Here is a 223086-nt window from a genome sequence, read left to right on the forward strand (position 1 = left end):
AACACGAACATCACTTCGCCCGGCAGGTCGTCCTTCGCCGCGACCAGCGCCTGCGCCACGCCCATCAGAATGGCGACGTGCGCATCATGGCCGCAGGCGTGCATCACGCCGACTGGCTGGCCGCGGTATTCGGCTTTGACCTTGGATGCGAACGGCAGGTTCGTCTGCTCGGTGACCGGCAGTGCATCCATGTCGGCACGCAGTGCGATGCGCGGGCCGGGCTTCGCGCCCTTCAGCACCGCGACCACGCCGGTCTTGCCGACGCCGGTGCGCACGCTCAGGCCGAGCGAACGCAGGTGGTCGGCGACCAGTTTCGCGGTGCGCGTTTCCTGCTCGCCCAGTTCGGGATGCTGGTGGAGGTCGCGGCGCCACTGCACGAGCGTCGGCTGCGCCTGCTCCAGTGCAGTGAAGGCGGTGTCCTGCGCCCGCGCGTCCGTGCCGGCCAGCGAGGCGGTGGCGACGAGCAGGGCGGCGAACAGGCGGTGGGCGCAAAGCATGGCGGCATCCGGAACGGGTGGGGAACACGATGCTAGCCCGTGCGGTGCGCGCGTCCAATGGCGAATCACCATGAGGGCACGCGTGCACGCGGCTCGCATTCGATACGCGTGCGTGTCAGGCTCGCAGGCCACGAAAAGGCCTGCACGCCCATGACCCGCGACGCCGATCCCGCTTCCTCCCGCCCGTTGCAGGGCGATGCCGCGTTGCTGCGCGCGGTCGGCAGCCTGGCGCTGGCGGCGGCGGTCATCAACATCATTGTCGGCGGCGGCATCTTCAAGATGCCGGCGGCGCTGTCGTCGCAGGTCGGTGCCGCAGCGCCACTGGCGCTGCTGGCCGGTGCGCTGGTGATGGTACCCGTGGCGCTGTGCTTCGCCGCGATCGGCAGCCGTGCCTCTGCGACCGGCGGCCCTTACACCTACGTCAGTGCGGTGTTCGGCACGCTCCCGGGCTTCCTCGCGGGCGCGCTGATGTGGATCTGCAATGTCGCCTCCAGTGCCGGCGTCGCAGCCGCGCTGTCATTGCAGGCCGCCAGCCTGTGGCCGGTCTTCGATGCGCCACTGCCGCGCGCGCTGTTGCTGCTGGGCGTGTATGCCGCCATCTACGCGCTCAACGCGTTCGGCGTGAAGCTTGGCGCGCGGGCGGTGATGGCGCTGGCCACGCTGAAGCTGGTGCCGCTGTTCCTGCTGGTGGTCGTGGGCCTCGCCTTTGTCGACACCACGCAGGTCAGCTTCGCCTTCGCCGATGTGCCGTCATGGAGTGCGCTGGGCGCGGCGATGGTGATGGTGGTGTTCGCCTACTCCGGCGTCGAGACGGCGCTGATTCCGGGTGGCGAAGTGCGCGACCCCTCGCGCAGCGTGCCGCGCGCGGCGCTCAGTGCGATCCTGCTGGTGGTGCTGCTGTACCTCGGCCTGCAGATCGTCTGCCAGGGTGTGCTGGGTCCGGCATTGGCCAGCAGCAGCGTGCCGATCGCCGAAACCGCAGGCCGGCTGTGGGATCCGGCGCGGATCGCATTGCTGGTGACGGCCTGCATTTCTATGGCGGGCTTCCTGCTCGGCAACCTGCTGGGCTCGTCGCGGCTGCTGTTTGCGCTGGGGCGCGACGGCTACCTGCCGCAGGCCTTTGGTCGCGTCAGCGCGACGCATCGCGTGCCGCTGCTGGCGCTGGCCGCGCATGCGGGCATCGCCTGCGTGCTGGCGGTGCTGGGCAACTTCGAAGCGCTGGTGCTGATCTCCGGCGGCGCGGTCTGCCTGGTCTACGTGATGGTCTGCGTCGCCGCCTGGCGCGCGCAGCGGAGCGACCTGCGCGAGCGCGGCACGCCGTTCGTGCTGCGCGGCGGTCCGCTGGTGCCGGGGCTGGCGGTGGTGGGCATGCTCGCCATCCTCACCACGCTCAGCGTGCGCGAGTGGACGGCGATGGGGGTGGCCGTGGTGGTGCTGGCGGTGGTGTATGCGGTGCTGGTCGGGCTGCGGCGACGAGTGGCTAGCTGAGTTCCACACGAGGTGGGACGGCTGGTTGTGGGAGCGACGTAAGTCGCGAGCTCCTCCTCTGGCGACACAAAAAGCTCGCGACTTACGTCGCTCCCACACCTGACATCCCCACACCTGTTTCCCCCATTCCTGCAAGGATCAACGGAACACCACCGTCCGGTGCCCGTTCAACAGGATGCGGTGCTCGACATGCCGGCGCACGGCGCGTGCCAGCACCAGCGATTCGATGTCGCTGCCCATGCGGACCAGTTCCTTCGGCGTCATCGCGTGGTCCACGCGGGCGACGTCCTGTTCGATGATCGGGCCTTCGTCGAGGTCGCGGGTCACGTAGTGCGCGGTGGCGCCGATGATCTTGACCCCGCGCTGGTGCGCCTGGTGGTACGGCTTGGCGCCCTTGAAGCTGGGCAGGAAACTGTGGTGGATGTTTATGGCGCGGCCGGCCAGTGCATCGCACAGTTCGGGCGAGAGGATCTGCATGTAGCGCGCCAGCACGACGAGATCGATCTGCTCGCGCTCGACCAGGTCGACGATATGCCGCTCCTGCTCGACCCGGTTGCCCGCCGACACCGGCAGGTGGTGGAAGGCCACGCCGTAGGACTGCGCCAGCGGTGCGAAGTCGGCGTGGTTGGACGCGATGCAGGCGATCTCCACCGGCAGCTGGCGGCTGTGCACACGGAACAGCAGGTCGTTGAGGCAGTGGCCCTGCTTGCTGACCAGCACCATCAGGCGTGCCTTGCGGCTGGCATCGTGGATCTGCCAGTCCATGCCGAACATCTCCGCCAGCGAGGCGAAGCCTTCCTGCAGCACATCGATCTCGGCCGCGCCGGGCACGTCGAAGTGCACGCGCAGGAAGAACCGGCCCGATTCGTCGTCGCCGAACTGCTGGGCGTCGAGGATGTTGCAGCCGGATTCGTACAGCAGGCCGGTGACGCGGTAGACGATGCCGGTGGTGTCGGGGCAGGAGAGGGTGAGGATGTGGTCGCGGCGCATTCGGATGTCGGAGGGGTTATTCGCAACGGGCGGCGGTGATCTGGTTCTGCGCGTCGATGTAGACGCGCAGGCGGTCGTTGCGCGTGTCGTGCTTCACGGCGGTGGTGGGACCGATGGGATTGACCAGCCCCGCGCCGCTCTCGCTCGACAGGCGCTTGAGCGTGGCTTCGTCCGCCGGCTGACCTACCGCCCAGCCCAGTGCCGCATCGCTGCAGCGACCGCTGCCCGCGACCTGTGGCCCGGGGGTACTGACGCAACCGGATGCCACGAGCGCGGCCATCACGACGAGGCAGCGGAAAGACGAACGGCAGAACGGATGCGGGAAGGCCATGGCAGTATCTCCGTGCAGATGCAGCGTTGTTTAGCACACTCGCCGGCGGAACGCGCGCCGGCACCTCTTCCTGCCGTCGGAGATCGCCATGGATCGTCGCTTCGTCCTGCCGCTCGCGCTTGCCGCCACCCTGTTGTCCTCGCTGATCGCGCCTCCCGCCGATGCCTGCACCCGCCTGATCTACCTGGGCGCCAACGACGACGTCATCACCGCCCGCTCGATGGACTGGAAGAACGACGTGGCGACCAACCTGTGGATCTTCCCGCGCGGGATGGCCCGCAGCGGGCAGGCCGGGCCGAACTCGGTGAGCTGGACGTCGAAGTACGGCAGCGTCATCGCGACCGGCTACGACATCTCCACCACCGACGGCATGAACGAGGCCGGGCTGGTCGCCAACGTGCTGTGGCTGGTCGAATCCGAATACCCGGCCTACGACGGCCGCGGTCCCGGTCTGAGTATCGCCGCGTGGGCGCAGTACGCGCTGGACAACTACGGCAGCGTGAAGGAGGCCGTCGACGCGCTGCGCAAGCAGCCCTTCACCGTGGTCACCGACAAAGTGCCCGGCGAGGACCGGTTGACCACGCTGCACCTGTCGCTGTCCGACGCCAGCGGCGACAGTGCGATCATCGAGTACATCGGCGGCAAGCAGGTGATCCACCACGACCGCGCGTACCAGGTGATGACCAACTCGCCGGTGTTCGACCAGCAGCTCGCGCTCAATGCGTACTGGAAGCAGATCGGCGGCACGGTGATGCTGCCCGGGACCAATCGCGCCTCGGACCGCTTCGCGCGGGCCTCGTTCTACGTCAACGCGATCCCGAAGGCCGAAGATCCGGTGAAGGCGCTGGCCAGCGTCTTCAGCGTGATCCGCAATGCGTCGGTGCCGTTCGGCATCAACACGCCGGAAGAGCCGAACATCTCCTCCACGCGCTGGCGCACCGTCGCCGACCACAAGCGCAAGCTGTACTTCTTCGAGTCCGCGCTGACGCCCAACACCTTCTGGGTCGATCTGAAGGACATCGACTTCTCGAAGGAGACCGGCAAGGTGATGAAGCTGGATCTCGGCGCGGACCAGCGCAACGTGTTCGCCGGCAACGCAGTGAAGGACTTCAAGCCCGCACAGCCGTTCGTGTTCCAGGGCCTGTAGTCAGAGGTCGAACGCCAGCAGGTCGTGCCCGGTGGCGGCGCGCACGACACGCCGGTACAGCACGTTGCCACTGCCGGCGTTGGTCAGCGCCACCAGCGCACGCTGGCCGCGCAGGTCGCCCAGCGCGAAGTTCTTGAAGATGTTGCCGTTGCTGCCCGAGTGGTAGAACACCGGGCCGCGCGGCGTGGCTTCCAGGTTCCAGCCCAGGCCCTTGTCGGTCCAGCGGCCGGGCACGTCGATCTGCGTCGTCAGCATCGCGTCGCGCGTCGCGTTGGTGATCTGCCAGGGCGCGCGCTCGCTCCGCACCATCACCGCCATGAAGCGCGCGTAGTCGGTCGGCGTGGTGCGCAGGCTGGCGGCGGCGTTGGCGAGGATGTCGCCCGGCCAGTTCACCAGTCCCTTCGGCGTGATCGCCTGCACCTCGGGCAGCACCCGCGCGGCGTCTTCGTAGCGCCATGCCGACAGCGGTTTTCCCCAGCGGTCGGCGACGGTCTGCGCGGCGTTCCACGTGTCGCGCAGCATCTGCGGCGGCATGCCCGTTTCCTCGTCGTCGACCGCGCGATGGCCGTAGACGGAACGGGCAGCGAGATCCTTGCTCCACGTATAGCTGCTGTCGCGCATGCCGGCCGGACCGAACAGCAGGCGCTGCATCGATGCGTCCAGGCTCTCGCCGGTCAGCGTCTCCACCACCAGCTGCAGCCAGAAGATCGCTTCGCCGGAGTAGTCGATGCGCGTGCCCGGCTTCACCGCGGGCACGAGCTTCTCGTTCGCCGGATCCTTGCGCCAGTTCGGCATGCCGGTGGAGTGGCGCAGGACATCGCGCGCGGTGACCAGGTTCACCCAAGGGTGGTCGGCGAGATAGTCCATGCGCCGGTAGTGCACCAGCGGCGCATCGAGATCGAGCACACCCCGGTCGGCGAGCTGCAACACGAGATACGCGAACACCGGTTTGCTCAGCGAGGCGTCCTCGAACAGCGTGTCGTCCGCCACGGGTGTCCGCGTCTCCGCGTTCAGCACGCCAAGGTTGCGCGCCCACACCACCTCACCGCGCTCGATCACCGCCATGCCGATGGCCGGCACGCGCAGTGCCTGCATCAGCCGCGGCAGGTCGGCGAGGAAGTCGTCGGGCGGGATCCAGTTCGCGGCGTCGTCGCAGGCCGCGGCGCGTGCGGCCTGCGGCCAGGCGGTCATCGCGAGGGTCGACAGCGTGGCGGCTTTCAGCCAATGGCGGCGTGGGAGCGAGGAGGGCAGCGAAGGGCTCATGCGGGACGGGTCCGGAAGTCGGCTGTATGGAGTTTGACGAACGAGAGCGCCGAACCCCCTCCATGCGGTCCGGATCTGCGGCCACTGCGCTGGTCCAACCCGCGTACTCGGAATGTCTCGCCTGCCTCGGTCGCTGCGCCGGGCGCCTGTGGCCTTCGGCTTGCGGCACTGACCTGCACGTTCGGCCCGTCATTCCGGACGGGATATGTCACATATGTGAAGGCTGCACGCACGACGGTGCATTCGGCGCAATGACGCCACCGGTGCAAACGCTCCGTGTGCTTTTCGGAGGTCGCAGGTGCATGCATCGCCACGAGTGTGGCGTGCGTCGCGCTTTCGATATCGCGCCTCGCGTGGCCCTGCCGTGGGCGTCCTCTGCATTACCAACCCAACGACATGTCCTGACGTAGCGATGCCGGAAGGCGAGGCTTTAGCCGCCCGCTGTGGTGGTACGTGGAAGGTGCGACGTTCTGGCGGGAACGCGCGTGGCCAGCAGTGGGAGAGGGGAAATGTGCCGCAGGATCATCATTGCCATCGCGCTTGCAGGTTGCGGGCTGCTTGCGAGCCTGGTTGCGGGCGCAGTGCAACTGCCGCAAGGCTCCACGTGGACGGGCTCTTCCGGTTCAACCGAGTCATACAAAGTCACGGCATCGGGACTGCGCATGACGGTGAGATTGTCGTCCGGTACGTATGGATCGCCCATCGTCTCCGATGGCAGCGATACCACCTATATGAATGCGAGCACCGGCATCACCACAAGCCCGGTGCTGCCCAATGGCACCAATGCCCTGACACTGGTCACTTACGTCGACGAATGCCAGGACAATTTCTCGACATCACTGACCTGCAGCGGCCTGGGCAGGATCATCATCGATTTCACCGATACCGCTGGCAATGCGGTACCGGTGCGCAATCCCCGACTCCACATATCGCGCCTCGGCGGCAATACGCTGCACGGGGACGCCGACGATGACGATCCCATCTTCCATTTTGGTGCGACCCTGACCCTGGTCACGCCCGGCGTCTCGCTCGGTACGCCCAGTTCGTCTTCGCTGGTTATCGGTGGAACCACCATCCGGCACGCGGGATTCAGTGCAAACAACACCAGCGTCGCCTGCTCGAGCACCACTTCCGCCAGCGCCGGATGCGGCACGGTGCCGCTGACCGGTACCACCTCGCAACTCGCCTTCGACGTGGGCGCACGGCGCCAGACGACCGCAACGCGTTGGGATTTCTCGACTGAAACGACAAGCGGAGATGGCTATCTCATCACCGTGACTTTCGATGAAGACTTTGGCGATGCACCCGCGACTTACGAACCGACCGGTACAGCGGCCGCCAGTCACCTTGTCGGCGGCCTGATGCTGGGCGCGGGCGTGACCGCCGACAACACCACGGCCTTCAACACCGGCAGCGTGCGTCCCAGTCCCATCGGCAATGCCACGGCGACCGGCGACAGCAATGACGACGGCACCACGTTGACCACCGTGGTCAGTACGCCGGGCATGATCCATAGCCAGTCGGTGGCATTGGCCGGGACGTCGCGTGCGGGACGCGTGTGCGGATGGATCGACTTCAATCGCAGTGGCACGTTCACCAACACCAGCCCCGTCGAGCGCGCCTGCGCGGACTTTGCAGCGGGTGCGACAAGCGTCGACCTGCGTTGGACAGTACCGACCGGCAGCACGGGCGGTGCCAGCTTTGCGCGCCTGCGCACCAGCTTCGATACTGCGGGTGTGCAGAATCCCAATGGTGTGCTGCACAGCGGCGAGGTAGAGGATTACGCCATCACCTTGCAGGCTGCGAACCCATTGACCTGCGATGACACCCTCTATCTCACGCAGACGGGTGGGGTGCTGTACACGATCAATCGCTCAGCCAATCCGTTTACCTATCCCACATTGGGATCGGGCGGGCTGGGCATCAATGCGTTGGGCTACAACCCGGCAGACAACTATCTGTACGCACTCAGAAGCCAGTCCACTGACGACGGGAGGCGGCTGTATCGCATCGATGCGTCCGGTGCACGGATCGACCTGGGCCTGGTGAGCGGTCTCCCTGTACCGGGAGGCAGCAGCAACGCGTACTTTGCGGGTGCGTTCACCACGGCAGGCGACAACGCGTTGTATGTCACCGATGGCGTGAACGACAACCGGATGTACCGGATCGACGTGACGACGATGCAGGCGACGGTGATCACGCTGAGCCGCAACCTGTACGTGGCGGACTTCGACTACGCCAATGGTTTGTTCTACGGTGTCGAAACGAATACCGGGCAACTGGTTTCGATCCATCCCGTCAATGGCACCGTGACCAACATCGGCAGTCCGGGGCCGACCGGCGTCATCGCAGGCATGTGGGCTGACAGTCTTGGCCTGTACGGCTTGGCGACTGCGGGCGGCTTCTACCGTTTCGATACGGTGACCGGCGCACGCACACTGATCTCCGAGTCTCCTATTGCAACGGCCAGTGACGGCGCCCGATGCCCTGGTGGCCCGGCGCTCACGTTCAATGCCGATCTGGCGATCACCAAGACAGATGGCGCCACCACGTACACGCCGGGTACCAACGTGGTGTACACGATCGTAGCCAGCAACAATGGCCCCTTCGGCGCGCAGAACGCGCGCGTGCAGGATGCGCTGCCGAGCGGCATCACCACGGCCAGCTGGACGTGTACTGCAGCCAATGGCGCAGCATGCCGCACGGCGAGCGGCACGGGCGCCATCGATACCCGCGTCGACCTGCCGGTCGGCGGCACCGCGACATTCGCGCTGACGATGGCCGTGCCCACGAATTTCACGGGAAGTCTGGTCAACACGGCCACCGTGACGCCGGACGTGGGCAACTCGGATCCCGTGCCAGGCAACAACTCGGCCACGGATACCAATGGAGTCCGCACGGCGCTGACGCTGATCAAGACCGTGACTAACGACGATGGCGGCACGCAGTCGCCGGCCGCGTGGACGCTCTCGGCGGCAGGGCCGACGCCCATCAGTGGCACGACCGGGTCGGTAGCGGTGACCAATGCCGCGGTGAATCCGGGCACGTATACGCTGTCGGAAAGTGCGTTTCCATCCGGCTATTCCGCAACGCCTTACAGTTGCGCCATCAATGGTGGCGTGCCCGTCAGCGGCAACAGCATCACCTTGGCGGCGGGTGACAATGCTGTCTGCCGGATTCACAACGACGACACTGGCGTTGCTGGGCAGCCTGCTGCTTGCGGCATTACCAGCCACTCGGGTGCGAGCGGCGCTTCGTTCTCATTCGGACCCGGCGGCGTCAACGCCAGCGCGACGCTCACCAACATCACGTTTGATGCGGGTTCGACCGCGGGCGGTTCTATCAACCGCTTTGTCGACAGCACGGGGCGCGCCTACACGACACCGGCAGGTCCGGGCCGCTGGCTGCTGACGAACAGCAACACCACGACCCGCCTGACCGTAACGTTCTCGCCGGCGATTCCCGCACATCGGATCGGGCTGGCGATCTACGACATCGGCACGTGGGACGCGACCATGCCCAACGACAGTGAGGATCCGGCCTACAACCCTTCGTTGACGCTTTTACTGTCGGGCGGCGCCACGTCGGGTCAGTTTGTGGCACACCAGACAGGCGCATTGGCGACGCTCGCAAGGTACACGCCGGCGAGCGGCGTGGTCACGATGGACAGCACGGCCTACCAGTCGGGCGTCGAGCGGACCTGGCGGCAGTCGGTGTTCCTGCGCGGCAATGCCAATGCGCTGGTGAGCACGCTCACGTTGACGGCCACCAACATAAAGCCCGGCGACAACATCGGCTTCGGTCTGGTGGCGATTCCTTCGTGCGTCACGGTGAGCAAGGTCACCGAAGGCGGCGTGGGCAGCTTCAACTTCACCACCACCAACGTCAACAACTGGGACAACACCGCCGCCGCGTCTCCGATCGCGCTGACCACGACCGCAACCGGCACGCCTGTCAGCTCCGCGCGGCACTACTACGCGCATCCGGTCGCCAGCACCGGCCAAGGCACGCAATCGGTCATCCTCAGCGAGGCCATCCCTGCCAGCTGGATCCTCTCGCCGGCCCAGTGCACGGACGCCAACAGCAGCCGCAACGGCAACACCGGCAGCTTTGGCAGCCTCGCGGGCGGCACATTGACGATTCCCGCGGATCGCATGCGATTCGAATCCAACATCACCTGCACCTTCACCAATACGCGCGCGGCGATCCTGCGCCTGCAGAAGGCATTGCCCGACGGGCGCGCGGTGGCGGCGGACCAGTTCACGCTGTCGATGACCGGCGCCGGCGCACCGGCACCGCTGACCACGACAGGCACCGGCAGTACGGCAGCCGGCACGGTTTCGCATGCCACGGCGACGCCGGGTTCGGCTTATGTCCTGTCAGAAGCGGCGGCAGGTGGCGCGGATCTCACCCACTACGTGTCCAGCTACAGCTGCAGCAATGCGCGGTCCGGCGGCCAGGCGCCAAGCGGGAGTGGCGCGTCGTTCGGCGTGACGCCGGCGGCGGGCGACGACCTGACGTGCACGTTCTCCAACCTGCGCCGGAGCACCGACATCTCGATCCTGAAGACGGTGGCGGCGGATCCGGTGGTCAGCGGCGGGCAAGCGCAGTTCACCCTGGTGGTGACCAACCATGGTCCGATGGCGGCCGATGGCGCGACGGTGCGGGATCCTGCCATGGCCGGACTCGACTGCACCACCGCCGGCTTGCCGGCCCCGACCTGTTCGGCGACCCCCGGCACCACGTGTCCCAGCCCGCTGACTGCCGCCGGCCTGCAGGCCGGCTTGCCGGTCCCGACCTTCCCGAGCGGGGGGGTCGTCACGCTCGGCCTGACCTGCAGCGTCACCGCCAGCGGAACGCCTTGAGGCCGAGGTTGGAGGCGCGCGTCGCGGCAGACGTGCGCCTGCCCGCTGCTTGACGCGTCGCCCGTCGCGGGCGTAACGTTCGCACCGCCAAGGTTTCCATCTCTTTATCCGAATAAAGAGATGAAATTAAAAGGGAAGCCGGTGCGGCCTGTTCCACAGGTCAATTCCGGCGCTGCCCCGCAGCGGTATTTGGAAACGAACCTCGCCAACAGCACTGGTCCCCACGGACCGGGAAGCGGCGGGAAGTAGGCCAGCGCACCCGCGCCCGTCCATGAGCCCGAAGACCTGCCCTGGCCGGAGGACACGACCGTCCTCCGACTGACCTGGAGCTTCCGAGGGGAGGTGGCCGGAGCCCGTGTCCGTGCGCGCCTGCCCGGATGCGTCCTCCTGCGCCCGACCTCGGCACTCCGGCTCGCCCGCGGGGGCGAAGGTCGCTGGCGTGGCGGGCTCCGGTCCGGCGCGCGGTTCCTTCGTTCCTCATCCGCCACGCATGAGGACACGCACCATGACCACCGTTACCACCCTCGGCTTCCCGCGCATCGGCGCGAAGCGCGAACTGAAGACCGCCCTGGAAAGCTACTGGCGCGGCGACAGCACCGCCGACGATCTGCAGCACACTGCGCGCGATCTGCGCCACCGTCATTGGCAACTGCAACGCGACGCCGGCGCCGACGTCGTGCCGTGCAACGACTTCGCGCTGTACGACCACGTACTCGACACCGCCTTCCTGTTCGATGCCATTCCCGATGCCTACCGCGCACTGGCCGATGCCGATCCGCTGGCCGGCTACTTCGCGCTCGCACGCGGCGTGCAACGTGACGGCACCGACCTGCGCGCGCTGGAAATGACCAAGTGGTTCGACACCAACTACCACTACCTGGTGCCGGAACTGCACGCCGGCCAGGCCTTCCGCCTGCGCGGCGACAAGCCGGTGGCGGAGTTCCTGGAAGCGCGCGCCGCCGGCCACGCCGCGCGTCCGGTGCTGCTGGGCCCGGTGAGCTTCCTGCTGCTGGCGAAGACGGTGGACGGCAGCGACCGTCTTGCGCTGCTCGATGCGCTGTTGCCGGTTTACGCGGACCTGCTGGCGAAGCTGCACGCCGCCGGCGCCGACTGGGTACAGATCGACGAACCCTGCCTGGTGCTGGATCTCGATGACACGGCACGCGACGCCTACCTGCGCACGTACAGCATGCTGGCGAAGGGCGCACGGCCGTCGCTGCTGCTGGCGACCTACTTCGGCCGCCTCGGCGACAACCTGCCGCTGGCCTGCGCGCTGCCGGTGGATGGCCTGCACGTCGACCTCGTCCGCGGCAAGGAACAACTGGACGAAGTGCTGAAGCAGCTGCCGAAAGGACGCGTGCTGTCCGCCGGCCTGGTGGACGGCCGCAACATCTGGCGGACCAACCTCGACAACGCGCTGATCCTGGCGAAGTACGCGCAGGGGCATGTCGGCGATAACGCCCTGTGGCTGTCGCCGTCATGCTCGCTGCTGCATGTGCCGGTCGACGTGTCCGGCGAGAAGGCGCTGCCGTCCGACCTGAAGTCATGGCTGGCCTTCGCGCGGCAGAAGATCGAGGAACTGCGCTTGCTCGGTGATGCCCTGCGCGATCCGCGCGCGGCGGACGCCGGCCTGGCCATCGCGCGCGACCGGATCGAGTCGCGTCGCCAGTCGCCACGCGTGCATCGTCCCGAGGTCGCCGCGCGGCTCGCCTCGCCGGATGCGGCCGACATCGATCGCGATTCGCCGTATCCGCAACGTCGCATCGCACAGGCGACGCTGCTCGGTCTTCCCGACTTCCCCACCACCACCATCGGCTCGTTCCCGCAGACCCACGAAGTGCGCGAAGCGCGCGCCCGCAACAAGAGCGGCAAACTCTCCGACGCCGACTACGACGCCTTCCTGCGCGAAGAGACCGAACGCTGCGTGCGCTTCCAGGAGGCGATCGGCATCGACGTGCTGGTGCACGGCGAATTCGAACGCAACGACATGGTGGAATACTTCGGCGAGCAGCTCGACGGTTTCGCTTTCACGAAGAACGGCTGGGTACAGAGCTACGGCTCGCGCTGCGTGAAGCCGCCGGTGATCTACGGCGACGTATCGCGCCCCGCACCGATGACGGTGCGCTGGTCGCAGTACGCGCAGTCGCTGACCGACCGGCCGATGAAGGGCATGCTGACCGGCCCGGTGACCGTGCTGCAGTGGTCGTTCGTGCGCGACGACCAGGCCCGTGCTCAGACCTGCCGGCAGATCGCGCTCGCGCTGCGCGACGAAGTGCTGGACCTGGAGGCCGCCGGCATCCGCGTCATCCAGATCGACGAACCGGCGCTTCGTGAAGGCCTGCCGCTCCGGCGCGCCGATTGGCAGGCGTACCTGGACTGGGCGGTCGAATGCTTCCGCATCACCGCCGCGGGCGTTGCCGACGACACCCAGGTGCACACCCACATGTGCTATTCCGAATTCAACGACATCATCGATGCGGTGGCGGCGATGGATGCCGACGTCATCTCCATCGAGACCTCGCGCTCGCGCATGGAACTGCTGGATGCGTTCGTGAAGTTCCGCTACCCCAACGAGATCGGCCCGGGCGTGTACGACATCCATTCGCCGCGCATCCCCACCGGGGGCGAGATGATCGACCTGCTGGAGAAGGCGCGCGCGGTGCTGGCACCGGAACAGATCTGGGTGAATCCGGATTGCGGGCTGAAGACGCGAGGCTGGCCGGAAGTGCGCGAGGCCCTGACGCGGATGGTCGCTGCCGCACAGGCGATGCGCACCGGCCTCGTGCGCGCCGCGTAGGTCCGGCCCGACGTGCACGCGTGCGTGGTTCTCACGCACGCGTGCCATCCGTGAACATCCGCCTGCCCACAACGTGGCGTGCACGTCTGCTTCACCCGGTGCCAACGCATCGCGCATGAGGGTGGAATCACCCTCATCACCGGAGCGATCGCCATGACCGGTACCGTGTTCTTCACCGAGGAACTGTCGAACAGCAAGGTGGCTGCCATCTGTCCCAGCGCGGCGGTCGCTCGCCTGCAGGCAACGCGCGTGCGTGACGCCCTGCATCTGTCGGAGCGGCAGGTGCAGGTGATCACCCCGGGCGAGGCACGGCCGGGCCGCAAGCTGGAACCCGAAAGCCACGGCATCTTCCGCACGATGCTGTGGTCGCACGCCAAGCTGGGCGTGCTCGGTGTGCTCGCCGGCGGCCTGCTGTTCGTCCTGCTGTGGTCTCAGGAGGTGGCGATGATCGTGCAGTCGCCGTGGCTGGCGCTGATTGCGCTCGCCTTCTTCGGCGGCATGGCAGGACTGATGGCGGGTGGACTGGTCACCCTGCGTCCCGATCATGATCCCTACGTGCTGAAGGTCCTGGGCGCGTTGCACGAAGGCGATTCCGCCGTGGTCGTGCACGCGCTGTCCGCCGAGCAGAAGCGACGCGCGCAGGCCATCCTCGAGCAGGCCGGAAGCGAGACCACGGCCACGTTGTAGACCGTCGTCGAAGACGCTGTCGTTGCGCTGGCGCAAGGTGTCGACGCGGACCGGCTGCTAGGCTGCGTGTCATCGCCCCCTGGATCGAGCCGATGCCGTCGCCGCTTCCCGCTTCCATCGCCCTGCTGGTCATCGACCTGCAGCCCGATTTCATGCCCGGCGGTGCGCTCGCCTGCCACGATGGCGATGCCATCGTGCCGGGCATCGCCGCGCTGCTCGCGTCGCGTCGTTACAGCACTGTCGTGGCCACGCAGGACTGGCATCCACCGGGGCATGCGTCGTTCGCTTCGAGCCATCCCGGCCGTGCGCCGTTCGACACGATCCCGCTGCATGGCCAGCCGCAGGTGCTGTGGCCGGACCACTGCGTGCAGGGCACGCCCGGTGCCGCGCTGGCGGCCGGCGTGGACTGGACGCCGGTCGATCTGATCCTGCGCAAGGGCACGCGACCGCAGGTGGATTCGTACAGTGCCTTCCGGGAGAACCATGGGCCGGATGGCACGCGTCCGACCACCGGCCTCGCCGGCTGGCTGCGTGAACGCGGCATCGAGGAGGTGCATGTGTGCGGCCTGGCGCGCGACTACTGCGTGCTGTGGTCGGCGCAGGATGCGGTGGCAGCGGGCTTCCGCGTGCGCTTCCTGTGGGACCTCACGCGGCCGGTCACCCCGTCGGGCGACGCCCCGACCAGAACCGCCCTCGAAGCCGCAGGCATCGCGATAGACCCGTAGGGCGGGCTCAAGCCCGCCATTGCCATCCCGACGCTCGCGACGGCAACCATCGAAAGGCGCGCGTCCCCGATCGGGTTTCCACGTGGCTTGATTCGTGCGACGGCGGGCTTGAGCCCGCCCTACGCCGTCGTGGGCAGCGGCGGCGCCTGCGTCGGCCGGCCCAGCGGATCCAGCGCGATCATCACGAAATGCCCGCGCGTGCAGATCTTGCGGTCGCCGGTCAGCAGGTTTTCGGTAATCACTTCCACATCGACATTCATCGAGCTGCGTCCGACCTTGACCACGCGCGCCACCACTTCCACCAGGTCGCCCTTGTGGATCGGCTGGTTGAAGTCGACCTGCTCCGAGCGCGCGGTGACCACGGTGGTGCGCGCGTAGCGGGAGGCGGCGATGAACGCCGACATGTCCATCCACGCCAACGCCTGCCCGCCGAACAGCGTGCCCAGATGGTTGGTGTGGTCGGGGAAGACCATGTGCAGCAGGCGTGCCTCGGTGGGACGCGGCTCGGCGTTGGGCAGGTCGGTCATGGGGGTGCTCCGGTGTGCGTGTTCCTGGCGGAAGAGCATAGCGGAGGCCGTTGTGGGAGCGACGTGAGTCGCGAACGCCTCAACCGCGGACCTTCACCCCTTAGGAGATCAGGATCCTCCTCTACATTCGTTCGCGACTCACGTCGCTCCCACAGGAGGCGTTGCGTTGCGCGGTTTGCTTGCCCACGGTTAGTCTTCAGCCATGAAGCCCTACGCCCTTGCCGCGCTCGTCGCGACCTTCGCCGTGTCCTCCATGTCCGTCTCCGCCAAGGAGCCTGTCAAGGCGGAAGATATCTACGCCCTCTCGATGGTGACCAATCCCGTGGTCGCACCGGACGGCAAGCGCGTGCTGTTCACGCGTGCCGCGTTCGACCGCGCGCAGGACCGTCGCACCGGCGAGCTGTGGCTTGCCCATCTGGATGACCAGGGCGCGATCGTCGACCAGCGCCTGCTGGTGGCGCGCGACATGGGTCCGCGCGATGCCGTGTTCTCGCCCGACGGCCGTCGCATCGCCTACGTTGCGACGTTCATCGACAAGCCGCAGGTCTTCGTGATGACGCTGGCCGACGGCGTGGGCCAGCCGGTGACGAAAGGCGAGCTGGCGGCCGGCACGCTGCGCTGGTCGCCCGATGGTTCGCGCATTGCTTTCACTGGCAGGGAAGAAGCCAAGCCCGCGTCGATCCCCGGCATGCCGGAGAAGCCGAAGGGCGCCGAAGCGGCGGCCGACGCCAAGATCATCACCGACCTGTTCTGGCGCTTCGACGGCGCCGGCGAGAGCAAGCCCGGCGCGAACCATCTGTATGCGGTGGACGTGACGACCGCCGCGGTCACCCGCATGACCCAGGGCGACACCCACCAGATCGACAGAACGGGCATCGCCTGGATGGCGGACGGTAGGCATGTGGTCGGCAGCTACACCGCCGATCCGATCAACGGCCCGCTCGAAAGCGACCTGTATCTCTACGACGTCGCCGGCAAGGCAGCGAAGCAGCGGCTGACCTCGCGCGCCGGCAGCGAGTACGCGCCGGAAGTCTCGCCCGATGGCCTCCGCATCGCCTTCGTGGGCAGCGAGGCGTCCACCACGTTCTACGACATGCCGCGGTTGTGGACGACCACACCCACGCCCGGTGCGCGCGTCGCCGCGCTGGCGGCCGACCTGGATCGTCCGGTGGCCGGCATCGCATGGCGTGAAGACAGTGCGGCCCTCCACACGCTGTACTACGACCGCGGCGTGCAGCGCATCGCCACCATCGATGCCACGACCGGCGCGCGCACCGAGGCCGTGCACCTCGTCGGCGGTACGCGCCTCTACCTGCCGTCGTCGGGCGGCCAGTTCTCGGCCGCGCAGGGCACGTTCGCCTATACGACCAGCTTCACCGACCGCCCCGCGGGTCTGGGCGTGAGTCGCGGCCACGGCGAAAGCGGCGCGATCGACTTCAACCGTGCGTGGGCCGATGGCAAGGCGTCCGCGCGGATCGAGGAAGTCACTGTGGCCAGCCGGGCCGGTGGGTTGCCGGTGCAGGGCTGGATCGCGTTCCCGCCCGATTTCAGTGCGGGCAAACGCTATCCGCTGATCCTGGACATCCACGGCGGACCGAACACCGACTACGGCCCGTTCTTCTCGATCACCCACAGCCTGTACGCGGCGGCAGGCTACATCGTGGTGTTCGCGAACCCGCGCGGCTCGATCGGCTACGGCGACGCGTTCGCGAATGCGATCACCAACGCCTACCCGGGCCAGGACCACGACGACCTGATGTCGATCGTCGACGAGGTGGCGAAGCGTCCCTATGTCGACCGCAGGAATCTCTTCATCGGCGGCGGTTCCGGTGGTGGCGTGCTGACCCTGTGGGGCATCGGCAAGGAGCCGGACAAGTTCCGCGCCGCCGTCGCATTGCGTCCGGTCGTCGACTGGACCGACCAGGTCACCACCGCCGACCTGCCGTCGTTCTTCATGAAGCACTGGATGGGCGCCGCGCCGTGGGACAAGCCCGATCTGTACTTCCAGCGCTCGCCCTACAGCCTGGCCGGCCAGGTGAAGACGCCCACGATGCTGATCACCGGCGAGCAGGATTACCGCACACCGATGAGCCAGACCGAGCAGATGTTCGGCGCGCTGAAGCTGCGCGGCGTGGAGACCGAGATGGTCCGCCTGCCCGGCGCCGGCCACGGCATGGGCCGGCCCAGCCAGTGGCTGCAGTCGGTGCTGGCGCCGGTCGATTTCTTCAACCGGCATAAAGCGAAGTAAGACCCGGTCCGACGGCCGCGGCATGCGGGATGTCGGCGGTGGTATGCCAGATGTGGGATGTGGGTGTGGGAGCGACGTAAGTCGCGACGCATGAACGAAGGGCCCGCTTGTCTGGCGGGCCCTTCATGTTGAAACGCCTATGACTGATGCAGCCCGTGACGATGCAGCGTCATGACGGCTTCATCGCCACGATCGCGACTTACGTCGCTCCCACACCCACATCTACATTCCACACCTGCATTCCCGGTCGTGGCCGCCACTCAGAACGCGTGGTCGAAGCCGACTTCGCCCTGCACGCCCAGCTGGTAGGCGGAGACGCGGCGCTCGAAGAAGTTGGTCAGTTCCTGCACGTCCTGCAGCTCCATGAAGGGCAGCGGGTTGCGCACGTCGTAGCGCTTGGGCATGCCGAGCTTGGCGAAGTGCTGGTCGGCGCAGTGCTGCAGGTACTGGCGCATGTCGCGGGTCGAGATGCCGGCCACGCCGCCGGACAGCACGTCCTCGGCGAACTGCACCTCGCACTCGATGGCTTCTTCCAGCATGTCGTAGACCTGCTGCTGCATGCGGTCGTCGAACAGGTCCGGTTCTTCCTCGCGCACGGTGCGCACGCACTCGAACGCGAACTCCATGTGGCAGCTCTCGTCGCGGAACACCCAGTTGGTTCCCGACGCCAAGCCGGGGAGCAGGCCGCGCGAGCGGAAGAAGTACACGTAGGCGAACGCGGCGAAGAAGAACAGGCCCTCGATGCACGCTGCGAAGCAGATCTGGTTGAGCAGGAACTGGCGGCGCTGCTCGCGCGTCTCGATGCGGCGGAGGTCCTGGATGCTGTCGATCCACTTGAAGCAGAAGTCGGCCTTCTTCTTGATCGCCGGGATGTTCTCGACCGCGGCGAACGCCTTGAAGCGCTCCGACGGGTCGGGCAGGTAGTTGTCCAGCAGGGTCAGGTAGAACTGCACGTGCAGCGCTTCCTCGTACAGCTGCCGCGACAGGTACATGCGCGCTTCCGGCGCGTTGAGGTGCTGGTACAGGTTCAGCACCAGGTTGTTCGACACGATCGAATCGCCGGTGGCGAAGAAGGCGACCAGCCGGTGGATCAGGTGGCGGTCGGCCGGCGTCATCTTCGAATGCAGGTCGGTGATGTCGATCTGGAAGTTGATCTCTTCCACCGTCCACGTGTTCTTGATGGCGTCGCGATACATGTCGTAGAACTGCGGATAGCGCATCGGGCGCAGCGTCAGTTCAAAGCCGGGATCGAGCAGCATTTGTTTTGGTTGTGCAGACATGTATTGGATCTTCTTCTGTTTTCTTCCAAGCACTGGAAGGCTGGCTGATGTATGACTTGGCGAGGTCGGCACGTCCTTGTGCCAAATCGCTTCCCTATTACTAGTGTTCTCGGTCTCGCGGTGGAATGGGGTCGTTACCCGGAGAAATGGTGTCCTTGCTCCGGATCCTTCCGTCCACTCCTTTGGTGGTCAGCTCGCCGCCGCCCTGATTTCCGAGCATCTGGCGGGCTGATTGTTCCGCCGCCTTCTGCGTGGAATGAACGCTCGAAGCTCTGTCCGAATCATTCCTCTTGTTGGCCCAATTCCCATCATCGCGACGGAACACTGTCCGATCTCTACCCTTACTCATGGCTACCTCTATTGATGAAGTGAGCGCTTGAGCTAAAACTTTGACCGGCTAGCAGCAATTTCACCTATAGAAGGTTATAGTTGCCGAACTTCCTAGCCGAAGTGCCGATCAGAGACATCCCGCTCAAGCTATTTGGATGTTTTGGTGAAGCAACCAAGGGGCCGACCTGCAAGTCGGCCCCTTTTCTTTTTTACTGACAGGCCTCGCAGGCTTCCGGATTCTCCAGCGAGCAGGCGATGGCTTCGGTCGGGGTGTACTCGCGCTTCGGCTCGGTCGCGGCGACCGTGCTGACCGTGGTCTTGGCGATCTTGGTGGCCGGGCGCGAACGCAGGTAGTAGGTGGTCTTGATGCCCTGCTTCCACGCGTACATGTACATGGACGACATCGCGCCGATGTTCGGGCTTTCCATGAACAGGTTGAGCGATGCCGACTGGTCGATGAAGGCGCCACGGCCGGCGGCCATGTCGATCAGCGAACGCATCGGCAGTTCCCATGCGGTGCGGTAGATCTGCTGCAACGTGGCCGGCACCTGCGCCAAGCCCTGCACTGAGCCTTCGGACAGCTTGATGGCATCGCGCGTTTCCGGCGTCCACAGGCCGAGCTTCTTCAGCTCGTCGACCAGGTAGCGGTTGACCTGCAGGAAGTCGCCCGACAGCGTCTCGCGCTTGAACAGGTTGGACACCTGCGGTTCCACGCACTCATAGCAGCCGGCGATCGAGGCGATGGTCGCGGTCGGCGCGATCGCGATCAGCAGCGAGTTGCGCAGGCCGTGCTCCTTGATGCGCTCACGCAGCGCATCCCAGCGCTCGGCGTTCTCCGGGGTGATGTTCCAGGCGTCGAACTGCAGCTCGCCGTTGGCCGCACGGGTATCGGCGAACGACGGATGGCGGCCGCGTTCCTGCGCCAGCTCCACCGACGTTTCCAGCGCGTGGAAGTAGATGGTCTCGGCGATCTTCGCCGACAGCGCACGCGCCTCGGCACTGTCGAACGGCAGGCGCAGCTTGAAGAACACGTCCTGCAGGCCCATGCAGCCCAGGCCCACCGGGCGCCAGCGCAGGTTGCCACGGCGCGCGGTCTCGATCGGATAGAAGTTCAGGTCGATCACGCGGTCCAGCTGGCGCACGGCCAGGCGGACGGTTTCGGCCAGCTTGTCGAAATCGAACCAGCCATCGTCATCGAAGTGGCGGCCGAGGTTGATCGAGCCGAGGTTGCACACCGCGGTCTCTTCAGCCGAGGTGACCTCGAGGATCTCGGTGCACAGGTTGGACAGGTGGATGACGTTGCCGGCGCGCAGGGTCTGGTTGCTGGCGGCGTTGCACTTGTCCTTGAACGTCATCCAGCCGTTGCCGGTCTCGGCCAGCGTGCGCATCATCCGGCCGTACAGCTTGCGGGCGGAGATGGTCTTCATCGCCTTGCCCTGCGTCTCGGCCTGCGTGTAGGCCAGCTCGAACGCGGCGCCGTACAGGTCGGTCAGCTCCGGCGTCACGCGCGGATCGAACAGCGACCATTCCTGGTCGGCTTCGACGCGCTTCATGAACAGGTCCGGCACCCAGTTGGCCAGGTTGAGGTTGTGCGTGCGGCGCGCTTCGTCGCCGGTGTTGTCGCGCAGCTCCAGGAAGTCCTCGATGTCGGCGTGCCAGGTTTCCAGGTACACGCAGGCCGCGCCCTTGCGCTTGCCGCCCTGGTTGACCGCGGCGACCGAGGAATCCAGCGTCTTCAGCCACGGCACGATGCCGTTGCTGTGGCCGTTGGTGGACTTGATCAGCGAGCCGCGCGAACGCACGCGCGTGTAGCTCACGCCGATGCCGCCGCTGAACTTGCTCAGCTGGGCGATGTCGCCGTACTTGGCGTAGATCGATTCCAGCGTGTCCTGCGGCGAGTCCAGCAGGAAGCACGACGACAGCTGCTCGTGCGTAGTGCCGCTGTTGAACAGCGTCGGCGAGCTCGGCAGGTAGTCCAGGTTGCCCATGCGGCGGTACAGCGCCAGCGCTTCGGGCACGTCCTCGCTCAGCGCGCAGGCGATGCGCAGGAAGAACTGCTGCGGCGTCTCGATGACCTTGCGGGTGTGCGGGTGGCGCAGCAGGTAGCGGTCGTACAGTGTGCGCAGGCCGAAGTAGTCGAAGTGCAGGTCGAGCGAGGCGTCCAGCGCATCGTTGAGCTTGCGCGCGTTGGTCTGCACGAAGTTCAGCAGGCGGTCGTTGATCAGGCCGACCTCGTGGCCGCGGGTGACCGACTGCGAGAACGCGTGGATCTCCTGGCCGGTGACTTCCTTGGTGATGTAGCCGGCCAGCAGGCGCGCGGCCAGGCGGCTGTATTCGGGCTCTTCGCCGGTCAGCAACGCGGCGGTGCGGATCGACAGTTCGTCCAGCTCGCGCGTGGTGGCGCCGTCGTACAGGCCGGAGATGGTGCGGGTGGCCACGCGCATCGGGTCGATGGCGTGCAGGCCTTCGCAGTTGCGCTGCACGGCGCGCACGATCTTGTTGAGGTCCACCGGCTCGCGGCCGCCATTGCGCTTGGTCACGCTCATCGCGGTGGCGGTGGGCGGCGGGGTCAGGGCGAACGCGTCCTTCTGGGACGGGGTGGTGCCGGCGTCGGCGACGGCGGTGTCGATCTGGGTCACGAGAATCCTCCATGCGTGGTGCACGCGGCGGCCCGTCCCTCGCGGGGCTGCGCAAGGCCGGATGGAGGATCACAGTGGGGAAGCGGCGTCGCAGGGAGCGAGATCGTACGGACCGAAGGCCGGCGTCCCCTGCGTCACCAGCCCTCTCCCCCCGGAGATTCCGCGGCCGGCACCGCGCGGTGTGCTACGCGCGGCTGTCGGCAGGTCTTCGGACTCATGGGCGCGAAGGGCGAAGCCTTCTTCCTACGTCCGCCGCTTCCCGAGGCGTGGGGCCTCAGTGCTGTGTGGCGGGTTCGTTCCCAATTACCGCTGCGGGGCAGTGCCGGAGTGGCGCGAGCGCGTCACCGGCTTCCCGTTTTAATCCCGTGGCTTGCGGCCACCGGAACCGACGGCCACAAGATAGTGGGGGGTATCGGAAGCGTCAACACCAAATGTTGTGTGGAACAGCGGGTGTCGGCGCGGCGCGGGTTTCACGGATTGGGCCCGCCTCGCGAACCTTCGTAGGGCGGGCCTTGGCCCACCATCGCACGCGTCGGGGGCCATGGAGGCGTGACGACACCGCCGCTCTCCAGGCCGCGTCGCGAGGTCCAGCAGGGCGACGGCGGGCCAAGGCCCGCCCTATGTCAGCGTTGCAGCGCCGCGATCGAGGCGTCCTGCGCCTGCGCGTACAGCGCGAACGGGTCGTGGATCGTCTTGCCCAGCGCCGCTTCGAAGGCCTCCTGGTTGGCGTGCGCGTCGTAGGCGCGCTGTTCGCCGCCGCCCAGGTTGGACTGGAAGATGCCGGCGGCGCTGACCGGCAGGAAGTCCTCGTAGACGATCGGGTCGACGACGGCGTGGCCGGCATCGACCAGGGCGTCCGGCGTCATCGCTGCGCGCTCGGAAGCCGGCAAGGCCGCACCGCTCTCCGTCAGGCGGTAGCGGAAGTAGCCCAGCCCGTCGCGACGCAGCGTCGCTTCGTCATCCGGGAAGGCCGCGAACGCCGCCGCCAGCCGCTGCGGGTAATCCGCCGACGTGTTGCCGGCACCGCCCGCCTGGCGCACCTCCGCCAGCAGGCGGTCGTAGAGGTCGCGGCCGGCCGGCGTCAGCGCCAGGCCGCGCTGCTCGATCTCGCCGAAGCGTGCGCTGTGGCTGCCGGGCACCAGCGTGCCGGTGGCATCGGGAAAGGCGACTTCCTCTTCCAGCGCCTTGAAGCTGGTCTGCCGCAGCAGGATCGGCACCGCGCGGCGCGGCGGGCCCTCGATCTGCGCCTTGGCCTGGATGCCACGTTCCAGCATGGCCGCCTGCGCGGCGTCGATGTCCAGCGTGCGCGGGGTCAGGTGGTTGATGTGCGGACCGCGGAAGCTGACCACGTCGGCGACCAGCCGGTGCAGGCCGAGCAGCGCGCGGTAGGTCTCCAGCGCGACCGTGGCATCGCCGTGCCAGCGGAAGGTTTCCAGCACCTCGGCGACGAAGCGCTGCGCATCGGCTTCATTCAATCCGCCGTCGTGTTCGGCCTGCGCCACCAGCGCACGCGCGCCGGCGGTGAAGATGTCGCGCCTGGCCAGGATCGTCTCGGCTTCGCCGCGCAGCGCGGCGTCGGCGATCAGTTCCAGCCGCAGCAGCGAGGTGAAGATACGGAACGGGTTGGCGGCGAGCGCCGCTTCGGTCAGGGGGCGGAAGGCGGTCGCGTGCACCGGCACGCCGGCCATGGTCAGGTCGTAGTAGCCCACCGGGTGCATGCCCATCAGCGCGAACACGCGGCCCAGCATCGCCAGTTCGGCCGGCGTGCCGACGCGGATGGCGCCGTGGCGTTCCAGGTCCAGCCGTTCCGTCTCCGCGTTGCGCGCCAGCCGTGCGGCCAGTGCGGGATCCTGCTGCAGCGTCGCGTCGTTGATCTCCCCGACCAACTCGATCAGGTCGCCGTACAGCGGCACCTCGGTGCGGTACATGTCGGACATGGCCTGGGCGAACAGGCTGCGGATGCGGTCGGGCGTAACGAAGGCGGTCATGGGACTCGGCAGGCGGGCGGCGTGGGGCCGCCGGGGGTGCGTATTGTCGCCGCCTGCGCAGACGCGGGCCAGCAGGCGGGCCGGGCGTCGTCAACCTGGCCGGGGATGGCGCGTTGTCCCGTCCGAGGTGACCCCATGACGCCGACCCCGCTGTTCCGCACCGGCCTGCTGGCCTGCGTGCTGCTCGCCACGCTGCCGCCGCTGGCCGCACAGACTTTCCGCGAACGCCTGCACGACATGCGCGAGGCTTCGCGCGAGCCGCCCACGCTGCCCGCCGGTGCACGCGCGATACGCGATGTCGCCTATGGCGACGATCCGCGCCAGCGCTTCGACGTGTACCTGCCGGCACAGCCGAAGAACGCGCCGATCCTGCTGTTCGTCCACGGCGGCGGCTGGGCCAACGGCAACAAGGACAACCCGGGCGTGGTCGAGAACAAGGCCGCGTACTGGCTGCCGAAGGGTTACATCCTGGTCTCCACCAACTACCGCATGCGGCCGGACACGGCGCCACTGGACCAGGCGCGCGATATCGCCCGCGCGCTGGCGGCCGTGCAGAAGCGCGCACCCGAGTGGAACGGCGATGCCTCGCGCGTGCTCTTGATGGGCCATTCCGCCGGTGCACACCTGATCGCGCTGGTCGGTGCGTCGTCGACGCTGTGGCGCGAGGCCGGCGCTACCCGGCCGCGTGGCGTGGTCTCGCTGGACAGCGGTGCGCTGGACGTGCCGCTGACGATGCGGAATCCGCCGCTGCGGCGGATCTACGACGTCGCCTTCGGTCGCAATCCCGAGGACTGGGTCGCCGCTTCGCCTTACCACCAGCTCACCCGCGACGCGGTGCCGATGCTGTTCGTCTGCTCCTCGCGCCGCAAGGACGCCTGCCCGCAGGGACGGGCGATGGCCGAGAAGGCGAAGACGCTGGGCGTGGCGATGGACGTGCTGCCGGAGGATCTCTCGCATGGGGAGGTGAACCGCGCACTCGGAGTGCCGTCGACCTACACCGCCGCCGTCGACCGCTTCATCGCGTCCCGCATGAGCTAGGCCTGGACAGCGTGCCTTCGATCAGCGGGGGCGGAAGGTGTTGCGTACCCGCTTCGAGGTCAGCATGTACGGCACCCAGATGGCGGCACCGACGAGGCCGCGCGTCATGTCGCTGACTGCCTGCGCGTCATGCGCTTCCATGAGCGCCGGGATCTTCGCGCCGAAGAAGAAGAGCACCAGCATCAGCACGGCGTTGGTGAGCATGAAGGTGATGTGCAGCCGCGGAAACCAGCGCGAACGCATGAAGTACAGGCAGATCGCCACCAGCGCCATCACCAGCAGCACGCCATTGCCGCCACCCTCGAGCAACAGCAGGGGCCACCACAGCGGGTGATAGTGCTCGCTGCCCGGGGTCGTGAGCAGGGCGTAGGTGCCGTCGGCGACCATGGGTGCGACCTGGTTGCCGAAGTACCCGAGGATCTTGAGGACGGTGAGGGCCAGTCCGATCATCGGCAGGATCAGCCAGCCACCCAGGCCTTCGGGGCCACGGTTTCGCTCTTCCTTCGTGCTGCGGAAGACGAGCGGTTCACCGGCATACTGGTTCGCGGGCAGCGGCGGCGGCACCGGTGCCTGGTACGGATTCTCGGACATGCGTTCCCCCTGCTGCCGCCAGCCTAGCGGGTCCGTCGCACGCGCCGCAATGGTCCGCACGGACATTGTCGGGGCAGCCGACGCCTGCGGGCGATACAGGTGCGAAGCAGCGAGACTTGCCCTCTCAGCGGGTGATCCGCACGGCCCCCAGCGCTTCCTGCAACCGTGCACGTGCCGTCGCCTCATCGAACGGCGGCGTGGCCGGCGGGTCGTAGACCTCCGGGCGGGTGCCGGCGACCAGCAGGTCGATGGCGATGCAGCGCTCGTTGCGCACGTGGCGGTACGCGTCGACTGACTGGTAGTGGCTCATCGCAGCGTCGCCGGCGCGGAAGTGCATGAAAGGCTGGCCATCGATGCGCACCTCGTCGGGGTCTTCCGTCGTCGCGCCTTCCGGCGGATCCAGGCAGGTCACCACCGCATGGCTGTCGGTGCTGGTGCCGATGCGCAGCTCGGCGGCGGTGATCTTGTCCGAGCCGTCCAGCACCAGTGCGACCAGTGGTTCGCCGCGCATGTCGGGTTCGGCAAACGTCTTCCATGCGCCGGCGGACAGGTAGTCGCGGGTGAAGTCGCGCTTCAGCGTGAAGCCTGTCGTCGGCGCGAGCGCGAGGCCGATCTCGTCATCCGAGAACTGGAACTGCGGCGCTTCGCGTCCGGTGACGGGTGGCGCGGGATCGGCGATCTCCGCTGCGTTCCGCGTGGCGGCCTCGACGTCTTCCTGCTCTGGTGCGCGTTCGCAGCCGGCGAACAGGGCGGCTGCGAGAATGGCGAACAGCGGAATCCGGACGATGGGTTTCATGGCGGGCTCCTCCGCGACGGTTGTCTGGAGTCTGGCAAACCGCACGTGAAGCGGTTGCGTGAACGCCCTATGCCGTCAGCGACCGGCTGCACCCGCCTGGTTGCCGGGCGGCGGAGGCGGCGGAGGCGGCGGAGGAGGCGTCCCGTCGGTACGTCCGGCAATCCACGCCGGGGGATAGCTGTCCGGAAGCGGCTTTACGCCGTAGATGGCCTGGATGACCGGAAGGATCTCCGGACGGCGCAAGTTCTCCTTCAGGTCGCGAGGGTCGTAGAAACCGTCGAGGTCCAGCAGGGAAGCATCCGCCGGCGCCAGTGCGATCGTGTCGCCCTTCGCATCGGTGGCGATCAGGTAATGGCGTCCAACCACGAGGCTGAGTCCGCCACACCAGGTGCTGTGGAACGTCAGGTGTCTGTAACGCGATGCGTCGCGGAAGAGGTGCTGCACGGGCGTGATCTTTCCTTCCGCCCATACCCTGCGGGCCGTCGAGCCCTCCTCGCGATAGCGGGTTTCGTCGAGGCGGAAGACGAACACCGCCGTGGCGCGCTTGAGCGCGGACCGGAACGTCGGTGGCTCGGGATAAGAGCAGGCATGCACCGCCCTCGGGGCGCAGGCAAGCGAGATTCCCAACAGGATGCCCGCGGTCCACCGGATCATGGCGTCGCCCTCCGTATCGCGGTCGACTATCGTCGCTGCGATGAGGTGGCGTCAATCGAGGGGAGCCGCGCTGCGAGACGGGGGAGCGCTTCGGCCGCCGTCGCACGCCAGACATGGTCGGCCTCTGCCGACAACGCGGTCGGTTCCGGATTTATCTCCACCACGGTTGCGCCATGACGACGCGCCAGCGCGGGCAGGCCGTCCGCGGGATAGACCAGTCCCGACGTGCCTACCACCAGCATCAGCGTGCACTGCGTCGCGGCCCCGGTGGCCGCATCCCAGGCGTCGTCCGGAAGCGCTTCGCCGAACCACACCACGCCGGGACGGATGCGATCACCGCACGCATCGCAACGCATCGGTTCGACCCGCTGCAGACCGTCCACGTAATCGTCGAGCGGACCCTCGTGCGCGCGGCTGCAGGCGAAGCAGCGCAGTGCGAACAGGCTGCCGTGCACGTGCGCATCGACCGTGCTGCCCGCGCGTTCGTGCAGGTCGTCGACGTTCTGGGTGACCAGCGACAGCGATACGCGCTGCGCAAGGTCGGCCACGGCGCGATGACCGGCGTTCGGCTGTGCGTCGCGGACAAGCTGCATGCGCCAGCGGTACCAGCCCCAGACGAGCGCGGGATCCTCGCGCCACGCTTCAGCCGTCGCCAGCCGCATCGGATCGAAGCGCGACCACAGGCTGTCGTGGGTGCCGCGGAAGGTGGGGATGCCGCTTTCGGCCGACATGCCGGCACCGGTCAACACGCAGATACGGCCGCCGCCGGGGATCGTCCGGTGCAGCGCGTCGGTGATCGCGGCAGGCACCGTGTCCATGCGCTCAGGCCTTGTGCGGTGTCGCCAGGTACTCGGCGCTCTGCATCTCGATCAGGCGCGAGGCGGTGCGTTCGAACGCGCCCTGCAACCGCGTGCCGGTGTACAGCGCGGTCGGTGCGGCGGCCGAGGTGCAGACCAGGTTGACGTGGCGGTCGTAGAGTTCGTCGATCAGGTTGACGAAGCGCCGCGCCGCATCCTCGTTCATGCGGTCGAAGGTCGGGATGCCGCCCAGCAGCACGGTGTTGAACTCGTGCGCGACCTCGATGTAATCCGTCGTGCCACGCGGGCCTTCGCACAACGCGGCGAAATCGAACCAGGCGATGCTCTTGCCACGGCCGCGTACGGGAATCTTGCGGCTGTCGATCTCGATGTTGCCGGCGTGCGCCGCTTCGCCGCCGGTCAGTTCGCACCAGCGCGTCGCCAGCCAGGCATCGGACTCGCCATCCAGCGGAGAGCGGTACACCGGCGAACGCGTCAGTGCACGCAGGCGATAGTCTTCCTGCCCGTCCGAGCGAAGCACCACGCAATGCTGCAGCAGCAGGTCGATGGCCGGCAGGAAGCCCGCGCGCTGCAGGCCGTCCTTGTACAGGTTCTCCGGCGCCGTATTCGACGTCGTCACCAGGCTGATGCCCTCGGCGAACATGCGGTCCAGCAGGCGCGCCAAGAGCATCGCATCGCCGATGTCGGTGACGAAGAACTCGTCCAGCACCAGCACGCGCAGCTTGCCGCGCACCTCGCGCACGATCTTCGCCAGCGGATCGCTCTCGCCGGCATGTTCGCGCAGCCGTTCGTGCACGCCACGCATGAAGCGGTGGAAGTGCGTGCGGTACTTGCCGCCGCCTTCGCCGTGCGCCTTGTTCTGCGAGACCGAATACGTCGGCAGCGGCAGGGTGTCGTAGAACAGGTCGACCAGGAAGGTCTTGCCGCGCCCGACCTCGCCCCAGTAGTACAGGCCCTTCACCGTTTCGGGTGGTTTGGCGAACAGGCGGCCGAACAGGCCTGACGAGGCCGGCTCCGCCAGCAGTGCGGCGTGGATACGGTCCAGCTCCGCCAGCGCGGGATGCTGCGCCGGATCGTCCTGCCATTGCCCTTGCGCCGCGCCGCGCGCGTAGACCTGCGACGGCGTAGGCGCCGTGATGCGTGCGTCGCCCGCCATCACGCCGGCACGTAGCCTTTCATCGCATGCTTGATGGCGCCGCGCAGGTCCATCAGCTTGCGGTGGAAGAAGTGGCTGGTCTCCGGCATGCGGATCAGTTCCGGCGGCTGCTTCAGCGTATCGATCCAGTCGTACACGGCCTGGGGCTCGACGATCTCGTCCTGCTCGCCCTGGATCACCAGCCACGGGCACGTGGGTGGCGTGATCGCGGCGAAGTCCCAGCGACCGGCCGGCGGCGCGATCGAGACCAGCGCGTCCGGCTGCAGGTCGGCGCTGGCGCGCAGCGACACGTACGCACCGAAGCTGAAGCCGGCCAGCCACAGCTGCGTGCCGGGACGATGTTCGCGTACCCACTGCACCACCGCGCGCAGGTCGTCGGCCTCGCCGTCGCCGTGGTCGAACAGGCCATCGGACGCACCGGTGCCGCGGAAGTTGAAGCGCACCGTCACCGCGCCCAGTTCGCGCAGGCTGCGCGCGGCCATCACCACGACCTTGTTGTGCATCGTGCCGCCCTCGGTGGGCAGCGGGTGGCAGACCACCGCGGTGACCGGTGCCACCGGTTCGCCGTCTTCCGGCCAGTCGATGTGGGCCTCGAGTGCGCCGTCGGGGCCCTCGAGGGTGATCGGGCCGGAGGCCGTCGGGAAAGCGGGGTTCGTCATGCGGCCATGATAAGCCCTGCGCCACGACGTGTTCCCCACCGCCGTGGAACGCACTACCGACGAAAGCCCAAGCGCATCGCGCGGCCGGGTATGCGATCCTGCGGGCCCCACGTCGTATCCCGCTGCACCATGGCATTCGATGCCTTCGCCCTGATCCTGGCCATGCTGGCGCTCGGCATGGCGTTCGCCCGCCTGCGCGCCTTCCCCGACAACGCGGGCGACGTCATCAACCGCGTCGTGCTGTACGTCTGCCTGCCGGCGGCGATGCTGACCTACGTGCCGCGCCTGCGCCTGGACACCTCGTTGATGGGCGTGGTCGTCACGCCGTGGCTGATGACCGTGGCCACCGTCGCGCTGGTCGCGCTGGCGTCGCGCATGTTCAAGTTCCGTCGCGACGAGCATGCCGTGCTGCTGCTGTGCGTGGCGCTGTGCAACAGCAGTTTCATCGGCTACCCGATGGTGCGCGCACTGCTCGGCGAGCACGCGTTGCCCTACGCCGTGGTCTACGACCAGTTCGGCACCTTCATCCTGCTGTCGACATTCGGGCTGTACGTGCTGGCGCGCTACGGCGGCGATGCACCGCCAACGGCGCGCGAGATCGTCCTGCGCATCCTGAAGTTCCCGCCGGTGTGGGCGCTGCTGTTCGGCCTGACGCTGATGCCGGAGCAGCCGCCGGCGTGGATCGCCTCCGCCCTGCAGAAACTGGCCGACGCCATGCTGCCGCTGGTGATGCTGGCGGTTGGCCTGACCCTGCAGCTGAAGTTGCCGCGCGATGAGCTGAAACCGCTCGCCGTCGGACTGCTGCTGCGCCTGCTGGTGATGCCGGCGCTCGCGGTGCCGCTGTCGCTCGCGTTCGGCATGCGCGGGGAGATGCTGCAGGCGAACGTGCTGGAGTCCGCCATGCCTACGATGATCACGGCCGCCGCGCTGGCGATCTCGCATCAGCTCGCGCCGCGCCTGGCTGCCGCGCTGGTCGGCTACGGCATCCTGCTGTCGCTGGTCACGCTGCCGATGTGGGCGTGGGTGGTGCAGCGGCTGGGGTGATACACGCCGAAGTTGGCGCGCGAGACGGCTTCATGCGAACGTGCGACCTCGTTTCCCGACAGGAGTGGGCAATGCGCAAGGCGGGCAGGGTAGGTCTGTGGCTGGTGTTGCTGGCATCCGTGTCCGCGTCATTGCCGGCACTCGCGCAGGAGGGTCCGCCACCGGAGGTGCCGGGCCGGGTCGAATCCGATCCGCAGCTCGCGGCGGCCAGCAAGGCCTGGCATGACGCGTGGCGCGCGAATGTCGAGACGCATCTGCGGTCCTTGCGGCGCGCGGCACGCCGCGCGACCTGCTCGTCGCGGGCTGGTTGTGGCCGATGCAGTACGACGAAGCGGGCCGGCCGGCAGCGGCCTCCTGGCGATTGGCGCGCGGATGGATCCAGGCTGCGTACTCGGGCAGTCGCGGCGACGATCCGCTGGTGGACTGGGCGCTGCTCAACGCCTGCGCGAAGACGGACGCAAGGTGCGACCGCGAGGTGCTGCTGGAGCGCGTGATCGCGGCCGACCCCGGCAATGCCGAACCGTTGCTCACCCGTTACGCCGATGCCGTCCAGCGCAACGACACCGTGTCGGCCGAGCGGTACTGGCAGGCCGCGACCCGCGCGACGCGATACCGTTCCCGTGCCAACGAGACGGGCCTGCTGATGGCCGAGACGCTGCGACAGATCCCGATGCCCCCGCTCGATCCTGCCCTGGCAGCGGCGATCGGCGAGGACTTCATGCTGGGGCGCGCGGCCACGCCGCACGACATGCCCGATGCCGTGGTGATGGCGATGAATGCCGCCATCGCCATTCCGGCCTTGCATCCCATCACGCAGCGATGCCGTGCGGAGGTCGGTCGATTGCCGGCCGACACCCTGTCCGCCTGCAAGCGGCTCTACACGCTGCTGGCGGATGACACGTCGACGCTGTTGTTCCCCGCCATCTCGCTGCCACGCCTGGTGGAATGGGCCGACACCGCTGCCGAGCGCCACATCGCTCGCGAACGCCTGCGCCGTTTCGCCTGGGTCCACGAAAGCATCATGCAGCTGTACCAGCGTCCGGCGGATGCGCGGCGGATGCCGGAGGACTACATCGACGTGTTCCTGCGCGATGGCGAACTGGCTGCCATGCAGCGCCAGTTGGAAGCCAACGGCATCGCTATCCTGCCGCCCGCGGGTTGGCAACCGGACGATCCGCAGTACCGCGCGGCGCTCACCGGAAGCCCAGCCGCGACGCGCTGACGGGTCACCGTCAGGCGATCAGCCGCTTCGAGCGTCGCTGCTGCATGCCCCCGTCCTGCGGGCGTTCAGCCCACGTCGCCGCCATCGCCCGCACCGCCTGCACCAGCTGTTCTTCCGGCTTGGCGTAGGGAATCCGCAGCCAGCTGTCGGCGCCGCCTTCCACGCTGAAGACCGGGCCGGGCGCCAGGTAGATGCCCTGCCGCTCCATGTCGGCGGCCAGTTGCGTGGCGCTGCCGTGCGGCATCCGCACCCACAGCGTCAGGCCGCCATCGGGCAGGCGGAAGCGCCAGTCCGGGAGGTGTTCGTGCAGCGCCTGTGCCAGCGCGTCGCGTCGCTGCCGCAGCTGTTCGCGACGCACGGCGAGGAAGCTGTCGGTGCCGAGCATTTCCGCGACCACCAGCTGGTCGAACAGCGAGCTGCCCAGGTCCATCTGCACGCGCGCCGCGACGATGCGGTCGACGGCGTCGCGCGGTGCGCGGATCCAGCCCACGCGCAGGCCGCCCCAGCACAGCTTCGATGCGCCGCCGACGGTATAGGCGCCGGGCGAATGCACCGCGAACGGCGCGGGCATCGGCGCGTCCGTCAGGCAGGTCGACTGCAGCGTCTCGTCGATGATCGCGGTGGTGCGCGTCGCGTGCAGGGCCGCGGCATAGCGGGCGCGCTGCGCGTCACGCATCAGGAACCCGGTGGGGTTCTGGAAATCGGGAATCAGGTAAGCCAGGCGAGGCGCCGTCTGCCGCAGCGTCGCCTCGATCGCGGCCACGTCCCAGCCCTCGTCGCCGAGCGGATCGGCCATCGGCGCGCTGACCAGTCGTGCGCCGCCGAGGCGCAGCGCTTCGATCGCGTTGGAGTACACCGGCGATTCGATCATCACGCGGTCGCCCGGACGCGACAGCGCACGCGCGACGATGGCGATGGCCGACAGCGCGCCCGACGTGATCACGATCTGTTCCGGCGCGGTGGGCAGGCCACGGCGCGCGTAGTCGGCCGCGACCAGTCCGCGCAGCGCCGGCAGGCCCGACGGCAGGTAGCCGTCGCTGGCCAGATAGGCGGGCAGGGCGGTCATTGCGCGCGCATAGGCGGCGGCAACCCCCGGCGTGGCGCCGCCGGCGGCGCAGTTGAGGTCGATCACGCCCTCCATCGCATGCGCCTTGCCGACCGCATGCAGGGCATGGTCATGCGCGCGCCGCCGGTCGACCGGTACGGCCGCATACGTGCCCGCGCCCTGGCGGGCGGTGGCGAAGCCGGCCGCGACCAGGTCCGCGTACGCGCGCGTGACGGTGTTGCGCGACACGCCCAGCGCCTGGGTGACGGCGCGCTCGCTGGGCAGGCGGATGCCCAACGGAATCCGGCCGTCGCCGATGAGTTCCTGCAGGGCCTCGCGCAGGCCACGGTAGGCGGGTGTGCGGGGGAAGTCGCCGACCAGCGTGGCGAGACGGTCAGGGGCCAATGCGCGTTCCATGGGGCCACTATGTCACGATTGGCTCTAGTGGAAAGGGCCAATCCGGAGGATGGTGGCCCCATGAAACCGCCCACCACTCCCACCGGACTCGCCAACCTCGGCCCCCTCGCGCAATTGAAGGCCGGCCGCCTGCCGGAACGCCTGCTGCGCCTCCTCGTCGGACTCTGGCTGTACGGCCTGGCCATTGCGCTGATGATCGAAGGCGCCGTCGGCGCGTCGCCGTGGGATGTCTTCCACCTGGGCGTCTCGCACCACGTGCCGCTGTCATTCGGCATGGTGATGGTGCTCACCGCGGTGGCCGTACTGCTGGCATGGATTCCGCTGCGGCAGATGCCGGGCCTGGGCACCGTCGCCAATACGCTGCTGCTGGGTCCGTTCGCCGATCTCAATCTGGCCCTGCTCGATACGCCGGAAGGTCTGCCGTTGCGTTGTGCCTACCTGGTGGCCGGCGTGGTGCTCTGCGCGGTCGCCACCGCCATGTACATCGGCGCGCAGCTGGGACCCGGCCCGCGCGATGGCTTGATGACCGGCCTGGCCCGCCGCACCGGCTGGTCGATCCGCCGCATCCGCACGCTGATCGAAGTCACCGTGCTGGTGATCGGCGTGCTGCTCGGTGGCGTGGCGGGCGTGGGCACGCTGGTGTTCGCCTTCGGCGTGGGGCCACTGACGCAGTTGTTCCTGCGCTATCTGGTGGTGCGTCTGGATCCGCCCACCGCGGTCGTCGGAGAAACACCATGACCCCCACGATCCTGCGCTACAGCGCGTTCACCCCCGATCCCGAAGGGGGCAATCCCGCCGGCGTGGTGCTGGATGCGCGTGGGCTCGACGCCGCCGCCATGCAGCGCATCGCCGCCGATCTGGGTTACTCGGAAACCGCCTTCCTGCTGCCGCGCGCCGATGGCGAACTCGACGTGCGCTACTTCAGTCCGCTGGCGGAAGTGAGCTTCTGCGGGCACGCGACGATCGCGGCGATGGTGGCGCAGGCACGCGACCAGGGTCCGGGCACTTTCGTGCTGCATACGCAGGCCGGACGCGTGCCGGTGACGGTCGATGCCGGCTTCACCGCCACGCTGACCAGCGTGCCGCCACGCACCGCACCGATCGATGCGGCGGATCTCGGCGCATTGCTGGCAACGCTCGGCTGGCGTCACGACGAACTCGATCCCCACCTGCCGCCGGGGCTCGCGTATGCGGGTGCCTGGCATCCGGTCATCGCGGCCGCCACGCGCGCACGCCTTGCCGACCTGCACTACGACTTCGATGCGCTCGCTGCACTGATGAAGGCGCGCGGCTGGACCACGGTCAACCTGGTCTGGCGCGAGGACGCGCAGACCCTGCACGCACGCAATCCGTTCCCGCCGGGCGGTGTGGTGGAGGATCCCGCGACCGGCGCCGCGGCGGCCGCACTCGGTGCCTACCTGGCATCGCAAGACCTGCTCCCCGCGAGCCGCGTCTTCGTTGTCCACCAGGGCCACGACATCGGTCGCCCGAGCCTGCTGGACGTGGAGGTTCCCGCCGACGTGCGCGACGGCGTGCGGGTGAGCGGAGCGGCGGTGGAGATCGTCGCGGGCTGACCGCCTTCGCACCGCCTTGACTGCCCCGATGGAAGCATCGATGCAGGAGGTCGTGCCATGTTCGATGGTTGGGAAGCGCAGGTGTCGGTAGTCGCGCGCATCGGGTTCGCGATGCTGCTGGGCGGCGTTATCGGTCTGGAGCGCGAAATCAAGGACCGGCCCGCCGGGTTCCGTACCCATACGCTCGTCGCGGCGGCAGCCGCCATGCTCACCGGCATGGGTGAAATGATGCTGGCGCAGGCGCAGCACAACGAAGAGCGCGTGCAGATCGATCCCTTCCGCCTGGTGGAAGCGGTGATCGCCGGCGTGGCCTTCATCGGCGCCGGCACGATGATCGCCCAGCGCGGCCGCGGCGTCGCCGGTATCACCACCGCCGCTTCGCTGCTGATGGTCGCGGTGATCGGCGTGGCGGTCGGTTTCGGTCACGGCTGGTTGGCCCTGCTTGCGACGCTGCTGACGCTGGCCGTGCTGTCCGTGCTGGCGTGGATGGAGCGGCGCGTGTCGCGGGGTGGGTCCGGGAACGAAGACGCCGCAGGTTGACGTTGGGGCAGTGGAATCACGCCGCGGAAGCGGCCACCCGCATGTTTTTGTGTCTTGACGCGCTATTGGGCGGCGATGAACATCCACGTTGTCGCCCTGTATCGGGGTCCACCAAGGGTCAGGCGCACCCATGAACCTTCTCGTGAGACGCAGGAAGATCACTGTCCCGGCGGGATATTCCGAGCGAGAGTGCTTCCTCGTTTCCTATGCAATGCCGTTGTGCAAGCACTGCTTTGTGCTCTGCCACGAGCCGTCCGATCCGGATCATCCCAGCATCGATCATTCGGTCATGGGCTTCTTCATGGCCCAGGCGCACGAGTTGTCGGACAGCGTCACGGGTAATGCCCACTCATTCGTGATCATCCACAGCGGTGGATTTGTCCGCAAGCGCCACAACCTGCACATGCATGTCTTCGTGATCCGTCGGCGTGGACAGAAGGCGCTGTTGTACGCACTTCTGGCGATGGTCCACACCACGTCGGCCGTGAGGCGAGTGGCGCTCAGGCTCATCGGCCGCGAGCCGAGCAATTCATTCAAGCCGACGCCGCTTCGCGGCGCGGCTTGAACCGTCGTCAGGGGAGTGACGCGTCGTGTGCCGTTTCATCAACGCAGAAACACCAACGGAAAGGGGATTCCACCATGCTCGTAAAAACGATGATCGGCGTCGCGCTCGTCTGCGCCTCGCAACTTTGCAACGCCCAGACCGCCGATCCTGCGCCTGAGCCGCAAAGCCAGGGCGGCGGTATCTGTCTGTTCACCGGTACGCCGCCCGCTGACCACACCTACACCACGCTCAGGAAGCTGAAGTACGGGAAGGGCAGCTACGGCAGCGTCAACGACATCCTTCCCATGGTCATCGCCGATGCCAAGGCAGCGGGTGCCGATGCCGTCATCCACTACAACGGCTCCCAACGCTTCGGCTTCTGGCCCTGGCGGTTCGTGAGGCCGGTCGTGACCGGTACCGCGATCAAGTGGGAGCCCGCGCGCGACATCGACTGCGCAGCCGCAGGCGGCCACTACAGCACGGGAACGCTGGCAGAAGCACCGCCACCGCCTGCCAAGTGACCCGCGTCCTCGCACCGCCCGGAGACACGAACCAGGACGCCGGCCATGAGCCACGAATCTCCAGCCCCCTCGCTTGAAGGCACCTGCCATTGCGGTGCCGTCCGCCTCACGCTCCCCGCCGTGCCGGTAGAGGTACTGACGTGCAACTGCTCGCTGTGCCGTCGCACGGGGGGGATCTGGGCGTTCTACGACTTCGGCACCGTCACGATTCAAGGCCATCCCGGGAACACCGAGGACTACGTCTGGGGGGATCGCACCCTGCGCAACGTCCGCTGCAGGACCTGCGGGATCGTCACCCACTGGGAGCCGCTGGATCCGACGCCCGGCGCCCGGCACGGCGTGAACCTGCGCAACTTCGATCCGGGCCTCGTGGACGCCCTGGTCGTCAGGCGCTTCGATGGTGCGGATACGTGGACGTTCATCGATTGAAGGTGCGTCGCTCATCTTTCATCCGAGCCAGATCCGCTTCTCACTCTGGCCAATTGGACGGTGGAGTTCCATGAAACGGCTTCTCATCCTCTGCTGTTCGATCCTCTGCCAGCCGGCGCTGGCGATCACCTGTATTGATCCTCCGCTGGCCGAGCAGGTCAGCAACGCGCGAATTGTCTTTGTCGCCACGGTCGTAAGCGCGAGGTCGCGCGCGTCGTTCGGCACGCTCCAAAGCGGAGACGAGTATCGTGTCGAGTACTCCTATGAAGTCCGGAGAACGTTGAAAGGCGATCCTGCACTCGTGACGTCTCTGTTCACCAACAATCTCTATCGGGCCCATGACACCGACGTAGAGGTTAACTTCCGTGACGAGACGCGTCTTCTGCCAGGCGACAGTGTCCTGGTAGTCGCAAATGGTGCAGGCCCGGCCCATATCGCTGTTTGCGCACCATCGAGACGGTGGGAGCCGTCGATGCTTGAGCTGTTGGGTGCTGGCTTGTCATCCATCGTCCGCCCAGAGCGAAGTAGTCTTGCGGGTCGGCCTATCCACGCATTCATTGCGAATCCAGGATCAAGGAGCTTCAGGAATGATTGATGGACTGGGGTTCTGCGTGATCTACCGCGCGAAGGTGCATCCCGACAAGGAAGCGAAGTACATCGCGGCCTGGTCCACGCTGACATCGCTCATCCGCTCGCAGCGTGGCGGCCTGGGATCGCGCTTGCACAAGGGCGCCGACGGCATCTGGTATGCGTATGCGCAATGGGAAAGCGCGCAGCCGCGGTCGGACGCCTTCGCGCTGCCCTCCGTACATCCTTCGGCGCATGCGGACATGATGGAATGCATCATCGAGTTCCTCCCCGAGATACCGCTCGATCCCATCGAGGACCAGCTGGTGCCGGTGTCCGCGTTGCGGGCCAACGCATCATCGAGGTGATCCCGGCGTCGTGCCGCATCGCGTAACCACGAGCCTCCGGAACGAAGCACGCCATGGGCATCCTGACCTTCAGTCTCAACCTCACTCTCGATGGCTGCGTCGACCACGAAGCAGGCATCGCGGACGACGAGACGCATGCGTTCTTCACCCGGCTGATGGACGAGCACGGCGCGATGCTGTGGGGCCGCGTCACCTACGAGATGATGGAAAGCTACTGGCCGGCGGTCGCCCGTGGCGAGGTGGATGCGCCGCCGGCCCTGCGCGAATGGGCGGACAAGCTGCAGGACAAGCCGAAGTACGTGGTGTCTTCGACGCGCGCGGATTTCCCCTGGTCGAACAGCCACCGCATCGCCGGCGATCTGCGCAGCGGCGTGCAGGCGCTCAAGGACGCGACACCGGACGGCGTACTGCTCGGCAGCGGCCTGCTGGCCAACGCACTGGACCGGCTCGACCTGATCGACGAGTACCGCTTCCTCGTCCACCCCAGGATCGCCGGCCATGGCCCGACGCTGTACCCGGAAGGATTGCCGGGCGCGCGACGGCTCGAACGCGTCTCTGCGACGCCGCTGCATTGCGGCGCGGTGGCGATGCACTATCGACGTGCGTTGACGTAGCCACAACGCATCGGAGCCTGTTCACGGGTAGCAGCCGAGCGCGGTCAATCCGTGACCGGCACCTCTGATAGGCGCGGCAATGAAATCCCTCGCCCGCAGGCTGCTACGCTTGCGAGGCCCACGAGGGGCACTCAAGGAGGAACAGGATGAAACACCGTTTTGGATGGGCCGTGCTTGCCGGCCTGCTCGCCATCCCGTCGGTGGGCGCGAAGGAGCCGCTACGGCTCGATGCCTCCACGGACGCCACCGCCGAGGCGAGCTGGAAGGCCATGCACGAGGAGGCCTCGCCCGAGCAGAAGCAGAAGCTCGCGTTGGCCATGCTCAAGATCAACCTGGCCGGCACGCACTCGGCCCACGATGCGGCGCGCGATCCGGCGTTGCAGACCCTCGGCATCACCGGGATCAAGGACAAGGTGTCGGGCATGACCGCCGAGGAGATCATCGCCCTGGCCGACCGCGTGTCCACCATCACCGCCGAGCCCGCGCGCGATTGATGCTGCGGACGAGGCTCGAGTAGCCGCCTTCGGCTCCATTCATCCTATGCATGCATCGATATTGGCCTGAGGCTCAGTCGTGCCGCAGCGCCGCGATCGGATCCAGCTGCGCCGCCTGACGGGCGGGATACACGCCGAAGCCCAGGCCGACCACGGCGCAGAAACCGGCCGATAGCAGGATAGGCAGTGGGGCCCACGCGACCTGCCAGCCGGCGAACGTGGCGATGAGGTAGGCCAGCACGCCGCCGAACACCAGGCCCAGCACCGCACCGGCGATGCAGATGACCGTGGCCTCGCGCAGGAACTGTGCGATCACGTCGCGGCGGCGCGCGCCGAGGGCGCGCAGCAGGCCGATCTCGCGACGCCGCTCCAGCACGTTGGCCAGCATGATGTTCATGATGCCGATGCCGCCGACCAGCAGGCTGACCCCGGCGATCGCGCCCATCACCACCTGGAAGATGCGCTGCGTCTGCTGGTGCTGCTGGAACAACTGCTGCGGCACGATCAGCTGGTAGTCCGCCATGCCGGCGTGGCGCTGGTCCAGCACCGCCGACAGCACGCCGGCGCCGGCGGCGAGCCGCTGCGGATCGTCGAGGCGCAGCAGGAAACGGTCCACCTCGTCCTCCTGCGGCTGGAAGCGGAAGCGCGCGCGCACGCTCGCCAGCGGCGCGTAGATGCGGTTGCTCTCCGAGCCCAGCTGCACGCCTTCGAAATCGTCCTGGCCCAGATCGCGGTCGGTCAGCACGCCGACCACTTCCAGCCAAACATGGTTGACCTTGATCAGCCCGCCGATGGCATCGCCCTTCGGGAACAGGTCCGCCGCGGCCTGGTGGCCGAGCACCGCGACCGCCGCCAGCGCGGCTTCGTCCTCCGCGGTGAACGCACGGCCCTGGGCGATCTTCAGCGACGACAGGTCGAACCAGCTGGCGCTCACGCCACTGGCCTGTGCGTCGCTGCGGCCGCTGTCGCTGAAGACGGTGTGCGTGCGCACCTGCTTCTCGGCGGCATGGCGCTCGGCGCCGGGCACCACGCTGAGCGCGGCGTCCGCGTCGGCGACGGTCAGGCCCAGGCTGCGCTCGCGCGTCTCCTTCATGGTGTCCTCGTCCTGCGGCTTGGCCTCGGCGATCAGGTTGTGCAGGCCGAGGCCTTCGACCAGCCGCAGCGCTTCGCGCCGGCTGCCTTCACCGACCGCCTGCATCGCCACGATCGCGCCCACCCCGAAGATCATGCCGAGCAGCGTCAGCAGCGTGCGCAGGCGACGGCGCCAGAGTTCCTCCACCGCTTCGCGCCAGACGGTGGGCAGGCGGTTGAACAGGCCGGTCATGCGGTCTTTCCTTCAGCGGCGGCGTCGGCTTCGTGGCCTTCGGCGTCGGTCTTGTCCTTGTCGTCGGCGTCGTCACCGGGTGCGGGTACTTCGACTTGCGACAGCCGTACCTGGTCGCCGGGTTTCAGGCCCTTCACCACCTGCGAGCGTGCCGTGCCACGCACGCCCAGTGTCACCTCGCGTGCGACATAGTCGCCGCCCTGCTTCACCTGCACCCAATGGCGGTCGTCGCGCTGTTCGATCGCCACGTTCGGCACCGCCATCGCCTCCTTCGCATCGAGCAGCACCACCGACGCGGCGAACCGCTGGCCGGGGATCAGCCGGTAGCGTTCGATCGCGGCGGCCGGCACCGGCGCGCGCATCGACAGGAACTTCACCGGGCTCTCGCGGTTGCGTACCTTCGCCGCGCTGGCCACCCACGAGAGCTTGCTGTCGATGCGCTGGTCCGGGCGGCCGAGCGGATGCAGCACCACCGCATCGCCCGCCTGCACGCCCTGCGCCTCGATCTGCGGCAGGTCGATCTCGACCTCCATCGCCGACGTATCGGGCAGGCTGCCGAACTCGAAACCGGCGCGCAGGTTGGCGCCGACCATCGGCTTGTCGCCCGACCAGTTGGCCGCCAGCAGCAGCACGCCGTCGTTCGGTGCGCGCAGTTCCAGCGCGTCCATGTCGTCCCGCCGCGTCTTCGCCGTCATGTCGAAGGTGGCGCGCTGCGCGTCCAGCACCGCCAGTTCGGCGCCACCGCGCACGCCGGACTGGTCGCGCTGCCACTGCAGCACGCCCTGCCGCACCTGCAGGTACTCCTTGTCCTCGACCGCATCCAGCACCTGGTTGCGCGCGACGGTGCTGAGGTCGGCGTCGGCATAGCGTTGCGCGATGCCAAGCTGCACGGCCACCCGCGACAGGTCGACCTCCACGCGGCCCTGGGTGGATTCCAGCCCGCTTTCCTTCGCGGCGCGCGCAAGCGCGTTGCGCTGCAGATCGATCATCGCCTGCGCCAACTGCTGTTCGCCCTCGGGCGAGACGAAGCGCGCCAGCACGTCGCCCTTCTTCACCAGGCTGCCTTCCGGCACCATCTCCACCACCTGTCGCTGCGCCCAGTTCTTGCCCGGTACGGTCAACGGCGTGGGCTTGGCCGAACGCAGCTCGCCCTCGCCGCGCACGCTGATCGTCAGCGGACCCTGCGCTACGGTCTCGCTGGCGACCGGCATCTCGTCGCTGCCGCAGGCGGCCAGCGCCATGGCCAGCGCCAGCACGACGGCGCGTCGTGTCATGCGGTTCATTTCGCACCTCCGGCGATATCGGGCACGGTCAGCTCCACGCGCACGGCCTGGCCGGGACGAAGCTTCGCCTTCGCGTCGTCCAGGCGGATCTCCAGGTCGAGCACCGGCACCGGCTGCACCTGCGACTTGCTGCGCACGGCGCGGCCCACCCCGGCCACCCTGCCGTGGTACGCGCTGCCACCGCCGCCTTCCACCACGATGCGCGCGCGCACGCCTTGCTTCACCCGCTGCAGGTCGCGCTCGGGCAATTGCGCACGCACCGCCAGCGTGGCGGGGTCGGGGATCTCGGCCACGGTCTGGCCGCGCCACACCTGCGAACCGACATCGAACTTCTCGCCGTTCCAGTTGCTCTTGTGCATGATCACGCCGTCGCGCGGCGCCGCCAGGCTGAGGGCGGCGATCGATGCCTGCAGGCGGGTGACATCGGCCTGCGCCTGCTGCAGCTCCGCGTTGACCAGCTGCAGCTCCGCGCGGCGCTGTTCGGTGGCGGCGCGTTCGGCCTGCTGCGCGAGCAGGGCGCGGCGCTCGGTGCGGCGGCGGTCCTCCACCAGCTTGTCGTACTCCAGCGCGGCGATCAGCTCGCGTGGCTGCTGCGTCTTGCGGCCGGCCTTGTCGCGTTCGGCCTCGGCCTCGGCGGTCGCCAGCCGCTGACTGCGCTCGCGTTCGGCCACGTCCAGGGTCAGGTTCTCCAGTTCGCGCTTCTTCTCCTGAAGCAGGCTCTGGTTCTCCGCCAGCTGGCGCACCAGGTCGCTGGTGTCGAAGGCGACCACGATGTCGCCCTTCTTCACCGTGCTGCCGTCGGGTGCGAGCTGGGTCAGGTTGAACTGCCACATGCGGTCCACCGCCGGCGGCACGAGCTGTGCGCTGCGCTGGGCATACACCTCGCCGTCGACGCGCAGGGTGGCGGCATGCGCCAGTGGCATGGCGGCGACCAGCGCGAGCGAAAGAATGGATACGCGCAAGGTCATGGTGCCTTCCCCTGCGCCGGCGCGGCCGCCGGCTTCGCGATCACGCGCACGCTCATGCCCGGCATCAGGGCCAGCGCGTGGTCGTCCGGCGTGATGTCGACGGTGAAGTAGCGGCCTTCGCCCCACTCGGGACGGCGGTCGGGTGCGCCGGAAATGAAGGCGATGCGCCCGCCGATCTTCTTCCCCGGCACCGCATCGAACGCCAGCTCCACCGGCTGCCCGACGCCCAGGCCGCGGCGGTCGGACTCCAGCGCCCACGCACGCACGTTCATGCGTCCGCTGCTGACCACCTCGCCGGCCTTGCTGCCCGGCATGGTGGATGAGCCCTCGTCGATGCGTCCGCCGATCCAGTTGTTGTTGAAGCCATGCACCACCACCCCGTCGCGGTCGGCGACCACTTCCGACGTGCGCACCAGCGCAGCGTGGTAATCACGCTGCAGCACCAGCTTGTCGATCTGCAGGCGGCCGTCGTGGATGCGCCGCTGCACGGCGGTGCGCGCGGCGTCCAGGTCCTTGCGCTTCAGTGCGACCTCCCGCGTCGTGCGGTCCAGTTCGCCCTGGTAGCGGTCGTAGTCCAGGGCGGAAATCAGGTCCGGCGGAATGGTGGCATCGAGCTTCGCCGTGGCCAGTTCGGCCTCGGCATCGACCAGCGCCATCTCGGCGGTGACCGCCTTGACCTGCAGTTCGGCGACTTCCTTGGCGTCCTTGGCGCGGCCCTGCTCGATCTGCGCTTCCAGGTCGGGGATGCGGCTGGCGGACTGGCCGGGGTCGATGCGCAGCACCACCTCGCCCTTCTTCACCCGTTCGCCCTCGGGCACGTAATAGCGGATGACCACCGGTGCGCTGTTCGATTGCGGAGTGAGGATCTGCTGCGCATCGATAGCGCGCACTTCGCCGGTCAGCACCACGGCATGCGCGGGCGCAATGGCTGCCAGCGCCAGCGCGATCACGTACGTCTTACTGGAGGGCATCGAATTCCACCTTGCCGTCGCGCAGCTTCACCTGGCGCGGGGCGCGCGCGGCGATGTCGTTGTCGTGGGTCACCAGCACCACGGTCTGGCCGCCGGCATGCACTTCGTCGATCAGCGCCAGCACGTCGGCGGCGCTCTTGGAATCGAGGTTGCCGGTCGGTTCGTCGGCCAGCAGCAGCGCCGGCTGCAGCAGCAGGGCGCGGGCGATCGCGGCGCGCTGCATCTGGCCGCCGGACAGTTCGCTGGGTCGGTGGTCGCGGCGCTCGCCCAGGCCGACGCGGTCGAGCAGGGCCACCGCGCGGTCGTGCGTGCCCGGCGGCGGCTGGCGGTGGAAGCGCAGCGGCAGCATGACGTTCTCCAGCACGGTCAGCCGCGGCAGCAGGTGGAAGCTCTGGAACACGAAGCCGATGCGCCGGTTGCGCAGGTCGCTGCTGGCTTCGTCGTCGAAGGTGGCCACGTCGCGGCCTTCGAACAGGTAGGTGCCGGTGCTGGGACGGTCCAGGCAGCCGAGGATGTTCAGCAGGCTGGACTTGCCCGAGCCCGACGCGCCGGTGATGGCGACGAACTCGCCCTGGCCGATGTGCAGGTCCACCCCCGCCAGTGCGCGCACCGTCTGCCCGCTCATGGCGTAGTGGCGCTGCACGCCCTGCAACTCGATCATCGTGTCCCCTTCGTTCCTTCGTACCTGTCGACCACCGCAATCCGCCAAGGTTCCCCCATGGAAGGCGATGCGGGTGCGGGTCGACCGTCCTGATGGCCGGACGGCGAGCATCCCAGATGCACGCGCGAGGTTGCAACCGCGCCACGTCATGCCGATGACGCGGCACGCCGAGCCGCGAACGGGACGCGCCACGTGGGCGACGCGGCAGGTGGTGTTCGGTGGGCCGCACCTCGCGTGCCGGACGCGGCGTGCGGGGTCCGGAACGCGGTACACGGCGTCGGAAACGCGACGCTCCGTGTACCGGCACCCGGGATACCGCGCCGACGACGCGGGCTGTCGCGTTCGCCGCATGGAGGACCGGGTTGGCATCGCGGTGCTCGGCGTCGCGAACGCGGGGGCTGACATGCGGTAACCCGGCACGCCGCGTTCCCGACGCGAGGCATGGCGTTCCGAACGTCGTGTATCGCGTGGCCGACGCGGTGCGCCGCGTCCGGAACGTGACACATCGCGTCGCACGCGAGGCCGGTGTGCTTCCAGACGTCACGTTCTCACATTGTTGCGTCGCATGCGCTGGACCACGCGCGACGCGCTAGGCTGCGCAGGCCGCAGGAACGCGGCGGATCCTGACCGACGAACAAGGAGAGACGATGCGTCAGAACCTGGTGGACATCGCATTCGCGGCCGACGCCGTGGCCGACATCGAACACGCGCTCGACACGCTCGACCAGCGCTTCGCCGGGCTGGTAGGACTCACGCCCCGGCAGCGCCGGCACCTGACCAAGATGGGCGGCAACTCCGAAGCCTTCTGCCGACGGGCGCTGCAGACGGCGCACCAGCATCCCGAGCTGATGCCGCGCGGCTTCGACGACGAGGCCTGCCAGCGCGACCTGCTCGCGCTGGAACAGCTGCGCTCATGGCGGGCGCAACTGACCCGGCTGTACGAACGCATGGCCGACACCGAAACCGCCCTCGGCAGCGACCTGATGATCGCCGCCCTGGAGGCCTACGCTTTCCTCAAGGTCGCCGGCCAGCGCGAAGGCCTGGATACGACGAAGCGCGAACTCGCCGCCCGCTTCGCCCGATCACCGCGCCGCGGACCCGCCGTGAAGGGAGCGGAGCCGCCAGCCGGGGAAGGGTGACGTTGATACGCACAAACGCGTTATCACCGTGTCCTGCGGTGATAACGCGCATGACGAGAATGCACATGACGCTTTCCCGCCTTCAGCCCGGCGACCACCGCAAGACCCTTGCCCCGCAACGCCTGAGCTGACTTGACGGGTATGGGGCGGAAAGTGAACATCCGCGTTATTACCCCTGTTTGGGGTCTATTAGGCGTTAGGCCGCAGGAGAAAGTGTGCGGGACATTGACGCGATCATTGCTCATCTGCATCTGGCACACCCTGACATTTCAGCAACGCAGCTGACTGTCTTACATCCCGGCGCTGACGACGACGGCTTGTGGTTATTCCGCCATCCAGCTACTGACGTTGAGGTGCAACTTGAGTCTTGTTCCGGCACTTGTCCCTTCTTGTTTGAAAGCTCAGGGTCGGCTGATCGACTCACAGCGGGCAGTGTTGAGCAAGCCGTCGCATTCGTGGTCGCAGGACTTGGCATATCAGGGCCAGCGGCCTAACAATTCATTCAAGCCGACGCCGCTTCGCGGCGCGGCTTAATTCAGGCGTTAGAAGACATGGATACGACCCAAAGGTCTTCACGGAAGATCCATTTCAGCGTCAGGGTAGGCTGCGGATTCGGTGCCGCTCTATGCATCTATCTGGCCGTGTCAGTGAACCTTACTCATCCAGTCCAAGTCGTGATGGATGTCCTAGCACCAACCAGCTTCTTGCTCCTGATGTTTACAAAGTCCTATGACAGTGAGCTTGCAAAGTGGGCGGTGATTGCATCTCTTTTCCTCGGGGCAACCATGATTGCAGCGCCCCATGTCTTTCCGTCGCCGCTGCGGTGGTAGGCATGCCTTCTAACAATTCATTCAAGCCGACACCGCTTCGCGGCGCGGCTTAATTCAGGCGTTAGGCCCGCTGAGATCGTATGACGCACAGTGACTGGCTAAAGCTTATGCAGTTCCCGCCCGAATGGACAGCATGGAACCTCATCCCATCAGAGCTGGCGGCTGTGCAGCTTTCCGGCTACGAGCCGGGACATGAGGATGCGTCTGAGCACGACCGTCATGGTGCCTTCCAGTGGTGGCTCAAACAACATCCCGACTCGGGGGTGCTGGTGCAGTTGGCTCGACTGTCTTGGCTCGACCCAGATCAGCCCATGGCTCAGTACGTGAGAGACTGCATTGCCAAGCAGTCTGACAACAGCGCAGAGGTAGGACATGCCCTTGCTACTCCATACCAGCGGGCCTAACAATTCATTCAAGCCGACGCCGCTTCGCGGCGCGGCTTAACTCAGGCGTTATACGTGGGCGGCGGTTCATTGCGGTTGCATCGCCAGTCACTGGCAATATTCCGCTCATTGGTCTCGCGCTTCAGCACAGCTCGCTTCTTCCAGCATCGTGTGCGCGCCGCTTGCGGCTTCGTGGTCATCGCTTCGTTGTTGCGCTCACGCAGTGCTGCGTCGGATCGTTCTTTGCCTCGCGCATAGGCAAGCGGGTGTTATGCCTTCGGATTGCATCGCCCTGGCTTCGGTTCCACCGGGCCTCTCCGTGGCTTTGGCTTGCATTGGGTGACAATCGGTTCCCCGGCCTTGCGTGCGTCGTTGCAGCCGCCGGGCTTCGGGCGTACCGTGGCGTATAACAATTCATTCAAGCCGATGCCGCTTCGCGGCACGGCTTAATTCAGGCGTTAGGCTGCTGAGGCGGGCATCATGGCTTACATGACAATCGAACTTGCCAGTGGCGTAGTCGGGGACATTGAGGGCGCCCTTATCAGGTCTGGGTTTGGGCGCGAGGATAGCGCTGAGTTGTCACATGCAATCCTCAATTCGCCTGGAGGCATCAGCTTCAGGACAAACAAACTTGGCAAGATCGGCATTGATCCTGCTGCCTTGGTTCAAGAGCTTCGGGCTACTGGACTCATCGTGCGTTGGACAGGTGGGGCAGCAGCCTAACAATTCATTCAAGCCGAGCCCGCATCGTTACGGCATTGATCGGACAGTTGGCCTGGGCGGGCCGGCTTAATTCAGGCGTTAGACCGCAGGAGACATCGATGCGCTGTTGGTTTGCGATCTTGCTTTCTCTGTTTATCTCTGGCTGCGCTAAAGCAGACGACAGCGTTCGATCCATGCCATTTGCCTTTGACGCGAATGCTGATGTTGTTCGCCTTTCTGGTAGATGGGTTACGGATCAAACATTGGACGCGCCATTACTTGCCAGGGTAAACACGGCTGAGATCATCTGCACTAAGCGCAGGATGTCTTGCGTGGAAGCGGTCGCAGTGCTGTTGACGCCTGATGACAATCCGCGCGCACCTGGCGAGCTTCTATTCTCAGTGCTTGGCGAGTACAGAATTGAGTCTTGGTCTGATGCTTCAGTGGTTGCAATCTCGGAAAAAAAGGTCGCGGACGTAACATTGCGGATTGATCTCGCAAACAGGCGGGTGAGCCGGCGACATCAAGAGACTAAGGCTAGGGGCGCAGAGTCTGCGGACCCAACATTCATCGTCGACTGGCGCTTGGAGTGATTGGGCATGCGGCCTAACAATTCATTCAAGCCGAACCCGCTTCGCGGGTCGGCTTAATTCAGGCGTTAGGCACCGGAATGAGCAGCTTTGCGTTCGAAGCAAAATGCATGGTGACGGAGCAGCCTGACGGCGAGTTTCATCTCGTTGGCTTCGCCGATCAAAAGTTCGACACTCGCTTCTACCTAATGCTCCAGCGAGCCCTCGATCATGATGAGCAGGACCGCGCCCTAGGCATGGACACCTATCACGTCGAGTGGTGTGACCAGGGCATGTCCGGTTACGGTGGTATCTCGCGCTTCTTGCTTAGCCCAACCGGGGTTGAGGTCTCATTCGAGCCACAGGCAGCTGTGGATCTGGATGGCATGGAGCACCTATCCATTTCCTTTCAGTTAAGTCACAGCGAGTTCCTGGTGCTGCGAGAGGCTCTCGGCAACATATTCGTCGGCAGCGGCTGCCTGATTGTGGCCGGTGCCTAACAGTTCATTCAAGCCGAACCCGCTTCGCGGGTCGGCTTAATTCAGGCGTTAGCCCTCAATGGAAGATTCGCGTGGACATTGATTTTCTTGGAGTTGCAGGGCTTGTAGTTGGTTTGGCAGGGCTAGGCTTCGCGCTATACCAAGGCTCTGAGAAGAGAAAGCTGGAAAAGTACTTGCGCTCCCAAAACTGGCACCTCTACTCGAAGGCCAACAATTCCAATGGCTCACTGCAACGAGCCATCGATTTGTACAAGGCGAGCCACTCCGGACATGTAGCGCCCGAAGTGATCGAGTGGCTGTCCAAAGCCGATGCCTTCGGCCAGGATGTATTCAAGGATATTGTGCGCCAGATACAACTTGCAGAGCCAACCTTCGATGAGAAGAGAATTGAATCTTGGGTCAAAGCAGGGAAGGTCTCTGATGTGCACGCGAAAGAGCTGTTTCGCAAAATCTTGGTTGAGGGCTAACAATTCATTCAAGCCGACGCCGCTTCGCGGCGCGGCTTAATTCAGGCGTTAGCCCTCAATGGAGAGTCTCTTGCTTGACTCCGTCATGAAGTCTTTGCAATCGCCCGGAGCGCTCTACGCGAGCGGACACTATGAGCAGGCCTTTGCTGAGGTAAAAGAAATCTGGGACGGCCTACCGCGCACCAAGCTTGAAGAGCCCAATGCGTACATGGTGATTGAATACGCCGTAGCCATCTTGCTACGACTAGGTCGCTTGGACGAGGCGCATACTTGGGCAGAGCGCAGCCTCGACTTTCGCGAGAAGCGCCACGACCTTGGTGAAGCGGAGTTTCTTATTGCCAAGGTCGCATATGAACAAGGCAATCTAGAAGAGGCCCGTCAACTAATTTCCATAGCCTCCAGGAAATCCGACGGCCGCATTCTCCAAGGTGAAGATCCAAAGTACCGGGCTCTCGTACGTAATCCAGCAGAGGGCTAACAATTCATTCAAGCCGATGCCGCTTCGCGGCACGGCTTAATTCAGGCGTTAGGTGCCACAAGATGGTTCGCGCAGTTGGGGACAGTGAAAGCGAGCAGAAGGTCATCGACGACATTGCCAACTTCGGATGGCACTGCGTCAATATTCACCCTGAGGGGGAGCATGTTGGCTATGCGTTTACCGTTGGCCTCTTTCAAACCTACGGACACCCTGAGCTCATCATCTTTGGGCTATCCGCCAAGGTCGCCCACCAAATTCTTGCTATCGCAGCTGACGCGGCCAGGTCCGGCGCACCCGTCGATCTCACACAGCCGACAGACGCACTCATCAATGACTATCTGTGCTGTTTCGTCGAGGTACCACCTTCTCAGTACTATGAGCATGTTGGCTATTGCACGTGGTACTACCAAGGAAACGGCTTTCCGCTCTACCAAGTTGTTTGGCCATCACGAGACGGCATGTATCCGTGGGACCAGCATGCCACCCCAGGCTTCCGGGCTGCGCAGCCAGTTATTGCAGCCGTTCCGGGCGGCACCTAACAATTCATTCAAGCCGAACCCGCTTCGCGGGTCGGCTTAACTCAGGCGTTAGGCCTCACAAGATGACATTCAGCTTCCGATGCAATTCCTGCGGTGAAACCCACGAGGGCATCCCTACCTTCGGGGCAGATATGCCCTCAATTGCGCAATGGATCTCCGCCGCGGATCGTCCAAGCCGAGTGGACCTAGGCACTGATGATTGTGTCGTGGATGGAGAGCGGTTCCTTGTCCGAGGCTGCCTAGAGATCCCAGTCCAAGGCGAGTCTGATCCACTTGTTTGGGGCGTATGGGTTGATATTAGTCAGGCCAACTTTGACCAGTGGGCCGGAGCCTTCAAGCTAAAAGAGCGGTCCCACATCGGCCCGTTTCCCGGTTATCTTGGTACAGCTCTTCCATGCTACCCAGATACGTTCAACCACCACGTTGTCATGCACCTCCGCGACGATGGAATTCGGCCATACATTGAAGTTTCACAATCCAACCACCCGCTGCACATCGAGCAATGCAATGGCATCACGCACGAGCGCCTGGCAGAGATATATCGGGAGGTCATGCATGGCGCTCCCGGGCGTGAGGCCTAACAATTCATTCAAGCCGACGCCGCTTCGCGGCGCGGCTTAATTCAGGCGTTAGCTTTCAAGGGGAGGATTGCCGTGGCATCGAAGATATGGGTTCTTCTCGGCTTCTTGGGCTTATCGTTCATCGCTGGAGTGGTGGGTCAGTACTACTACCCTGGCGTGGAGTTCTCGCCTGTCGACATATGGCTTCTGCCGGTCTTCGCCTTCTTGCTCTTCCTTTGGTACAGGATTGACTCTGAGCAACGCTCATATAGGCGCTCACCGTGGCTCAATGCTTCCATTATTGCTGTCGCAATTATTGCGTTGCCCTACTATTTCTTCCGTTCTCGCGGGCTCAAGGGTGGTGCATTTGCTACTACTGCAATGCTGCTGGTATTTGTCCTTAGTGGCGTTCTTACGGTGGCAGGACAGTACAGCGCGTACTATGGCCTGCAAAGCTAACAAGTCATTCAAGCCGACGCCGCTTCGCGGCACGGCTTAACTCAGGCGTTAGGCGGCAATGAAGGTTAGTGGGAACGTCCACAAGACATGGATTCGAGGTCAAGCCGTGGCAGCCGCTTGGATCGGCGCCGTGATCTTCCCCTTCGCTTTTCTTATGCCCGTCGACTCGACGATGTTCTGGATATGCTTGCTATTTGGCGTGTTTGTTACCTGGAGCATCATTGAGGGAGTTCGATTTGCAAAGCATCGACCTCTGTCGGATTTCTTGGCAAAGACCGTTACTCCGACTTCTCTACTGTTGGTATCCACGGGCTGGGTGGTATGGGGCTTTGTTGCCGCCTAACAATTCATTCAAGCCGAACCCGCTTCGCGAGTCGGCTTAATTCAGGCGTTAGGTGGTGAGATGAGGCTTCTTCATTTTCTGGCAATAGCGCTATTCATTTTTGCGTTTGTCTTGTACATATCTTCCTCTGCAACAGGAGCCTGGATGCTTGGCGGATTTGCTGTTGGACTGGAGATTGCGGCATGGATCATTGCACTGACATTCAAGACAGCAGCACCAAGCACCAATAAGACTCCTTAGGCATGTTGTACCCATCACTGGTGGTCTTTCATCGCGACGGTTCACCACCTAACAATTCATTCAAGCCGAACCCGCTTCGCGGGTCGGCTTAACTCAGGCGTTAGGCGCCTTAGCAGGTAGATCGCATGCCAAGTCCCAAGTACTTGATTGCCCAGCCTGCTTTGACTGCCGCAAGAGCTTCAAGGTAGCGCCGCGCCAAGACTTGTCGGCTGTCTGCCCGAGTTGCGGAGGGACAATCCACGAGATGGGCCGCTCGTTCAAAGCGCCGCCTGCTAAAGACCTGGCGCAATGGACAAAGGTGCAAGCATTGTTCGCTGCTGGCTTCCGCTTCTTCAGCTACCGCAGCACTTCCGGGCCACCGCTTCCGGACAGGCTGGCTGACGTTGAGGCTTTCATCCGGGACAATCCTGCGCATCCACTCCGGGTGGCGGCGCCTAACAATTCATTCAAGCCGACGCCGCTTCGCGGCGCGGCTTAATTCAGGCGTTAGGTGCGCATATGCTGTATCGCACAAGGCCCAGAAAAAACCTCAGCAATCTCGTATGGCGAGCAGCTGATGCCCTCATTGCCATTGGTGGGCTTTACTGCCTCTACTTGGCCGGCTCCGGCATCTGGAACGGCGAGGTGGAGATCTTCAGTAAGCGCATCTCGGGGACTATTAGCTGGGAAAACGATCCGCTTTGGTTCAGTGGCATGGTTGTGGCGTGGGCAGGCGGCGGCATCTTCCTCCTGCGCCTAGCTGCAAGTGACAAGTGACTGGCGTGCCGGATAGCGCGCCTAACAATTCATTCAAGCCGAACCCGCTTCGCGGGTCGGCTTAATTCAGGCGTTAGCGGGCATGACCAAGCATACCTTCTGCTCCTTACTCATCGTCGTCTTTCTGGTCGGCTGCACTAACGACACATTGGATGCGTCGTACGACTCAATGTCAGATGCTGCAGCCGCTCAGGCAGTCGCGAAAGGCTGGATACCCCGATGGCTGCCATCGGAAGCGTCGGACCTTATGGAGGTTCATAACTTGGACTCAAGTTCGAGCGCACTGTCGTTCAATATCCCGGATGGACAAGCATGGGAGCTTCCGCCTCATTGCCGCCCCGTTGGCTTTAGTGACACAAGCCCCTCCAAGTTCTCTCGGTCATGGTGGCCATCGACAGAAGAGCTAGGATCTTCCTTTGACTTCTTTCAATGTCAAGCGGATGCCTCACCAGATTTCACTTTTGTAGCAATCCATAAAATGAGCGGCCGCGGCTTGCACTGGCGCACGTATGCCCGCTAACAACTCATTCAAGCCGACGCCGCTTCGCGGCGCGGCTTAATTCAGGCGTTAGGCCTTGCACCGATGACTATCGCAAAGCTCGTATCCATATTTCTCCTCACCCTCACAACTGTAAGCTGCCAAGCTGAATCGCCCCCTGTGAAACTCGATTACGAAAAGTTGATCTTGTTAGACGCCGAGAATCTGGCGGAGACTGGTATCGGCGCTGCTTACGATGAACTGCTCCCAGAGCTCAAGCATTACATTTCAAATCCTGAGCAAATCGAGCAATTCATAGATAATGACCTTCCTCGTTACGCCATACGCTCCAACGGCGCGGAGTACGTAATTTACGCACCTGATATGCCAGAGAATGAAAGCTGGGGCGCGGCCACTTACGTATTCTTCAAGATCGTCAATGATCAACTTGCTGACACGCAAGTTCGGCTATACGCGATCAACGGTGGTAATGACCTAGGCGGCCTGTTTCTCACGCATGAACAAGCAAGGGCCGCTCAGGTGTCGCTGCCAAATCCATCAGATTGGCCGTATCTTCCGGAAGCAAATGGTCCTTGGTATGGACAGCATCACTAGCATAGGGTCAAGGCCTAACAATTCATTCAAGCCGAACCCGCTTCGCGGGTCGGCATAATTCAGGCATTAGGGGGCTATGGACGTGTCCAAAGGTCGTGTAGCGCTACTTCGAGAGATCTTCTCGCAAGGTTTTCGAACGCCGGACTGGCGGCACGAAGAACCACCACCCGTTGTGCCGGCGGAGATGTTCTTTGCCGACAACGACGACAATGAGTGCATTGCCGTCAATCTCGACGATCACCCGGGCGTGGACTTCTTTAGGAGCAAGCTGGCTGATATCGCAGCCCAGCCTGACGTGGCAGCGGTGCTGGTCAATATCTATGATCTAGACCCGACCATCTATGGAGGCTGGCCGTATGCGGAGAACGTCCACATACTTACATCAGCTTCTGAGGATACGGTTCAGTCTTGGGCCACCGAGCTGCGCTCCGATGGGGCTGGGGAGGGTTGGCCATACGGTGAACCACGACAGCATGCTCAGGCGACTGACGGCCAACGTTGGTGGTGGCTATCGTGGGACTAGCCCCTAACAGTTCATTCAAGCCGAACCCGCTTCGTGGGTCGGTTTCATTCAGGCGTTCGGCGGCAGAGCAGACATGATCGCAACTCTACTCATCACGATTCTTGCTGCTGGCATGTCGACTGAGCCTGCTACTGAGCAACCGGCTCTCCGGTGCGACATTGGACCTGCTCTGAAGCAGTTCGGAGGCAATGACTGGCTCGTCTACGGCTGCGCCGACGGCCATTCTGTAGTGGTCACTGCTGGCGCTCCCAATCCCGCTACTCCGTTTGTCTTCATCCTCACGCCGGATGGTAGCGGCGGCATTGAGCTGCATGGCGAAGGGGCCGGGGCCGAGTCCGCTACCAAGCCTGCGTATGAAAGTCTCAGCAAGATGTCCAGCTCGGACCTGGCCGCGCTTTTTCAGGAGGCTAGTCGGAGTAATGAGCGGTAAGCTGCCGCCGAACAATTCATTCAAGCCGAACCTGCTTCGCGGGTCGGCTTAATTCAGGCGTTAGGCACCTATGCAAGTGACACGGAGTTTCCTGTGATCAAGGCTGCACGCACCGCACTGGTCCTCATGTTCTGCCTTCTCACCGGCGGCATGATGCTTGCATCCGGCGAGTCAGTGCTCACCACCGCACTAGTGCTGGCGGGGTTCACTATGATTGTGGTCGGTGGCTACAGAGTTCGGACTCGCGTGCGGACCAGGCTGGGTAAGGCTGATGACTTCAGTTTCAGCCTTACTGACCTATCCGCCTGGGACCGCCGAGACTTGACCCTGCTGCTTTTTCATCTTGCCGTAGGCATCGCTCTGTTGGGCGCAGGCTTTTCCGGTCTGCGGGCCGGTGCCTAACAATTAATTCAAGCCGAAGCTACTTCGTGGCGCGGCTTAATTCAGGCGTTAGGCCTCATCCGAATGCAGCGACTACTTCAACTAGCGGCACTGGTTCTGATCGCTGGATGCACTCGCAGTCCAAGCATAACTGTATGCGAAGCTATCGATAAAGCTGAGAAGTACAACGGGAGCCACGTCACTATTACCGGGACTTTTCACGAAGGCCATCACCCGACATTTCTGAGCGATTCAAAATGTTTTTCCGAGGTGGTAGTGCTCGGTTCAGAGGTCACTCCAAATCCTGCATTTCGGGATGCGGTGTCGGATAAATACTTCTCAGGCGGAAGCTCAGTCACTGCATCGGTTGAGGGAAAGTTGATCTACAGTCCATCTCCTAGTAAGGATTTCAATTACCTACTTGATGGCTACAACGTCATAGAGTTCGAAGTCGACCGCGAACGCTCACCGCACTGAGGCCTAACAATTCATTCAAGCCGAACCCGTTTCGTGGGTCGGTCCAGCAAGGGCGTTAAGGCTCATGAGAAGCATCTTCCTGGCTTCGCTTCTGGCAACCGGCCCCGCTGTAGGTGACGGGTACGAGCCTGCGGTATGGCTGTCCAACTCAAACGTGCTGGCATGCTCCCCAAACACGCTTCGAGCGCCTCATCCGCTGATCCTTACCTTGGGTCCTGGGCATGGCAGTGAGTTGGCTATCCGCCGTGTATCCGACAACACCTGGTACTTCCTCGTAGGCCACATGCCTCCGGATGGTGAGCCACAGTTGACGACGCCGGAAAAGCTCGCTTTAGCTAACAGCATCGAGGTGCCGACGTCATTCAGAGGCCGCGCTTCAGAGGCCGACGCGCTTGCGCCCATCTTCAATCGCTCCGGAGCGTATGAAGCTTATCTATCTGACAATCTTGAGTCTGAGGAGGGCGGCTACGTGTGCAGCTTCAACTACATCGGCATGAGCCCTAACAACTCATTCAAGCCCAACCCGCTCCGCTGCGCGGCTTAACCCGGGCGCTAGGCAGCATGTCGCGGATCTCCAACATCATCGATGCGATTCGTCGCATTGGGTCCCGGTCGCAGAAGGCAGCCCTGCTTCGACAGGACCGGCAACTGGAAGGTAAGGAAGTACTCGAACGAGGACGAGTCGTTGTACACCATGAGGGCGAGGCGATCACTGGCTTTCACGCAAAAGTTGAGCCTTACCCCGAAGAGGTTTCAAGCTTGAGCCTGACCGCCCGCCAAGAGTTGATGATCTATTCATCAAGGGCGTCCGACCTCTTCTCGGACTTTGACATCGATTCGTCAGCGGGTCTTCTCGAGCGGTTCGATCAAGCGTTTTCGTCTTGGCTGCATGCTTCCAACAGGCTCGGCTACTCAGAGAACGACGTCGTCGGGATTCTCGGCGCGGCCTTCGGGGACTACTGCAATGAGTCCCTGGAGATGGACTGGGTCACCGTGTCGGATCAATACGGCACAAGCACTGCGATAGATGGCCGTGAGTTCGAGTTCAGGGCCTTTCCCTTCGACTCCATATGGAAGCGGATAGACGACGCTGAATCAGGCTTCTTCGCAAGCATCTATGTGGTTCTCGCCCACCAGAAGCAGCACTCACGGAGAAGAGGGAATGCTCCCTGACGCTTCAGTGATCCAGGCCTTGGGTGTCGCATGAAAGTGTCAAGGCATCTGACGAAGGCATGCATGCTGGCGTGGATCCTGTCCGCCTGTGCCCACAATACGCTGGGCCCGAAGATCGACACGTCCTCCAGGATCAACAAGCAGGAATTCGTATCGCGCTTCGGCTTCCCTGGGTGCACGATTTCTGTTCCGCTTACGCTACACGAGGCAGTGAAGAGCGCTGAATCGGTCGGAGCTCCACAGATCGATCAGCGCACAGACTGGATCGAGATGATAGACGTCATGAATCCCGGCGATGAGCTGCGCAATGTCCGATGCATCCCGCGACGAGGGCCAGGAGGCGTCGATCTCATCGGGCTGTTTCGTAACAGCAAGTTGATCGCCGAGGTGCACACGGTTTTCATGGACTAGTGATGCCTTACACTTCATCCAAGCCGTCGTCGCTTCGAGGGTCGGCCCAACTCAGACGCCAGGGGGCCGTTTGAATCGTACCGAATGGTTTGAGTCCAAGTGGCGCTGGTTGAAGCGTTTCGCGCTTCTGGCGCTGGCAGGCACCGCTGCCGTGGTAATCGGCGTGGCAACCGAACTGGTGGCGCTTGCTGCCCTGGGCGGGTTGTCGTTGATCCCCTTGGCGTTCTGGGTAGCCTTCATTCCGATTCTTCACTGGAAGGAGCGCTACGCGGGGGACAACAGCACCATGTGGGGCGCGTTCCTGGTTTTTGAAGCATCCAGCTGGTCGAAGGTCTTCTACTGGTTTTTTTACGTGCTTCCGGACTGGAGGCGGTCCGGGCGGTACGCGGACGTCCCCTGACAATCGATTCGAGCCGACGCCGTTTGGCGGCGAGGCTCGGTGCAGGCGTGGCTTGACTCCGGCGCTACCAGGCATCCGAATCAGCTTCGTGCCGCGCCTCCGGTCGCACCGGACAACCCGGGAAGGCCGGGCTATCATCCGGCGGCGGCAGGCCTCTGCACCGGTCTCGCTGCGGCATCTTGGCATCGGATCAGGGAGGGATCATGCAGGCGAGTTCTGATTTTTTCGTCGGTTGGGGAACGCTGTCGCTCATCAACGCCGGTCTTGCGCAGTCGAAGGGGCGCAGCGGCCTCGGCTGGTGGCTTGGCTCCGTGTTCATCGGGCCGCTGGCGACGCTGCTCATCGTCGTGCTTCCGCCGGTTGCCGGCGTGGCGGGCGATGCCGGGCCATCCACCTGACGCGCGCGCCGATTCGATTCCGCCCGCCAGCATCATGCAAGGCATCAGCCATCTGACCTTCATCGTCAGCGACCTCGAGCGCATGGCGATGTTCTTGTGCGAGGGTCTCGGCGCGCGCGAGATCTACGACAGCGCCGGGAGGAACCATTCCCTCTCGCGGGAAAAGTTCTTCCTGCTCGGTGGCGTCTGGATCGCGGCCATGGAAGGCGAGCCGCCGGACCGGCGCTCCTACCAGCACGTGGCCTTCCAGGTCGGTGAGGCCGATCTCCCCGGCTACCATGCCCGCCTCACCGCGATCGGCGCGGACATCCGGCCTCCTCGCGACCGCATCGAGGGCGAGGGCCGGTCGCTGTACGTCTACGACTTCGACAACCATCTGTTCGAGCTGCACACCGGTACCCTCGAGCAGCGTCTGGCGCAGTACCGGGCATCGGCCGGACCCTGACCTCCACGGTGCGTGACCCCGCAAGGAGCGCAGTCCATGTCCCAGGCGTTGCGTGGTCCGCTACCGATGGCGGTGCAGTACGCTTCTGTCCGTGGCGCGCGCGGGTGGACGGGACGGGACGGACCGCGCCGGGGAAGACAACGGGGAGGTGGACGATGGCGAAAGTGACGGGAATCGGCGGCGTGTTCTTCAAGAGCCGGCACGACAGTGCGGCGCTGGCGGCGTGGTATCGCGAGCACCTGGGCATGCCGTTCGAAGACTGGGGCGGCGCGGTGCTGCGCTGGCCGGACGACACGGCCGAGGACAAGGGCCTGACCGTGTGGACCATCGCCGAGAAGGACAGCCAGTGGTTCAGTCCCAGCGACGCGGCTTTCATGATCAATTACCGCGTCGACGACCTCGATGGCCTGCTGGCGAACCTGCGCGCCGCCGAGGTGCCGGTCGTCAAGGGTCCCGAATCGCACGAGAACGGCAAGTTCGCCTGGGTCATGGACCCGGAAGGCAACAAGGTGGAGCTGTGGGAGCCGATGGCGTGGGATGAGAAGAACAAGGGCGCGTGAAGCGTTCCGAGTGACGAGCGCCCCTGTTCGGTCACGAGATTATGGATGGGAGCTATCGGGATGAGGTCGGGATGATCGACGTGTTCGGATGGAACCTCACGGTCGCGCTCGTGACGATGGCGATCGCGTACTTCGTGGTCTCACTGGTCCCGGTATGGTGGCCGGCGTGGCGTGCATTCGGGCGCAGGCCGCGCTTGCCGCGGCCATTCCTGTTCGTGGCGGTGGTCGCTGCGCTGGTCTACGGCGTGTTCTTCCTGCTGGGATGTGTCTTCCTCCTGCCGCTCGAGATGTACAGCACCTTCATCACGCCCGAGATGGCCGCGGCAAGCAAATCATCTGGCAGCGGATGGTCTCCTGCGCTGCGTGCCATTCGGGACTATGGATGGCTTGTGGTCGTCATCGCGCAGTTCGTACTGACCGGCTACGTCACGCGAACGCTGGCACGGCGTTGGGCGCATATCTGTTCGCCACCGTCACCGGCAGGCTGACCTTGGGCTCCCGATAGCTAGACGATAGGCGGTCGCGACTGACGTCGCTCCTACAGGGGAACAGCGATGTCAGTCCGCAGGCACCGTCCGTTCCCGTGCCCACTCGCGCAGTGCCTGCACCTGTTCGGCCATCAGCACGGACAGCGGGCGGGTGCTGCGGATCTCGTGCATGACGAGGTCGGTGTCGAGCGGCTTATGTTCGGCATGCGCGGCGTACATCGCCGAGACGATGGCCTGTTCCAGCTCAGCGCCGGAGAAGCCGTTCGCCGCCGCGGCCAGTGCCGGCAGGTTGAAGCCTTCCGGATCCAGTTCGCGCCGCGCCAGGTGCACGCGCAGTACCTCGACGCGGGCGTCGGGCGAGGGCAGGTCGACGAAGAAGATCTCGTCGAAGCGGCCCTTGCGCAGCAGTTCCGGCGGCAGGTCCTGCACCTGGTTGGCGGTCGCGACCAGGAACACTTGGCCACTTCCCGCACCGGCCTTGCGCTCGGCCATCCAGGTGAGCAGGTAGCCGAGGACGCGACGGGAAACACCGCCGTCCTCGTCGCCGCCGCTGGCCAGGCCCTTCTCGATTTCGTCGATCCACAGCACGCACGGCGCCAGCTGTTCGGCCGAGGCCAGCGCGGCGCGCAGGTTCTTCTCGGTCTCGCCGTGGTACTTGTCGTACAGCGTGCCGAAATCCAGCCGCAGCAGTGGCACGCCGAAACCGGCGGCGGTGGCCTTGGCCAGCATCGACTTGCCGCAGCCCTGCACGCCGAGCAGCAGCACGCCCTTGGGCAGGTCCAGGCCGGGGGGAGGATTGCCGGAGACGAACACCGCGCGGCGCTGTTCGATCCAGCGCTTGAGCCGCGAGGCGCCGGCGACGTCGGCGAACTTCGCCGTGTCGTACTCGTAATGCAGGTGCCCGCTGCGGTTGAGCAGCTCGAACTTCAGCTTGTTCAATGCCGGCAGATCGCTGGCGGTCAGTGCGCCGTCGGCGAAGATCAGCTGCCGCGCGATGCGGCGCGCGTCGACCAGGCTCAGGCCCTGCAGGTTGCGCACGATCTGCTTGACCGCCTCGCCGTCGGCTTCGACGCGACGGCCGCCGTGTTCGCGCGCGTAGTGCTCGGCTTCCTCGCGCACCATCTTCAGCAGCGCGGGGCCGTTGGGCAGGCGCGGGTTGAAGCGCACGGCGAGGGCTTCGAGTTCGGCCGGCAGTTCGATCTTCGCGCCGACCAGCACCACCACGTGGGGCAGGCTGTGGCGGCGCTGCATGATGTCGCGCAGCTGGCGCTGGCTGCTGGCGTAGCCCAGGTAGGGGTGGAAATCGAGCAGCAGGTAGATACCGCGCTGTTCGGCCTGCTTGATGGCCTGCAGAGCGGCGCTGGCGTCGGGCGGGCCGACGGCGTCATCCTCGCGGTCCATGTCCAGCCGGCGCAGGCCCTCGGTGATGCTCCAGCGGAACAGCGCCCGCCACACCTGACCCAACGCCTGCCGGAACAGCTCCACCACGCGGGCCTCGTCCTGGGTCTCGACGACGATCAGCGGGGTGTTGGCGCGGATCAGCGCGGTCAGGTCCTGCAGCTCGTTCATGGGGTGTCCGGTCCGTGGGGACCGGCACGATAGCAAGCGCCGTACGGAACGGGGAGCGGGACGGCCCGCGACGGCGGGTCGCAGGGGCCGGCACGCCGGTTCCCGCTTCACTTGTCGCGGTGTACCCTCCGGGTTCTCCAGCAACGAGGTGCGCGCATGAAGACGATTCTGGTCGCCAGCTCCAAGGGCGGCGCGGGCAAGACGACCCTGGCGACCAATCTGGCAGCGTACTTCGCACTGGATGGCAAACGTACCGTGCTGGTGGACGTGGACCCCCAGCATTCCTCCACCCGCTGGGCCGAACGGCGGGCGGAACTGGAAACCGCCGTGCTGCCGATCGACGCCAGCGGCAAGCGCGCCTGGAAGGCCTGGCTGCCGGAAGACGCCGAGCGCGTGGTGATCGATGCCCCGGCCGGCGCGATGGCCGACGACCTGGAAAGTTTCCTGGAACAGGCCGACGCCGTGGTGGTGCCGGTGCTGCCGTCGGCGCTGGACATCGAGGCGACGGTCGGCTTCCTGAACACCATGGCCAAGGTGCCGCGCGTGCACAAGCGCAAGCTGCCGGTGGGCCTGGTGGTCAACCGCAGCAAGCCGTGGACCAACGCCTCGCAGCAGGCGGTGGAGATGCTGAAGACCTGGCCTTACCCGGTCATCACCCAGTTGCGCGATACCCAGGCCTATGTGGTGATGGCGGGCCTGGGCCGCAGCCTGTTCGATTACCGCTCGGCCCAGGTGCGCGAGCACCAGGCCGACTGGGAACCGTTGTTGAAATGGATCAAGAAGGCCTGAGGCCGAAGGAGTCGTTGTCCCATGCGTGAACTGATCCTGCTGCGCCATGCGCATGCCGAACCTGCCACCGCCGGCCAGTCCGACCTGGACCGCCCTTTGTCGCCGCAGGGCCTGGCCGAGGCCGAGGCCGCCGCGCGCTGGCTGAAGGAGCAGGGCCTGGTGCCGGACCGCGTGCTGTGTTCGCCGGCGCGACGTACGCGCGAGACGCTGGAAGCGGTGCTGGGTGCGATCGGCTACGTGGAACAGCGGCTGGAAGAGCGCATCTATGAAGCCACGCCCGGTACGCTCGCCGACCTGGTCGACCAGCACCGCGAGGCCGAGCGCCTGCTGATGGTGGGGCACAACCCGGGCTTCGAGCAGCTCGCGGCACTGATGTATTCCGGCGTGACCAGCGAGTACCGCGGCATGCCGCCGGGCGGCGTGGTGGTGCTGACGCTGCCGGTGAATGCGGCGATCGAACCGGGCGTGGCGCAGCTCTCCGCCTTCTGGTGGCCATGAAGTCCGATCTGCCGCTGGCCGTCTGGCTGGTCGTGCTGTGCCTGGCCCTGCTGTGCGCCGTGCCCGCGTGGGCGCAGCAGGGGCGGAACGATTTCGACCCGGCGCATACGCGGCTGGGTTTCGAACTGCGCACGCGCTGGGGTCAGGTGCTGGACGGCGTGTTCCGGCGTTACGAAGGCTCCGTGGAGCACCTGCCGGACGGGCGCCAGCAGGTGCGCCTGCGCATGTACACGCGCGACGTGGAGATCATCGACCACCCGCGCTACGGCGAGTGGGCCCGCAGCGAGAAGTTCTTCGACGCCGACCGCTATCCGGTGGTCACCTTCACCTCGAAACCGTACGACCCGATGCTACTGTACGACGGCGGCACCCTGGAGGGCGACCTGAGCATCAAGGGCATCAGCCGGCCGCGCAGCCTGGAGGTGGCACCGGCCGACTGTTCGCACCCCGCGGTGGGCTGCGACGTGGTGGCCACCGGCGCGGTGCGCCGCAGCGACTACGACATGGACGACTGGATGCTGGCGGTCAGCGACCGCGTGGTGTTCGTGCTGCGGGCGCGGACCAGGAGCGCGAAGACACCGTGAACCGATGCGTCGTGGCTTTCACCGTGCGCTGCGCGGTGCTGTGCGTCGCGCTGCTGGCCAGCGGCTGCGCCAGCCTGTCCGACCGCCAGCGCGACCGTGCGGCCGGCATCGCCGCCGGCGCCCGTTCGACGGTGGTCGAGTGCACGCAGGCCGATGCCTGCGCCGTGGCATCGCCGCTGTACGACCTGGCGGCGCAGGCGCGCGCGGAATCCACCGCCGACGCGCCCCGCCATTACGCGGTGATGCTGGACAAGGGCTCGGATGCGCTGCTGGCGCGGCTTAACCTGATCCGCAGTGCGCGCGAACGCATCGACCTGCAGACCTACATCTTCGACAAGGACGACAGCGCGCGGCTGGTGCTGGACGAGCTGCTGGCCGCGTCGCGGCGCGGGGTGAAGGTGCGCGTGCTGATCGACCAGCTGTCGGCGATCGCCGACCTCGAGATCCTGGCCGCGCTGTCCGGCTCGCACCAGAACTTCGCCATCCGCATCTACAACCCGAGCTTCGGCAAGGCCAAGCTGAACTACCTGGACTACGCGGGCAGCGTGCTGTGCTGCTTCCGCCGCTTCAACCAGCGCATGCACACCAAGCTGCTGCTGGTGGACGACCGCATCGGCATCAGCGGCGGCCGCAACTACCAGGACGACTATTTCGACTGGGATGCCGAATACAACTTCCGCGACCGCGACGTGCTGGTGGCCGGGCCGGAAGCGGCGGCGATGGCGGCCAACTTCCAGGCGTTCTGGGACGCGCGCCGCAGCGTGCCGGCCGAACGGTTGAACGATGTTGGACGGACGCTGCTGGAGGGCGGCGTGCCGGCGATGCCGGTGCCGCGCTACCTGCGGCCGGAGCGCGTGCAGTCCGCGAGCGCGCAGGCCAGCGATCCGCAGGTGATGGAGAAGCTGTTTGTCGAACCGGCTTTCAGGGTAGGGGCGGTGCGCTACATCGCCGACCTGCCGCAGAAGCACCGGCGCGAGCGACGCCACGACGATGCGCCGGCGGCGCCGGAACTGGAGGCGCTGATCCGCGGCGCACGGAACGAAGTCCTGCTGCAGACGCCGTATCTGGTGATGTCGAAGCAGGCGCAGTCCATGTTCCGCGACATGCGCAAACGCCAGCCGCCGCCGCAGGTGACCGTGTCGACCAACAGCCTGGCCGCGACCGACAACCCGATCGTCTATTCGATGTCGTTCAAGTACAAGCGCCGCTACCTGCGCGAGTTCGGCTTCCAGATCCACGAGTACAAGCCGTTTCCGGAAGATGCCCCGGTGGACTACGCCGCGCTGATGCCGGAAGGGCCGCCGGTGGCATCGCCGGTGGGCGGCAGCGACCGCGGCATCCGCGGTCCCTCCGGTTCGATCGGACCGTCCGGCGGATCGGCGTCCGACGCCGGCGAAACCACGCGCCGCCTGCAGCGTACCGAGTCGCGGCCGTCGTTCTTCAGCAGCGGTGCGGCGGCCGAGCCGCTGCCGCTGAAGCGCGCGGGCGTGCGCATGGGCCTGCACGCGAAGTCGATGGTGATCGACGGCGAGATCGCGGTGATCGGCACGCACAACTTCGACCCGCGTTCGGAGAACTACAACACCGAGGCGGCGGTGGTGATCAACGACGCCGCGTTCGCGCAGGCGCTGGCCGGCAGCATCCGTCGCGACATGTCGCCGGAGAACGCCTGGCTGATCGCGCCGCGCGCCAAGCCGCCGGTGTTCTCCGGCCTGGACTACAGCCTGGGCAAGGTGTCCGAGGCGCTGCCGATCTTCGACATCTGGCCCTGGCGCTATGCGACCAGCTACGAGTTCCAGCCGGGCCCGGACTGCCCGTTGCCGGTCGGCCCGAAAGACCCGGCCTTCCAGCGCTGCTACGTGGCGGTGGGCGACTTCCCCGAAGTCGATGTCGGTGCGAAGTGGCTCTACACGCGCGTGCTGACCGCGTTCGGCGCGGGACTGGTGCCGATCCTCTAGCGCCCGCGCGGCGCATGGTCCGCTGCGATCTGCGCCGGCGTCAGGCGGAGAAAGCGGGCGGCGTTGCCGTAGAGGATGTCGCGCTCCCGTAGTGCACCACGTAGACGCGCAGCCGCGGGTGCCTGCGCAGCAGCTCCTCCAGCAGGAACGGCGAGCCGAGGAGCGCCGCGACATCCAAGGCGTCGCGCGGATCGAGGGTCGGTGCAAGCGTCTGTTGGTCGCCCGGGCAGGCGGGTATTCCCGCGGGCACTTCGTCCATCGCAAAGGCGTGCAGATGCATGTCGATCACCGGTGCGCCATGCACGGGTGCGCCCATGGCCGGAAGGCTGGCGGCCAGCAGCAGGAGGAGGGCATGGCGCATGGCCGGATCCCCGTCGTCGATGCCGGGTAGAACGCGGCCGATCGCAGGCGCAGGCCAGTAAGATGGATCTCCCGCGCACCGAGTCCCGCCATGAGCTTCCTGAAACCCGTCGATCTCGCCGCCGTCAACGCGCATGCCGCCAACACGCTGGTGTCGAACCTTGGCATCGTCATGACCGAGGCGGGGGATGACTGGTTGCGCGGCACCATGCCGGTCGACACGCGCACGGTGCAGCCGTACGGCATCCTGCATGGCGGCGCATCGGTGGCGCTGGCCGAGACGTTGGGCAGCGTGGCCGGCAACCTGTGCGTGGACACGACCCGGGAGATGGTCGTGGGCCTGGAGATCAACGCCAACCACGTGCGCGCGATGCGCAGCGGGGTGGTCACCGGCACCGCGCGCGCGCTGCACGTCGGCCGCAGCACGCAGCTGTGGGAGATCCGTATCGAGAACGACGAAGGCAAGCTCGTCTGCGTGTCGCGGCTGACCCTGGCGGTGGTGCCGCTGCCCAAGGGCTGAGGCCGGCGAGTCGCGGCCGCCGTCCACGTGTCCGGCCGGTATGTCCCTCCCTGCTGCCGCCTGACTCCTGCTATCGTGACAGCATGACGCCGCCCCCTGTTCATGTTGCTGGCGGCAGCGGTGTCGCGCGGGCTTTCCGCTACGCGTACCGCGTGCCGTTGCTACTCATCCACCTGCTGGTCTTCCTGCCGATCGTCCTGCTCTGCCTCTCGCCGCTGCTGGTCTGGGTGCGCGTGGGCGACGAAAGCGTGGGCGACGTGGCGGTGCGCTGGTGGTCGGGCGGGCTGATGCGCATTTTCGGGTTCCGCCTGCGCCGCGTCGGTACGCCGTTGCCGGGCCCGACGATGTTCGTGGCCAACCATGTCAGCTGGATCGATATCGAGGCGCTGCACAGCCAGCGCATGATGGGCTTCGTGGCCAAGCAGGAGATCCGCGGCTGGCCGGTGGTGGGCTGGCTGGCAGCGCAGGGACACACCATCTTCCACCAGCGCGGCAGCCAGGAATCGCTGGGCGGCGTGCTGCAGGCGATGATGCAGCGCCTGCGCGAGGGCCGGCCGGTCGGCGTGTTCCCCGAAGGCCGTACCCGCGATGGACACTCGGTAGGGCCGTTCCACGCACGCATCTTCCTGGCCGCGGTCGAGGCCGGGGTGCCGGTGCAGCCGGTGGCGCTGCGCTACGGCGCCCGCGGCAGTGCGCAGCCGGTGGTGGCGTTCGGACCGAAGGAGAGCTTCTTCGCCAACTTCCTGCGCCTGCTGGGCGAACCGGCGCGCACGGCCGACATCTGCTTCCTGGAGCCGATCCGCGTCGCCGATGTCGAGGGCCGCCGGCGCATCGCGGACCTGTCGCGCGAGCGCATCGTCCAGGCGATGGCCGAGGCCTGAGCGGCCGCCGTGACGGCATTGCGACCTATTCGAGGGAATACTCGGTCCACCGGTGCCACCCTCGTGCCGATGCCGCCGCGATGACGCCATGATCACTGCCGCCGACTTCCGCCCCCCGCGCTGGTTGCGCAACCCGCACCTGCAGTCGGTCCTGGGCTCCAGCGGGCTGCGCCGCCGGCTGGCGCTGCGCGCGCTGGCGGGCAGCGGGGCAGTGACGCTGGAGCACATCGTGGACGGTGGCGACGGCGTGCGCCTGCAGGGTTTCCACAGCGAGATTCCTGGCCGCGCGCCGCGTGGCCTGGTGCTGCTGCTGCACGGCTGGGAAGGCAGCGCCGATTCCAGCTACATGCGGCTGACCGCCGCGCAGCTGCTGGCGCGCGGCTTCGACGTCTTCCGGCTGAACTTCCGCGACCACGGCGACACCCATCACCTCAACGAGGACCTGTTCCACTCCAACCGGCTCGACGAGGTGGTGCATGCGGCCATCGACGTGTCGCGGCGGTTCGCCGGCGACGTGCCGATGCGGGTGGCGGGGTACTCGCTGGGCGGCAACTTCGCGCTGCGGCTGGCGCTGCGCGCGCCGCAGGCCGGACTGGCGCTGGCGCACGTGGCGGCGGTCTGCCCGCTGCTGGACCCGGCCACGACGATGGACAGCATCGAGAACGGACTGCCGCTGTACGACTGGTACTTCGCGCGCAAGTGGCGCCGCTCGCTGGAACGCAAGCGCAGCCTGTTCCCGCAGCGGCACGATTTCGACGACACCGTGCTTGCGCTCGACATCCGTGCACTGACCGACTGGCTGGTGCAGCGGCATACCGCCTTCGGCACGCTGGACGCCTACTTCGACGGGTACGCGATCTCCGGCGAACGCCTGGCCGGCCTGAGCGTTCCGGCGCATATCCTGATGGCCGAGGACGACCCGGTGATCCCCTTCGACACGTTCCGCGACTGGGCGCTGCCGTCGCAGGCGACGCTGGAGATCGCGCCATGGGGCGGCCACTGCGCCTTCATCGAGAATGCCGCCGGCAACGGCTATGCCGAGCGCTGGGTCGCCGAGCGCCTGGCCGGCAGCGCCGCCTGAGCGGGGAACGCCCGTTACAATCGGCGTTTGACCGAACGCTGGTAGCCCCATGTACGACCCCATCCTCGATGCCCTGCGCCGCGGCGCCGTGGCCGACGCCCTGACCGCCGCCGAGGCCCTGGTGGCCGAACGCCCCGACGACCCGCAGGCATTGCGCTGGCTGTCCACCGCGCAGATGCAGGGCGGGCAGTCCGACGCTGCGCTGGCCACCATCGATCGCGCGATCGCGCTGGCGCCGGACAATGCCGAGCTGCACCTGGCGCGCGCGGGCGTGCTGGTCGGCAGCCGCCGCAACGAAGATGCCCAGGCGGCGCTGAGCCAGGCGACGGTGCTGGATCCCAACCAGTTCACCGCCTATCTGATCCAGGGCCAGCTGGCCCTGGGCCGCGGCGACCTGGACGAGGCCGAGCGCCTCAGCCGGCTGGCCGCACGCGCGGCACCGGACCATCCGCAGACGGCGGCGATCGACGGCATGGTCACCCTGCGCCGCGGCAAGCCGGACGACGCGCTGAAGATCGTGTCGGCCGCCCTGCAGCAGGCCCCCGACGATGTGCAGCTTCGCTATGCGCTGGGCTTCATCCATATGGCGCTGGGCCACTGGGCCTTCGCCGAACAGGCCTTCCGCGGCGTGGTGGAGAAGGTGCCCGGCTCCGACAGCCTGCGCAGCCTGATCGCCGACCTCATGCGCCGGCAGGGCCGACCCGCCGACGCCGCCGACGAGCTGGCACCGCTGGTTGCGATCAACAACGCCCCGGCCCTGCACCGCTACATCGGGCACCTGCGCCTGTCCGCGGGCCAGAACGAGGAAGCGCTGGCGGCATTGCGCATCGCCCTCGCCGGCCAGCCGCGCGACCGCGATACCGTGCTGGCCATCATCGAGGCGTGGCGTCGCCTGGGCGCGCAGGACGATGCGCGCAACACGCTGGATGCCGCGCTGGCCACGACGGCCGATGCGCACGACCTGTGGCTGGCGCGCCTGCTGTTCGAGGCCGTCGGCAGTGCGGAAGCGCGCGCGGTGGTGGAACGCTGGGTGGCTGCCATGCCGGAGCACGTGCCCGCGCTTGAAGCGCAGATGTCGGTGTTCGATGCGGCCGGCGATGACGATGCCGCGGAAGCGGTAGCGCGTCGTATCGTCGAGCTCGATCCGGGCCGTGCCAGTGGGGAGCAGCGCATCGTCGAAGGCCTCATCCGCCGCGATCCGATGGCGGCGATCGCGCGGGTCGGCGAGCTCGCCAGCAAGGCCCAGAACCCCGACCAGCAGCGCAGCTTGCGCGGCTGGCAGGCCTTCGTGCGCGATCGCGCCGGTCGTTACGCCGAGGCGGTCGGCAGCTGGGGCGCCCTCGCGCACGAGCTCGCGCCCTCGCGCCTGCCGCTGTGGACGCAGACCGGCGCGGCCGGTCCGTGGCCCGAACTGGGCGAGGTGGTCGCCTCGTCCGAGCCGCGCCCGATCCTGCTGTGGGGCCCGCCGGGCACCGTGGTCGAATCGCTCGCCGGCGTGCTGGGGTATGTCAGCGACCGCCTGCGCGGCGACCGCTTCCTGCCGGAGCCCCCGAAGGACGGCTTCCAGAGCTACTTCACCCCCGCGCGCCTGCTGTCGGGCGAACTGACGGGCGAAGCGCTGATCGCCGACTGGCGCACCACGCTGAAAAACCGCTCGGTCGATACCGGCGTGGTCGACTGGCTGATCTCGTGGGACAACGCGCTGCTGCACGCGCTGCGCCCGCACCTGCCGGAAGCCCTGCTGATCGTGGCCGTGCGCGATCCGCGCGATGCGCTGATCGATTGGCTGGCCTTCGGCTCGCCCGCGCCGCTGGCGCTGGATGACCTGGAGGCCGGCGCGACGTGGCTGGCGGGCCTGTTCACGCAGATCGCCGATCTGCACGAGCAGGACCTGTACCCGAGCCGCCTGATCCGCATGGACGCGATCAAGGACGACGCGGGCGCCGTGGCGCAGGCGCTGGGCCAGGCGCTGGGTGCGCAACTGCCGTTGCCGCCGTCGTCCGGTGCGCGCCGCTTCCCGGAAGGCCACTGGCGGCACTATGCGCAGGCGCTGGCCGGCCCGTTCGCCACGCTGACGCCGGTCGCGGTGCGCCTGGGCTATCCGGACGCCTGATTTTCCTTTCTTCCTGCAGGAGCGACGCATGCGTCTGTGGAGCGACAGTTTCAAGCACATGGAACCCATCCCGGCCGAGTTCGCGATGGGCCAGCCCGACGGCTTCGCCGTCAACCGCAATCCTCACCTCGCGTGGGATGGCGTGCCGGAAGGCACGAAGTCCTTCGCGCTGCTGTGCATCGACCCGGATGCGCCGACGGTGCCCGAGACCGTCGGCCGCGATGACGTGCAGATCCCGGTCGAACAGCCGCGCGCGCACTTCATCCACTGGGCGGTGGCCGACATCGCGGCGGACGTGCGCGAGATCGCGGCCGGCAGCTGCAGCGACGGCGTCACTGCGAAAGGCAAGCAACAGCCAGCGGGACCGGTCGGTGCGCGCCAGGGCCTGAACGATTACACGGGCTGGTTCGCGGGCGATGCGCAGATGGGCGGCGACTACTACGGTTACGACGGCCCGTATCCGCCGTTCAACGATCTGCGCGTGCACCGCTACTTCTTCCGCCTGTTCGCGCTGGACCTCGCCACGCTGGACCTGCCGGCGCGCTTCACCGCCGGTGACGTGGAGCGGGCGATGCAGGGGCACGTGCTGGGCGAGGCGCTGGTGTACGGCACGTACTCGTTGAATGCGCCGGTGCAGGGATGACACCGTCGGACGGGGACAATCCTTACGAGAGTCCCCGCAGCGCCATCGCCGAAGCCGCCGACACTGCCGTGGCGCTGGTGCCGGCCACTAAACTCCGGCGCTTCGTGCACTGGCTGGTCGACCGGATCGTCGTGGTCGGCATCATTCTCTTGGCGATGGTCGCGGCGGGCGTCGTCGGGGGCGAAGAGGTGCTGGACTGGGCGGAACGGCTGACCTGGTGGCAGGACCAGCTGATCGGCTTCGCGGTGACCATCGTGTATTACACCCTGATGGAAGGCACCACCGGCACCACCATCGGCAAGCTGCTGACGGGCACGCGCGTGGTGGATGAGGCGGGACGCAGGATCAGCTTTCTGCAGGCATCGTTGCGTAGCCTGAGTCGCGTGGTGCCGTTCGAAGCCTTCTCGGTCCTGTTCGCGGACGACGAAGACCCGCGCGGGTGGCACGACCGCTGGCCGAAGACGCGCGTCGTGCGCAGTCGTCGTCCGGTGGCACTCCCGGCGTGATCCGCGTCGTGCGGCTTAGTCGACGGACGGCCGCCACCGCCAGCGTCCATCCTGTTCGATGACCAGGCAGGTGCCCGTGGCGGGACACTCCCGCGCCACGTGGATATGTTCCGGCGGCACGCCCAGCCGCCATGCCAGGCCCATCTGGCCGATCGCGTAGAAGCGCTGGTCGTCCGCCACGCTGACATGCAGCGGGGCGGCAACCGGTTGCCGTTCCAGCGCATGCAGGGTCGCTTCGGCCCAGTGCGCACGGCCGATGAGGCCTGGATGGTCGAGCCGGCGCGTGCCTTCCACGGCGATCCACGATGACACCGCGATCAGCGCTGCGACCGCGAGCGCGATGCCGTCGGCGGCCACGCAGCGCGCCAGCACGACGACCGGCAGGATCACGGCGATGGCGGCGTAGTACTCGTAGCTGTTCCAGGCGAACAGGAAGTACGGGGCGTACGCGAGCCCGGCGAAGGCTGCGACGCACCACCACTGCATCGGTGCCAGCAAGGTGCGGCCGCGCCAGCCGGCGATCGCCCACGCAGCCAGCATCGGCAACGCGGTGGCGGCGATCCAGGCCAGGCCCTGCACCCGCTCGCCCGCGACCGCCATGCGCATCGCTTCGCGCGGGACATTCAGCAGCCACGCCACGAACGAGGCCGCGTTGCGCAGCACGTTGCTGCCCAGGCTGAGGTCGTAGGACGCGTCGGTGTTGGCGGTGAAGCGCGAGCGCAACGACAGCCAGATCGCGACGACGGCCACGCAGGCCAGCCAGGCGACGAGTTCGCCGCGATCGAGCCGGCGCACGACGACGAACGCGGCCACCACCAGCATCAGCGCGGGCGTCAGCGCGGCGGATTCCTTGCTCAGCAGCGCCAGCGCCAGCAAGACGGGCAACAGCGCCAACAGCGCGTTGCGCGGCACGCCAGTAACGTCGTCGCGCGCGCTGACCCAGGCCGCAAGCAGCAGCGTGGTGAACAGCGTCAGCATCGCGTTGTTCGCCGCTGCAGCCCAATGGACCGGCAGCAGGTGCAGGGTCAGCGCGCCGTACACGGCACCGGCGAAGGCGGCGATGCGACCGGCATGTGGCCAGCGGCAGGCGCGCGCCAGACGGAAGGCGAACAGCGCGACACCGAGCGTGGCCAACACATGCAGGACCAGGCTGACGATGTGCGCGGCATGCGCGCTGCCGCCAAGCACCGCGTCGATCCAGCGCCAGTAGCCTTCCTGTGAAAGGGGCCGCCAGAAACGGGGCGGCGACGATGGCCAGAAATCCGACCACCAGGGTGCGCCGGCGGCGTTGGTCGCGTGCGCGGCGTGCAGGAAGACGTAGTCGTCGCCCCAGAACGGCGTCTGCAGCGCCGGCAGCCACATCAGCAGTGCGGAGGCCGCGAGCAGGGCGGCGGCGATCCAGGGAAGCGGGGAAGCGGTCCTTGCAGCGTGGCTCATCAGTCGCGTGTCGGAACGGGTGACGCGCCACTATAGCGGCTGGTCCGCGAGACCGATGCGCGCCATGACGGCATGACGCGCATCGCGCGGTAGTGCGCTACTCCTTCTCGTTGGCCGACTCGACCACCATGTCCAGCACGTACGCCTTCGACGACGCGTCGGCGGGCGGGTTCTTCACCGTGTAGCGGTCCACCCGCAGCACGTTGCGGATGCCGGGCTCGTGCGTGTAGCCCTCGATGCTGTCGTAGAAATGCTGGAACCCGCCCGGCGTTCCGGTCTTCAGGCCTTTGTCGTCGTACTGGATCTCGCGCACCTGCAGGCACTGCTTGTCGGGGATCAGCGGGTGGCTGCAGGGCTTGGTCTCGGACGCGACCTCCAGGAACACGCGCTCGCCGGTGCCGCCGTAGCGGGTTTCCGCGGTGGGTTCGCCGGTGAAGGCGAGCACGTCGCCGGTGGCGGTGGTCAGCGTCAGCGTGGGCGGCTCGCCGGCGGCGGTCGCCATCTTCAGCGTGCCTTCCAGGCGCTTGCCGACTTCCTGGTCCAGTGCCATGACGGCGCTGTCGCCGCAGGCCATCTGGGTGGCGGCCAGGCGCCCGGCCGTCAGTGAGCCGTCGGCGACGGTATACGTGCCGCCCATGCGGTTGCAGGTGTTGGACACGCCCACGCGACCGTCGCGGAAATCGAGTTGCACCGGCTGGTCCGCGCGGGCGAACAGTGCCGCGATGCGCTGGCCCTGCCCATCGGTGGCCTCGCTCAATCGCCAGTGGTACTTCGGCAGCAGCGAGGCGTCTGCAGCGCCGGATGACGGTGCCGGCGTCGTTGCAGCAGGCGCCGCGTCGGTGGGCGGCGGAGTGGGTTCGGCGGGTTTGGCGCAGGCGGCAAGCGCCAGCGGCAGGGCGAGCAAGAGCAGTCGTTTCATGGCGGCGTCCTCGAAGGGTGGCCTATGCAAACGCGCCAGGGGTTGGAACGGGGTGAAGGCGGCCGGAGTAACTCCGCTACTCCGTGCCGCGAGGGTCCGTCCAGAGGACGATGGCAGCGCCCGCGTCCTCTCTTGGCAGTAGACGGATACGCCGCGATTCGCTTCCGTCCATTCCGGTCGCGACCAGCATGATCTTGTCATCGACGCAGCCAGACAGGTAAATGCGAGCGGAGCGGCCGTCGACAAGCAGTTCGCGCGGATGCAGATCGGAGAACTCGACAGGAATGTCCTTTACCGCATGCCATTGCCCCGGAGGAAGGTCGGCCGGTGTCTCCAGGCGTGCCAGGTCTGCATGCAGCTTGGTGAGACGCGCCTGTGTCAGCGCACGCGCACTGGCAACCGCCTTTTCATTGTCGCCACATCCGCAGGCGACCAACAGCATGGCAAGTGTCGCGACAAGGACTGTCCTGACTCCCCGCATGCTTCACCTTCTTAGCTGCCCACCGGCATCAGCAACAGCAGCAGCGCGCCCAGCACGATGCGGTAGATGGCGAAGCCGGTGAAGCGGTGCGCCTTGATGAAGCCCAGCAGCCACTTCACCACGACGAAGCCGGTGGCGGTGGCCGCAGCGAACGCCAGCGCCACTTCGCCCCAGTTCTCGCTGCCCAGCGCGTCGTCCTTCACCATCTCGAGGAAGGCATAGCCGCTGGCCGCGAACATGGTGGGAATGCCGACCAGGAACACGAACTCCGCCGCCGACGAGCGTCGGCTGGTGCCCGCCAGCATCGCCATGAAGATCGCCGCGGCCGAGCGAGACGTGCCGGGGAACACGCCGGCCACCACCTGCGCCAGCCCGACCAGGATCGCCACTTTCCAGGTGATCGTGGCGATATCGCCGCGCTTCTCGGCGAAATGCTCGGCCACCAGCATCCACACGCCGCCGATGATCAGCGCCCAGGCGATCGGAGTGACGGTTTCGGGCAGTTCCCAGCCGGCGAGGCGGACCGGGAGGCCGACGGCCGCGGTGACCAGGAAGGCGGTGGCCAGCTTGAAGGCGTAGTCGCGGGTCTCGGCATCGCCCCAGCCGGTGGCCAGTTCCCAGATGCGCTTCCGGAACACCAGGGTGGTCGCGAGGATCGCGCCGGCCTGGATGATGATGTTGAAGAAGTCCGAGCGCTCGCCCAGCCAGTGCTGGGCAATCAGCAGGTGGCCGGTGCTGGAGACGGGCAGGAATTCGGTCAGGCCTTCGAGGATGCCGAGCAGCAGCGCGGCGAACAGGTCGGTCATCGGGCTCAGGGGTGGAAGACGGCGGCCAAGAATAGAGGAAACGCCAGCGCACCGTTTCGGGGAATGGCGTCAGCATGACGCACCATTACGGGGATCTCGCGTGAACTTCATGTCGACGTCCCCCTGTTGAATCAATGGCTTGGGCGACTTTTGGGGTTGGCACGGCGATTGCTTTATACCGGCATCCTTATCCAACCCGAGGTTCCAAGATGTCGCTGGAGAACGTTGAAAAGCTGATCAAGGACAACAAGGTCGAGTTCGTCGACCTGCGCTTCGTCGACATGCGCGGTGTCGAACAGCACGTCACGTTCCCGGTCAGCATCGTGGACGCGTCGCTGTTCGAGGACGGCAAGATGTTCGACGGCTCGTCGATCTCGGGCTGGAAGGGCATCAACGAGTCCGACATGGTGCTGCTGCCCGACCCGAGCACCGCCTACCTGGATCCGTTCTACGCCGACCCGACCCTGGTCCTGGTCTGCGACATCCTCGACCCGGCCACCATGCAGGGCTACACGCGCGATCCGCGCGGCATCGCCAAGCGCGCCGAGGCCCACCTGAAGGCCAGCGGCGTCGCCGACGTGGCGTTCTTCGGTCCGGAGCCCGAGTTCTTCATCTTCGACTCGGTGCAGTTCGCCAACGAGATGGGCAACACCTTCTTCAAGATCAATTCCGAAGAAGGCGCCTGGAACAGCGGCAAGAGCTACGACGGCGCCAACAGCGGCTACCGTCCGGGCATCAAGGGCGGCTACTTCCCGGTCCCGCCGACCGACTCGCTGCACGACCTGCGCGCCGAGATGTGCAAGACGCTGGAACAGGTCGGCATCGAAGTCGAAGTGCACCACCACGAAGTCGCCACCGCCGGCCAGTGCGAGATCGGCGCCAAGTTCAACACGCTGGTGCAGAAGGCCGACGAACTGCAGCGCATGAAGTACGTGGTGCGCAACGTCGCCCACCGCAACGGCAAGACCGTGACCTTCATGCCGAAGCCGATCGTCGGCGACAACGGCAGCGGCATGCACGTGCACCAGTCGCTGGCCAAGGGCGGCCAGAACCTGTTCTCCGGCGACGGTTACGGCGGCCTGTCGCAGCTGGCGCTCTGGTACATCGGTGGCATCTTCAAGCACGCCAAGGCGATCAACGCGTTCGCCAACTCGGGCACCAACAGCTACAAGCGCCTGGTGCCGGGCTTCGAGGCGCCGGTGATGCTGGCCTACTCGGCGCGCAACCGTTCCGCTTCGTGCCGCATTCCGTGGGTCGCCAATCCGAAGGCGCGCCGCATCGAGATCCGCTTCCCTGATCCGCTGCAGTCCGGCTACCTGACCTTCACCGCGCTGATGATGGCCGGCCTGGACGGCATCAAGAACCAGATCGACCCGGGTGCGCCGAGCGACAAGGACCTGTACGACCTGCCGCCGGAAGAAGAGAAGAACATCCCGCAGGTCTGCTCCAGCCTCGACCAGGCGCTGGACGCGCTGGACAAGGACCGCGACTTCCTCAAGGCCGGCGGCGTGATGTCGGACGACTTCATCGATGCGTACATCGCGCTGAAGATGCAGGAAGTGACCAAGTTCCGCGCGGCCACGCACCCGCTGGAATACCAGCTGTACTACGCCAGCTGATGCCGGCGCACGCGCACATCGCGATGCACGCGGAGGGCCATGCACCGGCCCTCCGCACCGCAGCGGTCGCGCACTGAGTTCTCGCGGCGATGGCGACGGATCTCCCCTCCCACCCGTCGCCATCGCCGCACCTTATTGAGTGCATCGCCCTGCGATGCGTTCGACCGGTTGGGGAACCGGGGCACCACCCGTCTTCGATTCACGGAGATCGCACCAACGCTGTAACTGGGGAAACACAGGAGAGGTCCATGAACCGCAGCTCCCTCCCACGTCATCCGCGCCTGCCGCAGCTCATCGCGGCAGGCACGGAGGCGGTTCATGCATCGCTCCGCACCGAACACGTGCACGCGGCCAGGGGGTTGCGCGCACCGGTGACCTGAAACCGCCGGCCGGCTCCGGTCGGCCGGTTCCATCCACCATCGGGGTATGCGCATGAAACTGATCACCGCCATCATCCGGCCGTTCAAGCTCGACGAGGTCCGAGAGTCCTTGTCGCAGGCGGGCGTGTCCGGCATCACCGTGACCGAAGTGAAAGGCTTCGGCCGGCAGAAGGGCCACACCGAGCTGTACCGCGGCGCCGAGTACGTCGTCGATTTCCTGCCCAAGATCAAGATCGAAACCGTCGTGACCGACGAGCGACTGGAAGCCGTCATCGAGGCCATCCAGCAGGCGGCCGGTACCGGCAAGATCGGCGACGGCAAGATCTTCGTCACCACCATCGACCAGGTCATCCGCATCCGCACCGGCGAAGTCGGCGCGGACGCGCTCTAACACTCGGAGCCCCACATGAAGACTCGACTGTTGTCCGGGTGGAAGACCCGTGCGCAAGTGCTTTGCCTGGCCGCGCTGTGCGGCCTGATGACCGTGGGCGTGGCGGCGACCGCCTTCGCGCAGGACACCGCGCCGCCAGCGACCGAAACGACCGCCGAGGCCGCGCCTGCAGCGGAAGTGGTCACCGAGACCGTCACCGAGACGGTGGCCGAAGCGCCTGCACCGGAAGCGGCGCCGGCTGAAGAAGCCGCCGCTGAGCCGGTGGTGGAAAAGGGCGACGTGGCGTGGATGCTGACCTCCACGCTGCTGGTGCTGCTCATGGTGGTGCCGGGTCTGGCGCTGTTCTACGGTGGCATGGTGCGTTCGAAGAACGTGCTGTCCGTGCTGGTCCAGGTCATCACCGTGTTCTCGCTGCTGGTGGTGCTGTGGATCGTCTACGGCTACAGCCTGGCGTTCTCGGGTGAAGGCCAGTGGATCGGCAACCTCGACAAGCTGTTCCTGAAGGGCGTGACGCCGGAAACGCTGGCGGCCACGTTCAGCGATGGCGTCAGCCTGCCGGAATACGTGTTCGTCGCGTTCCAGTCGACGTTCGCGGGCATTACCGGTGCGCTGATCGTCGGTGCGTTCGCCGAGCGCATGAAGTTCGCCGCGGTCATCCTGTTCTCGGTGATCTGGTTCACCTTCGGCTACCTGCCGATCGCGCACATCGTGTGGGCCACGGGCGGCTACCTGTTCGAACTGGGCGCGCTGGATTTCGCTGGCGGCACCGTGGTGCACATCAACGCGGGCGTGGCCGGTCTGATCGGCGCGTACTTCGTCGGCAAGCGCCTGGGCTACGGCCAGACCGCGCTGAAGCCGCACAACGTCACCCTGACCTACGTCGGCGCCTCGCTGCTGTGGGTGGGCTGGTTCGGCTTCAACGCCGGCTCCAACCTGGAAGCCAATGCAGGCGCCGCGCTGGCCTTCATCAACACGCTGGTCGCCACCGCCGCCGCCGTCCTCGCCTGGGCATTGACCGAGAAGATCTTCAAGGGCAAGTCGTCCGCGCTGGGCGTGGCCTCGGGTGCGGTCGCCGGTCTGGTCGGCATCACCCCGGCCGCCGGCCTGGTGGGTCCGTTCGGCGCCGTGGCCATCGGCTTCATCGCCGGCGTGGTCTGCGTGTGGGGCGTCACCGGCCTGAAGCGCCTGCTGAAGGTCGATGACACCGCGGACGTGTTCGGCGTGCACGCGGTCGGCGGCATCATCGGCGCGATCCTGACCGGCGTGTTCCATGCGCCGAGCCTGGGTGGCCCGGGTGCCGAGGACTTCGACATGGTCGCGCAGGTCATCAAGCAGGCGACCGGCGTGGGCCTGACCATCGTCTGGATCGGCGTGGTCTCGGTGGTCGCCTTCCTGATCGCCAAGGTCGTGTTCGGTCTGCGCGTGACGGAAGACGCCGAGCGTGAAGGCCTGGACATCGTCTCCCACGGCGAATCGGCCTACGAGGCCTGATGGATTGCCGGGGACGGCTTTGCACTAAACTGGTGCAATGTCGTCCCCGGACCCGTCCCCTATGCGTTTCGAGCCCACCACCGACGCGCTGAGCACGCCGGTGGCCTGGGCGGATGCCGCCGGTCTGATTCGCGGCGTGAACCCTGCCTTCGCCCGCTGGCTGGGCGTCAGTACCCGCCGCCTGCTGGCCCAGCCGCTGGCAGCCCTGGAGATCGAAGGCGACGCCATGGCGCGCTTCCTGGAAAACACCGACCGCGACGTCCTGCGCCTGCACCGCATGGCGCTGGGCATGCCCGGCGAGTCGCCCTGCTTCGCCGAAGGCTGGCTGTCGCGGCTGGAGGGCGGCGGCTGGCTGCTGGAAGCGCATCCGGTCGACGAGTTCCCCGCACTCGATCCCACCCAGGTGTTGCCCAACGCCTTGAGCGCGGCCCTGAAAGGCCTGGCGCACGAGCTGCGCAACCCGCTGGCCGGCCTGAAAGGCGCCGCCCAGCTACTGGCGCGACGGGCCGCGCACCGCAGCGACAACGACGACGAGCGCGAACTGATCGAGCTGATCGAGTCCGAGATCAACCGCCTCAACACCCTGCTGGAGCAGCTGCTGTCGCCGTCGCCGCAACGGCCGCACGCGCCGCTCAACATCCACACCGTGCTGGAGCGCGTGCTGCGCCTGGCCGAGAACGAGGGCGGCTGGTCGGTACGCCTGCAGCGCGACTACGACCCCAGCCTGCCGGAACTGTCCGGCGACGCCGACCGCCTGACCCAGGCGGTCTGGAACCTGGTGCGCAACGCCCTGCAGGCGGGTGCGGCCAACATCATCCTGCGCACCCGGGTCGAACACGGGTCGCGCATCCACGACCACCTGCACGCGATGGCGCTGCGGGTGGAGATCGTCGACGACGGCCGCGGCGTGCCCGAAGCGCTCGCCGAACACCTGTTCCTGCCGCTGGTCAGCGGCCGCGCCGAAGGCAGCGGCCTGGGCCTGGCGCTGTCGCAGCAGGTGGCGCGCGAACACCGGGGGTCGCTGACCTACCGCTCGCGCCCCGGCCATACGGTCTTCACCCTGCTGTTGCCGCAATCGCTGCACGACACCGACGAGGAACGTCATGTCCATTGATCGCCTGGCCGCATCCACCGGCGGCGCCGACGCGCGTCGCATCTGGGTGGTCGATGACGACCGCTCCGTCCGCTTCGTGCTCGCCACCGCGCTGCGCGATGCCGGCTATGCGGTGGACGGCTTCGACAGCGCCGCCGCCGCGCTGAGCGCCCTGGGTGCGCGCGGCGCGCCGGACCTGCTGTTCACCGATGTGCGCATGCCCGGCGACGACGGGCTGGTGCTGCTCGACAAGCTGAAGGCCACGCATCCGCAGCTGCCGGTCATCGTGATGTCGGCCTACACCGATGTCGCCAGCACCGCCGGCGCGTTCCGCGGCGGTGCGCATGAATTCCTGTCGAAACCGTTCGATCTCGACGACGCGGTAGCGCTGGCCGCGCGCACGCTGCCCGACGCGGAAGAGACGGCCGACGCCGCGCAGGACAGCGACGCGGCGCCCACCCCGCAACTGATCGGCGACACGCCGGCGATGCGCGCGCTGTTCCGCGCGATCGGCCGGCTGGCGCAGGCGCCGCTGTCAGTCTTGATCACCGGCGAAACCGGCACCGGCAAGGAGCTGGTCGCGCATGCGCTGCATCACGAATCGCCGCGTTCGCGAAAACCGTTCGTCGCGCTGAACACGGCCGCGATCCCCTCGGAGCTGCTGGAAAGCGAGCTGTTCGGCCACGAGGCCGGTGCCTTCACCGGCGCGCAGAAGCGCCACACCGGCCGGTTCGAGCAGGCCGATGGCGGCACGCTGTTCCTCGACGAGATCGGCGACATGCCGTTGCCGCTGCAGACCCGCCTGCTGCGCGTGCTGGCCGAGGGCGAGTTCTTCCGTGTCGGTGGACGCGAGCTGATCCGCGTGGACGTGCGCGTGATCGCGGCGACCCATCAGGACCTCGATGGCCTGGTCGGCGAGGGGCGCTTCCGTGCCGACCTGCTGCACCGCCTCAATGTCGTGCGCCTGCAGCTGCCGCCGCTGCGCGAACGACGCGCGGACGTACCGCAGCTGGCGGAGAACTTCCTGGCCATGGCCACGCGCAAGCTGGACATCGCACCGAAACGTTTCAGCAATCCCGCCCTGGACTTGCTGCAGGCCCACGATTGGCCCGGCAACGTGCGCGAACTGGAAAACGTCTGCTGGCGGCTGGCCGCGCTGGCGCCGGCCGACGTCATCAACACCACCGACCTGCAGGGCGCGCTATCGCATGCGCCGATCGCCGGCGGTCGAGGCGAGTGGGATCACGCCCTTGGCGAATGGGCGCGCCGGCGCCTGCTGGAGGGCGCGGAGTCGCTGCATGCCGAGGCACGCGAGCGGCTCGATCGCACGCTGCTCGAAGTGGCGCTGGAACTGACCCACGGCCGCCGTGCCGAAGCCGCCGCCAAGCTCGGCGTGGGACGCAACACTGTGACACGCAAGCTGGGGCCGGGTCGCAAGCGCGGCTGAGGCGTCGTCGCTTTCATTGCACGTGAAGGTATCGGTGGTTACGTTATCGGGCCACATCCTGCTCCCGGAGCTTTCCATGCGCATCGCCTTGCTGGCCGCCGCATCCGCCCTCGCGCTCGCCGCTTGCGGCACCACGCCGTCGTCGTCTTCGTCGGCGTCGACCGCGACGACCGTCGTCCCCACCACCAGCACCGCCAGGCAGGCGGTCGCCGTGCTGGCCTCGGCATCCGGCAGCCTCGTCAGCGGCAGCGTCACCCTCACGCCGATGGGCAAGGGCCTGCACCTGACCGGTGAGATCGGGGGCCTGCCGGCCAACGGCACGCACGCCTTCCACATCCACGAGAAGGGCGATTGCAGTGCCGCCGACGCGAGCAGCGCGGGCCCGCACTTCAATCCGTTCAATGCCGCGCACGGCAAGGCGGGCAGTGGCGCGCACCATGCCGGCGACATGAACAACCTCACCGCCAACGCCGATGGCGTGGCCAAGGTCGATGCGCATCTCGAAGGCGTGACGCTGGGCGGCGGTGCCGTCAACGACGTGTCCGGCCGGGCGCTGATCGTGCACGCCGCGCCGGACGACTACGCCAGCCAGCCGGCCGGCAACGCCGGTGCACGCGTGGCGTGCGGCATCATCAAGGTCACGCAGTAACGCAGCGACGGGCGTCGGGCCGCCGGCCCGATGCCTCAGGCGTTCAGTGAGGCCCGTGCGTCCGTATTGCCGGGACAGTGCGCGAACGTCACCGGGATGCCGTGCGCTTCCAGCACGGCAGCGATCTGCTGCTGGCGCGCCTGGAAATGCAGGTAGGCGCGCTCCAGGCGCTCGTCGGTGGCCTCCTGCGACGCGTAGCGCGCACGCCAGGCGGGCGGTTCGAACAGCGCGATATGCACTTCGCCGCCTGCATAGCGCAGCAACGGTTCCGGCACCGCGTCCAGCCAGCATTCGTCCGCTGGCGCCATCAGCGCCGTCTCGATCACCGGCCACAGCGGCCCCAGGCCGCCGTGCTCGTACTGCATCGCCGTCATCGCCGCGAGGTCGTGCAGCGTCATGTAGCGTGCGTGTTCGATCTGCGCGCCGAACGCAGTCTGCGCCAGCAGCGCGGTATCGGCCTGGGCCATGCCGGTTTCGAGCAGCACGCTCTCAAGCCGTTCGCCCACGGCCTCGACCGTATGGTCATCGCCGCTGAGCAGGAAGGGCACCACACGCAGCAGGCCGCCGCGCAGGCCATCGTCCGCCTGCAAGGGCATCGGGATGTCACCGGTGTCGTCGGCGCCGAAGGCGATCAGCCGTGCGCCTTCGCCGCGTCCCGGCGCGCGCTGGTGCAATTCGCGCAGGCGCTGGTGCAGCGACCAGCCGGGCCGAAGCGCTTCGGCAGGATCGAAATGCGCCGCGGCGAGGACGAGATCCAGATCACGGACCTGCGGCGCATGCGTGGCGAGGTCGCGCCCCAGCTTTTCCGCCAACCCGCTCGCCTCCGCGGCGTGCAGCGCGGCGCGCTGCGGTGTGCTGCCGGCCGCCAGCTCGAGGGCGATCACGCCCATGACGACGGGGCTGGTTGTGGATCGAGTCATGTCAGCGGTTGGAGGCGGTGGAGGGGCGGATTACACTCCCCCATTATGCCTGCCGTACGCAGGCGCATCTTCACCCTCCCATCGTCGCCATCCGCACAGAGGTCCCCATGCCCGCTCCCCGTCCCGTCGCCATCCTCGGCGGCGTCCGCATTCCGTTCTGCCGCCAGAACACGGCCTACGCGGATGTGGGGAACCTGGGCATGTCGGTGCGTACGCTGGGCGCGCTGGTCGAGCGCTTCGGCCTGCACGGCCAGCAGCTGGGCGAAGTGGCGATGGGCGCAGTGATCAAGCATTCGTCCGACTGGAACCTGGGCCGCGAAGCCGCCTTGTCGTCCGGTTTGTCGCCGCTGACGCCGGGCATCACCCTGCAGCGTGCGTGCGGCACCAGCCTCGATACCATCATCCACATCGGCAACAAGATCGCGCTGGGCCAGATCGAGTCCGGCATCGGCGGCGGTTCCGATACCACCTCCGAAGTACCGATCGTCTACGGCAAGAAGCTGCGCGCGCGCCTGCTTGCGGCCAACCGTGCCAAGACCACGCAGGACAAGCTCAAGGCACTGGTCAGCGGCTTCAGGTTCGGCGAACTGAAGCCCGAGTTTCCCGGCGTGGCCGAGCCGCGCACCGGCAAGAGCATGGGCGACCACTGCGAGGACATGGCGAAGGAGTGGAGCATCTCGCGCGATTCGCAGGACGAACTCGCCGTCGCCTCGCACAAGAAGCTGGCCGCGGCCTACGAGCGCGGCTTCTTCGACGACCTGATCGCGCCGTTCCGCGGCCTGGAGCGCGACAACATCCTGCGTCCCGATACCTCGCTGGAAAAACTGGCGACGCTGAAGCCGGCGTTCGACAAGGTGTCCGGCCGCGGCACGCTGACCGCCGCCAACTCCACGCCGCTGACCGATGGTGCGGCCGCCGTGCTGCTCGCCAGCGACGAGTGGGCGAGGGCGCACGGCCACGAGCCGCTCGCCTATCTGAAGGATGCGCAGGTCTCCGCGGTCGACTTCGTGCATGGCGAAGGCCTGCTGATGGCGCCGACGGTCGCCGTGCCGGAAATGCTCAAGCGCCACGGGCTGACGCTGCAGGACTTCGACATCTACGAGATCCACGAAGCCTTCGCCGCGCAGGTGCTGTGCACGCTGCGCGCGTGGGAGAGCGAAGACTACTGCCGCAACCGCCTGGGCCTGGACGCGCCGCTGGGCAGGATCGATCCGGCCAAGATGAACCCCAACGGTTCCTCGCTGGCGACGGGCCATCCCTTCGCGGCCACCGGTGCGCGCATCGTCGCCACCGTCGCGAAGGAACTGAAGCAGCGCGGCGGCGGCCGTGCGCTGGTCTCCATCTGCACCGCCGGCGGCATGGGTGTGGTGGCGATCATCGAGCGGTAACGGGCAGCATCACTGTCCAGCATGGAGGCTGTATGGGGGTTCCAACATATGATCAGTTGATGCTCCCTCTGCTGAGACTAGCGGGAGCGCGTGCCGCAAGTGACCTTCCTACGGCAGAGAGGCTCTTGGCCGACGAGTTCGGACTGACGCCGGAAGAGCGTGCGACGATGCTGCCGAGCGGTCAACAGACTGCGCTCAGAAATCGAACCGGCTGGGCCAGCTTCTATCTGATGAAAGCCGGATTGTTGATCAAGCCGAAGCGCGGGTATTTCGAGATTACCGAGCGCGGAGGGAGCGTACTCGAGTCGCCACCGCCAAGTATCGACAAGGCATTTCTTGCAAGCTTCCCGGAATTCAGGGAATTCATAACGGGTGCCGCGACAGAACCGACGGGGCATGTTGAGAGCGCGCTTGGCTCCTCGGCCCAAGACCACGCTACACCCGATGAAGCGCTGCAGGGGGCTTATCAGCAGCTGCGCGGCGAGCTTGCCTCTCAAGTGCTTGAGCGCCTACTGCAGGTAAGTCCCGAGTTCTTCGAGCAGCTTGTTGTAGAGCTCCTCGTGGTCATGGGGTACGGTGGCTCCAGAAGGGACGCAGGGGAGCGCATCGGGAAATCCGGCGATGGCGGGATAGACGGAATAATCAAGGAAGATCGTCTTGGCTTGGACGTCATCTATATCCAAGCAAAGCGCTGGCAAGGAACAGTGGGGCGCCCCGAGATCCAGAAGTTTGTGGGGGCGTTACACGGTCAGCGTGCAAGAAAGGGTGTATTTATGACTACCAGTGCATTCTCGTCAGAAGCGAGAGACTACGTCTCGCATATCGACGTTAAGGTCGTTCTACTGGATGGCATCCAGATCGCCAATCTTATGATTGACCACGGTGTCGGCGTGACACCTGTGGCGACTTACGTGGTGAAACGGCTGGACTCAGACTACTTCGACGAAGCCTGATATCTCACGCTGCGAGAGCGATGCCCCGAGTGAGAAGGGATCCTGCCGTACCACAGTAAGTACACCTAGCGCGACGGCGTCTGCACCAGCGCACTGCCCACACCATGCCGATGGCCTTCGCTCACCGCGGTCACCGTGCCGTCCGCATTGAACACCAGCGCGTTCGCCGCGCCGATCTCCGCCGCCTGATCCGACCAGCGCTGTCCCATGCCGGCTAATGCCTTGGCCTGCGCACTTCCGACGAAGCCGGGCTCGACATCGGTGGCCGCACCGTTACGTTGCGATAGCCGCGGCGCGTCGATGGCCTGGTCCATCGGCAGGCCCAGGTCGACGTAGTTGACGATGGTCTGCAGCACCGTGGTGATGATGGTCGAGCCGCCGGGGCTGCCGATCGAGAACGCAGGCTTGCCGTCCTTCAGTGCGATCGTCGGGGTCATGCTGCTGCGCGGGCGTTTGCCGGCCTCGGGAATGTTCGGATGCGGCGCGGTGAAATCGAAGTCGGTCAGTTCGTTGTTGAGCAGGAAGCCGTAACCCGGCACCACCATGCCGCTGCCACCCCAGTCCTCGATGGTGAAAGTGTAGGCGACGACATTGCCGTCGCGGTCCGACACGGTGAGGTGCGTCGTATGCGCGCGCTCTGGCTGCAACGCACGCGACGCGGGACGCAGCGGACGACTGGGATCCTGCTGGAACGGATAGGGATCGCCGGCAGCGACAGAACCGGGAGTCGCTTGATCCACGTTGATCGATGCACGGCGCCGTGCCGCATAGTCCTTGCTGAGCAGACCCGCCACTGGCGCATCGACGTACTCGGGATCCGCAAGATAGGCATCGCGGTCCGCGAAGGCCAGGCGGCTGGCTTCGAGATACAGGTGCTCGACCTGTTCGCGCGGCAGCGTCTTCAGGTCGTAGCCTTCGAGGATGTTCAGTGCCTCGAACACGGTCACGCCGCCACTGCTCGGCAACGCCATCCCGTAGAGGTCGTAGCCGCGGTAGGTGGAATGCACCGGCAGGCGCAGGCGGGCTTCGTAGTTGGCCAGGTCGGCGAGCGTCATGCGGCTGCCGCGCACCGATATACCCGGAGCGCTCGGCGGTCGGTTGACCGTATCGACGATCGCGCGCGCCAACGGTCCTGCGTAGAACGCGTCCACGCCACCGTCCGCCAGCAGGCGATACGTGCGGGCGAGATCGGGATTGCGCAGCAGCGTGCCCGGCGCGATCGCCCTGCCGTCACGCAGATAAAGTGCCGCGGTCGCAGGGAAGCGGTTGAACTTGCGTTCGTTCTGGCTTACCAGAGACGAGAAGTTGGCATCGACGGTGAAGCCGTCTTCCGCCACGGTGATCGCCGGCGCCAGCACCTGTGCGAGCGACATCGTGCCGTAGCGCTGCAATGCCTCGTGCCAGCCGCGCACGGTGCCGGGCACGCCGACGGACAGACCACTGGCGACGGCGGTGTCGAAATCCATCTCTTTGCCGTCTTCGATGAAGAGCGTCGGCAGTGTGGCGGCCGGGGCCGTCTCGCGATGGTCGATCGTGATCACGCGACGATCCTTCGCGAGGTAGACCACCATGAAGCCGCCGCCGCCGATGCCGCAGCTGAAGGGGTCGGTCACGCCAAGCGTGGCGGCTGCGGCAACGGCGGCGTCGACCGCATTGCCGCCCTGGTCGAGGATCGCGATGGCGGACCTGGTCGCCTGTTCGCTGACCGTTGCGGCGGCGCCGCCTGTTCCCCTCGCCACGGGTGTCTTTGCCTGCGCGGCGGTGGTCATCAGGGCGAAGAGGAGCAACGAAACGCGCAGGAGTCGATTCATCGAACGTCACCACCGGGAGGCCCCCGGATTGTCACACGCGCCCCGGCTTGCGGTGAGCCAGTTGCGGGCGGTGGGATCATGGAATGGGTGCCGTCCAACCCCGCGGGGCCGTGCGGCCCGTTGGAGGTGTGACCGGCCCGATGGCCTTGCCCTTCCGCCTGGAGCTTTCATGCGCACCTACAGGACGTATCGAGTCGTTTCCTCCCTGGCTTTGTTGGCCTTGCTCACCTCATGCAGCAGGCATGAGATGGCGCCCGCCGAAGCGGATACCGCGGTGGCGTCCGCGCCGATGATGGCCGAAGCCGCCGATGCAGCGGCGGCCGCGGTGCCCCAGAAGAGTCTCGAACCGCCGGTACTGCGGGACCCCGGTGTCGATGCCTCGCAACTCGCTTCCGACGTGCTGGCGCAGACCGACCCGCAACGCCGCTTCATCCGCACCGCGATGGCGGACTTCCAGGTCAAGGACGTCTACCGCACCGCGCTGGCGATCGAGGACGAGGTGGCGAAGCAAGGCGGCTTCGTCGTCGACAACGACATCCAGGCGCAGGTGCAGCGCGTGCAGAGCCGGTCGATCGGCAACGGCAAGCGGCTGGAACTTTCCGAGTATCGCCTGCAGGGTGCGTTGACCGTGCGCGTACCCAGTGAGCGCACGCAGGCGTTCCTGCGTGCCATCGCGTCGCAGATGGAGTTCCTGGACCGGCGCAACTTCACCGCGCGTGACGCGCAGTTCGACCTGCTGCGTCAGCAGCTCGCGCGGCAACGTGCGCAGGACGAGCAGCGGGAACTCGGTGACGCAGTGCAGGCAGGCGACAAGCTCGGTGACAAGGCCGATGCCATCCAGGCGCGTGGCGCCGCGCGCACCAGCCGCGACGAAGCGCTGATCGCGCAGAAGGAATTCGAAGACCGCGTGGCGTTCAGTACCATCACGCTGTCGCTGCGGCAGGACGTGCAGGTACGCAAGGCCGAACGCGTGGACGTGGATGCGGTGTTCCGCGACAACGGCCCCGGCTTTTTCAGCCAGTTGGGGGACGCCCTGGCCGTTGGTTGGCGCGGCAGCCTGCAGGTTGCGGTGGCGCTGGCCGCGGTGTGGCCCCTGTGGCTGGTCGTGCTGGCTGTGGTGATCGGCTGGCGCCGTTGGCGCAGCAGGAAGCCGGCGGTCGGCTGACGTCAGCCCTTCAGGCGCGGCAGTCCATGCGCATCACGCTCCTCGACGACGGCCTCGTCGTGGATCGCCTGCTTGATGTCGCGGCCAGGGAGTCGCGCGGGCACCTCGCCGCGCGCGGCCTTCAGGGCGTTAGCGCGACACTGCTGGGCCGAGGCGGTATCGCCGGCTTCGTCGAAACCCACGGCCAGTTCTTCCCACGCCTCGGCACCTGCACCCTGGGCGACGGCGCGATGCAGGAAGTCCTGTGCCGCCGTCCACTGCCCCTGAAGGCGCGCGAGCCGTCCCAACGTCACCAGCAGGGCGGGACTGGCCGGGTGCGCCTGCAGCCAATGTTGCGCGCTGGCGCGGCGCGAATCGAGTTTGCCGACCGGCAGGCGGCCGTACAGCGCCACCAGGCCTTCGTCCCAGCGTGACTCCAGCGCCTGCTCGATGCTGCGCGTCGCCGCGTCTTCCCAATGCAATGCCGCGGCGCGCTCGGCGTAGGCGGCGACCACGGAAGGCTGGACGCGCAGGGGTTTGGTCAGGATCTCCCAGCGTTCGGCCAGCACGTTGGGATCGGACGCCTCATGCAGTGACTGCGTCGCCAGTCGGATCTCCAGTGCCTCGAATGCGGTCGGCGCCAAGGCCTGCTGTTGCTTCAGTGCGCCAAGCAGGCCGTACGCTTCGCCGGCCCGCGCGGTGCCGGCCAGCGCGTCGGCGCGCAGGACGAGGCCACGAGGCGGCAACGGCTGCACTTCGGCGGTATCCAGCACGATCAGCGCATCCTGCGGACGGCCGGCGTCAAGTGCGATCTGCGCCGCGGTGATCGCATGCGCATGCGGTGACCGCTCGCGCAACGCGGTCAGATGGCGCTGCACCGACGCTTCGTCACCTCGCTCCTGCGCCGCGCGCACCGCCGCGGCGCGTGCGATGCCGCCGACTTCATCATCGCTCGCGGCACGCTCCAGCAGTTTCTCGGCCTTCTGCCAGTGTCCTGCGTGCAGTGCTTCCAGGCCCTCGATGAGGCGCGCTCGCGCCTGCTTGCGGCGATGCCGGCCCCATGCGCGGAACGGCAGCGTCAGCAGGTTCCAGGCCAGCCATGCCAAACCACCGACGAGCAGCAGGGCCAGCGCCGCGCGCGGCACGTTCGTATGCACGTCGTACCCCGCGAAGCGGACGAAGACCTCGCCCAGGTCGCGGTCGGTGCCCGCCATCCACTGCGAGGCCAGCACACCGGCGAGCAGCAGCAACAACAGCACCACCACGGTACGGAACGGCTTCATGGCGAGACCTCCGGTGTTTCCACGGGTGCCGTCGGCTGCAGGCGCAGGCCCGCGTTCCGCAGCATGCGCAGTTGCTGGAGCGTGCTGCCCAGTTCGGTTGGCCGCGGCGGCGGCGACGTCGTCTGCAATGTGCGCAATTGCGCGTGAACCCCGCGTCGCTCCGGTGAATCGGGCCATAACCTGGGCAGCCATGCATCGATGCGCTGCAAGGCGGCGCGCCAGGCGGCATCGTCGCCGCGTTCCAGTGCGGCGCGTGCCAGGCTGATCTCGATCTGGAGCGCGGCATCGGCGGCGTTGCGGGCATCCGGCGCCACCAGCGTGGTGTCGCGCGTGGGACGGACATCGACCAGCGGTGCGAGCCAACGCTGCCACGCGGGACGCGACGGCAGGTCCGCCACCGCGGCGGGATCGCGCGGCAACCCCTGCAGCACCACGGCAAGGGCGTCCAGGCGCGCCATCGCATCCGCCTGAGGGCCAGCCCCCAACGCATCCACGGCGCCGCGCTCTTGGGCCAACGCCTGCTTCAGGTTGAGCAGGCGATGGTCGTCGATGCCGTCGAGCGCGCCCGCCGCCAGCGCATAGGCGCGGCGCGCGCCGGTGACGTCGTTGGCGATGTCCAGGCGTTGCGCCGCCTGCGAAAGCAGCAGTTCCACTTCATCCAGGCGCAGCGCCTGTGCGCCGTGGCGGGTGGGATCGGTGAGTTTGGCGACGCTTTCCTCGAGCAGCGCGCCGCGCTGGCCGAGGCCGAGCACTTCGTCGCGCAGTACGCGGTTGGTGGCCGCGGCATCGAGGAGCCGTTGCGCCTGCGCACGCTGGTCGCGGCGCAGCGCATCGGTACGCGATTCCAGTGCATCGAGACGCTGTTCCGCCGCCGACTGCGCCGTCTGCCGGTCCGCGTTGCGCGCCTGCCACCACGTCCAGCCGCGCCAGGCGCCGAGGCCAAGGGCGAGCAGCACCAGCACCGTCACCACGACGCGTGCGCGGTTGCCGGAGCGGGGTGGCGGGGAGGACAGGTCGTCGTTCACAGGTGTCCTTGGCGGCAGGGAAAAGCGTGATGTGCGCCGCAGATGCTACCGGATGCCGTTGAGGCGGGCGGTGCACGCCGCCTTCACCAGCTGCGCGGGGCGTGGCCCATCGGCGAGGACGACGCGGGCGAAACCGGCCTCGCGTGCGGCCTCCGCCAGGCGTTCGCTGGCGGCCACCACCGGCAACGCCCGGAAGCGGCCTGAGAGGCCATCGGGGAGTTGCGCCAGCACCTGGTGCAGCGCGCCGCCGCTGCTGAGCAACAGGCAGGCGGGCTTCTCCAGCCCGGCGAGCGCCTCGAGCGCACGGGCGCCCAGCGGGATGGAGGCGCGCCGGTACACCTCGGCGCGGAGCACGTGGGCGCCGCGCGCTTCCAGCGTGGGTACCAGCAGGTTGCGCCCGTCCGGCGCGGTGACGAAGCCGAGCGTGGTGCCGCGGAGATCCGCCAGCCCGGCCAGCGCCAAGAGGCCCTCGCTGTCCATTCGGGCCGGGAATGCGACGTCGTCGATGCCGGCGCGGCGCAGCGCGGCTGCGGTGCCGCTGCCCACCGCCAGCCATGACTGTCCAGGGCTGGACCGGAGCGGTTGAAGTGCGTGTGCAGCAGCGACGGCGGCGGGACTGGTGAACACCACGACAGGGCAGTCGAGCGCGGCGCGCAGGGCTTCGCGCGTGGCGTCGTCGTCGCATCGGGCGATGCGCCACGGCGACAGCGCCAGCAGTCCTGCGCCCTGGCGGCGGGCGGCACGTCGCAGCGCATCGTGGCCACCCTGGGGCCGCAGCGAGATGACGTACCATGCCGGCGGCGTTGGATGTCCCATGCGCGGATTATGAGTGATGAGCCCGGAAGAAGCCCTGCAGGAACTGCGTGACTACTGCCGCGGCATGCCGCCGGTGGCAGCGATGCACGTGGAGGTTGAGGGTCTCCATGGCGACGCCCTGCGGCTGACCGCACCGCTGTCGGCCAACGTCAACGACAAGGGCAATGCCTTCGGTGGCAGCCTGACTTCGCTGATGACCGTGGCCGGCTGGGGCCTGGTGACATTGAAGCTGCGGTTGGCGGGCCTCAAGGCGGAGGTCTACGTCGCCGACAGCCAGATCCGCTATCTCGCGCCGTTGTATGGCGACCTGGTCGCCGACGCGACCTTCGCCGACGGCCAGTCGCCGGACACCTTCATTGACACGCTGGTGCAGCGGGGCCGGGCGCGGATCCAGGTGGATGCCTGCGTGCGACTGCCTGAAGGTGGCATGGCCACCACGCTGAGCGGGCGCTTCGTCGCCATCGCGAAGCGGTAGCATGCGGGCCACGACCGGGGGAATGCCATGCGGATGATCGGGAAATTGCTGTTGGCGACGGGCCTGCTGCTCATGCTCGCCCCGGCGGTTGCGCAGAGCCGCATGCAACGCGGCAAGCTGCAGCCCATGCAGGATGCGTACGCTGCGGCGATCCGCTGGGGTGATTTCGAGACGGCTTGGCAGCTCGTCGATCCCGCCTACAAGGCCGCGCACCCGATGACCGAGCTGGAGTTCGAGCGCTATCAGCAGGTGCAGATCTCCGGCTACCGCGACATGACCACCAGCAGCGGCCCGGACGGCACCATCGAGCGGGCCATCGAACTTCGCGTCATCAACAAGCACACCATGGCCGAGCGCACGCTGCGCTACCGCGAGCGGTGGCGCTGGGACCCCGACGCCAAGCGCTGGTGGCTGGTGGTGGGGCTGCCGGACCTGTGGAACGGGGAATAGGCCGCCGACGCCGCGGCGGCGTCCTGTGCGACAATCGCCGCCCGCTCGAAGATCGCCAACCCCGTGAATTTCGAAGAAATCCTGGCTTTCGCCACCCGTTCTCCGTTCAACCAGATGCTGTCGCTGGCCCTCGTCGGCCTGACGGTGGCCATCATCTATACCGAAGTCGCACGCCTGTTCCGCGGCTACAAGACGTTGCGTCCGGCCGAGCTGACCCAACTGGTCAACAGTGAGAACGCCCTGGTCGTGGACCTGTCGGCGAGCAACGACTTCGAGAAGGGCCACATCGCCGGCAGCCGCAACGTGCTGCCAAGCAACTTCGACCCCGAGAACAAGCTGCTGGCCGGCGCCAAGTCCCAGCCCGTAGTGCTGGTCTGCCGCACCGGGCAGGCGTCCGGCGGCGCCGCCAAGCGGCTGAAGAAGGCCGGTTTCGAGAAGGTCTACTCGCTCGAGGGTGGCATCGCTGCCTGGCAGCAGGCGGACCTGCCGCTGGTCAAGGGCCGCTGATTCCCCGCTGGCCGCGGACCCGCCCTTGAACCGGGCCCCGCGTGCCGCCATGAGATAGTTTCCATTCACCTGCAATCCAGATTCCGGAGTCAAAGAAATGTCCGACGAGACCACCAACGGCGCGGTCGCGCCCGCCGCCGAAGCCGCTGGCCCCGCTTTCACTGTCGAGAAGATCTACGTCAAGGACGTTTCCTTCGAAGCCCCCGGCGCACCGGCCGTGTTCGCCGAGAACGTGCAGCCGGAGCTGCAGCTCAACCTGAACCAGCGCGTCCAGCGCTTGGGCGAGAACGCCTTCGAGGTCGTGCTCGGCGTGACCCTGACCTGCAAGGCCGGCGACAAGACCGCCTATGTGGCGGAAGTGCAGCAGGCCGGCATCTTCGGTCTGATCGGCCTCGAGCCGCAGGCCGTCGACGTGCTGCTCGGCACGCAGTGCCCGAACATCCTGTTCCCGTACGTGCGCCAGCTTGTCAGCGACCTGGTGCAGGCCGGCGGCTTCCCGCCGTTCTTCCTGCAGCCGATCAATTTCGAGGCGCTGTATGCCGAATCGCTGCGCCAGCGCGCCGCGCAGGGCGGCGATGCCGGCCTGGCCAACTCGGAACCGGTCGGCAACGCCTGATCGCCGATGCACGGTCCCGTCAGCGCGGCAACGCCGCACACAGGGGTGACGGATGTCTGACCCGAATCCCGTCGACGTGCTGAAGATCGCGGTGCTGGGCGCCGGGTCATGGGGTACTGCCCTGGCCGCGCTGATGGCGCGGCATGGGCACCAGGTGACGTTGTGGGGTCGCGACCCGGTGGTCGCGGCCGCCATCGACGGCCAGCACGAGAACACCCGCTACCTGCCCGGCATCCCGTTGCCGGACAGCCTGCGTGCCACCACCGATCTGGCCACGTCGCTTGCCGATGCGGACCAGGTGCTGGTGGTTGTACCGTCGCATGCCTTCACCGAGACGCTGAAAAAGCTGGCTCCCCTGCGTCCCGCCAAGGCTGGCGTGGCGTGGGCGACCAAAGGCTTCGAAACCGGCTCGGGTCGCTTCCTGCATGAGGTTGCCGAGGAGGTTCTTGGTCCTGACGTGCCGATTGCGGTGGTCACCGGCCCCTCGTTCGCCAAGGAAGTCGCATTGGGCCTGCCCACCGCTGTCACCGTGCACGGCGCCGATGCGAACTTCGCGCAAGCGGTGGCCGACGTGATGCATGGCCCGGCATTCCGCGCCTATACCGGCGACGACATGGTCGGTGCAGAACTCGGTGGCGCGATGAAGAACGTACTCGCCGTGGCGACCGGCGTGTCCGACGGCATGCAGCTCGGCCTCAACGCCCGCGCCGGCCTGATCACCCGTGGCCTCAACGAGATGCTGCGCCTGTCGGCCGCCATCGGCGCAAAACCGGAAACCCTGATGGGATTGGCCGGGCTCGGCGATCTGGTGCTGACCTGTACCGGTGACCTGTCGCGCAACCGGCGGTTGGGCCTGGCGCTCGGCCGTGGCCAGTCGCTGCAGGATGCCGTGCGCGAGATCGGCCAGGTGGTCGAGTCGGTGCAGACCGCCGACGAAGTCATGCGCCAGGCGGAACGCCACGGCATCGACCTGCCGATCTCCAGCGCGGTGCGTGCTGTTTTGCACGGTGATCTGACGCCCCGCGATGGCCTGCAACAGCTGCTCGCGCGCGAACAGAAACCGGAGTATCCGGAAACGCTGTTCAAGTAAGGCGTCCAGCAGGCAACAGGAAAAGCCCGGCCACGCCGGGTTTTTCTTTAGTCGTGCAAAGAAAAGCCCGGCCGTGGAGGCCGGGCTTTGGGGTGCGACGCGGGGAGAGAGGGGGACGCGTCGCGGGGAACGCTGTTGCGGATTACCAGCTGAAGCGCGGACCGACGAACCACTGGGTGTCACCGTCAGCGAACTTCACGTCTGCCGAGGCGCTCCAGTTCGGGGTGAACTTCACCTGCGCGCCAAGGCGGCCGTAGAAATCGCCGTCGTAGTCGCTGCCGCCGTCTTCGTAGCCGGCCAGCGCATAGCCATTCAAACGGTTGGTGATGAGCGCGCTGTTCACGCCCACTTCGACGCTGTAGCCGTCGGCGCTGAAGCTCGGCACGCGTACGCTGCCGGCGTTGAAGCTGTCGGTCTTCGCCTTTTCATACGCGACGCGGGTCAGCAGATCGACGCGCTGCGACAGCTCGTGGTTATAGCCGAGGCCGACGCGCCACTGGTCGAAATCGACGTTGATGTTTTCGATTTCCTGCGTGTTGTAGTCGGCGAAGACATGGAAGTTCGGATGCAGCGCAACGGAACCCTTCAGTGCCCAGCCATCGGCATCGGGGCCATCGATGTTCGTCGCGGTGTAGCCGCCTTCGACATAGTTGTAGGAAACGCCTTCCGCAGCGGACGCGGCGAAGGGAGCGGCAGCCAGCAGGGTGAGGGCAAGCAAGGACTTCTTCATGGGGCGTGTTTCTCTCTTTTTGTTGTGTGTCCGTCGCTTCGGAAGTGACGGTGGACGCAGTATCCGCTTCACCTCACAACACCTCCTGAATATAAAACTGACCGGTACATAAATTGAGTGCCGGCATCGGGAACTTCGTGACTTGTGCGACATGGCGCATCGCGGATCGGCGCTGCATGTCCGCTTCGAATGACCTCGTACGAAGAGGAGGAACAAGCGGAAGGATTTCGCAGCGCAGTGGTACGCGCAGGTTTTTTCGGAGCGCCAGGAGGCACGCGATGATGGAAGAACGGGGTGGTGAGCAGGGGCAGGTGTCGGGCGATACAGGGATGATCGATTCGGCGGACGCACTGCAACTGGATGAAGCGCGCTGGGACGCTGTTGTGGCGACGTTGCCACCGCTCGTTCGCGCACGCGCGCGGAACGGCGTACGCACACGCGCGTTCCTTGAGGCTGTACTGTGGATCGCCGTGACGCGGCAACCCTGGGGCCGCCTCCCGACAGCGTGGGGTCCGTGGCATAGCGTCTACGTCAGATTCACGCGCTGGGCCCAAAGCGGCCTGTGGGACGAGGTGATCGCGTCACTGCAAGCGCATGCCGATGTCGCCGACCCCTTGCGACGGCTTGTCAGCGACTACCTTCTCTCACGACATCCCGCATCCATTGCGCGTCGTGCCGGACCACGATTTACGCCCTTCTGAAGGCCCGTTGCTTCCAGGCGGTACAGCCGACGCGACGCTGGCTATCCATGGCAACGATGGGGAGCAGCGTCCTTGCCACTGGACCCGCCGCGGGCCGGGCGATGCGCCCAACGTCGTGAAGCGCACGGAGTGCGCGCTCTGAGTGCACGCGACCCAGCCACCACTATCTGCTGGTGGCTGTGTTCGCGTGTCGACTACTCATTCAGCCGTCGTCGCCGTCACGGGCGTCGGGCGACTGGCGCGCGACGATGCTGGTTGCGGTCAGGTCGCCGGTGACATTGCCGGTGGTAGCGAACACGTCGGGGATGGTATCCACCGCAAGCAAAAGGCCGAGTGGTTCGATCGGCAGTCCCATGGACTGGGTCACCGGCATGACCGTCGCCATGAAGCTCACCTGGCCTGGCAGGCCGATCGAGCCAAGGCTGATCACCACGGCCAGCGCAGCTCCGGCAGCCAACGTCACCGCGTTGACTTCGATTCCGTAGGCCCAGGCGACGAAACATGCCGCGACGATGTACTGGATTGGGCTGGTGATGCGGAACAACGTCACCGCCATCGGCAGCACCAGCGCGGCGACTGCTCGCGGATGTCCGAGGCGGAAGCGGGCGCTCTCCACCATCGCAGGCAACGAGGCCAGCGAAGACTGCGTGCTGGCGGCCACGATCTGCGCAGGCAGGATCGCCTTGGCGAAAGCGAGCGGGGATTGGCGCGCGAACACCGCTACCAGCACATAACAGATGAGGGTCGCGCCGAGGTACATCCCGCACTGCAGCGCGATGTATCCCGCCAGCGCGCCGATCACGCCGATGCCCGCCTGCGCACAGACGGCGAGCACCAGTGCAAACACGCCGATTGGTGCGGCCAGCAGCATCCAGCGCACGATCACAATCATGGTGTCCGCAATGCCGTGGCAGAAGCCGATGATCTGCGTGCGACGGTCTTCCTGCACGCGTGTAAGGGCGAATCCGAAGAACAAGGCGAACACGACTACCGGCAACATCGCTCCCTGCGCGGCCGCCATGATGGCGTTGCTCGGCACGATCGAGCCGATCCAGTCGGCAAGTCCGGGCGTGACGACCTCACCGGACGTCGGCAGCGTGCCGTGCAGCGTGGCCGTCAGTGCTTCGCTGGGCGGCACCATCGCCAACACCAGCGGTGCGACGATGGCTGCATAGGCGGCGAACAGCGACAGCAGAGAGATGAATACCACCATCGCCCGACGCGCGACGCGGCCGGACGCGGCGGCATCGCTGGCGGTCGCGACGCCGAGGATCACCAGCGACAACACCAGCGGCACGACCGTCATCTGCAGGCCGCTGAGCCAGAGTTTGCCGATGGGCTGGGCGATGGCGACTGCGGTGGCCGCACTCGTCGGCGACCAGTGGGCCAGCGCCAGGCCGACGATTGCGCCGGCAGCGAGACCGAGGAGAACGCGCGCGGTGGCGCCCGGCCACCTCATGGCGCCGTCTCCGGCAACTGCCATTCGCGGGTAAGGCGGGCGTACTCGGCACGGGGCAGCAGCACGAAGACCGGGCGCGCGTCGGGACGCAGCCAGGCCAGTACGTCGTCCATCGTCCCCGCCGCCATCGCGGTGCAACCCGCCGTCGGCTCGCCCGGGGTGCGCCACAGGTGCGCGAAGATGCAACTGCCGGCCCGCGGTGTTGCATTCGGGTTGTGGCCGATCACCAGGCCTTCGCGATAACGGACATCGCCATTGTTATGCAGGTCCAGTCGCATGGGTTCTGTCGATCCCTTTGCGGCGTCCTTGCCTTCGTCGCGCGTATCGATGATGCGGTTGTACAGCGGCGAATCCGGAACATCGATGCAGTAGCTGGTCGCCTGCATCGCGCGGTAGGGCATGGCGGTGTCGGCCTTGGCCGCATAGCCGAAGGCTTCACCCAGGGCGAACACGCCTGCCGGGGCGCGTCCATCGCCTTCCTGCTTCTGCGGTCCTTGCGACTGTTCGGGATGCAGGCCCAGTCCCCATGCCGCGCCATTCCGTCCGACCGAGATCGCTGCTGCTGTCGCTACTGCCTGCCAGCGTCCGTCGCGGATCTCGTAGCGCTGCAGCGTGCCCGTCGTGGCATCCCACCCATCGGTCACCACCAGTACGAGTTGGCGCGCATCGCGCCATGAGTGGGAGGCGGGTGCCGGCTGCTCGGCTGCGATCGCATGGATGCTGCCGGTGAGCAGGACGGCGGCCAGGGCGAGTGAACGGGAGAGGTGCGGCAACGACGGTATGGGCATCACGACTCCAGCAGATGATGGATGCGTTCGAGATTGATGGCGAGCTGGCGGTTGCGGTCCGGATTGGTCTGGCATAGCAGTACGAAGACGAAATCCAGCAACGATTGCAGCGATGAGCGGTACAGCAGCTGTTCCACGTGCGGCGCGGGGTCGTGTGCCGAGATGACCAGCGCCGCATCCGCGTGCGCACGCAACGGATTGGCGGTATGGCGGGTGATGGAAATGACCTTGCCTTCGCAAGCCTGGAACTGGCGGCTGACCTGCGACAGCTCGGGGAGCTTGCCGAACTCGGAGAACATCAGCAGCACATCGCCGGGGCGCGCTGCCGACAGGTTGGCCATCATCAGGATGGGATCGGCGTGGTGCACCGTCAGCAGGCCCAGCAGCGACAGCCGCATGGCGAACTCGCGCGCGAACAGGCCGTCGTCGCCCAGCCCGCAGACGAACACCTTGTCCGCCTTGTCGATCATCTGGACGATGGGCTCGATGTGCGTGCGCGGATTGAGGCTGCGGGTTTCTTCCTCGGCGGCCATCTTGCTGCGGCGCAGGCTGTCCTGCAGTTGCCCATAGGCATCCGCGGCATCGTCCTTAGTCGCGTCCGGCGGCAACACTTGGCCGTTGCCGTTGCGGGCGACGGCTTCGCCGATGGTGTACTTGAGGTCCGGGTACCCCTTGAAGCCGAACTTCTGCGCGAACTTGACCACGCTCGACTGGCTGATGCCCAGCGCGCTGGCGAGCTGCTGCGAGGAGTAGTCGCGCAGCAGGTGCGCGTTGTCGAGGATGAAGTCGGCGATGCGGCGTTCGATGGCCGACATCTGATCGCGTTCGGAGCGGATCTTCACCAGGGGCGTTGTCATGGCATGAGTGTGATGGCGGTGGACGGTGCTGACAACGGGCCATCGCCACCGGGCTCAGCCCGGCAGCAGTTCCAGGCCACGGATCTCGCGGATACCCAGGCCGGGCGCCTCGGTAATCGTGATTTCCGACTCGTTGAAGATCACGCCGCCTTCGACCGGGTTGAACTGCCCCAGCGACGGGCCGTCCAGGTCCACCTTGGTGATGACGTTGGCCTTCGCCGCAGCCACGTGCACGGCAGCCGCCACGCTGATGCTGGTCTCGATCATGCAGCCGATCATGCATTCCACGCCGTACAGCGAGGCGATGTCGGCGATGCGGATGGCGTTGGAGATGCCGCCGGTCTTCATCAGCTTGATGTTGATGATGTCCGCGGCGCGCATCTTGATCAGGTCGATCACCTCGGTCGGGCCGAACACGCTTTCGTCCGCCATGACCGGCGTGTGCACGCGGTCAGTGACGTACTTCAGGCCGTCCAGGTCGCGCGCCTTGACCGGTTGCTCCAGCAATTCCAGTACGACGCCCGCGTCTTCCAGATGCTGCATGGCGAACACCGCCTGCTTTGCGGTCCAGCCCTGGTTGGCGTCCAGGCGCAGCAGCGCACGGCCCTCGACGGCGGAATAGATGGCCTTCACTCGTTCGATGTCCAGGCCGATGTCCTTGCCGACCTTGATCTTCAATGACTCGAAGCCGCGCTCTACCGCGCTGATCGAGTCGGCCACCATCTTGTCGATGTAGTCCACGCTGATGGTGATGTCGGTGGTGATGACGGGGTCGCCGCCGCCGAGCATCTTGTACAGCGGCGCGTCGTAGAGCTGCGCCCACAGGTCGTAGACCGCGATCTCGACCGCCGCCTTGGCGCTGGTATTGCGCTCGAGCGCCGTCTGGATGAGGTCGGTGATGCGGTTGAGGTTGGCGACGTCCTGGCCGATCAGCCGGGGCCGGATGAACTTGCCGATGGCCTCGACGATCGAGCCGTGCGTGTCGCCGGTGATGACGGCCGTGGCCGGCGCCTCGCCGTAGCCGACGTGGCCAGTGTCGGTCTTCACGATCACCACGATGTCTTCCACCGTGTCGACGGTGCGCAGCGCGGTCTTGAACGGTGTCTTCAGCGGCACGCGCAGCATGCCGAAGGTGATGTCGGTGATCTTCATGGAGCCCCTTGGGGACGGATGCGCTGGATGGCGGTGATGCGGTCAACGGTGGACTGCTCGCTGTTGAACAGCAAGGGTTCCAGCGGCGTGACGGCCACTGAATTGAGGGTGGTGCGGACGACCTTGCCGTCGGCGCCGCGGTAGGTGATGCCGGTGGTGTCGTGGATGGTGTAGGTGGTGCCGTTGTCGTGGCCGATCACCATCATCACGTGGCCCGGGATGTAGACCAGATCGCCGACCTGCAACGTGCGCAGCACGGCCAGGCGCTTCTCGTGGCTGTCGCCGGCGTCGAAGCCGATGCGCTCCAGTGCCGGGCTGACGGCCTGCGCGCTGGTGTTGCGCGGCAGGACGATGCCCATGCTCTGGTAGACCTCCGACACGAAACCGCTGCAATCGCGGCTGTCGTAGCCGTGGCCCCAGCCGTAGCGCTCGCCGAGGAACTTGAAGCTCTGGCGGAGCAGGTTGGCTGCGGTATACGGCAGGTAATCCGATGCGACGTCGGCGGTGCGCGGCAGCAAGGCCGGCAGCAGGGCGAGCGCGCCGTCGGCACGGCGCGCCGGCAGTTGGATGACGTGCGAGGTGTAGGGGTGTTGCCCGTTCACCACTTTGTCGGCCGGCCAGTCGGCCAGCACCGGGACCCGGACACCCATGTCCAGCTGCAGCGCCGAGATGCCGGCCTCCTCCGGGTTGTAAACGGTACGCACGGTGGCGCCGGTCACCACCAGGGCGGACGTGCCCGCGCCGTAGCCGAGCACCGTGTCGCGGGCACCTTCGCCGACGAACCGCTTTTCTATCCACGCGGCGTACCGCGGGCTCACCACGAAGTACCAGTCGCCGTCGGCGCTGGTGTGCGCGATGACCACCGGCGAACCCGGGAACAGCGCGCTTTCCTGGAAGCGGTCGATGTCCGTATCGCCCTGGCTGCTGAAGACGCGCTGGCGGGTCGGAAAGGTACGGAGGTCGGCGCGGTGCACCACCAGCCCGTAGCGTGCGGGGGCGGTGGCGGCGACCGCGTCCACAGCGGCATTGGCGATGATGGCAGCCAGCTGCGGCTTCGTGATCTCAACGCCCCGCTCGTCGTACAGCGTACGGGTCGGAGGAGCGGACAGCGGGTCCAGCCAGCCGCGAACCTGCGCGCGCGTGAGATCCGGGGGCAGGTTCTGCAGCACATGGAGATGCCGGTCGCTCTGCCACATGCGGTCGTTCTGCGCCGCCACGCCGGCGCCGTTGAGCAGCGGCCGGTCCGGCTCGGCGAGACGCCGGACCCAGTCGTCGGCCTGGAGGTGCCGGTCTTGCACGCCGATGACGGCATGGGCGGGAACAGGCAGCGGGTCGCGCGCCAGAGCGGGCATGCCGGTGGCAAGCAGGCTCAGCAGGGCGAGGGCTTTCAGGCGCCCCCCCGGCCCGGTGCGTCCGCCCGTGAGTCGCCGGGCCAAAGGCCGATACGGCATCGATGCGTTCATCCACTCCCCTCTATCAGACCCATCCACCCGGCAACCATGACGCCATGCCGGGGACGGTTTCCACAAGAATATTTATTTCTTCCGATATAAAAATCAAGAATAAATTATTGACCCTTGTGTTCATGCCGTGTTACACAGCCGTGACCAGTCGGCGTGGGGATGTACGACGTGGATGCCAGCAGGAGCCAGCACGTGGTGACAGAACGCGGCAGGCGCACCCGGCGCCGGCTGGCCGCGTGGCTGTCGCTGTGCGGGTGGCCGATGGTACTCCCGGTGACGGGCCTGGCAGAGGCCGGTGACCCGCTCTCCGCCATCGTCGCCGACATCGACCGTGGACGCTTCCAGAGCGCGGAAGCCGCCATCGCCCGTGCGCTGGCCGCGTCCGATGCGGCGGCCGCAGACCGAGAAGCCTTGTTGTTCCAGCGCGAACGCATGCGCCGCATCCGCCTCGATTTCACCCTCGACGCCGACGCCGTGCGCGAACGGCTCCGCACGCACGTGCCGGATCTTGGCGAGGACGAGTTCCAGCGCTGGGACAGCGCCGGGCTGATCGAGCGGCTGGATATCGACGGTGAGCCGCGCTACTTCAGCCGGTCGGTGTCGAACCTGTTCCGCCTGAGTCCGGAGGCCGCCGCTCGCCGTGCGCCGCCGGTGCGGGCCTTCGTGCAAGGCCCTTACGAGGCGCTGCACCGCCATCATCGCGACGTGGTGCAGGTCGCCAAAGCCACCGGCGCGACCAGCGTGCTGCCGCGTCGCGTGCGCATCACCCACACCCTTAGCGTGAAACCCGACGCCGTGCCGGCGGGGGAGACCGTGCGCGCCTGGCTGCCGTATCCGCGTGCCATCGCGGGCCAGCAGGAAGCCATCGCACTGGTGGCCAGCCAGCCGGGCCGTCCGCAGGTGGCGCCGGAACGCGCGCTGCAGCGCACGGCCTATTTCGAGCAGGCGGCGGTCGCCGGCGTACCGACGACCTTCTCGGTGACGTACGAGGTGACGATGCACGCGCGCCGCGTGGCGATGGATCCCGACCGTGTAGTGCCCGCGACGGCCACGCCGGAACTCGCTGCCTTCCTCGCCGAGCGCGCCCCGCATGTCGTCTTCAGCGACGACCTGCGCCGCTTCAGCGAGCAGATCGTGGGCGACGAGAAGAACCCGTACCGCATCGCCCAGAAACTGTTTGCCGCCGTGGACCGCATTCCGTGGGCCGGCGCGCGCGAGTACTCCACGATCAGCAACATCAGCGACTACGCCTTCCGCGCCGGCCATGCCGACTGCGGACAGCAGACGCTGCTGCTGATCACGCTGCTGCGCATGAACGGCATTCCCGCGCGCTGGCAGTCGGGCTGGGCCTACTCGGAAGACGTGGAAGGCCACGACACCATGCACGACTGGGGTGCGCTGTACCTCGCACCTTACGGCTGGGTGCCGATGGACGTGACCACCGGCCAGTTGGCATCGGACGACCCGGCGCTGCGCTGGTTCTACCTCGGTGGGCTGGATGCGTATCGCGTGGCGTTCAACGACGACTACTCGCGCGAGTTCATCCCCGCCAAGCAGCACGTGCGCTCCGAAACCGTGGACCTGCAGCGCGGCGAAGTCGAATGGAAGGGCGGCAACCTCTACTTCGACCAATGGGACTACACGTTCGAATGGACCATGCTGCCGCGGGATGGGCGCGGCTGACACCACCACACGTTTCTACCAACATCTTTAGCAGGAGAGAGCGGGGATGAAAGGCAAGGTTCTGAAGAAGGCGGCACTGGGCATCGCCCTGGGCGCATGCATGGCCACGATGGCGCCGCTGGCGATGGCGCAGAGCGCGACCGGCGCGGTCGCGGGTCGCGCCAGCGCGGGCGATCAGATCACGATCACTAATACCGCGACGGGCGCCACCCGCACCGTCACGGTGGAAGGCAACGGCAGCTACCGCCTGACCCAGCTGCCTATCGGCGAGTACCGCCTGCAGGTGAAGCGCGACGGCGCCGATGTAGGCGATGCCGTCGGCGTCAACGTGTCGCTGGGCGGTACGACCACGGTCAACCTCGGTGCCGACGGTGGCGTGGTGAACCTAAACGCCGTGCAGGTGGTGGGGTCGCGGGTGATCAACCGGGTGGACGTACGCTCGACGGAGTCGGCCACCAACATCAACCGCGAGGAACTCGCGCGAATTCCGGTCGACCAGAGCCTGACATCGGTGGCGCTGCTCGCACCCGGCGTGATCTCCGGCAACTCGTCGCTGGGTGGCATCTCGTTCGGCGGCTCTTCGATCGCCGAGAACTCGGTGTTCATCAATGGCCTCAACGTCACCGACTTCTACCGGAGGCAGAGCTTCTCGAGTGCGCCGTTTGGCTTCTTCCAGGAGTTCCAGGTCAAGACCGGCGGCTACTCGGTGGAATTCGGCCGCAGCACGGGCGGTGTGATCAACGCAGTCACGCGCCGCGGCACCAACGAGTTCCAGGGCGGCATCCAGTCGACCTTAGAGCCCGCCGCGTGGCGTTCCACGGCGGACGACCACTACTACGCCGATGGCAGCACCAATGTGCTGTCCAGTCATGACCGCCAGTCCTGGATGAAGAACAATGTCTGGGCATCAGGGCCGGTGGTGAAGGACAAGTTGTTCCTGTTCGCGATGTTCGAGCAGCGCGACAACGACGCGAGCTATACGAATGCGCTGGGCAGCAGCTGGAGCAAGAACGAATCCGGCAACGGGTTCTGGGGCGTCAAGATGGACTGGCAGATCAATGACGACCATCTGCTGGAGCTGCTGGCCTTCTCGGACGAGGGCGAGGCCGAAGTCGACACCTATGGCTACACCTTCGCCACCGCCACCAAGGGCGCGTACGTCGGCAAGAGCACGGCCGAGAGCGGCGGCAAGAATGGATCGGTCACCTACACCGGCCACTTCGGCGACAACTTCACCGCCAAGGCGATGTACGGGATCAACCGTACCCAGGCGCTGGTCTACTCGTCCGCCGACGAACTGTGCTCACAGGTGATCATCGGCACGACCTACAACGCGGCCTACACCGCCATGGGTCGCCCGCCGGTTTCATGCCACCCGAGCACCAGCACGTCGGTCGTCGACCATCACGACGAGCGCAAGGTGGGTCGATTGGACTTCGAATGGACGCTGGGCGATCACCTGCTCCGTTTCGGCATCGATCGCGAGGAGATGAATACCGAACGCTTCACGTCCTACCCGGGTCCGACCGGCATGCGCTACACCGTGACCGCGCAGAACCCCGGCGACACGCTGTCCAACGGCGGCATCGTGCCGGCGGGCGTCAGCGCCGTCATCACCGGGCGCGAACGGTCCGACGGTGGCGCGTTCGATACCAAGGCGAGCGCGTTCTATGTGGAAGACATCTGGAGCGTGACGCCGAACCTGCTGCTGAACCTCGGCCTGCGCCTGGATACGTTCGAGAACATGGATGCGGTCGGCAACACCTTCATCGAGCAGGACAACCTGTTCTCGCCTCGTCTGGGCTTCTCCTGGGACATGAAGGGCGACGGCAGCACCAAGCTGTTCGGCAATCTGGGGCGCTACTACCTGCCTATCCCCAGCATCATCAACTACAACTTCGCAGGCGGCCTCACCGACGAGTACACCTACTACGCACTGGATGGCTGGCGTGCCGAAACCAACCCGATCACCGGCGCGTCGTACATGGCGCCCGTGATCGGGGCGCAGATCGGCCCGGTGGACCAGTCGATGAACGTCGTCGTGAACGACACGCGACAAAGCGTCGATCGCGACCTGGATGCGGTGTACCAGGACGAGGCGATCGTCGGCTTCCAGACCATGATCAACCAGGCGTGGTCGTGGGGCATCAATGCCACCTATCGACGCATGACAAACGACCTGGGCGATGCGCGCATCAACGCACTGTGCGGCGTGAGGCACGGCACGATCTGGCCGATCATCAATCCTGGCGAATCGCTGACGCTGTGGGGCACCACCGACATGGGGTGCGCCCAGGATGGCTGGGTCACCATCGATACCTCGAAAGAAGGCTACATCACGGTCGGCAGCAACCGCATCGTGGGCTACTCCAAACCCAAGCGCACCTACAAGGCGGTCGAGTTCCAGATCGACCGCGCGTGGGACGACAAGTGGGCGTTCAACGCGTCGTACCTGTGGTCGAAGTCCGAAGGCAACCACGAGGGACCGGTCAACTCGGATACCAACTACGGCGACACCGGCATGACCCAGCACTGGGATCACCCGGCCAACAACGATCGCTATGGCGTGCTGTTCAACGATCACGAGCACCAGATCAAACTGCGTGCCAGTTACAAGTTCAACGAGATGTGGTCGGTCGGCGGCACGTTCACCGCGCTGTCCGGCGGTCCGATCACCGCCTTCGGCGTCACCTGGCCGGGCGAGAACCTGGCCGTGGCCAGCTACACCAGCACGGGTAGCGGTGGCGGCACGGGCTGGCTGTGCGTCCAGAACTGCTCCGGAAACTGGGCCGATCGCGTCTATCAGCGGACCGAGCGCGGTGCATTCGGTCGCATGCCATGGACCTACAACCTCGGTGCCAACGTCACGTGGACCTTGCCGGTGGAAGGCATCGACCTGAAGGCGCGCTTCTCGGTCTACAACCTGCTCAACGATCAGGAGGTCGTCAACGTGAGTGCGCGCTACGAAGGTCAGCCCGGCCAGATGCGCTCCACCTTCGGCACCGGCACCCGCTGGCAGTCCCCGCGTTACGCCCAACTGGTGGTGACCTGGAATTTCTGATCACGGCCGCAGGTTCGGGCTTTTGATTTCTCCGGTGGCCTGCCGTTCGCGGCAGGCCTTTCTTTGTCCATGTGGCGCGCCTTCCCGAGGCGCTCCGTGCTATTCCTGTCTCCAGCTCCATCGCGAGGTCCTGTCATGACGATGCTTTTCCGCCCGCTGCGTCGCTCCGCCATCCTGCTGACGCTGGTCATGTTGCTGGGCGCCTGCGCCCACTCCGCACCACGCAATCCGCTCGCCACCTGGGTGCCGTCGAAGAACTTCGATGAGCGTCGGCCGGTGGTCATCGTGCTGCACTACACCGAACAGGATTCGGTGGAGCAGTCGCTGGATACCCTTCGCAGCCGCAATAGCGGCGGACGCGTCAGTTCGCATTACCTGCTCGGCAAGGACGGCAAGATCTACCAGCTGGTCAGCGACACGCAGCGCGCCTGGCACGCGGGCGCCGGAAGCTGGGGCGCGATCACCGATGTCAACAACGCGTCCATCGGCATCGAGATCGACAACGACGGCAAGAGCGCGTTTCCTGATGCGCAGATCGACAGCCTGATCGTGCTGCTGCGCGACCTGACGCAGCGTCTGCGTATTCCGCCGACTCAGGTCATCGGCCATTCGGATCTGGCGCCGACGCGCAAGATCGATCCGGGCCCGCTGTTCCCCTGGAAGCGTCTGGCGGACGCCGGCTTCGGCGTGTGGCCGACCGAGGGTGCCGGCGATCCGCCGCCCGGCTTCGATCCGTGGCTGGCGCTGCGGGCGATCGGTTACTCCACCGACAATCGCCCCGATACGGTGCGTGCTTTCCATCATCGCTTTCGCGGCATGGAAGGGTCGGAACTGGACGCCGAAGACCTGCGCATCCTGCATGCGTTGACCGCTCTACCTGCCACGTCACCGTGACGGGCAGGAATATTCAAGTCAGTTTTTTTGCATCACAAGAATAATTTATTGACTGCGGTCAAGCTGCATGCTAAACCGCCATCACAGGGGTTTTACCGGCAGGGGTGCCGGTGCAGTCCGTTTCACCAGGCAATCTGTGGTGCGCATCCGGGATGGATGCGCGGGAAGGCGCGAATGGGGAGCCATGCGGGCCGGGGATCGATCAGTCGCTGCGCCGCATGCATCGCATGGGCGAGGCGTTGGCCCCGGAACGACGCGTCGAGCGCATCGCAGTCCATCACACCGGTCGCGCGCACCGCGCGTTCCAGACATTCAGAGGAGAGATCTGCATGCCCGCTCGACGCCTTTCGCTTAGGCCCACCCACCTCGCTTCCGCCATCCTGCTGGGCTTGGCCGTTCCGGGCGTCGTGCTCGCACAGGATGCGGCACCTGCCAGTGGTGCCCGCACGCTCGATACGGTGACCGTCACCGGTTCGCGCATCAAGCGCACCGATGTGGAAGCCGCATTGCCCGTCACCATCATCCAGAAAGCGGAGATCGAGGCACAGGGCATCACGTCCGCGGAACAGCTGCTGCAGTTCCTCAACGTCGCCAGCAACGCCTCCGACAGCCTGGCGTCCAATGCCGGCATCGCACCGGCCGACCTGCGCGGCAACAACGGCGTGTCCGGCGCCAACCTGCGTGGCCAGGGTGCCGACGCCACGCTGGTCCTTTTGAACGGCCGCCGCGTCGCCACCCATGGCCTGCGTGGACAGGCTGTGGACCTCAATTCGATTCCCTTCGCCGCCATCGATCGCGTCGAAGTGCTGCGCGACGGCGCCTCGGCGGTCTACGGTACCGACGCCATCGGCGGCGTGATCAACTTCATCACCCGCAGCGACTACCAGGGCATCACGGTCAACGCGGGTTTCGACGTTACCCAGGATGGCGGCGGCAACATCTACACCTACAGTGTGCTCGGTGGCATGGGCGACATCGACTCGGACGGCTGGAACGTCTGGGGCACGATGAACTATCGCGAGAACGAGATCCTTCTGGGCAGCGACCGTGATTACGCGAACACCTTCCAGCTCGACCGGGGCCTGTCGCCCGATACCCGCGGCACGCCGTTCGCCACGGTGTCCAACATCGCCGGCGGCATCATCACCGGCACGCTGACCGATCCCGCCGGTGGCGGCGGCCAGGCGCTGATCAACATCCTCAACCTGCCGGGTGCGGCGGGCTGCGAGGCGGGCGGCGACATGATGGGTCCGTACGCGTACCGCCTGTGGGGCGTCGCCAACTCGAAGTACGCCTGTGCGTGGGACTATCCGGCGGCGCAGGTGATGCAGCAGCCGCAGGAAAGCTTGCAGGCGCTGGGTCGTGCCACGTTCAAGCTCGGCGAGAACCATCGTTTCTACGCCGAAGCCATGGCCTCGCGTTCCGAGTCCAACCGTCAGTTTGAAGCACAGCAGATCACCTCGAGTGCCTCGACGGCCGCTTCGGCGCTTGGGCCTAGCACCTGGTACCCGTATCTGCCCGGTAACGCGCAGTCGTTGGCGACCTACAACATGGTCTTCAATGCACTGTCGTCGTACTTCGGCAGTGGCAACCTGGTGTACGGCAATCCGATTCCCTATCGCTGGCGCTGCGAAGTCTGCGGCCCGCGCCAGATCGAGACGACCACCAAGGCGTATCGCTTCCTGGTCGGCGTCGACGGCACGATCGGCAGCTGGGACTACGACGTAGGCCTGTCGCGCGCATCCAGCGAAGCCGAATCCGTGCTGGGCAGCGGCTACTACTTCACGCCGGGCTTCAAGGCGGCGCTGGGCAGCGGGCTGCTGAATCCGTTCCTGATGCCGGGCCAGCAGCATGATCCCGCGGGGGTCGCGATGCTGCAGGCGGCCTCGGCGGCGGGCGTGCGCTTGTATGGCGGCGAGTCGACCGTCACCACGCTGGATGCCGCGTTCTCCGGCGGTCTCGGCTTCAACCTGTGGGGCGGCGAAGTGATGGCGGCGGTCGGCGTGGACCTGCGTCGCGAAGAGTTCGAGTTCGGCTCGACAAAGGACGGCATCGTCCTGGACAACAGCTACATCTTCGGTGCGCCATTCGACGCCACCAATAATCTGCCCAAGGTGTCGCGCGATGTGAAGGCGGTCTACGCCGAGGCCTTCCTGCCGATCGTGGACAGCCTGGAAGTGAGCCTGGCGGTACGCCGCGACGACTACGACGGCTTCGGCAGCACGATCAACCCGAAGTTCTCGTTCAAGTGGCAGCCGATCGAATCGCTGGCCTTCCGCGGTGCGATCAGTGACGGCTTCAAGGTGCCGGAATTCACCAAGCTGTTCAGTGGCGTGACGTCCAGCCCGTACACCGGTTTCGATCTGGTCGATCCGGCCAGCTGCCCCGGCGGTGTCGCCAATCCGGCGATCCCGGGCTGCACGGCGATCCAGCCGGACATCCTGACCGGCGGCAAGGCCGACCTGAAGCCCGAAACGTCCGACCAGAAGAGCTTCGGCGTGGTGTTCGCGCCGAACGAACACTTCAACGTCAGCCTGGACTGGTGGGAGATCGAGCGTACCAACACCATCCGCGTGCCCAACCAGGCCACCCTGGTCGCCAACTACGACCTGTTCGCCGCCAACTGGATCCGGGACAGCAGCGGCCAGGTGGTCGGCATCGATCGTCGCTTCATCAACTCCGGCGGCACCCTGATCAGTGGCATCGAGCTGGATGCCAACGTGATCGGCGACCTTGCCGGCGGCACTTTCCGCGTCAACCTCAATGGCAGCTACATCGACAGCTTCCAGGAAAAGGCGCTGGAGAGCACGCCGTACGGTCCGAACCAGGTCGGCAAGTACATCCGCTACTACAACCTGCCGCTGAAATGGAAGCACACGCTGAGTTTCGCGTGGGCCAAGGGCGACTGGTCGCACACGCTCACGCAGATCTACCGCGATGGTTACAAGGACGAAGTCCCGGTCAGCGTGGTCAACAACAGCTACATTCCGGAAAACTGGAATCCGGACGTCGACGACTACATCACCTACAACTACAGCCTGGGCTGGACGGGGCTGGAGAACGCCAAGTTCACCTTCATCGTGCGTAACCTGCTCAATGAGGATCCGCCGTTCACCGCCCACTACAACGACTTCGCTTCAGGTGCCGCATGGGAACCGCGTGTCGCCGATCCGCGTGGCCGTTCGTTCGCGCTGATGGTCGAGTACAAGTTCGACTGACCTGATCCGTCGTCGACCTGCAGCAAGCCTCGGGCCGTCGCCGGCAATGTCGGCGACGGCTCGTCCGCGTGCAGGGCAGCGCGCTCGGAATCTCCGGAAACGTGAGCCACGCCATGAAGCATTTCCTTGCCTGCCTGGCGCTGTTGGCGCCCATCGCGCACGCCGAGCCCGGCAATGCCGCCATCGACGCCGCCGTGGAACAGACATTCGAGCGCTACGGCCTGCCTGGCCTGGCGGTCGGCGTCATCCGCGATGGCGAGGTCGCGTACACGCGCACGCTGGGTGAGCTGCGGGCCGGCAGCGATGAGAGGATCGACAACGACACGCTGTTCAAGATCGCCTCCAACAGCAAGGCGATGACGGCCGGTGTGCTGGCACGACTGGTCGACGCTGGCAAGCTCAAGTGGGACGATCCGGTCACCAAGTACCTGCCGCAGTTCCGCATGCATGATCCGTGGGTCACGCAGCAGATGCAGGTACGCGATCTGCTGATCCACAACAGTGGCCTGGGGCTGGGCGCGGGCGATCTGATGCTGTGGCCGGAACCGAACCGGTTCACCCGGGGCGACATCATCGCCGGTCTCCAGCACCTCAAGCCGACCCACAGCTTCCGTGCTGCGTACGCCTACGACAACCTGCTGTATGTCGTGGCGGGCGAAGTCGCGGCCGCGGCAGGGGGAGCGTCCTACGAAGAGCTGGTGAAGCGCGAACTGTTCGCGCCGCTCGGGCTGTCGCGCTGCCAGGTCGGCGAATGGAACCGCGCGGCCGTGGGCAACGTGGCGCAGCCGCACATGCGCACGTCGCAAGGCAATCGTGTCATCCGCGAAGATGATGATGTGGTTCCCAACGTCACGTCCATGGCGGCCGGCGGCATCCGCTGCAGCCTCGACGACATGCTGACGTGGATGCGCATGTGGCTGTCGCCCGACGCGACGCCCGCGTGGCTGTCGCCGGCGCAGCGCAAGGCGGTGTGGACCGCGCACATGCCGATGCCGGTCAGCGCGCGGATGCGTGCCTGGGACAACAGCCACTTCTCCGCGTATGGGTATGGCTGGCGGTTGTCGGATGTCGATGGCGTGTGGAAGGTCGCGCATACCGGCACGCTGGCGGGCATGTACTCGTCGGTGATCCTGTTGCCGGACCAGCGCACCGGCATCGTCATCCTGATCAATGGCGAAGGCGAAGCCGCCCGCACGGTGCTGGGGCAGGTGTTGACCAAACAGTTCACTGCACCTTCGACTTCGCCGACCGTCGCGCTTTACGCAGGACTGCTGGAGCAGGAGCGTGCCGGCGAGCGGGCTGCCAAGCCGAAGACGGATACGCGCCATCGCGCGATCGCCAGCGCGCGGTCGCTGGCGGCATGGACCGGACACTACCGCGACCCCTGGTTTGGCGACGTCGCGCTGTGTCCCGATGGCGATCGCGTGCGCTTCGTGGCCGCACGCTCGCCGATGCTGTCTGGCACCGTGATGCGCGTGGATGAACGCTGGCTGGTGGACTGGGACGACGACAGCGTGGATGCCGAGCCGTGGCTGCACTTCGCCACGCTGCCTGCAGGTGGCGATGCCCGACTTACACTGTCGCATGTCGACCCGGACGCGGACTTCAGCTACGACTATGCCGATCTCGATTTCCACCGCACGCAGGTGTGCCGCTGACATGCGCGGTGCCTGGCTGCTGCTGGTCTGCGCCTTGCCGTGGCTGGGCGCCTGTGCGTCCTCGCCGGGCGTGCAGGTCTCGCCTGCACAGGAAGCAGCCGACGTGGATCTGGTCGATGCCGCCACGGTCGTTGCCGGCCTGCGGCAGGACATCCGCTACGCGGGCGGCAACAACTTCGTCGGCACGCCTGTCACCGGCTATGAAGCGCCCAAGTGCCTGCTGCTGGCGCCGGTCGCGCAAGCGCTGGCGCACGTGCAGCGGGACGTCGAGCGGGAAGGCCTGTCGCTGAAGGTGTTCGACTGCTATCGCCCCGTGCGCGCGGTCCAGCACTTCGTCCGCTGGGCGCGCGATCCGGGCGACCAGCGCACGAAGGCCGCGTACTACCCGAACCTGGAGAAGGCGAGCCTGCTGGACGGCTACATCGCCGAGACTTCCGGACACAGTCGCGGCGCCACGCTCGACCTGACCCTGGTCCGTTGCGAACGCGATGCCTGCGTCGAACTCGACATGGGCACGCCGTTCGACTTCTTCGATCCGCGCGCCAACACCGCCGACCCGTCCATCACCGACGAACAACGCCGCAACCGCGAGCGGCTGGTGCAGGCGATGGCGCGGCACGGCTTCCAGAACTACGCGATGGAGTGGTGGCACTTCACCTTCCGTCCCGAACCCACCCCACGCACGGCCTACGACGTCCCGATCCAATGAGTCCTTCTCCTTCTTCTTCCTCGCCGCAGACCGCCGATGTCGCGGTGATCGGCAGCGGTATCGTCGGCTTGTCGACGGCCCATCACCTGATGGATCGCGGGCTGTCCTGCCTGCTGATCGACGCCAAGGGGCCGGCGGGCGAGACCTCGTTCGGCAATGCCGGCTCCATCTCTGTCGGCAACGTGATGCCGCAATCCACGCCGGGCATCGTCACCAAGGCGCTGCGCATGCTGGCCAACCCGCTGGCGCCGCTGAAGCTGGACTGGGCCGTCAGCCCGTCCTATGCGCGCTGGCTACTGCAGTTCCTCAACCGGGGCCGGCTGCAGCATGTGGTGCCGATCATCGATGCCCTCAGTGCGATCAACACCGCCTCGCGCGCTGCCTGGCTGGATCTGGGCGAGCGGATCGGAGCGGGCGAACTGATCGGTCACACGGGCTACCTGCACGTCTACAGCGAGGACGCCACGTTCGAGAAGGGAGAGTGGGAACGTGGACTGATGCGCGAGCGTCGGGTCGCGTTCGACGTGCTCGATGCCGCCCAGCTGCGTGACCTCGAACCCAACATCGGCGCGGGCTTCCAGCGCGCGGTGTTCCAGCGTGACTCCCTGGCGATGCGCGATCCGGGCGAGTTCTGCCGGCGCCTGTTCGATGACCTGCGCGCGCGCGGGGCGGCATCGCTGACCGCCAGTGCGTCGGCGATCGCCAGGCACGGCGACGGCTACCGCGTCGATACCGATCACGGTCCCGTGCATGCCGGCCGCGTGGTCGTGGCCGCGGGTGCGTGGAGCAACGCGCTGCTGCGTCCGTTCGGCTTGAAGATCCCGGTGATTCCCGCGCGCGGCTACCACCTGATGTACCCGCAGGCGTCAGCGGTGGTGCAGCGTCCCACGCTGTGGGCCGAGCGCTACATGGTGGTGTCGCCGATGCAGGCCGGCATCCGCATGACCAGCATCAAGGAACTGACCGCGCTCGGCCGCGACCCACATTACGCGCTGATCCATCGCCTCGATCCGGAAGCGCGCAAGCTATTCCCGGGCATTACCGGCGAACCGGTGTCGGAATGGGCAGGCAACCGCCCGTGCACGCCGGATTCGCTGCCGATCATCGACCGCGTGCCGGGCGAAGGAATTTTCGTCGCCACCGGTCACGGCCATCTTGGCCTGACACAGGGCCCGGTCACCGGCAGGCTGGTCGACCAGATGATGGCGGGCGACCGGCCGGAGATTCCCCTGGCGCCCTACGGGCTGGCGCGATTCGGGTAAATCCCGTTTGCTGTCGTGGGAGCGACGTGAGTCGCGATCGCGGCCCGATGGAGATACCGGTCTCGGATGGGGCGGATGAAGGCTGCAAAGGCGTTTTTGCCGATGAGTCCTGCCTTGATGTGGGGCGTATCGGCCGTCAGCGCGTGCGGTCGCGACTCACGTCGCTCCTACAAAAACGCCGGTCACCCACCGCCGACGAATCCCGCCTGTCGCCACGCCTCGAACACCACCACGGCCACCGTGTTGGACAGGTTGAGGCTGCGGTTGTGCGGGCGCATCGGCAGGCGGATGCGCTGGCCTTCGGGCACACCGTCCAGTACGTCCTGCGGCAGGCCGCGTGTTTCAGGACCGAAGAGGAAGGCATCACCCGGACCGTAGGCGGGCTGGTCGTGGCGGACACTGCCCCGCGTGCTGAGCGCGAACAGGCGCGCAGGGCGGATGTGCTGCAGGGCCGCATCGAGCGAGGCGTGGACCTGCAGCGTGGCGTATTCGTGGTAGTCCAGGCCGGCGCGCTTGAGCTGCTTGTCTTCCAATGCGAACCCGAGCGGTTCGATCAGGTGCAGCCGCGCGCCGGTGTTCGCGCAGAGGCGGATGGCATTGCCGGTATTCGGGGGAATTTCCGGCTGGTACAGCAGGACGTCGATGTCCAGGGTGTCGGTCATGGCGCGCATTCTACGCGGCGCTGCACGACCTCACGGGCGGGGTGTTGCGGTGGAACTCCGGCCGCAGCCGGCTTGCGCGATGACGCAGGTGAAGCGTGTGTTGCCTGCGTATCAGCGCGAAGCCAGCTGGCCGGCCAGCACGCCCGCCTGCACCGCGATCTGCTGCATGTCCTCGGCCGACGGGCGCACGGTGACCACCGGCATGTCGATCACGCGAACCGCCTGCTGGGCGACGAACTGGGCCAGGTCTTCGGCGGTCGGCGTCACGGTGACCGTGGCCAGGTCGACGATCTTGGTGTCCTTGTAGGTGTTGTAGTGCGCCAGGTCTTCGGCGTTCGGCGTGACCGTCACGGTCGGCAGGTCGACGATGCGGGTGGCCTGGCTGGCGACGTTGTGGTTGTTGTCGGCGTGGGTGGCCGAGACGACCATGGCGCCGGCACACAGGGCGAACACGGCGGCGGCGGTCAGGGGGAGGAGGTTCTTGGCGTTCATTGTCATGCCTCTGTAGTGATGTTGTTGGGTGGTGTGGTAGTAAGGTAGTACACCTAGACAGAGCGATCAAGCAAAACTTTTCGTTCTGGTGATTTGATTCAGGCTTCAGTCAGGTTTGCCGGATGCTGCGCTTTCTTGTTCTTGGGAACGCAGAAACCATGCCAAACACAAGTTATTGATATTTCTGTATTTCTTTCGCTTCCTGCGTGTCCGCTGTCCGGAACGTCTGTCCGTCCGGTGTCCGTCCTGCCTGAATCAAGACGGGCGGTGATGTTCGTTGTGACTGCGAACACGCCGCTTCGCCCCGCGCCCGGTCATTCCGGTGCGCAAGTGTTTGGATGCCGTTCAACTCGGAAACGTTGCGCTGTGTGCGGATCGGCGCAGCCAACGTTCAGTTTCACCAGGGCAGCGGTCCGCCCTGCCAGTCGAGGAAGCGCCCGCTGTCTTCGGGCGTGAGGTGATCGATCACCTGCAGCAGGCCTGCCGCGGATTCCGCTACAGATAGCGCGGCGTTGTCGCCGCCCATGTCGGTACGCACCCAGCCCGGGTGCAGGGCGACGACGTTGATGCCGCGCGGCGCCAAGGCTTGCGAGAGCAGCGACGTGACCATGTTCTGCGCGGCCTTACCGATGGCGTAGCTGGGTGTGCGGAATTCCTGCCGCAGCGCGATCGAGCCGATCTCGGACGAGATGTTCGCCACCACCGCGCCGTCCGCGAGGTGCGGCGCGAGTGCCTGCGTCAGCAGGAAGGGGCCGACGGCATGGGTGTGGAAGCTCGCCTCCAGGTCGGCGGCAGCAACCTGGCCGAAGCGTTCGCCGCCGCGGAGCACGCCGGCGTTGTTGATGAGCAGGTGCAGTGGCTGCTCATCGGTGACCAGGGGCAGGTCGCGCAGCAGCGCATCGCGGCTGCGGGCATCGGCCACGTCCAGCGGCAGCACGTGCAGGCGCCCCGGATGCTCGCCGGCCAAACGGTTCAACGCCGTCGCCTTGCCGGGGTGGCGGCAGGTCGCGACCACATGCCGCTGGCGGGCCAGCAACTGGGTGGCCAGTTCCAGTCCCAGGCCGCGGTTGGCCCCGGTCACCAGGCAGTGCTTGCGGTCCATGTCGCCTCCACGCGGGTCGATGGCCATGCGCCAGCGGTTCCCATGCCGTTGGTCATGGCTTGTGGCCTAGTGTAATGACCGCGGGCGGCGGCTAGCATCGACGGTTCTGCAGGCCCATTCAGTAGTCAAAGGAGTGTCCATGTCCCTTTCCCGCCGGCCCCGTGCCGCCCTGCTCGCCGTTGCCCTGTCCGCCGCCCTCGGAGGCCTGGCGTACGCACCGGCCCCGACGTATGCGAAGCCGGCCGCCGGCGCGGACATCGTGATCCCCTACGAGGAATTCACCCTGCCGAACGGGCTGCGGGTGATCGTGCATACCGATCGCAAGGCGCCGATCGTGGCGGTCAACATCTGGTACCACGTGGGCAGCAAGAACGAGACCCCGGGCCGTACCGGCTTCGCGCACCTGTTCGAACACCTGATGTTCCAGGGCAGCGAGAACCACGACGGCGAGTTCTTCACTCCGTTCGAGCTGGTCGGCGCCACCGACCAGAACGGCACCACCAACCAGGACCGCACCAACTATTTCCAGAACGTGCCGACCACCGCGCTCGACATGGCGCTGTGGATGGAGTCCGACCGCATGGGCCACCTGCTCGGCGCGATCGACCAGAAGGCGCTCGACGAGCAGCGCGGCGTGGTGCAGAACGAAAAACGCCAGGGCGAGAACCAGCCCTACGGCCGCCGCATCAGCGCGCGCATGTTCGAGGCGCTGTATCCCGCCGGCCATCCCTACAGCTGGCAGACCATCGGCTCGATGGCCGATCTCGACGCCGCCACGCTGGACGACGTGAAGACCTGGTTCCGCAGCTGGTATGGCCCGAACAACGCGGTGCTGGTGCTGGCCGGCGACATCGACGTCGCCACCGCCAAGGAAAAGGTCACCCGCTATTTCGGCGACATCCCGGCCAGCGCCACGCTGGCGGACATGAAGACCAACATCCCCACGCACGCCAAGGACACCCGCGAGACCATCCCGGACCGCGTGCCGCAGGTGCGTGTCTACCGCGCCTGGCCCGTCGCCGAGATGGGCACGAAGGACGCCACGCTGCTCGACCTGTTCGCGCAGGTGCTCGGCGGCAGCGCGGCCTCGCGCTTCGACACGCGGCTGGTGCACGGCGAGAAGATCGCCGACCAGGCGTCCGCCTACCAGTGGAGCAGCGAGATCAGCGGCACCTTCTTCCTGATGTCCACGGTCAAGGAAGGCGTCGATCCTGCCAAGGTCGAGGCGGCGCTGGACGAGGAACTCAAGCGCCTGATCACCCAGGGCCCGACGGCCGAGGAACTGGAACGCGCGCGCGTCTCCGGCGTGGCCGGCTTCGTGCGCGGCATCGAGCGCATCGGCGGCTTCGGCGGCAAGTCCGACGTGCTGGCCTCGTGCGCCGTCTACCAGAGCAAGCCGGACTGCTACAAGGACGACCTGGCCATCTACGCCAGCGCGACCCCGGCCGAGGTCCAGGCCGCGGCCAGGAAGTGGCTGAGCGGCGGCTCGCACACCATCCTCGTGCAGCCGAGCGAGACCCCGGCCTCGGCCCTGCCGGAAACCGTATTCGCCGCACCGGCCACCACGGCGGCCACGCCGAAGGTCGATCCGAAGTTCAAGACCACGCCCAGCACGGTCGACCGGAAGGCCGGCGTGCCGAAGACCACCACGTTCCCCGACCTGAAGTTCCCGGCCGTGCAGCGCGCCACGCTGTCCAACGGCATGCAGGTCACGCTGGCCGAGCGCCATGAAACGCCCGTGGTGCAGTTCAACGTCGAGTTCCCCGGCGGTTACGCCGCCGACGTCGGCAAGAAGCTCGGCACCGCCAGCTTCGCGCTGCAGATGATGGACGAAGGTGCCGGCGAGTACGGCGCGCTTGATTTCGCCGCCCGCAAGGAAGCGCTGGGAGCGGAACTGACGACCGGTGCCGGGCTGGATTCGGCCTCGGTCGGCCTGTCGGCATTGACCGACAAGCTGGCGCCATCGCTGGACCTGCTGGCCGACGTGCTGCGTCGTCCGACCTTCGCCCCGGGCGAAGTGGAGCGTGTGCGCGCCACCTGGATCGCCGGCATCAAGCAGGAGAAGGCACGCCCGCAGACCGCTGCGCTGCGCACGCTGCCGCCGCTGCTGTACGGCGCGGGCCATCCGTATGCCATCCCGTTCACCGGCTCGGGCACGGAAGCATCGATCGCCTCGCTGACCCGCGACGATCTGGTCGCCTTCCATCGCGACTGGCTGCAGCCGTCGCAGGCGCGCATCACCATCGTCGGCGACACCACGCTGGCCGAGATCGTGCCGCTGCTGGAAGCCCGCCTGGGCGACTGGAAGGCGGCGCCGAATGCGCCGAAGCTGGCCGCCGTGCCGAAGGTCGCCAACGCGGCCAAGGCGCGCGTGTTCCTGATCGACCAGCCGGGCGCCATCCAGTCGAACGTCTACGCCGCACAGCTGGTGCCGCCGACCGGTGACGCCGGCACCATCGATTTCGACTTCGCCAACGGCGTGCTGGGGGGACAGTTCAGCTCGCGCCTCAACATGAACCTGCGCGAGGACAAGCACTGGGCGTACGGCTCCTACAGCGGTGCGCGCAACTCGCTCGGCCAGCGCCCCTGGTGGGCCAGCGCCGCCGTGCAGAGCGACCGCACGGCCGACTCGATGAAGGAACTGCAGAAGGAAATCAGCGAGTTCGCCACCGGCCAGGCCCCGGCCAAGCCCGACGAGATCACCAAGATCCGCGCGGCGAACACGCTGGAACTGCCGGGTGCCTACGAGACCGCGTCCGCCGTGCTGGGCCAGATCGCCTCCAACCAGCGCTATGGCCGGCCGGACGACTACATCGTGCAGTACAAGGCGCGCAACGAGGCGATCGGTGCGGCCGACGTCGCCAAGGCCGCCGGCACGTTGTCGCCGTCCTCGTTGACCTGGGTCGTGGTCGGTGACCTGTCCAAGGTCGGCGAGTCGGTCCGCGCGCTGCAACTGGGCGACGCCGTCGAGCTGGACGCCGACGGCAACATCAAGAAGTAAGCCGCGCCTGCGACGTCGCCGGTCGACGTCTTCCGTTCCCGTTCCCCGGCCTGATGCCGGGGAACGGGGCGGCGCATGGCCCGGATCGATTCATCCGGCATCGGCCAGAATGGCCACGACTCACACTCCAAGGTGACCCCGATGCGTCTCGTCCTGATTGCTGCCGCGTCCACGCTGCTGTTGTCCGCCTGCACCTGGGTGCACCTTGCCCCCGAAGCCAAGACGGTGCGCGTGGTGCCGGCCGGCGCCGCGCCCTCCGGCTGCGAAAAGCGCAGCGAAGTGACGGTGAAGGTGCCCGGCAGCCTGGCGTTCTACGAGCGCAACACCCTGCGCGTGCGGGATGAGCTGGAAACCATGGCCCGCAACGAAGCGCCCGGCGTGCAGGCCGACACCCTCCAGCCGATGGGCGACCCGGTGGACGGCGAGCAGAAGTTCGCGGCCTACCGTTGCGGCCGATAAAATGTGAACTGAGTCACATTTGAGGCGGGGCCTCGCGGGTCCAGCGTCCTCGTAAAGATGCGGTGAAGGCGGGAAGCCGTTACCCTTGTCGGCCCCTTCGCCTGAGCCTTGGCGCTAACCTCGATGCTCTTCAAGAATGTCTCCATCGCGGGACTGGCGCATATCGATGCGCCGCACACGCTGACGTCCGCTGAAATCAACGCCCGTCTGCAGCCCACGCTCGACCGCCTGGGCATCAAGACCGACGTGTTGAACGACGTGGCCGGCGTGCATGCCCGCCGTCTGTGGGACGCCGACGTGCAGGCCTCCGACGCCGCCACGCTCGCCGCCCGGAAGGCGCTGGAAGACGCCGGCATCGGTGCCGACAAGGTCGGCCTGGTGGTCAACACCTCGGTCAGCCGCGACTACCTGGAGCCGTCCACGGCCAGCATCGTCTGCGGCAACCTGGGCGTGGGCGACCACTGCCAGACCTTCGACGTCGCCAACGCCTGCCTGGCCTTCATCAACGGCATGGACATCGCCGCCCGCATGCTGGAGCGCGACGAGATCGACTACGCGCTGGTCGTCGACGGCGAGACCGCCAACCTGGTCTACGAAAAGACCATCGAGCGCCTCAACGCCCCCGACGTCACCGAACAGCAGTTCCGCGACGAACTGGCCGCCCTGACCCTGGGCTGCGGCGCCGTGGCGATGGTGCTGACGCGTCGCGCGCTGGCGCCTGAAGCGCCGCGCTACAAGGGCGGTGTGACCCGCTCGGCGACCGAGTGGAACAAGCTCTGCCGCGGCAACCTGGATCGCATGGTTACCGACACGCGCATGCTGCTGATCGAGGGCATGAAGCTGGCCAACAAGACCTTCGCCGCCGCCAAGGTCGCGCTGGGCTGGGCGGTGGACGAACTGGACCAGTTCGTCATCCACCAGGTCAGCCGCCCGCACACGCAGGCGTTCGTGAAGTCCTTCGGCATCGACCCGCAGAAGGTCATGACCATCTTCACCGAACACGGCAACATCGGCCCGGCCAGCGTGCCGATCGTGCTGAGCAAGCTGAAGGAACTGGGCAAGCTGAAGAAGGGCGACCGCATCGCGCTGCTCGGCATCGGCTCGGGCCTGAACTGCACGATGGCCGAGGTGGAGTGGTAATCCCACCCCGCATGAGCCTTCCAGGGGCCGGTTCGCCGGCCCTTTTCTTTGACGGCGGCGACGCACGATGAACCTTCCCGGCTATCCCTCCCATCCGAAGCGCTTCGAGGTCCGCCCTGGCCTGTCGATGAACTATCTCGACGAAGGCCCGCGCGAGGGCGAGGTGGTGGTGATGCTGCACGGCAATCCGTCGTGGAGCTATTACTGGCGCACGCTGGTGGCGGGGCTGTCCGACAAGTACCGCTGCATCGTGCCCGACCACATCGGCATGGGCCTGTCCGACAAGCCGGATGACAGTCGCTACGAATACACCCTGCAGTCGCGCGTCGACGACGTGGCCGCGCTGCTGGAACACCTGGGCATCACCGGCCCGGTCACGCTGGCCGTGCACGACTGGGGCGGCATGATCGGCTTCGGCTGGGCGCTGTCGCACGCCGTGCAGGTGAAGCGACTGGTGGTCACCAACACCGCCGCGTTCCCGATGCCCGCCGCTAAGAAGATGCCGTGGCAGATCGGGCTGGGTCGCGACTGGACGATCGGCGAGTGGATCATCCGCGGCTTCAATGCCTTCTCCGCAGGCGCGTCGTGGATCGGCGTCGAGCGGCGCATGCCGGCCGACGTGCGCCGCGCCTACGTGTCGCCGTACAACACGTGGGCGAACCGCATCTCCACCATCCGCTTCATGCAGGACATCCCGCTGGGCCCGCGGGACAAGGCGTGGCCGCTGCTCGACGCTGCCGGCAAGGCACTGCCGTCGTTCGCCGACCGCCCCGTGTTCCTAGGCTGGGGACTGAAGGACTTCGTGTTCGATCGTCACTTCCTCGACGGCTTCCGCGCCGCGCTGCCGAACGCCGAAGTGCACGCGTACGAAGATGCCGGCCACTACGTGCTGGAAGACAAACACGAGATCCTGGTGCCGCTGATCCGCGATTTCCTGGATCGCCATCCGTTGGCTTGAGCTTTCGTCCCGAGGGTTGATCGTTCTTGCCGTAGAGCGGAGCTTGCTCCGCTGATCTCCAGTGGTCTGCCACCCCGCAGGAAGCAGTCGAGCAAGCTCGGCTCTACGCCAGGCGGTCAAATCTCCGGTAGCGGATTCTTGTCCGCCTCCACCACGCCCACCCAGTCGGCTTCCTCCAGCAGCGGCAGCCCGTGCGCCAGCCGTGCCTTGTCGCACTGCGCGCTGCGTTCGCCGAACTCCAGCGACGCCGGTACCAGCGCGCAGACCGACGGACGCCGGTCGTGGATCGTGCAGCGGCTGTAGCGGCCGATGTCGGCATCCAGCGCCACGCACCACGGACTCTTCTGCGATGTGCCGCGCATCACGCGCTCGTGCACGCGCAACGGCTCGGTCAGTTCGATCGGCACCACGCCGCCCTGGTCGGGATCCGCTTCGCTCCAGTGGAAGCTGACGCGGAAGTGGGCGCAGCAGGCGCCGCAGGTCAGGCAGGGATGCATCGGAGGTCGGCTGGCGGCGGTGCGCGGGCGGGACGCGCATTCTGCCAACGCCGCGGGCTGACGCAAGTACCGTCCAGCGGCGACAATGGCCGCATGACCGAACCGTGCAACATCGCCGCCAGCCTGCCCCGGCTGGCCCGCGAGCGGCCCGACCAGGTGGCGATGCGCTGCCCCGACGGCGCAGGCCGCTACACCCGCGACCTCACCTACGCGCAGCTGGACGCGCGCAGCGACGCCATCGCCGCCGGGCTCGGTGCCTACGGCATCGGCCGCGGCACGCGCGCGGTGGTGATGGTGCGGCCGTCGCCGGAGTTCTTCCTGCTGATGTTCGCGCTGTTCAAGGCCGGCGCCGTGCCGGTGCTGGTCGACCCGGGCATCGACCGCCGCGCGCTGAAGCAGTGCCTGGACGAAGCCGAGCCCGACGCCTTCATCGGCATCCCGCTGGCGCAGGTCGCGCGCTGCGTATTGGGCTGGGCGAAGTCGGCGAAGAAGATCGTCACCGTCGGCACGCGCTGGGCCTGGGGTGGCACCACACTGGCGAAGATCGAGGCGCGCGGCGCCGGGGCCGGCCCGCAGCTCGCGGCCACCGCGCCCGACGACGTCGCCGGCATCCTGTTCACCAGCGGCTCCACCGGCGTGCCGAAGGGCGTGGTGTATCGCCACCGCCATTTCGTCGCGCAGATCGAGTTGCTGCGCAGCGCGTTCGGCATGCAGCCCGGTGGCGTCGACCTGCCGACGTTCCCGCCGTTCGCGCTGTTCGATCCCGCGCTCGGCCTGACCTCGGTGATTCCCGACATGGATCCCACGCGTCCGGCCAGCGCCGATCCCCACAAGCTGCACGACGCCATCGCACGCTTCGGCGTCACCCAGCTGTTCGGTTCGCCGGCGCTGATGAAGGTGCTCGCCGATCACGGCCAACCATTGCCGACGGTGCAGCGCGTGACCTCCGCCGGCGCGCCGGTGCCGCCGGACGTGGTGGCGAAGATCCGCACGCTGCTGCCCGAGACCGGCCAGTTCTGGACACCGTACGGCGCCACCGAATGCCTGCCGGTCGCCGTCATCGAAGGATGCGAGCTGGAGTCGACACGCGCGGCGACCGAAGCCGGCGCCGGCACCTGCGTCGGCCGTGCCGTGCCGCCGAACGAGGTCCGCATCATCCGCATCACCGATGACGCCATCGCCGACTGGGCCGAGGTCGAGCTACTGAAGGATGGCGAGGTCGGCGAGATCACCGTCGCCGGACCCACCGCCACCGACACCTACTTCCGCCGCGACGCCGCCACCCGCATCGCCAAGATCCGCGAGACGCAAGCCGACGGCAGCGAGCGCGTCGTGCACCGCATGGGCGACGTCGGCTGGTTCGACGAAGAGGGCCGGCTGTGGTTCTGCGGCCGCAAGACGCAGCGCGTCGAAACCGCCGACGGTCCGCTCTATACCGAACAGGTCGAACCCGTCTTCAACACGCATCCGCAGGTGCGGCGCACCGCACTGGTCGGCGTCGGCGAGCCCGGTCAGCAGCGTCCCGTGCTCTGCTACGAACTGCAGCCCGGCGTCACCGCCGAGCCTGCGCGCATCGAGGTGGAGCTGCGTGCGATCGCCGCACGCCATCCGCACACCGCGCGCATCACCGCCTACCTGCCGCACCCGGGCTTCCCGGTCGATATCCGCCACAACGCCAAGATCGGCCGCGAAAAGCTGGCTGTGTGGGCGGCCTCGGAGCTCGCCGACGGGTCGCGCCGATGACGGACACGGTCAGCCTTTTCCTGTCGCGCACCGGGGGGCCGCCGTTCCTGGGATCGGTGGGCTACGTCAACGACGCCATCCGGCCGCTGCTGGAAGCGCGCGGGATGCAGGTGGACGGCTTCCAGCCGCCGCTGGCCGGGGGCGGCACCGAAGAAGCCATGCTGCCGTTCGCCCTCGCAGCGGAATACGCACGCCACGCCGGGCGACCGCGCGCCGACATCGCGTTGTACGACGGCGCCGGCACGCTGGTGCTGCCGCCGGACCGGACGCACGCCGCGCGCAACGTGGTGCTGTACCACGGCCTGGTGTACGGCACCGGCAACTGGCTGACCAACGCCGCCGTCGACCTGCACCTGGGCAATTCGCCCTATCAGGCGGACGTGCTGCGCGCCCTGTTCGCCACGCCCGACTGGACGCGACGCCGCCTGCTGAATCCCGTCGGTGTCGCCGCTACGCGCGATGTGCGCCTGCCGGTGCCCTGCGTGGAGGCGCCCGACGGCCATCCGGGTTTCGCGCAGGGGAACGACCTGCCCGCCGGCGTGCTGGCGTTGGCGGACAAGGCGGTGCTGGGCCATGCCCTGCAGCACGACAAGCAGGACCTGGTCGCCACTGTCGCCATCCTCTACTGGCTGAACGTCCGCGCACGCGAGACCGGCACCGCGCGCGTGATGCTGCTGATCTCCGACGCATCGCTCAGCCAGGAGCGCTGCGCTGCCCTCGACGAGATGCTCGCCGGCACCGGTTTCCGTTGCGCGGATTTCTTCGTGCCGCTGCCGCATCTGACACAGCGCGCGGTCGTGCAGGTCATGCGCGCCTGCCGCTTCGCGCTGGCCTACAACCGCTTCCCCGAGCCGTTCGGCTTCTACCCGCTGGAATCGGTGTACCAGGGTTGTCCGGTCTATACGAATGGTGTCGGCAACAACCGTCACCTGCTGCCGCCGGAGCAGGGGATCCAGGTGCTGGAAACCGCCGGCATGGCGCCGGTGCCCGGACAGGGGCCGGACCTGCGCGCGTACCGCGCGGTGGCCGAGCGGATCGCACAGGATCTGGCCGCGCCCGACGAAACACGACGCGCCTGCGCACGTGGTCGCGACAGGATCGCGGCCACCTGGTCGATGGCGAACTTCGGTACCGATCTCGCGCAGGCGCTGGCGTCGCTGGATGAGGCGGCCCCGCCGGTGCCCGCCTTCGACGAGCTCGAGGTGGCGACCAGTCCGCTGGTGCGCAGCCTCGACCTCGGCACCGGCGTGTGCTTCAACGATTACGCCACCACGGTGCTGGAGGCTGCCGAATGCGCGCTGCTCCGCGACCTGCTCGGCCGTGCCGCGCACGCCCTGCCGGGCGAGGAGATGGCGCGGATCGAGCGCCAGCATCGCTTCTTTGCGCGCGGCCTGCTCACGCTGCGCATGCCCCCTTCGTCATCGCTTTCCTGAGGAACCCGCAACATGAAGATTCTCGTCACCGGTGGCGGTGGTTTTCTGGGGCAGGCACTGTGCCGTGGCCTGGTCGAGCGCGGGCATGAGGTCATCAGCTTCAACCGCGGGAACTACCCGGTGCTGCGCGAACTCGGCGTTGGCCAGGTGCAGGGCGATCTGGCGGACGGCCATGCGGTGACGCATGCCGCGCAAGGCGTCGACGCGATCTTCCACAACGCCGCCAAGGCGGGTGCCTGGGGCAGCTACAAGAGCTACCACGACGCCAACGTCGTCGGTACCCAGAACGTGCTGGACGCGTGCCGCGCGCATGGCATCGGTCGTCTGGTCTACACCTCCACGCCCAGCGTGACGCACCGCGCGACGCATCCGGTCGAAGGGGGCAGCGCGGCCGACGTACCGTACGGCGAGGGGTTCAAGGCGCCCTACGCCACCACCAAGATGATCGCGGAGAAGGCGGTGCTGGCCGCCAACGACGCCACGCTGGCGACGGTGGCGCTGCGACCGCGCCTCATCTGGGGACCGGGCGACCACCAGATCCTGCCGCGCCTGGTGTCGCGCGCGCGCGCCGGTCGCCTGCGCATCGTCGGCAGCGGCGAGAACCACGTCGACACCACCTACATCGACAACGCCGCGCAGGCGCATTTCGATGCGTTCGACCACCTTGCACCAGGCGCCGCCTGCGCCGGCAAAGCCTACTTCATCTCCAACGGCGAGCCGTGGCCGATGCGCAAGCTGCTCAATGCGCTGCTGGAAACGGCGGGCGCGCCGCGCGCCGACAAGCAGCTGTCGTTCACCGCCGCCTACCGCATCGGTGCGGTTTGCGAGACGCTGTGGACGGTCCTGCCGCTGAAGGGCGAACCGCCGATGACGCGCTTCCTCGCCGAACAGCTGAGCACCGCGCACTGGTACGACATGGCGCCGGCGCGCCGCGACTTCGGTTATGTGCCGCGCGTGTCGATGGAGGAAGGCTTCGAGCGGCTGCGCGCCTGGCTGCGCGACCACCCGGTCTGAGCCGATGGGTGCTTCACGCGCCCCTCACCACGCTTAAGCGAATCCGTCTGCGCACGGCGCACGCTCACGCGACGATGACTCCCGGCATTCCAGCATGGCCCACGCCACTTCCGGCTGTACCACTGGCCAGATGCCAAAAGGAGTTTCCATGCTGCGCTACGCCGTCATTTTCTTCGTCATCGCGCTCATCGCCGCCGTGCTGGGTTTCAGCGGCATCGCCGGCGCCGCCACCAACATCGCGTGGGTGCTGTTCGTCGTCTTCGTGATCCTGGCGATCATCTCGCTGCTGCGCGGCAAGCGCGTCTGACGCATCACCGTCTCTCCCCGCCGGGACGGCAGGATGCCGTCGAGCCCGCCCCGAGCCTGCACGATGCTGGCGGAAGGGCGGGCGGGGCAAACAAGGCTTTGCCGCTAGAATGGCCGCATGGACCTGTCTCCGTTCGATGCCCTCAAACCGCTCGCCGGCCGCGCGCTGGAAATCGCGCTCAATCAGGCGCTCGCGCTTGATCCCGACACCTCCGCGGCCTTGCTGCCGCTCGAAGGGCGTCGCATCCAGTTGAAGGTCGATGTACCGCCCTTGGCGATGGACATCATGGTCGGTGGTGGCCGGCTGCAGGTGGGCCCTGCCAGTGAAGTGCTGGAAGCCGACCTTGCCGTGCGCAGCACGCTCGGCGGCCTGCTCGGACAACTGCCGTTCTTCCGCCGAGACCACGCCACCGCCGTCGGCAAGGTCAAGGTCTCCGGCGATGCCGATCTCGCACGCCGCCTGCAGACGCTCGCCACGCGTTTCGATCCCGACTGGTCGTTGCCCTTCACCCGCGTGTTCGGCGACGTGATCGGCGTCCAGGTCGCGAACGCCGTGCGCGGCGGCCTGCAACAGGCGCGTACCGCCGCCGGCAACCTGGCGGAAAGCGCCGCCGAGTACGTCACCGAGGAATCGCGCGACGTCGTCGGCCGCGAGGAACTCAACGCCTTCCATGACGACGTCGATGCGATCCGCGACGATGTCGAACGCATGGCGGTTCGGGTAGGACGTCTCGCCGCGCGCGTGGAGCAGCGCGCATGAGGTCGGTGTTGCGGGCCAGCCGCATTGGCCGCGTGTTGCTTCGCTATCGCCTCGATGACCTGCTCGACGGCACACCGGTCGAACGCTGGCTGCGCCTCGGCCGTCCGTTCGTGCCGCGTGCGTCTGCCGAGATCGCCGCGCAGCCGCGCGGTGCACGCCTGCGTCTGGCGCTGCAGGAACTCGGCCCGATCTTCGTCAAGTTCGGCCAGATCCTCTCGACGCGGCGCGATCTGATCCCGCCGGACATCGCCGAAGAACTGACCCTGCTGCAGGACCGCGTCGCTCCGTTCGACGGCGACCGCGCCCGCGTGCTGGTCGAAGAGGAGCTCGGCCGTCCGATCCACGAAGCCTTCGAGCAGTTCGACACCACGCCGCTGGCCTCGGCCTCCATCGCGCAGGTGCATGCGGCCACGCTGCCCGGCGGGCGCGAGGTCGTGGTCAAGGTGCTGCGCCCGGACATCCGCAAGCAGATCGCCGGCGACATCGCACTGCTGGAAAGCATCGCCGCCATCGTCGAACGCGCGCATCCCAACGCCGACAAGATCCGTCCGCGCGAAGTCGTCGCCGAGATCGAGAACACGCTGGCCGCCGAACTCGACCTGCAGCGCGAAGCCGGCAACGCCAGCCTGCTGCGGCGCAACTGGGCCGACTCACCCGACCTGTACGTGCCCGAGGTGATCTGGTCGCATACTGCCGAGCGCGCGATGACGATGGAGCGCGTGCGCGGCATCCCGTCCGACGACATCGCCGCCCTCGACGCCGCCGGCATCGACCGCAAGGCGCTCGCCGCGAAGGGCGTGCGCGTGTTCTACCAGCAGGTGTTCCGCGACAACTTCTTCCATGCCGATGCGCACGCCGGCAACATCTGGGTCGATCCAGAACGCAAGACCGATCCGCGTTTCATCGCGCTGGATTTCGGCATCATGGGCCAGCTCTCGCGCGACGACCAGTACTGGCTCGCCGAGAACTTCATGGCGATCTTCAACCGCGATTACCGCCGCATCGCCGAGCTGCATGTGCAGGCCGGCTGGATGCCGTCGCACATCCGCATCGACGAACTGGAAGCCGCCGCGCGCGCGGTCTGCGAGCCGTACTTCACCCGCCCGCTCAGCGAGATCTCGCTGGCCGAAGTGCTGGCCAAGCTGTTCCGCACCGCGCAGCGCTACGAGCTGACGTTGCAGCCGCAGCTGATCCTGCTGCAGAAGACGCTGCTCAACATCGAAGGCGTGGGCCGCCAGCTCGATCCGCAGATCGACATCTGGGCCGTGGCGCGGCCGGTGCTGGAGCGCATCCTGCTGGAGCGCTACAGCCCGCAGCGCGCCGCGCAGGAATTCCGCAAGCGCCTGCCGGAAATCATGACCCACGCACCCGACATGCCGCGGCTGGTGCACGCATGGCTCAGCCAGCAGGTCGAGGGCCGGCACGAACTCGCGCTGCGTTCGAAGGATCTCGCCGATCTCGCGCTGACGATGAAGGGCATGCAGCGCCGCGTGGTCGCCGCGATCCTCGGCGTCGGCCTGCTGATCGTCGCGGCCGTGCTGTACGCGCTGGAAGCCGGCGGGCCCAGCCTGTTCGACGTGCCCGCCGCCGCATGGATCGCCGGCATCGGCGGCCTGTGGGCATTGCTCGCGGCGTGGCCGCGGCGCTGATTCGTGCGTGCGCGCTCAAGCGCGCTTGCGACCCCAGACCAGCCACCAGCCCAGCCACACCTGCAACGGCAACGTCAGCAGGCAGGCGAGCGTGAACCAGCGCGGGAAGTCGTTCCACGCCACCACGGTGACATAGGCATCCAGCGCCAGATAGATCGCAAAGATCGCCCACGCATGCGCGGTCTTCGCTATCGTCGCCACGCCGACCATCAGTGCGCTGCCCACCAGACCGGCCAGGAAGACCCACAGCAGGTCGTAACCCAGTCGTGTATCGCCGCCCGGCGGGAGTCCGAGCAGCGCAGCCACTTCGCTGCCGGCCAGGTTCACCAGCGGGATCGCGATGATGGCGAGTGCCAGGGCCAGCAGGCTACGCAGAACGATCTTCACGCGCTCCATCATCGGCTCCGTCGTGTCGCGAGGGTGGATCCGCGACGTCGCTTCCGATGATCAGGGTTGGCCGATGCGCATGTCTACATCGGCCGTGCAGGGGGCGATGGCGGAGAAGGTCTGCGCCGTGTCATGCATGAGCGGGTGCTCCGACTGCGTGGAGACGATCCGGGTGACGTTGCCGTCCCCATCCTGCGCATGCAGCAACGCAAACGGCGGATGGTAGGCCGCGCCGGCGCGCAACTTCGAACGGTTGTGCATCACCGCATAGGCGCGATCACGGTAGGCGCGGAGTTCCAGATCGAGCGCGGGGCACGTCGAGCGTTCGAGCACCTGGCTGCAGGTCAGCTGTCGTCCTGCGGCGTAGTAGGTGATCCGCTCCGTGCCTTCGCGCGTCGGAATCCCGGGGACGCCAAGGTGATGGGTGGTGCCGACGATGAGGAATTTCGCGCCCCAGTCGCTGCCTGTGCCAACGATCAGCCCGAGGGGCGTAGGTGTTTCGCGCGTCGCTGCAAGTGCCGTGGCGGCTTCATCGCCGGCGACGCAATGTGGAGTGATTGGTGTTGTTGCGGCAAGCAGAAGGGCAAACAGGTTCATGTGGGCTCCATCCCGTCCATTGGTACTGTCGTACAGCCTGGCAGCCGCGTATCCGTCACGGGCGGCCGCTCAGACGGTCAGCGTACTCCGCGTTAGCGTGGCTAGGAATACCTCCGCAGTTCCCAGCGTGGCCCGTCGTCAACTCACAGCGACACCCGCAAGGATCGCGCGGTCCACCAGCGAGCCGTCTGCCTATGAACCAGCGGATCATGGCGCATGCGGACCGTCGATGTTGACGCGGTCACAACGATTCTTTCGCGTGCCGTACGCGGCAGGGAGTCTACGGTGAACTTCCTTTCCCACGGGAGTCTTCCCATGAGCCACCTGACCGGAAAACGCGTCGCCATCCTCGCCACCGACGGCTTCGAGCAGTCCGAACTGACCGAGCCGATGCGTGCCCTGAAGGAACATAACGCTCAGGTCGATGTCGTGTCGTTGGACGGTGGCCGCATCCAGGGCTTCAAGCACTTCGACAAGGGCGAACAGGTGGATGTAGACCACGTCCTGTCGGAAGTCAGTGCGCAGGACTACGATGCGCTCGTGATCCCCGGTGGCCTGTTCAATCCAGACAAGCTGCGCGTGGACGACCAGGCGCTCGCCTTCACCCGCGGCTTCTTCGAGGCCGGCAAGCCGGTCGGTGCGATTTGCCATGGCCCGTGGGTACTGGCCAACGCCGACGTGCTGAAAGGCCGCACCATCACCTCGGTGCCGAACATCCGCAAGGATCTCGAGAACGCCGGCGCCACCTGGAAGGACGATGAGGTCGTCGTCGACAAGGGACTGGTCACCAGCCGCACGCCGAAGGACCTGCCTGCCTTCTGCGCGAAGCTGGTGGAAGAAATCGCAGAGGGTAAGCACGGCGGCCAGCGTCGCTAGGCCTGATCCGCGCCGACACCGCGGCCGTCAGCGCCGCGGTGCTTCCGGTGTTTCGACGGCCGGCGTGCAGCGGGGCAGCGGCAACGGCCCATACACCTTGGTGGTGCCGGCGAAGCCGCCTTGTTGGATCACGTAGACCGCGCGTGCCTGCGGATCGACATGCAGGAACTGCTGATAGCCATCAGCGATGTGGCCCATGTCCGACAGCGGCGTTCCCAGGACCTGCAGGAACTCGGATGGCGGCGAGGCCATCACCGGCCACGCCTGTCGAATGCCGTAGGGACTCATGAAAGGTTTGAGGCGCTTCTCCACGCAGGCGGTCGCCGGATCCACGGACTCCGATCTTACCTGCGTGTCGATGGTGAGGCTCACTGGCGGAGGCGGCTCTGCGGGAGTGGTGACCAGCAGCAGGATGAGGGCAGTCGTATGCATGGGATCTCCTTTCAGGTGCGTCCATCTTGCACGAGCATGCGGGGTCCCTGAGCGGGCGCTGGTAGCGGATTTGCCGTCAATTCATCGTCGGCTTGCGTAACAATAGTGACCCCTATTCGAGGAGCGCGTCATGCGTCGCTGCCTTTTGCTGCTGGCCTGCTTGTTCGGTTTTGTGGCGCTGCCGACGTACGCCGCCGATAACCCGCTGCGCATCATGAGTTTCAATATCCGACTGCCGGTGGAAAGCGATGGCGTGGACTACTGGGAGACACGCAAGCCGCTGGCGGTACGCATGCTGCAGGAGCAGCAGCCCGACGTGATCGGGATGCAGGAACTGGTGAAGTCGCAGGCGGATTACCTCGCCCGCGAGCTGCCGCAGTACGCGTGGTTCGGCCGCGGGCGCGATGCCGATGGCGGCGGCGAACGCATGGGCGTGTTCTACCGGACCGATCGCCTGAAGGTCATCGAATCCGGCGACTTCTGGCTGTCCGACACGCCCGACGTGCCGGGCAGCATCACCTGGGACCATCTGTATCCGCGCATGGTCACGTGGGCGTTGTTCGAGCAGCGCAGCGATGGAAAGCGCTTCTATCTGTTCAACACGCACCTGCCGTACCGCGACCAGGACGAAGCGGCGCGCGTGAAAGGGGCGACGGCCATCGCCGCGCATCTGGCCGCACTGCCGGCCGGCGTGCCGGTGGTGCTGACCGGCGACTTCAACACCACGCCCGACAGCGACGTGCACGTGGTACTGGCGCGCACGCTGCAGGATGCGTGGACGACCGCGCTGCGCGTCGAAGGCAGCGACGCGACGTTCCACGGCTTCACCGGCAACGCCGACAAGCGCATCGACTGGATCTTCGTGAAGGGCGCACAGCCCGAGTCGATCACCTCGGTGACCACGCGCTGGAACCAGCGCTATCCGTCAGATCACTTTCCGCTGGTGATGACGCTGCGGTTGCCGTAGCGGCGGAACCGGGAGATCGCGCTCCGAGCCCCATCGATCGGGCTCGGAAAGCCAGGCGCTGGGCGAAAAGTGCCATCGATGGCACTCGACGAGCCATCGATGGGATTCCGAGGGCGATGGGGTGGCATTCGGAAAGCGATCGATGGGTTCCGGAAAGCCATCGATCGCTTTCGGCGAGCCATCGATGGGTCTGGATGTGCCATCGATGGCTTTCCCTATGCGATCGATGGGTCTTTGAAACCCATCGATGGCACGGAAGAGCACCATCGATGGCTTTCTTTGCCCGATCGTTGGGATTCCGGGCTCGATCTGCGGTACTGCGGACCCCGTGCTCACGGCGCAATGTGAGATGGAGGCGCCGCGCTGCTTGCCCTTCGCCCCGCCAGGCGGGGAGAAGGTGCCCGCAGGGCGGATGAGGGGCATGCGCGATGATGGGACAAGGGGAATCGGTCGGCGCGTCCGCCTCTGGCGACAGCACGGACGCGTTCCACGTCGCCTCTCCGTTCGCCCCTCACCCGCCTTCGGCACCCTCTCCCCGCACGCGGGGCGAGGGGGATATCCGCAGCGGCGGGAAGAAGGGATCTTCGGTGAGCGCGAGACCCACAAAAACGGCCCCTCGCGGGGCCGTCGTTGCAGGTCGTGATGTCCCGCCTGCGCGGTCAGCGTGCAGGCGGCCCGAACTTCCGCTCCGCGATGAACCACATCGCCCCACCCCAGATCAGGCCGCAGACGGGAAAGCCGATCAGGGCGGCGATCAGCAGCGGCAGGAACTCCCGCTCGGTGAACACCGTCATCAGTCCGCACCACAGCAAGGCGGTGGGGACACCCCAGCCGAGCACGCCGCGCAGCAGGATGAAGCGCAGCGGTCCCTGGTCGCGGATTTTCTGCCAGCGGGCAAGCGAGGCGTCGCGCTTGGCGTCGGTTTCAACCGTCATGGCGTGCCTCCCGAGGTCGCCGCTGCGCCCGTGGCCTTCTTGGCGAAGTCGCCCGCCACGAACACGCTGAGCGACTCCGGCTTCAGGTACTTGCGGATGGCCGCGTTGACCTGCTCACGCGTCAGCGCGGCGTACTTCGCATCCAGGTCGCTGGTGAACTGCATGGTGCGGCCGAAGTACAGCTGGTCGGTCAGCATGCCGGCGACGGTGCCGTCCTCGGCACGGGCCTGCTGGCGTTCGGTCAGCGTGCCGGCCACCGCGTCCTTCAGCTCCTCACCGGTGACGCCGTCCTTCAGCAGCTTGTCCAGTTCTTCGCGCACCAGCGCTTCCACCTTGGCCATGTTCTCCGGCGCGGCGATGGCCTGCACGGTGAAGCTGCCGGCATCGTCCTTGCCGCTGCGGCTGTCGTCGGCGCGGATGCCGCTGGAGACGCCGTAGCTGAGGCCTTCCTGCTGGCGGATGCGGTCGCCCAGGCGCGACTTCAGCGCGCCGCCGCCGAAGATGCGGTTGGCGACGATCATCGCGGGGTAGTCGGCGTCGGTCACGCGCAGCGACAGGTTCTGCCGCGCCAGCAGCACGGCGTTGGGCTTGTCCGGCGTTTCGAAGCGCTGCTGCTTCGCCGCGACGTCCGTGTAGCGCGTGTCGATGGACGCGTACGGCTTGCCCGCCTGCCAACCGGCGAACAGCTGTTCCAGCTGCGCGTGCACGGCGACCGGATCGAAGTCGCCGACGATGGCGATCTCGCCTTCGGAGGTGCCGTAGATGTCGCGATGGAACGCGCGCACGTCGTCCAGCTTCAGCGCCTTCATCAGGGCGATGGATTCGTCCAGCGTGCGGGTGCGCAGCGGATGGCCGGCCGGCCACGGGTCGAAGTACTGGCCCAGTGCACGGCCGGCGATCGCGCCCGGCTCCTGCCGCGAGGCCTCCATGCCGGTCAGCGCCTGCACGCGCAGCTGTTCGAACTCCGCCTCCGGGAACGCCGGGTTGCGCAGCACGTCGGCGGCCAGCGCCAGCGCGTCGGCCAGGTGTTCGCGCCGCGTCTGCAGGCCGATGGCGGCCCCCTGCAGGCTGCCGCTGATGTTGCCCTGTGTCTTCAGCTGTTCCATGCGCTGGTCGATCTGCGTGCGCGTCAGCGTCTTGCTGCCGCGCATCAGCATCGCGCCGGCCATGCCGGCGGCGCCCTCGCGGCCGGTCAGCGCGGCCTCGTCGGCGAAGCGGAAGTTGGCGTCGACGATCACCGTGCCGCCGCGCGTCTTCTTCGGCAGCAGCGATACGCGCAGCGCCTTGCCCAGGGTGAAGGTCTGCGTGCGCGACTCGATGTTCTGCGGCGAGGGATCGAACTGCTCGCCCGCGCTGACCGCGGCGCGACCGGTATAGCCGTCCACCAGGGTGGCGACGGCGGGCGCAGCGGGAATCTCAACACGGTCCGGCGTCTCGCTGGGAATGAAACGGCCCAGCGTGCGGTTGCTCGACTTCAGGTAGGCGGCGGCGACGCGGTTGACGTCGGCGGCGGTGACCTTGTCGATGGCATCGCGGCTGGTGAACAGCAGGCGCCAGTCGCCGGCCGACTGGAATTCCGACAGGCCCATGCCGACCGCGTTGACGTCGGTGAAGTACAGGTCGTACGCGTTGCCGATGCGTTGCCTGGCTTCATCGACTTCCTGCTGGGTGATCGGGTGCGACGCGATCTGTTCGACCTGCTTCAGCAGCTCGTCTTCGGTCTTCTTCGCATCGCCGTCGGCCGGAATCACGGCCACGACCGTCATCAGGCCCGGATCGCGCATCGATTCGCCGTTGGCGCCGCTGCCTGCGGCCAGCTTGCCCTCGACCAGCGCCTTGTGCAGACGGCCGCCCGGCGTGTGGCCCAGCACGTTCGCCAGCACGCTCAGCGGGGCGTTGTCGGCATGCGCGACGGCGGGCACGTGGTAGGCGGCGGCGACCAGGCGCAGGTTGCCGACGCGGCGCACGGTGACCTCGCGCTCGCCGTCCTGCGCGGGCTCGGTGGTGTAGAAGCGCGGCAGCGGACGGGTGGGCTTCTTCAGCGGGCCGAAGTGGCGGGCGACGCGCGCCAGCACGTCGGCGGTGTCGAGGCGGCCGGCGAGGATCAGCGTGGCGTTGTCCGGCTGGTACCACTGGCGGTAGAACGCCTGCAGCTTGTCGATCGGCACGCCTTCCACGTCGCTGCGCGCGCCGATGGTGGTGTTGCCGTAGTTGTGCCACAGGAACGCGGTGGAGCGGATGCGCTGGAACAGCACGCCGCCGGGGTTGTTCTCGCCGGCCTCCAGTTCGTTGCGGACCACGGTCATCTCGCTGTCGAGATCCTTCTTGGCGACATTGGAATGGACCATGCGGTCGGCTTCCATCTTCAGCACCCACTCCAGGGTGTCGTTGTTCGCGGGGAACGAGGCGAAGTAGTTGGTGCGGTCCAGGCCGGTGGTGGCGTTGAAGTCGATGCCGCGCTTCTTCATCTCGCCGCTGATGTCGGACTGCGTGGGCGTGCCCTTGAACAGCAGGTGCTCCAGCAGGTGCGCCATGCCGGTCTCGCCGTAGTTCTCGTGCACCGAGCCCACCTGGTAGACCAGGTTGACGGTCACGGTGGGCTTGGTGGCATCGGGGAACAGCAGCACGCGCAGGCCGTTGGCCAAGGTGTATTCGCTGATGCCCTCGATGCTGGGGCCGGCGGCGACGCCCTTCGGCAACGCGGTCTGCGCCTGCAGCGTGACGGGATGACCCAGGGCCAGCGTGACGGCCAGTCCGAGTGCGACAATGAAGCGGGGTGACGACATCCACGATCCTCCAACAGGGCCGCGGGCGTCCATCGCGTGCGGCGGACCCCGAGTGTCGCAGATTTGCAGGAAAGGTTGATTCATGGATTACGGTGAGACCACGACCGACGACGGCGCATTGCCCGTGCTGTACGCCGATGCGCAGATCGCGGTGGTCAACAAGCCCGCCGGTGTGATGGCGCACGACAGCAAGCTGGCCCGCGGCGAGACCGATTTCGTGGCCGACCGCCTGCGCGCGCAGTTCGGCAAGCCGATCTTCCTGATCCACCGGCTGGACCGCGCCACCAGCGGCTGCCTGCTGGTGGCGTTCGACCGCGACAGTGCCTCCACGCTGGGCAAGGTGCTGATGTCGCGCGAAGTGGAAAAGGATTACCTGGCCGTGTGCCGCGGCTGGCCGGAGCCGGACTTCATCGTCGATCACGCGATCGATGGCGGCCCGGGCAAGCCGGAGAAGAAGCCGGCGCTGACGCGCTTCGTGCGGCTGGCGACGGGTGAACTGCCGCTGCCGTCGGGCGAGTTCGAAACCTCACGCTACGCCCTGTTGCGCTGCCAGCCGGAAACCGGCCGCTTCCGCCAGATCCGCCGGCACCTCAAGCACGCGTTCCATCACCTGATCGGCGACACCAGCCACGGCGATGGCCGCCACAACCGGAACTTCCGCATGCAGGGCGTGCACCGTATGTTGCTGCATGCGGTACGGCTGTCGTTCCCGCATCCGCTGACCGGCGAACGCATCGAGGCGGTCGCGCCGCTGGATGCGGAGTTCCTGAAAGCGTTTGCGCTGTTCGGGTGGGAAGGGGATTTGCGGTAGCGGTAGCCTTCTGTAGGAGCGACGTCAGTCGCGACCGCACAAATGAAACACCGTGATCGTCAGATCACGTCCTGACGTATCGGCACCTGCGCCTGCCTCCAAACATCAGTGGCTGCCATGGCGTGCGGTCGCGACTGACGTCGCTCCTACAACAAGCTACAAGCCGCCTCACGCCTCACGCCTCACGCCTCACGCCACCCGCATCGCCGCCAGCACCATCAGCGCTACGGCGCACAGCATGCCGACCAGCCAGATGAGGCTGCGCAGCGACTGCTTGTCAGCCAGGTAGAAGATGCCGTGCAGCACGCGCGCGACGACGAAGGCGATGGCGAGCGGGGTGATGGTGTCCGCCGGCACGCCGGCCAGCTGCGCCATCAGCACGCCGGCGACGAACGCGGGAAACGCCTCGAAGCCGTTGAGGTGCGCGGCGTTGGCGCGCTGCACCTTGTAGTTGCCGTCCTGCTTGGCCAGCCACGCGCGCGGGTTGCGGTTGTTGTAGCGCTCGCCGGAGCGCTTGGCGATGAAGACCCACAGGTACGGCAGCAGTGCGGTGATCAGGATGCACCAGTAAGCGATGGCCATGCGTATTCCCTCCAAGGATGGCGCAGGGTAGTGGGTGCGCGGGCCGACGTCCACGCTTCTGCCCCCTCTCTCCCGACACGGGGGAGAGGGTTGGGGTGAGGGGGCGCGATGACGTGCTGCCGGGTGCGAGGGAGGGTGGGTGTGGGAGCGACGTCAGTCGCGATGGGCCACCGGTAGAGCTTCATCGCGACTTACGTCGCTCCCACAGGAGGGAGGGCCGGTCGCTTCATCGCGACTGACGTCGCTCCCACAGGAGAGATCGCGGGCCGGTCGCAGCGCCATGAAAAAGAAAACGGCGCCTTCCGGCGCCGTCTTCCTATGGCATCACAGCCGCCGGCTTACTTCTTCGCCGGCTCTGCCTTCATCATCGCGTCGCGCGCGGCCTTGAAGGGGTTGCCGTCGTACCAGGTCGGCCATTTGTCTTCGACCGCCAGGTCCTTGCCGACGCCGTACAGCGCCTGCAGGTCCTGCACCACGCCGTCCAGCTTCCAGCCTTCGTGCACTTCGTCGCTGGCCTGATGGTAGCGCTTGGCGTATTCCTCGCTCGCTGCCTTGCCGGCCTCGACGCCGCCTTCCAGCAGGTCGTTGCCGCCCTTGGCGTACAGCGCCGGCACGCCGGCCTTGGCGAAGTTGAAGTGGTCGCTGCGGAAGTAATAACCGCCGGCCGGGTTGCCTTCCTCGGCGAGCACGCGGCCCTGCTGGTCGGCGTAGACCTTCAGCATGTCTTCCAGCTGCGAGTTGCCCTTGCCGGTGACGACGAAGTCGCGCGACTTGCCGCCGACGCTCATCGCGTCGAGGTTGATCACGCCGGCGATCTTGTTGAGCGGGAAGGTGGGGTGCGCGACGTAGTACTTGGAGCCTAGCAGGCCGGATTCCTCCAGTGTCACCGCCACGAACACCACCGAGCGCGCGGGCTTCGGATCCTGGTGGGCGAACGCTTCGGCGATCTCCAGGATGCCGGCCACGCCGGTCGCGTTGTCGACCGCACCGTTGTAGATGTTGTCGCCTTCCTCGCCCTCGTGCTTGCCCAGGTGGTCCCAGTGCGCCATGTACAGCACGGCCTCATCGGGCTTGCTGGCGCCCGGCAGCACGCCGATGACGTTGCGCGAGGTCTTCTCGGTGATGCTGCTCTTCAGCGTGGCGGACACCTGGGCCTTCAGCGGCACCGGCTTGAAGCCACGCTTGCCGGCGTTGGCGTAGGCGGCATCGAGGTCGAGGCCGGCATCGGCGAACAGCTGCTTGGCGGCTTCCGCGCTCAGCCAGCCCTGCAGCGGGATGCGCTTCTCCGGGTCGTCCTTGGCCGGCAGGTCGTACTGCGCGCCGGACCAGGAGTTCTTCACCACGTCCCAGCCATAGCTGGCGCCGGCGGTGTCGTGCACGATCAATGCGGCAGCGGCGCCCTTGCGCGCGGCCTCTTCGAACTTGTACGTCCAGCGCCCGTAGTAGGTCATGCGGTTGCCGCCGAACAGCGTCTCGTCCTTGGCGTGGAAGCCGGGATCGTTGACGAAGATCACCACGGTCTTGCCGGTCCAGTCCTGGCCGGCGTAGTCGTTCCACGTCTGCTCCGGCGCATCGACGCCGTAGCCGACGAACACCAGGTCGCTGGCATCCAGCTTGACGTCGGTCTGGCCGGTGCGGGTACCGATCACGTAGTCGGTGCCGAACTTCAGGTCGCGCTTGCCGGCCGAGGTGGTCAGCGACAGCGTGGTGGCGGCCTCGTCGGCGGTGGTCTCCACCATCGGCACGTCCTGGAAATAGCTGCCGTTGTTGCCCGGCTGCAGGCCGATGCGCTTCATCTGCGCTTCGAGGTAGGTCGCGGTCTTTTCTTCGCCGACCGAGCCCGGGGCGCGGCCTTCGAATTCGTCCGAGGCCAGCGTGTTCACCATGTCGGCGAAGTCGGCCTCGGTGATGTCGGCGGTGAAGGTGTGGGCGGCGGCGGGCGGCGGCGTGGCCGCCTCGGGCGCGGGCGCCGCGGTTTCTTGCTTGCACGCGGCCAGGGCGGCCGCGGTGGCAAGCACCAGCATCAACTTGCGGGACATCGGGATTCCTCAACGAACGGAATCCCGATTCTAGCCACAAAGGGCGGGCCGGACCTGTGCCGGACCCGCCCGCATGCAGGGTCTTACTCGGCCGGCGCGGTGTCAGTGCTGAACGACTTGGCGGTGGCGCCGGTCACCGGGCCGATCTTGGCGCTGGTGTGCACGTACAGCACGACGGGACGCTCGAACACCAGTGGGCCGTTCACTTCGGCATTGGGGCCGATCACGATGCGCGGCGGCTTCTTGCTGTCGGTGTTGAAGAAGCCGGTGGACTTCTGCACGCGCAGGCCGCCGCGGACCTTCGAGCCGACGCCGACGGTGACGTCGCCGCGGACGGTCTCGATGCTGCCGCCCACCTGCGTGCCGACCAGGCCGATGGCACCGTTGACGGTCTCGACGTCGCCGCCGACCACGCCGCCGCGATCGATGAAGATGCTGCCGTTGACGGTCTCGACGTCCTTGCGGACGTTCACGTCCTTGCCGGTGCGGATGCCGCCGTTGACGGTTTCCAGCGATTCCACGACGGCCTTGTCGCCGACGGTGATGCTGCCGTTGACGGTGCTGGCGTCTTCGGCGGTGACGCCATCGCCGATGCGGATGCTGCCGTTCACGGTATCCAGGTCGCCGTAGGTCTGGCCGGCGTCGGCGGTGATGCTGCCGTTGACCTTGGAGATTTCCTGCTGGGCCAGCGCAGGGGTGGTGGCCAGGGCCAGGGTCAGCAGCAGGGCGGTGCGGGGACGGATCATGGGGTTGCCTCTCGGGTGGTCTCGTATCGGTCTGATGCGGCGGCATGCCCAAGGGTTTAAACACCGTTGCACCGGCATGGATGGCACCATGCTTCGCTACAATCGTCACCTGCCTGAAGTCACTGGAATCCTGCCGTGTCCGCATCCCCTGCGTCCGTGAAGCGTCCCAAGCCCGTCGTGCTGCTGATCCTGGATGGCTGGGGGCATCGCGAAGATCCCACGGACAATGCACTCGCGCAGGCCGAGCTGCCGAACTGGCGCCGCCTGCTGGCCACCGCGCCGCACACGCTGATCCACACCGAAGGCCGTCACGTGGGCCTGCCGGACGGGCAGATGGGCAATTCGGAAGTGGGCCACATGAATCTGGGCGCCGGCCGCATCGTCTATCAGGACCTGACCCGCATCGATGCCGCCATCGAAGACGGCAGCTTCTACACCAATGCCGAGCTCGTCGCGGCCTGCGAGGCCGCGAAGGTCGGTGGCAAGACCCTGCATGTCTTCGGCCTGCTGTCGCCGGGCGGCGTGCACAGCCATGAACTGCACATCTTCGCGATGCTCGAACTGGCCAAGCGCCAGGGCGTGCCGCGCGTCGCGGTACACGCCTTCCTCGATGGCCGCGACACGCCGCCGAAGTCGGCCGAGCCCAGCCTGCGCGCGTTGCAGGACCTGTGCACGACGCTCGGCAATGCGCACATCGCCTCGGTCAGCGGCCGCTACTACGCGATGGATCGCGACAAGCGCTGGGATCGCGTGCAGCTGGCGTGGGATGCGATCGTCGAGGCGAAGAGCGAGTACCGCGCCGCGACCGGCGTGGCCGCGCTGGAGGATGCGTATGCGCGCGGCGAGAACGACGAGTTCGTGCTGCCGATGGTGATCGACGGTGCGCAGGCGATGGCCGATGGCGACGCGGTGGTGTTCATGAACTTCCGCGCCGACCGCGCACGCCAGCTGAGTGCGGCCTTCGTGTCGCCGGCGTTCGACGGCTTCGAACGGCGCGTGCCGGCGCTGGCGCGCTACGTCTGCCTGACCGAATACGACGCCAAGCTGCCGGCGCCGGTGGCGTTCGGGCCGGACGACCTGCGCGAGACCTTCGGCGAACTGCTGGCCGAGCACGGCCTGACCCAGCTGCGCATCGCCGAGACGGAAAAATACGCGCACGTGACGTTCTTCTTCAGCGGCGGCCGCGAGGACGTGTTCGACGGCGAGGAGCGCATCCTGATCCCCAGTCCGAAGGTCGCCACCTACGACCTGCAGCCGGAAATGAGCTGTCCGGAGCTGACCGAGAAGCTGGTCGAGGCGATCGGCGCGGGCCGTTTCGACGCGATCGTCTGCAACATCGCCAATCCCGACATGGTCGGCCACAGTGGCGACCTGCAGGCCGCCATCCTCGCCGCACAGGCGGTGGACAAGGCGGTCGGCGCGGTCGACGCGGCGGTGCGTAAGGCGGGCGGCGCGATGATCATCACCGCCGACCACGGCAACCTGGAAATGATGCGCGACCCCGCCACCGGCCAGCCGCACACCGCGCACACGGTCGGGCCGGTGCCGCTGGTGCTGGTGCAGCCGGAAGGCGCGCCGGCGGTCACGCTGCGCAGCGGTGGTGCGTTGCGCGATGTCGCGCCGACGCTGCTGCAACTGCTGGGTCTGCCGCAGCCGGCCGACATGAGCGGCCGCAGCCTGATCGACGCCTGATGCCGCACCGCACGCGCGCTGCAGTCGTCGCGATCCTGCTGGCCGGCCTGTCGGTCGTCGCGACCTCGACCGCGCAGACGTCGCGCGAGACCGAGCGCAAGCTGGAGCGCGTGCGCAGCGAGTTGAAGTCGATCGGGCAGGAACGGCGCAAGCTGGAAAGCGAGCGCGGTGCCGCGTCGCGCCAGCTGCGCGATGCGGACGAACAGGTCGGCCGCACCGCGCGGTCGCTGTCCGACACCGAAGCGGCGTTGCGCCGCGAAGCCGCGGCGCTGGACGAGCTGCAGCGCAAGCGCGACACGATGCAGGGCCAGCAGGCGGCGCAGCGCAAGCAGCTGACGGCGCTGGTGCGCTCGGCCTACCAGCGCGGCGACGATGCGCCGCTGAAGGTGCTGCTGTCGCAGGACCGCGTGGCGGATGCCAACCGCCTGCTGGCCTACCACCGCTACGTGCAGCGCGACCAGGCACGGCGCATCGAATCCCTCAACACCGAACTGGCGGCGCTGGACCAGGTGGAGCGCGATATCGTCGCCCGCCAGGCCGAGCTGGATACGGCGCGGGCGCGACAGCGCGGCCAGGTCGCGCAACTGGAGAAGGATCGCAAGGCGCGCGCGAGCCTGATGGCCGACCTCGATCAGCGTTACCAGGACCGTGCGGCGAAGGAGAAGGCGCTCGGCCAGGACGCGCGTTCGCTCGAGACGCTGCTGAAGAACCTGCGTGCGGCTGCGGCACGCGCCGAGGCCGAACGTCGGGCCGCGGCGCGACGCGAAGCCGCCGCCGCGGCGGCCGCGCAGAAGCGCGAAGGCAACCCACCGTCCGCGCGCACGCCACGCGCGTCGACGCCGCGGCCCGCTGTCGCTTCCGCGCCGCCGCTGAAGGTCGGCGGACTGGGCTGGCCGGTCTCGGGCAACCTGCTGGCGCGCTACGGCGGTCGTCTGCCGGACGGACGCGCCAGCACCGGCGTACTGATCGGCGCACCATCGGGAACGCCGGTCACCGCGGTGGCCGACGGCACGGTGGTGTTCTCGGAATGGATGACCGGCTACGGCCTGATCCTGATCCTCGACCACGGCAACGGCTACATGAGCCTGTATGCGCACAACGACAGCCTGCTGAAGGACAGTGGCGACCGGGTGAAGCGCGGCGATGCGGTCGCGCGCGTCGGCACGTCGGGCGGACAGGGCCAGGCGGCGCTGTACTTCGAACTGCGCCGCAATGGCCAGCCGGTGGACCCGTCCTCATGGCTGCAGCGGCGATGAACGGCGCCGCCGGTCCTAACCCGGCTTGAACATCTGGCGTTCGGGGCTTCGCGCATAATCCGGTGAACTTCGCGCATGCGTGCGAAGTCTCATCCGAGCACCCTCTGGAGCGTCCGCATGCCATCGCGTTTCTCCCTCGCCATCCTGACCGTCGCCCTGCTCGCCGCGCTGCCGGCCTGGGCGCAGCAGCAGGCGCCGGTGCCGGTGCCGGAGGCGCCAGCGGTGGTCGCGCCCAGCGATGATCCCGATGCCGCCGAGAACGCGCCGAAGGTGCCGCTGGAGGAGATCCGCCGCTACGTGGCCGTGTTCAATGCGGTCAAGGAAGCATACGTCGAACCGGTCGAGGACAAGAAACTGATGCAGTCGGCGATCCGCGGCCTGCTGCTCGACCTCGACCCGCACAGCACCTACTTCGACAAGGCCGATTCCGAAGCCTTCGACGAGCAGGCCAACGGCGCCTACGAAGGCATCGGCGTCGAGCTGATGCAGCAGCCCGACCGTACGTTGCTGGTCGTATCGCCGATCGACGACACGCCCGCGGCGAAGGCCGGCATCAAGTCCGGCGACCTCATCACCGCGATCGACGGCAAGCCGATCAGCGCCGAAGACGGCATGGAGCCGCTGCGCGGCGTGCCGGGCAGCAAGATCGTGCTGACCATCGTGCGCGACGGCACGCCGAAGCCGTTCGACGTGTCCCTGACCCGCGAAACCATCCGCGTGAACAGCGTGGCCAGCCGCATGCTCGAGCCGGGCTACGGCTACGTGCGGATCAAGGCCTTCCAGACCGACACCGCCGCCGAGTTCCAGCGGCAGATCGACAGGCTGCAGCAGGGCGGCAAGCTGCGCGGCCTGGTGCTGGACCTGCGCAGCAACCCGGGTGGCCTGCTGCTGGCCGCGGTGCAGGTGGCCGACGATCTGCTCGACAAGGGCAACATCGTCAGCACGCGCGGCCGCATGTCGATCAGCGACTCCAAGTTCGACGCCACGCCGGGTGATCGCCTCAATGGCGCGCCGGTGGTGGTGCTGGTCGATGCCGGTTCCGCCAGCGCGTCGGAAGTGCTGGCCGGCGCGCTGCGCGACAACAGCCGTGCGCGTGTAGTCGGCAGCCGCACCTTCGGCAAGGGCTCGGTGCAGACCGTGCTGCCGCTGGACAACGGCGACTCGGTCAAACTGACCACGGCGCGCTATTACACGCCCAGCGGCAAGTCGATCCAGGCCAGCGGCATCGTGCCGGACGTGCTGGTGAAGCCTGAGACGGGCGGCAAGCCGGGCTCGGTGGTCGAGCAGGACGGCCAGCTCTACATCACCGAAGCGACGCTGCCGGGCCATCTGCGCGGTGACGAGGAAGGTGCCGCGGGCTACGCGCCCGGCGACGTGCTGGACGGCGATGCGCCGATCACTGCGGCGCTGGTGGAACTGAAGAAGGTGGTGGCGACGGCGCGGGCATCGTCGGACAAGCAGCTGCGCTGAGCCTCCGGTTTCAAGCTCTGTTCGAGTTGCTCTGGGCGGCGCGGAGTTGGGATATCCAGAGCAGGCTCTGCTTGGACACTCTCCATTTTCCTGAGATCAACTCCAGGTCGAACAGGGTGCACGAAGCTGCCAGGTGATCGGCGTAACTCGTGCCTTCGATCTCCGCTGCAGTGTCCCCGTAGCGCTTGAATCCGGAGAGGCTGTAGGCGATCTCCCGCGGACCGTCCTGCGTCCGGACGGCGGGATGACAGCGGGATGCAGGAAGAACGCGACGATGGCGCTCTGCAAGTGCGTCGATCACCGCCTTCGACGCATCCTTGTCGTGGATGCTCAGGCATCCGATGGCGGTGAACTCCACGGTCGACGGCGGAATCAGCGCAGAGAAAACCTCGATCGCAGCCTGGTCCGGGACGACGACACTCGCAACGTCCGAGATTTCCTCTCGCTTACTAGAGCAACCAGCTGCCGCGATTAGTACCGCTGAAGACGCCAACAAGCTTCGCGCTCGATGTCGCATGCGGTGTCCTAGCGCGGTTTGGCCGGCATCGGGAACGGTGTCACCACTTTCTCGCCGGTCGTCGCATCGCGGATGGCGGACTGTCCTTTCCGCTCCACTTCTTCCACGCGGATGATGCTCTGCATCGGCAGGTGCAGCACCCTCGTGCCGCCGAACTCGTCGCGCAGGCGCTCTTCGGTGGGATCGACGACCAGGCCCTCGTGCACGTCGAACACCAGGTCGCTGACTTCGGTGAACCCCCACAGGCCGCTGGCGGCGACGCTGCGTGCGTACAGCTCGTAGACCTTGGTGTGGTTGTGGAACGTGATCTTGTAGAGCGTGTTCTTCATGCCGCGATTATAGGTCTGGTGGCTGGCGACGGATCAGTAGCCCTGCCGCTTGCGCATGCGCCGCGCGATCGCCGCACGCACGAACAGCGCGAACACGACGCCGAACAGGAAGCCGGCGATGTGCGCCCACCATGCCACCGCACCGAAGGTCGGTCCGGTATAGGCGAACACCACCTGTAGCAGCGCCCAGATGCCGATCAACAGCGAGGCGGGCGCCTTCACGAACTCCAGGAACAGTCCCAGCGGCAGCACCACGCCGAGCTTCGCGGTGGGGAACAGCGCCAGGTAGGCGCCGATGACCGCGGAGATGGCGCCACTGGCGCCGATGATGACGCGGTCCGGCGTGCCGATGCTCAGCACGGCGGCGACATTGGCGACGGCGCCGCCGACCAGGAACAGCAACAGGAACCGCCACGGCCCCATCGCCCGTTCCGAGGGCAGGCCGAAGATGAGCAGGAACACCAGGTTGCCGAGCAGGTGGGCCCAGTCCGCATGCAGGAACAGCGCGGTGAACAATCTCAGCACTGTGCCGCTCTGCAGCGAGGCCAGCCAGACCTCCGGCGCCACCATGCCGCCGGTCAGCGCCCCCCACCGGGTCAGCAGGTGACCCTGGGCCGCATCCCCCAGGGTCAGCGCCCAGCAGAAGGCCGCCGACAGCAGCACCAGAAGAAGGGGCGTGGCCCAGCGGACGTGGGGTTTCCGGCGGGAAGGGAGCGAGACGAACATGCGGCCGCACTGTACCGGGTCACCGGCTGGCTGCCCATGGCGCGTCGCGACGAACCTGAACAGGGGCAATGACTTACGGTGGATTGTTAGAGTTTGGTTAGCAGGTATACTGCATACGGCGTCGTATGTCGGGAGGGGCTTCCGGCAGGCCGAACGGGTGGACAACACACCCGCGGCCCTGAACGGCGCAGGTGCTCTTTACCCACGTCTCCGGAGACATTCCATGGATTTTGCTAAGAACCTCACGCGCATTTCGGCGCTGGCCCTCGGCATCGCCGGCGTCCTCGCCTATGGCGACGTCCACGCGGCCGCCTTCCAGCTGAAGGAAAACAGCGTCAAGGCCCAGGGCCGCGCGATGGCCGGCTCGGCTTCGGCCAAGGGCGACGCCTCGGTGGTGGTCAACAACCCCGCCCTGATGTCCACCTTCACCGACAAGACCTTCCAGGCCGACGTCACCGCGATCGATCTGTCGTTCGAATTCACCGGTGGCGGCACCGCCGCGGCCGGCAGCGCCCTGCAGCAGCCGCTGCGTGGCGGTGACGGCGGAGACGCAGGCGACATCGCCGCCGTGCCGGCCATGTCCTTCATCCTGCCGCTGAGCGACCAGTTCGAATACGTGACCCTGGGCGCCATGATCAGCGCGCCGTTCGGCCTGAAGACCGACTACGAGTCCGACTGGGTGGGCCGTTACCACGCGCTGGAGTCCGACGTGAAGATCGTCGACCTGACGCTGGCCGCCTCGATCGAGCTGTCCGACCGCGCCTCGGTGGGCTTCGGCGTGATCTACGAACACGCCGACGTGACCCTGACCAACGCCGTCGACTTCGGCGCCGGCATCTGCCGCGTGGCCGCGACGCTGTGCATCACGCCCAACCCGGTCGCCGCTCCGTTCGGCCCGCAGAAGAACGACGGCGTGGCCAGCATCTCCGGTACCGACAACAGCTTCGGCTGGCTGGCCGGCATCAGCCTGCGCCCGACCGACAAGCTGTCGCTGGGCTACTCCTACCGCTCCGAGATCGACCACGAGCTGCGCGGCGACGCGACCTTCGACGTGCCGGCCAACGTGCGCGGCGTGCTGGGCAGCGCGGTGTACCTGCCGACTGACGGCGGCGGCGCCAAGCTGACCACCCCGGCCACCCACACCTTCAGCGCCACCTACCAGGCCACCGAGCGCTTCGCGATCATGGCCGAAGGCGTGCACACCGGTTGGGATTCGCTGAAGGAAATCCGCATCGAGTTCGACAACCCGCTGCAGGCCGACGCGGTGGAGAACTACGACTGGCACGACAGCTGGTTCTATTCGCTGGGCGGCGAGTTCGCGCTCAACGACAAGTTCACCCTGCGTGCCGGTATCGCGCGCGACGAGTCCCCGGTGGCGCGTGCGCACCGTACCCCGCGCATGCCCGACGAAGACCGCAACTGGTACTCGCTGGGCCTGAGCTGGAACGTCAGCGACAACCTGGAGCTCAACGCCAGCTACGTGCGCCTGGAACTGGCCGACAAGCCGGAGATCGACCTGCTGTCGTCCAGCGGCTCGCGCCTGGTTGGTCAGTACGACGGTGGCGCCAACCTGTTCGGCGTGTCGATGCAGTACAAGTTCTGATCGCACCGCGAACCGGAACGACGAAAAACCCCGCCCAGGCGGGGTTTTTCTTTGCGTGTTCATGTGGATGCGGCTTCAGCCCCCGCAATTCCGGGCGCAAGGCATCGGGGTCCTTCCTGCGGCGTGGATCAATACGGCAGGCCGGCGACCGGTAGTTCGATCGACCACAGGCTCTTCGCGCCGGTGAGGAACAGCGTGCGCCGGTCCTTGCCGCCGAACGCGGCGTTGGTGATGTTGGCGTCCACCTTGATCGTCGCCAGTACGTCGCCCGCCGGCGAGAACACACGCACGCGGCGTTCGCCGTGCTCGGTGACGTAGACGTTGCCCAGGCAGTCCACCGTCAGCCCATCGCCACCGCCGATGCGGGCGAGGTCGCGCCCCGGGTCCGGCACGCCGTCCTTCACGGCATAGGTGCGTAGTACGTCGCCGTCGTCCGTGCCGCCGGCGACGTACAACGTCTCGCCATCCGGCGACAGGGCGATGCCGTTGGGGTTGCGCAGGCTGTCGTCCACAACGGTCGTCTCGCCGTCACGATGGCGATAGACGCGCGTACGCGGTTGGCCGCCGGGAGCGGCCTTGCGCTGGTAGTCGGGATCGGTGAAGTAGAGCGTGCCGTCGGCGGCCATCACCAGGTCGTTCGGCGAATTGAACGGCGCGCCTTCGAATGTGGAGACGAGCCCCGTGCGCGTGCCGTCGGCCAAATCCACGCGCGCCACCTGCTTGCGGTCGTGCGTGGCGGCGATGAGATTCCCGTCGAGGTCCAGTGCCAGGCCATTGCTGCCGCTGTCTTCGACCACGGTTTCCCAACGGTCCGGGGGTGCGAAGCGGCGGATGCGCGAAGGGAATGTCCCGCTGTGGACGAAGTCCGACAGGTACAGCGCACCGTCCTTCCACACGGCACCTTCGTACAGCCGATCCTGGTCGTCGTCGACCTTGGCCACGGTCACGCGCGCGGCCGTCAGCTCGCCCGAGGGCGCGTGGCCCGGATCGGCGGGGCAGACGGTGCGGTGCGCCGATGCGTCGGCAAGCGGTGCGGCAGCACACAGGACCAGGGCGAGGACGAGGCGATGGCGACGCGGCATGGCGATCTCGGGGTCAGGCGGGATGCCAGCGTACCTCGATCCGGTTGCGGCCCTTGTGCTTGGCGGCGTACAGCGCCTCGTCGGCGAGCCGCATCAGCGTGTCGTAAGGCGCATCGCGCTCGGCGGTGAAGGAGATGCCGAGGCTGACGGTGACGCGGAAGTCATGGCCGCTCGGCGCGAATTCCAGCGCCATCACCTGCTGGCGGATGCGTTCCGCCAGCGCGTGTGCCGTGTCCGGCGGCGTGTCGCGCATCACCAGCATGAACTCCTCGCCGCCCAGGCGCGCGAACAGGTCCCCGCTGCGGATGCAGCCGTGCACCACGTCGGAGAAGCGTTGCAGCACCAGGTCGCCGGCTTCGTGGCCGTGATCGTCGTTGACCGCCTTGAAGTGGTCCAGGTCGAGCGCGATCACCGCAAGTCCGTGTTCGGACGCGGTCCATCCGTCGAGGGACTGCAATTCGTTGTCCAGCCCGCGCCGGTTGAGTGCACCCGTGAGCGGATCGAACAGCGCGCCGCGACGCAGCGGTTCCGCGGCGCGGAAGCTGGCCAGCATCAGCATGCAGAAATTGAGCATGAACCAGATCGAGAGGTCCAGGTTCACCCACATCGGGTTGGGGCCGTAGCGGCCGGTCATCGCCGCCAGCAGGTCGCCGGCATAGAGCCACAGCAGCACCGCGCAGCCGACGATCATCAGCCGCGCAGGCACGTGGTCCGGCGCGCTGCGCAGCGCGAACAGGTGGCGCAGCATCACCAGCAGCACGATCACCTCGGTGGCGCTCATCGCCGCGCCCTGGGCGTCGACACCGCCGCCGCTCACCACGCCGGCCAGCGAGAACGCCAGGCATAGCGGCAGCAGCGCGCGTTCCCACCATGCCAGCGTGCGCTGCTGAACGAACTGGATAATCGACCAGGCCAGGCCGACCAGGCCGGCGCATGCCAACAGGCCGCCGGCACCGGCGATGCCGTCTGCCAGTGTCTCGTTTCCTGCGCGCTCCAGCGTCTGGGCGGTGCCATCCAGCATTGCCGCGCCCAGCGAATACAGGAAGTGCGCCACGCCCCAGGTGGCGATGCCGCGCACGCCACGCGACACCTTGCCCACGTAGAAGAACAGCGCCAGCAGCACGGCGGCCAACGCGCAGTCGCTGAGCAGCAGGTTGTAGAAATCGGTGGTCATGCGTCTTGGGGGCCTCGCTGGCGGGGCAACTTCCTGTCGATGCCAGAACGCAGGATACGGCGCAATCCGGCAGTGGCACGGTGTCGATGCTCGCGCACGTGAGGCGGAAGTTCAGCGACGGCGACCGCGCATTCTGCAGGATCGGCAGACACGACCGGCAACGTCAGTGCCGTGGGTCATGGTCAAGAAAAAGCCCCGCACGAGGCGGGGCTTCGCATCACATCACGATATGGTTGCCCGTTGCGTCATTCGCCCAGCGTCAGCAGCGAGGCGTTTCCGCCGGCCGCCGTGGTGTTGACGGTGACCGTCTTCTCGGTGGCGAAGCGCGGCAGGTAGTGCGGACCGCCGGCCTTGGGGCCGGTGCCGGACAGGCCCTGGCCACCGAACGGCTGCACGCCGACCACGGCGCCGATCTGGTTGCGGTTGACGTAGACGTTGCCGACCTTCACCCGCGCCGCGATGCGGTCGATGGTCTCGTCGATGCGCGAATGCACGCCCAGCGTCAGTCCATAGCCGGTGGCGTTGATCTGGTCGATCACCTTGTCCAGGTCGTCGGCCTTCCAGCGCACGACGTGCAGCGCCGGCCCGAAGATTTCCTTCTGCAACTGGTCAAGCGATTTCAGTTCCCACGCACGCGGCGCGAAGAACGTGCCGTGCGCGGTGTCGTCGCCTGCGTTCGCCTGCTTGATCAGGCGCGCTTCCTTGGCCATGCGCACGGCGTGGTCGTCGAGGATCTTCAGCGCGTCGGCGTCGATGACCGGGCCAACGTCGGTCGAGAGCAGGCCGGGGTCGCCGATCTTCAGTTCGTCCATCGCGCCGGCGAGCATCGTCATTACCTTGTCGGCGATGTCGTCCTGCACGAACAGCACGCGCGCGGCCGAGCAACGCTGGCCGGCGGAGGTGAAGGCGGAGCCCATCGCATCCTTCACCAGCTGCTCCGGCAGCGCGGAGGAGTCGGCGATGAAGGCGTTCTGGCCGCCCGTTTCGGCGATCAGCGTGGCGATCGGACCGGCCTCGCGGCCGGCGAGCGCGCGGTTGATCGCGCGGGCGGTCTCGGTGGAACCGGTGAAGGCCACGCCGGCGACACGCGGATCCTTCGTCAGCGCGGCGCCGACGGTGGCACCGTCGCCGGGCAGGAACTGCAGGACGGCTTCGGGAATGCCGGCTTCATGCAGCAGCTTCACCGCGGCGTGGCCGATCAGGTTGGTCTGCTCGGCGGGCTTGGCGATCACGCTGTTGCCCGCGGCGAGTGCGGCGCTGACCTGGCCCAGGAAGATCGCCAGCGGGAAGTTCCACGGGCTGATGCAGACGAACACGCCCCGGCCCTGCAGCTGCAGCTGGTTGGATTCGCCGGTCGGGCCCGGCAGGTGTTCCGGCGCACCGAACTGCGTGCGCGCCTGCGCGGCGTAGTAGCGCAGGAAATCGACCGCCTCGCGCACTTCGGCGACGCCGTCGGGGATGGTCTTGCCGGCTTCCTTCACGCACAGCGCGATGTAGTCGGGCAGGCGTTGCTCCAGCAGGTTCGCTGCGTGTTCGAGGATCGCGGCGCGGCTGGCGGCCGGCGTGCGGTCCCACGCCGGCTGCGCGGCGACGGCGTTCGCCAGTGCCTTCTCGACGGCGCCGCTGTCGGCCGGCTGCCATTCGCCGACGGTCTGGCGACGGTCGGCGGGATTGGTCACCGGCAGCGCCGCGCTGGACACGACCGCGCCCGGCACCAGCGGCGCGGCGCGCCACGGCTTCACCGCCGCATTGATGCGCTCGGCCAGGGCGCGCAGGTCGTTGTCGTTGGCGAGGTTGGCGCCCATGGAGTTGTTCCTGTCAGAAGAGGCGATGGGAGCCGGCTGGCTCCGGAAAAGATCGACCGGCAGCGGGATGCGCGGGTGCGGAATGGATTCGAATTCGGACACCGTCTGCACCGGGTCGCGCACCAGGTCCTCGATGGCGACGTTCTCGTCGGTGATGCGGTTGACGAAGCTGCTGTTGGCGCCGTTCTCGAGCAGGCGGCGCACCAGGTACGGCAGCAGGTCCTCGTGCGAGCCGACCGGCGCATACACGCGGCACGGCGTGTCCAGGCGGTGCTTCGGCACCACTTCGGCGTACAGGTCGTCGCCCATGCCGTGCAGCTTCTGGTGCTCGTACGGGCGGCCGGCGGCGATGAAGCGGATCGCGGCGATGGTCTGCGCGTTGTGGGTGGCGAACATCGGGTACAGCGCATCGCCGTGGTCGAGCATGCGGCGCGCGTTGGCGAGGTACGACACGTCGGTGTTCGGCTTGCGGGTGAAGACCGGATAGCCCGGATGGCCGTCGATCTGCGCCCGCTTGATCTCGGCGTCCCAGTACGCGCCCTTCACCAGGCGCACCGGCATGCGGCGCCCGACGCGGCGGGCCAGGTCGGCGAGGAAGTCGATCACGTACGGCGTGCGCTTCTGGTACGCCTGCACGGCCAGGCCATAGCCTTCCCAGCCGGCCAGCGAAGGATCGGAGAAGGTGGCCTCGATCAGGTCCAGCGACAGTTCAAGACGATCGGCCTCTTCGGCGTCGATGGTGAAGCCGATGGCATAGGACTTGGCCAGCTGGGCCAGTTCGAGGATGGCGGGGGCCAGATCCTTCATCACGCGGGCGCGCTTGGCGTGCTCGTAGCGCGGATGCAGGGCGGACAACTTGATCGAGATGCTGGGGGCAGCGAGCACGTCGGCGAACGGGCCGGTACGGCCGATCGCATGGATCGCCTGGCGGTAGGCCTCCAGGTAGCGCGCGGCGTCCTTCGTGGTCAGCGCGCCCTCGCCCAGCATGTCGAACGAGTAGCGGTACTCGGCGTTGTCGCCCTTGCGGCTGCGCGCCAGCGCTTCGTCGATGGTGCGGCCCATGACGAACTGGTGGCCCATGATGCGCATCGCCTGGCGCACGGCCAGGCGGATCACCGGCTCGCCCACGCGGCCGACCAGGCGCTTGAAGGCGCCGGTCACGTCAGCCTTGGTCAGGTCGTTCAGGTTGACCAGCTTGCCGGTCAGCATCAGGCCCCAGGTGGAGGCGTTGACCAGCACCGAGTCGCTCTGGCCCAGGTGCTTTTCCCAGTCCGCATCGCCCAGCTTGTCGCGGATCAGCTTGTCGGCGGTCTCCTGGTCCGGAATGCGCAGCAGGGCCTCGGCCACGCACATCAGCAGGACGCCTTCCTCGCTGCCCAGGTCGTACTGCCGCATGAAGGCCTCGATGGCGCCCTGGTCCTGCGCGCGGGCGCGGACCCGCTTCACCAGGTCCACGGCCAACTTCTGCGCCTGCATCTGCGCCTCGGCCGGCAGGCGGGCCTGCTCGAGCAGTTCGCGGACGTGGTCCGTCTCGTCGCGCAGCCAGGCGGCCGTGATGGCAGCCCGTAGGGCCGGCGGCGGGGCGGGGAGTTCGGGGGACACGATGACGCCAGCCGGCGTAGCGGCGGGCGAGGGGACGGGCGAAGGGGTCGACATGACGGCAGGGCAGTCCAAAGGCAGTCCATTAGTTTAGGGCCGGGCGGGCAGCCCGGATATGCCTATCGTGCGGGGTTTGCGGGTCTCGCGCGCGTCGGTTGGCGAGGCGGTGACGCAGGTCGCGGAACGCCCCCATCGGTGCGCGATGCGCCCCTGCAGGCGGGCCGCTGCGCGTTGTCCTCGATCAATGCAACTTGCCGCCCCCTGTGCTCGGGGGCTACCATTCAGCGGTTTTCCGCAGCCCGGATCGTGTGGCGGACGACATGATCGAAGTGGTGCCGTCATCGTGCGACGGACACGGCGCGCAGCTCCGCCTGCGGCCGCCGCGGGCGCTGACGCGCCGCCAGTTCGTGATGTTGTTCGCGGCACTGTCGGGTGCGATGTGGGTCGTCGCCGTGCTGGGCTGGTGGGGAGGCAATGCCTTCGCGCCGGCCTTTGCGCTGCTCCATTCGGCCATCGTGGCCACGGCGTTGCATGCGTCGTGGCGACAGGGCGACCGGGGCGAGGAGATCCGCATCGGGCCCGATGCGGTGGAGGTGACCACCTCCGGCGGAGGGTTGGTGTTCCGTGCGCACCCGTATTGGGTCCGCCTGGACATCGAGCGGGGAGGCGAAAGGATTTCGCTGGCGTCCAGTGGCAGGCAGGTACAGGTGGGCGACTTCCTGGGACCGGCCGAGCGACGGGGGCTGGCGGAGACCTTGCAGGATTTACTGGCGGCCGCGAGCGGCCGCAACCGATGACGCATTGGGGTCTAGGCAATGACGCAAGTGAATGGGATGTGGAAGCGGTTGGCGATGGCGTGCACGCTGCTGGCGATGCCGGCGCTGGCCTGGGCGCAGTCGGCTGACCCGCACCGGTGGCAGCTGAACATGGGCAAGGGCGTCACCGCGTCCTCGCAGCATGCCTACGACGCGCACATGATCGCGCTGATCGTATGCATCGTGATCGGCGTCATCGTGTTCGGTGCGATGGGCTACGCGATGTTCAAGTTCCGCCACTCCAAGGGTGCGGTGCCGGCGCAGTTCAGCCACAACACCACGGCCGAGATCATCTGGACCGTCATCCCGGTGCTGATCCTGGTGGTGATGGCCTGGCCGGCGACCAAGAAGCTGATCGCCATGTACGACACCCGCGACGCCGAGATGACCGTCAAGGTCACCGGCTACCAGTGGATGTGGAAGTACGAGTACCTGGGCGAGGACGTGTCCTTCACCAGCCGGCTCGACCGCGAGTCCGACCGCCTGCGCCAGAACAAGAACGCCACGCAGGAAGAGATCAAGGCGCACCCGCACTACCTGCTGGACGTCGACAACCAGCTGGTGCTGCCCACCGACACCAAGATCCGCTTCGTGATCACCGCCGACGACGTCATCCACGCGTGGTGGGTGCCGGCACTGGGCTGGAAGCAGGACGCGATCCCGGGCATCGTCAACGAGGCCTGGACCGACATCAAGGAGCCGGGCATCTACCGCGGCCAGTGCGCCGAGCTGTGCGGCAAGGACCACGGGTTCATGCCGATCGTCGTGAAGGCGGTGCCGAAGGCCGAGTTCGCGCAGTGGCTGGCGTCCAAGAAGCCTGCGCCTGCCGCCGAACCCGCCCCGGCCGCGCCGGCACCGGAGGCCGCTCCGGCCGACGCTGCTCCGGCCACCGATGCCGCCCCCATCGCCGAGACCCCCGCGCCGTCGGCGCAGGGCTGATCGATCGTCCGATTTAGCTTCAAGAGAGTAAGCACATGGCCAACTCCGCCGTCGACCATCACGACGATCATCACGGTCACCAGCAGGGCTTCATCGACCGGTGGTTCTTCTCCACGAACCACAAGGACATCGGTACCCTCTACCTGATCTTCAGCTTCATCATGTTCATCATCGGCGCGGGCATGTCGGTGATCATCCGTGCCGAACTGATGGTGCCGGGCCTGCAGTTCGTCAGCCCCGAATTCTTCAACCAGATGACCACTGTGCACGCGCTGGTCATGATCTTCGGCGGCGTGATGCCGGCTTTCGTCGGCCTGGCGAACTGGATGATCCCGCTGCAGGTCGGCGCGCCGGACATGGCGCTGCCGCGCATGAACAACTGGTCCTTCTGGATCATGCCGTTCGCCTTCACCCTGCTGCTGATGTCGCTGTTCCTGCCGGGCGGTGCGCCGGCCGGTGGCTGGACGCTGTACCCGCCGCTGTCGCTGCAGGGTGGCTACAACGTCGCGTTCACCATCTTCGCGATCCACATGATGGGCGTCAGCTCGATCATGGGCGCCATCAACATCATCGCCACCGTGCTGAACATGCGCGCGCCGGGCATCGACCTGCTGAAGATGCCGATCTTCTGCTGGACCTGGCTGATCACCGCGTTCCTGCTGATCGCGGTCATGCCGGTGCTCGCCGGTGCCGTGACCATGCTGCTGACCGACAAGTTCTTCGGCACCAGCTTCTTCAATGCGGCCGGCGGCGGCGACCCGGTGATGTACCAGCACATCTTCTGGTTCTTCGGTCACCCCGAGGTCTACATCATGATCCTGCCGGCGTTCGGCGTGGTGTCGGAAATCATCCCGACCTTCAGCCGCAAGCCACTGTTCGGCTACCAGGCCATGGTGTACGCGACCGCGTCGATCGCCTTCCTGTCGTTCATCGTGTGGGCGCACCACATGTTCACGGTGGGCATGCCGCTGGGCGGCGAGATCTACTTCATGTTCGCCACCATGCTGATCGCGATCCCGACCGGCGTGAAGGTGTTCAACTGGGTCAGCACGATGTGGAAGGGCTCGCTGTCCTTCGAGACGCCGATGCTGTGGGCCGTGGGCTTCGTGATCCTGTTCACCATCGGCGGCTTCTCCGGCCTGATGCTGGCCATCGTCCCGGCGGACTTCCAGTACCACGACACCTACTTCGTGGTGGCGCACTTCCACTACGTGCTGGTGACCGGCGCGCTGTTCTCCATCATCGCCGCCACCTACTACTGGTGGCCGAAGTGGACCGGCCGCATGTACAACGAGTTCTGGGGCAAGTTCCACTTCTGGTGGACGATCGTGTTCGTCAACCTGCTGTTCTTCCCGCAGCACTTCCTGGGCCTGGCCGGCATGCCGCGCCGTATCCCGGACTACAACCCGGTGTTCGCGGACTGGAATCTCATCAGCTCGATCGGTGCGTTCGGCATGTTCGTCACGCCGTTCATGATGGCCGCGATCCTGTGGGCCTCGCTGCGCAACGGCGCCAAGGCCGAAGCGCGCGCGTGGGAAAACGCCAAGGGCCTGGAGTGGACCGTGCCGTCGCCGGCACCGCACCACACCTTCACCACGCCGCCGGTCATCAAGGACGGCGACCTGGCGCACGGCGACGTCACGCACTGAGACGGCTGAGCGCGCCTGCATGAACGTTCCCGCCTTCACCCCCGAAGAACTCGCACGCCGCCGCAAGGCGGTGCTGCGGACCGCGTGGGTGATCGGCGGTATCGCCTTCGCGATCTTCGCGGCCTTCATCGGCCGCGCGGTGCTGAGCGCATGAGTGCGGCCAAGTCCAATTCGGCGGGCATCTTCAAGCTCGTGGGCGTGGCGATGGCGGTGTTCGTGCTGACGTTCTCGCTGGTGCCGCTGTACCGCATCGCCTGCGAGAAGGTGTTCGGCATCCGCCTGGAACAGGGCCCGGGCCAGGCCGCCGCGGTCGCGGCAGCGAAGGCCAAGCGCACGGTCACCGTGCAGTTCGATGGTGGCGTGAACTCCAAGCTGCCGTGGGCGTTCCATCCCGAGCAGCTGACCATGCAGGTCGTGCCCGGCGAGCTGTACGAAGCCAAGTACTTCGCCCGCAACGAGAGCGAACGCGCCGTGGTCGGCAGCGCGGTGCCGTCGGTCGCGCCGGCACGTGCCTCCGGCTATTTCACCAAGACCGAGTGCTTCTGCTTCACCGCACAGACCCTGCAGCCCGGCGAAAGCCGCGACATGCCGGTCCGCTTCATCGTGGACCCGGACCTGCCGGCGGCAGTGAAAACGATCACCCTGTCGTATACCTTCTTCAAGAACGACGCCCTGACCGCGCAGATCGGCACGGGCACGGCGTCGCCTTCGCCGCTCGCGGCACCCTGATCACGCCTTAGCAACCGGAAGCATCGCCATGGCAAACGTCCCATCGCCAGACGCCAACATCTACTTCGTGCCGCACAGCTCCAAGTGGCCGTTCGTGGGCTCCATCGCCATGTTCATCACGATGTTCGGCGTGGCCAGCTGGCTCAACGATCTTTCGTTCGGCATGTGGACGTTCTACGCCGGCGTCGTCGGCCTGTGCGCGACGCTGTTCATGTGGTTCGGCGACGTGATCCGCGAGTCGGTGAGCGGCAGCTACAACCGCCAGGTGGACGTCTCGTTCCGCATGGGCATGGTGTGGTTCATCTTCTCGGAAGTGATGTTCTTCGCTGCGTTCTTCGGTGCGCTGTTCTACGCCCGCACGCTGTCGCTGCCGTGGCTGGGTGGCGAAGGCGATGGCGTGATGACCAACAGCCTGCTGTGGGAGGGCTTCTCGGCCGCATGGCCGAGTGCGGGTCCGGGCCAGGTGGGCGGTCACTTCCAGACCATCCCGGCGTGGGGCCTGCCGCTGCTCAACACGCTGATCCTGCTGACCTCGGGCGTGACCATCACCATCGCGCACCACGCGCTGAAGGCCGGCCACCGCAGCCAGCTGCTGATCTGGCTGGGCGCCACCGTGCTGCTGGGCTGCGTGTTCCTGTTCTTCCAGGTCGAAGAGTACATCCACGCCTACAAGGAGCTGAACCTGACGCTGGGTTCGGGCATCTACGGCTCCACGTTCTTCATGCTGACCGGCTTCCACGGCCTGCACGTGACGCTGGGTACGATCATGCTGGCGATCATCTGGTTCCGCTGCGCCAAGGGCCACTTCTCGAAGAACGACCACTTCGGCTTCGAAGCCGTGGCGTGGTACTGGCACTTCGTCGACGTGGTGTGGCTGGGCCTGTTCCTGTTCGTCTACGTGGTCTGAGCAGGCGGTACCGCGACAACGGAAGGGCCGGCAATGCCGGCCCTTTTCTTTTGCCCGGTTGGCGCGGGATGCCGCGCGCGGGACAATGCCCGCTCAGCCCCGGTTGATGCCGTGCGGCTGGATCCAGCCCATCTTGATGGCCAGCACGACCAGCAGGATCAGGCCGACGGACAGGGCGATGCGGCGGGTGAGCGCATTCACGGTGCGCTTGCTCTCGCCCTTGTCGACCAGCATGTAGTACAGGCCTGCGCCCAGGTTCCACACGATGAGGATGAGGAAGGCGATGATCAGCAGGGTTTTCAGCGAATCGTTCATGGCGTCCTCGGCGGGACCTCGGCAGTGAGGCGCGCATTATCGCGCCATCCGCAGGGGTGGGCGGGTGCGACATTCGGACGCAGCCCGTGAGCCGGCGCATGCCGCTGCCGGTGGGCTGGACCCTGGCCGTGCTGGCCATGTCCCTGTTCGGCAGTCTTGGCGCCTGGCAGTGGGGCCGGGCCGAACAGAAGGAAGCGATGCTGGAGGAGACCGCGCGTGTACTGGCCGAGCGCCAGCCGCAGCCACTGGCGTCGGCCGCCGATCCGGCGCGCACGCAGGCGTACGACTGGGCCGTAGGCGAAGGCGAGTTCCTGCCCGCGCCGGCCGTCCTGCTCGACAACCAGACCCGCGATCGCCAGCCCGGCGTGCGTGTCTATCGTGTCTTCCAGCCTGCCAGCGCGGGGGCACCGCTGCTGGTGGAACTGGGTTGGCTGCCGGTGCCGGGCAATCGCACGATGCCGGCCGTGGCGCCGCTGCCTGGCACGCAGCGCGTCGCGGGACTGCTGGTGCCGCCGCCCTCGGAGGGCATCGCCCATGCGCCGCCCAGCGCGCAGCCGGATGGCAGTCTGCTGGTGATCGCGCTGCAGCGGCAGGAGATCGCCGAGGCCCTGGGCCTGTCTTCCGTCGCGCCGCGCGTGCTGAAGCTGGATCCGGACCTGCCCATCGGCTATGCACGCGACCTGGACATCCTGCCCAACACGCTGCCGCCGGAACGCCATGTGGGCTATGCGGTGCAGTGGTTCGGCCTCGCGGGTGCGGTATTGGTCACCGCGCTGGTGCTGACCTGGCGCGGCCGGCGCGCCGCGCGGAAGGGGCAATGATCGTCCGGGCGTGAGAAAATGCGCCCATGGACCCAAAACCATTCGATCCCGCCCAGCGGCGTCGCGGGCGGTGGATGCTCGTCGCCCTGTTCGCCCTCTTCTTCGGCACCGTCTTCGGCGCCGGTCTCCTGCGCTTCTCCGGCTGGCAGCCGGCCGGGCACAAGAACCATGGCGTGATGCTGCAACCTCCCGCCGATGCGCGCGACCTCGTGCCGACGCTTGCCGAGGGAGGCGTTTACGACTGGAAGCCGGCGGAGCGCCGCTGGCGCATCGTTGCCGCGCCCGCGCCGGGCTGCGCGCAGGCCTGCACGAAGCTGGCCCGCGATCTGGATACCGTGTGGCAGCTGTTCGGCCACAACGCGGATGAAGTCGACATCCTGTGGCTGGGCGACTATCCGGCCGATGCGCCGCGCCACTCGGCACTACGCCTGGTACGGTCCGACGATCCGCTGCGCACGCGCCTGCCGCAGGTGGACGACGCGGCCGGCACGCCGGTCTACGTGATCGATCCCCACGGCTTCGTCATCCTGCGCTACGCCCCGGGCTTCGATCCCGGCGGTCTGCGCACTGATGTCGCCAAGCTGATCAAGCTCATCTGAGCCACCGCCAGAATTGCAGATGATGATGAACGTTGTTGCGCGCCCTGTGATCTATCGGCACTTCCATCGCATCGCCTGGCTGGCGGTCGCGCTGACCCTGTGCGTCGTCGTGTTCGGCGCCTTCGTGCGCCTGTCCGACGCCGGCCTCAGCTGCCCCGACTGGCCGACCTGCTACGGCCGCGCCGCGTGGCCGAAGGCGGTGGACGAAGCCGCCTCGCACGTCGCCAGCGAGATCCGTCCGTTCGAAACCCACAAGGCGTGGCGCGAGCAGGTGCACCGCCACCTCGCCGCGTCGCTGGGCGTGCTGGTGCTGATGCTGGCCTTGCTGGCCGCGCGCCGCCGGCGCTGGGGCATCGCGCAGATCCTGGTCGCCGCCGGCCTGGTCGGTGCGGCGATTCCGCTGTACATGCACGGCGAGCATCTGGAAGCGTCGGTGCTCGCGATCCTCGGCGAAGCGATCCTGCTGTTCGCGGCCTTGCGCTGGTCGAACATCGATCTGGCCCGTGCAGGCGCGCTGACGCTGGCGGTCATCATCTTCCAGGCCCTGCTGGGCATGTGGACGGTGACGTGGCTGCTGAAGCCGATCGTGGTGATGGGTCATCTGCTCGGCGGGCTGACCACGTTCTCGCTGCTGGTGTGGATGGCGTGGCGCGCCACCGACCGCCCGATCACGCTGGCGGATGCCACGGTGCTGCGTCGCTGGCTGATCGGGGGGCTCGCGCTGCTCGGCATCCAGATCGCGCTGGGCGGTTGGGTCAGCGCGAACTACGCGGCGCTGGCCTGTGGCATGGATTTCCCGAAGTGCGTGGGCCAGTGGGTGCCGCCAACGGACTTCAGTGAAGCCTTCGTGCTGTGGCGCGGCATCGGCGTCGACTATGAGGGCGGCGTGCTCGATGGCGCGGCGCGCATCGCGATCCAGCTGAGCCATCGCATCATGGCGGTGGTTGTCGCGCTGTACGTGCTGGCGCTGGCGCTGCGCCTGTTCCGCACGCCCGGCATGCGCAGCTGGTCGCTGACGCTGGTTGTGCTGATCGTGGCGCAGGTCACGCTGGGCATCCTCAACGTCAAGCTCAACCTGCCGCTGCCGGTGGCCGTCGCGCACAACGCGGGCGCGGTGCTGCTGTTGTTCACCCTGGTCTCACTGACCGCCCGCCTGCGCAGGCCCGACTGATGGCCTCAACCTTCCGCCAGTACTGGGATCTGACCAAGCCGCGCGTGGTCGCGCTGATCGTGTTCACCGCGATCGTCGGCATGTTCCTCGCCATCGACGGCCTGCCCGACGGCGCCGAGCTGCTGCGCGGCGCACTGGGTTTCCTCGGCATCTGGCTGGCCGCGTCCAGCGCCGCCGCGATCAACCAGCTGCTCGATGCCCGCATCGACGCCAAGATGGCGCGCACCTCGTGGCGTCCGCTGGTGCAGGGCCAGGTGAAGCCGTGGCAGGCGCTGGTCTTCGCGCTGGCGCTGGCCGCGCTGTCGATGGCCATTCTGGTGCTGTGGGTCAACACGATCACCGCGATCCTGACGTTCGCTTCGCTGATCGGTTACGCGGTGATCTATACCGTGTTCCTGAAGCGCGCCACGCCGCAGAACATCGTCATCGGCGGCATCGCCGGTGCCGCGCCGCCGCTGCTGGGCTGGGCGACGATGACCGGCATGCAGGGCGAGTGGGACTGGCCGCATGCGCTGTTGCTGGTGCTTATCATCTTCGTATGGACGCCGCCGCATTTCTGGGCGCTGGCGATCTTCCGCCGCGAGGACTATGCGCGCGCGCTGGTGCCGATGTTGCCGGTGACGCACGGCGTGACGTACACGCGCTGGCAGATCCTGTTCTACACGGTGCTGCTGGTCGAAGTGACGGTGCTGCCGGTGGTGTTCGGCATGAGCGGCTTCTTCTATCTGGGTGGCGCGCTGGTGCTCGGCGCGGTCTTTCTCTGGTATGCGTGGCGCCTGCTCGACCCGCCGGACGAGTTCTTCTCGATGCGCGTGTTCAACTATTCCATCGTCTACCTGATGGCGTTGTTCGCGTTCCTGCTGGTGGACCACTGGGTGATGCCACTGCTGCGACCCGCGGCGGCGGTGGCCGGCATCGAGTTCGTACCGGCGGGGTAAACCCGCGGCTGCCTGCCTGCCTCCTGTGGGAGCGACGTCAGTCGCGATACCGAAGACCGGGCATCGAAGGTGGCAGAGATGCCTGCCGAAGCGATCGCGACTGACGTCGCTCCCACAGAAGGCTTTCAGTCGTTCTGTTCCGGCGTCGCCAGTCGCTCCACCACCACCGGCTCCAGCGACTTCAGTCCTGCCTTCCGGCCCAGCTCAAGCGCCTCTTCCTTCGAGGCGCCCGACGCCACCGCGTCCAACGCCAGCAACGCTCCCACGCGGTTCCCGGACGCACAGTGCAGCAGCACGCCGCCGTCCTGTGCTTTCAGCAATGCGCCCAGTGCTTTCGCGTTCGCCGGAGTGACGTCGTCCTTGCCGGCGATCGGCAGCGTGATGTATTCCAGCCACAGGCGCCGCGCTTCGGCGGCTTCGTCGTAGCCGCGGTCTTCCTGCGGTCCGCGCAGATCGATGATCGTGCGCACGCCTTCCGACTTGAGGCGGGCCAGATCGTCCGGGGAGGGCTGGCCGCCGGTGTGCAGTCCGGGCTGGGGTTGTGCGAAGTCGGTAGCCAGGGCAGCGAGCGGCAGGCAGCCCGCCAGCACGATGGACAGCAGCAGCGCGAAACGGGTCATCTCGGACTCCTCAGTGGCGGCCGATGCGGGCCTGCAGCAGGGTGCGCAGTTCGTACTTGTCGGTTTCGTCCAGGCCCACGTTGCGCTGCTTGGCCTGCAGTTCGTCCAGCCGCTGCTGCAGCATCTGCTTCTCCAGCTGCACGGCGGCGTCGAGCATTTCCTGGCGCCAGCTGTCCTCGTCGCCCGGCAGGTCCTGCATCGCCAGCTTCTGAAGCGCCGCGGCCTCATCGCGCTCGGCGAAGTACTCGAGCAGGACGCCGGTGGTGATGTCGGGGCGGGCATGCACCAGATCGATCAGTTCCAGCAGCAGCTCCATGCCGGCCAGCCGCAGCGCGGAAAAACCATGTGTCGACTCGATCGCCAGTGCCAGCGCCGGCTTGTGCAGCAGGCGCACGATGATGCTGCGCACGAGGCTGGGCTTGTTATGCCCGCTTTGCGAAGGCGCGGCGCGGCGCGCGGGCGCTGGCGGTGCGGCAGGCGCTGCGCCCGCGTTGCCCGCACCGACACCGGTGATCTCGGTCAGCCGCTGCCGCATCAGGTCGCCGAAGGCGCCGTCGGGAATCTGCGCCAGCAGCGGTCGCGCACGCTCCGCAAGCCGCGCCTTGCCGTCCAGCGTGGACAACTTGATGTCCTTGGCCAGTTCGTCGAAGAAGAACTGCGACAGCGGCATCGCCTGCTGCAGGCGCGCGTCGAAGCCTGCCGCGCCTTCCTGCCGCACGATGGTGTCCGGATCCTCGCCATCGGGCAGGAAGAGGAAGAACGCCTGCCGGCCGTCCTTCATGCGCGGCAGTACCGATTCGAGCGCACGCCATGCGGCGCGCTGACCGGCGGCATCGCCATCGAAGCAGAAGTACACGTCGGGTGCGTTGCGGAACAGCAGCTCGGCATGTTCGGGCGTGGTCGCCGTGCCCAGCGTGGCGACGGCTTCCTTCACGCCGAACTGGAACAGCGAGACCACGTCCATGTAGCCCTCGACCACGACCAGCCGCGCGATCTTCTGGTTGGCCTGCTTCACCTGCCACAGGCCGTACAGCTCGCGGCCCTTGTGGAACAGCGCCGTCTCGGGCGAGTTGAGGTATTTCGGACCATCGTCCTTCTGCAGCACCCGGCCGCCGAACGCGATCACGCGGCCGCGCCGGTCGTGGATCGGGAACATCACCCGGTCACGGAACTTGTCGTACACATGCCCGCGGTCGTTCTTCGAGAACAGGCCGGCGCGGTCGAGCAGCTTCATCCGGCGCTCGTCGGTGCCCAATGCATCCTTCAGCGCGGAGTAGCCATCGGGCGCGTAGCCGATCATGAACTGCGTGCGGATCGCCGCATCCACGCCACGGCCGTCGAGGTAGGTCTTGGCCTTGTCGCTGCCGTCCAGGTTGCGCTGGAAGAAGCGGGCGGCCGCTTCAAGCGCGCCGAACAGGTCGCGGGTGTCGTTGTTCTGGTTGCGCTGCTGCGTCTCGCGAGGCACTTCCATGCCATTGCGGCGCGCCAGTTCTTCCACCGCATCGAGGAACTCGAGGCGGTCGTAGTTGATCAGGAACGACAGCGCGGTGCCGTGCGCACCGCAGCCGAAGCAGTGGTAGAACTGCTTGGTCGGCGACACCGTGAACGACGGCGAGCGCTCGTCGTGGAACGGGCAGCAGGCCGAATATTCTTTGCCCTGCCGCTTCAGCGGAACGCGCGCGCCCACCACCTCGACGATATCCGTCCGGGCGAGCAGTTCGTCGATGAAGGCGTCGGGGATGCGGGCCATGGAACGCATAGGATGCCACGGCGGGGCGCGCGGCCGCCGCGTTACCATGCGGCCATGCCTGTTGCCGTTCCTTCCGATGAGGCTGTGCTGGCGCAGCTGCGCGAGGCGGTCGGCCGTGGCCATGTCCTGGCCGGTGACCGCGCCACGCGACGCTACCGCAAGGGCTACCGCTTCGGAGACGGCCCGGTGCTGGCCGTGGTGCGGCCGGGCACGCTGCTGGAGCTGTGGCGCGTGCTGCAGGCGGTCGTGGCCGCGGGCCGCATCGTGCTGCTGCAGGCCGCCAATACCGGCCTGACCGGTGGTTCGACGCCGGATGGCGACGGCTACGACCGTGGCATCGTCCTGGTCAGCACGTTGCGCCTCACCGGCGTGCAGGTGCTGGACGACGGACGCCAGGTCGTCTGCCTGCCCGGAGCGACGCTGGACGTGCTGGAGAAGACGCTGGCGCCGCTGGGACGCGAACCGCATTCGGTCATCGGATCCTCCTGCATCGGCGCGTCGGTGCTCGGCGGCGTCTGCAACAACTCCGGCGGCGCGCTGGTGCGGCGTGGACCGGCCTATACCGAGCTGGCGCTGTATGCGCAGCTCGGCGACGACGGCGTCCTGCGGCTGGTCAACCACCTGGGCATCGCGCTGGGGGACACGCCGGAAGAAATACTCACGCGGTTGCAGGCAGGCAACTACGACGCGGCGGACGTCATCCGGGATCCTGCCAGGGCCGCCTCGGATCCGCGCTACGCCGAGCATGTCCGCCAGGTCGACGCACCGACGCCGGCGCGCTACAACGCCGATCCGTCACGCCTGCACGAAGCGTCGGGATGCGCTGGCCGGCTTGCGGTGTTCGCCGTGCGGCTGGACACCTTCGAGCAGGACGCGGCATCCGTCTTCTACATCGGCAGCAACGATCCGGACGATCTCACCGGGATACGTCGGCATCTGCTGACGGCGTTCGAGCGCCTGCCGATCGCGGGCGAGTACCTGCATCGCGATGCCTTCGACATCGGCGACCGCTACGGCAAGGACACCTTCCTGCTGATCGACCGCTTCGGGACCGACAAGGTGCCCGGCGCGTTCGCGCTGAAGAGTCGCCTTGATGGCTGGTGCGAGCGCGCCGGCCTGCGCGGGCTGACCGATCGCGTGCTGCAGGCGGTGACGGCGATGCTCCCGGATCACCTGCCGCCACGGTTGCGTGCATACCGCGACCGTTACGAGCACCATCTGTTGCTGAAGGTGTCCGCCCGCGATGCAGAGGCGACACAGGCCTTCCTGGACGGCTTCTTCGTACCGCGCGACGGCGCCTTCTTCGCCTGCGACGCCGACGAAGGCCGCAAGGCGTTCCTGCTGCGCTTCGCTGTCGCGGGCGCGGCCGTGCGCTACCGCGCGGTGCATGCGGCGCAGGTGGAGAACATCGTCGCCTTGGACGTAGCGCTGCGGCGCGATGACCGCGATTGGGTGGAGCACCTGCCGGCGGAGGTGGCGACCACGATGATCGCGCGGCTCTACTACGGCCACTTCTTCTGCCATGTCTTCCACCAGGACTACATCGTGAAGAAGGGCAACGATCCGCTGGCGGTGGAACATCGCCTGTGGGATCTGCTCGATGCGCGTGGTGCCGAGTATCCCGCCGAGCACAACGTCGGCCATCTCTATCGCGCCAAGCCGGCGCTGGCCACGTTCTATCGCGGGCTGGATCCCACCAACAGCTTCAATCCGGGGATCGGCCAGACATCGAAATGCCGCCACTGGTCGGAAGCGGAACCTCCTCCGGCGTAGCGGAGGTCCGCGCCTGGCGTCGCGCGTGCTGGCGCTCGTCGATCACCGCCGTCAGCAACGCGCCGACGAAGAACACGACGCTCGCGTAGTAGATCCAGACCAGCAGCAGCACCAGCGCGCCCATCGAGCCGTAAGCGCTGCCGGGCGCGGCTTCCGCCAGATAGAGGCCGATCAGGTAGCGGCCGCCGGCGAACAGCAGCGCCGTGATGATGCCGCCGAGGAACGCCTGTCGCCACGCCACGCGCCGGTCCGGCAGGTAGTGGTAGAAGAAGGCGAACGCGAGCGCATACAGCAGCAGCGTGGTGCTGTAGCCGAGTGCGGGCAACAGCGACGGCAGCCGCGCGAACACCACCTGCAGAGCGGTCGTGGCGATCATCGAGACGACCAGCAGGAAGCCGATCGCCAGCACCACGCCCAGCGAGAACACGCGCTTCTTCAACCACGCCATCAGGCCGTTGAGCCGCTGCGCATCGGTGCGGAAGATCAGGTTCAGCGCGCCCTGCAGCTGCGCGAACACGACCGTGGCGCCGATGAACAGCAGCGCGGTGCTCCACCATCCCGCCAGCGAGCCGACGTCCGGCCGGTCGCTGGCGTTGCGGATCACCGTGTCGGCGACGGCCGCAGCGCTGGGGCCGGCGAGTTGCTGGATCTGGTCGAGCAGCGACTGCTGTGCCGGCGGATACAGCGACGCGGTCAGCCACAGCAGCAGCACCAGCAATGGCGCCAGCGACAGCAGCGCGTAGAACGACAGCGATGCCGCCTGCGTCATCAGGTCGGTTTCGATGAAGCGCCGCAACAGCGCGGCGGGCAGGCTGCGGTTGGCGCGCTCGCCCGCATCGCGTGCGCGCGCACGGAGTGTGCGGAAGTGGGCTCGACGGTCCATGCGCCGAGCGTGCCGAGTGACGTGTCAGCAGTTCGTTACGACCGTGTGGTCGCGATGTTCAGGCATCGCTGCGGGCGAGCGTCTGCAGCGCGTCGCCGCTGACGCGCTGCACGGTCCATTCGTCCAGTCCGATGGCGCCGAGGCTGCGGTAGAAGCGGATGGCGGGTTCGTTCCAGTCGAGCACCGACCACTCGAAGCGGCCATAGCCACGCGACACGGCCAGTTGCGCGAGATGCACCATCAACCGTTTGCCGAGGCCCAGTCCGCGGTAGTCGGGCAGCACGAACAGGTCCTCGAGATACAGGCCCGGCTTGCCGAGGAAGGTGGAGAACGAGCGGAAGAACAGGGCGAAGCCGGCAGGCACCCCATCCGCTTCCGCGATGACGACTTCGGCCGACGGGTGTTCGCCGAACAGATGCGCTTCGAGCAGCGCGGGCGTGGCGACGGCCTCGTGGGCGAGCTTCTCGTACTGGGCCAGGCCGGCGATGAAGGCGAGGATGTGCGGGATGTCGGCGCGGGTGGCCGAGCGCAGGGTGATGGCGGGGGTGTCCATGGCGCGAGCATGCCATGGAGGAGCGCGACGCCGGAGAGGATCCGGCGCCGCGAGGCGGGCTCAGCCCGCGAGCTTCTTCTTGATCAGGGCCGAGACCTGGCCCATGTCGGCCTGGCCGGCGAGGCGCGGCTTCAGCACGCCCATCAGCTTGCCCATGTCGGCCGGGCCGGTGGCGCCGGTCTCGGCGACGGCAGCGTCGATGGCGGCCAGGATCTCGGCTTCGCCCAGCTTGGCGGGCAGGTAGGTGTCGATCACGGCCAGCTCGGCGCGCTCGATGGCGGCCAGGTCTTCGCGGTTGGCGGCTTCGAACTGGCTCACCGAATCCTTGCGCTGCTTGACCATCTTCTCGAGCACGGCCAGCACGGCGGCATCGTCCAGCTCGATGCGCTCGTCGACTTCCCGCTGCTTGATGGCGGCATTGATCAGGCGGATGACCGCCAGGCGATCCTTCTCGCCGGCCTTCATCGCGGCCTTCATGTCATCGGTGAGTTGCTGTTTCAGGGACATGCTGGGCTCCGGGGGAACAGGGAGGGGCGTGGCACGGGACCGTGAGACGCCAAAAACACAAAAAGCCGGCAACGCTCGCGCGTGCCGGCTTCTCGCGAAGCGACGCGGCTCAGTACAGGCGCTGGCGCTTGGTGACGTCGCGCGAGCTGCGGCGCAGCTGGCGCTTCACCGCGGCGGCGGCCTTGCGCTTGCGCTCCTGGGTCGGCTTCTCGTAGAACTCGCGCTTGCGGGTTTCGGCCAGGACGCCGGCCTTTTCGCAGGTGCGCTTGAAGCGACGCAGCGCAAACTCAAACGGCTCGTTTTCGCGGACTTTGACGCTGGGCATACGTAATCTCGGTGGTGTAAACGGTCCGGGCACGCCCGGTGAGCCGCGTATTATAGCGACCGAAGCCGCCGCTGCAACCCACCCCGGTCATCCGGTCTGCTTGCCCTCCCCCTTCCGAGCCCCCAGATCCCCCTCATGAGAGTCCTCGGCATCGAAACCAGCTGCGACGAAACCGGTGTGGCCGTCTACGACACCGGCCTGTCCGGGGCCGCTGGCCTGCGCGCCCACGCGGTCTACAGCCAGATCGCCCTGCATGCCGAATACGGCGGCGTGGTGCCCGAGCTGGCCAGTCGCGACCATGTCCGCAAGCTGCTGCCGCTGGTCCGCCAGACCCTGGCCGAGGCCGGCCTGACCACCGCCGATATCGACGGGGTGGCCTACACGGCCGGGCCTGGGCTGGTCGGAGCATTGCTGGTCGGAGCGGGTGTGGCCCGCTCGCTGGCCTGGGCGCTGGAGGTACCGGCGGTCGGCGTCCACCATATGGAGGGCCACCTGCTGGCCCCGTTGATGGAAGACGACCCGCCCGAAGCGCCGTTCGTGGCCCTGCTGGTCTCCGGCGGCCACACCCAGCTCGTGGCCGTCGATGCCATCGGCCGTTACCGCCTGCTCGGCGAAACGCTGGACGACGCGGCCGGCGAGGCCTTCGACAAGACCGCCAAGATGATGGGCTTGCCGTACCCCGGTGGCCCGCAGCTGGCCGCGCTGGCGGAGCAGGGCACGCCCGGCCGGTTCAGGTTCGCCCGGCCGATGACCGACCGGCCGGGGCTGGACTTCAGTTTCAGCGGCCTGAAGACCCAGGTGCTGCTGGCCTGGCGCGACAGCGACCAGACCGAACAGACTCGGGCGGACATCGCACGCGGGTTCGAGGATGCGGTGGTCGACACGCTGGCGATCAAGTGCGAGCGCGCGCTGGATGAAGCTGGCAGCGACGTCATCGTCATTGCCGGCGGCGTGGGCGCCAACAAGCGGCTGCGCGCGAAGCTGCAGGAGATGGCGGCCAAGCGTGGCGGCCGTGCCTGCTTCCCGCGGCCGTCGCTATGCACCGACAACGGCGCGATGATCGCCTTCGCCGGTGCGCTCCGGCTGGAAGCGGGCCAGCACGAGGCCGCGGAAGTGAAGGTCACGCCGCGCTGGGACATGGCCACGCTGCCGCAGGTGGCAGCGACCGCGTGATGCAGGCGCGGCAACGGTTTGCCGTTACCATGCGCGCACTCCGTCACCTGTAGCCCGTCATGGACATCGTTTTCATCGAAGACCTGCGCATCGAGACCGTCATCGGCATCTACGACTGGGAGCGCGGGATCCGCCAGACCGTCGCGCTGGACGTGGAAATGGCGTTCGACAACCGCGTGCCGGCAGCCAGCGACGACATCGCGCACACGCTGGACTACAAGGCGGTGTCCAAGCGGCTGATTTCCTTCGTCGAGGAAGCGAATTTCGGCCTGGTCGAAACGCTGGCCGAGCGCTGCGCAGCGATCATCTGCGAAGACTTCGGCGTGGCTTGGGTGCGCTTGAAGCTGAGCAAGCCCGGCGCGGTGACCGGCGCGCGCAATGTCGGCGTGCTGATCGAACGTGGCGTGCGCCCGGACTGAGTGAGCCATGGGACTGGCCTACCTAAGCCTGGGCAGCAACGTGGAGCCCGAGCGTCATCTGCGCGCCGCCGTCGCCGCGTTGCGCGAACGTTTCGGCGATGTGCGGCTGTCACCGGTCTACCGTACGCGCTCGGTCGGATTCGACGGTACCGATTTCCTCAACTCGGCGGCCGTGATCGACAGCGATCTGGATCCGCTCGCACTGAACGACTGGCTGCATGCGCTCGAAGACGCGCATGGCCGCGACCGCAGCGGTCCGCGCTTCTCCGACCGGACGCTCGATATCGACATCGTCTTCTACGATGACCTGGTGATGCAGGGGCCGGGCAACCTGCGCCTGCCGCGCGACGAGCTGAAGCATGCGTTCGTGCTGCTGCCGCTGGCCGATATCGCGCCCGACAAGGTCGATCCACGCAGTGGCCAGCGCCTGGATGCGTTGTGGCGCGTGCATCCGGATCGCGCTGCGCCACCGGACGTGGTGGCGATCGATTTCGATTGAACGGGTTCAGCCGATCCCGCGTCCGCCGTCCACGCGGATCACCTGCCCGGTGACATAGCTCGCCGCGTCGCCGAGCAGCCAGGCCACCGTGCCGGCGATATCGCCGGGGTCGCCGATACGTCCGAGCGGCGTCTGCGCCAGCAGGCCCGCCTGCACGTCGTCATCGATGCCGCCGTCGGGCCACAGGATGGCGCCGGGCGACACCGCGTTCACCCGCACCTCCGGTGCCAGCGATACCGCCAGCCCACGCGACACCGCTAGCAAGGCGGCCTTCGATGCGGCATAAATCGCGAGGTCCTCGCGCGGCTTGTCGGCGTAGATGTCGGCGATGTTGACGATGGCCCCGTCTGCGGCACGCAGGTGCGGCGCGGCCGCCTGCGCCAGGAAGAACGGCGCGCGTGCGTTGACCGCGAACAGTTCCTCCCACTGCGCCGGGGTCGCGGTGCCCATCGGTGTGGGATAGAACGTCGAGGCGTTGTTGACCAGCGCGTCCAGGCGGCCGTAATGGCCCACGGTCTTCGCGACCAGTTCCGGCAGCCGGTCGAAGACCGCCAGGTCGGCCTGCAGCATCAGCGTGCTGCCTGCGCGCGCCGCCTCCAGTTCACCTACCAGCGACCGCATATCGACGGCCGAGCCGCGGTAATGCAGCGCCAGGTCGTAGCCGTCCGCATGCAGCCTGCGCGCGATCGCCGCGCCGATGCGGCGGGCTGCGCCGGTAATCAGGACAACACGACGCGGCATGGACATGGTGGACTCCGGGACAGGCGTGGGCATTGTCCCCGCTTTGCACCGAAATGGCGCAGCGCGGCGTCGAAAACGTGAATCGAGCTTCGCGCCGCGCCCATGCTTGACGGCGCGCACACCGACCGTGCATGTTGCGACGCATCACCCCTCGTCGGATGCGCCGGCGAAGGACAGCGGAAAGGGCGAATGGACTGGGCGAAGTACCGCACCACGACCTTTGACGAACTGATCCAGGCCGATGGACGGCCGCGACCGGCCGCGCGCCGTCTGGTCGAGTACCTCGCCGGCCTGTCCGGGCGCGAACTCGCCGAACGGCAGCTCGCCGCGGATGTGGTGGCGCGTGTGCAGGGCATCACCTTCACCGTGTACTCCGACGGCCGCAACGTCGACCGCACCCTGCCGTTCGACCTGATCCCGCGCATCATCCCGCTCAGCGAATGGCAGCGCACCGAAGCCGGCCTGAAGCAGCGCATGCGCGCGCTGAACCTGTTCATCGGCGACATCTACGGCAAGCAGCAGATCGTCAAGGACAAGGTGTTCCCGGCGATGCTGCTGAAGGACTCGGTGAACTTCCGCGAGCAGTGCATCGGCATCACGCCGCCGTTGGGCGTGTGGGCGCACATCTGCGGCTCCGACCTGGTGCGCGATGGCGACGGCACGTTGTACGCGCTGGAAGACAACCTGCGTATTCCCAGCGGTGTCAGCTACATGCTGGAGAACCGCATGGTGGCCAAGCGCGTGTTCCCGGAGCTTTTCGAGACCAGCTCGATCCTGCCGGTGGACGAGTATCCCAGCCAGCTCTACGACACGCTGGCCGCCTTGTCGCCGCGACCCGGCGATGTGCCGGTGATCGCGCTGCTGACGCCGGGTGTGTTCAACAGCGCCTACTTCGAACACGCCTACCTGGCGCAGGCGATGGGCATCGAACTGGTCGAAGGCAGCGACCTGTTCGTCGCCGACGACGACTGCACCTACATGCGCACCGTCTACGGGCCGCGCCGCGTCGACGTGGTGTATCGCCGCGTGGACGACCTGTTCATCGATCCGGAAGTGTTCCATCCGGATTCGGTGCTCGGCGTGCCCGGCCTGATCCGCAGCTGGCGTGCCGGCAAGGTGGCGCTGGCGAACGCACCGGGCGCCGGCGTCGCGGACGACAAGGTCGTCTTCGCCTACGTGCCGAAGATGATCAAGTACTACCTCGACGAGGATCCGATCCTGCCAAACGTGCCCAGCTACCTCTGCCACAACGCGAAGGAGCGCAAGTACGTGCTGGAGAACATCGAGAAGCTGGTGGTGAAGCCGGCCAATGAATCCGGCGGCTACGGCATGCTGATCGGCCCGCGCTCGACCAAGCGCCAGCGCGAGAAGTTCAAGGCGCTGATCGAAGCCAATCCGCGCAACTACATGGCGCAGCCGACGCTGGCGCTGTCCACCGCGCCCATCGTCACCAAGCAGGGCCCGTCGCCGCGGCACATCGACCTGCGGCCGTTCGTGCTGTCGCGGCAGGATACCTACGTGACCACCGGCGGCCTGACGCGCGTGGCGATGGTGAAGGGCTCGCTGGTGGTGAATTCCTCGCAGGGCGGCGGTGCGAAGGACACCTGGGTGGTGGACCTGTCCGACGACGAGGGGGCCGCCTGATGCTGTCGCGCGTCGCCGACAACCTCTACTGGTTCAGCCGCTACGTCCGTCGTGCGGAGAACACCGCGCGACTGGTCGGCGTGGGCAGCCAATTGCAGCTCGACATGCCGCGTTCCGTGCGCTTCGCATGGCGACCGATGATCGACACCGTGGGCGCGGGCGAGTGCTTCGAGCGCTGCTATCCGGAAACGGCTGAGGCGGCCGGCGATGCGGACGTGATCCGCTTCCTGTTGCTGGACGAGCGCAATCCGTCATCACTGCGCACGTCGGTGGATTCGGCACGCGAGATCCTGCGCAGCATCCGCGACACCTTGCCGCAGGACGTCTGGGAAGCCATCAACGACCTGCACCTCTATATCGATGCACAGGGGGAGCGCAGTCTGAGCCGTCGCTACCGGTTGGAGTTCCTGCAGCGCATCGTGGACGGCTGCCTGAAAGTGTCGGGCCTGCTGAGCGCGAACGTCAGTCGCGACATCGGCTACCAGTTCCTGCGCCTGGGTACCGGCCTGGAGCAGGCCGACATGACCACGCGCATCATGGATGCGGGTGCGTCAGGACTGGTCACGCCGCGCAACGAGGACGACCGCGAAGCCTTCCAGAACATGCAGTGGATGAGCGTGCTGCGCTCGCTCGCCGGCTACCAGATGTTCCGCCGGCACGTGCGCCAGCGCGTCACCGCCGAGCTGGCGCTGCGCTTCCTGCTGCAGAACAACGAATTCCCGCGCAGCGTGCACTTCTGCCTGTCGCGCGTGCAGAGCGTACTGCCGACCATGCCGCCACGGCCGGGCGTGGACCGCCACCTCAACCGCCTGATCGGCCTGACCCGCAATGCCGATCCGGCCGTCCTTGCCGCGCGCAATCCGGCGCAGTTCATGGACCAGATCCAGGTGCACCTCGGCGCGCTGCACGACGCGATCGCCGAAGGGTATTTCCACGGTTAGTGTGCGAGCGTGGCGGGATGTGTACGCTGTTTGTGGGAGCGACGTCAGTCGCGATGGCCTGCCGCGATCTTCTTGAAAATCAGGACGATGTCGACCCGTCGCGACTGACGTCGCTCCCACGCCGGCCTCTTCTTACTGCTGCCCCTGCGCGTCGCCCGGATCCTGCCGCGAAGGCGCGCGGCGCGGCGGCATCACCGGCAACGGGCCGCTCACCGGCTCGGTTTCGCGCTGCGGTTCCCACGGGAAGCGCGGCAGGCTGTGCACGGCGGCTTCCAGCTTGCGCGACCAGGTGTCGTGGATTTCCGAGTACAGCGGGGTATCCGCCTCCAGCCGCATCTTCTGGCTGATCTTCAGGTCGCCGTTGCGAAGCAGCGCCATGTCGACCGGCATGCCGACGGACAGGTTGGAGCGGATGGTGGAGTCCAGCGAGACCAGCGCGCAGCGTGCGGCATCTTCCAGCGGCGTTTCGGGACGGATGATGCGGTCGAGGATCGGCTTGCCGTACTTGGATTCGCCGATCTGCAGATAGGGCGTCTCGGGCGAGGTGGCGATGCAGTTGCCGAGCGGATAGATCATGTACAGGCCGGGCCGTTCGCCGGCGATCTGGCCGCCCAGGATCAGCGTGGACTGCACGTTGACGCCGCTCTGTTGTGCCTCGTCGCTCATCTTGACCTGGCTGGCGACCAGCGTGTCGCCGACGTACTCCGCCACTTCGTACAGGTGCGAGAACGTGCGCAGGCTGTGCTTCGCGTTGGGATCGTCGGCGTCGCGCTGCAGCCGCGAGATGGTCAGCTGCGTGGTGGCCAGGTTGCCGGCCGACATGATGACGAACACGCGGTCGCCCGGCCATTCGAACACGTGCATCTTGCGGTACACGCGCACATCGTCGAAGGAGGCGCTGGTGCGGGTATCCGCGGCGAAGACCAGGCCTTCGTTGACTTCGATGCCGACGCAATAGGTCATGGCGTGTCCGTTGCTGCTGTGCATCACGATTCTATGCGTGGCCTCCGGGGTTGGCTAGGGCTGGCGCCGCACTGTGAAACGGCCCGTACAATGGTGTCGTTTCCCGCTTCCGGTGCGACATGCAGGCCGATCTCCCCCTTCCCGATGACGCTGCGCAGGCGCACAGCGCCCAATTGGCTGCACTGATCCGCGCGGAGATCGCGGCCGAGGGCGGCAGCCTGCCGTTCTCGCGCTTCATGGAGCGCAGCCTGTATGCGCCGGGACTGGGCTACTACAGTGCCGGCAGCACCAAGTTCGGCGAAGCCGGCGATTTCACCACCGCGCCCGAGCTGGGCCCGCTGTTCGCCAGCTGCGTGGCGCAGGCGGTCGCGCCGGTGTTGCAACAGCTGGGTCAGGAGGCGGAGTTCGTCGAGATCGGTGGCGGCAGCGGCGCCTTCGCCGAGATCATGCTCAAGCGGCTGCTCGAACTGGATGCGCTGCCCGCGCGCTACGCCATCCTCGAACCCAGCGCGGACCTGCGCGAGCGGCAGCGCGAGCGGCTCGGCCAGCGCCTGATTCCGCCGGTGTTCGATCTGGTGGAATGGCTGGACGGCCCGCCGTCAGAGGCATGGAACGGCGTGCTGTTCGCCAACGAAGTGATCGACGCCTTGCCGACGCCCCGCTTCACGCTGCGCGATGGCGAGGTGTTCGAGGAGGGCGTCGTACTGGATGGCGAAGGGCGCTTCATCCGCGCCGATCGCCCGGCCGACGCGTTGCTGGCAGCCGCGGTGCGCCACGTCGAACGCTATCTCGAGCAGCCGTTCCCCGATGGCTACCGCTCGGAATTGCTGCCGCAGCTGCCGTACTGGATCCAGGCGGTGATGGGTGGACTGGACCGCGGGGCCATGCTGTTCGCCGACTATGGCTACACGCGGCGCGAGTACTACCAGCCCGACCGTGACGACGGCACGCTGCGTGCGTACTACCGCCATCGCGTGCACAACGATCCTTACCTGTGGCCGGGACTGCAGGACATCACCGCCTCGATCGACTTCACCGCATTGGCCGAGGCCGGGACGCAGGCCGGGTTCGATCTCGCCGGTTACACGACGCAGGCCAACTTCCTGATCGGCAACGGCCTGCAGGAGCGGTTGAACGAAGCGGAGTCGCGTGCCGACGAGACCACGCTGCTGCGCCTGCGCAACGAGGCCAAACGGTTGACCCTGCCCAGCGAGATGGGCGAGCGCTTCCAGGTGATGGGTTTCTCCAGCGAGGTCGAGTTCGGTACGGCTTTCCTGTTCAACGACCTGAGCTGGCGCCTGTGAGCCGGCTGTTCGAACTGAAGCCGTTCCGGCGGCCGCGCCTGTGGGTGGGCTTGTGGTGCGTGGCGATCATCGCGGTGATCGTGCTGTCGCTGGTCAACCTGAGCGGGTTGCCACCTGTCCCGGAAGGTGGAGACAAGGTGGAGCACTTCCTGGCGTACGCGCTGCTGTCGGCATCGGCCATGCAGCTGTTCGCCAAGCGCCGTGGCTGCGTTGCCGCCGCGGTGCTGCTGATCCTGCTCGGCATCGGGCTGGAGGTCGCGCAGGGCGCGCTGACGGCGACGCGCATGGCCGACCCCCGCGATGCACTGGCCAACACGCTCGGTGTGTTGGCCGGTTTCGCGACGGTGCTGACCCCGGTCAGCCGGTTGCTGCTGGTCATCGACGCCCGCCTGAAGCCAGCGCGGGCCTGAGAAAAAAAGCCGGGACATGCCCGGCTTTTTTCTTTCCGATCTGTCGCCTGTCTCAGCGCGGCTGCAGCGTGATGCGATCCAGCACCCACATCTGCGGACGCGTATCGCCGGTGAAACGTACGCACAGGTCCTGCTTGCCGGTGGTGCCGGCCGGCAGTGCCGCCTCGAGGTCGAGGAAGCCATCGGCATCCGGCGCCGCCGGCAACGCCACCGTCGCCAGCGTGTGGCCCTTGCAGCCGCCACCCAGGATCTCCAGTTCGCCCAGCGGGGATTTCGCCGGCTCGAAATTGCGGTTCGGCTCGTCGTGGGCCAGCTGGAAGTAGTACGGGATGCGGCCCGCACGGACCTTGATCGACGCGATGCCGTCCAGGTCGGCCTGGTTCCACTGCCAGCACGGATAGAAGATCGTCGCGTTGAAGATCGCGCGCTCGCCTTCCAGCGGGCCATCGTCTTCAAGCCGCAGCAGCAGGCGGCCGGCATCGGGGCACACGCCCATCGCCTCGTCGGTGCGCGACAGCATCGCGGCCGGTGTCAGTTCGAACGTGGATGCCGGTGCCAGCGCACGGCCATCGGCGAACGCGGCGGCGCGCACGGTGGCCGGCAGTTTCACGTCCAGCGGCGTGGCGAACGTCGGCGAAGCCTGCGTCGGTTCGCTACCGTCGGTGGTGTAGTGCACCGGGTAGTCGAGGGGATTGGACAGCGTGACCTTCGCGGTACCGGCCTTGCGGTCGTCCTCGGTGGCGATCAGCGGTTCGAACGGCGTCTTCGCATAGCCCAGGCCGATGGCGTCGTAGCGCTTCAGTTGCGTGGGAAGACGTGCGATGAAGCTGGCGAGGTCCTTCTTCGCCGCCGGCGTCCAGCCGGTTTCCGCGACCGCGGCGAGGCGCGGGAACGCATTGTGCTGCAGGCGGGCGAACGTGCGGGTGTGCTCGGTCCACAGGTTGGCCTGGATGCCGAGGATGTGGTGGCGCTGGCTTTCTTCCAGTTCCGCCGGGACCGGCTCGAAGCCGTACACGTCCTGCAGCGTGATCAGGGCCGGGCGGCCCGGCGGTTCGTTCGGCGAAGCGGTCTGCAGGTAGTCCAGGTAGGTCTTGTTGGACGGCGACATCACCACGTCATGGCCCTGGCGCGCCGCCTGCAGGCCACCTTCGATACCACGCCACGACATCACCGTGGCTTCGGGCGGCAGCTTGGCTTCCAGGATCTCGTCCCAGCCGATCAGGCGCTTGCCGTGCGTGGACAGGTACTTCTCCAGCCGTTCGACCAGGTAGCCCTGCAGGTCCATCTCGGTCTTCGCGCCAACCTGGCGCATGCGCGCCTGTTCACGCGCGGAGGCTTCCCACTGGTCCTTGACCGCTTCGTCGCCGCCGACGTGCACGTAGGTGCCGGGGAACAGGGTGACCACTTCGCCCAGCACGTTCTCCAGGAAGGTGATGGTGCCTTCCTCGACGTTGACCAGGTTGGGGAACACGCCCCACTCGTTGGACGGCACCAGCGGCGTATCGATGGAGCCGAGTTCCGGATACGCGGAGATCGCCGCGGTCGCATGACCCGGGACGTTGATCTCAGGCACCACGGTGATGTGGCGCTCGGCGGCGTACTTCACCACGTCGCGGATCTGGTCCTGCGTGTAGAAGCCGCAGTACGGACGCGGTTCGCCGGTCTTCGGATCCTTGCCGCCATCACCCGCCGGGATGCGGCAGCCACCGATCTCGGTGAGCTTCGGGTACTGCTTGATCTCGATGCGCCAGCCCTGGTCGTCGGTCAGGTGCCAGTGCAGCGTGTTGAGCTTGTGCAGTGCCATCGCATCGATGATCTTCTTCACATCATCGACTTGCTGGAAATGACGCGCGGGATCCAGCATGAAGCCGCGCCAGCCGAAGCGAGGCGCATCCTCGATGTGCAGGGCAGGCAGCGTGACGCGGCCCCTGTCGCCTTGGGTGACGAGTTGCCACAGCGTCACCGCGCCGTAGAACAGGCCCCGCTCGTCGTGCGCCTTCACGGTGACGCCGTCGGGCGTGACCTCCAGCGTGTAGGCCTCGGGATTCTGCTTGTCGGTCGCGGCGGCTTCCAGCACGAAGCGGATCATGCCCTTGCCTTCGTCCTGCGTGGTCGCCAATGCGGGGCCGCCTGCGGACTGGAGGTAGGCCGCGAACTGCTGCGCGACACGCGTCGCGGCCTCGCCACTGGCAGACAGGCGTGTGTCCGCGCTGACGCTGAAGGTGCCGTCACCCTTCTGCAGGTCGGCGGGCGCCGGAATCAGCGACGGCGTGATCGGCGTTGATGCAGCAGCGCCGGCGTCGTCGCCGCTCTTGGGTGTGCAACCGGCCAAGGCCAGCAGGGCGAAGGCCAGTCCGGCCAGGGCGCGATGGGCGATGGGTCGTTTCATCGGTGTCCTCGGTAGCGAAGGGCACAGCGTGCCCAAAAAAAGCGGGCCCGGACAAGTCCAGGCCCGTGAGGGAACTTCACGTCGTTACATCGGTGGAGAGATCAGAACTGGAAGCGCAGCGTTGCCATGTAGCGGCGGCCCGTGCGGTACAGGCCGCGCACCAGCTTCTCGGTGTTGGCCACGCCCGGCACCTCGGCATACGAGCGGTACTCGCTGTCCAGCAGGTTCATGCCGTCCAATCCCAGGCTCAGGTTGTCGGTGAGCCTGAAGTTCAGGTTGGCGTCGAGCGAGTCGTAGTCGTCGGTGACCAGGTAATTGCCGCGGTCGACGTTGGTGTAGTACTTCGAACGCCACGAGTAGGTCACGCGGGCGCTGAAGCGGTCGCTCTCGTAGAACGGGCTGAGGTTCAGCTGGTTCTTGGAGTTGTACGGCAGCTGGGCGCCGTTGTCGGCCTCGGCCTCGGCGTAGGTCCAGTTGGCCAGCAGGCCGAAGCCGGGGCCGAAGGTCTGCTGGTACGCGGCCGAGAAGCCCTTGATGGTGGCGCTGCCGGCATTGTTCGGACGCGAGACGTCGTACTCGGTGACTTCCTGCTCGGCCTGGTTGAAGTGCTGTTCCTTCTGCGTGCTGACCAGGATGTAGTTGTCCACCTTCTTGTGGAACAGCGTGCCCGCCAGGATGCCGCCTTCGGCGAAATACCATTCCGCCGAGAAGTCCAGGTTGGTGGATTCGTACGGGTCCAGGTCCGGGTTGCCGCCGCCGCCCGTGCGGGTCTGGTCGCCCAGCCACAGGTAGGTGGACATGTCGCCGTAGTTCGGGCGCGAGATCACCTTGGACGCCGCGCCGCGCAGCACCACGCTGTCGGTCAGGTCATAGACCAGGTTCACGTTCGGCAACACGTCGTTGTACTTCTTGGACGTGGTGGTCAGCTGGTAGCTGTGGACGAAGTTGTTGTCGGCGTTGGCGACGCAGCTGGGCTGGCCGATGCACTGCCAACTGGTGCTGTCCGACTCGGTGCGGACCAGGCGCACGCCGACGTTGCCGCGCAGGCGGTCGGCGCTGAAGTCGGCCTGGACGTAGGCTGCCGTCACGTCTTCGGTCACGGTCCAGGTGTTGGCCACGAACGAGGGATCGTAGAAGGTGCTTGGTGCCGGCATGGTCTGCCACGGGGCCAGCCAGTCGCCGCTGAGGATGTAGTCGGCCAGTGCCCAGCCGTCGATCGTGAAGCGGCTGTTGAGGTCGCCGACGTTGCCGAAACCGCTCAGGTAGTTGCTGGGCAGCGAGCGCGGCGCGAACTGGTCCGCGCTGACGTCGCCATAGCCCTTGATCGACGCCAGCGTCACGCCGGCCATCGACTGCCCGGTTTCATGCTCGCGGCGCTTCACGCCGAACCGCAGCTGGTAGATGGGCGAGTCGAGCAGGATGCCGAAATCGGCCTGGGCGTACTTCTCCTCGTCGCGGGTCGGCTTGGTGACGATGTTGCCGCCCCAGCCGGGGCGCCAGTTCTCGGCGGTGGCCGGATCGGCGTGCCAGCCGCAGCCCCAGGAGAACTGGTTGCAGGGTTCGCCGCGATCGAAGCTGTAGGCGCTCGGGTCGTTGAACGGGCTGCCGGGGTGGGCCGGCGCGAAGTGCCTGGCCACGTCCTGGATGGCGTCGGTCTGGTAGCCCTGGAAGGTGAGGGTAGGCACCTTGCCGGTCAGGTCGTAGCTGTAGTTGGCCTTGTTGAGGAACTCGCCGAAGACCTGGCGACCGGTGCCGCCGCTGGCCTTGGAGGTGCCGGCATGGGCCGAGGCGAACCAGCCTTCGTCCTTCCAGGTGAGCTTGACGTCGTAGGAATCGGTGTCGACCGTGGCCTGGCGGTTGATCAGGTCGTAGACCGTCAGCGCATTGCGGAACGACGCCTGGGTGATCACGCCACCATCGACGGTCAGGCCGGTCATGTTGCCCAGCGAATTCCACGTGTTGCCGTTGAAGGCGAACATGGAGTGGCTGATGTTGTCGTAGCCGGCCTTCACGTCCAGTGCGTTGAACTCGATGTCCAGCTTTTCGTGCGGCTTGAACTGCAGGGACACCGACAGCGTGTCGCGCTCGCGCTGCTGTTCGAAGTAGTGCGCGCTGATCGAGTTCGGCGCCACGGCGTCGGGGTTCGCCAGCAGCGTGTCGCGGCAGGCACCCACGCAGCTCGGCGGCATGACGACGGGCGAGCCGGTGGACCAGTCGTCGCTGGTGCTGGTGATCGAGTTCGGTGCGCCGTCGCGGCTGTTGATGTAGTGGTCGCCGGTCACGGTGCCGTAGGACTCGATGCCGTCACGACGGATGCTCTCGTCCGAGCGCTGTGCCGACACCACCACACCGAAGGTGCTGGCTTCGTTCTTCCAGCCGAACAGGGCCGAGATCGTCGGGTCACCGCTCTCGATGCGGTCGTTGTAGAGGTAGCCCACCGAACCGGACAGGGTGGTGCGCTCCAGGTCCAGCGGCTTGCGCGTGGAGATGTTCACCGTGCCGCCGATCGAGCCTTCGTCCAGCCACGCTTCCGGCGACTTGTAGACCTCGACCTTGCTGACCAGCTGCGGCGCCAGCAGCGAATAGTTGAACGTACGGCCCGGCTGGTCGGTGATGAACCAGTCCGCCGAGGCGACCGTCTGGCCATTGAGCAGCGTGCGGTTCAGCGCCGGATCGGTGCCGAGGATGCTGACCTTTTCGCCCTGGCCGAAGGCCTTGTCGATGGTCACGCCCGGGATGATGGTGATGGCTTCCGCCACGTTGGTGGCCGGGAACTTGCCCACGTCCTCCGCGGTGACGACGTCGATGATCGCGTCCGCATCGCGCTTGGTGTCGATCGCCTGCTTGAGGCTTCCGCGGATGCCCACGACGACCACGCGGTCGAGCTCGGACGCCTCTGCGGTGTTCGGTGCAGCAGGTGCTGCCGCTTCCTGTGCCTGCGCATGGGCCGTGAAGCCCAGGCACGTCACGATGGCGGCGGATAGAACGGTCTTGCGATGCTTCATGATGTCTCTCCCATCATTGCGCGAAGAATATGCGGCCCGATCCTGCGGCCGCCTGTGATGTACCGGGTGGCGTCCCCACGCCCTGCCCGTGATGCGCCTGTTCCGGCGCTCCCCTGGTCTTTCTCCCTTGCCGGCGCGGGGGCGCCGGTAACAACCAAGACACGCCGGCAGGCGAGGGGGCCTGCCGGCGGTCGACCCGCATCAGAACTTGAAGCGGAAGTTCAGGTAGTACTGACGTCCATTGGTGTAGAACGCGTGCGGCAGGTAGCCGGGCACGGCGTCGTTCTCGGTGTAGTACTTCAGCTTCGGATCGTTGAGGTTCAGGCCGTCCAGACTGATCGTCAGCCAGTCGGTGGCCTTGAAGCCCAGCGAGGCCGACACCGTGGCGAAGTCGTCCTGGTAGAAGTTGTCCGCGCGACTGACGCCGGCGTAGAACGAGCTGCGGTAGCTGTAGTTCACTCGGGCATTGAAGCGCGAGTTCTCGTACCAGGCCGACAGGTTGTACGTGTTCTCGGAGGTGCCGTTGAGCGGCTTGCCGCCGTCGGCCTCGCCATCCACGTAGGTGTAGTTGGCGTTGATGCCGAAGTTCTCGCCGATCGGCTGCTCGTACGTCAGCTCGAAGCCCTTGACCTTGCCGTTCGAGTTGACCGGGACCGAAACCAGATAGTCGGCGTAGACGTCCGTACCGGCATCGATGCTCGCCTGCTGGTCCTTGTACTGGATAACGGTGTTGCCGAAGTCGACGTAACCATCCAGATCCATCGTGAAGATGCTGGCAGCCAGCAGCGCGCGAGGAGCGAAGTACCATTCCAGCGACGCGTCGAAGTTCGTCGACACGAGAGGCTCGAGGTTCGGGTTGCCGCCGCTGCCTTCGTGCGTCAGATCGTTCAGGGTGAGCGCGCCGGCCAAGGCCGAAAAATCCGGGCGCGTCATGGTCTTGCTCGCCGATGCGCGCGCGACCAGAGTATCGGTCACGTCGAAGCGGAAGTTCACGCTCGGCAACAGTTCGTTGTAGTCGTTGTCGACCAGAACCGGCAGGTAGGCGCCGAAGTCCGAGCCGGTGATGGCGCCGGGTACGTTCGGATTGACGGACTGGTTGTACAGAATCTCCGTGGCTGTGCGCACGTAGCGCAGACCGGCGTTGCCGCTCCAGCGGTCGCCGCGGAAATTCAGCTGGGCATACAGCGCATCGATGTCTTCCTCCACGCCGTAGACATTGCTGAAATTGAACCGGCCCGGATTGGCGCGATTGGCGAATCGCGCGTTGATCTCCGCCAGCTGTGCCGGCGTGTAGTACCAGATGCCGGTCGGCACGTTGCCACCGACGCCGAAATCACCGGGATACGCACCGCCCGCGCCCGGATAGGCGGCGATGTTCTGCCAGTCGCTCGCCCAGTTCGGGCCTTGGCCGATGGACATGTCGTTGCTGCGCTCGTGGCTTGCACGGCGGTAGCCGAAGTCCAGCGAGGACAGCACGCTGTTGTCGAAGAAGAACTGGCCGTCGACGGAGCCCCAGTCTTCCTTGTCGAGCACGTCGATGCCCTGGTCGCCGAAGATCCAGCCGTTCTGTGGCAGGTGGTTCGCGGCGGTATTGGTGCCGCCCAGCGACCAGTCGATGGGGCTGCCCACGCCATTCATGCTCCAGCTGGCGCCGGCATTGCCCGCCAGACCGGTTTCCAGCACGTCCTGGGTCGGACTGGAGCCCGAGCCCTTGGTGGTGCCGAACTGGAACACGAACTTCAGCGCATCGCTGGCATTCCACTCTGCATCCAGCGCGATGTACTTGGAGGTGGAGACCGCGCCGGGGCGGGAGATCATGTCGTACACGCCGTAGGGCGTGACGGTGGTGCTGGTCACCGGATCGTAGGTGGCGCTGGTCAGCACGCCGTTCGCGATCGTGTAACTGCTGGGTGCCTGTGCGTTGATGAACTGGCTGGCCCACATCATGTAGTTGCGGTTGTAGTTGTCCGCTTCCAGCTTCGAGTAGAACGCATTGACGTTCAGGGTCAGGTTGTCGGTGACCTTGGCCTCGATGTTGGCCACGCCGCCCTTGCGCTTGCGTACTTGCTCGAAGTAGGCGGCACCGATCAGGTTGGGATACAGGACGCCGACCAGATCCGGGTTGCTCATCGCGACGGGCGTCCGGGTGACGCCGTCGGCCAGGAACTCCGCGATCGCGCCGTAGCCGCCCACCACTTCCTGTCCGTCGCGGCGCAGGCTGCGCTCCTCGTTGAACACCTGCACCATGAAGCCTGCGGTGCGCTCTTCGTTGCGCCAGTTGAGCAGCGCATCGAGCTGCGGCTTGGTGTCGCCGGGCAGGTCGGAGTGCACGGCACCGATCGAGCCCTGGATGGTGAGCGGATCGGCGAACTGCAGGGGGCGTCGGGTGATGATGTTCACCGAGCCTGCCGTACCGCCTTCGACCAGCTTCGCCTCGGAGGTCTTGTGCACGACCACGCGGTCCACGATCTCGGAGGGGTACAGCGAATAGCTCACGCTACGGCCCACGTTGGCGACCTGGCTGAGCACGAACCAGTCGCCGGTACCAATGGTGTGGCCATTGACCAGGGTCTGGGTAAGGCTGGGATTCGTGCCGCGCAGGCTGACCCGGTCGGCTTCGTCGAAGCCGCCTTCGCTGGCGCTCGAGGAAGCGATGTTGACGCCCGGCAGCTGGCGCAGCGTGTCGGCCACGTTCTTGGCGGGCAGCTTGCCGACGTCCTCGGCGGTGACGACCTCGACGTGCGTGGCGGCGTCGCGCTTGGCGTCGAGTGCTTTTTCGATGCTGCCGCGGATACCGGTCACGACGATGGTGTCGAGTTCGGTGGCGTCCGGCGCGGCGGTCGCGGCAGCGGGAGTGTCCTGCGCCTGAGCCTGCACGGCCATGCCAAGGCACGTCACGATGGTGGCCGAGAGAATGGATCTACGGTACTTCATGGTGTCTCTCCGATCTGCTTGAGTGTCGGCAGCCATCGCTTGCGCTGTTCCGCCGTGCCTGGTCTTGCGTTTCCCATCATCGACGGCGCGCCAGCCCCGGCTTCGCCGCTACCGCATGCGCCTGTGCCGGCGCCCTCTTCTCACTCGTCTTGTTGATGTTCCAAGTACCAGCGGGCCGCACCGATCACACCCAGCTGACCGTGCTCCACGACTTTCACGGGAATGCGTTCCAGCGCCTCGCGCATCGATCCCTTGTTGAGGAAGCGAGGCACGAAGCTGCTGCCGATCAGGACATCGCGGATCTTCGGCAGGATGCCGCCGGCGAGGTACACGCCGCCCTGCACGCCGTACAGCAGCGCCATGTCACCGACCACGCTGCCCAGCAGTCCGCAGAACACGTCGAGGCTTTCGCGCGCCAGCGCGTCCTCGCCCGACTGCGCGGCCGCCGTGATCTGGCCCGGGTGGGTGTAGGGCGAGGGCGGTGCGCCACGCACAGCGCGTAGCGCGGCGTGGAGATTCATCAGTCCGGGGCCCGACAGCGCCTGCTCGACCGGCACGTGCGTGCGGGTCTTCAGCATCTCTTCCAGCAGCGACATTTCCAGCGCATTGCCGGCGGTCAGCGCGGCCTGGCCTGCTTCGGTGGCGAGCACGACGGCGCGCTTGCCGGCAGGGATCCAGACGGCGGCGCCGAGACCGGTGCCCGGGCCCAGGATCAGCGTGGGACCGTGCTTCGGCGCGATGGCCGGCCCGGTCAGCTGCAGTACCTCGCTGGCGTCCATCTGCGCGGCGGCGTGCGCCACCGCTTCGAAATCGTTGACCAGGCGGACGTCGTCGAAGCCCAGTTGCGCGCGCAGTCCGGCCGGCGACAGGCGCCACGGCAGGTTGTTGGTGATGACCGTGCCGTCTTCCAGCGCATAGCCGGCGCTGGCGATGACCGCACGCGCCACCCGCGTTGCGCCAAGGCCAGCGATGAAGTCGGCGACGATGTCGCCGAGGCCGGCGTGCTCGGCACAGGCGTACTTGCGGTACTCCAACACGCTGACCGGTTCGCCCGGATCGCGGCTGCCGCGGACGAGGCCGATCCGGACGTGCGTGCCGCCGACATCCGCCGCGATGAAGGCGTCGTGCGCCCCGCTGATGGCATCCGTCGGCATTGGATTGGCTATGGCGACCACACGTCTCCCCACATGTTCGCGGCCGGGACGCATGCATCCCGATGTGGCCGGAGTGTGGAAAGTGTTTGACAACGTTGTCAAGGCTCTGTCATGAAATAGCCGCCTTGCTGGCACGGAAGCATCGCGAAACGGAAACAATCTCCGTATTCAGCGAATCATTGCATCCAGCAATGGCGTTAATTGTTGAATTGGAAGGGGGATTTCGGGCAAGTCCTGCGGGACTTGATGCTGCAGTGCACGACGCCGCTGCCATCACATTGATGGTTTCGGCGCGGCGACATCGGCGGTATTTCCCGATTCCACCGATTGGCTTTGACAACGTTGTTCCCGATGTCCGACGCTCTGGCGCCAGGCATCGCCAGTCCAAGGGGATTCCATGACCACCGCAGCCGGTTCCGGCCCGCTCCGCTCGCTCGCCATCGTCGGCGTGCTGTTCTTCATCATCGGCTTCTTTACCTGGATCAACGGGCCGCTGATCACGTTCGTGCAACTCGCCTTCGATCTGGACGAGGTGAACGCCTTTCTCGTACTGATGGTGTTCTACCTGTCGTACTTCTTCCTGGCGCTGCCCGCGGCGGCGCTGCTCAAACGCACCGGCATGAAGAAGGGTTTGGCGGCCAGCCTGTTCGTGATGGCGGTCGGCGCCGCGATGTTCGGCGAGTTCTCCACCCAGCGCTGGTATCCCGGCGCACTGTCCGGCCTGTTCGTGATCGGCGGTGGCCTGGCACTGCTGCAGACGGCGGTGAACCCCTACGTCAGCATCCTCGGCCCCATCGAAAGCGCCGCCCAGCGCATCGCGCTGATGGGCATCTGCAACAAGGTCGCCGGCATGCTGGCGCCGCTCGTGCTCGGCACGCTGGTGCTGCATGGCGTGGGCGACCTGGCCGCGCAGGTCGAAGCGGCGGATGCGGCCGGCAAGGCGGCGCTGCTCGATGCGTTCGCCGCGAAGATCCACCTGCCGTACCTGGTGATGGCGGGCATCCTGGTGGTGGTCGCCGTCGGCATCCTGTTCTCGCCGCTGCCGGAGGTGAAGCCGTCGGAGGTCAACGCGGTACCCGTGTCGGAGGCGGCCGGTGACGAGCGCGGCCTGTCGCGATTCCCGCACCTCTGGCTTGGCGTGCTGTGCCTGTTCCTCTACGTGGGCGTGGAGGTGCTGGCGGGTGATGCGATCGGAACGTACGGAAGGGGCTTCGGTCTGCCACTGGACCAGACCAAGCTGTTCACCACCTACACGCTGTTCGCGATGCTGGCGGGATACCTGGTCGGCTTGGCGTTGATTCCGCGTGTCGTGTCGCAGGAGCGCTACCTCGCCATCTCCGCCACGCTCGGCGTGCTGTTCGCGTTGGGCGCGTTGCTGACGCACGGCTATGTGTCGGTCGGTTTCGTGGCGGCGCTGGGCTTCGCCAACGCGATGATGTGGCCGGCGATCTTCCCGCTGGCGATCAAGGGGCTGGGCCGGCATACCGAGATGGGTTCGGCGCTGCTGATCATGGGCATCGCCGGTGGCGCCATCCTGCCGCAGGCGTTCGCGGTGCTGAAGCAGCACTACGACTTCCAGGGGGTGTTTGCCGGCCTGGCCATTCCCGCCTACCTGTACATCCTCTACTACGCGCTCGCCGGGCATCGGGTGGGTAGCGCGAAACGGGCGGCGACGGCCGTCCCGGAACGCGGCATCATGGCGGACTCGCCTCCATGACGGAAACGCCCATGCGCCGACCCACCATCAAGGACGTCGCCGAACGCGCGAAGGTCTCGCTGAAGACCGTGTCCCGGGTCATCAACAACGAACCGTCGGTGCTGCAGGGCACGCGTGCGCGCGTGCTGCACGCGATCGCCGAACTGGACTATGAGCCCGACCAGTCCGCGCGCAACCTGCGCAGCGGCACGCCGTTCGTGATCGGACTGGTGTACGACAACCCGAACCCGTACCACATCATCGGCGTGCAGAACGGTGTGCTGGCGGCGTGCAAGGAGACCGGCTTCGGCCTGCAGATCCATCCCGTCGACTCCACCTCGCCGCTGCTGGCGGAGGAGCTGGTGGAGTTCGTGCAGCGCTCGCGCCTGGCGGGCCTGGTGCTGACCGCGCCGATGTCGGAGCGCGCCGATCTGGTCACGGCACTCGCCGCACGCGGCGTGAAGCTGGTGCGCATCATCGCGGCCACCGAGGACCCCGAGGATGGCCTGCCCTGCGTCTACGTCGACGACCGCGACGCCGCCTACGAGATCACCGAGCACCTGATCCAGCTGGGCCACCAGCGCATCGGCTTCCTGTGGGGCGGACTGGCGCACCGGTCCAGTACCGAGCGCTACGCGGGTTACGAGAAGGCGCTGAAGGACTACGGCATCACGCTCGACAAGCACCTGGTGGTGCCGGGCGACTATACGTTCGACGATGGCTTCCGCGGCGCGCGCCGCCTGCTGGCGTTGCGCGAGCCGCCGACGGCGATCTTCGGCTCCAACGATGAGATCGCGGCCGGTGTCCTGGCGGCCGCCAAGTCGGCCGGCATGAACGTGCCCTACGACCTGTCCATCGCGGGCTTCGAGGACAGCCCGTTCTCCAAGCAGTCGTGGCCGCCGCTGACCACCGCCAAGCAGGCGACGCAGGACATCGCCAAGCAGGCCGCGCGCCTGCTGATCGCCGGGCTGCGCACCGACGCTTACGACGACAACCCCACGCCCGTGCACAACCAGGGCTTCGTGCCGCAACTGGTCGTGCGCGGTTCCACCGCACCGGTCCGCCCGCGCGCGGAACGACCTGAATCGCCTTCGACATGACGACATCGCTCCCCGCTCCCGCCGACACGCTGATGCATCAGGAGGCCGCACAGGCCTCGACCATCATCGCCGACCAGTACGCGCGCAACGCCGACACGGTGAAAGCGCTGGCTGCCGATCTCCGTCGCACCCCGCCGCCCTTCGTCGTCACCTGCGCGCGCGGCAGCTCCGACCACGCCGCCACCTATGCGAAATACCTGTTCGAGACGCAGCTCGGCGTGGTGACGGCTTCCGCCTCGCCGTCGGTCGGTTCGGTCTATGAAGCCAGGCAACGGCTGGAGGGCGCGCTCTACGTGGTGATCTCGCAGTCGGGCAAGAGTCCCGACCTGCTGCGCAACGCGACCGCAGCGAAGGAGGCCGGCGCGCGCGTCGTCGCCATCGTCAATGTGGCCGATTCGCCGCTGGCCCAGCTGGCGGACACGGTACTGCCGATGCATGCCGGGCCGGAGCGCAGCGTGGCGGCGACGAAGAGCTATCTCGGTTCGCTGGCCGCGATCCTGCAACTGGCCGCGTACTGGAAGGACGAGGCGCCGCTGCACGATGCCGCGCTCGCCCTGCCCGACGCGCTGCGGCGCGCCTGGCAGGCCGACTGGTCGCCGCTCACCGACGGACTGGTCGGCGCGCACAACCTGTTCGTGCTCGGCCGCGGCCTCGGCCTGGCCGCCGCGCAGGAAGCCGCGCTCAAGTTCAAGGAAACCTGCGGCCTGCATGCCGAGGCCTACAGCTCGGCCGAGGTGAAGCACGGCCCCATGGCGCTGGTCGGCCCCGGCTTCCCGGTGCTGTGCTTCGCGCAGCCGGACGAAACCGAAGCCGGCACGCTGGCGCTGGCGCAGGAGTTCCGTGGTCGTGGCGCACAGGTATGGGTGGCTTCGCGCCAGGGCGACCTGCTGCTGGTGGAAGCGCCGCATCCCGCCTGCGCGCCGCTGCTGACCGTCCAGAGTTTCTACCGCGCGATCAATGCGCTGGCATTGCGCCGCGGACACAATCCCGACGTGCCGCCGCACCTCAACAAGGTCACCGAAACGGTATGAACGCACTGCGTCCCGCCACCGCGCTCTGCAATGCCCGTGTACTGACGCCCGACGGCTTCGTCGAGGGGCTCGCCGTGCTGATGCAGGGCGGCCTCATCGTCGACCTGGTCGCTGTCGAAGCACTGCCCGCCGATGCCACCCGGCAGGATCTGCAGGGCGCTTCGCTCGTGCCCGGCTTCATCGATGCACAGGTCAATGGCGGCGGCGGATCGCTGTTCAACAACGATACGAGCGTCGATGCGATCCGCACCATCGCGGAGGCGCATCGACGCTTCGGTACCACCGGTCTGTTGCCGACGCTGATCAGCGACGATGCCGAGGTGATGGCGCGTGCGGTCGAGGCGACGCGCGCCGCCATCGAGGCCGCGGTACCGGGCGTGCTCGGCATCCACCTGGAGGGCCCGTACATCGCGCCGGCGCGCAAGGGAACGCACAACGCGGCGAAGTTCCGCGTGCCGGACGACGGTGAAGTGGCGATGGCGACTTCGCTTGACAATGGCGTGACGCTGCTGACGCTGGCGCCGGAGCAGGTGCCCGCCGATACCATCCGGGCGATGGTGGATCGCGGCGCGATTGTCGTGGCGGGTCATACCGCCGCGACGTACGAACAGATCCGCGACGGCATCGAAGCCGGCGTGTCCGGCTTCACCCATCTGTACAACGCGATGTCGCCACTGCAGGGGCGCGAACCCGGCGCGGTCGGCGCCGCGCTGGAAGACGATGGCTGCTGGTGCGGGGTGATCGTCGACGGCGTGCACGTGCATCCGGCCAGCCTGCGCGTGGCGCTGGCGGCCAAGCCGCGCGGCAAGGTGTTCCTGGTGACGGACGCGATGCCGATGGTGGGGTCCGACGATCCTGCCTTCGATCTCTATGGCGAGACCATCACGGCCGTGGATGGCGTGGTGCGCAATGCCGCCGGTTCGCTGGCCGGCTCCGCGCTGGACATGGCCACCGCCGTGCGCAACAGCGTGCGCCTGCTGGGCCTGCCACTGGACGAGGCGGCGCGCATGGCGTCGACGTATCCGGCCGATTTCCTGGGGCTGGGCGATACCCACGGACGCATCGCGCCGGGCTGGCGCGCCGACCTGGTCGCGCTGGATGCGGACCTGCAGGTGGTCGGCACCTGGATCGGTGGCGAATGACCTGCGTCGCATGAGCGCCGCGCCGACCCGATTCGCGTCTGTCGATGCGCTGCGCGGCCTGACGGTCGCCGCGATGCTGCTGGTCAATACGCCGGGCGACTGGTCGCATGTGTATGCGCCGCTGCTGCATGCCGAGTGGCATGGCGTTACCCCGACCGACTTGGTGTTTCCCTTCTTCCTTTTCATCGTCGGCGTGTCGATCGCGCTGGGTGTGCTGCCGCGCGCTGAAGCGGGCGTGGCCCGGGCGGTGCTGGTCAGCGCGGTGCTGTGGCGCGCCGCGAAGATCGTCGCGCTCGGCCTGGCGCTGCACCTGCTGGCGTACCTGCTGCTGGACCGGCCATCGTTCCGGCCCTGGGGGGTGCTGCAGCGGATCGGGCTGTGCTTCGCCGTTGCTGGCCTGATCGCGCTGTACCTGAAGCCGCGCGCGCAGTGCGCACTGATCGTTGCGTTGCTGTTGGGCTACTGGGCGCTGATGGCGCCCTGGGGCTACGACCCGTTCACGAACCTCGCGGCGCGCGTGGACACGGCGCTGTTCGGCCCGTGGCTGTACCAGTGGGATTCGACATCGATGCGGGGCCAGGATCCCGAGGGGCTGCTGAGCACGCTGCCCGCGGTCGCGACGGTGCTGTTCGGCCTGCGCGCGGGTGCCTGGCTGCGCGCAGGCCAAACAGCGACGATCGGTGGAACCGGCATCGCACTGATCCTGCTGGGGCTGGCGTGGTCGCTGGTGTTCCCACTGAACAAGGCGTTGTGGACATCGTCGTATGGGGTGTTCACGGCGGGATGCGCGATGCTCGCGCTGGTGGTGGCGCACAGGCTGGTGGATCGACAGGGGTGGCCGGCCGTCGGGCGGCGCTTCGGCGTGAACGCGATCGCCGCCTACGTCGGCGCCGCGGTAATGACCTACCTGCTGCTGGGTCTCGGCTGGATGGGGCCGCTGTACCAGCAGGGCTTCGCCGGATGGATGACGCCGCGGTTCGGTCCGCAGGTGCCCTCGCTGGCCTTCGCGCTGGCGTTCGTCGCGGCGTGGTGGGTGGTCGTCCGGGAGATGGATCGCCGCCGCTGGTACCTCAAGGTCTGACGCAGCGTTGCTAACGCCGCCGTCCGTCCCGATGGCGTATAACGGCAGCCAGTCACCCGCTGGATGTCCTGCATGAAGATGCCGCTGCTGCTCGCCTGCTGTCTGTGCCTGTCCGCGTGCCAGCGCACGACCGTGGACGAAGAGGGGGTGACAGCGGTGGTGGCCTCCCGACCTGCCTCCGTGGCCCGCCCGACGTCGGTCGCCGTGTCGCCCCCTCCGGCCGCGCCGGATACCGGACGGGTGATGGCTGGCCTTTCGCGCGCACGTGCCGTGCCCGACCCGCCGTTCACCAGCACGCCGGTCGCCACGTTCAACGAACCGTGGGCAATGACCTTCCTGCCCGATGGGCGCCTGCTGGTGACGGAGAAATCCGGCAAGTTGCGGTTGGCCAACGTCGCCACGGGACAGGTCGGCGAGGTCATCGGCGTGCCGGCTGTCGCCTACGGTGGGCAAGGTGGGCTCGGCGACGTACTGCTGCATCCCCGTTTCGCCGACAACCGTTTGGTCTACCTCAGTTATGCCGAAACCGGCAGTGGCGGCACGCGTGGTGCCGCGGTGGCGCGCGCGACCCTGCAACTCGATGCCAGCGGCAACGGAGGCAGCCTGTCAGGCCTGCAGGTGATCTGGCGTCAGCTGCCCAAGGTGAGTGGCGAAGCGCATTACGGGCACCGTCTCGCATTCGGTGCGGACGGCAAGCTGTGGATCACCTCCAGCGATCGCCAGGCGATGACGCCGGCACAGGACCTGCAGTCCGCGCTGGGCAAGCTGATCCGGCTCAACGACGACGGCAGCGTGCCGCCCGACAATCCGTTCGCCGCGCAGGGCGGCACCGCCGCGCAGGTATGGACGCTCGGGCACCGCAACATGCTCGGGATCGCGTTCGACAATGCCGGGCGCCTGTGGACGCACGAGATGGGGCCGGCGGGCGGTGACGAACTGAACCTGATCGAGCGCGGCACCAACTACGGGTGGCCGGTGGTTTCAAACGGCAACCATTACGACGGCACGGCGATCCCCAACCATTCGACGCGCCCGGATTTCAATGCGCCCGAAGCCTGGTGGACGCCGGTGATCGCGCCGGCCGGCTTCGTGATCTACTCCGGCAATCTGTTCCCGTGGTTCCGCGGCAAGGGGTTCATCGGCGGCTTGGCATCGCAGGCCCTGATCGAGATCGAGTTCAACGGCACGCAGGCGCGCGAATCGCGGCGCTACGCGATGGGCAAGCGCATCCGCGAAGTCGAGCAGGGGCCGGACGGTGCGCTGTGGCTGCTCGAAGATGGCAGCGGCGGACGCCTGTTGAAGCTCACGCCGAACCGCAGCTGATCAGCGTGCGGGATGCGCGCGCGCGTCGGCGGCCGCGGCCGCCTGCTCGCGGCGGTGGCGGATGTCGAGGTGCAGGCTGTAGGCCGCGGTGAAGGCCGGCAGCAGGTTCTGCAGGACGCCCACGGCGTCCTGCTTCGACGAGAACAGGAAGTAGCCGAGCGCCATCAGACTGCCGCACAGGCTCATGTACCAGAACAGGCGGGGGATCACCGGGCGCCGTGCGCGCCGCGAGGCGACGAATTGCACCAGCCAGCGTGCACCGAACAGCGCCGCGCCGGTCAGGCCGATCAGTTTCCATGGCGTCATGTGCAGGCCGGTCCACGCCAGCGACACCAGCTCCTGGTCCATCGCGTTCATGGCTTGCGCCCCAGGTTGAGCTCGCTGATGGGGGTCACGTGGCTGCGCTGGATCAGCCACGACACACCGACCAGGTCGCGGATGCCGACCAGCGCGCGGCCGAGGTTGGTGTACTTGGATTGACCGGCGCCGCGTGGCCGGTGCGAGACCGGCACACTGACCGTCTGCCAACCGGCACGCTGCATCAGGGCCGGCAGGTAGCGATGCATGTGGTCGAAGTAGGGCAGATCGAGGAAGGCGGCGCGTTCGAACAGTTTGATGCCGCACCCCGTATCCGGCGTGTCGTCGTGCAGCAGGCGCTGGCGGATGCGGTTGGCCCAGCGCGAGGCCCAGCGCTTGCTCGCGGTGTCCTTGCGGTCCACGCGCCAGCCGGCGAACAGACGGACCTGCGGACTGGCGGTGGCGCGTGCCGTCAGCAGTCTGAGGATGTCGGCGGGGTCGTTCTGCCCGTCGCCGTCGAGCGTGGCGATCCAGGGCGACAGCGCGTGCTTCACGCCGGTGCGGATGGCCGCGCTCTGGCCGCTGCGCTGCTGGTGCAGCAGCACGCGCAGTTCCGGCACCTCGGCCTTCAGGGTGGTGAGCACGTCGCGGGTGCCGTCGTCGGAGTGGTCGTCCACGCAGACGATGTCGAACGCCACCCGTCCACGCAGGTGGAACACCACTTCGTGGACCAGCGCCCCGATGTTCTCGAGTTCGTTGAAGACGGGAATGACGATGGAGAGGCTCGTCATGGCGGCATGTCTCGGGTTGGGTGGCGTCATGCTCTTCCCCGACAGGTCAGGAAAATGTCGTGGTCCGGCCGGTAGAGGGCCGTCTTCACGTCGGTCAGGCCCAGGACGGTGTGGAACAGGTCGTCGTGGCTGTGCGAACCGGTCGCCTGCCGGCGCAGGCAGGCGGAATCCAGGGCGGTCGAGGCGCGCCAGCCGTCGGAGAACCAGGCCACCATCGGCACCTCAAGCTGCTCGCGCGGTGCGATCGAGTACGGCATACCGTGCAGGTACAGCCCCTTCTCGCCCAGCGATTCGCCGTGGTCCGAGACGTAGAGCAGGGCGGTGTCGTAGTCCTCCAGGCCCTTCAACTGGTCGATGGCGGACGCCACGACGTGGTCGGTGTAACGCAACGCGTTGTCGTAGGCATTGGTGATCTGCGCGCGCGTGCAGCGGCCCAGGTCCGACGTGGTGCAAACCGGCGCATAGACGCCGAAGTTCCGGGGATAGCGTTCGGAATAGGTGGGCCCGTGATTGCCCAGCATGTGCAGCACGATGACCCGGTCGCCTTTCTGCCGGCGCGCGGCATCGGCCAGGTCCGACACCAGGATGCCGTCGTAGCAGCGCTTGCCGTTGCACAGGCCGGCATCGGTACGCGCATGCAGATCTTCCACGGGCAGGCCATCGCACACGCCCTTGCAGCCGGACTGGTTGTCGCGCCACAGCGTGGCCACGCCCGCGCGATGCAGGACGTGCAGCAGCGACTGGTGGCTGCGGATCTCGCCTTCGTCGTAGTGCTCGCGCCCCTGCGGCGAGAACATGCATGGCAGCGACACTTCGGTGCTGCTGCCGCAGGCGGCGACGCGCGGAAAGTTCAGCACGTCGCGCTTGGCCAGTTCCGGCGTGGTCTGGCGTGCGTAGCCGTTGAGGCCCCAGTTGGCCGCGCGCGCGGTCTCGCCGACCACCAGCACCAGCAGGCGCGGCCGGCGCATCGTGGCGGCCGGCGACTGCACGGCGTCCTCGCCGATCGGCAGCAAGGCCCGCTTGTGTCCCGGCGGATCCTCACTGACGACCTTGATCAGCGACACCAGCACGTTCGCCGGCGTCACCAGGTAGCGCACCTCGCGCTGGTTGCGCAGGAACGCGGTCAGCTGCTGGGTCGACGGCAGCACGCCGACCACGCCGACCACCACCATGCCGGCAAGGAACGCGGCGCGAACACCGAACGTGCGCGGCCAAGTGCGCTCGCGCAGGCGCACGCGCCAGATCACGATCAGCGCAGGTAGCGCGGTGAGCAGCGGCAGCAGGGCATCGACGCCGAGCAGGTCGCTGGCCTCGCGCCAGTCGGTGTGCAGCACGTTGCGGATCATGTCGGCGTCGATGTAGATGCCGTACGCCGCCATGTAGTGGCCTGCCAGCGCGGCTGTCACCACCAGCACGGAGAGCACGACGCGTGCCGTGCGGCGCCACACCAGCAGCGACAGCCATACGCCGTGCACGGCGGTGACCAGCAGGAACAGCGACAACGCCCAGCGTCCCTGAAGCCACGGCTGCGGCGCGGCGGCGTGCCAGAACACCGTGTTGGCGAACAGGCTGAAGTACAGGCAAGCGAAGAGGATCAGGCTCTCGGACGACACCATCGGGCGCACCCGCAGCAGCACGCGCGCGCGCTGCCAGCGTGAGGGTATCGCTGCATGATCGAGGACCGAGGCGCTCACGTGCGTGCCTCCATGGAACGGCGGGCGTTGCGCCATGCGCCGATGCGATCGACACCACAGGCGATGGTCCAGCAGACGCCCAGGCTGGCGATGTCGTGCGACAGGAAGTGCGCACCGCGCAGCTGTTGCGCGAGCCCGAACACGGCGCCGGCCAGCAGTCCGCCCGCCAGCGCGACGTGTCGCCAGCGCGGTGCGGTATGCAGGAAGAAGAAGTACGACGCGACCCAGGCGTAGCCGCTGGCGGCGTGCGCGGCGGGAAAGCAGCCTGGCGTGCCGAGTTCGGCCGGACGGTGCACGAACAGCGGAACGAGCGGGCGCTGCCCACCGAAGCCGGCGAGATCCCACGGGCAGTCCATGTGCGTGGTGGCCTTCAGCACGGCCACGCAGGCGGTGGATAGAAGGACGGCCAGCAGCAGGCGTGCGGCGGGGCGTGTCCAGCGCTTCGCGGCGGGCATGCGCCAATGCCACAGCGTCGCGGCCAACACCGCAGCCCAGGCCAGCTGGCTCACCAGGCGACCGCCCCGATGCAGCACTGTCTCCAGCAGCAGGCTGCCCTTCATCGACCAGGCATCTCCCTGCTGGTGGAACAACCACGATGCCCAAGGCTGGTCGAGCGATTGCGCGGCCAGCCATGCCGCGACCAGGAAGATCATCGAGACCGGCAGCAGCCCCGGCAGGCGCTGCTCCGGCATGACCGGGAAGGAAGACGAAGGAGCGGACATGCGGCGCGTGCGAGAGGGGGTGCGCGCATGCTGGTCGCCGCGATGTCGTAACGCGGTCGGACCCATGTCGGAGTCGGGTTAAACGCTGCGCATGCCGACGTCCCGCACAGACGGTGTTGCTGAACGTTCAGTCTTCGCTGACGTCGGCGGACCAGGTGGCCGGTACGTCGCAGCCTGTCATCCATGCGTTGCCGGGTGCCAGGATCCAGTTGCGCCGGTTGGAGGCGCCGACGTCGACGACCCGCGACGGATCCAGGCACGGTCCGATGGCGTCCTTGCGCAGGAACAGCCAGCGCGTGTCCGGCGCCTCGAGCAGCCATGCATGCGCGTGCTGCCACTGGTCCACCCACGGCTGCTTGAAGCCGAAGTCGGTGACCGGCCGGTCCGCCTGCAGCAGGTGCTGTTCGCGCCAGCCCAGCATCGCCAGTTCCGCCTCCGGGCCGATGCGTTCGCCGACACGCCGCATCAGCGCCTGCGCCGAGCTGTCCGGACTGATCGCCGGCATGAAGCCCAGGCCGTACGCCGTCCACAACGCCGCCGTCACCGCGACCAGGGCCACGCCCACGCGCCGTCGCGCCGCGATCGCGACCAGTGCGGCCGCGATGGCGAATCCGAGCAGCCATCGACTGAGCTGCGAAACCGTGATCATGTCCATGCCACGGCCGTCGACCAGCGCGTGCAGCCGCTCGGGCGGGGCGCTCATCAGCCACAGGCCGAGCGCACCGGTCACGAGGATCAGCACCGACACATACGCCCACAGCGTGATACGCACGCCGCGAAAGCGCAGCAGGCCGGGCAGCAATGGCGCGGCCGCGACGGCGAGCGCCGGCAGCATCGGGAAGATGTAGACCTCGCGCTTGCCCGGACTGGCGCTGAAGAACAGCAGCACCAGTAGCGCCCAGCCCAGCAACAACGTGTGGCGTGCGTCGATGCGCTTCAGGCGGCGCCACCAGGCCGGCAGCAGCCACGGCACCAGCAACACGCCGGGCAGCCACAGCGTCAGCATCGTCTGCAGGTAGTACCAGGTCGGCTTCACGTGATGCCAGGCGTTCGCGTAGCGCGTACCGGTCTGCTTGAACAGCATCTCGCGCGCGTAGGCGTGCAGGGCGGGGTCGCTGGAGGACAGCGCCGTCGCCAGCATTGGCACCAGCCACACGCTGGTCCCCAGCAGAAAGCCGGCGATGCCCGCCAGCGCATGCACGCCCCGGTGCGCCGGCAGGTCCTGCGGCGACTTCCACCGCACCCACAGCCAGGGAATGAACAGCAGCAGCGGCAGGAAGCCGACGCCCTTGGTCACCGTGCCCAGACCGGCGGCGAACGTGCCCAGCAGCAGCCACCACGGACTGGGTTTTTCCAGCAGATAGCGCAGCAAGGCCCACAGCGACAGCGTGGTCATGCCGACCAGCACCATGTCGATCTGTGCGCGCTTGGCCTGCAGGGCGAACTGCAGGCAGACGAACAGGCCGAGCACCGCATACGGCACCGCCCTGCGGCCCCACAGCCGTCGTGCGAGGTCGCCGCTCAGCGCCAGCGTCAGCAGGGCCGACAGCAGGGATGGCAGCAGGAAGGCGATATGCCAGTCGCGAACCAGCAGATAGCCGGCCGCCTGCAGCCACATGAACACCGGCGGTTTCTCGGCGTAAAGCTCGATGCCGCGATGGGGGAACAGCCACTCCCCGGACTCCACCATGGTCCGTGCCGCCAGCACGAAGCGGGGCTCGTCCGCCGGCATCGGCTCGCGCAGGCCCAGCCCCGCCAGCAATGCCCACACCATCAGCGCAGCGAGCAAGGGCGCCTGCCAGCGCGGCGCATGTCGGAGGTGCATCGATCGCATGGGTGGGGGCGGGTCCGGCAAGTCGGCGCGCGATGGTGGATCATGGGAGGTAAGAGATTCGTCGGAACTCCGACGTCGCTTCGACGTCCGGCCCGCCATGCTGCCGGTCCTCTTTCCTCGCGCAGGTCCTGCCGATGCGGCTGCTGGTGATCGAAGACAACCGGAACTTGGTGGCGAACCTGTTCGACTACTTCGAGGCACGCGGCCACACGCTGGACGCGGCCCCGGACGGAGTCACCGGGCTGCACCTGGCCACCACGCAGGCCTACGACGCGCTGGTGCTCGACTGGATGCTGCCGCGGCTGGAGGGCCCGGAGGTCCTGCGGCGGCTGCGCGAGGAACACGATTCCGGCCTGCCGGTCATCATGCTGACCGCACGCGACGAGCTGCCCGACAAGATCGCCGGCTTCCGGGCAGGTGCCGACGACTACCTGACCAAGCCGTTCGCCCTGCCGGAACTGGAGGTGCGGCTTGAAGCCCTGATGGCGCGCACGCAGGGTCGCCAGCGGCGCAAGGTGCTGGAAGTGCACGACCTGAAGCTGGACCTGGCCACGCTGGAGGCCACCCGCGGCGGGCAGGTGCTGCACCTGTATCCCGCGTGCCGCAAGCTGCTGGAGACGCTGATGCAGGCCAGCCCGGCGGCCGTCACCCGCCAGCAACTGGAACATGCGCTGTGGGGCGACGATCCGCCGGACGGCGACATGCTCCGTTCCCACATCTATGAGTTGCGGCGCAGCGTCGACGGGCCGTTCCCGGTCAAGCTGATCCAGACGTTGCCGCGCACCGGCTACCGCCTGGCCGTGCCGCACGAGGCGAGGGACGCATGACGTCGCGTCGCAGCCTGCATACGCAGATCCGCCGCCTGCTTGGTGGCTACGCGGTATTGCTGGCCGTCATCATCATCCTCGTCATCGCCGATGATTTCCTCGAGGACCGGGTGTGGAAGTCGCTGCTCCAGCGCGAGATCGCCGCGCACGTGCAACGGGCAGCCGAAGACCCCGCCCACGCGTGGGAGGACACCGACTCGCTGCAGCTGTACAGCGTGCCGGGGCGCGAGCCCCCGCCCGGCCTGTCCATGCTTCCGGAAGGCGTGCACGACGACTTCTGGTTCGATGGCCGCGAGAACGTGGTGCTGGTCCAGCAGATGCAGGGCGTGCGCTACTTCGTCGTGCGCGACATCACGGGGATAGAAACGATCGAGGATGCCGTACTGCTGGGATCGCTTTGCCTGGCGCTGGTCGCCCTGGTGATCATCGGTGTGCTGGTGGCACGCGGTGTCCGCAAGGCCCTGCGCCCCCTGTCCGACCTGGCCAGTGACATCGGCGCGCTGTCGCCCGACCACACGGGGCAGCAGGTCGGACTGTCGGAAGGCGCGAGCTCGGAGCTGCACGTCATCACCAACGCCATCAACGATTACCTGCGCCGCCAGGACGACTTCGTCGAGCGCGAGCGCGTCTTCATCGACACCACCAGCCACGAACTGCGCACGCCGATCGCCATCATCGCCGGCGCCAGCGAACTGGCGCTCGGGCACGACGACCTGCCGGCGCCCGCACGGCAACAGGTGCAGCGCATCCACCGCACCGCGCGCGATGTCGAGCGTCTGGTCGCGCTGCTGCTGACGTTGGCGAAGGATCCGGCCCGCCTGTCGCGCAGCAGCGAGGTCGTGCCGCTGCATGAGCTGCTGCCCGACATCATCGACGACCATCGGCATCTGATGGTCGACAAGGATCTGTCCATCGTCATCGACGATCTGGCGCCCTGCAGCGTCTCTGCACCACTGCACATCGTGCAGGCGGCGATCGGCAACCTGCTGCGCAATGCCATCGAGAACAGCGACAGCGGCGAAATCCACGTGGGCCTGGACGGCGATGCCACGGTCACCGTGCAGGACCCCGGCCATGGCATGACGCCGGAAGACATCAGTCGCCTCTATGCGCAGATGGCGCGCGGTGGCGGTCGCGAGGGGGGAGGCATCGGCCTGGACCTGCTGGCGCGCCTGTGCGAGCACCTGGGCTGGACACTGTCGATCCAGTCTGCGCCCGGCCGCGGAACGATCAGCAGGTTGCGGCTGTCGCGTTGACGCCGTCCTAAGGCGCCGGCGATAGCATGCCGGCGTCCTTCACCGGAGACTTCACATGATGCGCCTCCTTTTCTGCACGGGCTTGCTGGTACTCGCGGCTTGCAAGGCGCAGGATGCGCCCACGCCATCGGCCGCCGAGGCTCCCGATGCCCCTCCTGCTGGATCCGCAGCGGACACACCCGCGGAGGCTCCACCGGCGGCCGCACAAGCCGCCGTGGCGCCCCCTTCGTTCGATTGCGCCAAGGCGGCGTCCGAGGCCGAGAAACTGGTGTGCGGGGACGCCGAACTGGCGGCGCTGGACCGCCAACTTTCCGAGCGCTATGCGTCATCGAGCAAGAAGGACCCCGCCACTGAGCGTGGCTGGATCAAGGGGCGCGACGACTGCTGGAAAGAAGAAGACGCACGCTCATGCGTGCGTGATGCTTACAGGACGCGCCTGGTGGAACTGGCGATCAATGCGCCCGATGTCATGGTCCCGAAGGCGGTCGAGTTCCGATGCACGGACAATAGCAAGCCGTTCACCATGGTCTTCTACAACGAGATTGACCCAGTCGCGGCCGTCATGACATGGGGCAGCGATCAGGCGATCGTCTTTCCGCAGCCAGCCGGAAGTGGCTCCAAGTACGGTCGAAAAGGCATCGAGTACTGGGAACACCAGGGCGAGGCGAGTGTCGACTTCTACGGCAACAGATTGAGTTGCAAACCGTTGCCGTGAGCTCAAGCCCGGACGATCCGCCCGGGCCCATTCGCCGGGTCAGCGCACGCGACGGTAGCGCACTTCGTTCTGGCGGTCGCCGACCTGCGAGGTGACGAAGCCGTCGCGCGACTGGTCGATGTTGAACGCGTTGTTGCCGACGTTGAGATAGCCATCGTTGATCCAGCCGTTGATGGTCTGCCCGTTCGCTCGCCCCGTCGCTCGCCCGCTGCTGTCGATGGTCAGGGTGACGTCCGCGTTGTAGAGCGGGTTGTAGCCTTCGAACGTACCTACCATCCAGCCGGGGACGTACGAGGAATGGCGCGCGCCCTGGTAGCGGTTGTCGTCGTACTTGTCGTCCTTCTTGTTCGCATTCGAGGCGATCGCGCCCAGGATCGCCGCGCCGATCAGCACGCCTGCCGCTACCTTGGCGTCGTTGTTGTCGTGGTGCCCGGATGAGCTGGTGTGCACGCGGAAGCTCGCACGGCAACCGTCGTCGACCCAGATCTCCCGGCGGTTGTAGTCCCAGGTACGTCCCTGCGTACACGCAGTGCCGGAGAGCTGGCGATCCAGCGTGACGTAGCCAGCTGTCGAGATCGGGCAACTCTGGTACCGGTCGTTGCGGCTTTCGCAGGTGATGTAATCGTCTGCGTAGGCGTCGGCTGTCCAGAAGCCGACAGCGGCCAGGCAAACGGAAAGAAGGGTGCGCGTACGATCCATGACGGGCTCCTCGAAGGGTGGTGTGTGGTGGCGCGCGGCTCCCCAAGCCGCAGGCCCACCATACCCGCAAACGCGATCCCGAGGGCCTGTTACTTCAACCGCCGGTCTGACGGGCGCGATGCACCGCCGACACGCGCGCGGCCTGCACGGCAGTCCCGATCTCGGGGCCCGTCATGCCATCGCGGACCACATCGCGCGCGCCGACGCTGCACGCCGCCTCGTGCAGGCGGACCAGCTCGCGGCCCTGCGGATAGTCCGCGTCTTCGTTGCCGCCGCGGCCGCGCTTGTCCGCCTCGCACACGGTCGCCAGCCACGGGATGCGTTCCGGCCGCCGGAACGCATCGCAGCGGGTGAGCAGCTCGACCACGGTCGCATCGCGGAGTTCGGCCAGGCGATGCACGTTGAGGTGCTCGCGGCACGCCATCACCGCCAGCTCGCGATGGTCGACGGGGACCTTGAGCCGCTCGCAGAGCGCGATCACCGGCTTCACGCCCGCGTGTTCGTGGCCGATGTGTTTGGGCAGCACGTCGGCCGGCGTCAACGCCTTGCCGAGGTCGTGCACCAGCGCTGCGAAGCCGATGCGCGTGTCGCCGGGCGCGAGCCGCGCCGCCATGTCGCTGACCATTTCCTGATGGATGCCGGTGTCCACCTCCGGGTGGTACTCCGCGCGCTGCGGTACGCCGTAGAGCGCATCGACTTCCGGCAGCACCACGGCCAGCGCACCGCAGGCGCGCAGCGTGGACAGGAACGCCGACGGGGTCGTCGAGGCCAGCGCGCGACGCAACTCCTGCCACACGCGCTCGGGCACCAGCGCATCCAGTTCGCCGCTGGCGACCATGTCGCGCATCAATGCCATCGTCTCCGGCGCGATCGTGAAACCCAGCGACGCGAAGCGGGCCATGAAGCGGGCCGCGCGCAGCACGCGCAGCGGATCCTCGATGAAGGCCTCACCCACGTGGCGCAGGACGCGCGCCTCGATGTCGCGCGCACCGCCATAGGGATCGACCAGCGTGCCGTCCTCGTCCTGCGCGATCGCATTGAGGGTGAAGTCGCGCCGCTGCAGGTCTTCCTCCAGCGTCACCGAGGGATCGGCGTCGACCACAAAGCCGCGATAGCCGCGGCCACTCTTGCGCTCCGTGCGGGCGAGCGCGTACTCCTCGCCCGTCTCCGGATGCAGGAACACCGGGAAGTCGCGGCCCACGGCCTTGAAGCCATCCGCTTCCATCCGTGCCTGCGTCGCGCCCACGACGACCCAGTCGCGGTCGCCCGGCGCCAGGCCCAGCAACCGGTCGCGTACTGCGCCACCGACGAGATAGGTTTTCATGGCGACATGATGCCGGATGCGCGTCGCCACTGTCTGCGAGTGGGACATCGCTCCCACAGGCCCCACGCCGCTGTCAGCTCTTCGGCATCTGTGCGGTCGGGCAGGTGAAGGCCTTGCGCTTGGCCTGCACGCGGCCCATCAGGCGGTCGCTCACCGGCAGCGCCGTGCCGTTGAGGCGCCAGTCGTAGATCACGCTGAAGGCCAGCACGCGCGCGACGTACTCGCGCGTCTCCTTGTAGCTGATCGTCTCGATCCAGATGTCCGGATCGAAACCGGGGCGCTGCGACTGCCAGCGCGCTGTCGGCGCCGGCCCTGCGTTGTAGGCGGCAATGGCGACATAGGGCACGCCGTACTTGTCTTCCATCTCGCGCAGGTACGCCGTACCGATGGCGATGTTGGTATCCGAGTCGTACAAGCTCGCCGCGTCGGCATACGGAATGCCGAGCCGCCGGGCGACACCGGCGCCGGTCGACGGCAGGACCTGCATCAGGCCCATCGCATTGGCACCCGAGCGCGCCTTCGGATTGAAGATGCTCTCGGCACGGATCTCGGCCGCGACCCACGCCGGATCGATGTTGTGCTTCGCCGCTTCGCGCTTGATGGTGTCATCGTGATGCAGCGGGAAGCGCAACCGGTACAGACGCTGTTCGTCGGGCTGCTTGCCCAGCGAGAACACGGCCCGGTCGAACCAGCCGTTGTCCTGCGCGACCTCGACGGCGATGCGGCGCTGGGTGTCGTCGAAGCGCGACAGTGCATCGTTCCATTCCGCGGTCGCCCAGCCGGGGCGTTCCAGCTGCCACAGCTCCATCGCGCGCACGATGGCGGGATCGCGCGCGACCGCCTGCTTCGCCGTGGCGGGATCGTTGGGGATCCACGCGCACAGCGCATACGGCTGCTCGAGCCGGTCGGCGGCCAGGAAGCCGTGGAAGGTGGGATTGGAGGCGGTCTCCCGGAACAGGCGCTGCGCACCGGCGCGATCGCCGGTCTTCTCACTCATGCGCGCTTCGAAGTAGCGCCAGCGGGAGTCGTTGCGCTGCGCCGGCGGCATCTTCCGCAACGCTGCGAGCGCGGCCGGCCAGTCGCCCCGCGAGAGCGCCTCGCGCACGCGCCATTCGTGCAGGCGTTCGTCGTAGGCCGATTCCGGGACGTTGCCGAGCCGGCGCGCGGAATCAGGTCCGTAAGACGCGACCGTCCACAGCGCGATCTGGTACAGCACCTGGCCACGCTCGCCTTCGCCCAGGCCCAGCGCGTCCGCATATTGCGGCAGCACGCGCTCGGCGGTATCGGGATCGCTCTGCGCGAGCTTCGCCAGTCCGGCGGCCGCCATCCGGCGGCTGCGGTCGGTCCTTGGCCAGTTCATCGCACGCGGATGGACCGTGTCGATGAATGCGGCATAGTCGTTGGCGAGCGCGGCCTCGTCGGCCGGCAGGCCGCGCGCGGCACTGCGCATCACGCCGGTCTGGCGTTCAGCGGCGGCGGCCTCGATGCGCTCCCACCGCAGTGCCGGTGCAAGCGCACCCTGGCTGGCGAGCAGGTTGAACACGGGGTCGCAGCCATCGGGCAGCGACTTGGCACCCTTCCGCCAGAGCGCCTGCGCCTGCTCGGTCCAAGCGGCGTCCGTGCGGCCCGTCGCCTGGCGTGCCTGCAGGTGCGCGCATTGCAGGGCAGCGCTGTCGGTCGGTTTCCATGCGCCGAGGAAGGTGGGCCAGTCCTGGCGCCGCGCGAGCGCGGCGAGCCACAGATTCCGGAACTGCCCCGCAACCGCCTGACCGTCGTAGCGCGCCAGGAAGGCCTGCGCCTGCGCCGTCGATATCGCATTCGGGTCGCGGCGTAACGCGGCGAACTCGACCCACCCGTAAAGCGGATGGCGAGCGAGGGCGGACGAGGCGGTGGCGTCGATGCGACCGGCCTCTGCGGCGGCGAGCGCATCGCGCATCGCGGACCGCTGCGCGTCGAGCGACTGCGCGTGGAGGACCGGTGCGGCACACAGGCCTGCGAGGGCAGCGAGTACGATAACAGAGGGAAAACGGATCATGCCGGGACTATACCCAAGCCGCCTGAACCGACCCGTAGACAGCCGTGACGACGAGGTGGTGAGTGGAAGGTGTATGGATTTTCCCGGTGCTCGGCGTGCTGGCCGGCATTCTCGCGGGCCTGCTGGGGATCGGCGGTGGCCTGGTGCTGGTCGCCGCGCTGGCGTGGATCCTGCCGTTGCATGGCATTCCGAAGGAGGCCGCGATGCACGCGGCACTCGCGAGTTCACTGGCGAGCATCGTGCTGACGGCGACGTCGTCGGCATACTCGCACCATCGGCGCGGCAGCGTGCTGTGGCCGACGGTGGCCTGGATGGTGCCGGGCCTGTTGCTGGGCGGATGGCTGGGCAGTGGACTGGCGGTCTATCTGGACGACGACGTCCTGCGCTGGATCGTGGCGGGCTACTGCTTCATCGCCGGTGCGCAGATGGCATTCGGAAGCAACGCGCATCCGGAAGGGCGCGGCGTGGCCGCACCCCGCGGGCCGGTGATGAGCCTGGCGGGTTCGGTGGTCGGTGCGGTGTCGGCGGTCGTGGGCATCGGCGGCGGCAGCATGACCGTGCCGCTGCTGGTCGCGCGGGGCGTGCAGCCCGTGCGTGCGGTGGGCACCTCGAGCGCCTGCGGCGTCGCCATCGGCCTCGCCAGTGCATTGGGCTATGCGTTGCATGCGCCGCCGGGTGCGTTGCCGTCGCATGCGGTCGGCTACATCTATCTGCCTGCGGCCATCGGCGTCGCGATCGCCTCCGTGATCGCTGCACCCTACGGCACCAAGCTCGCGCACCGGATCGGCGGAAAGGCGTTGAAGCGGGTGTTCGCCGTGTTCATGGTGGTCATGGGTATCGCCATTGTCGCCAGCGGCTGAAGACGGCGACCGATGCTCTACATGCGTTTAGTCGTTAATGCTCGTGACGATGGCGTGTAGAAACTCCGTGTAATCGTATTTACTCGCAGATAATCACCGTTACCATTTTTAAAACGGTGACTTGTTTCCGTTGTCGGCGTTTTACCGATTCTTTACAACGAAGGACAGGCCGCTTTAGGCGAGTGCCGTGCGGCCTGCCCCTTTCCGGAGAGAGAATCCATGAACACGCGCCGCCACACCCTGGCTTCGGCCATTCGAATCGCCGTGCTCCTCACCCTGCCCGCCACCGCCGTGGCGCAGGAAGCCACCACGCTCGACACGCTCACCGTGACCGGCAGCCGCATCAAGCGTGCGGAAATGGAGGGACGCGTCCCCGTGCAGGTCTTGTCGCGCCAGGAGATCGAACGCACGGGCCTGACCTCCATCGGCGACATCCTGCAGGAACTGACGGGCTCCGGCTCCGCACTCAATACCAAGTTCAATTCGTCGGGCAACTTCGGCTTCTCGCCCAACGGCGACGGCGTCGGCGCGGGTTCGGCGCAAGTGGACCTCCGCAACCTCGGGCCGAAGCGCGTGCTGGTGCTGGTCGATGGCATGCGCTGGGTCAACGAGTCGTCCGCCTCCGGCGTCAGCGCCGCGGTCGATCTCAATACCATTCCGCTCGCGCTGGTCGAACGGATCGAGGTGCTGGAGGACGGAGCGTCATCGCTGTACGGTTCCGATGCGATCGCCGGCGTGGTCAACATCATCACGCGCCGCAACTTCGACGGTGGCCAGATCACGCTGAACTATGGCCAGTACGACAAGGGAGACGGCGAGGTCACCGGCGCCGATGTCGCGTGGGGTTTCGACAACGAACGCAGCAATCTGTTCCTTAGCCTGAGCTATACCGAGCAGAAGGAAGTCAGTTCGGCGGATCGCTACATCTCGTCCATTCCGATCCAGGGAGGAAGCTCCCGCATCCTCGGTGGCCGCTACGCGTTCACCGATCCCAACGGCAACGAGTACGACCTGTCGGTGAAGCCCGGACAAACCAACCCGGTCTACACGCCCAACCTGCCGGACTGCGATTCGGGTGTGGCGCGCACCGATGGCTTCCAGTGCTTCGACTTCGGCCGCGACGCGTTCAACTACGCGCCCTACAACCTGCTGATGACGCCATCCAAGCGCATGGGCGCATTCGCCCAGTACCGCTTCTCGATCACCGAGGAACTGAACTTCTACGCCAAGGCGCTGTACAACCGACGCGAGTCCACCAATCAGGCTGCCCCCGAGCCGATCGACCTCGGGCCCGGCGCGGGCACCAGCTACACCGCCGACCTCGTCATTCCGGCCAACCATCCCTTCAATCCCTTCGGCTTCGATCTGATCGGCAGCGGACCGAACGGCAACATCGGCACCATCCGCCGTCGTCCGATCGAGGGTGGGCCCCGCATCTTCGAGCAGGAAGTCGATACGCAGTATGTGGCGGCCGGCCTGGAAGGATCGTTCGGTGGCGAGCGCCAGTTCTTCTGGGACGTCAACGCGGCTTTCAGCAAGAACGAGGCCGAGCAGACCAACTACGGCAGCTACAACGCACGCAACATCGCCATCGCACTGGGGGATCCGGCCGTGTGCGCGGCGACCAGCGGTTGCACGCCGCTGGACATCTTCGGCTTCGACACCATCACCCCGGCGATGCTGGCCTACATCAGCCCACTGTTCCGCGATCGCAGCGAGCAGAAGCTGACGCAGGTCACCGCCAATCTCAGTGGTGCACTGTTCGAGGGTTGGGCGGGCGATATCGAATTCGCCGCCGGCGCCGAATACCGCAAGTACGAAGGCGCCTACAACCCCGATCCGCAGACGGTGGCCGGCGAGTACAACGGCGTGCCGTCGTTGCCGACCTCCGGCGAGTACGACGTCAACGAAGCCTACCTGGAGTTCAACGTGCCGCTGTACGCGCAGCAGGGCGGCGCGGGCAAGATCGACCTGAGCCTGGCCGGGCGCTACTCGGACTACTCCACGTTCGGCGGCGAGTTCACGCCGAAGTACGGTCTGCGCTGGCAGGTGGCCGAAGACCTAGTGCTGCGCGCGACGTATGCGGAAGGCTTCCGTGCGCCGTCGATCGGCGAGCTGTACGGCTCGCAGAGCCGCTTCGATGCGCTGCTGGTCGATCCCTGCCTGGTGCCGCCGGGTGCGCCGGCCGGCTCGCTCGCACCGGTCGCCTGCCCCGGCGTGCCGGCGGGCGCCCGGCAGAACGATCCGCAGATCCCGGTGTTGACGGGTGGCAATCCCGAGCTGTCGCCGGAAACCGTGCGCAGCTTCAGCGCCGGCTTGGTGTTCAGTCCGTCGTTCGCGGAAGACGCGGCGTGGTCCGACAAGTTCGACATCGAAGTGACGTACTACCGGCACAACCTGGAAGGCGCCATCCAGGCCATCGACGCGCAGACCCAGCTGAACCTGTGCGCGACCACCCAGGATCCGCAGTACTGCACGGGCATCAACCGCCTGGCATCGGGCGAGATCGATACGTTCGCCAACTTCCTGATCAACCTCGGCTCGATCCGGACCGATGGCTGGGATGCGGACGTGTTCTGGACGCTGCCGGAAACCAGCGTCGGCCGTTTCAAGCTGAGCTGGCAGAACACCTTCGTGACGCGTTACGAAGCGCGTGGCGCCGGTGGCCAGGTGCAACCGCAGGGTCCCGGTATCGTGGTGAACGACACCGCCATTCCCGAATGGACCTCCACCGCCACGCTGGACTGGAAGCATGGCAACTGGAACGCCGCCTGGAGCGTCCGCCACCTGTCCGAGATGGAGGAAGCCTGCCTGGCGGCGGATCCGGCGGCGTTCTGCAGCACGGCCACCACCAACACGCTGGCCGCGACGACCTACCACGACCTGCAGCTGGGCTACGAGTTCGAGTGGCTCAAGGGCTTTCAGCTGACCGGTGGCGTCAACAACCTGTTCGATGAGGATCCGCCGGTGTGCACGTCATGCTCGCTCAATGGCTACGAAGCGTCGACCTACGACATCCCGGGCGGCCGCTTCTTCTACGTACGGGCGAACCTGCGGTTCTGAGGCAGGCGAACCGGATCGCAGCACAGGACGCCGGCATGTGCCGGCGTCCTGCTTCCGGCGCACGCCGGGTCGAGTAGGATGCCGAGGAGGTGGTCAGGGGCGGTCATCGGATGGGCATGCCGGTCGACAACATGAGTGCCACGGGGAGGGTGGACCACCGGCGTCGCCGTCGCGCGTTCCATCTGCTGTTGGCGACCGGGCTGATCATGGCGTCGCTGGGCCTCGGCTGGGGCGTGTTCTTCGCATCGCGTGGCGCGTGGGTCGTGGCAGCGGTGGAGACGGCGCTCGCGGTGCTGGGCGTGGTGGTGATCGTGATGGCGCGCCTCCGTCGCACGCGCGCGGCGTCGTGGCTGGCATTCACGGGCCTGTTCGCACTGCTGTGCTTCTTCTCGGCGTTCCTGGATGTCTCCACTGCAGCGGTTCCCAGGACGGTCCATGTTTTCCTGCTGGTGCTTGCCGTGTGTGCGCACCACGTGTTCCGCGATGAGCGGCCGTGGCTGCGCTACGGCGTGGTCACGGTGCTGATGGGCGTGTTCGTGTTCTTCGCCGCTGCGCCGGTCGGGACGCCGGACCGCTTCGCGATCACCGAAGACGTGCGGCGCATCGGCATCTGGATCAACCTGGCCACGGCGGCAGCCAGTCTCCTGATCGTGCTGCGGCTGGCCGAAACCGACGTCGCCGAACACCGCGCGCTGCACCGTGCCCTGCGCGATGCGCTGTCGCAACGCCGCTTCCTGCTGCTCTACCAGCCGCAGGTCGATGCAGGTGGCCACATCATCGGAGCGGAGGCCTTGCTGCGTTGGGATGATGCGCAACGCGGGCTGGTCCGCCCCGCCGATTTCATGCAGGCGGCAGAGGACACCGGCTTCATCCTGCCGCTCGGCCAGTGGGTGCTGCAGGACGCCTGCCGCCAGTTGGCGGAATGGCGGCGGGAGCCCGCGCTGCATCGCATTCGGCTGTCGGTGAACATCAGCGCGCTGCAGCTGCGGCAACCCGATTTCGTGCAGCAGGTGGACGATGCGGTGACGCGCAGCGGCATCGATGCCGGGCTGCTGACGCTGGAGCTGACCGAAAGCGTGCTGGTGCACGACATGGACGATGCCGTGGACAAGATGCGGGCGCTGCACGTGATGGGGGTGCGCTTGTCGCTGGACGACTTCGGTGCGGGTTACGCCTCGCTGTCCTACCTGCGCGACCTGCCGTTCGCCGAGATGAAGATCGATCGCGCGTTCACCCGCGGGATCGTGCGCGATGCGCATGCCGCCTCGATCACCCGCAACCTGCTGCAGATGGGGCGCGACCTCGGCATCGACGTGATCGCCGAAGGGGTCGAACAGGACGAGCAGTTCGCGCTGCTGGGTGAGCAGGGGTGCCGGCTGTACCAGGGTTACCTGTTCGGACGACCGATGGAGGCGGCGGCGTTCCGCCAGCGCGTGGCGGCGGCGCCTTGACGGGCCGCAGCGGGATCAGCGCAGCGCGCTGTCCGGCACGTCGATGTCCATCGCGAGCGCCAGATGATCCGAGTTGGCCGCCGGCATGGCGCGGGCGTTGTCGCCACGCAGGCCTTCGCTGAGCAGGATGTGGTCGATCGCGCGCTGCGGGCGCCAGCTGGGAAACGTAGGCACGCAGAAGGCGGGCGGACGCAGGCGGGTGCGCTTGTAGAGCAGCTCCATCTCCGGCGTGTCGGGCACGCAGTTGAAGTCGCCCATCAATACCGCGTGCGGATGGTCGGACAGCAGTTCACCGATGAAGGCCAGCTGCGAGCGACGCGAGTTGGCGCCGAGCGAGAGATGGGCGACGGCGACGGTGAGGCCTTCATCGCCGTCGCCGAAGCGCGCCACCAGCACGCCACGGCCGCTGATGCGGCCGGGCAGGCTGTGGTCGGTGACTTCCACCGGCTCGAGCTTGCTGAGCAGGCCGTTGGCGCTGCCCGCCACGCGCGCGACATTGCGGTTGGGCTGGTGCGTCCAGTAGTCGAAACCGGCGCGCTCGGCCAGATAGTGCGTCTGGTTGGTGAAGCCCGAGCGCAGGCTGCCGGGATCCGCCTCCTGCAGGCCGACGATGTCGTGCTCGCCGGCCAGCTGCGCGATCGCATCCAGGCTGCCGCGCTTGTTGCCCGCCGGCAGCGCGTGCGACCAGCTGCGGGTCACGTAGTCGCTGTAGCGGCGGGTGCTGGAGCCGGCCTGGATGTTGGCGCTGAGCAGGCGCAGTCTTCGCGCTGCCGCGGGAGCGGATTCGGTCATGGAAGTGGGGGCTTCCGTGGCGCTCAGCGCTGCGCGCGTTCCATGGCGACCAGGTGATCGGCGATGCGCAGCACGTCGGCGTAGGTCTGGCCGCCGGTGACGCGGTACTTGCCGTTGACGATGATGGTGGGGGTGCCTTCGATACCGGTGTTCTTCGCGAACTGCATGCCGCGGGCGACCTGCGCGTTGGTGCTGAAACCGTTCATCAGCGACACGAACTCCTTCGCGTCCACGCCGTACTGCTTGGCGTACCAGGCGGCGATGGTCGCCGGATCGGTCGGCGGCTGGCCTTCGCCCGGCAGCGTGCGCTGCAGGTGGATGGCGCTGAACACCGCGTCATGGCTCTTGTCGGCCACACCTTTGGCCTGGGCGGCGTAGTACGCCTTGGCGTACGGCGCCCACACCGGACCGAACACGACCGGCACGTAGGTGACGCGCACGTCGGCCGGCTGCTTCTTCTTCCACGCCGAGACTTCCGGGGCGAAGCGGGCGCAGGCCGGGCAGACGTAACCGAACATCTCGACGACCTCGACCTGGCCGTTGAGCGGCGCGAACGGCTGGCCGTTGGGGATCACGACGTAATCCGTGCCCGCGACCGGCGCCGGGCCCTGCGGCGGCAGGACTGGATTGGTGTTCGGCGCGGCGCTGGCCTCGGCGCTTTCGCCTGCGGCGGGCGTGGCGGTGTCGGCGGGCGCGGGGGCGGTCTCGGCGGCGGGCGTGGCGCTGGCGTCGGTCGCCGGGGTGGCCGGGGCTTCCGGGGTCGGCGTGGTGTCGGTGGAGGGCTTCGGGCCGCAGGCTGCCAGCAGCGGCAGCAACAGGGACAGCATCAGGACGTGGCGGGACTTCATCGCGCGAACTCCGGAGGATCAGGGAAAAGGGGTGCCGGTCAGGCCGGGGACATCACATTCTGCATGGCGCCCGGGGTGGCTGCCATGACGGTGTCATCACTTGCGGCCGCGTTCCCGGGCCACGAGGCGATCGACGATCTTCAGCATGTCGCTGTAGTTGCGGCCGCCGATCACGCGGTACTTGCCGTTGACGATGAGGGTGGGCGTGCCCTCCACGCCGGCCGCGCCCACCCAGTCGCGGGACTTGGCGAGCTGCGCATCGACCTCGGGGCCACGCAGGGCGGCCATGAACCTGGCCCGGTCGACGCCCTGGCTGGCGTAGAAGCCGGCGATCTCGTCGGCAGATGCATTCTGGATGGGCAGGGAGCCGACCTTGTGCAGGGCGTCGAACACGGCCTGGTGGGTGCGCTCCTGCACGCCCAGCTGTTTCGCGGCGAAGAACGCGCGCGCATACGGGATCCAGTAGCCTCCGAACGCTGCGGGCACCGGCGTCAGCTGCACGTCGCGCGGCAGCGTCTTCTTCCAGGCGGCGAGCGTGGGCTCCAGGTGGGCGCAGTGGATGCAGGTGTAGCCGAACACCTCGGCCACCTCGATCTTGCCCTTGGCGGGCGCGAAGGGAGTGCCATCAGGGATCACCACGTAGTCCTGGCCCTCGACCAGCGGGGCGGGCGCCGGCGGCGCGGCGAGTGTGGTGGCCGGCAACAGGGCCAGCAGGGTGATCAGCACAGGCAGCAGACGCGACGCCATCGGGACTCTTCCTCTGTATGCGGGCCCGCCGACCGGGCATCCGCTGAAAAAAGAAACGCCGGCCATGGTGGGGCCGGCGCGATGAACAGGAGCTTGAACCTCCGGTCGCGCGAGGCGACGGAGGTCCCGGGATTACTTGCCGCCGGCCTTGCCCGCCGCGAGATCGTCGGCGCGGGCGTGCAGGCCCTGCAGGTAGCTGGCGAGCGCCTGGATTTCCTGCTCGGTCAGCGGACCGGCGACCTGCGCCATGATGTTGAAGTGGGCAGCATCCTTCAGCGTGGTGGTGCCGGCCTTGTACTCGGTCAGGCGGCGCACGGTGTAGTCCTGCATCTGGCCGCCGATGTGCGGGTAGGCCGGGCCCGGGTTGCCGGCACCGGTCGGGCCATGGCACGCCATGCAGGCCGGCACGCCGCGCTTGGCGTCACCGTTGCGGTACAGCTGCTGGCCGACTTCGTAGAACTTCATGTCCTTGTAGGGGCCATCGGCGACGACGCTGTCGTCCGCCAGGCCGGCACCGGACTTCTGGGTGGCGAAGTAGGCGCCCACGTCGCGCATGTCCTGCGCGCTGAGCATCTGGGCGAACGGGGCCATCACGGCCGCCATGCCGGTATTGCGCTCGCCCGAGGCGAACAGCGCCAGCTGCTGGGCGACGTAACGCTCGCTCTGGCCGGCGATGCGCGGGTACTGCGGGTCGCTCGGGTTGCCGTCGGCACCGTGACAGGCCGCGCAGGCGGCCGCCTTGGTCTGGCCGGCCTTGGCGTCGCCCCAGGTGGTCTTGGCAAGGTTGATGTCCAGCGGCGCGGTCTCGACCGGCGCGTTGTCCGGCACCGGAACCACGGTGGTCTGTGCAAAAGCGACCGCACCCACGGCCAGTACGGCCAGTCCGGCAAGTCCAATAACGCGAGCGTGGCGCATGCTAAAGCTCCGAAACCCTTGACTGAGACGGCACCCGGAGGGGCCGCGAAACCGCCGAATTATCGTCGCGGCGGCCCGTTGCGGTCAATTCAGCATGGCGGACGGGCCGGCCCGTGCGATCCTAGCGGCATGTCGAACCCCCTGAATTCCGCCAGCTACCTGCTCTCCGCCCATACCCCGCGCCAGTTGCCGGAGGACGGCGGGTCCGAGGTGGCCTTCGCCGGCCGGTCCAACGCCGGCAAGTCGAGCGCGCTGAACGCGCTGGTCAACCACAACCGCCTGGCCCGCGTGTCCAAGACGCCGGGACGTACCCAGCAGCTGGTGTTCTTCCAGGTCCATCCCGAGCGTTATCTGGTCGACCTGCCCGGTTATGGCTACGCCAAGGTGCCGCAGGATCTGCAGGCGCACTGGCAGGCGTTCATCGATCGCTACTTCCGCACCCGCGAAGCGCTCAAGGGCCTGGTGGTGGTCATGGATATCCGCCATCCGCTGAAGGACTACGACCGCCAGATGCTGGGCTACGCGGTCCAGCGAGGCCTGCCCGCCCACGCGCTGCTGACCAAGGCCGACAAGCTGGGCCGCGGCCAGCAGGCGCAGGCGCTGCAGGCGGTGAAGAAGGACCTGTTCTCCTCCTTCGGCGACACCGTCAGCGTGCAGACGTTCTCGGCCGAGTCGAAGCAGGGCGTGGACGAAGCGCGCCTGGTCGTCGGCAACTGGCTGGGCCTGTAAGCGTCCGCCAGGCGGATCGTCCGCTGTCGGCCTTGTTCGTCGCATAGACCTCCACCCGGCATCCCGCCGTGGAGGAGTCCGCCATGCGTTGTATTCCCCTGTCCTCTTTCGTCCTGTTCCTGGTCGCGGGTGCGGCCCTTGCCGCACCTCCGCCGATCGCACCGGCGCGGGTGGCGGCCGAGCAACTGCAGGTGGTCTCGCCGGCGAACACCGATATCGGTGGCAGCGCGGCGCAGCGCTTCGCGCAGGTATTCCATCTGCCTGTCGAGGGTTACCTCAGCCATGTGATGGTGCCGGCCAACTGCGGTGCGGCCCGGCTCCTGCGGGTGGAGATCGAACTCGTCACCGGCGATGTGCCGAATGGCGTGGTGGTGGCCACCCAGGAGGTACCGGGCACGGCGTTGAATGCCTACGGCCAACCGGTGCCTGGCATGCGGATGGTGGAGTTCGCCCAACCGGCACTGCTGCCGCCTGGGCATTACGCGTTCACGCTGACCGTGCCTGCAGGACGCCGCACCGAATACTGCATGCTGTGGCTGGCGCCCTCCGGTGATACCTATCGATCCGGCAAGGCGTACTTCATTGCCCGCGGCAATCCGCCGCACTGGATCGAGCTGTTCGATGCGGCCGGCTCGCGCGATCTCGCGTTCCAGGTGTTCGTGCGCCCGCTCTGAGGTGCGGGTGCGCGCGATCGCGACCATGAATGGGATGCTGCGGCGTTCCGATGGCGATGAACGCGTGAGGGTGGTCACGTTATAGTGCCGCCCTTGCGGCGCCACCCGTCGGCGCCGCACTCCCCTTGCGAGCCCTGCCCTTGTCCAGCCCCAGCCACGTCGCCGACACGCTGATCACCGACCGTACCCAGCTGGTCGACTACATCGCCTCCGGCGAGAAGCCGGTGCAGGACTGGCGCATCGGTACCGAGCACGAGAAGTTCGGCTTCCGCCTCGACGACCTGCGCCCGCCGACGTTCGACGGCGACCGCGGCATCGAGGCGCTTCTGAAAGGGCTGACCCGCTTCGGCTGGGAGCTGGTCGACGAAAAAGGCCGCGTCATTGCCCTGACCAAGGACGGCGCGTCGGTCACGCTGGAGCCGGCGGGCCAGCTTGAACTCTCCGGCGCGGCGGTGGAGACCATCCACCAGACCTGCGTGGAAGTCGGCAGCCACCTGAAGGAAGTGAAGCAGGTGGCCGACGAACTGCAGCTCGGCTTCCTCGGCATGGGGTTCCAGCCCAAGTGGCGCCGCGACGAAATGCCGTGGATGCCCAAGGGCCGCTACCAGATCATGAAGTCGTACATGCCCAAGGTCGGCCAGCTCGGCCTGGACATGATGACGCGCACCTGCACGGTGCAGGTCAACCTGGACTATTCCAGCGAAGCGGACATGGTGAAGAAGTTCCGCGTGTCGCTGGCGCTGCAGCCGATCGCCACCGCGCTGTTCGCCGACTCGCCGTTCACCGAAGGCAAGCCTAACGGTTACCAGAGCTACCGCTCGCACATCTGGACCGATACCGACGCCGACCGCACCGGCATGCTCGACTTCGTGTTCGAAGCAGGCTTCGGCTACGAGCGCTACGTCGACTACATCCTCGACGTGCCGATGTACTTCTCCTACCGCGACGGCATCTATCACGACGCCAGCGGCAAGTCGTTCCGCAAGTTCCTGCGCGGCGAACTCGATGTGCTGCCGGGCGAGCTGCCGACGCTGCGCGACTGGTCCGACCACCTGACCACCGCGTTCCCCGAAGTGCGGATGAAGAAGTTCCTGGAAATGCGTGGCGCCGACGGTGGCCCGTGGAACCGGCTGTGCGCGCTACCTGCGTTCTGGGTGGGCCTGCTGTACGACGATGCCGCGCTCGACGCCGCGTGGGACCTGGTCAAGGATTTCTCGCTGGAAGAACGCCACGCCCTGCGCGACGGCGTGCCGAAGCATGCGCTGAAGCTGCCGTTCCGCGGCGGCACCGTGCGCGATCTCGCCCGCGAGGCGGTGAAGATCGCCATCGGCGGCCTGCAGCGTCGTGCGCGTCTCAACAGCAAGGGTGTGGATGAAAGCGGCTTCCTCGATGCGCTGGTCGAGATCGTCGAGGCGAACGAGACGCCGGCCGAGCGCAAGCTCGCGCTGTTCCATGGCGAATGGAACGGCGACATCGACCGCGTGTTCCGCGAGTTCGCCTACTAGCACCAAATCGGGGCGCGGAGATGGGGCCGGGCACGCCTGTCCTCGCTCCCGGGATCTTTGCGTTCATGTCAGCGATGGACCGGCTCGCAGGGAGACCTGCTGTCCGGTGACAGGGGGAGACGGCGCGGAGCGCCGTCGTGGCGCGTGGCGTAGCCGGCGAGCGACGCATGGATCAGGTTCCCGTAACCCAACTGCTCAAGCGCGCACGCGAAGGCGATGTCCGCGCTGCGGACGCCGTGTTCGCCAGCCTGTACGACGAACTCAAGCGGGCCGCGCACCTGCAGCTGCGCCGGCACCACGACAATCTCGACACCACCGTGCTGGTGCACGAAACCTATCTGAAGATGGCGACCGGCGAGCGCCTGGCCGCCAATGACCGCGCGCACCTGCTGGCGATGTCGGCGCGTGCGATGCGGCAGGTGCTGGTGGACCATGCCCGCATCGCCCAGGCGCAGAAGCGCGGTGGCGGCGTGGACGCCCTGACGCTCACGGCGCGGCTCGGGGGCGACGAGCGCGCCGTGGTCGAGGTGTTGGCGCTGGACGAGCTGCTCGACGCGCTGCAGCAGGCCGACGCACGCGCGGCGCAGATCGTCGAGCTGCGCTACTTCGGCGGCTACGAGGAAACGGAGATCGCGCAGATGCTGGGCATCAGCGAGCGCACGGTACGTCGGGACTGGCGCACGGCGCGCGCCTTCCTGCTGGCGGAACTGGGCAAGTGAGCGATTCCGATCTCGAACGCAGGCGGTGGGCGTTGGCCCTGTTCCGCGAGGCCGTCGAGATCGCGCCCGCGGAACGGCCTGCCTGGCTGGCCCATGCGTGCGGCGACGATGCCGCCCTGCGTACCGCGGTCGATGGACTGCTGGCGGCGGACGCCAGTTGCACGGAACCGTTCGCCGGCGACGCGCTCGCGTGGGGCAAGGCCTTCCGCGACGAGCACGGCGACGTGGCGCGCGATGCGCTGGTCGGCCGCAGCATCGGTTCATGGCGCATCACCGGCATCCTCGGCCATGGCGGCATGGGCGCGGTGTACCGCGTCGATCGTGACGATGGTGCGTATACGCAGCGTGCTGCGTTGAAGCTGATACGTGCCGGTACCGATTCGCAGGCGGCACGCGAACGCTTCCTGCGCGAGCGGCAGATCCTGGCGCGGTTGCGTCATCCGAACATCGCCACCCTGCTGGACGGTGGCATCAGCAGCGAAGGCGACCCGTGGTTCGTGATGGAACTGGTCGACGGCCAGCCGATCGACCGCTGGTGCGACGAGAGGCAACTCGGCCTGCGGCAGCGCATCGTGCTGTTCCTGCAGGTGGTCGATGCGGTTCGCCACGCCCACCGCAACCTGGTGGTGCATCGCGACCTGAAGCCGTCCAACCTGCTGGTCGACGGCGATGGCCGGGTGAAGCTGCTGGACTTCGGCATCGCCAAGGAGCTGGCCGAGAAGCAGCACACGGTCACGCTCGATCGCGCGCTGACGTTCGAGTACGCATCGCCCGAACAGCTGCTCGATGCGCCCATCACCACCGCCACCGACCTGTGGCAGCTGGGCGTGGTGTTGCACCGTCTGCTGTCGGGCTCGCATCCGTTCGGGGTGACGCGCGAGACGCCGGTGGCGCGCCAACTGCAGCAGCTCGAACGCGATCCGGAGCCGCTCACGCGCGCCGCTGCGCAGTCCAGCGACGAACAGGCCTCGCAACGCGGCGGGCATTCCCCCGCTTCGCTGGCGCGGGCGTTGCGCGGCAACCTTGCGCAGATCGTGCAGGCCTGCCTGCGGCGCGATCCCGAAGCGCGTTACGCCTCGGCGGACGTTCTGGCGAACGACCTGCGCGCCTGGCTCGACGACCGGCCGATCAGTGCGGTTGCGTTGTCGCGCACCGAGCGGGCACGCCTGTGGCTGCGCCGCAACCGGGGCCTGGCCACCGCGGCCGGCATCGTCGTGGTGGCGCTGTTCGCGGGCATCGGCGTGGCGCTGTGGCAGGCACATGAAGCGCGCGCGCAGGCGCGCATTGCCGAGCGCGAATCGGAGAATGCGCGCGCGACGCTGGCATTCCTCGCCGACACGCTCGCCGCGGCGGCACCAGAACAGGCGATGAGTACCGAAGTCAGTGTGCGCCAGCTGCTCGACCAGGCGCGCGCCAAGCTCGACCGGCGTGCACTCGAGCCCGGGGTGAGGCAGTCGATGCAGCGGATGCTGGGACGACTCTACCGTTCGCTAGGCGACGAGCAGCGGGCGGTGGAGCTGTCCTCGGCTGGGCTGAAGGGCGTGGTGCCGGAGACGCGCGAAGAAGCGCTCGCGCTGGCCGAGGATTGGGTGACGTACTCCGATGCGCTGGGGGATCTGGAGCGCAATGCCGAGTCCCTGGCGGCGGCCGACCGCGCGGTGGCCCTGCGCCGGCGCTTCGCCCCGGACGATCCCGAGCAGCAGCTGCGCGCCATGGCGCACCTGACGCTGGGCCATGTGGAGAAGTACGGCCTGGAATGGTGCCGCAAGCGTGCCGAATCCTCGCTCGCCTTCGCCAAGCGCATGCCGTCCCCGCCGGTGGAGGTGGTGCTGGACATCTATTCGGACCTCAGCACCGCGGCGAATTTTCAGAATGACCGGCATCGCCTGTTGTCGGTAAGCCGAGAGGGCTTGGCGTACGCGGACGCAAACGGCATCGCCGCGGACTCGCCGGTGCGCCGTACGCTGGTCAGGGGTCTGGTGTCCGGACTGATACTGGAAGGCAAGCCAGCCGAAGCGGAACGCGTGGTACGGCAGGCCATCGCCGACGCCGAGAAGACCGGCGGCTATGGCGGCACCAGTGCGACGGTGTGGTACCAGACGCTGGCGGAAACACTGGTGGGCCAGGGACGTTATCGAGAGGCACGGGAAGCCACGGACAGGAGCTACGTGTTCTCCAGCCAGCGCGGCGAGGGCCCGCGCAACCTGGCGATGTCGCTATCCAACATCGCCACCATCGACATCATGTATGGCGATTACGCAGCAGCGCTGGCGCGCTCGAGGCAAGGCCTCGCGCGACTGGACGAGGCGGGCGTCGCTCCCGACGACAACTTCCGTCGCACGATCGAGCGCGTGCATGCACGCGCGCTGGTGGCCAACGGCGCATTCAAGGAAGCCGGCGTGCGGCTGGAGGATCTGCTCGCACGCGCACGGCGCCTGGATGGCGACGCATCGGACGAGTATGCGCAGGTGCTGGGCGACCAGCTGAATCTCCATCTGCGGATGCATGACGTCGCGCGCAGTACCCCGCTGATCGCCGACCTGCGCACACGCATGGCACAGCGCGGCGTGCCGGACAGCCATGAGCAGTTCGCGTACTTCTTTGCGCTGGAGGCCTCCGTTGATCGCTTGCGCGGCGACGCGGTCTCCGCCGAGCAGCATCAGCGTGAGGCGCTCAAGCGCCTTCAGGCCAGCGCCAGCGACGTCGACGTGGCGATCGCCCGCGCGACCCTGGCGGACGACGTCGCCGCGCGCGGCGAAAGGAAGGAGGCGCGCCGGCTGCTGGACGAGGCGCTGCCGGTGATGCGGGAAGCCTTGCTCCCCGGCGAACGCAACCGCATCGCCGCGGAGGCGCTGTCCGCGCGCCTGTGACGGGACGGCGGATAGACGTCAGCGGGAGTTGACCAGGTCATGCGGTCCGTCGCGCCTGCACTGGATCAGTCCTCGCATGTCTCGATCCGCGTCATCGTGATGCTGGGACCTGTGCCGCCACAGGCCTTGGCGCCGGGACCCATCGCGCAGCCGGTGAGCGTGGTGTGCAGGTAGCCCACCTCTTCTCCCTCCTCCACGGTGTAGGTGCCGCTGAAGTCGGCGCTGATCACGCTGACCCCGGTCTTCCAGTGCATCTTTCCCGCGGCGTTGCCCGACGGGGTGAACGTCATGCCGCTGGTGACGCCACCTCCGCAGCCGACGCCCTGGATCGAGAACGGCTTTGCCAGGTCGCAGACGTCCTTGCCGCTGACGCCCGAACACCCGGGAAACACTGTGATGCGGTAGGCATGCATCTCCCTGGTATCGAACTCCAACGTCGCCCGCCCCACGCCGCGTTTGCTGCGGGCCTCGAATTTGATCGTGGCTGCCTCGTCCTTGTTCGCCGGGCCCGTGTAGGCGTACTTCGCATCGGCCGGTACCTTTCCGCTCGCCGGCTCCAGGCTGGAACCGCCGCTCAACGTGGCCGTCACGGTGCCGCCTGCCGGGGCGCCGTCGGACTTGGCGCGCGGCATCGCGTCCACCTGATAGTGGGTGGAGGGCTTGGCGCCTTTGCGCTTGGCGGGACTGCTGGTGGCCTTGAGCTCCACGCAGCGACCGCTTTCCCAGGGCGTCTGTTTGCCGGAGCCGCGCAGCATCATCTCGGCAAAGAGGGTCTGGATCAGTTGCGCGCCCTGCATCAGTTGCTGGGTGCGCTGCACCTCGTCGGGCCGGAAGATACTGAAACCCTGTTCCCCCCGGTTCTCGAAGGTCTCGCGACCACCACGCGACCAGCCGGCACTGATGTCGACGTGCTGCGAGGCATAGTTCTCGTAACCGCCCATCCTCAGGTCCATCTTCGAAGACGATCCGTCGGGCCCCTGCATCAGCTGGGCATCGTCGTCCAGCCAGCGTTCGTAGACGAACTTCGAGTGGACGTAGCCCCCGGTGCCCTCCTTGCCGGTGACGCGCACGGACGAGTCGACGTCCGACACCACGGTGACCTTGCCCTGTGCGTCCGGGCAGGCGTCCATCTTCATCTTCATCTTGATCTTGCCGGTCAGGCCGTCGGCGATCTTGCCTTCGTACGTGTACTCCTGGCTGATGCTGCCGTCCGAACCGATGGTGACCTGCGCAGCGCCTTCCTTGCCGCCGAGCTTGATGGGTCCTTCCTTCGCCAGTTCGGCCAGCTTGTCGTCGGAGGCGTCGGCGACCATGCCGGACAGCAGGCCGCCGGTCATGAATCCGCCGAAAGTGCCCATGCCCAACCCCAGGAAGCCACTCGACATGCCTTCGCCGGTGAACGCGGCGGGGATCATCTTCGGGACCTGCGCCTGTGTGCCGCGCGCCTGTCGTTCGTAGTCTTCCGCCAGCGCCTTGAGCGCGGCCACGGTCTGCGCTTCGCCACCGAGCGCGTCTTCGACGCCGGTCGCCTGCAGCAGCCGGTAATGCAGCCAGTAGTCGAGCGGGCGTAGTGCCTGCAGCGAAGGCTCCGGTCCTTCGGTGACGAACGCGTCGAGCTGCGCCTGTGTCGGTATCCTCGAGTCCGACGACGCGTCTGTCGTCGGGTCGTCGGTGCCTTGCGTGCATGACGCCAGCGAAAGGGCCAGCCCGGCAAGCGCGAGCAGTACAAACCCACGAACGTGTTTCGATGGCGTCACTTGCGGTTCTCCGAGGCTGTGGGTGTGCACAAGGCGCCCTGTGCGATCAGGGGGTTCCAGCGAGCAGCGATGGCGCATCGGGTGTCCTGAGCTGCAGCAGGGCCGCCCAGTCCTGCCGGTTGAGGTTGCATTGCGCGGGTGCGTCAGGACTGCAGGGCGCGTCGCCTGTGCCACGCATGGGCAGGTCGGCGAAGCGGCCGGCGTCGTCGAGCCGCAGCATCCTCAACGCGACCGTCTGTTGCACGTTGCCGCCGACCAGCCACGCGATGCCGGCCTGCGCCGCCACCACGATGTCGCAATGCATCGGCAGTCCCGCGCCGCCCGCATCCAGCACGTTCACCAGGCCCGCATGACCCAGTGCGCGCGTCTGACCCCGCACGTAGCACAGCATGTCGCCCGGCGACGGTGCCGCGGCCTGCGGTGCGACAAGGCGGTAAGGGCCGGCACCCGGGCGCAGTGCCGCCCGCACGTAATCCACATGGCGGGACGACGCGCTGAAGCCAGGCACCCGCGCCTGCCGCATCACCCACGACACGAACGCGGCTGACCACGGCGTGTCGACCACGAAGCTGCGGCACGCAGCGCCGGCCTGCCCGCAGCCACTGCCCAGCCCGCTGCCGTTCCAGTAGGCCGCGACCTTGCGCCATGCCTGCGCGCCATCAGCAAGGACATCGTTTTCCGCTTCGTACACCGCCTGTCCACCGGCGCGGCCGTCCGCATCGATGAAGGGGCGGAACTAGGCGTGGTTCTCCTGGCAGGCGATCGCGGCGATGCGCGTGGCGACGTCGGTCGATGCCAGTTGCGTGCGCAGCTGCGGGCAGGGATCGGTCGCGTTGGCCGGCAACGCGTACAGCAGGATGGAGCAGGCGAACAGCAGTAGCAGGGTGAGCTTCACGGGATGTCATCCATGGCAGTGCGGG

Annotated in this window: 210 protein-coding genes, 1 pseudogene and 2 riboswitches (1 of these 213 only partly in view); of the genes and pseudogenes, 125 read left to right on the plus strand and 86 right to left on the minus strand. The window is 67.1% G+C overall.

Annotated features, from left to right (window positions below; genetic code table 11):
* Positions 1-497, minus strand: the beginning of a protein-coding gene (locus tag ACSQ1W_RS19430) for an amidohydrolase (protein WP_436045561.1). It extends 808 nt beyond the left edge of the window; the window shows 497 of its 1305 coding nt (coding positions 1-497); its start codon is at positions 495-497; the stop codon falls past the left edge of the window.
* A 150-nt stretch (positions 498-647) separates the two neighbouring features.
* Here ACSQ1W_RS19430 and ACSQ1W_RS19435 point away from each other — a divergent pair, with 150 nt between their 5' ends.
* Entirely contained in the window at positions 648-1985 is a 1338-nt protein-coding gene (locus ACSQ1W_RS19435; RefSeq protein ID WP_436045563.1) for an APC family permease, read from the plus strand.
* 138 nt (positions 1986-2123) lie between these two features.
* Here ACSQ1W_RS19435 and purU read toward each other — a convergent pair whose 3' ends face one another.
* Complete coding sequence (gene purU, locus ACSQ1W_RS19440) at positions 2124-2975, minus strand: formyltetrahydrofolate deformylase (RefSeq protein ID WP_192274134.1); 852 nt, start codon at positions 2973-2975, stop codon at positions 2124-2126.
* A 16-nt stretch (positions 2976-2991) separates the two neighbouring features.
* A complete protein-coding gene (locus ACSQ1W_RS19445) occupies positions 2992-3306 on the minus strand; it encodes a hypothetical protein (protein ID WP_436045565.1) in 315 nt (104 codons plus the stop codon).
* Between the two features lie 88 nt (positions 3307-3394).
* Between ACSQ1W_RS19445 and ACSQ1W_RS19450 the strand changes: the two genes are divergently transcribed.
* Positions 3395-4453 (plus strand): linear amide C-N hydrolase, encoded by a 1059-nt coding sequence (locus ACSQ1W_RS19450; RefSeq protein ID WP_436045567.1) that lies wholly within the window; start codon positions 3395-3397, stop codon positions 4451-4453.
* Here the strand turns inward: ACSQ1W_RS19450 and ACSQ1W_RS19455 are convergent, their stop codons facing one another.
* A complete protein-coding gene (locus ACSQ1W_RS19455) occupies positions 4454-5716 on the minus strand; it encodes a serine hydrolase domain-containing protein (RefSeq protein WP_436045569.1) in 1263 nt (420 codons plus the stop codon). It lies immediately after the preceding gene.
* 509 nt (positions 5717-6225) lie between these two features.
* Here ACSQ1W_RS19455 and ACSQ1W_RS19460 point away from each other — a divergent pair.
* The 4 genes from ACSQ1W_RS19460 to pncA all read left to right on the plus strand — a co-directional run bounded on the left by ACSQ1W_RS19460 (position 6226) and on the right by pncA (position 14790).
* Positions 6226-10581: a DUF6923 family protein gene (locus ACSQ1W_RS19460; RefSeq protein ID WP_436045571.1), complete on the plus strand. Its 4356-nt coding sequence runs from the start codon at positions 6226-6228 to the stop codon at positions 10579-10581.
* A 73-nt stretch (positions 10582-10654) separates the two neighbouring features.
* Positions 10655-10888: riboswitch (cobalamin riboswitch) on the plus strand.
* 198 nt (positions 10889-11086) lie between these two features.
* On the plus strand, positions 11087-13378 hold the full coding sequence (metE, locus tag ACSQ1W_RS19465; RefSeq protein ID WP_436045573.1) for a 5-methyltetrahydropteroyltriglutamate--homocysteine S-methyltransferase: 2292 nt from the start codon (positions 11087-11089) through the stop codon (positions 13376-13378).
* A gap of 153 nt (positions 13379-13531) precedes the next feature.
* Positions 13532-14065 carry a hypothetical protein gene (locus ACSQ1W_RS19470; protein WP_436045575.1) on the plus strand — a complete coding sequence of 178 codons (534 nt, stop codon included), beginning with the start codon at positions 13532-13534 and terminating at the stop codon, positions 14063-14065.
* 92 nt (positions 14066-14157) lie between these two features.
* A complete protein-coding gene (gene pncA / locus ACSQ1W_RS19475; protein ID WP_436045577.1) occupies positions 14158-14790 on the plus strand; it encodes a bifunctional nicotinamidase/pyrazinamidase in 633 nt (210 codons plus the stop codon).
* A gap of 119 nt (positions 14791-14909) precedes the next feature.
* Here the strand turns inward: pncA and ACSQ1W_RS19480 are convergent, their stop codons facing one another.
* Positions 14910-15317 (minus strand): acyl-CoA thioesterase, encoded by a 408-nt coding sequence (locus ACSQ1W_RS19480; RefSeq protein WP_436045579.1) that lies wholly within the window; start codon positions 15315-15317, stop codon positions 14910-14912.
* A 202-nt stretch (positions 15318-15519) separates the two neighbouring features.
* Here ACSQ1W_RS19480 and ACSQ1W_RS19485 point away from each other — a divergent pair, with 202 nt between their 5' ends.
* Positions 15520-17565, plus strand: a complete 2046-nt coding sequence (locus ACSQ1W_RS19485) for a prolyl oligopeptidase family serine peptidase (RefSeq protein ID WP_436045581.1) — start codon at positions 15520-15522, stop codon at positions 17563-17565.
* Between the two features lie 260 nt (positions 17566-17825).
* Here ACSQ1W_RS19485 and ACSQ1W_RS19490 read toward each other — a convergent pair whose 3' ends face one another.
* From ACSQ1W_RS19490 to hglS, 4 genes are all read right to left on the minus strand, one after another.
* A complete protein-coding gene (locus ACSQ1W_RS19490; RefSeq protein WP_192274143.1) occupies positions 17826-18845 on the minus strand; it encodes a ribonucleotide-diphosphate reductase subunit beta in 1020 nt (339 codons plus the stop codon).
* Positions 18846-18945: 100 nt separating this feature from the next.
* The gene (locus ACSQ1W_RS19495; RefSeq protein ID WP_436045584.1) at positions 18946-19194 is read right to left on the minus strand and encodes a DUF2188 domain-containing protein; all 249 of its coding nucleotides are present in this window, start codon (positions 19192-19194) and stop codon (positions 18946-18948) included.
* Between the two features lie 190 nt (positions 19195-19384).
* Positions 19385-21721: a ribonucleoside-diphosphate reductase subunit alpha gene (locus ACSQ1W_RS19500; protein ID WP_436046252.1), complete on the minus strand. Its 2337-nt coding sequence runs from the start codon at positions 21719-21721 to the stop codon at positions 19385-19387.
* A gap of 275 nt (positions 21722-21996) precedes the next feature.
* Positions 21997-22219: riboswitch (cobalamin riboswitch) on the minus strand.
* Positions 22220-22437: 218 nt separating this feature from the next.
* Complete coding sequence (gene hglS, locus ACSQ1W_RS19505; RefSeq protein WP_436045586.1) at positions 22438-23802, minus strand: 2-oxoadipate dioxygenase/decarboxylase HglS; 1365 nt, start codon at positions 23800-23802, stop codon at positions 22438-22440.
* Between the two features lie 135 nt (positions 23803-23937).
* On the opposite strand from hglS, the gene ACSQ1W_RS19510 reads away from it, so the two are divergent.
* Positions 23938-24840, plus strand: a complete 903-nt coding sequence (locus ACSQ1W_RS19510) for an alpha/beta hydrolase (protein WP_436045588.1) — start codon at positions 23938-23940, stop codon at positions 24838-24840.
* A 21-nt stretch (positions 24841-24861) separates the two neighbouring features.
* Here ACSQ1W_RS19510 and ACSQ1W_RS19515 read toward each other — a convergent pair whose 3' ends face one another.
* The 6 genes from ACSQ1W_RS19515 to ACSQ1W_RS19540 all read right to left on the minus strand — a co-directional run bounded on the left by ACSQ1W_RS19515 (position 24862) and on the right by ACSQ1W_RS19540 (position 29514).
* Positions 24862-25431 (minus strand): DUF2569 domain-containing protein, encoded by a 570-nt coding sequence (locus tag ACSQ1W_RS19515; protein WP_436045590.1) that lies wholly within the window; start codon positions 25429-25431, stop codon positions 24862-24864.
* Between the two features lie 124 nt (positions 25432-25555).
* A complete protein-coding gene (locus ACSQ1W_RS19520; RefSeq protein WP_436045591.1) occupies positions 25556-26227 on the minus strand; it encodes a hypothetical protein in 672 nt (223 codons plus the stop codon).
* 75 nt (positions 26228-26302) lie between these two features.
* Positions 26303-26881 (minus strand): hypothetical protein, encoded by a 579-nt coding sequence (locus ACSQ1W_RS19525; RefSeq protein WP_436045593.1) that lies wholly within the window; start codon positions 26879-26881, stop codon positions 26303-26305.
* 26 nt (positions 26882-26907) lie between these two features.
* Positions 26908-27699 (minus strand): SIR2 family NAD-dependent protein deacylase, encoded by a 792-nt coding sequence (locus ACSQ1W_RS19530; protein ID WP_436045595.1) that lies wholly within the window; start codon positions 27697-27699, stop codon positions 26908-26910.
* Positions 27700-27703: 4 nt separating this feature from the next.
* Positions 27704-28837 (minus strand): cell division protein ZapE, encoded by a 1134-nt coding sequence (zapE, locus tag ACSQ1W_RS19535; RefSeq protein ID WP_436046253.1) that lies wholly within the window; start codon positions 28835-28837, stop codon positions 27704-27706.
* A 17-nt stretch (positions 28838-28854) separates the two neighbouring features.
* Positions 28855-29514, minus strand: coding sequence for an alpha/beta hydrolase (locus tag ACSQ1W_RS19540; protein ID WP_436045597.1), 660 nt, complete (start codon positions 29512-29514; stop codon positions 28855-28857).
* Positions 29515-29643: 129 nt separating this feature from the next.
* Between ACSQ1W_RS19540 and ACSQ1W_RS19545 the strand changes: the two genes are divergently transcribed.
* Both ACSQ1W_RS19545 and ACSQ1W_RS19550 read left to right on the plus strand, forming a co-directional pair.
* Complete coding sequence (locus ACSQ1W_RS19545; protein ID WP_436045599.1) at positions 29644-30558, plus strand: AEC family transporter; 915 nt, start codon at positions 29644-29646, stop codon at positions 30556-30558.
* Positions 30559-30787: 229 nt separating this feature from the next.
* Positions 30788-31780 carry a hypothetical protein gene (locus ACSQ1W_RS19550; RefSeq protein WP_436045601.1) on the plus strand — a complete coding sequence of 331 codons (993 nt, stop codon included), beginning with the start codon at positions 30788-30790 and terminating at the stop codon, positions 31778-31780.
* A gap of 10 nt (positions 31781-31790) precedes the next feature.
* Here ACSQ1W_RS19550 and ACSQ1W_RS19555 read toward each other — a convergent pair whose 3' ends face one another.
* A complete protein-coding gene (locus ACSQ1W_RS19555) occupies positions 31791-33242 on the minus strand; it encodes a PLP-dependent aminotransferase family protein (RefSeq protein ID WP_436045602.1) in 1452 nt (483 codons plus the stop codon).
* A 60-nt stretch (positions 33243-33302) separates the two neighbouring features.
* On the opposite strand from ACSQ1W_RS19555, the gene ACSQ1W_RS19560 reads away from it, so the two are divergent.
* The 10 genes from ACSQ1W_RS19560 (at position 33303) to ACSQ1W_RS19605 (ending at position 38893) form a co-directional block, all read left to right on the plus strand.
* Entirely contained in the window at positions 33303-33980 is a 678-nt protein-coding gene (locus tag ACSQ1W_RS19560) for a YczE/YyaS/YitT family protein (RefSeq protein WP_436045604.1), read from the plus strand.
* Complete coding sequence (locus ACSQ1W_RS19565; protein ID WP_436045606.1) at positions 33977-34816, plus strand: PhzF family phenazine biosynthesis protein; 840 nt, start codon at positions 33977-33979, stop codon at positions 34814-34816. Before ACSQ1W_RS19560 ends, ACSQ1W_RS19565 begins: the two co-directional genes overlap by 4 nt.
* Positions 34817-34873: 57 nt before the next feature.
* The gene (locus tag ACSQ1W_RS19570; protein ID WP_192274153.1) at positions 34874-35356 is read left to right on the plus strand and encodes an MgtC/SapB family protein; all 483 of its coding nucleotides are present in this window, start codon (positions 34874-34876) and stop codon (positions 35354-35356) included.
* 130 nt (positions 35357-35486) lie between these two features.
* A complete protein-coding gene (locus ACSQ1W_RS19575) occupies positions 35487-35921 on the plus strand; it encodes a hypothetical protein (protein ID WP_192274154.1) in 435 nt (144 codons plus the stop codon).
* 74 nt (positions 35922-35995) lie between these two features.
* Complete coding sequence (locus ACSQ1W_RS19580) at positions 35996-36421, plus strand: hypothetical protein (protein ID WP_436045608.1); 426 nt, start codon at positions 35996-35998, stop codon at positions 36419-36421.
* Positions 36422-36466: 45 nt separating this feature from the next.
* Positions 36467-36850 carry a GFA family protein gene (locus tag ACSQ1W_RS19585; protein ID WP_436045610.1) on the plus strand — a complete coding sequence of 128 codons (384 nt, stop codon included), beginning with the start codon at positions 36467-36469 and terminating at the stop codon, positions 36848-36850.
* A gap of 70 nt (positions 36851-36920) precedes the next feature.
* Positions 36921-37445 carry a hypothetical protein gene (locus ACSQ1W_RS19590; protein ID WP_436045612.1) on the plus strand — a complete coding sequence of 175 codons (525 nt, stop codon included), beginning with the start codon at positions 36921-36923 and terminating at the stop codon, positions 37443-37445.
* A complete protein-coding gene (locus ACSQ1W_RS19595) occupies positions 37438-37785 on the plus strand; it encodes an antibiotic biosynthesis monooxygenase family protein (protein ID WP_436045614.1) in 348 nt (115 codons plus the stop codon). Before ACSQ1W_RS19590 ends, ACSQ1W_RS19595 begins: the two co-directional genes overlap by 8 nt.
* 53 nt (positions 37786-37838) lie before the next feature.
* Positions 37839-38399, plus strand: a complete 561-nt coding sequence (locus tag ACSQ1W_RS19600) for a dihydrofolate reductase family protein (RefSeq protein WP_436045616.1) — start codon at positions 37839-37841, stop codon at positions 38397-38399.
* Positions 38400-38545: 146 nt separating this feature from the next.
* Positions 38546-38893: a hypothetical protein gene (locus ACSQ1W_RS19605; protein WP_436045618.1), complete on the plus strand. Its 348-nt coding sequence runs from the start codon at positions 38546-38548 to the stop codon at positions 38891-38893.
* Positions 38894-38966: 73 nt separating this feature from the next.
* On the opposite strand, the gene ACSQ1W_RS19610 is transcribed toward ACSQ1W_RS19605, so the two are convergent.
* From ACSQ1W_RS19610 to ACSQ1W_RS19630, 5 genes are read right to left on the minus strand one after another with little or no spacing between them, the layout of a single operon-like run.
* Positions 38967-40217: an ABC transporter permease gene (locus ACSQ1W_RS19610; RefSeq protein ID WP_436045620.1), complete on the minus strand. Its 1251-nt coding sequence runs from the start codon at positions 40215-40217 to the stop codon at positions 38967-38969.
* A complete protein-coding gene (locus ACSQ1W_RS19615; RefSeq protein WP_436045621.1) occupies positions 40214-41500 on the minus strand; it encodes an efflux RND transporter periplasmic adaptor subunit in 1287 nt (428 codons plus the stop codon). Before ACSQ1W_RS19615 ends, ACSQ1W_RS19610 begins: the two co-directional genes overlap by 4 nt.
* A complete protein-coding gene (locus ACSQ1W_RS19620) occupies positions 41497-42468 on the minus strand; it encodes an HlyD family secretion protein (protein ID WP_436045623.1) in 972 nt (323 codons plus the stop codon). The genes ACSQ1W_RS19615 and ACSQ1W_RS19620 overlap by 4 nt, the downstream gene beginning before the upstream one ends.
* A complete protein-coding gene (locus ACSQ1W_RS19625) occupies positions 42465-43439 on the minus strand; it encodes an HlyD family secretion protein (RefSeq protein WP_436045625.1) in 975 nt (324 codons plus the stop codon). Before ACSQ1W_RS19625 ends, ACSQ1W_RS19620 begins: the two co-directional genes overlap by 4 nt.
* Positions 43426-44100, minus strand: coding sequence for an ABC transporter ATP-binding protein (locus ACSQ1W_RS19630; protein ID WP_192274165.1), 675 nt, complete (start codon positions 44098-44100; stop codon positions 43426-43428). The genes ACSQ1W_RS19625 and ACSQ1W_RS19630 overlap by 14 nt, the downstream gene beginning before the upstream one ends.
* A 647-nt stretch (positions 44101-44747) precedes the next feature.
* On the opposite strand from ACSQ1W_RS19630, the gene ACSQ1W_RS19635 reads away from it, so the two are divergent.
* The 7 genes from ACSQ1W_RS19635 to ACSQ1W_RS19665 all read left to right on the plus strand — a co-directional run bounded on the left by ACSQ1W_RS19635 (position 44748) and on the right by ACSQ1W_RS19665 (position 50726).
* Complete coding sequence (locus tag ACSQ1W_RS19635) at positions 44748-45239, plus strand: hypothetical protein (RefSeq protein ID WP_436045628.1); 492 nt, start codon at positions 44748-44750, stop codon at positions 45237-45239.
* 2585 nt (positions 45240-47824) lie between these two features.
* A complete protein-coding gene (locus ACSQ1W_RS19640) occupies positions 47825-48223 on the plus strand; it encodes an Imm10 family immunity protein (protein WP_436045630.1) in 399 nt (132 codons plus the stop codon).
* 71 nt (positions 48224-48294) lie between these two features.
* The gene (locus ACSQ1W_RS19645; RefSeq protein WP_436045632.1) at positions 48295-48690 is read left to right on the plus strand and encodes a hypothetical protein; all 396 of its coding nucleotides are present in this window, start codon (positions 48295-48297) and stop codon (positions 48688-48690) included.
* A gap of 70 nt (positions 48691-48760) precedes the next feature.
* Positions 48761-49168 carry a tetratricopeptide repeat protein gene (locus ACSQ1W_RS19650; RefSeq protein ID WP_436045634.1) on the plus strand — a complete coding sequence of 136 codons (408 nt, stop codon included), beginning with the start codon at positions 48761-48763 and terminating at the stop codon, positions 49166-49168.
* A gap of 62 nt (positions 49169-49230) precedes the next feature.
* Positions 49231-49707, plus strand: coding sequence for a DUF4262 domain-containing protein (locus tag ACSQ1W_RS19655; protein WP_436045636.1), 477 nt, complete (start codon positions 49231-49233; stop codon positions 49705-49707).
* Between the two features lie 62 nt (positions 49708-49769).
* Positions 49770-50288, plus strand: a complete 519-nt coding sequence (locus tag ACSQ1W_RS19660; protein WP_436045637.1) for a DUF2199 domain-containing protein — start codon at positions 49770-49772, stop codon at positions 50286-50288.
* A 72-nt stretch (positions 50289-50360) separates the two neighbouring features.
* Positions 50361-50726, plus strand: a complete 366-nt coding sequence (locus tag ACSQ1W_RS19665; protein WP_436045639.1) for a hypothetical protein — start codon at positions 50361-50363, stop codon at positions 50724-50726.
* 414 nt (positions 50727-51140) lie between these two features.
* On the opposite strand, the gene ACSQ1W_RS19670 is transcribed toward ACSQ1W_RS19665, so the two are convergent.
* On the minus strand, positions 51141-51293 hold the full coding sequence (locus ACSQ1W_RS19670) for a hypothetical protein (protein WP_436045641.1): 153 nt from the start codon (positions 51291-51293) through the stop codon (positions 51141-51143).
* Positions 51294-51553: 260 nt separating this feature from the next.
* Here ACSQ1W_RS19670 and ACSQ1W_RS19675 point away from each other — a divergent pair, with 260 nt between their 5' ends.
* The 14 genes from ACSQ1W_RS19675 to ACSQ1W_RS19740 all read left to right on the plus strand — a co-directional run bounded on the left by ACSQ1W_RS19675 (position 51554) and on the right by ACSQ1W_RS19740 (position 58844).
* On the plus strand, positions 51554-51787 hold the full coding sequence (locus ACSQ1W_RS19675; protein ID WP_436045643.1) for a hypothetical protein: 234 nt from the start codon (positions 51554-51556) through the stop codon (positions 51785-51787).
* A gap of 20 nt (positions 51788-51807) precedes the next feature.
* Complete coding sequence (locus ACSQ1W_RS19680) at positions 51808-52065, plus strand: hypothetical protein (RefSeq protein WP_436045645.1); 258 nt, start codon at positions 51808-51810, stop codon at positions 52063-52065.
* A gap of 658 nt (positions 52066-52723) precedes the next feature.
* Positions 52724-53158 (plus strand): hypothetical protein, encoded by a 435-nt coding sequence (locus tag ACSQ1W_RS19685; protein WP_436045647.1) that lies wholly within the window; start codon positions 52724-52726, stop codon positions 53156-53158.
* Between the two features lie 76 nt (positions 53159-53234).
* Positions 53235-53681, plus strand: a complete 447-nt coding sequence (locus tag ACSQ1W_RS19690) for a hypothetical protein (RefSeq protein WP_436045649.1) — start codon at positions 53235-53237, stop codon at positions 53679-53681.
* A gap of 73 nt (positions 53682-53754) precedes the next feature.
* Complete coding sequence (locus ACSQ1W_RS19695; RefSeq protein ID WP_436045650.1) at positions 53755-54111, plus strand: hypothetical protein; 357 nt, start codon at positions 53755-53757, stop codon at positions 54109-54111.
* A 93-nt stretch (positions 54112-54204) separates the two neighbouring features.
* Positions 54205-54513 (plus strand): hypothetical protein, encoded by a 309-nt coding sequence (locus tag ACSQ1W_RS19700; protein ID WP_436045652.1) that lies wholly within the window; start codon positions 54205-54207, stop codon positions 54511-54513.
* Between the two features lie 520 nt (positions 54514-55033).
* Positions 55034-55513 (plus strand): hypothetical protein, encoded by a 480-nt coding sequence (locus ACSQ1W_RS19705; RefSeq protein WP_436045654.1) that lies wholly within the window; start codon positions 55034-55036, stop codon positions 55511-55513.
* A gap of 17 nt (positions 55514-55530) precedes the next feature.
* A complete protein-coding gene (locus ACSQ1W_RS19710) occupies positions 55531-56142 on the plus strand; it encodes a DUF3806 domain-containing protein (RefSeq protein WP_436045656.1) in 612 nt (203 codons plus the stop codon).
* 63 nt (positions 56143-56205) lie between these two features.
* Entirely contained in the window at positions 56206-56553 is a 348-nt protein-coding gene (locus ACSQ1W_RS19715) for a hypothetical protein (RefSeq protein ID WP_436045658.1), read from the plus strand.
* A 70-nt stretch (positions 56554-56623) separates the two neighbouring features.
* Positions 56624-56953, plus strand: a complete 330-nt coding sequence (locus ACSQ1W_RS19720; RefSeq protein ID WP_436045660.1) for a hypothetical protein — start codon at positions 56624-56626, stop codon at positions 56951-56953.
* A 203-nt stretch (positions 56954-57156) separates the two neighbouring features.
* Positions 57157-57351 carry a hypothetical protein gene (locus tag ACSQ1W_RS19725; protein WP_192274185.1) on the plus strand — a complete coding sequence of 65 codons (195 nt, stop codon included), beginning with the start codon at positions 57157-57159 and terminating at the stop codon, positions 57349-57351.
* 31 nt (positions 57352-57382) lie between these two features.
* The gene (gene fosX / locus ACSQ1W_RS19730) at positions 57383-57796 is read left to right on the plus strand and encodes a FosX/FosE/FosI family fosfomycin resistance hydrolase (protein ID WP_436046255.1); all 414 of its coding nucleotides are present in this window, start codon (positions 57383-57385) and stop codon (positions 57794-57796) included.
* A 155-nt stretch (positions 57797-57951) separates the two neighbouring features.
* Positions 57952-58356 carry a VOC family protein gene (locus ACSQ1W_RS19735; RefSeq protein WP_436045662.1) on the plus strand — a complete coding sequence of 135 codons (405 nt, stop codon included), beginning with the start codon at positions 57952-57954 and terminating at the stop codon, positions 58354-58356.
* 71 nt (positions 58357-58427) lie between these two features.
* Positions 58428-58844 carry a hypothetical protein gene (locus tag ACSQ1W_RS19740; protein ID WP_436045664.1) on the plus strand — a complete coding sequence of 139 codons (417 nt, stop codon included), beginning with the start codon at positions 58428-58430 and terminating at the stop codon, positions 58842-58844.
* A 69-nt stretch (positions 58845-58913) separates the two neighbouring features.
* On the opposite strand, the gene ACSQ1W_RS19745 is transcribed toward ACSQ1W_RS19740, so the two are convergent.
* Entirely contained in the window at positions 58914-60413 is a 1500-nt protein-coding gene (locus tag ACSQ1W_RS19745; protein WP_436045666.1) for an AAA family ATPase, read from the minus strand.
* A gap of 156 nt (positions 60414-60569) precedes the next feature.
* Here ACSQ1W_RS19745 and ACSQ1W_RS19750 point away from each other — a divergent pair, with 156 nt between their 5' ends.
* Genes ACSQ1W_RS19750 through ACSQ1W_RS19765 form a run of 4 tightly spaced genes read left to right on the plus strand, consistent with a single transcriptional unit; the run spans position 60570 to position 64242 of the window.
* Positions 60570-61202 (plus strand): ParA family protein, encoded by a 633-nt coding sequence (locus tag ACSQ1W_RS19750; RefSeq protein ID WP_192274192.1) that lies wholly within the window; start codon positions 60570-60572, stop codon positions 61200-61202.
* A gap of 21 nt (positions 61203-61223) precedes the next feature.
* Positions 61224-61700: a SixA phosphatase family protein gene (locus ACSQ1W_RS19755; RefSeq protein WP_436045668.1), complete on the plus strand. Its 477-nt coding sequence runs from the start codon at positions 61224-61226 to the stop codon at positions 61698-61700.
* The gene (locus ACSQ1W_RS19760; RefSeq protein ID WP_192274194.1) at positions 61697-62284 is read left to right on the plus strand and encodes a YceI family protein; all 588 of its coding nucleotides are present in this window, start codon (positions 61697-61699) and stop codon (positions 62282-62284) included. Before ACSQ1W_RS19755 ends, ACSQ1W_RS19760 begins: the two co-directional genes overlap by 4 nt.
* Positions 62285-62295: 11 nt before the next feature.
* Positions 62296-64242 carry a phospholipase D family protein gene (locus tag ACSQ1W_RS19765; RefSeq protein WP_436046256.1) on the plus strand — a complete coding sequence of 649 codons (1947 nt, stop codon included), beginning with the start codon at positions 62296-62298 and terminating at the stop codon, positions 64240-64242.
* Between the two features lie 40 nt (positions 64243-64282).
* On the opposite strand, the gene ACSQ1W_RS19770 is transcribed toward ACSQ1W_RS19765, so the two are convergent.
* Entirely contained in the window at positions 64283-64603 is a 321-nt protein-coding gene (locus tag ACSQ1W_RS19770; RefSeq protein ID WP_436045670.1) for a hypothetical protein, read from the minus strand.
* Between the two features lie 90 nt (positions 64604-64693).
* On the opposite strand from ACSQ1W_RS19770, the gene ACSQ1W_RS19775 reads away from it, so the two are divergent.
* The 6 genes from ACSQ1W_RS19775 (at position 64694) to ACSQ1W_RS19800 (ending at position 70346) form a co-directional block, all read left to right on the plus strand.
* Positions 64694-65122: a hotdog fold thioesterase gene (locus ACSQ1W_RS19775; RefSeq protein ID WP_436045672.1), complete on the plus strand. Its 429-nt coding sequence runs from the start codon at positions 64694-64696 to the stop codon at positions 65120-65122.
* 83 nt (positions 65123-65205) lie between these two features.
* On the plus strand, positions 65206-66003 hold the full coding sequence (locus ACSQ1W_RS19780) for a lysophospholipid acyltransferase family protein (RefSeq protein WP_192274197.1): 798 nt from the start codon (positions 65206-65208) through the stop codon (positions 66001-66003).
* A gap of 91 nt (positions 66004-66094) precedes the next feature.
* Positions 66095-67084: a YheT family hydrolase gene (locus ACSQ1W_RS19785; RefSeq protein ID WP_436046257.1), complete on the plus strand. Its 990-nt coding sequence runs from the start codon at positions 66095-66097 to the stop codon at positions 67082-67084.
* A 49-nt stretch (positions 67085-67133) separates the two neighbouring features.
* A complete protein-coding gene (locus ACSQ1W_RS19790; protein ID WP_436045674.1) occupies positions 67134-69197 on the plus strand; it encodes a tetratricopeptide repeat protein in 2064 nt (687 codons plus the stop codon).
* A 28-nt stretch (positions 69198-69225) separates the two neighbouring features.
* Complete coding sequence (locus tag ACSQ1W_RS19795; RefSeq protein WP_436045676.1) at positions 69226-69840, plus strand: YbhB/YbcL family Raf kinase inhibitor-like protein; 615 nt, start codon at positions 69226-69228, stop codon at positions 69838-69840.
* A complete protein-coding gene (locus ACSQ1W_RS19800; RefSeq protein ID WP_436045678.1) occupies positions 69837-70346 on the plus strand; it encodes an RDD family protein in 510 nt (169 codons plus the stop codon). The genes ACSQ1W_RS19795 and ACSQ1W_RS19800 overlap by 4 nt, the downstream gene beginning before the upstream one ends.
* 15 nt (positions 70347-70361) lie before the next feature.
* Here the strand turns inward: ACSQ1W_RS19800 and ACSQ1W_RS19805 are convergent, their stop codons facing one another.
* The 4 genes from ACSQ1W_RS19805 to ACSQ1W_RS19820 form a co-directional block, all read right to left on the minus strand.
* A complete protein-coding gene (locus tag ACSQ1W_RS19805; protein WP_436045680.1) occupies positions 70362-71783 on the minus strand; it encodes a hypothetical protein in 1422 nt (473 codons plus the stop codon).
* 97 nt (positions 71784-71880) lie between these two features.
* A complete protein-coding gene (locus ACSQ1W_RS19810; protein WP_436045682.1) occupies positions 71881-72702 on the minus strand; it encodes a DUF4377 domain-containing protein in 822 nt (273 codons plus the stop codon).
* A 76-nt stretch (positions 72703-72778) separates the two neighbouring features.
* Positions 72779-73144: a hypothetical protein gene (locus tag ACSQ1W_RS19815; RefSeq protein WP_436045684.1), complete on the minus strand. Its 366-nt coding sequence runs from the start codon at positions 73142-73144 to the stop codon at positions 72779-72781.
* Positions 73145-73194: 50 nt separating this feature from the next.
* Positions 73195-73989: an undecaprenyl-diphosphate phosphatase gene (locus tag ACSQ1W_RS19820; RefSeq protein WP_436045686.1), complete on the minus strand. Its 795-nt coding sequence runs from the start codon at positions 73987-73989 to the stop codon at positions 73195-73197.
* A gap of 209 nt (positions 73990-74198) precedes the next feature.
* Here ACSQ1W_RS19820 and glnA point away from each other — a divergent pair, with 209 nt between their 5' ends.
* From glnA to ACSQ1W_RS19850, 6 genes are all read left to right on the plus strand, one after another.
* A complete protein-coding gene (gene glnA / locus ACSQ1W_RS19825) occupies positions 74199-75608 on the plus strand; it encodes a type I glutamate--ammonia ligase (RefSeq protein ID WP_192274204.1) in 1410 nt (469 codons plus the stop codon).
* Between the two features lie 432 nt (positions 75609-76040).
* On the plus strand, positions 76041-76379 hold the full coding sequence (locus ACSQ1W_RS19830; protein ID WP_055941078.1) for a P-II family nitrogen regulator: 339 nt from the start codon (positions 76041-76043) through the stop codon (positions 76377-76379).
* A 15-nt stretch (positions 76380-76394) separates the two neighbouring features.
* A complete protein-coding gene (locus tag ACSQ1W_RS19835; RefSeq protein ID WP_436045688.1) occupies positions 76395-77870 on the plus strand; it encodes an ammonium transporter in 1476 nt (491 codons plus the stop codon).
* Between the two features lie 61 nt (positions 77871-77931).
* The gene (locus tag ACSQ1W_RS19840; protein ID WP_436045689.1) at positions 77932-78984 is read left to right on the plus strand and encodes a two-component system sensor histidine kinase NtrB; all 1053 of its coding nucleotides are present in this window, start codon (positions 77932-77934) and stop codon (positions 78982-78984) included.
* Positions 78974-80410 (plus strand): nitrogen regulation protein NR(I), encoded by a 1437-nt coding sequence (gene ntrC, locus ACSQ1W_RS19845; RefSeq protein WP_436045690.1) that lies wholly within the window; start codon positions 78974-78976, stop codon positions 80408-80410. Before ACSQ1W_RS19840 ends, ntrC begins: the two co-directional genes overlap by 11 nt.
* A gap of 76 nt (positions 80411-80486) precedes the next feature.
* A complete protein-coding gene (locus ACSQ1W_RS19850) occupies positions 80487-81059 on the plus strand; it encodes a superoxide dismutase family protein (protein WP_436045691.1) in 573 nt (190 codons plus the stop codon).
* 35 nt (positions 81060-81094) lie between these two features.
* On the opposite strand, the gene ACSQ1W_RS19855 is transcribed toward ACSQ1W_RS19850, so the two are convergent.
* Positions 81095-81979 carry a hypothetical protein gene (locus ACSQ1W_RS19855; protein WP_436045693.1) on the minus strand — a complete coding sequence of 295 codons (885 nt, stop codon included), beginning with the start codon at positions 81977-81979 and terminating at the stop codon, positions 81095-81097.
* 107 nt (positions 81980-82086) lie between these two features.
* Here ACSQ1W_RS19855 and ACSQ1W_RS19860 point away from each other — a divergent pair, with 107 nt between their 5' ends.
* Positions 82087-83367, plus strand: a complete 1281-nt coding sequence (locus ACSQ1W_RS19860) for an acetyl-CoA C-acetyltransferase (RefSeq protein WP_436045695.1) — start codon at positions 82087-82089, stop codon at positions 83365-83367.
* A gap of 59 nt (positions 83368-83426) precedes the next feature.
* Positions 83427-84320: a restriction endonuclease gene (locus ACSQ1W_RS19865; protein ID WP_436045696.1), complete on the plus strand. Its 894-nt coding sequence runs from the start codon at positions 83427-83429 to the stop codon at positions 84318-84320.
* A gap of 65 nt (positions 84321-84385) precedes the next feature.
* Here ACSQ1W_RS19865 and ggt read toward each other — a convergent pair whose 3' ends face one another.
* The gene (gene ggt, locus ACSQ1W_RS19870; RefSeq protein WP_436045698.1) at positions 84386-86131 is read right to left on the minus strand and encodes a gamma-glutamyltransferase; all 1746 of its coding nucleotides are present in this window, start codon (positions 86129-86131) and stop codon (positions 84386-84388) included.
* Between the two features lie 247 nt (positions 86132-86378).
* Between ggt and ACSQ1W_RS19875 the strand changes: the two genes are divergently transcribed.
* Positions 86379-87296, plus strand: a complete 918-nt coding sequence (locus ACSQ1W_RS19875; protein WP_436045700.1) for a DUF4349 domain-containing protein — start codon at positions 86379-86381, stop codon at positions 87294-87296.
* A gap of 2 nt (positions 87297-87298) precedes the next feature.
* Here ACSQ1W_RS19875 and ACSQ1W_RS19880 read toward each other — a convergent pair whose 3' ends face one another.
* Genes ACSQ1W_RS19880 through ACSQ1W_RS19890 form a run of 3 tightly spaced genes read right to left on the minus strand, consistent with a single transcriptional unit; the run spans position 87299 to position 90399 of the window.
* Complete coding sequence (locus ACSQ1W_RS19880; protein WP_436045701.1) at positions 87299-88558, minus strand: heme biosynthesis protein HemY; 1260 nt, start codon at positions 88556-88558, stop codon at positions 87299-87301.
* Positions 88555-89583, minus strand: a complete 1029-nt coding sequence (locus ACSQ1W_RS19885) for a uroporphyrinogen-III C-methyltransferase (RefSeq protein ID WP_436045703.1) — start codon at positions 89581-89583, stop codon at positions 88555-88557. The genes ACSQ1W_RS19880 and ACSQ1W_RS19885 overlap by 4 nt, the downstream gene beginning before the upstream one ends.
* Before the next feature lie 45 nt (positions 89584-89628).
* Positions 89629-90399: a uroporphyrinogen-III synthase gene (locus ACSQ1W_RS19890; RefSeq protein WP_436045704.1), complete on the minus strand. Its 771-nt coding sequence runs from the start codon at positions 90397-90399 to the stop codon at positions 89629-89631.
* Between the two features lie 16 nt (positions 90400-90415).
* Here ACSQ1W_RS19890 and ACSQ1W_RS19895 point away from each other — a divergent pair, with 16 nt between their 5' ends.
* The 5 genes from ACSQ1W_RS19895 to ACSQ1W_RS19915 all read left to right on the plus strand — a co-directional run bounded on the left by ACSQ1W_RS19895 (position 90416) and on the right by ACSQ1W_RS19915 (position 93537).
* The gene (locus ACSQ1W_RS19895) at positions 90416-90874 is read left to right on the plus strand and encodes a YiiD C-terminal domain-containing protein (RefSeq protein WP_436045705.1); all 459 of its coding nucleotides are present in this window, start codon (positions 90416-90418) and stop codon (positions 90872-90874) included.
* A 27-nt stretch (positions 90875-90901) separates the two neighbouring features.
* The gene (locus ACSQ1W_RS19900) at positions 90902-91324 is read left to right on the plus strand and encodes a hypothetical protein (RefSeq protein ID WP_436045707.1); all 423 of its coding nucleotides are present in this window, start codon (positions 90902-90904) and stop codon (positions 91322-91324) included.
* 63 nt (positions 91325-91387) lie between these two features.
* A complete protein-coding gene (locus tag ACSQ1W_RS19905) occupies positions 91388-91831 on the plus strand; it encodes a rhodanese-like domain-containing protein (protein WP_192274218.1) in 444 nt (147 codons plus the stop codon).
* A 97-nt stretch (positions 91832-91928) separates the two neighbouring features.
* Positions 91929-92447, plus strand: a complete 519-nt coding sequence (gene secB, locus ACSQ1W_RS19910) for a protein-export chaperone SecB (protein ID WP_192274219.1) — start codon at positions 91929-91931, stop codon at positions 92445-92447.
* 52 nt (positions 92448-92499) lie between these two features.
* Positions 92500-93537, plus strand: a complete 1038-nt coding sequence (locus ACSQ1W_RS19915; protein WP_436045709.1) for an NAD(P)H-dependent glycerol-3-phosphate dehydrogenase — start codon at positions 92500-92502, stop codon at positions 93535-93537.
* 142 nt (positions 93538-93679) lie between these two features.
* On the opposite strand, the gene ACSQ1W_RS19920 is transcribed toward ACSQ1W_RS19915, so the two are convergent.
* Positions 93680-94267, minus strand: coding sequence for an outer membrane beta-barrel protein (locus ACSQ1W_RS19920; protein ID WP_192274221.1), 588 nt, complete (start codon positions 94265-94267; stop codon positions 93680-93682).
* Positions 94268-94545: 278 nt separating this feature from the next.
* Between ACSQ1W_RS19920 and ACSQ1W_RS19925 the strand changes: the two genes are divergently transcribed.
* Entirely contained in the window at positions 94546-94968 is a 423-nt protein-coding gene (locus ACSQ1W_RS19925; RefSeq protein WP_436045711.1) for a transposase, read from the plus strand.
* A 202-nt stretch (positions 94969-95170) separates the two neighbouring features.
* On the opposite strand, the gene ACSQ1W_RS19930 is transcribed toward ACSQ1W_RS19925, so the two are convergent.
* Genes ACSQ1W_RS19930 through ACSQ1W_RS19950 form a run of 5 tightly spaced genes read right to left on the minus strand, consistent with a single transcriptional unit; the run spans position 95171 to position 100687 of the window.
* On the minus strand, positions 95171-96427 hold the full coding sequence (locus ACSQ1W_RS19930) for a dicarboxylate/amino acid:cation symporter (protein ID WP_436045712.1): 1257 nt from the start codon (positions 96425-96427) through the stop codon (positions 95171-95173).
* Entirely contained in the window at positions 96424-97215 is a 792-nt protein-coding gene (locus tag ACSQ1W_RS19935) for a L,D-transpeptidase family protein (protein ID WP_436045714.1), read from the minus strand. The genes ACSQ1W_RS19930 and ACSQ1W_RS19935 overlap by 4 nt, the downstream gene beginning before the upstream one ends.
* Entirely contained in the window at positions 97215-98072 is an 858-nt protein-coding gene (locus ACSQ1W_RS19940; protein WP_436045715.1) for a MurR/RpiR family transcriptional regulator, read from the minus strand. Before ACSQ1W_RS19940 ends, ACSQ1W_RS19935 begins: the two co-directional genes overlap by 1 nt.
* A gap of 54 nt (positions 98073-98126) precedes the next feature.
* The gene (locus ACSQ1W_RS19945) at positions 98127-99224 is read right to left on the minus strand and encodes a dipeptide epimerase (RefSeq protein ID WP_192274226.1); all 1098 of its coding nucleotides are present in this window, start codon (positions 99222-99224) and stop codon (positions 98127-98129) included.
* Positions 99221-100687 (minus strand): SH3 domain-containing protein, encoded by a 1467-nt coding sequence (locus tag ACSQ1W_RS19950; RefSeq protein WP_436045718.1) that lies wholly within the window; start codon positions 100685-100687, stop codon positions 99221-99223. The genes ACSQ1W_RS19945 and ACSQ1W_RS19950 overlap by 4 nt, the downstream gene beginning before the upstream one ends.
* A 261-nt stretch (positions 100688-100948) precedes the next feature.
* Here ACSQ1W_RS19950 and ACSQ1W_RS19955 point away from each other — a divergent pair, with 261 nt between their 5' ends.
* From ACSQ1W_RS19955 to ACSQ1W_RS19965, 3 genes are all read left to right on the plus strand, one after another.
* On the plus strand, positions 100949-102370 hold the full coding sequence (locus ACSQ1W_RS19955) for a transglutaminase-like domain-containing protein (RefSeq protein ID WP_436046258.1): 1422 nt from the start codon (positions 100949-100951) through the stop codon (positions 102368-102370).
* Between the two features lie 46 nt (positions 102371-102416).
* A complete protein-coding gene (locus ACSQ1W_RS19960; protein ID WP_436045719.1) occupies positions 102417-105431 on the plus strand; it encodes a TonB-dependent receptor in 3015 nt (1004 codons plus the stop codon).
* A gap of 135 nt (positions 105432-105566) precedes the next feature.
* Positions 105567-106325, plus strand: coding sequence for an N-acetylmuramoyl-L-alanine amidase (locus ACSQ1W_RS19965; protein WP_436045720.1), 759 nt, complete (start codon positions 105567-105569; stop codon positions 106323-106325).
* 122 nt (positions 106326-106447) lie between these two features.
* On the opposite strand, the gene ACSQ1W_RS19970 is transcribed toward ACSQ1W_RS19965, so the two are convergent.
* Positions 106448-106621 carry a hypothetical protein gene (locus ACSQ1W_RS19970; RefSeq protein ID WP_436045722.1) on the minus strand — a complete coding sequence of 58 codons (174 nt, stop codon included), beginning with the start codon at positions 106619-106621 and terminating at the stop codon, positions 106448-106450.
* 33 nt (positions 106622-106654) lie between these two features.
* Between ACSQ1W_RS19970 and ACSQ1W_RS19975 the strand changes: the two genes are divergently transcribed.
* The 4 genes from ACSQ1W_RS19975 to ACSQ1W_RS19990 all read left to right on the plus strand — a co-directional run bounded on the left by ACSQ1W_RS19975 (position 106655) and on the right by ACSQ1W_RS19990 (position 113172).
* Positions 106655-109543 carry a TonB-dependent receptor plug domain-containing protein gene (locus tag ACSQ1W_RS19975; protein WP_436045724.1) on the plus strand — a complete coding sequence of 963 codons (2889 nt, stop codon included), beginning with the start codon at positions 106655-106657 and terminating at the stop codon, positions 109541-109543.
* Between the two features lie 113 nt (positions 109544-109656).
* Complete coding sequence (locus tag ACSQ1W_RS19980) at positions 109657-111201, plus strand: serine hydrolase (RefSeq protein WP_436045726.1); 1545 nt, start codon at positions 109657-109659, stop codon at positions 111199-111201.
* Between the two features lies 1 nt (position 111202).
* The gene (locus ACSQ1W_RS19985; RefSeq protein ID WP_436045728.1) at positions 111203-111910 is read left to right on the plus strand and encodes a M15 family metallopeptidase; all 708 of its coding nucleotides are present in this window, start codon (positions 111203-111205) and stop codon (positions 111908-111910) included.
* Positions 111907-113172: an NAD(P)/FAD-dependent oxidoreductase gene (locus ACSQ1W_RS19990; protein WP_436045729.1), complete on the plus strand. Its 1266-nt coding sequence runs from the start codon at positions 111907-111909 to the stop codon at positions 113170-113172. The genes ACSQ1W_RS19985 and ACSQ1W_RS19990 overlap by 4 nt, the downstream gene beginning before the upstream one ends.
* Positions 113173-113354: 182 nt before the next feature.
* Here the strand turns inward: ACSQ1W_RS19990 and trmL are convergent, their stop codons facing one another.
* The 3 genes from trmL to ACSQ1W_RS20005 form a co-directional block, all read right to left on the minus strand.
* Complete coding sequence (trmL, locus tag ACSQ1W_RS19995; RefSeq protein ID WP_436045731.1) at positions 113355-113834, minus strand: tRNA (uridine(34)/cytosine(34)/5-carboxymethylaminomethyluridine(34)-2'-O)-methyltransferase TrmL; 480 nt, start codon at positions 113832-113834, stop codon at positions 113355-113357.
* 111 nt (positions 113835-113945) lie between these two features.
* Entirely contained in the window at positions 113946-114326 is a 381-nt protein-coding gene (locus ACSQ1W_RS20000) for a hypothetical protein (RefSeq protein ID WP_436045732.1), read from the minus strand.
* Between the two features lie 397 nt (positions 114327-114723).
* Positions 114724-115428 carry an SDR family oxidoreductase gene (locus ACSQ1W_RS20005; RefSeq protein WP_436045734.1) on the minus strand — a complete coding sequence of 235 codons (705 nt, stop codon included), beginning with the start codon at positions 115426-115428 and terminating at the stop codon, positions 114724-114726.
* Between the two features lie 139 nt (positions 115429-115567).
* Between ACSQ1W_RS20005 and ACSQ1W_RS20010 the strand changes: the two genes are divergently transcribed.
* The 4 genes from ACSQ1W_RS20010 (at position 115568) to ACSQ1W_RS20025 (ending at position 120986) form a co-directional block, all read left to right on the plus strand.
* The gene (locus ACSQ1W_RS20010; RefSeq protein ID WP_436045736.1) at positions 115568-118429 is read left to right on the plus strand and encodes a M16 family metallopeptidase; all 2862 of its coding nucleotides are present in this window, start codon (positions 115568-115570) and stop codon (positions 118427-118429) included.
* A 141-nt stretch (positions 118430-118570) separates the two neighbouring features.
* Positions 118571-118888: a DUF4156 domain-containing protein gene (locus tag ACSQ1W_RS20015; protein ID WP_436045738.1), complete on the plus strand. Its 318-nt coding sequence runs from the start codon at positions 118571-118573 to the stop codon at positions 118886-118888.
* A 123-nt stretch (positions 118889-119011) separates the two neighbouring features.
* Positions 119012-120028, plus strand: coding sequence for a 3-oxoacyl-ACP synthase III (locus ACSQ1W_RS20020; RefSeq protein WP_192274237.1), 1017 nt, complete (start codon positions 119012-119014; stop codon positions 120026-120028).
* 67 nt (positions 120029-120095) lie between these two features.
* The gene (locus tag ACSQ1W_RS20025; protein ID WP_436045740.1) at positions 120096-120986 is read left to right on the plus strand and encodes an alpha/beta fold hydrolase; all 891 of its coding nucleotides are present in this window, start codon (positions 120096-120098) and stop codon (positions 120984-120986) included.
* 116 nt (positions 120987-121102) lie between these two features.
* Here the strand turns inward: ACSQ1W_RS20025 and ACSQ1W_RS20030 are convergent, their stop codons facing one another.
* Positions 121103-121483, minus strand: coding sequence for a YkgJ family cysteine cluster protein (locus ACSQ1W_RS20030; protein WP_436045742.1), 381 nt, complete (start codon positions 121481-121483; stop codon positions 121103-121105).
* 93 nt (positions 121484-121576) lie between these two features.
* Here ACSQ1W_RS20030 and oleC point away from each other — a divergent pair, with 93 nt between their 5' ends.
* The 6 genes from oleC (at position 121577) to ubiB (ending at position 128388) form a co-directional block, all read left to right on the plus strand.
* Positions 121577-123226, plus strand: coding sequence for an olefin beta-lactone synthetase (gene oleC / locus ACSQ1W_RS20035; protein WP_436045743.1), 1650 nt, complete (start codon positions 121577-121579; stop codon positions 123224-123226).
* Positions 123223-124659: a hypothetical protein gene (locus ACSQ1W_RS20040; protein ID WP_436045745.1), complete on the plus strand. Its 1437-nt coding sequence runs from the start codon at positions 123223-123225 to the stop codon at positions 124657-124659. The genes oleC and ACSQ1W_RS20040 overlap by 4 nt, the downstream gene beginning before the upstream one ends.
* A gap of 12 nt (positions 124660-124671) precedes the next feature.
* Complete coding sequence (gene oleD / locus ACSQ1W_RS20045) at positions 124672-125673, plus strand: 2-alkyl-3-oxoalkanoate reductase (protein ID WP_436045746.1); 1002 nt, start codon at positions 124672-124674, stop codon at positions 125671-125673.
* 148 nt (positions 125674-125821) lie between these two features.
* On the plus strand, positions 125822-125980 hold the full coding sequence (locus ACSQ1W_RS20050; RefSeq protein WP_146388387.1) for a DUF1328 domain-containing protein: 159 nt from the start codon (positions 125822-125824) through the stop codon (positions 125978-125980).
* 117 nt (positions 125981-126097) lie between these two features.
* Complete coding sequence (locus ACSQ1W_RS20055) at positions 126098-126739, plus strand: ubiquinone biosynthesis accessory factor UbiJ (protein ID WP_436045747.1); 642 nt, start codon at positions 126098-126100, stop codon at positions 126737-126739.
* Complete coding sequence (gene ubiB, locus ACSQ1W_RS20060) at positions 126736-128388, plus strand: ubiquinone biosynthesis regulatory protein kinase UbiB (protein ID WP_436045749.1); 1653 nt, start codon at positions 126736-126738, stop codon at positions 128386-128388. Before ACSQ1W_RS20055 ends, ubiB begins: the two co-directional genes overlap by 4 nt.
* Before the next feature lie 15 nt (positions 128389-128403).
* On the opposite strand, the gene ACSQ1W_RS20065 is transcribed toward ubiB, so the two are convergent.
* The gene (locus ACSQ1W_RS20065) at positions 128404-128775 is read right to left on the minus strand and encodes a hypothetical protein (RefSeq protein ID WP_436045750.1); all 372 of its coding nucleotides are present in this window, start codon (positions 128773-128775) and stop codon (positions 128404-128406) included.
* Between the two features lie 60 nt (positions 128776-128835).
* The gene (locus ACSQ1W_RS20070; RefSeq protein ID WP_192274246.1) at positions 128836-129372 is read right to left on the minus strand and encodes a hypothetical protein; all 537 of its coding nucleotides are present in this window, start codon (positions 129370-129372) and stop codon (positions 128836-128838) included.
* 315 nt (positions 129373-129687) lie between these two features.
* Between ACSQ1W_RS20070 and ACSQ1W_RS20075 the strand changes: the two genes are divergently transcribed.
* Complete coding sequence (locus ACSQ1W_RS20075) at positions 129688-130248, plus strand: type 1 glutamine amidotransferase domain-containing protein (RefSeq protein ID WP_436045752.1); 561 nt, start codon at positions 129688-129690, stop codon at positions 130246-130248.
* Positions 130249-130275: 27 nt separating this feature from the next.
* Here the strand turns inward: ACSQ1W_RS20075 and ACSQ1W_RS20080 are convergent, their stop codons facing one another.
* A complete protein-coding gene (locus ACSQ1W_RS20080; protein ID WP_436045754.1) occupies positions 130276-130680 on the minus strand; it encodes a hypothetical protein in 405 nt (134 codons plus the stop codon).
* A 130-nt stretch (positions 130681-130810) separates the two neighbouring features.
* On the opposite strand from ACSQ1W_RS20080, the gene ACSQ1W_RS20085 reads away from it, so the two are divergent.
* On the plus strand, positions 130811-131647 hold the full coding sequence (locus tag ACSQ1W_RS20085; RefSeq protein ID WP_436045755.1) for an endonuclease/exonuclease/phosphatase family protein: 837 nt from the start codon (positions 130811-130813) through the stop codon (positions 131645-131647).
* A 659-nt stretch (positions 131648-132306) separates the two neighbouring features.
* Here ACSQ1W_RS20085 and ACSQ1W_RS20090 read toward each other — a convergent pair.
* Together ACSQ1W_RS20090 and ACSQ1W_RS20095 are read right to left on the minus strand one after the other, a co-directional pair.
* Positions 132307-132582, minus strand: coding sequence for a hypothetical protein (locus ACSQ1W_RS20090; RefSeq protein WP_436045756.1), 276 nt, complete (start codon positions 132580-132582; stop codon positions 132307-132309).
* Positions 132579-135368, minus strand: a complete 2790-nt coding sequence (locus ACSQ1W_RS20095) for a M16 family metallopeptidase (protein WP_436045757.1) — start codon at positions 135366-135368, stop codon at positions 132579-132581. The genes ACSQ1W_RS20090 and ACSQ1W_RS20095 overlap by 4 nt, the downstream gene beginning before the upstream one ends.
* A gap of 82 nt (positions 135369-135450) precedes the next feature.
* Between ACSQ1W_RS20095 and ACSQ1W_RS20100 the strand changes: the two genes are divergently transcribed.
* Positions 135451-136179: a pseudouridine synthase gene (locus ACSQ1W_RS20100; RefSeq protein WP_436045759.1), complete on the plus strand. Its 729-nt coding sequence runs from the start codon at positions 135451-135453 to the stop codon at positions 136177-136179.
* A gap of 189 nt (positions 136180-136368) precedes the next feature.
* Here ACSQ1W_RS20100 and ACSQ1W_RS20105 read toward each other — a convergent pair whose 3' ends face one another.
* The 3 genes from ACSQ1W_RS20105 to ACSQ1W_RS20115 form a co-directional block, all read right to left on the minus strand.
* Positions 136369-136761 (minus strand): MAPEG family protein, encoded by a 393-nt coding sequence (locus ACSQ1W_RS20105; protein WP_436045761.1) that lies wholly within the window; start codon positions 136759-136761, stop codon positions 136369-136371.
* A gap of 338 nt (positions 136762-137099) precedes the next feature.
* On the minus strand, positions 137100-138800 hold the full coding sequence (locus ACSQ1W_RS20110) for a M28 family metallopeptidase (RefSeq protein WP_436045762.1): 1701 nt from the start codon (positions 138798-138800) through the stop codon (positions 137100-137102).
* Positions 138801-138883: 83 nt separating this feature from the next.
* A complete protein-coding gene (locus tag ACSQ1W_RS20115) occupies positions 138884-139543 on the minus strand; it encodes a hypothetical protein (RefSeq protein WP_192274448.1) in 660 nt (219 codons plus the stop codon).
* Between the two features lie 159 nt (positions 139544-139702).
* Between ACSQ1W_RS20115 and gpmI the strand changes: the two genes are divergently transcribed.
* The 3 genes and pseudogenes from gpmI to ACSQ1W_RS20130 all read left to right on the plus strand — a co-directional run.
* Entirely contained in the window at positions 139703-141238 is a 1536-nt protein-coding gene (gene gpmI / locus ACSQ1W_RS20120) for a 2,3-bisphosphoglycerate-independent phosphoglycerate mutase (protein ID WP_436045763.1), read from the plus strand.
* The gene (locus ACSQ1W_RS20125; protein WP_436045765.1) at positions 141238-142494 is read left to right on the plus strand and encodes a murein hydrolase activator EnvC family protein; all 1257 of its coding nucleotides are present in this window, start codon (positions 141238-141240) and stop codon (positions 142492-142494) included. Before gpmI ends, ACSQ1W_RS20125 begins: the two co-directional genes overlap by 1 nt.
* Positions 142495-142611: 117 nt before the next feature.
* Positions 142612-143961, plus strand: a pseudogene (locus ACSQ1W_RS20130) (S41 family peptidase); the annotation flags it as partial.
* 13 nt (positions 143962-143974) lie between these two features.
* Here the strand turns inward: ACSQ1W_RS20130 and ACSQ1W_RS20135 are convergent.
* The 3 genes from ACSQ1W_RS20135 to ACSQ1W_RS20145 form a co-directional block, all read right to left on the minus strand.
* The gene (locus ACSQ1W_RS20135) at positions 143975-144322 is read right to left on the minus strand and encodes a hypothetical protein (protein ID WP_436045767.1); all 348 of its coding nucleotides are present in this window, start codon (positions 144320-144322) and stop codon (positions 143975-143977) included.
* A 167-nt stretch (positions 144323-144489) separates the two neighbouring features.
* Positions 144490-144810, minus strand: coding sequence for a DUF1820 family protein (locus ACSQ1W_RS20140; protein WP_436045768.1), 321 nt, complete (start codon positions 144808-144810; stop codon positions 144490-144492).
* 33 nt (positions 144811-144843) lie between these two features.
* Positions 144844-145536 (minus strand): rhomboid family intramembrane serine protease, encoded by a 693-nt coding sequence (locus tag ACSQ1W_RS20145; protein WP_192274259.1) that lies wholly within the window; start codon positions 145534-145536, stop codon positions 144844-144846.
* A 223-nt stretch (positions 145537-145759) separates the two neighbouring features.
* Between ACSQ1W_RS20145 and ACSQ1W_RS20150 the strand changes: the two genes are divergently transcribed.
* Positions 145760-147139, plus strand: coding sequence for an OmpP1/FadL family transporter (locus ACSQ1W_RS20150; protein ID WP_192274260.1), 1380 nt, complete (start codon positions 145760-145762; stop codon positions 147137-147139).
* A 128-nt stretch (positions 147140-147267) separates the two neighbouring features.
* On the opposite strand, the gene ACSQ1W_RS20155 is transcribed toward ACSQ1W_RS20150, so the two are convergent.
* The 3 genes from ACSQ1W_RS20155 to putA form a co-directional block, all read right to left on the minus strand.
* Positions 147268-148221 (minus strand): SMP-30/gluconolactonase/LRE family protein, encoded by a 954-nt coding sequence (locus ACSQ1W_RS20155; RefSeq protein ID WP_436045770.1) that lies wholly within the window; start codon positions 148219-148221, stop codon positions 147268-147270.
* 13 nt (positions 148222-148234) lie between these two features.
* Entirely contained in the window at positions 148235-149395 is a 1161-nt protein-coding gene (locus ACSQ1W_RS20160) for a GGDEF domain-containing protein (RefSeq protein WP_436045771.1), read from the minus strand.
* Between the two features lie 245 nt (positions 149396-149640).
* On the minus strand, positions 149641-152856 hold the full coding sequence (putA, locus tag ACSQ1W_RS20165; protein WP_436045772.1) for a bifunctional proline dehydrogenase/L-glutamate gamma-semialdehyde dehydrogenase PutA: 3216 nt from the start codon (positions 152854-152856) through the stop codon (positions 149641-149643).
* A 263-nt stretch (positions 152857-153119) separates the two neighbouring features.
* Here putA and ACSQ1W_RS20170 point away from each other — a divergent pair, with 263 nt between their 5' ends.
* Genes ACSQ1W_RS20170 through ACSQ1W_RS20195 form a run of 6 tightly spaced genes read left to right on the plus strand, consistent with a single transcriptional unit; the run spans position 153120 to position 157838 of the window.
* Positions 153120-153596: a DUF2244 domain-containing protein gene (locus ACSQ1W_RS20170; RefSeq protein ID WP_436045774.1), complete on the plus strand. Its 477-nt coding sequence runs from the start codon at positions 153120-153122 to the stop codon at positions 153594-153596.
* Between the two features lie 18 nt (positions 153597-153614).
* Positions 153615-154553, plus strand: coding sequence for a cytochrome c oxidase subunit II (coxB, locus tag ACSQ1W_RS20175; RefSeq protein ID WP_436045775.1), 939 nt, complete (start codon positions 153615-153617; stop codon positions 154551-154553).
* 35 nt (positions 154554-154588) lie between these two features.
* Complete coding sequence (gene ctaD, locus ACSQ1W_RS20180; protein WP_192274265.1) at positions 154589-156202, plus strand: cytochrome c oxidase subunit I; 1614 nt, start codon at positions 154589-154591, stop codon at positions 156200-156202.
* A gap of 19 nt (positions 156203-156221) precedes the next feature.
* Positions 156222-156356, plus strand: a complete 135-nt coding sequence (locus ACSQ1W_RS20185) for a hypothetical protein (RefSeq protein WP_255430509.1) — start codon at positions 156222-156224, stop codon at positions 156354-156356.
* Positions 156353-156931, plus strand: coding sequence for a cytochrome c oxidase assembly protein (locus ACSQ1W_RS20190; RefSeq protein WP_192274266.1), 579 nt, complete (start codon positions 156353-156355; stop codon positions 156929-156931). Before ACSQ1W_RS20185 ends, ACSQ1W_RS20190 begins: the two co-directional genes overlap by 4 nt.
* Positions 156932-156959: 28 nt before the next feature.
* Positions 156960-157838, plus strand: coding sequence for a cytochrome c oxidase subunit 3 (locus ACSQ1W_RS20195; RefSeq protein ID WP_436045776.1), 879 nt, complete (start codon positions 156960-156962; stop codon positions 157836-157838).
* Positions 157839-157931: 93 nt separating this feature from the next.
* Here the strand turns inward: ACSQ1W_RS20195 and ACSQ1W_RS20200 are convergent, their stop codons facing one another.
* Positions 157932-158153 carry a twin transmembrane helix small protein gene (locus tag ACSQ1W_RS20200; RefSeq protein WP_192274268.1) on the minus strand — a complete coding sequence of 74 codons (222 nt, stop codon included), beginning with the start codon at positions 158151-158153 and terminating at the stop codon, positions 157932-157934.
* 86 nt (positions 158154-158239) lie between these two features.
* Between ACSQ1W_RS20200 and ACSQ1W_RS20205 the strand changes: the two genes are divergently transcribed.
* The 4 genes from ACSQ1W_RS20205 to cyoE are packed head-to-tail and all read left to right on the plus strand — an operon-like array spanning position 158240 to position 161682.
* Positions 158240-158974, plus strand: coding sequence for an SURF1 family protein (locus ACSQ1W_RS20205; protein ID WP_343227362.1), 735 nt, complete (start codon positions 158240-158242; stop codon positions 158972-158974).
* Positions 158975-159000: 26 nt separating this feature from the next.
* Complete coding sequence (locus tag ACSQ1W_RS20210; RefSeq protein ID WP_192274269.1) at positions 159001-159573, plus strand: hypothetical protein; 573 nt, start codon at positions 159001-159003, stop codon at positions 159571-159573.
* Positions 159574-159598: 25 nt separating this feature from the next.
* Positions 159599-160744, plus strand: a complete 1146-nt coding sequence (locus ACSQ1W_RS20215) for a COX15/CtaA family protein (RefSeq protein WP_436046259.1) — start codon at positions 159599-159601, stop codon at positions 160742-160744.
* On the plus strand, positions 160744-161682 hold the full coding sequence (cyoE, locus tag ACSQ1W_RS20220) for a heme o synthase (protein WP_192274271.1): 939 nt from the start codon (positions 160744-160746) through the stop codon (positions 161680-161682). The genes ACSQ1W_RS20215 and cyoE overlap by 1 nt, the downstream gene beginning before the upstream one ends.
* 125 nt (positions 161683-161807) lie before the next feature.
* Here cyoE and ACSQ1W_RS20225 read toward each other — a convergent pair whose 3' ends face one another.
* Together ACSQ1W_RS20225 and dnaG are read right to left on the minus strand one after the other, a co-directional pair.
* Positions 161808-162302: a fused DSP-PTPase phosphatase/NAD kinase-like protein gene (locus ACSQ1W_RS20225; RefSeq protein ID WP_436045778.1), complete on the minus strand. Its 495-nt coding sequence runs from the start codon at positions 162300-162302 to the stop codon at positions 161808-161810.
* A gap of 10 nt (positions 162303-162312) precedes the next feature.
* Entirely contained in the window at positions 162313-164052 is a 1740-nt protein-coding gene (dnaG, locus tag ACSQ1W_RS20230) for a DNA primase (RefSeq protein WP_436045779.1), read from the minus strand.
* Between the two features lie 54 nt (positions 164053-164106).
* On the opposite strand from dnaG, the gene dld reads away from it, so the two are divergent.
* A complete protein-coding gene (dld, locus tag ACSQ1W_RS20235) occupies positions 164107-165825 on the plus strand; it encodes a D-lactate dehydrogenase (protein WP_436045780.1) in 1719 nt (572 codons plus the stop codon).
* Here dld and ACSQ1W_RS20240 read toward each other — a convergent pair.
* From ACSQ1W_RS20240 to rpsU, 4 genes are all read right to left on the minus strand, one after another.
* Positions 165758-166708 (minus strand): YihY/virulence factor BrkB family protein, encoded by a 951-nt coding sequence (locus ACSQ1W_RS20240; RefSeq protein WP_436045781.1) that lies wholly within the window; start codon positions 166706-166708, stop codon positions 165758-165760. The genes dld and ACSQ1W_RS20240 overlap by 68 nt on opposite strands.
* A gap of 58 nt (positions 166709-166766) precedes the next feature.
* Positions 166767-167261: an N-acetyltransferase family protein gene (locus ACSQ1W_RS20245; protein ID WP_436045782.1), complete on the minus strand. Its 495-nt coding sequence runs from the start codon at positions 167259-167261 to the stop codon at positions 166767-166769.
* A gap of 60 nt (positions 167262-167321) precedes the next feature.
* Entirely contained in the window at positions 167322-167768 is a 447-nt protein-coding gene (locus ACSQ1W_RS20250; RefSeq protein WP_192274276.1) for a GatB/YqeY domain-containing protein, read from the minus strand.
* A gap of 109 nt (positions 167769-167877) precedes the next feature.
* On the minus strand, positions 167878-168093 hold the full coding sequence (gene rpsU, locus ACSQ1W_RS20255; RefSeq protein WP_002808376.1) for a 30S ribosomal protein S21: 216 nt from the start codon (positions 168091-168093) through the stop codon (positions 167878-167880).
* 135 nt (positions 168094-168228) lie between these two features.
* Between rpsU and tsaD the strand changes: the two genes are divergently transcribed.
* Genes tsaD through folK form a run of 3 tightly spaced genes read left to right on the plus strand, consistent with a single transcriptional unit; the run spans position 168229 to position 170184 of the window.
* Positions 168229-169266, plus strand: coding sequence for a tRNA (adenosine(37)-N6)-threonylcarbamoyltransferase complex transferase subunit TsaD (gene tsaD / locus ACSQ1W_RS20260; RefSeq protein ID WP_436045783.1), 1038 nt, complete (start codon positions 168229-168231; stop codon positions 169264-169266).
* A gap of 59 nt (positions 169267-169325) precedes the next feature.
* Entirely contained in the window at positions 169326-169685 is a 360-nt protein-coding gene (folB, locus tag ACSQ1W_RS20265; protein ID WP_436045785.1) for a dihydroneopterin aldolase, read from the plus strand.
* A gap of 7 nt (positions 169686-169692) precedes the next feature.
* Positions 169693-170184 (plus strand): 2-amino-4-hydroxy-6-hydroxymethyldihydropteridine diphosphokinase, encoded by a 492-nt coding sequence (gene folK / locus ACSQ1W_RS20270; RefSeq protein ID WP_436045786.1) that lies wholly within the window; start codon positions 169693-169695, stop codon positions 170182-170184.
* A gap of 6 nt (positions 170185-170190) precedes the next feature.
* Here folK and ACSQ1W_RS20275 read toward each other — a convergent pair whose 3' ends face one another.
* Positions 170191-170931 carry a pteridine reductase gene (locus ACSQ1W_RS20275; protein ID WP_436045787.1) on the minus strand — a complete coding sequence of 247 codons (741 nt, stop codon included), beginning with the start codon at positions 170929-170931 and terminating at the stop codon, positions 170191-170193.
* Positions 170932-171114: 183 nt separating this feature from the next.
* On the opposite strand from ACSQ1W_RS20275, the gene ACSQ1W_RS20280 reads away from it, so the two are divergent.
* Together ACSQ1W_RS20280 and ACSQ1W_RS20285 are read left to right on the plus strand one after the other, a co-directional pair.
* Positions 171115-172569 carry a circularly permuted type 2 ATP-grasp protein gene (locus ACSQ1W_RS20280; protein WP_436045789.1) on the plus strand — a complete coding sequence of 485 codons (1455 nt, stop codon included), beginning with the start codon at positions 171115-171117 and terminating at the stop codon, positions 172567-172569.
* The gene (locus ACSQ1W_RS20285; protein WP_436045790.1) at positions 172569-173510 is read left to right on the plus strand and encodes an alpha-E domain-containing protein; all 942 of its coding nucleotides are present in this window, start codon (positions 172569-172571) and stop codon (positions 173508-173510) included. Before ACSQ1W_RS20280 ends, ACSQ1W_RS20285 begins: the two co-directional genes overlap by 1 nt.
* A 132-nt stretch (positions 173511-173642) precedes the next feature.
* Here ACSQ1W_RS20285 and ACSQ1W_RS20290 read toward each other — a convergent pair whose 3' ends face one another.
* Positions 173643-174473 carry a 20S proteasome subunit A/B gene (locus ACSQ1W_RS20290; protein ID WP_436045792.1) on the minus strand — a complete coding sequence of 277 codons (831 nt, stop codon included), beginning with the start codon at positions 174471-174473 and terminating at the stop codon, positions 173643-173645.
* 119 nt (positions 174474-174592) lie between these two features.
* Here ACSQ1W_RS20290 and ACSQ1W_RS20295 point away from each other — a divergent pair, with 119 nt between their 5' ends.
* Together ACSQ1W_RS20295 and ACSQ1W_RS20300 are read left to right on the plus strand one after the other, a co-directional pair.
* On the plus strand, positions 174593-175777 hold the full coding sequence (locus ACSQ1W_RS20295) for a class I SAM-dependent methyltransferase (protein WP_436045794.1): 1185 nt from the start codon (positions 174593-174595) through the stop codon (positions 175775-175777).
* On the plus strand, positions 175765-176187 hold the full coding sequence (locus tag ACSQ1W_RS20300; protein WP_436046260.1) for a VanZ family protein: 423 nt from the start codon (positions 175765-175767) through the stop codon (positions 176185-176187). The genes ACSQ1W_RS20295 and ACSQ1W_RS20300 overlap by 13 nt, the downstream gene beginning before the upstream one ends.
* Positions 176188-176239: 52 nt before the next feature.
* Here the strand turns inward: ACSQ1W_RS20300 and ACSQ1W_RS20305 are convergent, their stop codons facing one another.
* The 4 genes from ACSQ1W_RS20305 to ACSQ1W_RS20320 form a co-directional block, all read right to left on the minus strand.
* Positions 176240-178576, minus strand: coding sequence for a beta-N-acetylhexosaminidase (locus tag ACSQ1W_RS20305; RefSeq protein ID WP_436045796.1), 2337 nt, complete (start codon positions 178574-178576; stop codon positions 176240-176242).
* 101 nt (positions 178577-178677) lie between these two features.
* Complete coding sequence (locus ACSQ1W_RS20310; RefSeq protein ID WP_436045798.1) at positions 178678-181581, minus strand: TonB-dependent receptor; 2904 nt, start codon at positions 181579-181581, stop codon at positions 178678-178680.
* 201 nt (positions 181582-181782) lie between these two features.
* The gene (locus ACSQ1W_RS20315) at positions 181783-184515 is read right to left on the minus strand and encodes a TonB-dependent receptor (RefSeq protein ID WP_436045799.1); all 2733 of its coding nucleotides are present in this window, start codon (positions 184513-184515) and stop codon (positions 181783-181785) included.
* Positions 184516-184655: 140 nt separating this feature from the next.
* Positions 184656-185690 carry a glucokinase family protein gene (locus ACSQ1W_RS20320; RefSeq protein ID WP_436045801.1) on the minus strand — a complete coding sequence of 345 codons (1035 nt, stop codon included), beginning with the start codon at positions 185688-185690 and terminating at the stop codon, positions 184656-184658.
* A 376-nt stretch (positions 185691-186066) separates the two neighbouring features.
* Here ACSQ1W_RS20320 and ACSQ1W_RS20325 point away from each other — a divergent pair, with 376 nt between their 5' ends.
* The 6 genes from ACSQ1W_RS20325 (at position 186067) to ACSQ1W_RS20350 (ending at position 193042) form a co-directional block, all read left to right on the plus strand.
* Positions 186067-187386, plus strand: coding sequence for a sugar MFS transporter (locus ACSQ1W_RS20325; RefSeq protein WP_436045802.1), 1320 nt, complete (start codon positions 186067-186069; stop codon positions 187384-187386).
* A gap of 11 nt (positions 187387-187397) precedes the next feature.
* Positions 187398-188465, plus strand: a complete 1068-nt coding sequence (locus ACSQ1W_RS20330) for a LacI family DNA-binding transcriptional regulator (protein WP_062354235.1) — start codon at positions 187398-187400, stop codon at positions 188463-188465.
* Positions 188462-189496: an SIS domain-containing protein gene (locus ACSQ1W_RS20335; RefSeq protein ID WP_436045805.1), complete on the plus strand. Its 1035-nt coding sequence runs from the start codon at positions 188462-188464 to the stop codon at positions 189494-189496. The genes ACSQ1W_RS20330 and ACSQ1W_RS20335 overlap by 4 nt, the downstream gene beginning before the upstream one ends.
* Entirely contained in the window at positions 189493-190638 is a 1146-nt protein-coding gene (gene nagA / locus ACSQ1W_RS20340) for an N-acetylglucosamine-6-phosphate deacetylase (RefSeq protein ID WP_192274291.1), read from the plus strand. The genes ACSQ1W_RS20335 and nagA overlap by 4 nt, the downstream gene beginning before the upstream one ends.
* 10 nt (positions 190639-190648) lie before the next feature.
* Entirely contained in the window at positions 190649-191719 is a 1071-nt protein-coding gene (locus tag ACSQ1W_RS20345; RefSeq protein WP_436045807.1) for an acyltransferase family protein, read from the plus strand.
* A gap of 243 nt (positions 191720-191962) precedes the next feature.
* The gene (locus ACSQ1W_RS20350; protein ID WP_436046261.1) at positions 191963-193042 is read left to right on the plus strand and encodes a PQQ-dependent sugar dehydrogenase; all 1080 of its coding nucleotides are present in this window, start codon (positions 191963-191965) and stop codon (positions 193040-193042) included.
* On the opposite strand, the gene ACSQ1W_RS20355 is transcribed toward ACSQ1W_RS20350, so the two are convergent.
* The 5 genes from ACSQ1W_RS20355 to ACSQ1W_RS20375 all read right to left on the minus strand — a co-directional run bounded on the left by ACSQ1W_RS20355 (position 193043) and on the right by ACSQ1W_RS20375 (position 198380).
* A complete protein-coding gene (locus tag ACSQ1W_RS20355; protein ID WP_192274293.1) occupies positions 193043-193399 on the minus strand; it encodes a lipid-A-disaccharide synthase N-terminal domain-containing protein in 357 nt (118 codons plus the stop codon). It abuts the gene before it with no gap.
* Complete coding sequence (locus ACSQ1W_RS20360) at positions 193396-194130, minus strand: glycosyltransferase family 2 protein (RefSeq protein WP_436045810.1); 735 nt, start codon at positions 194128-194130, stop codon at positions 193396-193398. The genes ACSQ1W_RS20355 and ACSQ1W_RS20360 overlap by 4 nt, the downstream gene beginning before the upstream one ends.
* A gap of 26 nt (positions 194131-194156) precedes the next feature.
* Positions 194157-195824 carry a phosphoethanolamine transferase gene (locus ACSQ1W_RS20365; protein WP_436045811.1) on the minus strand — a complete coding sequence of 556 codons (1668 nt, stop codon included), beginning with the start codon at positions 195822-195824 and terminating at the stop codon, positions 194157-194159.
* The gene (locus ACSQ1W_RS20370) at positions 195821-196546 is read right to left on the minus strand and encodes a phosphatase PAP2 family protein (protein ID WP_436045813.1); all 726 of its coding nucleotides are present in this window, start codon (positions 196544-196546) and stop codon (positions 195821-195823) included. The genes ACSQ1W_RS20365 and ACSQ1W_RS20370 overlap by 4 nt, the downstream gene beginning before the upstream one ends.
* Positions 196547-196673: 127 nt before the next feature.
* The gene (locus ACSQ1W_RS20375; protein ID WP_436045814.1) at positions 196674-198380 is read right to left on the minus strand and encodes an ArnT family glycosyltransferase; all 1707 of its coding nucleotides are present in this window, start codon (positions 198378-198380) and stop codon (positions 196674-196676) included.
* Between the two features lie 134 nt (positions 198381-198514).
* Between ACSQ1W_RS20375 and ACSQ1W_RS20380 the strand changes: the two genes are divergently transcribed.
* Genes ACSQ1W_RS20380 through ACSQ1W_RS20390 form a run of 3 tightly spaced genes read left to right on the plus strand, consistent with a single transcriptional unit; the run spans position 198515 to position 201178 of the window.
* Complete coding sequence (locus ACSQ1W_RS20380; protein WP_436045816.1) at positions 198515-199207, plus strand: response regulator transcription factor; 693 nt, start codon at positions 198515-198517, stop codon at positions 199205-199207.
* On the plus strand, positions 199204-200463 hold the full coding sequence (locus ACSQ1W_RS20385; protein WP_436045818.1) for a sensor histidine kinase: 1260 nt from the start codon (positions 199204-199206) through the stop codon (positions 200461-200463). The genes ACSQ1W_RS20380 and ACSQ1W_RS20385 overlap by 4 nt, the downstream gene beginning before the upstream one ends.
* A 55-nt stretch (positions 200464-200518) precedes the next feature.
* Positions 200519-201178 (plus strand): MliC family protein, encoded by a 660-nt coding sequence (locus ACSQ1W_RS20390; RefSeq protein WP_436045820.1) that lies wholly within the window; start codon positions 200519-200521, stop codon positions 201176-201178.
* Between the two features lie 39 nt (positions 201179-201217).
* Here the strand turns inward: ACSQ1W_RS20390 and ACSQ1W_RS20395 are convergent, their stop codons facing one another.
* The 3 genes from ACSQ1W_RS20395 to ACSQ1W_RS20405 form a co-directional block, all read right to left on the minus strand.
* Complete coding sequence (locus tag ACSQ1W_RS20395) at positions 201218-201877, minus strand: DUF3011 domain-containing protein (protein WP_436045822.1); 660 nt, start codon at positions 201875-201877, stop codon at positions 201218-201220.
* Positions 201878-201971: 94 nt separating this feature from the next.
* Entirely contained in the window at positions 201972-203201 is a 1230-nt protein-coding gene (locus ACSQ1W_RS20400; protein ID WP_436045824.1) for a multifunctional CCA addition/repair protein, read from the minus strand.
* 73 nt (positions 203202-203274) lie between these two features.
* A complete protein-coding gene (locus ACSQ1W_RS20405; RefSeq protein ID WP_436045826.1) occupies positions 203275-205236 on the minus strand; it encodes a transglycosylase SLT domain-containing protein in 1962 nt (653 codons plus the stop codon).
* Between the two features lie 62 nt (positions 205237-205298).
* Here ACSQ1W_RS20405 and ACSQ1W_RS20410 point away from each other — a divergent pair, with 62 nt between their 5' ends.
* From ACSQ1W_RS20410 to ACSQ1W_RS20420, 3 genes are all read left to right on the plus strand, one after another.
* Complete coding sequence (locus ACSQ1W_RS20410; RefSeq protein ID WP_436045828.1) at positions 205299-206096, plus strand: sulfite exporter TauE/SafE family protein; 798 nt, start codon at positions 205299-205301, stop codon at positions 206094-206096.
* Between the two features lie 219 nt (positions 206097-206315).
* Positions 206316-209159 (plus strand): TonB-dependent receptor plug domain-containing protein, encoded by a 2844-nt coding sequence (locus ACSQ1W_RS20415; protein ID WP_436045830.1) that lies wholly within the window; start codon positions 206316-206318, stop codon positions 209157-209159.
* Positions 209160-209275: 116 nt separating this feature from the next.
* Complete coding sequence (locus ACSQ1W_RS20420; protein ID WP_436045832.1) at positions 209276-210610, plus strand: putative bifunctional diguanylate cyclase/phosphodiesterase; 1335 nt, start codon at positions 209276-209278, stop codon at positions 210608-210610.
* A 15-nt stretch (positions 210611-210625) separates the two neighbouring features.
* Here the strand turns inward: ACSQ1W_RS20420 and ACSQ1W_RS20425 are convergent, their stop codons facing one another.
* From ACSQ1W_RS20425 to ACSQ1W_RS20440, 4 genes are all read right to left on the minus strand, one after another.
* On the minus strand, positions 210626-211402 hold the full coding sequence (locus tag ACSQ1W_RS20425) for an endonuclease/exonuclease/phosphatase family protein (RefSeq protein WP_192274306.1): 777 nt from the start codon (positions 211400-211402) through the stop codon (positions 210626-210628).
* Between the two features lie 23 nt (positions 211403-211425).
* Positions 211426-212250 carry a thiol:disulfide interchange protein DsbA/DsbL gene (locus ACSQ1W_RS20430; protein ID WP_436045834.1) on the minus strand — a complete coding sequence of 275 codons (825 nt, stop codon included), beginning with the start codon at positions 212248-212250 and terminating at the stop codon, positions 211426-211428.
* A gap of 96 nt (positions 212251-212346) precedes the next feature.
* Positions 212347-212997 carry a thiol:disulfide interchange protein DsbA/DsbL gene (locus ACSQ1W_RS20435; protein WP_192274308.1) on the minus strand — a complete coding sequence of 217 codons (651 nt, stop codon included), beginning with the start codon at positions 212995-212997 and terminating at the stop codon, positions 212347-212349.
* A gap of 132 nt (positions 212998-213129) precedes the next feature.
* Positions 213130-213912 (minus strand): c-type cytochrome, encoded by a 783-nt coding sequence (locus tag ACSQ1W_RS20440; RefSeq protein ID WP_436045837.1) that lies wholly within the window; start codon positions 213910-213912, stop codon positions 213130-213132.
* Positions 213913-214041: 129 nt separating this feature from the next.
* Between ACSQ1W_RS20440 and yihA the strand changes: the two genes are divergently transcribed.
* The 5 genes from yihA to ACSQ1W_RS20465 all read left to right on the plus strand — a co-directional run bounded on the left by yihA (position 214042) and on the right by ACSQ1W_RS20465 (position 220409).
* Positions 214042-214641, plus strand: a complete 600-nt coding sequence (gene yihA / locus ACSQ1W_RS20445) for a ribosome biogenesis GTP-binding protein YihA/YsxC (RefSeq protein ID WP_436045839.1) — start codon at positions 214042-214044, stop codon at positions 214639-214641.
* A gap of 83 nt (positions 214642-214724) precedes the next feature.
* Positions 214725-215315, plus strand: coding sequence for a hypothetical protein (locus ACSQ1W_RS20450; protein WP_436045841.1), 591 nt, complete (start codon positions 214725-214727; stop codon positions 215313-215315).
* A 140-nt stretch (positions 215316-215455) separates the two neighbouring features.
* Complete coding sequence (locus ACSQ1W_RS20455; protein WP_436045843.1) at positions 215456-216820, plus strand: glutamate--cysteine ligase; 1365 nt, start codon at positions 215456-215458, stop codon at positions 216818-216820.
* A gap of 167 nt (positions 216821-216987) precedes the next feature.
* The gene (locus ACSQ1W_RS20460; RefSeq protein ID WP_192274313.1) at positions 216988-217539 is read left to right on the plus strand and encodes an ECF-type sigma factor; all 552 of its coding nucleotides are present in this window, start codon (positions 216988-216990) and stop codon (positions 217537-217539) included.
* Entirely contained in the window at positions 217536-220409 is a 2874-nt protein-coding gene (locus tag ACSQ1W_RS20465; protein WP_436045845.1) for a protein kinase domain-containing protein, read from the plus strand. Before ACSQ1W_RS20460 ends, ACSQ1W_RS20465 begins: the two co-directional genes overlap by 4 nt.
* Positions 220410-220474: 65 nt before the next feature.
* Here the strand turns inward: ACSQ1W_RS20465 and ACSQ1W_RS20470 are convergent, their stop codons facing one another.
* Genes ACSQ1W_RS20470 through ACSQ1W_RS20480 form a run of 3 tightly spaced genes read right to left on the minus strand, consistent with a single transcriptional unit; the run spans position 220475 to position 223061 of the window.
* Positions 220475-222166, minus strand: coding sequence for a hypothetical protein (locus ACSQ1W_RS20470; RefSeq protein WP_436045847.1), 1692 nt, complete (start codon positions 222164-222166; stop codon positions 220475-220477).
* Positions 222167-222212: 46 nt separating this feature from the next.
* Positions 222213-222857 carry a DUF2272 domain-containing protein gene (locus ACSQ1W_RS20475; RefSeq protein ID WP_436045849.1) on the minus strand — a complete coding sequence of 215 codons (645 nt, stop codon included), beginning with the start codon at positions 222855-222857 and terminating at the stop codon, positions 222213-222215.
* Between the two features lie 45 nt (positions 222858-222902).
* Positions 222903-223061 (minus strand): hypothetical protein, encoded by a 159-nt coding sequence (locus ACSQ1W_RS20480; RefSeq protein WP_436045851.1) that lies wholly within the window; start codon positions 223059-223061, stop codon positions 222903-222905.
* Positions 223062-223086: the final 25 nt, after the last annotated feature.

Source organism: Pseudoxanthomonas sp. LjRoot143 (assembly GCF_964252945.1).
In the GTDB taxonomy this organism is placed as follows: Bacteria; Pseudomonadota; Gammaproteobacteria; order Xanthomonadales; family Xanthomonadaceae; genus Pseudoxanthomonas_A.

What these genes read in the sequence shown, in the direction of transcription:
- ACSQ1W_RS20150 (WP_192274260.1), top strand. Translation starts at nt 145,760, where the DNA reads ATGGATTTTGCTAAGAACCTCACGCGCATTTCGGCGCTGGCCCTCGGC.
- ACSQ1W_RS20370 (WP_436045813.1), bottom strand. Translation starts at nt 196,546, where the DNA reads ATGTCCGCTCCTTCGTCTTCCTTCCCGGTCATGCCGGAGCAGCGCCTG.
- ACSQ1W_RS20095 (WP_436045757.1), bottom strand. Translation starts at nt 135,368, where the DNA reads ATGTCGTCACCCCGCTTCATTGTCGCACTCGGACTGGCCGTCACGCTG.
- hglS (WP_436045586.1), bottom strand. Translation starts at nt 23,802, where the DNA reads ATGACCGCCTTCGTTACGCCCGACCGCATCCGCAGCCTGTTCGCCCAG.
- ACSQ1W_RS20110 (WP_436045762.1), bottom strand. Translation starts at nt 138,800, where the DNA reads ATGTCCCGCAAGTTGATGCTGGTGCTTGCCACCGCGGCCGCCCTGGCC.
- ntrC (WP_436045690.1), top strand. Translation starts at nt 78,974, where the DNA reads ATGTCCATTGATCGCCTGGCCGCATCCACCGGCGGCGCCGACGCGCGT.
- ACSQ1W_RS19485 (WP_436045581.1), top strand. Translation starts at nt 15,520, where the DNA reads ATGAAGCCCTACGCCCTTGCCGCGCTCGTCGCGACCTTCGCCGTGTCC.
- ACSQ1W_RS19955 (WP_436046258.1), top strand. Translation starts at nt 100,949, where the DNA reads ATGGTACTCCCGGTGACGGGCCTGGCAGAGGCCGGTGACCCGCTCTCC.
- ACSQ1W_RS19925 (WP_436045711.1), top strand. Translation starts at nt 94,546, where the DNA reads ATGATGGAAGAACGGGGTGGTGAGCAGGGGCAGGTGTCGGGCGATACA.
- ACSQ1W_RS19735 (WP_436045662.1), top strand. Translation starts at nt 57,952, where the DNA reads ATGGCGAAAGTGACGGGAATCGGCGGCGTGTTCTTCAAGAGCCGGCAC.
- metE (WP_436045573.1), top strand. Translation starts at nt 11,087, where the DNA reads ATGACCACCGTTACCACCCTCGGCTTCCCGCGCATCGGCGCGAAGCGC.
- ACSQ1W_RS19795 (WP_436045676.1), top strand. Translation starts at nt 69,226, where the DNA reads ATGCGTCTGTGGAGCGACAGTTTCAAGCACATGGAACCCATCCCGGCC.
- ACSQ1W_RS19935 (WP_436045714.1), bottom strand. Translation starts at nt 97,215, where the DNA reads ATGCCCATACCGTCGTTGCCGCACCTCTCCCGTTCACTCGCCCTGGCC.
- ACSQ1W_RS19900 (WP_436045707.1), top strand. Translation starts at nt 90,902, where the DNA reads ATGCGGATGATCGGGAAATTGCTGTTGGCGACGGGCCTGCTGCTCATG.
- ACSQ1W_RS19690 (WP_436045649.1), top strand. Translation starts at nt 53,235, where the DNA reads ATGGACGTGTCCAAAGGTCGTGTAGCGCTACTTCGAGAGATCTTCTCG.
- ACSQ1W_RS19850 (WP_436045691.1), top strand. Translation starts at nt 80,487, where the DNA reads ATGCGCATCGCCTTGCTGGCCGCCGCATCCGCCCTCGCGCTCGCCGCT.
- ACSQ1W_RS19625 (WP_436045625.1), bottom strand. Translation starts at nt 43,439, where the DNA reads ATGCCCTCCAGTAAGACGTACGTGATCGCGCTGGCGCTGGCAGCCATT.
- ACSQ1W_RS20020 (WP_192274237.1), top strand. Translation starts at nt 119,012, where the DNA reads ATGCTCTTCAAGAATGTCTCCATCGCGGGACTGGCGCATATCGATGCG.
- ACSQ1W_RS19990 (WP_436045729.1), top strand. Translation starts at nt 111,907, where the DNA reads ATGAGTCCTTCTCCTTCTTCTTCCTCGCCGCAGACCGCCGATGTCGCG.
- ACSQ1W_RS19805 (WP_436045680.1), bottom strand. Translation starts at nt 71,783, where the DNA reads ATGAGCCACGCTGCAAGGACCGCTTCCCCGCTTCCCTGGATCGCCGCC.
- ACSQ1W_RS20415 (WP_436045830.1), top strand. Translation starts at nt 206,316, where the DNA reads ATGAACACGCGCCGCCACACCCTGGCTTCGGCCATTCGAATCGCCGTG.
- trmL (WP_436045731.1), bottom strand. Translation starts at nt 113,834, where the DNA reads ATGACCGACACCCTGGACATCGACGTCCTGCTGTACCAGCCGGAAATT.
- ACSQ1W_RS19930 (WP_436045712.1), bottom strand. Translation starts at nt 96,427, where the DNA reads ATGAGGTGGCCGGGCGCCACCGCGCGCGTTCTCCTCGGTCTCGCTGCC.
- ggt (WP_436045698.1), bottom strand. Translation starts at nt 86,131, where the DNA reads ATGAATCGACTCCTGCGCGTTTCGTTGCTCCTCTTCGCCCTGATGACC.
- ACSQ1W_RS19500 (WP_436046252.1), bottom strand. Translation starts at nt 21,721, where the DNA reads ATGAGCGTGACCAAGCGCAATGGCGGCCGCGAGCCGGTGGACCTCAAC.
- ACSQ1W_RS20085 (WP_436045755.1), top strand. Translation starts at nt 130,811, where the DNA reads ATGCGTCGCTGCCTTTTGCTGCTGGCCTGCTTGTTCGGTTTTGTGGCG.
- ACSQ1W_RS20285 (WP_436045790.1), top strand. Translation starts at nt 172,569, where the DNA reads ATGCTGTCGCGCGTCGCCGACAACCTCTACTGGTTCAGCCGCTACGTC.
- ACSQ1W_RS19605 (WP_436045618.1), top strand. Translation starts at nt 38,546, where the DNA reads ATGAAACACCGTTTTGGATGGGCCGTGCTTGCCGGCCTGCTCGCCATC.
- ACSQ1W_RS20325 (WP_436045802.1), top strand. Translation starts at nt 186,067, where the DNA reads ATGACCACCGCAGCCGGTTCCGGCCCGCTCCGCTCGCTCGCCATCGTC.
- ACSQ1W_RS20040 (WP_436045745.1), top strand. Translation starts at nt 123,223, where the DNA reads ATGACGGACACGGTCAGCCTTTTCCTGTCGCGCACCGGGGGGCCGCCG.
- ACSQ1W_RS20160 (WP_436045771.1), bottom strand. Translation starts at nt 149,395, where the DNA reads ATGACCACCGATTTCTACAACCTGCTGCTCAGCGACTGCGCGTTGGCC.
- ACSQ1W_RS20215 (WP_436046259.1), top strand. Translation starts at nt 159,599, where the DNA reads ATGAACGTTGTTGCGCGCCCTGTGATCTATCGGCACTTCCATCGCATC.
- ACSQ1W_RS19835 (WP_436045688.1), top strand. Translation starts at nt 76,395, where the DNA reads ATGAAGACTCGACTGTTGTCCGGGTGGAAGACCCGTGCGCAAGTGCTT.
- ACSQ1W_RS20425 (WP_192274306.1), bottom strand. Translation starts at nt 211,402, where the DNA reads ATGACCGAATCCGCTCCCGCGGCAGCGCGAAGACTGCGCCTGCTCAGC.
- ACSQ1W_RS19710 (WP_436045656.1), top strand. Translation starts at nt 55,531, where the DNA reads ATGTCGCGGATCTCCAACATCATCGATGCGATTCGTCGCATTGGGTCC.
- ACSQ1W_RS19705 (WP_436045654.1), top strand. Translation starts at nt 55,034, where the DNA reads ATGAGAAGCATCTTCCTGGCTTCGCTTCTGGCAACCGGCCCCGCTGTA.
- coxB (WP_436045775.1), top strand. Translation starts at nt 153,615, where the DNA reads ATGACGCAAGTGAATGGGATGTGGAAGCGGTTGGCGATGGCGTGCACG.
- ACSQ1W_RS19950 (WP_436045718.1), bottom strand. Translation starts at nt 100,687, where the DNA reads ATGAACGCATCGATGCCGTATCGGCCTTTGGCCCGGCGACTCACGGGC.
- ACSQ1W_RS20435 (WP_192274308.1), bottom strand. Translation starts at nt 212,997, where the DNA reads ATGGCGTCGCGTCTGCTGCCTGTGCTGATCACCCTGCTGGCCCTGTTG.
- ACSQ1W_RS19610 (WP_436045620.1), bottom strand. Translation starts at nt 40,217, where the DNA reads ATGACCGGCCTGTTCAACCGCCTGCCCACCGTCTGGCGCGAAGCGGTG.
- ACSQ1W_RS20335 (WP_436045805.1), top strand. Translation starts at nt 188,462, where the DNA reads ATGACGACATCGCTCCCCGCTCCCGCCGACACGCTGATGCATCAGGAG.
- ACSQ1W_RS19585 (WP_436045610.1), top strand. Translation starts at nt 36,467, where the DNA reads ATGAGCCACGAATCTCCAGCCCCCTCGCTTGAAGGCACCTGCCATTGC.
- ACSQ1W_RS19570 (WP_192274153.1), top strand. Translation starts at nt 34,874, where the DNA reads ATGTTCGATGGTTGGGAAGCGCAGGTGTCGGTAGTCGCGCGCATCGGG.
- ACSQ1W_RS20295 (WP_436045794.1), top strand. Translation starts at nt 174,593, where the DNA reads ATGCAGGCCGATCTCCCCCTTCCCGATGACGCTGCGCAGGCGCACAGC.
- dld (WP_436045780.1), top strand. Translation starts at nt 164,107, where the DNA reads ATGCCTGTTGCCGTTCCTTCCGATGAGGCTGTGCTGGCGCAGCTGCGC.
- ACSQ1W_RS19580 (WP_436045608.1), top strand. Translation starts at nt 35,996, where the DNA reads ATGCTCGTAAAAACGATGATCGGCGTCGCGCTCGTCTGCGCCTCGCAA.
- ACSQ1W_RS20025 (WP_436045740.1), top strand. Translation starts at nt 120,096, where the DNA reads ATGAACCTTCCCGGCTATCCCTCCCATCCGAAGCGCTTCGAGGTCCGC.
- ACSQ1W_RS19725 (WP_192274185.1), top strand. Translation starts at nt 57,157, where the DNA reads ATGCAGGCGAGTTCTGATTTTTTCGTCGGTTGGGGAACGCTGTCGCTC.
- secB (WP_192274219.1), top strand. Translation starts at nt 91,929, where the DNA reads ATGTCCGACGAGACCACCAACGGCGCGGTCGCGCCCGCCGCCGAAGCC.
- ACSQ1W_RS20050 (WP_146388387.1), top strand. Translation starts at nt 125,822, where the DNA reads ATGCTGCGCTACGCCGTCATTTTCTTCGTCATCGCGCTCATCGCCGCC.
- ACSQ1W_RS20450 (WP_436045841.1), top strand. Translation starts at nt 214,725, where the DNA reads ATGCGTTGTATTCCCCTGTCCTCTTTCGTCCTGTTCCTGGTCGCGGGT.
- ACSQ1W_RS20100 (WP_436045759.1), top strand. Translation starts at nt 135,451, where the DNA reads ATGGATTACGGTGAGACCACGACCGACGACGGCGCATTGCCCGTGCTG.
- ACSQ1W_RS20330 (WP_062354235.1), top strand. Translation starts at nt 187,398, where the DNA reads ATGCGCCGACCCACCATCAAGGACGTCGCCGAACGCGCGAAGGTCTCG.
- ACSQ1W_RS19865 (WP_436045696.1), top strand. Translation starts at nt 83,427, where the DNA reads ATGCTCCCTCTGCTGAGACTAGCGGGAGCGCGTGCCGCAAGTGACCTT.
- ACSQ1W_RS19985 (WP_436045728.1), top strand. Translation starts at nt 111,203, where the DNA reads ATGCGCGGTGCCTGGCTGCTGCTGGTCTGCGCCTTGCCGTGGCTGGGC.
- ACSQ1W_RS20380 (WP_436045816.1), top strand. Translation starts at nt 198,515, where the DNA reads ATGCGGCTGCTGGTGATCGAAGACAACCGGAACTTGGTGGCGAACCTG.
- ACSQ1W_RS19790 (WP_436045674.1), top strand. Translation starts at nt 67,134, where the DNA reads ATGTACGACCCCATCCTCGATGCCCTGCGCCGCGGCGCCGTGGCCGAC.
- rpsU (WP_002808376.1), bottom strand. Translation starts at nt 168,093, where the DNA reads ATGCCCAGCGTCAAAGTCCGCGAAAACGAGCCGTTTGAGTTTGCGCTG.
- ACSQ1W_RS20360 (WP_436045810.1), bottom strand. Translation starts at nt 194,130, where the DNA reads ATGACGAGCCTCTCCATCGTCATTCCCGTCTTCAACGAACTCGAGAAC.
- ACSQ1W_RS19525 (WP_436045593.1), bottom strand. Translation starts at nt 26,881, where the DNA reads ATGATCCGGTGGACCGCGGGCATCCTGTTGGGAATCTCGCTTGCCTGC.
- ACSQ1W_RS20010 (WP_436045736.1), top strand. Translation starts at nt 115,568, where the DNA reads ATGTCCCTTTCCCGCCGGCCCCGTGCCGCCCTGCTCGCCGTTGCCCTG.
- ACSQ1W_RS20090 (WP_436045756.1), bottom strand. Translation starts at nt 132,582, where the DNA reads ATGACGGTTGAAACCGACGCCAAGCGCGACGCCTCGCTTGCCCGCTGG.
- ACSQ1W_RS19745 (WP_436045666.1), bottom strand. Translation starts at nt 60,413, where the DNA reads ATGAACGAGCTGCAGGACCTGACCGCGCTGATCCGCGCCAACACCCCG.
- ACSQ1W_RS19740 (WP_436045664.1), top strand. Translation starts at nt 58,428, where the DNA reads ATGATCGACGTGTTCGGATGGAACCTCACGGTCGCGCTCGTGACGATG.
- ACSQ1W_RS20430 (WP_436045834.1), bottom strand. Translation starts at nt 212,250, where the DNA reads ATGAAGTCCCGCCACGTCCTGATGCTGTCCCTGTTGCTGCCGCTGCTG.
- ACSQ1W_RS19855 (WP_436045693.1), bottom strand. Translation starts at nt 81,979, where the DNA reads ATGACTCGATCCACAACCAGCCCCGTCGTCATGGGCGTGATCGCCCTC.
- tsaD (WP_436045783.1), top strand. Translation starts at nt 168,229, where the DNA reads ATGAGAGTCCTCGGCATCGAAACCAGCTGCGACGAAACCGGTGTGGCC.
- ACSQ1W_RS19780 (WP_192274197.1), top strand. Translation starts at nt 65,206, where the DNA reads ATGACGCCGCCCCCTGTTCATGTTGCTGGCGGCAGCGGTGTCGCGCGG.
- ACSQ1W_RS20245 (WP_436045782.1), bottom strand. Translation starts at nt 167,261, where the DNA reads ATGGACACCCCCGCCATCACCCTGCGCTCGGCCACCCGCGCCGACATC.
- ACSQ1W_RS20290 (WP_436045792.1), bottom strand. Translation starts at nt 174,473, where the DNA reads ATGACCTATTGCGTCGGCATCGAAGTCAACGAAGGCCTGGTCTTCGCC.
- ACSQ1W_RS19620 (WP_436045623.1), bottom strand. Translation starts at nt 42,468, where the DNA reads ATGACCTTGCGCGTATCCATTCTTTCGCTCGCGCTGGTCGCCGCCATG.
- ACSQ1W_RS19760 (WP_192274194.1), top strand. Translation starts at nt 61,697, where the DNA reads ATGAAGTCCGATCTGCCGCTGGCCGTCTGGCTGGTCGTGCTGTGCCTG.
- ACSQ1W_RS19660 (WP_436045637.1), top strand. Translation starts at nt 49,770, where the DNA reads ATGACATTCAGCTTCCGATGCAATTCCTGCGGTGAAACCCACGAGGGC.
- ACSQ1W_RS19470 (WP_436045575.1), top strand. Translation starts at nt 13,532, where the DNA reads ATGACCGGTACCGTGTTCTTCACCGAGGAACTGTCGAACAGCAAGGTG.
- ACSQ1W_RS19630 (WP_192274165.1), bottom strand. Translation starts at nt 44,100, where the DNA reads ATGATCGAGTTGCAGGGCGTGCAGCGCCACTACGCCATGAGCGGGCAG.
- ACSQ1W_RS20200 (WP_192274268.1), bottom strand. Translation starts at nt 158,153, where the DNA reads ATGAACGATTCGCTGAAAACCCTGCTGATCATCGCCTTCCTCATCCTC.
- ACSQ1W_RS20355 (WP_192274293.1), bottom strand. Translation starts at nt 193,399, where the DNA reads ATGAACGCGATGGACCAGGAGCTGGTGTCGCTGGCGTGGACCGGCCTG.
- ACSQ1W_RS20080 (WP_436045754.1), bottom strand. Translation starts at nt 130,680, where the DNA reads ATGCATACGACTGCCCTCATCCTGCTGCTGGTCACCACTCCCGCAGAG.
- ACSQ1W_RS19715 (WP_436045658.1), top strand. Translation starts at nt 56,206, where the DNA reads ATGCTGGCGTGGATCCTGTCCGCCTGTGCCCACAATACGCTGGGCCCG.
- ACSQ1W_RS20250 (WP_192274276.1), bottom strand. Translation starts at nt 167,768, where the DNA reads ATGTCCCTGAAACAGCAACTCACCGATGACATGAAGGCCGCGATGAAG.
- ACSQ1W_RS19980 (WP_436045726.1), top strand. Translation starts at nt 109,657, where the DNA reads ATGAAGCATTTCCTTGCCTGCCTGGCGCTGTTGGCGCCCATCGCGCAC.
- ACSQ1W_RS19820 (WP_436045686.1), bottom strand. Translation starts at nt 73,989, where the DNA reads ATGACCGACCTGTTCGCCGCGCTGCTGCTCGGCATCCTCGAAGGCCTG.
- ACSQ1W_RS19675 (WP_436045643.1), top strand. Translation starts at nt 51,554, where the DNA reads ATGGGCCGCTCGTTCAAAGCGCCGCCTGCTAAAGACCTGGCGCAATGG.
- ACSQ1W_RS20155 (WP_436045770.1), bottom strand. Translation starts at nt 148,221, where the DNA reads ATGCCGCGTCGCCATCGCCTCGTCCTCGCCCTGGTCCTGTGTGCTGCC.
- ACSQ1W_RS20170 (WP_436045774.1), top strand. Translation starts at nt 153,120, where the DNA reads ATGATCGAAGTGGTGCCGTCATCGTGCGACGGACACGGCGCGCAGCTC.
- ACSQ1W_RS19810 (WP_436045682.1), bottom strand. Translation starts at nt 72,702, where the DNA reads ATGAAACGACTGCTCTTGCTCGCCCTGCCGCTGGCGCTTGCCGCCTGC.
- glnA (WP_192274204.1), top strand. Translation starts at nt 74,199, where the DNA reads ATGTCGCTGGAGAACGTTGAAAAGCTGATCAAGGACAACAAGGTCGAG.
- ACSQ1W_RS20405 (WP_436045826.1), bottom strand. Translation starts at nt 205,236, where the DNA reads ATGATCCGTTTTCCCTCTGTTATCGTACTCGCTGCCCTCGCAGGCCTG.
- ACSQ1W_RS19750 (WP_192274192.1), top strand. Translation starts at nt 60,570, where the DNA reads ATGAAGACGATTCTGGTCGCCAGCTCCAAGGGCGGCGCGGGCAAGACG.
- ACSQ1W_RS19945 (WP_192274226.1), bottom strand. Translation starts at nt 99,224, where the DNA reads ATGAAGATCACCGACATCACCTTCGGCATGCTGCGCGTGCCGCTGAAG.
- ACSQ1W_RS20460 (WP_192274313.1), top strand. Translation starts at nt 216,988, where the DNA reads ATGGATCAGGTTCCCGTAACCCAACTGCTCAAGCGCGCACGCGAAGGC.
- ACSQ1W_RS19775 (WP_436045672.1), top strand. Translation starts at nt 64,694, where the DNA reads ATGAGCTTCCTGAAACCCGTCGATCTCGCCGCCGTCAACGCGCATGCC.
- ACSQ1W_RS19545 (WP_436045599.1), top strand. Translation starts at nt 29,644, where the DNA reads ATGGCATTCGATGCCTTCGCCCTGATCCTGGCCATGCTGGCGCTCGGC.
- ACSQ1W_RS19695 (WP_436045650.1), top strand. Translation starts at nt 53,755, where the DNA reads ATGATCGCAACTCTACTCATCACGATTCTTGCTGCTGGCATGTCGACT.
- ubiB (WP_436045749.1), top strand. Translation starts at nt 126,736, where the DNA reads ATGAGGTCGGTGTTGCGGGCCAGCCGCATTGGCCGCGTGTTGCTTCGC.
- ACSQ1W_RS19875 (WP_436045700.1), top strand. Translation starts at nt 86,379, where the DNA reads ATGGCGCCCGCCGAAGCGGATACCGCGGTGGCGTCCGCGCCGATGATG.
- dnaG (WP_436045779.1), bottom strand. Translation starts at nt 164,052, where the DNA reads ATGGCCCGCATCCCCGACGCCTTCATCGACGAACTGCTCGCCCGGACG.
- ACSQ1W_RS19755 (WP_436045668.1), top strand. Translation starts at nt 61,224, where the DNA reads ATGCGTGAACTGATCCTGCTGCGCCATGCGCATGCCGAACCTGCCACC.
- ACSQ1W_RS20225 (WP_436045778.1), bottom strand. Translation starts at nt 162,302, where the DNA reads ATGACCCGTTTCGCGCTGCTGCTGTCCATCGTGCTGGCGGGCTGCCTG.
- ACSQ1W_RS19455 (WP_436045569.1), bottom strand. Translation starts at nt 5,716, where the DNA reads ATGAGCCCTTCGCTGCCCTCCTCGCTCCCACGCCGCCATTGGCTGAAA.
- ACSQ1W_RS19445 (WP_436045565.1), bottom strand. Translation starts at nt 3,306, where the DNA reads ATGGCCTTCCCGCATCCGTTCTGCCGTTCGTCTTTCCGCTGCCTCGTC.
- ACSQ1W_RS20390 (WP_436045820.1), top strand. Translation starts at nt 200,519, where the DNA reads ATGATGCGCCTCCTTTTCTGCACGGGCTTGCTGGTACTCGCGGCTTGC.
- ACSQ1W_RS20395 (WP_436045822.1), bottom strand. Translation starts at nt 201,877, where the DNA reads ATGGATCGTACGCGCACCCTTCTTTCCGTTTGCCTGGCCGCTGTCGGC.
- ACSQ1W_RS20305 (WP_436045796.1), bottom strand. Translation starts at nt 178,576, where the DNA reads ATGAAACGACCCATCGCCCATCGCGCCCTGGCCGGACTGGCCTTCGCC.
- ACSQ1W_RS19555 (WP_436045602.1), bottom strand. Translation starts at nt 33,242, where the DNA reads ATGGAACGCGCATTGGCCCCTGACCGTCTCGCCACGCTGGTCGGCGAC.
- folB (WP_436045785.1), top strand. Translation starts at nt 169,326, where the DNA reads ATGGACATCGTTTTCATCGAAGACCTGCGCATCGAGACCGTCATCGGC.
- ACSQ1W_RS20015 (WP_436045738.1), top strand. Translation starts at nt 118,571, where the DNA reads ATGCGTCTCGTCCTGATTGCTGCCGCGTCCACGCTGCTGTTGTCCGCC.
- ACSQ1W_RS19530 (WP_436045595.1), bottom strand. Translation starts at nt 27,699, where the DNA reads ATGGACACGGTGCCTGCCGCGATCACCGACGCGCTGCACCGGACGATC.
- ACSQ1W_RS19560 (WP_436045604.1), top strand. Translation starts at nt 33,303, where the DNA reads ATGAAACCGCCCACCACTCCCACCGGACTCGCCAACCTCGGCCCCCTC.
- ACSQ1W_RS19540 (WP_436045597.1), bottom strand. Translation starts at nt 29,514, where the DNA reads ATGACGAACCCCGCTTTCCCGACGGCCTCCGGCCCGATCACCCTCGAG.
- ACSQ1W_RS19490 (WP_192274143.1), bottom strand. Translation starts at nt 18,845, where the DNA reads ATGTCTGCACAACCAAAACAAATGCTGCTCGATCCCGGCTTTGAACTG.
- ACSQ1W_RS20280 (WP_436045789.1), top strand. Translation starts at nt 171,115, where the DNA reads ATGGACTGGGCGAAGTACCGCACCACGACCTTTGACGAACTGATCCAG.
- oleD (WP_436045746.1), top strand. Translation starts at nt 124,672, where the DNA reads ATGAAGATTCTCGTCACCGGTGGCGGTGGTTTTCTGGGGCAGGCACTG.
- ACSQ1W_RS20125 (WP_436045765.1), top strand. Translation starts at nt 141,238, where the DNA reads ATGCCGCACCGCACGCGCGCTGCAGTCGTCGCGATCCTGCTGGCCGGC.
- ACSQ1W_RS19680 (WP_436045645.1), top strand. Translation starts at nt 51,808, where the DNA reads ATGCTGTATCGCACAAGGCCCAGAAAAAACCTCAGCAATCTCGTATGG.
- ACSQ1W_RS19615 (WP_436045621.1), bottom strand. Translation starts at nt 41,500, where the DNA reads ATGAACCGCATGACACGACGCGCCGTCGTGCTGGCGCTGGCCATGGCG.
- ACSQ1W_RS20310 (WP_436045798.1), bottom strand. Translation starts at nt 181,581, where the DNA reads ATGAAGCATCGCAAGACCGTTCTATCCGCCGCCATCGTGACGTGCCTG.
- ACSQ1W_RS19590 (WP_436045612.1), top strand. Translation starts at nt 36,921, where the DNA reads ATGAAACGGCTTCTCATCCTCTGCTGTTCGATCCTCTGCCAGCCGGCG.
- ACSQ1W_RS20000 (WP_436045732.1), bottom strand. Translation starts at nt 114,326, where the DNA reads ATGAACGCCAAGAACCTCCTCCCCCTGACCGCCGCCGCCGTGTTCGCC.
- ACSQ1W_RS19975 (WP_436045724.1), top strand. Translation starts at nt 106,655, where the DNA reads ATGCCCGCTCGACGCCTTTCGCTTAGGCCCACCCACCTCGCTTCCGCC.
- pncA (WP_436045577.1), top strand. Translation starts at nt 14,158, where the DNA reads ATGCCGTCGCCGCTTCCCGCTTCCATCGCCCTGCTGGTCATCGACCTG.
- purU (WP_192274134.1), bottom strand. Translation starts at nt 2,975, where the DNA reads ATGCGCCGCGACCACATCCTCACCCTCTCCTGCCCCGACACCACCGGC.
- ACSQ1W_RS20315 (WP_436045799.1), bottom strand. Translation starts at nt 184,515, where the DNA reads ATGAAGTACCGTAGATCCATTCTCTCGGCCACCATCGTGACGTGCCTT.
- ACSQ1W_RS19510 (WP_436045588.1), top strand. Translation starts at nt 23,938, where the DNA reads ATGACGCCGACCCCGCTGTTCCGCACCGGCCTGCTGGCCTGCGTGCTG.
- ACSQ1W_RS19965 (WP_436045720.1), top strand. Translation starts at nt 105,567, where the DNA reads ATGACGATGCTTTTCCGCCCGCTGCGTCGCTCCGCCATCCTGCTGACG.
- ACSQ1W_RS19460 (WP_436045571.1), top strand. Translation starts at nt 6,226, where the DNA reads ATGTGCCGCAGGATCATCATTGCCATCGCGCTTGCAGGTTGCGGGCTG.
- ACSQ1W_RS19890 (WP_436045704.1), bottom strand. Translation starts at nt 90,399, where the DNA reads ATGGGACATCCAACGCCGCCGGCATGGTACGTCATCTCGCTGCGGCCC.
- ACSQ1W_RS20140 (WP_436045768.1), bottom strand. Translation starts at nt 144,810, where the DNA reads ATGAAGAACACGCTCTACAAGATCACGTTCCACAACCACACCAAGGTC.
- ACSQ1W_RS20385 (WP_436045818.1), top strand. Translation starts at nt 199,204, where the DNA reads ATGACGTCGCGTCGCAGCCTGCATACGCAGATCCGCCGCCTGCTTGGT.
- ACSQ1W_RS20075 (WP_436045752.1), top strand. Translation starts at nt 129,688, where the DNA reads ATGAGCCACCTGACCGGAAAACGCGTCGCCATCCTCGCCACCGACGGC.
- yihA (WP_436045839.1), top strand. Translation starts at nt 214,042, where the DNA reads ATGTCGAACCCCCTGAATTCCGCCAGCTACCTGCTCTCCGCCCATACC.
- cyoE (WP_192274271.1), top strand. Translation starts at nt 160,744, where the DNA reads ATGGCCTCAACCTTCCGCCAGTACTGGGATCTGACCAAGCCGCGCGTG.
- ACSQ1W_RS19635 (WP_436045628.1), top strand. Translation starts at nt 44,748, where the DNA reads ATGCGTCAGAACCTGGTGGACATCGCATTCGCGGCCGACGCCGTGGCC.
- ACSQ1W_RS20275 (WP_436045787.1), bottom strand. Translation starts at nt 170,931, where the DNA reads ATGTCCATGCCGCGTCGTGTTGTCCTGATTACCGGCGCAGCCCGCCGC.
- ACSQ1W_RS19565 (WP_436045606.1), top strand. Translation starts at nt 33,977, where the DNA reads ATGACCCCCACGATCCTGCGCTACAGCGCGTTCACCCCCGATCCCGAA.
- ACSQ1W_RS19515 (WP_436045590.1), bottom strand. Translation starts at nt 25,431, where the DNA reads ATGTCCGAGAATCCGTACCAGGCACCGGTGCCGCCGCCGCTGCCCGCG.
- folK (WP_436045786.1), top strand. Translation starts at nt 169,693, where the DNA reads ATGGGACTGGCCTACCTAAGCCTGGGCAGCAACGTGGAGCCCGAGCGT.
- ACSQ1W_RS20440 (WP_436045837.1), bottom strand. Translation starts at nt 213,912, where the DNA reads ATGCGCCACGCTCGCGTTATTGGACTTGCCGGACTGGCCGTACTGGCC.
- ACSQ1W_RS20375 (WP_436045814.1), bottom strand. Translation starts at nt 198,380, where the DNA reads ATGCGATCGATGCACCTCCGACATGCGCCGCGCTGGCAGGCGCCCTTG.
- ACSQ1W_RS20210 (WP_192274269.1), top strand. Translation starts at nt 159,001, where the DNA reads ATGGACCCAAAACCATTCGATCCCGCCCAGCGGCGTCGCGGGCGGTGG.
- nagA (WP_192274291.1), top strand. Translation starts at nt 189,493, where the DNA reads ATGAACGCACTGCGTCCCGCCACCGCGCTCTGCAATGCCCGTGTACTG.
- ACSQ1W_RS20070 (WP_192274246.1), bottom strand. Translation starts at nt 129,372, where the DNA reads ATGAACCTGTTTGCCCTTCTGCTTGCCGCAACAACACCAATCACTCCA.
- ACSQ1W_RS20005 (WP_436045734.1), bottom strand. Translation starts at nt 115,428, where the DNA reads ATGGACCGCAAGCACTGCCTGGTGACCGGGGCCAACCGCGGCCTGGGA.
- ACSQ1W_RS19655 (WP_436045636.1), top strand. Translation starts at nt 49,231, where the DNA reads ATGGTTCGCGCAGTTGGGGACAGTGAAAGCGAGCAGAAGGTCATCGAC.
- ACSQ1W_RS20350 (WP_436046261.1), top strand. Translation starts at nt 191,963, where the DNA reads ATGGCTGGCCTTTCGCGCGCACGTGCCGTGCCCGACCCGCCGTTCACC.
- ACSQ1W_RS20400 (WP_436045824.1), bottom strand. Translation starts at nt 203,201, where the DNA reads ATGAAAACCTATCTCGTCGGTGGCGCAGTACGCGACCGGTTGCTGGGC.
- ACSQ1W_RS20185 (WP_255430509.1), top strand. Translation starts at nt 156,222, where the DNA reads ATGAACGTTCCCGCCTTCACCCCCGAAGAACTCGCACGCCGCCGCAAG.
- ACSQ1W_RS19600 (WP_436045616.1), top strand. Translation starts at nt 37,839, where the DNA reads ATGGGCATCCTGACCTTCAGTCTCAACCTCACTCTCGATGGCTGCGTC.
- ACSQ1W_RS20420 (WP_436045832.1), top strand. Translation starts at nt 209,276, where the DNA reads ATGCCGGTCGACAACATGAGTGCCACGGGGAGGGTGGACCACCGGCGT.
- ACSQ1W_RS20055 (WP_436045747.1), top strand. Translation starts at nt 126,098, where the DNA reads ATGGACCTGTCTCCGTTCGATGCCCTCAAACCGCTCGCCGGCCGCGCG.
- ACSQ1W_RS19435 (WP_436045563.1), top strand. Translation starts at nt 648, where the DNA reads ATGACCCGCGACGCCGATCCCGCTTCCTCCCGCCCGTTGCAGGGCGAT.
- ACSQ1W_RS19800 (WP_436045678.1), top strand. Translation starts at nt 69,837, where the DNA reads ATGACACCGTCGGACGGGGACAATCCTTACGAGAGTCCCCGCAGCGCC.
- ACSQ1W_RS19840 (WP_436045689.1), top strand. Translation starts at nt 77,932, where the DNA reads ATGCGTTTCGAGCCCACCACCGACGCGCTGAGCACGCCGGTGGCCTGG.
- ACSQ1W_RS20195 (WP_436045776.1), top strand. Translation starts at nt 156,960, where the DNA reads ATGGCAAACGTCCCATCGCCAGACGCCAACATCTACTTCGTGCCGCAC.
- ACSQ1W_RS20105 (WP_436045761.1), bottom strand. Translation starts at nt 136,761, where the DNA reads ATGGCCATCGCTTACTGGTGCATCCTGATCACCGCACTGCTGCCGTAC.
- ACSQ1W_RS19830 (WP_055941078.1), top strand. Translation starts at nt 76,041, where the DNA reads ATGAAACTGATCACCGCCATCATCCGGCCGTTCAAGCTCGACGAGGTC.
- ACSQ1W_RS19920 (WP_192274221.1), bottom strand. Translation starts at nt 94,267, where the DNA reads ATGAAGAAGTCCTTGCTTGCCCTCACCCTGCTGGCTGCCGCTCCCTTC.
- ACSQ1W_RS19880 (WP_436045701.1), bottom strand. Translation starts at nt 88,558, where the DNA reads ATGAAGCCGTTCCGTACCGTGGTGGTGCTGTTGTTGCTGCTGCTCGCC.
- ACSQ1W_RS19575 (WP_192274154.1), top strand. Translation starts at nt 35,487, where the DNA reads ATGAACCTTCTCGTGAGACGCAGGAAGATCACTGTCCCGGCGGGATAT.
- ACSQ1W_RS19450 (WP_436045567.1), top strand. Translation starts at nt 3,395, where the DNA reads ATGGATCGTCGCTTCGTCCTGCCGCTCGCGCTTGCCGCCACCCTGTTG.
- ACSQ1W_RS19940 (WP_436045715.1), bottom strand. Translation starts at nt 98,072, where the DNA reads ATGACAACGCCCCTGGTGAAGATCCGCTCCGAACGCGATCAGATGTCG.
- oleC (WP_436045743.1), top strand. Translation starts at nt 121,577, where the DNA reads ATGACCGAACCGTGCAACATCGCCGCCAGCCTGCCCCGGCTGGCCCGC.
- ACSQ1W_RS19480 (WP_436045579.1), bottom strand. Translation starts at nt 15,317, where the DNA reads ATGACCGACCTGCCCAACGCCGAGCCGCGTCCCACCGAGGCACGCCTG.
- ACSQ1W_RS20190 (WP_192274266.1), top strand. Translation starts at nt 156,353, where the DNA reads ATGAGTGCGGCCAAGTCCAATTCGGCGGGCATCTTCAAGCTCGTGGGC.
- putA (WP_436045772.1), bottom strand. Translation starts at nt 152,856, where the DNA reads ATGTCGACCCCTTCGCCCGTCCCCTCGCCCGCCGCTACGCCGGCTGGC.
- ACSQ1W_RS19520 (WP_436045591.1), bottom strand. Translation starts at nt 26,227, where the DNA reads ATGAAACCCATCGTCCGGATTCCGCTGTTCGCCATTCTCGCAGCCGCC.
- ACSQ1W_RS19595 (WP_436045614.1), top strand. Translation starts at nt 37,438, where the DNA reads ATGATTGATGGACTGGGGTTCTGCGTGATCTACCGCGCGAAGGTGCAT.
- ACSQ1W_RS20345 (WP_436045807.1), top strand. Translation starts at nt 190,649, where the DNA reads ATGAGCGCCGCGCCGACCCGATTCGCGTCTGTCGATGCGCTGCGCGGC.
- ACSQ1W_RS19860 (WP_436045695.1), top strand. Translation starts at nt 82,087, where the DNA reads ATGCCCGCTCCCCGTCCCGTCGCCATCCTCGGCGGCGTCCGCATTCCG.
- ACSQ1W_RS19960 (WP_436045719.1), top strand. Translation starts at nt 102,417, where the DNA reads ATGAAAGGCAAGGTTCTGAAGAAGGCGGCACTGGGCATCGCCCTGGGC.
- ACSQ1W_RS19815 (WP_436045684.1), bottom strand. Translation starts at nt 73,144, where the DNA reads ATGCTGTTGGTCGCCTGCGGATGTGGCGACAATGAAAAGGCGGTTGCC.
- ACSQ1W_RS19495 (WP_436045584.1), bottom strand. Translation starts at nt 19,194, where the DNA reads ATGAGTAAGGGTAGAGATCGGACAGTGTTCCGTCGCGATGATGGGAAT.
- ACSQ1W_RS19640 (WP_436045630.1), top strand. Translation starts at nt 47,825, where the DNA reads ATGAGCAGCTTTGCGTTCGAAGCAAAATGCATGGTGACGGAGCAGCCT.
- ACSQ1W_RS19770 (WP_436045670.1), bottom strand. Translation starts at nt 64,603, where the DNA reads ATGCGCCATGCCCTCCTCCTGCTGCTGGCCGCCAGCCTTCCGGCCATG.
- ACSQ1W_RS20240 (WP_436045781.1), bottom strand. Translation starts at nt 166,708, where the DNA reads ATGGACCGTCGAGCCCACTTCCGCACACTCCGTGCGCGCGCACGCGAT.
- ctaD (WP_192274265.1), top strand. Translation starts at nt 154,589, where the DNA reads ATGGCCAACTCCGCCGTCGACCATCACGACGATCATCACGGTCACCAG.
- ACSQ1W_RS20145 (WP_192274259.1), bottom strand. Translation starts at nt 145,536, where the DNA reads ATGTTCGTCTCGCTCCCTTCCCGCCGGAAACCCCACGTCCGCTGGGCC.
- ACSQ1W_RS19895 (WP_436045705.1), top strand. Translation starts at nt 90,416, where the DNA reads ATGAGCCCGGAAGAAGCCCTGCAGGAACTGCGTGACTACTGCCGCGGC.
- ACSQ1W_RS20030 (WP_436045742.1), bottom strand. Translation starts at nt 121,483, where the DNA reads ATGCATCCCTGCCTGACCTGCGGCGCCTGCTGCGCCCACTTCCGCGTC.
- ACSQ1W_RS19915 (WP_436045709.1), top strand. Translation starts at nt 92,500, where the DNA reads ATGTCTGACCCGAATCCCGTCGACGTGCTGAAGATCGCGGTGCTGGGC.